We start from the raw sequence: 230,686 nt of genomic DNA, 5'->3' as shown, positions 1-230,686 counted from the left end.
TGTTTTGGTACGCTCTATGAATGAGTAGGATGAATAGTCATTGCTGAAATTTAACACTTTGTTGTTGCTGCCGACGGTCGGGATATCGGCCGCCAGCTGAAGTATCTCCTCTGTGCGCACTTCGCTTGCGCCTGTCCTGTCGATAGTCACCAGTACCGAAGACGGATATCTTGCGGTATAGCTGTTGTTGTTTTCCAGCGGAGTATATATGCCGAGCAGGCGGTCATACATCGATTTCATGTCAATGGAATTTCCCCATGCACTGCCCTGTCCGATCTCGCCGTAGGTGGAAAGATCACTGATCTCCACAGTGGGGTTGTATACTTTGACATCCTCGCGTTTCAGCAGGTCTCGGTAGGCTTCGGTGCAGTATCCTGCAAGTGCATAATCCGAGAGCGTGGTGCGGGTGTCATTCCCAAAAGACATAGCTGTTATCCCTGAAGTATTGTTGATAGTTGATGTGCCGGTCACCGTGACATTCTCCATCACTCCGTTTACATATCCTGCAGCCAGGCCTGCAAGAGCCTGATTGCCGGCAGGAGAGATATTATCGATAGTGATATCCTCCAGGATCACATCATAGACTGACTTTTCGGGAGGGGAGTACCCCGTAGTTGAGGTATACCCGCCGACTACGCCGAACATTCCCAGTATCGGCGCATTGGTCGTGGCTGTATCGGGGATGCTGTTCGTCGGCATATCCGTAAGTGCATCTTCATTGTTAGAAACAGTCAGATTGCTGATTGTCCTTCCGTTGCCGTTAAAGCTGCTGACAAAAGGATATGTAGTTGTGCCGATAGGCGGGAGCGTCATGCCGCTCATGTCGATCTCCATATTTTCATCGGTATCCTGACCGTTCATACAGCCAAGTTCAAAGTAAAAAGTATCCAGTGTTCCATCGTTGTCAAGATCCTGATTGAATACGCCCATATCCTGCAGCCACGCAAGATAGTATAGCTGAAGCGGGCGTGCGATGACATATGGATAGCTGGCAGTTCCGCTTCCTCTTTCAAAATAAGTTCTTCTGACACTTCCTGTGATGGTAAGATCACGGTCGTTTTTATTTAAAAACCAGGCATAGACTTTTGGAACGATAAATTGTGCTGTTATTGCCGCAGAAACTATCAGACAGAGGACACGCAATACAAAGCTGAAATTTTTTCTGTTTTCCTTCATATTGCACACCTCCCTGTTGTTAAGGTTTACGGTTTCTGTCAGGGCTGGCGGGAGATCACGATCTTTCTGATATCATTCAGCATCGTGACATCTGAGCCATATTCGACATCCACCTGTTCTTCATGGCCTGAGCCGCCGTTGTTCTGAAGCAGATTATGCAGCGACTTGTCAATATAATCATTGATGAGTGATTCATCATAATCCGTGTATAAGTATATATATAATTTTCCGTCTGACCAGTTTTCCGAGGTATAGGGAACAGTGAAAGAGATCGAATCGACCTTTTCTTCATTGATGACAAAGGTTTGTTTTACGGTGTTCTGAGCTGTGGCAGCACTGTGAACAGCAGTTAGTATATCATTTGGCCTTGTTGGAAAAGTCAAAGTCGTCAGGGTCACAAAGGCGTAATACGTTACGCTGGATATATAATCTGAGCCGATCATATCCGATGCCTGTGATGGATCACGTTCAATGTCAAAATACAGTGTACCGCTTTCGGGAAGGTCTGATGATGTCAGTTCAAGACGTTCAACGGCATAGGTATAGTTGTTATTGCCTGTGAACAGTGAATCATACTGCATCAGTTCAAACGAATCATCGATCGTTCCCTCCTCTCCCACATAAATTCCTCCGTCGGAACGGGTATAGTGATAGGAAGTTGTAACACAGTTGATTGACGGGTCCTTTGCAATTATGGTCATACCGCTGGAGTCAGTTTCTTTGTTGGAAGTGAACCATGAAAGGGCTACAAAGACGAACATGATCAGTGCAAAGCTGGCAGCAGCAGACGCTTTGAGCAGTCTGGACTTCCTCTTTTTCAAGGATTCATTCGCTGCATATTCCTGAGCTTTCATCTCTGTTTTGCACATATCATCTCACCCTTTCTGTAAAACATTAATAATCTCTATATTAATTATCATGATACCATGAAACGCGCTAAAAATCAAGTATTCTGTTTGTTAATTTGAAATTTTTGTCTACTTTTACCAATTAAATCGCTGCGGATAATTTATAAAGACATTACATCATATATTGGGTAAAAGAATAAAATATACTATTATAATAGTATAACAGTCTGTCTCAAAGCCCCATATCCATTCTAAGGATATGGGGTTTTATGTTGAAAAAACCTGAAATTAAATAATATTATATGCTGTATATACCATTCACTCCGATTTTTCCACTGATGACTCTCAAAAAGCAGACTTTCTTGACCATAAGTGCTATACTTCAAGTACAGTCAAACAACGAGATGCGATAAACAAAATAAAGGATTTTGTCAACGACATTTCGGTCTAAACTAAAGTTTTAAAATTGAAAGGAAGAAACAAAAATGAAAAACACAACAATCACAAGCGCAAAGAAAAAGGTAATCACCACCCTGACAGCAGCAAGCTGCATCCTCTCTGTATCCGCTCCTGCAATAGGCAGCACCACTATCGGTAATGCTATATTCGGTAATTCGATCGTAGCAAGTGCAGCAGTAGTAAGTGTGAACACAGTTGTTGATGCAAACAACGGAAATGCAGATCTGGTACCCGGAAGATTCTACAAATCTCCTTCTCAGAATTATGTACTTGTTTTCCAGGGCGACGGCAACCTTGTCATTTATCATTACAATAAGTCCACAGGCAAGGCATACTCACCTATATGGAGCTCTCAGACAGAGAACAGAGGCGGTACAAAGTGCGTTCTTCAGGGTGATGGTAACCTTGTTATCTACAGAAAAGACGGAAAAGCTATCTGGAATACCAGAACAAACGGCAAAAACCGTGCTTATATGACGATCAGCGATGCAGGCGAGATCAAGGTAGTATCCAGAAATTACAACTATGCTACCACATGGTCAAGCTACAATAACCACGGCTACTCTATCAGCCAGAGCCCTATTGTAACCCAGCCTACCCAGCCTGTAAATGGACAGCTTTCTGCACATTTCCACATAGATGAATTTAGGTGCAACTGCGGTAATGTTGGAACAATCAGCCAGGATCTCATTAATAAGCTGGAAACACTCTATTCCAGACTGAACTGCTCAAAGATCATCGTAACCTCCGGTTATCGTGATCCTGATTGCTCCGTTGCAGTAGGCGGCTACAGAAATGACGCACATACTAAAGGCATTGCAGCAGATGTAATTTGCTACGACAAGAACGGCTATCAGATCGCTTCTTCAAGGGTTGCGTGGGAAGCAGAGCAGATCGGCTTCACAGGCATCGGTATAATCGATAACACTGCAATTCACCTTGATGTACGCACTACCAGCAACTATTCAAACGGTCACTGGTTCGGTGATGAAAGAAACGGAGATAACAATATTCCTACTTTCAAGAATTATAAACCCAGATGGTAAACACTGTATTGAAGTGATTTAGTCAGTTGAAAAAAACTACCCTTAAAAAAAATACACGTTAAAAATGATGCCCCCGAAGCGTTTTAAAACACTTCGGGGGCATTGCTTTTTTATGGTTATTCCGCGGATATACCGGACTAAACAGCGCGTAAAGGGTTAGTCATATTTTTACAATATCATATCTGAAAAAAGCTTACCGCAGATCCTGTCTTGTAAGACAAAACCTGCGGTAAGCTCTTTTTATCATAAACTCTTTTTGGTTATGTAATTGACATAACAACTAATTTATGATATAATGAATTGGATTATAATTTTAAAGTTTACTCTGTTTTTTTAACACTTATTAATTATAAGAACCAACCCCAAAAATCAAACCAGTCCTGCATTTTTAAGCCTCCTTTTTTGTTCTTTTTTTTAGTTTTGTTGTTTCTCTTGTTTCGATGGTCTTATTATAATATACTTTTTGCAGTTGCGATATATTTTTGGAGTAAATGGTATAAAATACGGAGTAAAATGCATTGATCTGTACTTTGTGTAGAATCGTATAGTAAACGACATTGAAATTGCTTATTTGCGAACTGCGTAAAAGTATATACAGAGCTTTTGCCAGTTCTCAAAATGCAATTCCTGATGTCGTTTAAAATCGAAAAATATATTTGTAGTTAAGGAGAGGAGAACCACATGAAAATCGCGATTTGTGACGACCAGATGGTCATACACACCGAACTGAAAAAACATCTTGAAAGTTATGCACAGAAAAGAAATCTTATAATGATCTACAATGATTTTACCAACGGATTAGATCTTATCGGCAGTCAGAATGAGTATGACATTATTTTTATGGATTATCAGATGGCGGAGATCGACGGTCTTGAGACCGCAAGGCAGATCAGAAAGAAAAATACCGAAACAGCTATAATATTCCTGACCAGCTTTCCCGATATTGTTTTTGATACCTTTGAAGTCAATGCATACAGGTTCTTAGTAAAGCCGATAGATGACGATAAGCTGGCATCTGCGCTTGATTCATATCTTGCAGATAATGACGAATCAAATTTCCTTCTCATAAAGACCGATGAGGAGAATAAAAAGCTTAATATCAATGATATCATTTATATAGAAGCAGCTGATAAGTACTGCAATATCAGGACGAATGAGGGTACTGTCCTTTACAAGAAGACATTATCGGAAATTGAAAATATGCTTCCCGAGGATAAATTCTTCCGCTGTCACAGGACATATCTGGCAGGATTCAGACATATCGTTTCTCATACATCTACTGATATCCTTTTTGATAATAAAGAAAGAGCACTTATAAGCAGATTAAAGCTCACTCCGTTTAAAAAAGCTTTTACCGGCTATATCAAGAGATATAATTTCCGGAAGGAGTGCTGAAAATGACGATAATTTCTTATCTGGTGCTGCTTGTAAATATCCTGGAACAGCTTATTTTTGTAAAGCTTGCAAGAACGGTATGTGATTTCAAATCATCACGTATCAAAAATGTAGGTTATTTTCTGCTGATACTCACTCTGCTTCCTGCACCTATAATCATGAACAAACCTGATTTCTGTCCTAAGGAATTGAGCCAGCTGTTACAAGGCATTTATTTTTTCGGACGTTTAGGGGCATACAGTGTATTATTCGAGGAATTCAGCAAGAGAGTACTGTATATTTTCCTGCTGTCGCTATGGCCGCCGCAGATATGTTTGAATCTTAGTATGGCATTTATCAAAAATTATGAGCTTTGTAATCTTGCTGCATTTTCTGCAGAGGTAATTGTTCTGGCATCGATACTCATTTACATAAAAAGAAAAAAAATCGAGATCATGCTTCGGCAGATCGTCAGATCTTTGCCTAAAAAGCTTTATATAGATGTAATATTGCTTTTATTTATAGCGGCGATATTCGTCATGGGAGAAAACCAACCCGACCATGAGCTGTATTACAAAAGATATATACTGCCTTCCATGGCGGGACTGATAGTATTTGCAGTTTCAATAATAAAGATAAGTATATCCGAAGCCGAGAAAAGGACAACGATCGATATGCTTTCAAAACAGGTGGAAAACGAGATAAAGTACTATGAAAAGATAAATACCATTTACGGTGAATTCAGAAGCTTCCGTCATGATTTTAAAAATCATTTGATCTGTCTCAGAAGTCTGATTGATGCAGAAGAAAAAAATAAGGCGATGGAATATATAGACGATATAGAAGCGCTTTCATCTGTTGAGAAAAAGCAGTACAATACAGGCAATATAATCATTGATGCTCTTATGAATGATAAAAACGACAGAGCAGCAACGGTAAACACAAAGATAGTTTTTTCAGGCATGGTGCCCACCGCAGGAATAAGCAATGTTGACCTGTGTATAATAATGGCAAACGCCATAGACAATGCCATCGAAGCCTGCGGCAAGGATACCTCAGAGAAGCCGAAGGAGATAAAAGTTAATGCGGATTTCAAGCAAGGCTATTTCTTCTTTACTATTACCAATCCTATTTTTGAGGCGGTGGAAATAAAAAGCAACAAGACAATAGCAACTTCAAAAAGCGATAAGGATCACCACGGTTTCGGTGTATCGAATATCCTTCGCGTTGTCCAAAAATATGACGGTGAGGCTGATCTGTCGGCGGACGATAAGCAGTTTACACTGGATCTCAATCTGGTGCTGAGATCGGAAGAGATATAGATACCGTTCACTTAAATTTTTATACCGTTCACTCGATTATCGTAGACAGCATCATATATTTAATGATATAATATCTACAAGAAGAAATATTAGCAGCTTTATAATAGCTAAATTTCAATTAGATACAGATGGGGTGAAACAATTGCAATATATACCACATTTAAATATATATGCTGAAAATCTTATAACCTATTCCGCAAGCATAAAAAAGGCGGATATACTGAAAGTGATAGAGCATATCCATGATAATCTTTCGGCGCTGGGGCTTGCAGCAGCGGGTAAATTTATATTTACATTCAAGGAAAACAACATCTCCGATGAAACACAGTCCGCTGAGATATATATACCTGTAAAGGGCGAGATAAAGCCTTCGGAGAACTACGGTTCAAAGCTTATCTTCCGCTTGATAAATGCTGTGATGACAAGGCATGAGGGCAGTATATCGGATATTTCCAGAACAGAAGAAGCCCTGAAAGAATATATACAGAAAAATAATTTTGAGCCTATAACAAACGCTTATTATGTAGTGATCAGAAACGGTGATACATTTGGTTCTGACTGTGTTTTTGAAGTATATATAGGAACAAACTATAATTCTCTGTAAAACGCTTTTTGATCGATAATATCAGTGCAAGCTTGTATAATGACCCCATATCCATTCTAAGGATATGGGGTCAAATCTTTGTTACTCTGTGATTTACGGAAAGGGTGTCAGGTGAGTTGATATTTAAAATCTGCTGAAAAATTTTTATAACCAAACCCAACTTGCTTCGTCTAACTATCAGAAAACAGAAAAACGGACGGAGAAAAAAGTTTATAACCAAACCGAACTTGCTTCGTCTGATTTTCAGAAAACAGAAAAACAGACGGAGAAAAAAGTTTATAACCAAACCCAACTTACTACGTCTAATTTTCAGAAAGCAGATGACAAACGGATGAAAAAGTGGTATAATACAGGAGGAATGAAACTTTGATATGGAATATCAGTTAGATGAGGTGATCCGACAGGTGCTTGCAATGATGCAGGCTGAAGCCGCACTGTCGGAGGAAGAAAAAAATGCGGCTAAGAAAAAGATCGGAGATATTTTAACGAAAGAAGGAATCCTGAATGAAGAAAAATGACCTTATCAATATAGTTAACGATGCAAAAAACGGAGACAGAAAGGCTTTTGAAAAGCTGTACAACGAATATCATTCCAACCTTTATTTCTTTGTGCTGAAGAATGTTAAAAATAAAGAGATCGCCGAGGATATCACACATGAAGCTTTCCTGCGATCCATGGAGAAGATAGATACACTTGATCACCCTGAAAACTACGGCACATGGATCCACAGTATCGCCTATAACAAGTGTACAGATCATTTCAGAACAGAAAGCAGGAACGCACGCTTTGATACCGATGAAGAAAAGGACTACGCTATCGAGACAACCGCTATGGATATGTCTGTTATGCTTCCCGAGGACTACGCAGTAAACAAGGAGCGCAAGAAAGAGATCGCCGCTCTTATCGACGGACTCAAGCCCGAGATGCGTTCAGCACTGATACTGTACTATTATAATGATATGAGCGTTTCGGATGTTGCAAAGTCCCTTGGCATGAACGAGAATACCGCAAAGCAGAAACTCTATCAGGCAAGAAAGAAGCTGAAGACACAGATAGAAAAGCTTTACGGCAAGGGTGGCGTACTTGCAGCTGTACCTATGGGAGATATGTTCAAAACCACTATCAGCCCCAAGTATGCAGCAGCTAAGGTATCTTTTGCACCTGCTGCAAGTTCGGGATTTCTCGCAGGCAAGATCGCGGCAGTATCCGCGGCGGCAGTTCTGGCGATATGCATCCCGATAGGTCTGGGTATGTCCGACAAGGAAGTTAAGGGCTTTGCAGGTGATGTAAAGCAGACTGACAGCAGTGCGCCTATGGAGGTATCCTACGAGGAAAACAATTCCATCGACAAGTATCTTGCAGAAAAGACAGAAAGCAGTACAGATAATAAGGTCACTGCAGCTGATAAAGATTCCGACTCCAAGACTTCCGTGCCTATAACTACTTTAAGTAACGAACAGAAAAAGTCTTCGGTTTCAGCCGGAAGCAACGGCAATAACAAGACCAATAACAGCAATAAAGGCAACAATGCGACTCCCGCTGTAAATAGCGTTACCAATGAGAAGAATACAAATAACAATAAGGTGACTGCCGATGATCTTATCGGTACAGGCTATAACGAGATCAAGACCATGGCTGGAACTAATATCCCTGCTATGCTGACAAACTCGGCATACGGACCCCATACTGTTCAGTCTTCGGCTGAGATAAACGGTTCAAAGTGGTCCATGACTTTTGAGATATCTGACAGTGATTATGCCCAGATTGCTTCTAATATAGGCAGTTATTCTCAGCGCGGCTGGGAGAGAGTAAGTGAGTATGCAAATGCAGTATACGCCTATGTTGATCTTTCCGACTTTGATCCCGTATGCACCAATGCAGAAAAGCTTCCCGATGACACCAATATCGAGGCTTCAAAGGGCATACCTTACATGAGTGTTGATGAGATGCTTTCGATGAGCGTTGATCAGCTTAAAGCGCTTTCCGACAATGATTATGAGATAGTTCTGTCAGCAAGTTCTCAGGCTCCGTATTACGGTTACAAGTTCTCTGCATTCCCTGAGTATGTATTGGGTATGAATCAGGCAGGAGTTATGGACACTCAGCCAGGTGATGATGTTGACTATGGCGTAAATGATAAGAGCATATATGGCACTGAGTATAGGATACTCGGCAATAATAAGGAACAGCTCAACCTGTATGAGGGTGCATATGTGGGTGAGGGCTTGACTGTCGGCATGAATTACAGCGATATAGAGAAGACACTCGGAACTGACCTTTCGATACACAGAGTAGGCACTTCACTTGAACTTTGTGCAGACGTTGTTATCGACGGAAGAGCATGGGAGCTGCATTTTGATCTGACTGACGAGCAGGAAGAAAAAGTACAGGCGAATATATCCGACCAGATAGACGCACTTAATGCAGAATATGGCGAATGGTACGTGAATAATTCCAATGTAGGTGATATCAGCGTTGATCTCGATGATCTCGATTTTGATCCCATATGCGATATTGCAGTATTAAATCTGTGGAATTATTAAGCGCTATACCGGTGGAGAGATAAATGGAGAAATAAACAAATTCGGAGAACTCACAGATATGAGTTCTCCGCTTTTTTGTATCGTTTTATCGGTGGTCATTCCGCCTTTGTTTCTTTCTTGGCTTTGGAAATATTGCGTATGATAAACAATGTTCCGAGCATCATCAGTATACTGCTTCCGAGAACGACAAATACGTTCTGTACAAATCCTGCCAGCAGATATCCCGCTGCACAGACAACTGCAACAGTAAATGCGTAGGGAAGCTGGGTGGATACGTGGTTCACGTGGTCGCACTGGGCACCTGTTGAAGCCATTATCGTCGTATCGGATATGGGTGAACAATGGTCGCCGCATACCGCACCCGAAAGGCAAGCCGAGATGCAGATGATAACGATGGGCGGTATAGTTACGCTGTCACCGTTCTGTACCAGCTGTGATGAAAATACACCTGTCACGATGGGTATAAGAATACCAAAAGTTCCCCATGAAGTACCTGTTGCAAAAGCAAGTCCTACTGCCACAACAAACAGTATCATCGGCAGAAGTATCTGCATTGTATGTGCGTTTTCCACCAGACCTGAAACGTAGGTGCTTGCCTGAAGCAGCCCCGTCATTGTTTTAAGTGTCCATGCAAAGGTGAGTATCAGTATGGCAGGTACCATCTGCCTGAAACCGTCGGTGATGGAATCCATGCACTCGGTGAAAGTCAGCACACGGCGTGCCAGGAAGTACAGTATAATAACGATAAGTGCGCCGAGAGAACCAACTGCAAGACCGAATGAAGCATCGCAATTTGCAAAGGCATTCAGGAATGATTCGCCGCTGAACAGTCCGCCTGTGTAAACCATGCCCAGCACACAAAGTGCAATGAGTATCACAACAGGCAGTATCAGGTCAATGACTTTTCCTCTGCTGTGTTCGGGCTTTGCATCATCGGGATATACCTTGTTTCGTGTGGTGAACAGGTCGCCTTTGCGTGCATTGTCCTCATGACGCTTCATCGGACCGTAATCCACATCTGACAAAGCTATGAAAATGACCATTATCAGAGTAAGTAGTGCATACAGATTATAAGGGATAGTCCGCACGAAAAGCGAGATACCGTTGACACCTTTGACAGTTCCCGCAACGGCTGCCGCCCATGAGGATATGGGGGCAATTATACAGACAGGTGCGGCGGTAGCATCTATAAGGTATGCAAGCTTTGAACGTGATACCTTGTGTTTGTCCGTTATTGGCCGCATGACCGAACCGACTGTCAGGCAGTTGAAATAATCATCTACAAATATAATAACACCCAGCAGGAAGGTGGATAAGCAGGCGCCCGAACGTGTCTTGATATGTTTTGATGCCCATTCGCCGTAAGCACGGCTGCCTCCCGCCTTGTTCATAAGTACCACGATGGTACCAAGTACTACAAGGAACAGCAGTATGCCCACATTGTAGCTGTCCGCGATATTGGCGATTATGCCATCCTTTACCACTGCATTGAACATTCCCGAAAATCCGCTGTGTTCTGTGATGGAATACAGCAGACCGCCTGTCAGTATACCGACAAAAAGTGATGAATAGACCTCTTTGGTCATCAGTGCAAGTCCTATGGCTACTATGGGCGGGAGCAGTGACCACAGCGATCCCACCGCATCGCTTATTGGTGCCTGTATCATACATAATATGACAAACACCACAATAATCAGCGCAAAACTGATCTTACTGACGTATTTGTTTTTCATATAAATTTATCCTTCCTTTGAATTTTTATGGCAGAGGGTATCTGCCGATGGTTATGTTTTTTATTATATCATATTTTGAGGTGCTATGATATTTTATTTTCTGAATTTTTATTGTTTTTTATCAAACTTTGTGATTTTTCAATATTGAAAATATCCGTCTGCTTGCTTTGCATACTATTATATCGCATTTTTGTCTGATTTTCAATAGTTATGATAGAATCCTGAAGATCCGTAGTATCATTATACAGCTCTATAATTTTTTGAGATCGAAAACAGCCGCATTTCTGCGGCTGACAGTATATAGCAAGGGGCAGTATTATGTGATTTAAAATACATAAACTCGGTTCATAAATAGTTAATTATTTGGTTGCTATGTATAGAAGAATAAATGCGGATCAAACAATTCGGGGGAATAAAATAACCTGTTTAAAAAAATGGATAATAATTTAGCAAAAGTGAAAAAACTATTGATTTTTCTGACAAAATGATATATAATATATAACATATCGATCTGACATATGTAAAAATTAAGATATTATGTATAGTTTGTAGATTGGTACAGAGGGGTGTTACAATGAAAATTGCAGTTTGTGATGACGAAAAAGTGTTTCGTAATGATATTATTGAGCTGCTTAATAAATATTCATCGGAGAATAATATTATTCTGGATATAACTGAATTTGATGACGGCGGTAAGCTGGTTGCTTCTAAGACTGTTTTTGATATGATCTTTCTCGATCATCAGATGAAAGATCTGAACGGACTGGATACCATAAAAAGTATACGGGAAAAAAATATAGAAACTAAAGTAGTTTTTGTAAGCAGTTATTCGGAGATAGTTTTTGACAGCATGAAGTACAATGCATTCAGGTTCATAGTTAAGCCTGTCAGCAAGGATAAACTTTATGAGGCTATGGATTCTGCATTGGAGATAAGCAACAGCGAACGCAAGCTGATAGTCAAGGACGAGATGTATAACGAGAGCATAGTGGTATACGAAAAAGACGTTATATATGCGCAGGCAGACAATGTATATACTTACATAATAACAGAAAAAGGCTCGTACAGATATCCTTATAATCTTTCGGCACTGGAAGAAGAACTGGATTCCGGAGGATTTTTCAGGACAAACAGATCGTATATAGTGAATCTTGAACACATAAATTCATACGATAAAACGGGTATAATCTTATCAAACGGACATAAGGCGGTGATATCAAGAGGAAAATACAAAGATTTCAATAATTGTTATCTGAACTATTTAAAGAGAGCCACATCGAGATGATGTGAGCCATAGTTGATAATGATCTATTGAAAGTTTTGGGGGAGTGTAAAAATGGAAATCATATTGAAAAGTCTATATATAGTTTTTTTATAGCCGTGTATATATTGTATTATGTGAATATACATAACACAGTCAAACTGCTTTCGGACAACAATAAGTTCGGGAAGACAAGCTATGTTTTAGCGGCGGTAAATATTGCTTTGGAGGTATTTATAGTTATTATCCCTGTTCCGAAAAATCTCGGAACGACAGTATCAAGGGCCGGTGTATTATTAATTATTTTATCGGTATTCTTGTCGCACCGAACGCAGTTCTTGAAAACAGTATATGCAACATTGCTTTATTTTTCGATTGAAGCCTGTCCGGGTGCAACGATAAATCTTCTGGCAAATCTTGTTGTTCCCGCTAAATATCAGGTTTTAAGCGGACAAATCGTATATTTTATATATAATCTTTCCTTTTATCTGATATTCACAAGATTTGTGATACCTAGGAAAGATGATCTTAAGCTTAGTCTGGAGTTTATAAACAGAAAGACATATTTCTTCATTCTTGCGTATGCGACGGTTCTTTCGTTGATGATATCCTACATAAGCTTTGCTTCGTGGGATAATACTGATATGGATACGGTTTATTTTTATCTCAGGTTATTTGTTATACCGATCTGTATACTGTCATTCTTTATCATAACAATGCTTATAATGAACAGTATGTCCAAATTCTACTATAAACGGTCTGCCGAACTTCTGGATAAACAGTTGGATATGCAGGCAAGGTATTATGAAAAGATCGATGAGATGACTACTGATATCAGAAAGTTCAGACACGATTACAAAAATCATATGCATTGCCTGAAATCATTGCTTGGCAGTCAGAAGGTAGATGACGCACTGGAATATCTGGATTCAATATCAAGTAATCCGACGATGAACAAAACATCTTTCAAAAGCGGCAATACTATCGCTGATGCGATACTCAATGATAAGGCAGCCATAGCAGCGCAGGAGAATTTCAGGCTGAATTTCTCGGGAGTGATCTCAGAAAATGTATCGGCATTCGATATATGCACGATACTCTCTAATGCACTGGATAATTCTCTGGAAGCCTGCCGCAGACTGAAGGAGGGTGAGGAAAAATACATAGATGTGAACTGTGTACTTAAAAATGATATGCAGATGATATGTATATCAAATCCTTCGGATACCGATGACCCGGATCTGAAAACTTCAAAGGAAAACAAAAATGAGCATGGATTCGGTCTTTATAATATAAGGAAGACCGTTGATGCACTGGACGGAACGGTGAATATCTCACAGACATCGCCTGTATTCGTTCTTGATGTAATGTTCAGGATAAAAATGCCTGAAACGGCGTAAGATCAATATATTTTACAGAAAACAGCAGTATGAAAAAGTACTGCTGTTTTTTATTTTTTCGACTCAAATTACCATTCACAAAAAAAAACGGGGGCTTTACAAGAGATTTGTTGTTTTACCATGATTTATACGTTATACTATGACTGTACCAAGACGAAGGGAGGTAAACAGAATGTGGGAATTCGGCTGGGGCAAGGGTCACTAATTTAAAACAATAAATAAAAGAAATAATTTATGGAGCTTTTGAATATGAGGAAATTTACTAAGAACCTGCTGTTCCTGCAGAATAAGGAACAGGTAATAATCGGTAACAAATGCGAATGTACTTTCCTGAAAATGAGCAGTGAGTGCTACGATATACTCAACGGCTTTGTTAACAAAGGTATAGGAAAGCAGGAGTATGAAAACATTTTTGAAGATAAAGATGACAAGGAGTACTTCAGCGAGCTTCATGATAAGCTGGTGGAGAAAAAGATACTTGTTGATGAGAATGACAAGGAACTCCTTACAGATTTTGATATACAGTGGGAGGTAACAAATCAGTGCAATCTGCACTGCAAGCACTGCATAGCAGATGCAGTTACCACCAAGACGCTGATAGCTGACAGAGATGAGATCTATGCTATAGCTGATAAGATACTCAGCGTTAAGCCAAAACTGATAACTGTCACAGGCGGTGAGCCAATGGTATTGCCATTCTTCTTTGAACTCAGTGAATACCTGAAAAAGAATACCGACGGCGAAATGAACCTGATGACCAACGGCACTTACATCAACGAAGATAACGCAGTAAGGATAAAGGAACTTTATGATAAGGTGTTCATAAGCGTTGACGGTTCGGATGAAAAGTCCTGCAGCGAGATAAGAGGCGCCGGAGTTTTTGCAAAGGTAATGAATGCTATCAAATGTCTGAAGGCGGCTGGCGTTAAGGATATTTCGCTATCCTTCGTACTTACCGCACAGAACAGAGAGCATGAGAAACCTTTCCTGAAACTGTGCAGGGATCTGGAAGTCAGCCCCATGGTCAGGACCTTCTCTCCCGTAGGAAGAGGCAAGGATCATAAGGACTGGTATATTCAGGACGAATCGGTTGAGGACAACGATCCTGTTGATCCCGAGTTTGTCAAAAAGACCAGGGAGAACCAGCCTTACATCGAGTTTGGTGCCTGCGGCGGACGCTACGGTTCCTTTACGGTAAATGCAAAAGGAAATATGTTCCTGTGCGCACCCTATGAATGTTCCGAGAAACCTATCGGAAATATCCTTGATGTAGATGATATAAGAAAGTATTTCTACGAAGAGGAATTCAGAAAAACAGAAAGCTATCTGAACTTTGAGAAGAAAATGCCCGAAAACTTTAAAAGATGTAAGGAGTGCAGTGTAAAGTACTTCTGCTGGCATTGTCCTTTCCTGTTCGAGCAGTCGCTGAAAAACGAGAAGTCGTTTGATAACTACTGCAAGCTCAGGAAAAAAGAGATCGGCTTTTCACTTTGGGGTGAGATCTGATGCACGTTGTATTTTGGACTACGAATGACTGCAACCTGAACTGCAGCTACTGCTACAACAGGATAGGCAATAATATAAAGAAAGAATATATGACAAAAGAGGTCGCAGATGCAGCGATAGATATGCTGACAAAACTGGACTGCTGGGAAACAGCCGATGAGATAGCGGTACAGTTCCACGGCGGTGAACCGCTGATGAACTGCGATATAATAGAGTATATCATGGAGCGTTTTGAAGCTCTGGTGCCCGCATCAAAGCTGTACTACGGAATGACTACCAACGGTACGCTCTATGACGAAAGAAGAAAAAAGATAATCAATAAGATAAATGAGCTTTCGCTGAGCCTTGACGGCAAGGCGGAGATACATGACCTGAACAGAAAGTTTGTAAACGGCAAAGGTTCCTTTGAGCAGGTCATGGCAACAGCAAAGGATATCAGCAAGAAAAAAGATGTCCGGCTGAGAATGACTGTTACAAGAGATACTATCGGTGATCTTTGCGATACGGTCTGTTATTTCCTGGAGGAGGGCTTCAGACGGATAATACCCGTGCTGGATATGTATGACTCTCACTGGAAAGACGAGGACGAACCGATAATATTCGAGCAGTTCCGTAAGATCAAAGAATATATAGAAGAAAAAGAGTATGGAGATGCCGTTATATCGTATGTTACCGAGTCGGAATTTGTCCGCAAAGCTAAATGTACGGGCGGTGTGGAAAGTTTCCACTTCCTGCCTGACGGCAGTATCTATCCGTGTTCGCTGACTGTAGGTGACAGCTACTGGTATATGGGAAATGTGAGCACAGGGCTTGATAAAGCCAAGGTAGAGGAACTCCAGATGATAAATAACAAGGACACATCAAGCTGCAGCGGCTGTGAGATGTATCACTACTGTGCAAGCTCAAGATGTAAACTTATAAATAAAAAGATAACAGGCGATTATTATACTGCCAGCAGTATAGCCTGTCTATGCAGCAGACTTGAATACGAGTTTGCTTAAAAACTGATATTTATACGCCGAAGCAGTCGATTAGGAGGATTTAATTATGGAAATCAAGAAGATCGACAATAAGGTTAAGCTCAACGACCAGAATGTTAAGGCTGAAAGAGATGAGTATGCTTGTCACCACGACTGCATCGAGTACTACTATTCCGGAAGCATAGGCGCTAAGGGCTGTGTTAGAAGAAGCACTATAACTGCTAAGACGACCCGCGCTTGGTAATCTTAGATCTTTTGAATACAAAATCATAAGAAAATTATACACACTAATACATTTTACATTTAAATTAGGAGGATTTTACTATGGAAATCAAGAAGATCAATGACAAGGTTAAGCTGAACGAAGAGAACGTAAAGGCAGAGAGAGACGAGTACGCTTGCCACCACGACTGCATCGAGTACTACTATACCGGTAGCACAGGTGCAAGGGGCTGCCGCAGAGGAAGCACTGTAACCGCTAAGACAACACGTGCTTGGTAATAATAAGCAGTCTGATTTAATGATGCGATAATATCGTATTATAGCAGCAACAAAGTTACACTATAGTTTTACTACTCGAACACAGCAATAAAGAACTAACAACATAATCAAAATTCAAAAACCGAAAAACAACAATTTAAACAAGACTGCTTCGGTGTATTAAATATAAATATGGTAACAAACCAATATAAGATCCAATGAAAAGGAGATGTTTTTATGAAGGTACAGAAGATAACCGGGAAGGTCAAGCTCGGTGAGGAAAATGTTAAGGCTGAAGGCAACTATACTTGTTTACACGACTGTATAGATTATAAGTATACCGGCAGCACTGCAGCTAAAAACTGCGGAAGAAAGGCATCGGTCTCAGCTAAATACACCAGAGTATTGTAATACCTGAACGGTGAAACGGAGAAAAGTATCATGATGATCAAGAAGATCAAAGACAAGATAAAGCTCAGGGAAACGGTCAAGGCTGAAAGAATGGATCTTCAGGCTGACTTTATGCAGGACTGTGCTGAACAGACTTATGCGGGTTATACCGCCAGGACAGGTTGCAGAAGAAGAATGAATTACAGCGCAAAACTGTATTCAAGACTGTAGACCTGAAGAAAGTATCATATATCTTAACAGGAGGAAAATCGTATGAACATAAAGAAGCTTCTGAACAAAGTGTTCGTAAAAGAGAATGTCAAGGCAGAAGGCATCTTTTCGGATTTCAACTATGATTATGTCGGTTTTGATCCTTGCAATAAGACAAACAAGATCAATCATAGGAAAACGATCACAGGGAAAAATACCAAGAAAATTTGATTTGAGATTAAATAAGGATCCGGTGTATCAATATGAGAAAAGTTAAAGTTGCGATCATTGACAGCGGGATCAACTACAACATAGTTAATGACGATGTCAGAAACTGCATAAAAACCGGATATTTAGTTCATGATGACGAAGACAATACTGTTCAGGAAGTGTCACCTTCCAAACTGTCTGATTTCAACGGGCATGGTACGGTATGCGCTTCCATAGTAAACAGGATAGCACCGGAAGCGGAAATAATTCCTGTTTGTATACTGGGTAAGAACGGCAGATGCACTCCGGGCAAACTGGTAGCTGCACTGGAACTGGTCAAACGGCTCGATGTCCAGATCATCAATATGAGTCTCAGCTCAAATGATCTATTTATACGGCATAAACTGAAAAAACTGACAAAGGAGCTTGAAGCACAGGGAAAGATCTGTGTAGCTTCAAAATCCAATGACAGGCATATAAGTTTTCCGGCAGATTTTAAAAACGTTATAGGTGTTGTAGGCAGGATCGACGTTTTTAACGATGGTTTTGAATACGACAGTCAGAAGAAGATACAGGTAACAGCAAGCGGAGCTACGGAACTTATGGAATTCCATATGCCGGGTGCAAACTTCTTCAGAGGCAACAGCAGAGCAGCTGCGATATTCTCGGGTGTTCTTGCAGATGCTTACGCAAAAGGAAAGTTCAGCACTAAGGCAGAGGCGGAAGAATACATGAGATCTGAGTCCTGGGCGAACGAAAAGTTTTACAGGTCTCCCGAAGATGATGTGAGCGATGATAAGATCGTTGACAGGATACTCGGTTTAGTCAGAAAAATGATATCCGAAGAAAAAATACGTGTAAAGCTTGCAGCCGATCTTGAACTGGAGTATACCAATTCTACCATCTATGATTATTACAAGATAATCTATATGCTCGAAAATGAATTTTCGTGCAGAATATTCGGCAAAGTCCCTGTTTACAGGGTATATTTTCAGAAAGTAAATTATCTCGGCAAACTGGTAAAGGAAGCACTCAATGAATAATGAAATAAGGAAACTGCTCAGGATATGGAAACTTGACAGAATGAAGAAAGGTGTTTTCTTTACCCTGATGCTGATATCGGTGTTCTTATCGATAGCCGTACCAATGGTATTCGTTGACTTCGTAGATGTTGTCACGAAAGCGGCATCGATAAGCTCACTGATAAGATTGATAACAATATATTTTATACTTAACATTACACAGATGTTTGTTGAATTCGCGTTTGATTACTATTCATCTGTAAAGGAATTCGAGTTCGCACAGCATCTGAAACTGACAGCGCTGGACAGACTTTTCATGAAGGACGGAAAGTTCTTTGCAAATGAAAAGACAGGCGACCTGATGACGGTAGTAAATGATGATGCTGCAAAGCTGGCATCATTCATATACAAAGCGTACAAGGTTATCGTTTCACTGGTTCAGGCGATCGGCATAATGGGAGTCATGTTCTATTATGATGTGAAACTCACACTGCTGCTGATCGTGATGATACCCATAACTCTTGCAGCACAGCAGAAGTTCGGAAATAAACTCAGGTATCTGGCGCTTGAAAACAGAAGAGATTACGGAGAGCAGAATGCTCTTACAGAGGAGTTCATATCCAATGCACCTGCGATGATAACATACGGTTTCCGCAGGAGCTTTCTGAACAAGTATGAACTTGCAGCAGATGTGCTGAAAAGGAGCTTTAAAAAGCTCACACTTACAAATGGTTTTTCAAATCAGGCGATAGATATGATATCTACCATCAGCCTGATAGCGATAACTGCATTCGGTGGTTATCAGGTCTTTCAGAAGCAGATCTCGATGGGTGTTATGATAATATTCCTGCAGTATTGCACAAGGTTTATCGCACCGTTTGAGAACCTTGTATTCATGAAAGTAAGCTTCAATATGGTCGTTCCTTCGCTTAACAATGTTGATGATGTTCTGGGCGGAGAAACGGGCGAAGATGCTTCTGAAGGCAAGCAGATAGATGAGATCGATAACATTAAGATCGAAAATCTGACATTCGGGTACACTCGCGGAAAAAATATTCTTAACGGGCTGGATCTGGATTTTGAGAAGAACAAAAAATATTTGATTTGCGGAAAAAGCGGTGCAGGCAAGACTACGATATTCAATCTGATACTCGGATTGTGGCGGGCATCATCGGGTAATATCTATATAAACGATGATGAGATAGGCAGTATAGACCTGGAGTCTTTCAGGGACAGGATATCACTGGTATCGCAGAAAACATTCTTCCTGCATGATACGATATATAATAATCTGACCAACGGAAGGGATATCCCCGAAGAAAAGGTATGGGAAGCACTTAGGCGAGTTGAGCTTGACGATTTTGTCAGGGGCATGGAAAACGGATTATATACCATGCTTGGTGATGATGGTATGACTATGTCGGGCGGACAGCGTCAGAGACTGGCTATAGCCCGTTCAATGCTGAAAAAATCGGATGTGGTCATATTCGATGAACCAACTTCGGCACTGGACAAAAATACCGAGAAGATAATTGCACGTTCAATAATGGGTATAAAGGATAAAATAATAATAATCGTATCCCACAGCAATTGTTTTTCGGATCAGGTAGATCAGATATACAAGATCGGATAAAAATACGATTTATGTGCGTAAATACGCGGTTATTTGATTGACTTTATCAATAATATGTGCTATGATAAGAGATGTCTGTAATGACAAGATCAAAAATATATGATAAGGAACGGTGATTGTAATGGTAATTCAAACTCACGATCTTTGTAAGTATTACGGTGACGAAAGCAACCTGGTAAAGGCTCTGGATAAGGTGAACCTGAGTGTTGATAAGGGTGAACTGATAGGCATAATCGGCAAGTCGGGAAGCGGTAAGTCAACGCTGCTGAATATGCTTGGTGCTCTTGACCACCCAACAGGAGGAAGCATCGTTATCGGAGGAGAGGATATTTCCAAAATGAACGATGAGCAGCTGACAAAGATGCGCCGTTCAAAGATCGGTTTCATTTTTCAGAACTACAATCTGATACCCGTACTTAATGTATATGAGAACATAGTTCTTCCTATACAGCTTGACGGAAAGAAGCCAAACAATAAGTATATCGATACTATACTCGACGCGCTGGAGATCTCACACAAGAAAAATTCTCTGCCATCTTCCATGTCAGGCGGACAGCAGCAGAGAGTTGCCATAGCAAGAGCTCTGGCAAACAAGCCCGAGATAGTTCTGGCTGATGAGCCTACGGGAAATCTTGATGAAGCAATGGGTGCAGAGGTCGTTGATATGCTCAAATTCATGAATAAGGAGTTTGACCAGACCATAATAGTTGTAACTCACGATCAGGAAGTTGCATCTCAGATGAAAAGAGTAATTAGAGTTGTTGACGGGAGAGTGCAGTAAATGATTAGAAAACTAGCATTCAGATCACTTCTTGCGGAGAAATTCAGATGTGTCTGTACGATAATCGCAATGATACTGACCGCACTTCTGTTCTCCACATTGTTTACCACGGCAGCGGGTCTGAACAATGCCAATGAATACTACGAATTCAAAAAGCTGGGAACCACTGCCCATGTTATAGTAAAGGACTGGGACAAGGGCTATGGCAAAGAATTTGAAGCTATCAGGGATCACGGACTTGTAAAAAAAGCAGGTTACCGCAGATTTTTGGGATATGCAGTAAACAGCGGAATCAAATACAATGTTGAAGTCAGCTACATGGGCGCAGATGAGGCAGAGCTTGATTACTACACACCCACAAGCGGAAAACTCCCCGTTGAAGCAAACGAGATAGCTGTCGATACGACTACTCTTGCTGCACTTGGCGTGGAGAAGAAGGTAGGCACACCCGTCAGCATCGACCTTGATGTAAGCGGCAAGACCGTTACCGAGGAATTCGTGCTTTCGGGCTGGTTCGAGATAAACAAGGCTTATCCCGTAAAGATAGGTCAGATAATAACCTCCGAAAAATACAGCGATATCTGGGACAGCAAATTTGAGACCGACACCGTGAACGGAACGAGCGATGTATCAATTCTGCTGAGTGATGGCTATGATATCGAAGGTGAAACAGAGCAGATTTTCAATGATGTTGGTCTTGCATATTCTCAGGATATCATATCTGTGAATCCCGGTTATAATGTCAGCAGTGAGGGACTTTCCTCGGAAACTCTTATAATGCTGATAAGCGGCGTGCTTGTTATCGTACTGATAGGATATCTTATCATCAATAACATATTCTATATATCGGCAAGAAAAGATGCAAAGCAGTTCGGCAGGCTGAAGACTATCGGTATGTCAAACAAACACCTGGCAGCTTTTGTAAGATACCAGGCGTTCATAATGCTGAGCATTGCAGTGCCTCTCGGTATAGCAGGCGGTTACTTCATGGGAAGACTTATCCTGCCGGCTATCCTGAGACAGACTGCTTATGATTCTGTTGCAGATGATACAGTAATATCAGCAGGAGTCATCGTACTGATACTTGCAGGTGCAGCGCTGTTTGTCGTTATAACCACACTCATAAGCGTAAACGGTCCCATAAGAATGATCAAGAAGCTCTCGCCTATTGAATCCACCAGGATCGAGCTCAAGGGCTACAAGAAGACCAGAAAGTCCAATGACGGCAGCAGAGCAGATAAGTTTGCAAAGTACAATATAATGCGCAACAAGAAGAGTTTTGCTATGCTGCTGGTAAGCATATCTCTTCCCATGCTGCTGGTAATAGTATCCTACGATGCATTCAGCAGTTTTGATATGGATAAGTATCTGTCATCGATGCTGGTCACCGATTATACCTTTGCAACATCGGATTACTACAAGAATGATTATATCGACCGTGAGAATAACGTCAAGGCTCTTGACAGGGAGATCGTAGATCAGATCGAAAACAGTGGTTTTGTTGAGGATGGTTCTCTGATATACGGCGATATCGCCAACGATTATGCAAGCGTTAAGGAGATAAGTCTTCCCGAAGGTGAGGAATACGCACTTGATCTTTACGGTACAGAGGAATTCACCCTGAATGATTCGCTTATCATTGAAGATAATATTGATATGGAAGCCTTCAATAACGGCACAGGTATCGTTGAAGGATGCTGGCTGACATCAGACGGTGAGATATATCCCGGAACAAGTCGTTTTGAGACAGGCGATACCGTGAACATCACAGGCAGTGACGGCAAGGAACGCAGCTATACTGTACTTGGTCACATGAATGTGGCGCTCGGTGCGATGAAGACCGGCATAACCAAGGGTTCATTCGCTTGTGAGCTTTATATGAATACCAAACAGTATGAAGAAATAACAGGCAACCAGAAGATAATGTCTTACTCATTCAATGTAAAGAAAGGCATGGAAGAAGACGCTGAGAGCTTCATCAAGGGAATAGTAAAGGCTGACAACACACTGAATTATCAGTCGAAGTATTCTCTGGCAGAAGATTTTGCCTCAATGAAGCTTCTCGTTAAGCTGATAAGCTTGCTGCTGTGCGGCGTACTGACATTCATTGCGATCATGAATCTTATCAATGTGTTCGTATCCAGCATAATGGTAAGACAAAAGGAGATCGCTACCCTGAAGAGTATCGGTATGACAAGAGGTCAGCTGAGAACTATGCTGATGTGGGAGATATTCTATTACAACGGCATAGCATTTGCAATAGCCGTCGTACTTTCGCTGATATTCTCGCCTACAGTTTTCAAGAGCATTTTCAATGAATTCCCGTTCCTGACATTCCATGTGAACTGGTTCTCATATCCTTCGATAATACTCGTTATAATGTTCGTAGGTATCATGACGGTTCTCTTTGTTGAGAACAGGATATCAAAAATGAATATCCCCGAAGAGTTAAAGACTGTATAGCAGATCCGATACCTCATATACAATAAACCTCCGAAGCGGTGAAATAAAAGATACCGCTTCGGAGGTCTTATTTTTTTCTGACTATCCCTTTCACTTATCACCTGAAATGTGTTGGTTCAGGTGTGATTTTTGGCAGGCGCTTTCTTCCTGCGCCGCAGAAAGGCTGTTTAGTGTGGTGCGTCAGTAGGATAACTTAGGTTCGAGGGGCTCAAGTCCTTTTGTATCGACCAGCTTAAAAGATAAGCCCGGGTTGAGAACGAACACAGCGTAATCATCAATAATTTCCGGACGAATTATACCGTACCGTGCAGTAGATTCTGCCCACGCAAGCCCCACATCTTCGATGTCATGGTCTTTCAGCTTTTCAATAGGATAATAAATGCAAATGGTACCCCACCATTCGTTCAAATTAATGATATATGCGTCGCTGATGGGCGAACTGAGATACTCGCTTAGCTTATTATAACCATAATAGAGATCGAGATTATCAGACTCAATAATATCTACCACATCGCAGGCATAAGCATCAGACTCTGAATATCCGTCGGGAAATCCTCTGAACAACATATCGTCCTTAGTCTTTACTCCGAAATCACGATGAACATTCTTTCCATCGTGTACCGAGCGAAAGTCGGTGATGTAGGGAGCATACTTCATCATTCCCATATCACTGCCGTTAAGCGACACCTTTACTTCCTTTGCCGCTTCAAGATGTTCCATCGTATCAAACGAATAAAAGTCGGCATCTGCATCTATCTGCGCAAACATATCGAACAGTTCGCAGTCATCAAAAACAGTATCAACAACTAAAGCCTTCACAGATAAATTGCAGTCTTTCAGTACGCCTTTCAGGTCACTGCCGTCAAAGTGTTCGTCTTTAGTCAGATATACACCGCCGCGGTCAATATAGCCCCACATATCATTATTATTATCCAGTTCGCTGTACACAGATATGTTGGAATAAAAATGTTTGCTGTGACAGTTTTCAGATATTTGCTGTCTCAGAAGTTCCTCTACCTCGTCGGTATAATAGTTGTCATATCCATCGGAAGACCTTTCTTTCCATTTTACAATAACATTAAATTTGTGACCGTCACTTTCGAGAGTAACGGTGTTGTAAAGTTTAGTTATCCAGTATTCGGCGTTAAATTCATTTTTATATTCATCATTTGACAAAGATACAACTTTTGCATCTATTGCATACTTATCCCTGACATATTCAAGAGCATTCTCTTCTGCTATCTCATTCTGCGACTGCCACTGCTTGTTGAACTTATATTGCTTGTATGCTTTGTACCCGCCGTACACTGATACACCGATAGTAGCAAGTATGCCGACAACAAGCAGTTTCTTCCATGAATTGTCTGACAAATTTTGATTTTTGTTGTCATATTCTGTAATATCCTTCATATCCAAATATACCTTCTTGTTTCTAAAAATTGTAAATATATAACTTGATCATTATACAGTATGGTTACATAAATGTCAATATGGTTATCTTTTTTCAAAACAGCCGACACAAAAATGCCATGTGCGAATATATCGCACAGAGCATATGCATTATTCCGCGGTCAGATACCGTGGAACTGTATCTTCTTGTATTTTTCCAGCTTTTCAGCAACGGTTGCACGCTTCTGCGGATCCATGAAGAAACCGCCCTGGGTATCTGCAATCTCGTCGCAGTGAACGCCGCGTCCTTCCTCGGAGGTACGGTCACGTTCCAGACCGTTTGCTGCGATAACGAACTTCCACTTGCCGTCATCGGTCTTGACCAGATCACCGCCTGCACCGCATACTGCGCATTCGATAGGATACTGGAGACCTCTCCACTGGGGTTCACCCAGACACAGACAGTTGCTGTGGCAGTTGGGGCACCAGCCTGCATCAGGCTCGCCCAGCCACTCGCGTTCTGCAGCGGGGGTGTTCAGTGACTTCATGATGTTGGCACCGATCTCTCTTGCGCGGGCAAGCTTTTCCTCGTGCAGAAGAACCTGAGCGGGAGCGGGCACCATTGTTGCCATGTACATATCAACGATCTTGAAGCTGTTGGAGAATGTAGATGCCTGCATACACTCCAGAGCCATAGACTGCCATGAACGTGTTGAACCGCCGACTGCGATTAGTGCGCCGATGCGGTCACGGGGCTTGATAGCGCCTATCTTGGTCAGGAATGCAGTCTCATAAGCGAGATTGCGGTGCATGAATTTCAGGAACAGTGAAGACGGCATCAGTGCATATGTAGGTGCCGAGAAGATAACAGCATCCTGATCCAGCAGGACTTCCATGATCTTCTTCTTGTCGTCCTTGTTATCGAGGGAGCAGCCTGTATGCTTGCCCATCGACATACCCATCGTGCAGGAAGTGCAGCCTGTGCAGTCCAGCAGCTCGTAGTCCTTGAGATTGATCATGGAAACTTCTGCACCCTGCTCCTGACAGACAAGCAGTGCTTCCTTGAGCAGGATCTCGCAGTTACTGTCCTTGCGTCCTGCGGTTACGCCCATTACTTTAAAAGCCATAGTTTACTCCTTTATTAATAGTTTTCCGGTTATGCAGATCGTTCTGTCTGCAGTAGTTATAGTATACAGCAGGCCACGGCAAATGTCAAGAGGTCACAGCAGGGGAGCCGAACCTGCGTTTTCAATGATATAGCAAAACTCCGAGTCCTTGTGATATAGAGGACTCGGAGCTGATGTATCGCAATTGGTATTTGATTTTAGCTTGTGTATTACCTTACAGTAACTGTTACAGCATTCTTGATAGATGCTGTCGATGTCCATTCACCGTTTACCTTAGCTGCGATAGCAACTCTGTAAGTCATGTTTGGAGTCAGGTTCTTAGGTGTTACATAGCTTCTTGAAGAAGCGGGGATAGAGGATGTCTGAACTCTCCACTTGCCTGCCAGATAAACTGCTATGCCGTAGTTGGTAGCACCCTGTACAGGAGACCAGATGAACTGTATCTGGTGATACTTCTGGTTGTAATTTACAGCGGTGATAGCGGGATATACCTCAGGATCGTTATTACCGTAGTTATTGTTATTATTGTTGCTGCCGAAAGAATAGTTCTTCTTGAATTCAGAAGCACTGTTTACTATCCTTGAAGCGCCATCGCTGGTGCATCCGTTCAGATTAACAAGTGCTGCACAAGCCAGAGCGAAGCAGCCGTTGTAGTCAAGCGCACCCTCTGTCCAGCGGTAGCTGTCGGTTACTTCGTTGAATGTACCTGAAGAATCAGGTCCGCCGATCAGATAGCCGTAGTTTACATACTTGGCATCAGGATTGGAGGAAGCATCTCCGTTACCGGGGTTTGCAGCTCTGTGGTGTACCTTGGAAGACCAGGAGTTGCCGAAACCTGTCAGGAAGCTCTTGTTCTGGGGATTGCTGCCGAGGATATAGTTCATCTGATACTTTGCGCCCTTTGCAAGATCGGAGTTCTTATCACCGTTGATGGACGCAAGTGCTTCCATCTGAACAGCACAGTTGTAACGTGTGCAGCCCCACTCCTGCTTGCAGGAATTATAAGTACCCTCTCTCAGGCCGCCCATGTTATTTACTTCAAACTGAAGTTCCTTAGCGTATGCTTCATCGCCTGTCTTTTTGTACATCAGCGCAGCATAACCTGACCAGACCTTGTCCCAGCTGTACAGATAGTAATCGTAATACTGATTATTGTAGCAGCCGTTGCCTGTGGGCTTGAAAGAAGGCATTGAGCCCTCGCCCAGTACATACAGCCAGCCTTCGGTCATAGCCTGCTCGTCCTGATACTGTGAATTGGTGGCATACATGGAACCCATACCTTCCATATAGTTGCCTGAATGCTGTGTGCCGAACTTATAAAGCGCCTTGGCATACTTTGTACACTTAGCAGCGTAAGTAGCATCGGAATCCTTGAATGCAACAGCAGTACCTGCAAGGGCGCTTGCCATTTCAAGTACAACAGCAGAGTTGTTGCTGGAAGGTGTCAGCCAGTAAGTAGGACGGTCGCCGTTCTGCTTTTCGGGAGAACCCCAGTAGCTGTGGTCGCCTTCGTTGGATACCATGTAGCATACAGCGCCTACGTCGCCGCTGTTATCCAGGAATGTTGTCTTCATCATGTAGTCTGCACCATTCTTCAGAATGTACAGCAGATGGTCGCGGCAGCCTGCCTTCTGATAAGCACCCGGATTGAGATAATCGGAAAGTGCCAGGCTGTTCATGCCGAAACCGATGGTCAGATTGAACTTGATATGGTCGCCTGCATCGTGATAACCGCCTGAAACATCGACCTTGCCGTCTCCGTCAGGGTCAACAACGCTGCGTGCATTGCCGAGATTTACAGCGTTTGAAAGGTTTGCCTGTGCATCGCTTACGTGGCAGTTTCCTCTCCATGCCAGCGGGTTATCGTCTACCCCTGTACCACACTGGTTAGAATCATAGAAATACAGTGATAATGCCAGAGCTTCCGCATAATTTGCGTCCTCGCCATATGCAGATGCTGTCACCGTCGCAGACGGTATCGCTGACGTCATCATTGTGCCTGCTGATAGCAGTGCAGTTGTGAATGCTGTGATCTTTGAGATCTTCTTCCTTTGATTTTTCATCTCTAAACACTCCTCTTCCATAGTTTTAAACATATACGGATAATAGGACCGATCCTGCCACCCATGCAAGATCATTATCCAATATGAAAATATTGTAACATATTATTTCGTTTTTGTCTACATATTTCCGTGGATTTGTTTGTAAACTTTTTGCACATCCACCAATCGGAACGACATTTATCTCATTCACTATAATAAGAAGTTCTTTTAAAGCCGCTCGGGACGGAGCAAATTACTCCTTGCGCAAGATGTATAATTAGGTTAAAAATCAGAACTTTTCCTATGTGCATATATACAAAGTACAAAAATATCAAGTCTTTTTTTGAACTTTAAGCGTCTATTAACTCGAAAGCGAAAAGCAATGCGTCTGTGAATTTCGGCACACAGTTGAAGCCACTGACAGGGATACGGGAAAGTATCTGATACTCTGTGCCTGAGATCATAAAAATGCCGAAAATGATTTATATCAGGAAAATCCATCATCTGTTCTATCTTTTTTGAATGTTCACGGCAAACCTGTTATCATTTTAAACGGAGGTATATCTATGAATAAAAAACTTTTCATTATCGCAATAACAGCCACAGTATTATTGACTGCCTGCGGAAGTACTGATAAAAAAGACTCTAAGAAAACCGCAGAAAACAGCTCTCAGGCAGAAATCACGAGTACGGTTTCGGAAGATATTTCCGACAGCAGCGAAAAGTCTGAGGAAAGCTCAGCCGTGCAGACAGAGTCTTCCGAAAAAATGGAAAGTTCATCGGCAGAAAAGAAAAAAGAGAAAACCGTATCGGACAGTTCAAAGGCATCAAAAGAAAAGAACGATACAAACAACACAATAATTATTAACGATCAGAACTACACAAACAACACAACGGATCAGAACGGCACGAGCACGAACACCAATGACAATACATCTGATCACGATGGCGGTCAGCAGCAGGATCATACTGATACAAAAAAGATGTTTGAGGATTCCCTTAATAATGTTTCTGTTGAAGTCGGTGATGAAAGCATAGTTGAAACAGGTACTGTGAACGGCAGGTATTACAGATTTACCATCGATCTGTCAAAATGGGACGAATTCACCACCACCGATGATATGTTGCAGCTTTCCAGGCTGTTCTGGCAGAGTTATCCCAGAATGTACGAAAGATATGCTGATATTACTGACCCGCCCACAGATGTGATACTTGCAATTGAGGACGAGGGCTATGAAGTTGCTGAAGCAGGGGGTAACTTTGTTCATCTGCACGACCAATGGCTGTACAGCAACCCGGATGATTACGATTGTATCGTCCATGAACTGGCACACGTAATACAGGCAGGCTGGGAAAATCCTTTTCTTGAATACAGTTCTTATATTGAATTGTTCGCCGATGTTTGCCGAATGGAGTATGCAATGGATAACGGTTATTACAACGACAATAGCTGGTTGCTTCAGACCGTTGATGGGCAGGATACAAGAAAGACATCCGTCAGATTTCTGGTATGGCTGGACTATATGTATTCAAATGGAGATATAGATATCATGCGCAGATTCTGTGAGGTGTGCTATAATAAAAAATACAGCTCTGCAGAATGGGATGATGCATGGCAGGAGATATTCAAGGGTACCGAACTTGAGGGCAAGACCGCTGATGAAGCATGGGAGCTTTACACAGATTCCGACTTTGCATATCTGTCCTCATATTCCGAAAAAGGAGAGACTTCTGTACTTCTGCAGGATTATGATATCAGAGGAAAGTTCTGATATCTTGAAGCAGTTTGTTTAACAGAAAAATCTTCTCAAAAAAATCTCACCCACGGCAGATCTTACAGGGTAGAGATCGCTCTAACGGCAAAATATTTTAAAGACCAAAACGGATAGCCGTCTGCAATGGACGGTCTATCCGTTTTGGTTGAGTAATAAAAATATACATTAATAATGTTTTCTCTTATTGACAATTGACGAATGATTAAACTTATATGTCAAAAATATTGACAATGTCTTTAAGGCGTGTTATAATCATTCTGTATTTTATAGATATACTATAATATCCAATTTAATTGAACGGGAGGCATATTTATGAAGATGAAAAAAGTTTTGGCAGTACTGATGTCACTTTGTATGACAGCAGGCGTTGTCAGCTATGGTGCGCCTGTTATCACACAGACTATCACAGCACAGGCAGAAGCTGCTGCCGAGGCAGAGTGTTATTCATTTGATGAGGAAACAGGTGTTCTGACACTGAGTGGAACGGTAGATCGTGGTGCATTAATTGAAATTCTCAAAACAAGCAGGGATAAAGTCATATCCATTGTCGCTGAAAAGGGAACAGTTTTTCCTGAAAATAGCAGTGAGCTGTTTTGGGGCTTTAGTTGTTGTACTTCCATCGATCTTTCAAATGCAGATACGAGCAATGTAACAGATATGAGCAGTATGTTTGAACGCTGTTATAAAGTAAAAACCATCGATTTAAGCGGATTTGATACAAGCAATGTAACAGATATGAGCAGTATGTTCTATGAATGTCTTGAATTGACATCACTTGATCTGAGTGGGTTTGATACAAGCAAGGTCACAAGTTTCGATAGTATGTTTGATGCCTGCCATAAATTGTCAAAACTTGATATAAGCGGATTTGATACAAGCAATGTAACAGATATGAGCAGTATGTTCTCTGGATGTCTTGAATTGACATCATTTGATCTGAGTGGGTTTGATACAAGCAAGGTCACAAATTTCAAATGGATGTTTAACAATTGTCGAAAAATGTCAACATTTGATATTAGCGGATTTGATACAGGTAAAGTTACTGATATGAGTGGTATGTTCGAAAACTGCTTCGCTCTGACAGAACTTGATCTGAGCAACTTTGATACAAGTAATGTCATTAATATGTCTTCTATGTTCTCTGATTGTTCCGACCTGACAGAACTTGATCTGAGCAGTTTTGATACAAGCCGGGCATCTGATGAGAGTGATCCCAAGGCAAGTATAATCGATATGTTTGAAGATTGCAGTACGCTGCAATTCCTCACACTCGGTGAGAAGTTTACTGAAATAACAGAAGAAATGAGACTCATCAACAGCTACACAGGCTGGGCAAACGCCGATGACCCCGCAAATCTCGTCAGCGATGACGGCGAATATGCTGTTATTGAAAACAACGGCAAGAACATCTATGTCCGTCGTTTAACCTATTTGCATTATCTCAAATATCCCATCAACATTAAATTAGAATACAGCGAAGAATACAACCAGGTAAGATTCACCTGGGATAAAGTCAAGCGTGCTGACAAGTACGGCATCGCTGTATACCTTGCAGGCAAGTGGAAAGTTCAGACACAGAATATAACTGACACTACCTATACTACTCCCAAAAATCTCACACCCGGCATAACTTACAAAGTGGCTATCGCAGCAAGGGTAAACGGCAAGTGGGATACAGAAAACGCTATCAAAAATTATGTAATCTGTAAAATAGGCGGCAATAATTCCTATATCAAGCCTTCCAGAGAGGTTCCATTTGGTGCGGATCTATATGTTATTGCCGATGAAATCAATATGTATCGCGGACCCGGTAAAAGATACGGTAAAGTTACAACGATCCCCAAAAATTCTTACCTTCAGGAACTCGGCGTTATTGGAAATAACAATAACTGGGTATTTACATTGTATAGGGGACAGTACGGCTGGGTACAGGTCGAGAATGAATATGGCGATAAACAGATCGAAATTCCACGTTATTTATATCCTGTAGTTGCTAAGCCTGTTATCTACCTTTATCCCGAAAAGGAGACAGACGTTCATGTTGAGGTAGAACTGACGGAAGCTGATCTTGCCACTACCTATCCTAAGTACAACAACGGCTGGGATGTGGTCGCAAAGCCTGACGGATCACTTGTGAACAAGGTTGACGGAAGTCATCACAGATACCTGTTCTGGGACGCTGTAAACTGCCGTACAGAATTTGATTTTTCCAAGGGATTCTGCGTAGCAGGCAGTGATACCGAGAGTTTCCTCAAAGAAAAGCTCAGCTATATGGGACTGACCGAAGATGAGATGAATGAGTTTATCGTATACTGGCTGCCCTTAATGGAGCATAACAAGTATAATCTCATTTCTTTCCAGAGTGAAAAATATACAGATTCCGCTAAGCTGAACATCACACCCGCACCTGACAGTATGCTGCGCGTATTCATGACTTATGTACCTCTTGAAGAGGCAGTGGATATCGAACCGCAGGAGCTTTCCACATTTGAAAGAAACGGTTTCACAGTCGTTGAATGGGGCGGTTCCGAAATAAAATATAAGCGATAATATGATACATTTTTAAGGGGCTGTTCGCAGCCCCTGTTTTTTTATTCCGTTACTTCGTGAGCGATATATACGGATGTTGAGCCCTTGCAGGGTATTAATTTTAGGTGTGCGGGATATTCTGCGCTTACGAGATATCCGAAATAATCTTAATGAAGATATTGACAACAACATAAAAAATGATAAGATATAAACCGTTTTGATTATACTAATGTCACCGCTCTCAAAAATTGTCATCCAAAAGTGAACGTATCTTGTTATGGACAGACACTTTATTATGTCAAGTGCAGTCACCGGTTTTTGTCAAGGAGAAAGCATCGTAATGACACTTTCTAACGGCGCTATTTAATATATAAAGGACATTTCTCTTTCAAGCCTTCTTTTTATCACAAACAACTCATACTTTGTGAATGATGTACGATTTTAAACTTATCAATATTAGCGCAAATAATATTAAATTTATGACAGGAAAATTGCATTAATGTCAGACAGATTCTTGTTTGTGAACATACATTTTCTATGCTATCGATCCTGTGAAACTGCGCAGTTCTGGGGTTTTATGTGTTAAATGCTTATCTTAAAATGATTAAAAGATTTGTGGTGATTATAATTCAAAAAGTAAATAGTTGATGTCTAAAAGGTAAAAAATCGCAATTTGTGGTATCGTCAAAATGATAATAAGCAAAATTTGATTAGAACCAATTACTAAAAAATTATAAAATATAATCAAATAATACAGCAGTTAACATTGAGCCGAAAGGGTCAATGTGCTGTATCATTTAAGTATCTGTTTATAGTTGTAATCTTTTTAGAACGAGAGGAGAATAGCTTATGAAGAATGTTTTAAAACGTGTTTTAGGCGCTCTTGTTGCCGGTATGGTGATAGTATCGCCTCTGTCTGCAGTTGCACCTGCTATCACAGCTTATGCCGATAAGACACTTACGGCCAGCCCTTCACACACACAGGAAATTGGCTGGTATAACGACTACCACCACGAGATCTGGCAGACAGATACCCCTAATTCTTCTACAATGACACTGCACGATAATGACGGTGGTTTCGGCGCACAGTGGAAATGCGGACCTAACGGCTCAAGAGGTAGCTTCATTGCTCATCGTGGTATTTACTGGGGTCTGAATAATCCCAATACTTACAAAGACTATCGTGCTTTATACTGTGACTACGATTGCATCTGGTATTCAGGTTCATCCGGTAACGCCATGATCGGTATCTACGGCTGGGCGCAGAATCCTCTGGTAGAGTACTACATCATTGAAGACTGTAAGAACTGGTCTCCTGCACAGGATCCTTATGCAGAGTATAAGGGTTCCGTAAATATCGACGGCGGTGAATACAAGGTTTACACAAGTTCAAGAAATACCTATACCATCGAAGGCAATAAGAGTTTCACACAGTATATCAGCATCCGTCAGAACACAAGAACCAAGGGCACCGTCAACGTTTTAGATCACTTCAAGGCTTGGGAGAACCTGGGTATGAAGATGGGTAACCTGTACGAATGTGTTTTCAACATTGAAGGCTGGGAGTCCGATGGTCGGGCTGAACTTACTATGAACATGCGTGTAATCGGCGGCTACCATCACCCTGAAGATAATTCCGTTCAGAACGTAAATATGGAATACAACAGCCAGTACAAGCAGATGAGATTTACTTGGGACGCTGTAAATGGTGCTGACAGTTACGGCGTAGCTGTTTATCTGGCAGGCAAGTGGAGAGTTCAGGAGGAGAATATCACCGATACAGAATATACTACTCCCAAGAACCTCACCCTTGGCAAGACCTACAAAGTAGCTATCGCTGCAAGAGTTAACGGCAAATTGGACACCGCAAATGCTATCAAAAACGCTGTGACTTTTACTGTAAAGTGATAGTTCCATCAGCAAAATAATTTTATAAACCAGAACGGATAGCCGTCCTTATCGGATGCTATCCGTTTTTGTTGTGTAATGAATTGTGCGGCTTTATTTATGACGCGGGGGGTTATACGCTTACCATACTTGTCTAAGACACAAGGTTTGGGGAGTCCGAATCTCCCCACGGACATTTTGGCGGATCCGACTAAACTGAAAAACCGTGCAGATGTTTTGTCTGTACGGTTTTTATTATATGCTGTATATACCATTCACTCCGATTTTTACACTGATGACTCTCAAAAAGCAGACTTTCTTGACCGTAAGTGCTATACTTCAAGTACAGTCAAACAACGAGATGCGATAAACAAAATAAAGAATTCTGTCAACGGCATTTCGGAATAAATTAAGGTAATTTAAAACTGAAAGGAAGAAACTAAAATGAAAAACACAACAATCACAAGCGCAAAGAAAAAGGTAATCACCACCCTGACAGCAGCAAGCTGCATTCTCTCGTTATCCGCTCCTGCAATAGGCAGCACCACGATAGGAACTGCTATATTCGGTAATTCGATCGTAGCAAGTGCAGCAACATACAGCACAAACTATCAGAGTCATTCAGAGCCAAGCCGTACTCTCTCAAATGGCAGCAGGGGCGATGATGTAAAGTGGCTTCAGTGTGCGATCAATAACCTTATTGTTAATGGCGATAGAAACGGTTCTCGTCTTTCTACTTCTAAATTAGATGTTGATGGTGCTTTTGGTAATGCAACAAAGACAGCAGTTTTAGCATTCCAGAGAAAGTATGGTTTAGCAGTAGATGGTTATTTTGGCCCTGCTTCTCGTTCAAAGATGAAGTCAGTACTTCGTTCTGCAACAGTAAAGCCTGTAAACGGACAGCTTTCTGCGCATTTCCACTCAAGTGAGTTTGCCTGCAAGCGCTGCGGTGCGACCCACACTATCAGCCAGGATCTCATTAACAAGCTGGAATCCCTCTATTCCAGACTGAACTGCTCAAAGATCATCGTAACCTCCGGTTATCGTGATCCTGATTGTTCCGTTGCAGTAGGCGGCTACAGAAATGATGCACATACTCTCGGTATTGCAGCAGATGTTATTTGCTACGACAAGAACGGCTATCAGATCGCTTCTTCAAGGGTTGCGTGGGAAGCAGAGCAGATCGGCTTCACTGGCATCGGTATAATCGATAGCACTGCAATTCACCTTGATGTACGTACTACCAGCAACTATTCAAACGGTCACTGGTTCGGTGATGAAAGAAACGGAGATAACAATATTCCTACTTTCAAAAATTATAAACCCAGATGGTAAGCACTCCGTAGAAGTGTTTCAGTCAGTTGAAAAAACCTACCCTTAAAACAAATGCGAATATATTATGCCCCGAAGCGTTTTAAAACACTTCGGGGCATTGCTTGTATATCATGTTTAACTCGGCATATCAAACGTGTTATAATCATTCTGTATTTTATAGATATATTAGCATTATCCAACATTATTGATCGGGAGGTAAAAATTATGAAGATGAAAAAAAGTTTTAGCAGTAGTAATGTCGCTTTGTATGACAGCAGGTGTTGTCAGCTACGGTGCGCCTGTTATTTCGCAGGTCATAACAGCGCGGGCAGCTGAGGTTGAGGCAGATTGTTATTCTTTTGATGAAACTACGGGTTCATTTACACTCAAAGGTAAGCTAGACCTTAATGTTTTCAGAGGATTCAGCAACGACTTCAAGGCAAAATAAAATCGGTCTCTGCCGAAGCCGGAACAGTTTTCACCGAGGACAGCAGCTATCTGTTTACAGGTTTTACCCATTGTACTTCTTTTGACCTTTCAAATACTGATACAAGCAATGTTACAAATATGAGTAAAATGTTCAATAAGTGCTTCAATATCACTGAGCCTATATATAATTTAAAAACAATATACATGGTTGTATGATAGGGAGTAAGAAGTCGGTGAAAATTACAAGCGACGGATGATCAACTGATACTTTGTGTATGATGTACGATTTTAAACTTCTCAATATTAGCGTGAAAAATGTTGAATTTATGACAAAAAATTGCATTAATGTCAGACGAATCCCAGCTTGTGAATATACATTTTCTATGCTATCGATCCTGTAGAATTGCGCAATTCTCGGCTTTTGCACTTTGGATGCTTATCTTTAAAATGATTAATAGATTTGAGATAATTATAATTTTAAAAGTAAATAGTTGATGTCTGAAAAGTGAAAAATCGCAATTTATGGTATCACCAAAATGATAATAAGCAAAATTTGATTAGAACCAATTACTAAAAAATTATAAAATATAATCAAATGATACGGAAATTAACATTTGAACAAAAGGGTCAATGTGCTGTATCATTTAAGTATCTATTTATAGTTTTAATCTTTTTGAAAGCGAGGAGAAATAGCTTATGAAAAATGTTTCAAAACGTGTTTTAGGCGCTCTTGCTGCCGGTGTGCTGATGGTTTCACCTATTATATCATCAGTTACTGCATCTGCAGCCAAGACGCTCACTACGAGCCCTTCACACACACAGGAAGTTGGCTGGTACAACGACTACCACCATGAGATCTGGCAGGCAGATACCAATAATTCTTCTACAATGACACTGCACGAAAATGACGGTGGTTTCCGCGCACAGTGGAAGTGTGGTCCTAACAACACGAGCGGAAACTTCATTGCTAATCGTGGCCTTCGCTGGGGTCTGAATAATCCCAAGACTTACAAGGACTATGGTAATTTCTACTGTGACTATGAATGCGACTGGTGTGCAGGTTCATCCGGTAATTCCAGGATCGGTATATACGGCTGGGCGCAGAATCCTCTGGTAGAGTACTACATCATTGAAGACTGGAAGAACTGGTCTATTGCACAGGATCCTTCTGCAGAGTATAAGGGTTCCGTAAATATCGACGGCGGTGAATACAAGGTTTACACAATTTCAAGAAATGCCTATACCATCGAAGGCAATAAGGGTTTCACACAGTATATAAGCATACGTCAGAACACGAGAACCAAGGGCACCATAAGCGTTTCCGATCACTTCAAGGCTTGGGAGGACCTGGGCATGAAGGTTGGTAACCTGTACGATATTTCTTTCAGCGTTGAAGGTTGGGAGAGCGATGGTCAGGCTGAAGTTTCTATGAATATGTATCAAGGCATCTGTGACTGCGGACATCATAAAGATGATTACGTTAAGAACATACAGATGGAATATGACAGCCAGTACAAGCAGATGAGATTTACTTGGGACGCTGTAAATGGTGCTGACAGTTACGGCGTAGCTGTTTATCTGGCAGGCAAGTGGAGAGTTCAGGAGGAGAATATCACCGATACAGAATATACTACTCCCAAGAACCTCACCCTTGGCAAGACCTACAAAGTAGCTATCGCAGCCAGAGTTAACGACAAATGGGATACAGCAAATGCTATCAAAAACGCTGTGACTTTTACTGTAGAGTGATAGTTCCATCGGCAAAATAATTTTATAAACCAGAACGGATAGCCGTCTGCAACAAGCGGGCTATCCGTTTTTGTTGTGTAATGAATTGCGCGGCTTTATGTATCCGCCCGCGTCGGGCGGAGCAGATCTTACTGCTTGCTGCCTGTCTTGTAGGCATCGATCATCTTTTTGACCATCTGGCCGCCGACGGAACCTGCTTCTCTGGAAGTCAGATCGCCGTTGTAGCCCTGCTTGAGGTTTACGCCAACTTCGTTTGCTGCCTCCATCTTGAACTTGTTGAGAGTTTCTCTACCCTGCTGAGTTGTTACACCTTTCATTTTGTTTCTCCTTTTGTTTTATTCGGGCTTGCGATTATATTGTACGCTAATACTGCTGTGATATTACAGGGAATTTTTGGCGTATTTTATTTTTGAAAGGGAAGTCCTAAAAAATAAAGACCTGCCATACAGAAACGCATGACAGGTCGTATATACAAAAGAAAAACGTCTTACAGTTTCCTGCAAGACGTTTCTGGTGGGAGAAGATGGATTCGAACCATCGAAGCTAGAAGCAACAGATTTACAGTCTGCCCCCTTTGGCCGCTCGGGAATTCTCCCATAATTCACCCGGAATATTTCCCGAATGAATGTAACTGGAGCTGGTGGACGGACTTGAACCCCCGACCTGCTGATTACAAATCAGCTGCTCTACCAACTGAGCTACACCAGCTAATTATCATTAACGGTATTCCGTGGCGCCGTCTCTCTCCTGACGACTTAATTATTATATCACAACTTTCGCTCGATGTCAATAGGAATTTTTAATGTTTTCAAATTATTCACATTTGGCTTTTTGTTGTGAAGATCGAGACGACAGGATTCGAACCTGCGGCATCTTGCTCCCAAAGCAAGCACTCTACCAAACTGAGTTACGTCTCGTTCTGCGCCGTGTTTCGTGCAGCTTTAATATTATAGCACTCTACGGCAGAATTGTCAATAGGCAAATCGAAAATTTTCAGCCTTTTTATAATTCGGTAACTATTATAACGTTTCTTTGAGGATCGTCCTGACTTTTTCGATATCGCTTGATGTCAGCAGAGGGATAAGCACGTTGATCTCTTCGATGGATTTATCCCACCATCTGTAAGCAAGCAGCAAGCCGATGAGTTCATCATCGAAACGCTTGCGCAGTACCTTTGCGGGGTCGCCCGCTACGATGGTATAGGGCTCAACATCGCTGCCCACAACGCTGTTCGCGCCTATTATCGCTCCGTCGCCTATGTGTACGCCGGGGAGTATCACTGCGTTCTGCCCTATCCATACATCGTTGCCGATGACGGTATCGCCTTTAAGCGGAAGGTCTTCGGTGGCGGGAGGTGTCATATCCCAGCCTTCTAAGGTATAAAACGGGAAAGTAGATACCGAATTCATCTGGTGGTTAGCACCGTTCATGACGAATTCCACCCCTGCCGCTATCTGGCAGAATTTCCCGATTATCAGCTTGTCCCCAAGCCATTCATAATGGTGGGTGACATGGCTTTCAAAATCGCTGTCGGCGATGTAGGAAAAATCACCGACGATGATATTTTTTGAAGTGACCGCGGGTTTTATGTAGATCTCTTTATCGTAGCCCTTTATGGGGTGAAGAACGTTGGGATCGGGGATGATTCCGTTTTTCATGCGATCGCTCCTTTTGAAATCTATTCGCATTCCGCTTGCAGCGTTTTGGAAAGTGCAAGCATTTCGCCTGCTGTATCGCTGTCTCCCGAAGCCTGTTTTCCTTTTGCACAGGCTTCAAGACGAACTGCCTGCCTTTGCAGGTATTCTTTTCCGTCATTCTCTGATGCTTTTACTCTTCCGCAGAAAAGATATCTCAGGTCACAGGGATATTCGGGCGTTTTGCCTGTATAGACCGCCTGCATTACGGAGTATACGAAACGTCCGCTGATGCAGGGCTTTTCGGCTGTGATCTCGAATCCGTTTGAATAGAGCCATTCACGGAGGGTATCCCATTTTGTCATGGGCTGAAGAACCAGGTTTATGGCGGGTTTGGCAGATGTCAGCCACTGACAGTCTTCAAGTATGCGTACTATCAGTTCGCCCCCCATGCCCGCAATGACAATATCTGTAAGCCCGTCATTAGGGACTTTTTCAAGCCCGCAGGAAAGTATGGGTGTGACTTTGCTTTCAAGACCGTTCTCGGTGATATGTGCCGCGGCACTTTCAAGGGGCTTCTCAGCAACGTCGCAGGCATAGGCTTTATCGCACAGACCCTCAGCCGCCATATAGCAGGGGAGATATCCGTGGTCGGTTCCGATATCGGCTATAACGCGCCCTTTGCACAGCGATACACAGGTCAGCAGACGTTTATCCATCATCTTCCTCCCGAATCGGCATTGTGCCGTTAATGAATTTATTGTACATACGCTCTATTTTCACTGCTATGACAAGGGGAGGGTAGCCGCCTGATACTGTAAAGTGGGAATGTGCCTGATATTTCGGCTTTCTGTCGTCATAACGCGCTTTGAGCTGTTCGCGGGTGGAACTGGCGGCTATTGGGCGGTGAGGGTCGTCCTTTATTCGGTCGTAGCAGACATTAAAATCGGTATCGATAAAAACAGCCATACCCGATTTTTTTGCAGTCTCGCCGTTTTTATCGGATAAGAGCGCTCCGCCGCCTGTTGCGACGACTCCGCCGATATCACCGAAAGCCGCCAGGGCTTCGGTTTCTTTTTCCCTGAAATAGGGTTCGCCTTTCTGCTCGAATATCTCGGGGATAGTCATGCCCTCCTGCTCTTCGATATAGTCGTCAAGGTCGATACAGCGGCATTTCAGCCGTTTTGCAAGTATCTTTCCGACAGTGCTTTTACCGCAGCCCATAAAGCCGCACAAAAATATTGGTTTCATTATATGACCTCCGGGGGAATATATTTAATGAATGGGTATTGAAGATATCAGAGCCTTCTGTTTGATCTTACGGTGACTCTTTCTCCGCTTTCGGGCGATATGAAGCTTATCTCACTGCACATGAGTGCCTGTCCTTTTCTTTCCGAACAGTCGCCGCCGTACATCTCATCGCCTATCAGCGGCAGACCGATATGTGCCATGTGCACCCTTATCTGGTGGGTTCGTCCTGTTTCAAGCAGAAATTTGCACAGTGCTGAGTTTTCACGCCTTTCGATGACCTGCCAGCAGGTGGCTGAATATTTGCCGTCCTCCCTGACACAGCGCAGTATAACGGATTCGCGTTCTCTTGCGATAGGTGCGCATACTCGTCCGCCGCTGAGTTTTGTAGGCGGTATCAGTCCGCAGTATACCTTGCTTATGCTGCCTGATAGGGCATTTGCGGCATAGCGAGTTTTTGCCACGCAGACACAGCCTGCGGTATCTCGGTCAAGGCGGTTGACGGTGCGGAATGTCAGCCCTTTGCAGCGGTGTGCAAAAAAGTTGGCAAGGGTATCGCCTCGGTGATTAATGGATTCGTGGACGGGCATATCCGCGGGCTTGTCAAAAACTATAACGTCCCCGTCTTCATAAAGCACGGGGACTTCAAGCAGGGGATTAGGGTCTGGGACAGTCTGGGCAGGTTCGGTGACTGTTATTTTCTGCCCTGCGGATGCGCGGACTGTCACTCTCACTTTCTCGCCGTCAAGGCATATCCCCTGAGAGTTTTTCAGCCTTGTCAGCAGACGGCGTGAAAAGCCTCTGCCGCGGAGTATATCCTTTACCGTCGCGCCGTTTTCCTCCTGCGTGACGGTAAGTGTTCTTACATATATTTCTTCCATCTTTTTATCATACCCGGCAGCTTATCCTGATTTCTGTCCCCGAGAAGCTCGCGGACGAACAAGGAATAGCTGACCTTGAAATAAGGATATATCGCCAGATACGGATAGACCAGCAGCATGGCGGGGATAAACTTTATGAAATGAGCCATGAACGACATATAGCGACCGTGCTTGCCGTCCATCAGCCTTATAGAAAGGTCGCAGGCATCGTAGACGTTTGAACGGGGGTTCAGCGCCATGATATAGGGCGCAAGGGCCAGGGATATATAATAACGTATCGCAAGGAACAGCCAGACCGCCGTCATGCTGAGGGATGCCATCAGCGAAAGCAGTGCTCCCGAGGTCAGTTCGCTGAGCCTTATTACCTGTATCCAGTAGCGGGCGCTGTATGCCGTGATAAGTGCGGGTGATATAGCTATCAGCTTTAATACCAGCTGTATGAATGCCGCATAGAAAGAGCTGCTGTAATACTTAACGGAATGTGCCGCAACATATTTCCTGGTTTCTGAGAGATCGTTCCCCATGGCTATATCAAGGTAAAGTCTTCTTACCAGACTGAAAAAAGGCGATACCAGCGTGAATTCAAACATGGTCTTGCTTATCCAGAAAAGCCATGTCGTTCCCCTGAATGAGATAAGCTCCTTTATGCTGTAAAGCCAGGTATATCCCACACTGCGCAGCAGAAGATAAAGTGTTGCTTCGCAGAGAAGTATAAGCGCGATTATCGAGAACTGGTATATCATCAGTGATATGCTGTCGCCGCTTCGGCTGGCTATCCTTCGGGTGGCACGGTGCCTTATATCGGCGTTCGACAGTGGTTTATTATCGTCATCAGGTGAAATGGGAACTTCTTCGATATCGTTTTCGATATCCAATACATTTGCAGTATCCAAATTATTCGCCTTCCTCCTCATCGTAGAAGCTTCCGTTGTTTTCGTCGGGGTCGCGGTCGGGATATCTTCCCAGCACCTCGAATGCCTCCGACCTCTGCCACATGGAAGCGGTGACAAGCACTTCAAAGCCCTCGCCGAAATCACAGGCATAATCCATAGGACGGCGCTTGGGTACTCCGAAACAGCTAAGCATATTCATTATTATGCCGCCGTGTGTGACTACTGCCGCAGAAGTCAGCCCCTCATACATCATATCGGAAATGATGATCTTTATAGCTTCATAACAGCGGTTCACCATATCTCTTGCGGATTCTCCCCCGGGAGGAGGATTGTCAAGTCCGCCCTTGATATACTGCTTATATTCGGGAGTATCCATAAGCTCCTCGGCTTTTTTGTTTTCAAATTTGCCGAAATCCATCTCACGCAGTTCGGGAAGTTCTACTGTATAGCAGTTGGGATAAATTATGCTTGCGGTCTGCTTGCAGCGCTTTAAGGGTGATATATATACTTTCTGCGGATTAGGATAATCCAGCTTTTCCAGCTTGTCAAAAAGTTCCTGCGCACCCGCGCTGCTCAGCGGCAGGTCGGTAGTGCCGATATATCTGCCGTCTTCGTTGGCTTCGGTAATGCCATGGCGTATAAATGCTATCCTGTAACCCTTCATGGAAATTCTCCTTAAATAAATCTTTATTTTCACTTTACAAATAGTGAAAATTGTTGTATAATGGAAGTGCGGTCGGTTTGTGTATTTTACTATACTGACCGTTGTCGCACTATTTGTCTTGATATACCAAACGCTGAGGCTTCCCGATGGCGCTGGGTATTAAATTCTCGGGAGTAGGTATTGGTATGAAAACAGACAAAACTCAGCAGTATCTTCAGCAGGTCGGTGAAAGGCTCAGAGGAGCCCGACTGCTGATGGGGATAACGCAAAAGCAGGCTGCGGAAGCAACGGGTATGTCGCAGTCGTTTTTGTCCTTGGTCGAACGCGGACGCAAAAGCGTCTGCACGGCGCAGATAATATCACTTATAAGGTACTACAAGGTGCCTTACGAGATGATATTCGGCAGCGAGGAAAATGACTATAATCTGAGTGATTTTCCAAATGGCTGCAGCGCTGATATCTCTTTTGAACTGCTTAATATGCTGGTCGGAAACGGAAACAGCGACAGGCTGCTGACGGGGACCAACAATTGTCTGAAACTTGTGATATATATGATCTTCAGGACGATATACCGTGAAAATCCGAAAAACAGTGACAAGCTTTTCTCTATGGATTTTGATGATGCTCTTCAGCGGACTAACCGCGTGCTTTCAGCCGCGCCGGACAACATCTCATCTTTTATACAGAAGAGCCGCGATGTCAAGGTCAACGGTTTTGAGATACCGACTGAAAAGAATCCCGAGCTCAGGGCATTCATCGCAGAATGTGAATTCATGCTGAGGAATGCAAAGAATTCAAGTTCGGTAGAAGCTCCGGACTAGATACACAGACATTATATCATATTATTTGGCAAAAGTAAAGACAAAGTGAGACAGTTCGTACAAATTTCTTCCACGGGTTAAGGAGTGATAATTTGAAGATCAAAGGTATTTTTCTCGACAGAGAAAAGAACACCGACAGAAGCCTTACGATAGCGCTTCCGACTCCCGAAAGGGTAGCGGTTCCGCTGCCTGCGGGCTGTAAGGCATCGGTGAGGACGGGGCAGTGGGTGCTCCGCGGAAACAGTATATGCGACGGTGAAAAGGCTGTTCACGCATCTGTTTCGGGCAAGGTCGAGGAGATCAGGACTATCGTAGGCCCTGATGGCAGCTTTGAAGCTGTGGTCATAAAGGCTGACGAAGAACAGAAGGACGCGGCTGTAAAGATACCGCGTGCTGAAGACAAAGAGAGCTTCATCGCGGCTGTAAAGGCTTCGGGAAGCCCTGCGGGCGAAAAGCTCGAAAAGGCAAAGAGCGCCGATGTGATGATAGTCAACGGCATTGAGAGCGAGCAGTATCTTACAGCTGAAAACAGGTGTATGCTTGATGATGGTGAGCTTATAGCTGCGGGTATAGCGCTGACCGAAAAGCTTATGGGTATCGGAAAAACTTATATCGCGGTGGCATCGGATTGCAAGGAAGCTTTTGCGGCAATGGAAAAGGTGTCTGCAAAGGTGCCTGATACCACGACGGTCAAACTCAGGTGCGATCATCCCGGCGGGTCAGACCTGATGCTTGTAAACAATGTAACGGGACGTGGGATAAAGCCGACGGAGACGGCAGCGGAAAAAAATGTTCTGGTACTGCTGCCTTCCGAGGTGGCATTCATAGCTTCATACTTTGAAACAGGTATGCCATTCGTTGAGAGAAGAGTAACGGTGGACGGAGACCTGGTAAAGACTCCCTGCATAATGAGAGCCCCGATCGGCACTCCGCTTTCAGCTTTGCTTGCATTTGCTGATGCTAACATCAAGCCTGCTGAAAAGCTGATAATCGGCGGTATGATGACAGGAAGATCGGTGACGGATACAGAGCTGCCGCTTGGTGCTGAAGACAGCGCAGTACTGATATTTATGAAGCCTATCGAGGCGGGCAAGGGTTCGCTCAAAACTTCCGAAAAAGCTACAAACTGTATAAAATGCGGCAGATGCGCACAGGCCTGTCCTGCTAAGCTGATGCCCATGAAGATCGAGAAAGCTCTTAAAAAGAGGAACAAGGCGACACTTGAAAGACTGCGACCCGATCTGTGCATAGGCTGTGGTTCGTGTACGTATATATGTCCTGCTAAGCGTGAACTGAACGAAGTTATGCGACAGGCTGCGGAGATATTCAGCGGAAAGGGAGGTGAACAGTCATGACGGATTTCAGACCTGAGGTGGCGGAGTTCAAACAGTTTTCCGCACCTTATATCAAAGATGATGCTTCGGTATCAAAGACGATGACACATATGCTGGTAGGGCTGATGCCTTCTCTTGTCCTCTCGGGGATACTCTTCGGCGGAGAGGCATTGATGCTGACAGGTTTCTGCATACTTACATCGATGCTGTGGGAATGGCTGTTCTGCTTTGTGACCAAAAAGAGGAGCAGTACGGAAGATCTTTCTGCGGCGGTAACGGGCATGATATTCGCTTTCATGCTGCCATCGAACTTCCCGTTCTGGTGGGCCGCTGTTGGTACGTTTATGGCGATAGTTGTGTTCAAGCAGCTTTTCGGCGGACTGGGCAGGAACATTTTAAATCCTGCGGTGGCATCAAGACTTGTATGCTGGTTCCTGTTCCGTTCAGAATTCAGTAAGTATCTTGAGCCTGTTGTAAATTCGCCTGATGAGAAATGCGTCGGCGAGTTGTCGCTGATGTCCGGCGTGGATACTTACGGCGATATGTTCCTTGGCAGAGTATGCGGAGGTCTTGGTGAAGTATCGGTAATAGCACTGCTGACCGGTGCTTTCTATCTGCTTTCGATGAGAGTGATATCTCTTTATGAGCCTGTGGCTTTTCTGGGAACTGTATACATCTTCTCGGCGGTAGCGGGCAAGGACGGTGTCTATCAGATACTTGCGGGAGGAACAATGCTTGCGGCGTTCTTCCTTTGCAGTGACAGTGTGACTACTCCGATAACTGCGCTGGGAAAGGTGATCTTCGGCATACTTGCGGGCGGTCTGACCTGTGTGTTCAGATTCTTTGCCGGTATGCATCAAGAAAGTATGCTGATAGCTATACTAATATGCAATGTGCTGACTATAGTTATCGACAGAGTGACCGAGACCAGACCCGATAAATAGGTAATAGCATAAATTTTACCGACCTGCTTGATGCGGGTCGGTTTTTTGTGGCTGAAAAAAGCGGATATCCCGAAAATATCCGCTTTATATATGATTATTATAAACTTTCCAGAAATTCCTTTACATATGCCTTGTATGTTTCGGCATCGGTAAGTATGGAATTTGCATGACCTGCACCTTCTATATAGTGCACCTCGCTTCTGCCCCTGGTGCGGGCTGCCATATCCTCGGAATTTTTCGGCAGGATAAAATTATCATCTGCACCGTGGATAAACAGCATAGGCACTTCGTTATCGTCAAGAGAATCTATCGGACGCATACTTTTGAGAGAATAGCCGTACCGTATCCGTGCTCCGAGGTCTGCCAGGTCAACGAAGAATTCGGGCATATGATAGTACTTATAAGCTCCCCGCAGAACATTGTCGATATCCGAAAAACCGCAGTCGGCAACGGCGAAATCCACATCGGGATGATATTTCATCGAAGCTGCGGTGGAAGCGGCGCCCAGCGATTCACCGTGGAGACCAAGCTGTGATATATCGCTGTAACGTGAGCGGGTATCTTTTACAAGCTCATATATATCCTCACCCTCGCGTATGCCGTAGGTCGTGAAAGTTGGCTCGTTTTCACCGTGACCACGCAGGTCGTAGATGATGCAGTTGTAGCCCAGTTCCAGGTACATGGGTGCGTATTTGAGCGCTCCCATACGGTTATCGGTGTATCCGTGGGATATAATGATATACTTATCCGTTGGTGTGGGATTTTTAAGAAATTGTACGTGAAGTTCGTAACCGTCAAAGCTTTTGATCGTGTAATCGGTTTTTTCAAGTTTTTCGTAGAATGAGAAGTCATAGTGTTCGGTTTGCCACTGCATAGCCTCATCGATGGTCTGCCTTTTGCCTGTCATAACGAAAGATGCCAGCCAGAGCATCAGTGCGAATACCAGCAGCGGGACTGCGACGGCTATGATGATGAGCAGTTTGCGGATCTTCTTGTTCATATGTATCGACCTCCTCTTTTTTATTGTTTACGATATCATTCTAGCATAGGTGCATGACTGTGTCAATAAACAGCAAAAGTGAACTTTGTAAATAATTATGCATGATCGGATATCAAAGTCAATACCAAAAAATACGGTCGTATGTTTTCGTATGAGGTCGTATACCGTTGGGATAAAAATATCGGCACACAGAGAACTCATCTCCGCGTGCCGATATATTGTCTTTTGAACTTTTTCTGATGCGGCTCACAAGTGGAGAATCGTGACCGTTGTGAATATCAGCAGCACTGCGGCGATAATGAGTATGATGCCCGTTCTTTTCAGGCGCTTAGTGCGTTCTGCCCTATCCTGTCTGATCTTTTCAAGCTTAGTTTCTGCGTGTTTCTCTGCCTGCTTTATAAGGTCATTTTTATCGCTGCTCATTATCATCACCCCGTTCCTGCGGTTTTCTTCATACGATCATACGAGTAACTTCTTTCCTTTTACATGAGCGGCTATCATAATGATATCGGTAATATTTACCGAACCGCTGCTGTTGACATCTGCTCTGTTTTTCTGTTCGGTACTGAGCATCTTTTTGCCCTTGACCTGTGCGGCTGTAAGTGTGATGTCGGTTATATTTACAATATCGTCGCCGTTTACATCGCCCGATTTATATACGGTCTTTTTTATCTTGACAAAATCTGCTTTTTCGGAAGAGCTGTCATAGATAGTATCGGTGCCCACAAGAGAAGGAGTCGGCTCGGTGATAATGCTGTCAGTAAGGCTGAAACCGCCGTCTTTGAAAGCTATCGCCTGTTCTTTGCCTGTTGCTGTTATATCCGAGTTGATGACTTCTATCGTGCCTGATGGCGAACCTATACCCACGTTGCCATAAGCAGATACCCGAATATTGTCAAAGGTAAGTTTGCAGTGTTCGTTGCGTATGCAGGTCTCATTATTTGAGCGTATAGTCAGTGAGCCGTCGCCCATTATGGTGGTGTCGCCGTAAAGGGCGATATATCCGGACATCTCGATGTCCTTGACTAAATCTATGGTGAGATCGGGAACCATACTGTATATCAGTTCCTCGTCAGAGCTATGTTCGATATTTCCCGCTACGCCGAGCACCCTGTGGTCGGGATCATAGTAGAATTTGCCGTTCCCGAGGATATCATCGCAGTTATCGGCATTTGCCTGTTTTGAATCTATCCAGAGATCGTAGGAGGGGATTATCCTTACATCAAAGGCATAGGTGATCGCATCGCTGTTATATATCCCACCTCCGCCGTATAAGCCGTCATTAGGTTTAGTAAGGGTGCATTTGGTGAGTGAGACGTAATCGAAATCTTTTACTGCCGCTTCTTCTCCGTGCGCAGTGAGGAAAGAGTTTTCCACATAAATGCCTTTTTCGTATTCGTCATAGCCGATGATGGCGTAAATGCCGCCGATATCTAAATTGGCATCGGTAATGTTCAGCGATGTTTCGTGGTGTACCGCAATTGCATAGTATGAATCGTAGTTTTCAAGCGATAGCTTGCCCGCGCCTGTTATCGTTGTATCGGCACTGAAAGAGAATGAGCCCTTTAAATTTGAATCAGCGATAACGTTTACGGTAAGTCCGTCTATTTCGCTGTCTACGATCGTATTGTTCTTTTCGCCGTAATCACCGTTTATAATAAGTGTTTGCGTACTCGGTTCATATCTGAAAACGCCGTTTCCGAGTATGTCTTTGCAGTTTGCTGAATCGACCCGAACATTATCTATCACAAGGTCATAGACCGCTGCTGCGTCAGCTTTCAGCACACCTGCGGGGAGCCCCGAAAATACGGATATCGACAGCATCAGCGCTGTTGAAACAGAGGTTATCCGCTTCTTGAAAATATTCACATTATGCACTCCTTTTTGAATTGTTCAAAAACCGACTATATCGTTTACTTTGATCTTTTTGCAGTCTGTTCTGCGAAAAATTTTATTCATGGATATTTTAACATATTTTCGGATAAATGTCAATAATAATTGTATAATTTGTTTTTTCGATGCAAGAACATTGTCGGAAAATCTGTTTTAAAATCTTTTGGATAGGAAAAATATGGCAAAACTATTAGTGAATATGATATAAAATTAAATTATTTCTGCTTAACAAACTAATGTTTCCGTAAACGTTTAAGTTTCGTTGTAAAGTTGTTCAAAACAGGGGGGGTGAAATTATCTAAATGTGCAAAAATAATTAAAAGCACTTGAATAATCATATCAAGTGTGATATAATGATTGCTATATGAGGTTACAGGAGGGTAAATGCGCCCTCTTACGCAAAGTGAGGAGAGTAAGAAGTGAATAAGATCGACTTGAATTATACGTTCAAGGGTAAAGACTGCGTAAAGATGCAGTCAGGCAAATACACCGCAGTTATCGCCCCTTCCGTGGGTTCTTCGGTGCTGAGATTCAGAGATGACGAAAACGATTTGGAAATATTTAAATTCCGTAAATTCATATCGATGAAAACGATTGAGGAACAGCGCGAGATATGGGGCCTGCCTACGCTTTATCTGCCTAACCGCTTTGATAAAGGCGTTATCAAGACTTCCGATGCAGTGTATGAACTGCCGATAAATGAGCCCCTGTTTGATAATTTCATTCATGGATGGGTTCATAAGCGCGAACATGAGATAGAATGTTATACCGAAGAAAACGGCAAATGTGTTCTGATAACATCCTACGTCTTCGATGAGAATGATGAGATGTATCAGTACTTCCCGCTGGATTTCAAGATATCCTACACATTCACCCTCTCTCCTGAAGGGCTGAGACAGGATATATATCTGACTTCAAATGCTGATAAGGCTCTGCCTGTTTCGATATGCACTCACACCTGCATAAATGCACCGCTGAAAGACGGCGGTGATGAGGCTGATCTGAGACTCTGTGTTCCTGTCGGCGAAAAATGCGAGCTGAACAGGAGATGTCTGCCTACCGAGATGCTGCTGCCTCTGGCAGACTGGGACAAGGAGTACAAGGACGGCACCAAGGTGCCCACAGGTCAGCCACTTGACAACGATATGTATACAGCTGTAATGAACAGCTACAAGAACAAGCCTTTCAACGGCGTCATCGTAAAGGATACCAAGAGCGGTCACACGCTGCTCAACGAAGTATCCAAGGAATTCAGGTTCTGGAATATGTGGAACGACAACGGCGATAAGGGTTACTTCTGCCCCGAGCCTATGACTGCCATGATAAACTCCGCGAACCTTTCGCTCAGCGATGATATCACAGGTTACTGTGAGCTGAAAAAAGGCGAAACGTTCAAATGCTGGCAGAGGTTCTATACCGAGTAAAAAAGCTTTTTACGGCAGCAGCTGCGGCAGTTTTTGCGCTGTCGGCATCAGGATGTGAGTGGGACGATGCGGAGATACCCGATACGGTATCTTCGGCAGATACGGATAAACTGACCACGGATGATGAGATACTCACGGAAGAGGAATCGGAAACGCCCGAAAAGGACGACATGATAACCATCGCTAAAGCTGTTTTTGAAAAATGGCTGGATGTCCTTGCGGACGGCGACAGCGATGCCGCCGATGAGATGATATCCGAAAATCTGAGAATTGTTTCTCCACGGTCAAGACTGTTCAATGAGTACTATCCCGGAAAGGCGGAAACGGAATACTATGCGCCTGCGGCAGTATCCGCAGACGACGGTGTGACAAGCGTCACACTTCGGGTAAAAGTATCCCCGGAAAATCTGCCCTTCGGCAAGGTAAATGCTGAGGTCACAGTTAAAATTACGGAAGATGACATCGGGAAAGTTGACAGAGTTCGTGAGATAGGCGCAGATGCCTCTGACGAAAAAACGCTCTACCGAAATGCCTATATCGCTTATGAAGCGGCTGCAGAGGTCTTTGACGAGATCGATCCTGTGCCGTCAGAGGGTATGCACCATATGGGTGAAGGCTCTGACCTGACGGCTGCTGTCAGAAATAAGACCCGTCCTGTCGGCGCTGAAAATTTCAGCATCGCGGTGCGGGACAGAAAATTAATGTATGTATGCTGGAGCAGCGGGGCATATTCACAGATATACCCGAAACCACAGCGAGAATGATATCATAGGATCTGTCCCCATGGGACGGTGACTTAGTATAAAAATAATGGAAAGGTGGAAAAACCAATGAAATTCGGAAAATTCGACGACGTGAACAAGGAATACGTCATCACCGAACCAAGAACTCCTTACCCTTGGATAAACTATCTGGGCTCTCAGGCGTTCTTCTCCCTTATATCCAACACAGCAGGCGGATACAGCTTCTACAAGGACGCAAGACTGAGAAGGATCACACGTTACCGTTACAACAACGTGCCTATCGATATGGGCGGCAGATATTTCTATATCAACGATAACGGTACAGTATGGAACCCCGGCTGGTCTCCTGTTAAGACCGAACTTGATGCTTACACCTGCCGTCACGGTATGGGCTACACTATCATCAAGGGTGAAAAGAACGGTCTGGAGGCTGAGGTTACATTTTTTGTACCTAATAACTATAACGGTGAGGTTCAGAAGCTTGTTCTCACTAACAAGAGCGGTGCAGCTAAGACTTTCAAGCTGTTCTCTTTCGCAGAGTGGTGTCTGTGGGACGCTCAGGACGACTGCACAAACTTCCAGAGAAACTTCTCAACAGGCCGTGTAGAGGTAGACGGCTCTGTTATCTATCATAAGACCGAGTACAGAGACAGACGCGATCACTACGCTTTCTACTCTGTAAACGACAGCATCGACGGCTATGATACCGATCGTGATTCTTTCATCGGTCTGTACAACGGCTTCAACGATCCTCAGGCTGTAATGGCCGGCAAGGCTACCGATTCTTTCGCTGACGGCTGGTCACCTATCGCTTCACACTACAAGGAGATCACCCTTGCAGCAGGCGAGAGCAAGACTCTGATATTCGTTCTCGGTTATGTTGAGATGCCCGCAGATCAGAAGTTTGAAGCTGACGGCAAGACTATCAACAAGGTCAAGGCTAAGGCTATGATCGAGCAGTTCAATACTCCTGAAAAGGTAGACGCAGGTCTTGCTGAACTCAAGGCTTCATGGGACGCTCTTCTCGGCATACTCAACGTTGCTACTCCCGATGACAAGGTTGACCGTATGGTAAATATCTGGAACCAGTATCAGTGCATGGTTACATTCAACCTTTCACGTTCTGCTTCCTACTTTGAGTCAGGTATCGGCAGAGGCATGGGCTTCCGTGATTCCAACCAGGATATTCTCGGCTTCGTTCACCAGATACCTGACAGAGCAAGAGAGCGTATCATCGATATCGCTTCCACTCAGCTTCCCGACGGCGGCTGCTATCACCAGTATCAGCCACTCACCAAGAAGGGCAACTCCGATATCGGCGGCGACTTCTCCGATGACCCGCTGTGGATGATACTTTCTGTTTCCGCATACATCAAGGAGACAGGCGACTGGGGCATCCTCGATGAGATGGTTCCTTACGATAACGATGAATCCAAGGCTCAGCCTATGCTGGATCACCTGAAGGTATCATTCTATCACATCGTAAACAACCTCGGTCCTCACGGTCTGCCTCTCGCAATGCGTGCTGACTGGAACGACTGCATCAACCTGTCATGCTACTCCGATACTCCCGGTGAGAGCTTCCAGACATACACCAATCCCAAGTTCGCAGCTGAGGGCGGCTACTCCAAGGTAGCTGAGTCTGTAATGGTTGCAACTCTGTTCACATATGCAGGTCCTAACTACGTATCTATCCTCAAGCATCTGGGCAAGGACGACGAAGCTGCTGCTGCTCAGGCTGAGATCGACAAGATGAAGAAGAACGTTATGGAATCTGCATGGGACGGCAACTGGTTCCTCAGAGCTTATGACGCTAACGGCGAGAAGATGGGCTCCAAGGAGTGCGAAGAGGGTCAGATATTCATCGAGCCCCAGGGCTTCGCTATCATGTCAGAGATCGGTAAGGAGCAGGGCGCTGACAAGAAGACTCTTGCTGCTATCGATGAAAGACTCAATACCAAGTTCGGTCTGGTACTGAACAATCCCGCATTCTCCAAGTACTATATCCAGTACGGTGAGATCTCCACATATCCCGGCGGATATAAGGAGAACGCAGGTATCTTCACACACAACAACGCATGGATAATCTGCGCTGCTGCTTATGCAGGTGAGGGCGATCAGGCATTCAAGTACTATTCCGAGATCGCTCCTGCTTTCACAGAGGAGACTTCTGATATCCACAAGACCGAGCCTTACGTATACGGTCAGATGATCGGCGGTAAGGACGCAGGTTCCGATATCGGCAGACCCGGCAAGAACTTCGGTCAGGGCAAGAACTCATGGCTGACAGGTACAGCTGCATGGAACATGGTAGCTATCTCTCAGTACATTCTGGGTGTACAGCCTGACTTCGATGGTCTGAAGATCGATCCTTCCATTCCTTCTGCTTGGGACGGCTTCAACATCACCAGAAAGTTCCGTGGCAACACCTACAACATCACCGTTAAGAACCCCGACCACGTATGCAAGGGCATCAAGGCGGTAACTGTTGACGGTACCAAGATCAACGGCAACGTAATGCCTGTATTTGAAGCAGGTTCTACTCATGAAGTTGAGGTAGTAATGGGTTGATCCCAATAACATAAGAAAAAAGAGCGGTTTTGTGCCGCTCTTTTTTTGTGGGCAAAGGATTGAGATAAATGCAGGTAAGTGATAAGATATGCCAAGGAAACAAAGCGCGCGGTCAAGCCTCGCGCCAGCAGGCTTGCGGGAGCGCGAGGGCAGAGCCCTCGCATCAAGGCGCAAAAGTGACGTAAACACAATCAAAACAATAGCAGACTATCTTCCGACCACACGGCGCGGGCAATCCCGAAAATTCCGAGCGTGAACAAAAAAATCCTACACGCACAAACTTAGTGCGTAAAAATTGCCCGCGCCCGCCGTCAAACAGCGATAGCGCCTTTGACGGCTCGACCCGAACAAAGTGAGGGGCGACTAATCCGCAGTGCGTTCTAAAAAGCAAGTATGCATTTAATGAACGTACTGAGAATACCCCGTTCTTATCAGAGGGACTGCGGTTGACAATGTCGCCCCTTGCGGGTCGAGAAATCGATTCGCTTCGCTGTCCGATTTCATGCGCGGGTATATTTTACGCATACCAGAAGATACGGTCGTATACTTTGGTACACGCTCGTATGTTTTGGTATGCCCGCGCATTGTTCGGTATGAGTTCGTATCGCTCTTGTAGTATGTTGTGCATTTTGGTATGTGCCTTGGTGATTGAGGGCGCCGCCAACAGTCAACAAAGTTGACTGTGCAAACATCCTCGCAAGCCTGCTAGCGCGAGGCTTGACCGCGCGCTTTGGTTCGCGGCGATGTTTGTGGTTGTCACACTTTTTCTGCCGCGAAATCGAGCCGTCCGCCCGAGGACCTTTTCGCGAAAAGCTTGACCAAAAGCTCTCCTCCTTGGCATTCTGTCCGCCTTTCTGTTTTCTCCCGATTGTTTCCGCAGTATCCGACAAAAAAAGCTTGCAATTGGTTTTATAATGTGCTATAATAATATAGTGACATTCTTGACAGGAGGTCTTTTTTATGGAGAAAGAGAAGTTTTATATAACAACAGCTATTGCGTATGCGTCTAAAAAACCGCATATCGGCAATACTTATGAGGTAGTTTTCACCGATGCTATCGCTCGTTTCAAGAGAATGCAGGGCTATGATGTGTTCTTCCTTACAGGTACGGACGAGCATGGTATGAAGATAGAGGGTCTTGCTAAGGAAGAGGGAATCTCTCCCAAGGAGCATGTTGACAAGGTCGCAGGCGAGATAAAGGATATCTGCAAGTGCATGAATATCTCTTACGACGGCTTTATCAGAACTACCGATGAACAGCATGAAAAAGTAGTTCAGAAGATATTCAACAAGCTCTATGAGCAGGGCGATATTTACAAGGGTTCTTACGAGGGTCTGTACTGCGTGCCCTGTGAGAGCTTCTGGACACAGTCACAACTGGTTGACGGCAAATGTCCCGACTGCGGACGTGAAGTAAAGCCCGCACATGAGGAAGCATACTTCCTGAAGCTTTCCAAGTATCAGCAGTGGCTGGAAGATTACATCGAGACACACCCCGATTTCATCGTTCCCGAGAGCCGCAAGAAGGAGATGCTCAACAACTTCATCAAGCCCGGTCTCCAGGACCTTTGTGTTTCCAGAACTACTTTCACATGGTCGATACCTGTTACATTTGATCCCAAGCACGTTATCTACGTATGGATAGATGCGCTTTCAAACTATATTACAGCACTGGGCTACGATCCCGACGGCAGCAGTGAGCAGTTCAAGAAGTACTGGCCCTGCGACTGCCACGTTATCGGCAAGGATATAATGAGATTCCATTCTATCTACTGGCCTATCATGCTCCACGCACTGGGCGTTGAGATACCCAAGAAGCTCTTCGGTCACAACTGGATACTCTTCGGTGAGGACAAGATGAGCAAGTCCAAGGGCAATGTTATCTATGCTGATGAAGTTGTTGATACTTTCGGCGTTGACGGCGCAAGATACTATCTGCTTAGCGAGATGGGTCTTAACGGTGACGGTTCAATAACTTACGAATCACTTATCGAGAGATACAATTCCGACCTTGCAAATACTCTGGGCAATCTGGTGAACAGAACTGTTGCCATGACTAAGAAGTATTTCGGCGGTGAGATACGTCAGCCCGAGGTGAAAGAGCCTGTTGATGACGAGCTTATCGCACTGGCAGAAGAAACTCCCAAGAAGGTGGCTGACTTTATCGACCAGTACCGTATGGCTGACGCTATGGAAGCTATAATGACACTGGCAAGACGTGCAAACAAGTACATCGATGAGACCGAGCCGTGGGTACTGGGCAAGGACGAAGCTAAGTTCGGCAGACTTTCCACTGTTCTTTACAACCTGCTTGAAACTATCCGTTTCCTGGGTGTTATACTCGAAGCATTCATGCCCGAGACAAGCGAGAAGATACTCGCACAGATCGGCACAGATATAAAGGGCCTTGACAGCCTGAAGGAATTCGGCGGACTGAAAGTCGGCAGCAGTGTGGGCGATCCTGTTCCGCTGTTCGCAAGAATCGACGCAGCTAAGTTCATGGAAGAAGCTGAGGCTAAGATGGCTGCACAGGCAGCAGCTGCTGCGGCTGAAGAAGCTGCTGACGCATTTGAGCCTGTTCCTCTCTCCGAGCAGATAACCATTGATGACTTTGCAAAGGTCGAGCTTAGAGTGGCAGAGGTCAAGGAATGTGAGAAGGTAAAGAAGTCCAAGAAGCTCCTTTGCCTACAGCTTGATGACGGTTTCGGCGGCAGACAGGTAGTCAGCGGTATAGCTGCATGGTACAAGCCCGAAGACCTAATCGGCAAGAAGGTCATCATCGTGGCAAACCTGAAGCCAGTTACACTCTGCGGTGTTGAATCCAACGGTATGATCTGCGCAGCAGATGCTCCCGATGGTTCTGCAAGGGTAATATTCCCCGACCAGACACTGCCTAACGGTGCTAAGCTGAGATAATAAACATGACCATATAACAGAATAGAAAAGGTGTCCGCCCGTGCTCGAAAAAACGTCTTGGGCGGCACTGATACTATTCATTATTCATTAATTCCGCGTCCGTAGCTCAGCTGGATAGAGCGTCAGACTCCGACTCTGAAGGCCGCAGGTTCGACTCCTGTCGGGCGCATTTCCATATTGCAGATGATAATTAATACATAACAACAAAAGGTGTGCCCGCTCGGACACACCTTGTTTTTTATCCTAAATTCTCTTTCAGGGTACTGCGCACAGCGCCCTTGCCTGCCAGCATTTTATCGAGGTCGGTTATTATCTTGTCTGCCAGCCCTGCTTTGACAAGGTCAGTTCCGAAGAGGGTGCTGTTTGTCAGCACGGCACGTACTTTATCCGCATCGCATGAATTTCCGTACCACTCGGGGCGGACGGTTTTCTGCATCTCATCAAGCATGGGGTCGGCACTGAGTTCCATGGCATCGCCGTTGTCGTCTATACCCGTGAGGTATCTCAGCCATGCCGCTATGACAAGGGGTATCAGCGTCAGTTCGCCCGAAGTTCCTTTTTCGGCGTAGGCTTTTATCGTTTCGCCAAAGCGTATAGCCAGCTTCTGACTGGTATCGGTGGCTATCCTCTGGGGTGTATCTGGCAGATTGCCGTTGGGCAGTCTTTCTTCAAGAACCTCTTTGAGAAAAACCTCGGGGCGGATAATAACGGGGTCTACCACAACAGGCAAGCCCTCATTATAGCCCAGATCATACACCAGCTTTCTGAGGTCATCGTCTGCCATTTCCTCGGCGATCTTTTTGTGACCCAGCAGACAGCCGAAAACAGCCAGTGCCGTATGCAGAGGGTTCAGGCAGGTCATGACCTTCATCTTCTCGGCACGGTCAACGGTCTTGCGGTCGGTGAGGTATACCCCTGCTTTTTCAAGGGGCGGTCTGCCGTTGGGGAAATCGTCCTCTATCACCAGATACTGGGGCATCTCAGCATTTACGAAAGGCGCTATGAAAGTTCCGCGGGAAGTTTTTACAGGCTGCATTCCCTCAATGCCCATGGCGGTGAGTTCATCACATATGCCGCTGTCGGGGCGGGGAGTTATCTTGTCTATCATCGACCATGGGAAGCTTACCTTGCCGCTTTCCAGATAAGCGATAAAGTCATCGCTCGCCAGACCGTTTTCAGCCCATGCCTTGGCGGTGAACATAACACCATCACGAAGTTTGTCGCCGTTTCGGCTGCAATTATCCATGCTGACCAGTGCTATGGGCTTTTCACCAGCTTTGAACCTCGCATAAAGCAGTGATGCGATTATCGCCATAGCGGAGTTTAGTTCGCCCTCGGGACCTGATTTGATATCTTCTTTCACAAATGGAAAGACCTCGCCGTTCATGTCCTTTACAGCATAGCCCTTTTCGGTGATGGTGAATGATATCATCTGCAAAGAGTCGCTCTCTGCATACTTTTTCAGCAGTGCAAAACCCTCGCCCTTAGCGCACAGCGCACCGCCTATACTGCCTATCACCCGCAGATATCTTTCGCCCTGCGCCCGCAGACCAACCAGCAGTACAAGGTCATCAAAGGGGTCGTATATCTTCTCAATCGTCTCTGTGTCAAAGCTGTCCACTGCGATGATACCGCTGTCGGATTCACCTGTCTTTATCAGTTCGTCCTGTAAACAGGCTATGTAGCCGCGGAAGATATTTCCTGCCCCGAAATGTATCCAACGGGGTGCTTCCATGGTTTTTCTCTTTACAGCTTCCGTATCGTATTCGGGCATGATGAAGCCTTTGTCTTTCCATGCCTGACGGTTTTTAACAATGCTTTCCGTTGATAGCTTCATGATTATCTCCTTATCTTTGTACCTGTGCCGAACCGCCGCCGAATGCCAGCGACTTCACTTCGTCAACACTCATGATATTGCAGTCACCCTCCACCGAGAGTTTCAGACAGCTAGCCGCCGCCGCAAAATCCACTGCTGACTGTGTATCCATGCCCTCACCGAGGGCGTATATCAGCCCTGCGGAAAAGCTGTCGCCACCGCCTACTCTGTCAACTATCAGCGAGCGGTATTCACGGCTGAAACAGTGTTTTTCACCGTCATACAACAGCGCCGCCCACTTGTTCTCGTCCGATGAAAGGGTAGTCCTCAGGGTTATTGCTACTTTCTTTAAGCCGAAACGCTCTTTCAGCTTTTCAGCCACCGCCTTGTATGCTTCATAGTCGCTGTCATCGCGGGCATTGGTCGGTATTCCGAAAAGTTCCTCAGCCTGATCTCGTCCTCCGATGTAGATGTCGGTATATTCAAGTATCTCCGCCATTACCTTTCCTGCGGTATCCTTATCCCAAAGCTTGCGGCGGAAATTAATATCACAGCTGACAGTTATGCCCAGCCTTTTCGCCGTCTTAACAGCTTCCAGTGAAGCCTTTGCACATTCAGCTGAAAGTGCGGGAGTAATGCCTGTGATATGGAATAGGTCAGCCCCTGAAAGCAGTCTTTCCCAGTCAAATTCTTCTGCCTTAGCCCCCGCTACGGACGAACCTGCCCTGTCATATATCACCTTTGAGGGACGCTGTGCCGCGCCTTTTTCCAGATAATACAGACCTATCCTGTTCCCGCCTCGCAGTATGTCAGAAGTATCCACACCGTACTGACGCAGGGTGTTTATCGCTGCCTGACCTATCTCGTGGTCGGGCAGTTTTGTTATGAATTTAGCATCATACCCGAACTGTGCCAGCGATACCGCGGTATTCGCTTCACCGCCGCCGTACACCGCATCAAAGCCTTCTGCCTGCAAAAAGCGCTTGTGTCCTTCGGGTGAAAGTCTCAGCAGTATCTCGCCGAAAGTTACTACTTTCATTACGTCACCCCCGAATTATCTGTACGCCTGAAGCTTCTGCGCTGATGTGACCTCTGCGTGCCATGTGGTATAATGTCCTCTCGGGCTTTTTAGCGGCAAATACGCTTGCACCCTCTTCATCTACCCCGACATACCTTACTTTCAGCATGATGTCCACAGCCGCTTCGGTCGCTTTGCGAACCTTGCCGAAATCTCCCGCAGCTATCCATTCCTTGTTCACCATGAAACTACCGCCGCAGGCTATGACCTCGGGGGCATCGAGATATTCCCCGATGTTCTTGGTGTTAAGTCCGCCTGTGGGCATGAACTTCACACCGCCGAAGGGTGCCGCCATCGCCTTTATCATGGCAAGTCCTCCAGCCTGTTCAGCAGGAAAGAACTTTACCTCCGTAAGCCCCATAGCCACTGCCTTTCCGAGTTCTGATGGCGTAGCTATGCCGGGCAGTACCGCAACTTTTCTTTCAAGGCAGAACTTCACAACTGCTTCATCAAAATTCGGTGAAACGATGAACTTTGCTCCTGCCGCAAGTGCGTCCTCAGCCTGCTTTACCGTCAGCACTGTACCTGCACCGACTATCATCTCGGGGCAAGCTATGCACATCGCTTCGATTGCGTCCTTAGCCGCCGCTGTCCTGAAAGTCACCTCAGCCGCAGGCAGACCGCCCTCGCACAATGCCTTTGCCAGCGGCACGGCTTTTTCGGTGTCCTCGATGACTACCACGGGGATTATGCCTATCTTACTAAGTTCTTCAACTATCTTATCCATATATCATGTACCTCTTTTATTCCATTCCGAAAAATTTCATGGCGTTATTGAAGCTGACGTTTTTCACTATCTCACCCAGGTTTTCTTCATCCCAATACAGCTCGCCGTCGGCACAAAGTCTGCCTATAAATGCGCAGAGTATCCGCCTGAAATATTCGTGTCTTGTGTATGAAAGCATACACCGCGAATCCGTCAGCATACCGATAAAATTGCCCAGTACGCCCTGCTCGCAAAAACTGCGCAGATGATCTTTCATGCCGCCCAGATTATCATTGAACCACCAAGCCGCGCCGTGCTGTACCTTGCCGCACACGCCCTCATCATTGAAGCACTTCGCCAGCACATCAAGGGCTGTGTTCATCGAAGGGTCAAGGCTGTAAAGCACTGTTTTCGGCAGACTGTCGGTCTTGTCAAGTTCATCAAGAAAAGCCGCAAGGCTCTCTATGGGGGCATCGCTGTGTATGCGGTCGAATCCCGTATCTCTGCCGACAGCTTCAAACATACGGCTGTTGGAATTTCTCGCAACGCCGAAATGGAGCTGCATCACCCAGCCGTGACGGCGGTACTCTTTGCCGAGAAACAGCATGACCTCGGTTATGAAGCTCAGCCTTTCCTCCTCGGTGACGGTTTCATTCGCCATGCCCTTGCGGAAAATGCGCTCACACTCCGCTTCACTTATGCGGTCACAGGGGAACATAACCGTGCTCTGGTCACTGCTTTTGCAGCCCATGCCTGCAAAGAAGTCTATCCTCGTGGACAGCGCTTTTTTCAAGTTCTCAAAGCTGTTAACATCAACTCCCGCTGCTTTTCCGAGCGCACTGACATAATCCCCGAATCCGCCGTCCTCTATAAGCAGTACCTTGTCCGGTCGGAATGTGGGTATCACCCTGCACCCGAGACTTTTATCCTCTGCTATGGCTTTGTGCCACTTCAGATCGTCGCAGGGGTCATCGGTAGTGCCTACGACCCTTACTTTCGACATACCTATTATCTTCTTTGCTGAAAGTTCGCCGCTTTGCAGTTTTGCATTGCACAGGTCGAATATCTCGTCCGCGTTTTTTTCGCATATCGGAAGAGTGCAGTCAAAATATCTCTGCAATTCCAGATGACTCCAGTGATAAAGGGGACTCCCCACAGCCTGTGAAAGCGTTCTGCACCAGAGCCTGAAACGCTCGCGGCTGTCCTCTTTGCCTGTTATGTACTTCTCGGCTATACCGCACTGACGCATTGCACGCCACTTGTAGTGGTCACCCCCTAGCCAGAGTTCGGTTATGCTGTCGAAGTTCCTGTCCTCGGCGATATCCTTCGGGTCGATGTGGCAGTGATAGTCGATTATAGGCATATCCTCTGCGTACTTATGGAACAGTATACGTGCTTCTTCGGTATCCAGAAGAAAATCCTTATCCATAAACGCTCGTTTTGTGTTATCCATATTTTACCTTTCTGTAACTGTGATAGATCGTTATATCCATTATGTCAAGGGTGTCCCCCATTTCTGCGGAACACCCGTTGTTTTGCTTATTTTTCGTTCAGCTTGTCCAGCATATCCCATACACCGAGTATGTACATTATGCCCAGCGCCCTGTCATACAGCCCATAGCCGGGACGGCATTTCTCGTCCCATATGTGTCTGCCGTGATCGGGGCGGATATATCCGTCAAAACCGCCGTCGTGGTATGCTTTGATGATATCCAGTATGCCTACATCACCGTCGCAGTCGCGGTGAGAGGTTTCGCTGAAATCTCCGTTATCGAAATGCTTGACGTTGCGGATATGCGCAAAGGCTATCCTGTCACAGTGCTTTCTCACTATGTCAGCTACATTGTTATCGGGATTTGAACCCAGTGAGCCCGAGCAAAGTGTCAGACAGTTGTATGGGTCATCTACCATTTTAAGGAAACGTTCCACAGCTGATTCATCGGTCAGCAGGCGTGGAAGCCCGAATATATCCCAGGGCGGGTCATCGGGGTGTATAGCCATTTTGATATCACACTCGTGGCAAACGGGCATAAGCTCTTCAAGGAAGTATTTCAGGTTCTCCCAGAGTTTTTCCTTGTCAACGTCCTTGTAAAGGGCGAAAAGCTCTTTCAGATTTGCCAGTCTTTCGGGTTCCCAGCCGGGCATGGTGTAGCCTTTAGTCTCTTTCAGGATATAGGCTGCCATCTCCTCGGGATCCTGCTTTATCTTGCTTTTTTCGTAATAAAGCGCAGTTGAACCGTCGGGCAGAGGGTGGAAAAGGTCTGTCCTCGTCCAGTCGAAAACAGGCATGAAATTATAGCAGACTACTTTCACACCGAAATCTTTTAAATTTCTGAGCGTCTGCTTGTAGTTCTCTATGTAGAGATCGCGGTTTGCCCCCGCGGTCTTTATATCATCGTGTACGTTCACCGATTCCACAACGCTCATGCCGAAGCCGTACTTGTCCAGTTCGTTCTTGACAGCCTGTATCTCAGATTTTTCCCAGACTTCGCCGGGCTGCTTTTCATGCAGTGCCCAGACTATCTCACTGACGCCGGGTATCTGCCGTATCTGCGAGAGCGTAATGCTGTCGTTTCCCGTGCCGTACCAGCGGAATGACATTTTCATGTGCTTGCCTCCCAACACTATAATATTCAACTATATTATACTACTCTATAATTGTGAATACAAGTAAAGTTTAGCTATCCGCATCACTGTTACGACAACGTTTAAGTACGTGCTTTTGCGGGATTTTACGACAATGCAGTGTCAGGCAAAGACTTGCCGATTATTGCGGTTTTCGCGACTCTCTCCGTTTCGGTCGATAGGGCAACAACATCACCTATGTCTTGTGAATACGGCGCGTTTAGCTTTTGCGTTGCAGCTACAAAACAAATGTTCCACGTGGAACATTTTATTTCTGTCTGACGGACTGCGTGTGAAGTTGCAGTCCTCGCTTTCGGGGTCGATAGCAACATAACCTATGTCTTGTGAATACGGAGCGTTTAGCTTTTGTAATGTGTCTATAAAACAAATGTTCTACGTGGAACATTTTATTTCTGTCTGGCGGACTGCGGGAAGGTCGCCCCTCACTCCGTTCGGGTCGAGAAATCGGATTCGCTGTCGCTGTCCGATTTCGGGCGCGGGCAATATTTCACGGACATAGAAAGAACGTGGACGTTTGATTGTCCACGCTCTGGATTTAGTTGCCCGCGCCTTTTGGGTCGGAAGATAGTCTGCTATTGCTTTGAAAGTTGCCACGTCGCTTTTGCGCCTTGACCGAGAGGCTCTGCCCCTCGTGCTTCCCGCAAGCCTTTCGCGAAAGGCTTGACCCAAAGCTCTTCTCCTTGGCATTCTATCCTAAGCCCAGCTACCTTACCGCCCTGCCAACAATTAATGAACACACTAACGCTTCGCTTTTAGTGTTGTGAATTATGAATTAAGACAAGCTTCTCAGTTCCTCAAGGGTCATGTTTTTCTGAAAAGCAAGATTTATCCCCTCAGCGATATACCCCGCTGCTGATTTCACAAGTTTGTCTATGCTTCCCGGGGTGACGGTCATGCGCTCACTGCCATCGGGGGCGGGTCTGCCGAATATCATCTCGGCGGCTGACGCAAGGTCTACCACCATTGGAACGCCGATAGCTATGCAGGTCACGCCGAGGGTCGCACGGGAAAGTTCTTTGCGGGAATTCTCAACACCGCTGCCCGGAGATATGCCTGTGTCACATATCTGTATCGTCCGCCCGAGATGATCCAGATCCCAGCAGGCGAGAGCGTCAACAGCTATCACAAGGTCAGGCTGAACGGCTTCACACAGGGCTTTGATCTGCTCGGTAGACTCTATGCCAGTCTGTCCAAGCACACCTGTTTCAATAGCCGATACTTCCGTCAGTTCGTCGGTGTCCAGTTCATGGGCAAGACGCTTGATATGTCTGGTGGCGAATATCTTATCCACCGTCAGCGGACCAAGTGCATCGGCGGTAAGATGTCTGTTGCCAAGACCAGCCACAAGTATGTGCTCGGCTCCGACCGCAAGACTTCGCAAGGTGTTTGCTATGGTTTGTATACGGCTGTCGCGGCAGGGACAGAAATTCTCAAAAGTGCTGTCTATGGCTTTCAGGGTGACATACCGTCCCTTGGGTCGGCAGAGTTCGTTGGCTGCGGCAGAAGTCTCTATCGTGATATCTGCGATCTCAAGCTGTGCATCAGACAGGATATCTATTTTTCGGGATACGCCTTCAAGGTCGCGGCTTAGTGACAGCCTGCGGGCGGCTTCAACTGCAAGGTCGGTGCGTAGGTCTTTCATTTAAGTGCCTTCTTTCCTGTAGAAATATTGTAGATTTAAACAATATGTACAAATAAAGTTCCGAAAATTTGCGGAATTTTTTTTGAAAACCCCTTGCAATTGGGAGAAAAATGTGTTACACTATTTTAGTAAGCTTGCCAAATCTGTTATCCGCATTTCCTCTCAGTCTGCGGATAGCTTATCCTGATAAGCGAGATTTTATACATTGAGGGAGGTGTCCATAATGCCTAACATTAAGTCTGCAAAGAAGAGAGTTAAGGTCATCGAGAAGAAGACCCTGAGAAACAAGGCTATCAAGTCCGATCTTAAGACTGCTCTGAAGAAGGCTGATGCTGCTGTTGCTAACAATGCTGCTGATAAGGAGCAGGTAGTTAGAACCGCTATCAAGAAGGTCGATATGGCTTGCACAAAGGGTATTCTGCACAAGAATAACGCTGCAAGAAAGAAGTCTCAGCTTGCTAAGAAGCTCGGCTAAGATCGTTTTTAATAACGGATATGACCCGATGACGAAAGTCTTCGGGTCTTTTTATGTCATGCGCGATTTGCTGAATATGGAAGGGGCTATCGGTTTAGTTATGCGCGTTTTATATGAAAATAATTTGTTCATAAAATAGCTGAATAAAATATAAATTGGTGTAGTATAATTAGATAGGCAACTGATAGTTAGCAAGCTAATCATAAGGGGGCGAATAATTAGTGAGAAAAGAAATACAGAAAGAAGTTATAATAGCCTCTAAGTATGTTCATCAGAAAATAGGATGTATAATCAATTCCGAGCTCGCCCACAACGATATAACTGCGGCGCAGAGCCATGTGCTGATGTTCATCATGTGCCATGAACCGCCTGTTTATCCGTCGGATATACAGCGGGAGATGCATATATCAGGGGCAACGGTCTCGGGGCTTGTGAAAAAGCTGAGGTCGAAAGGATACCTTACGATGGAGGGCTGTGACACCGATGAACGCAGGCGAGGTCTGATAGCCACCGAAAAGGCTGCTATGCACAAAGCTGAGATAGAAAACTGCATGGGCAGTATCGAAGACAAGGCTTTCAAGGGATTTGAGGAAGATGAACTTGAAACTCTGAATAAACTGCTGTCGCGGATGGCAGAAAATTTAAAAGACGCTGAAAAGGAGGGTCAGGATAAATGAAGAAGATCCTAGCTCAGATAAAGCAGTATAAAAAGGATACTATCCTCACGCCTTTTTATGCGATGCTGGAAGTCGTTATGGAAGTGCTGCTGCCCTACATAATGGCGATGATAATCGACAAGGGAATTGAAAAAAACGATATGAAAGCAGTGGGGCTCTACGGCGGACTGATGGCGGGTGCGGCTGTGGTCAGCCTGTTTTCGGGCATCATGTCGGGAGTACATGGCGCAAGAGCCTCAACAGGTTTTGCCTGCAATCTGCGAGAGGAGATATACCGTAAGATACAGACATTCTCCTTCGGTAATATCGACAAGTTCTCAACTGCAGGCCTGGTAACGCGAATGACTACTGATGTAACCAATATACAGAACGCTTTCCAGATGTGCATACGCATAGCAGTTCGTGCACCTTTTATGCTGATAAGCAGTATGGTGATGAGTTTCCTGGTAAGCCCGCGAATGAGCAGTATGTTCCTTGTGGCATTGCTGGTGCTTGCTGTGGCGCTTAGTCTGGTGGTAAGGTTCGCCATGAAGACATTCAGCGCGGCTTTTCAGAAATACGATGAGCTCAATTCCAGCGTACAGGAAAATGTATCGGCTATACGAGTTGTAAAGGCATATGTACGTGAGGACTACGAAAAGCTGAAATTCCGCAAGGCATCGGGCAACCTTTACAATATGTTCGTCAAGGCGGAGAGCATTGTGGCACTGAACAACCCTGTAATGATGTTTGTCAGCTACTCGGCTATCATTGCTATAAGCTGGCTGGGCGCTCACATGATAGTGGGCGGCACACTCACAACAGGTGAGCTGACCAGCCTGTTCTCCTACATTTTCAGCGCTTTCATCTCGCTGATGATGCTCTCGTTCATATTCGTTATGATATCCATGTCAACTGCCAGCATAAAGCGTATCAGCGAGGTGCTGGATGAAGAACCCGACCTCTCCGACAAGGCTGACACCATCAAGGAGATGAAGGACGGTTCCATCGACTTTGAGCACGTTGATTTTGCATACTTCAAGGGCGAGAACAAGGAAGTACTCCACGATATCGACCTGCATATTAAATCGGGCGAAACTATCGGTATAATAGGACCTACAGGTTCGGGCAAGACCTCTCTTGTCAACCTTATAAGCAGACTTTACGATGTTACATCGGGGTCAGTTAAGGTCGGCGGAGTAGATGTAAGAGATTATGATATGGAATTCCTCAGAAACAATGTATCTGTGGTATTGCAGAAGAACGTGCTGTTCTCTGGCACTATCATCGATAATCTCCGCTGGGGCAATGAGGATGCTACCGAAGAGGAATGCATAGAAGCTTGCAAGTCGGCTTGTGCAGATGAATTCATCGAGCGTATGCCCGATAAGTATAACTCCCGTATCGAACGCGGCGGCGCTAACGTTTCGGGCGGACAGAAGCAGAGACTCTGTATAGCAAGAGCGCTGATGAAGAGCCCAAAGGTGCTTATCCTCGACGATTCCACCAGTGCGGTGGATACTGCTACTGATGCGAAGATAAAGCAGGCTTTCGCCGAGAAGATACCCGGCACTACAAAGATAATAATCGCACAGCGTATATCCAGCGTTGAAAAGGCTGACAGGATACTCGTTATCGAAGATGGCAGGATAACCGGCATCGGCACTCACGAAGAACTGCTGAAGACCAGCGAGACCTACGCTGATATTTACAGTTCACAGGCAGGCGGCGGAGGAGATTTCGACCGTCCCGAGAACGCCGATGGCAAAGCTGTAAGCATAAGAAAGGAGGGAGTATAAATGCCAAGACCTGATAGAACAGCACCCCGTCCGCAAATGAGCAAGGACACTTTCAAAGTGCTGGGGCGTGTGCTTAAATTTATGTTCAAGGACTATAAGATGCATTTCGGGATAGTTGTGGTCTGCATCATCATACAGGCTGTTACGACCCTTGTGGGCATGGTGTTCATACAATCCCTCGTTGATGACTATGTTATGCCTATGCTCAAAGAAAAGAAGGAGCTCGGCGATGCGTTTGTCGCTGACTATAAGCCGCTGGCTATGGCTCTGGTAAGGCTTGCGGTGATATATGTACTTGGACTCACCTCGGCTTATGCCTATAACCGTATCATGGTAAACGTAGGTCAGGGTACTCTGCGCAATTTCAGGAACGCGCTGTTCGATAACATGGAGAGTCTGCCGATAAAGTATTTTGACACCCACGCACACGGTGATATAATGTCGGTATACACCAACGATGTTGATACTCTCAGACAGTTCATCGCACAGAGCATACCTCAGCTCATAAACTCCACCGTGACACTGGTGGTAACGCTTATATCCATGTTCACCAGAAACATACCCCTTTCACTGCTTTCGATATTCATGGCGGGTGTTATGATGTTCGTGACAGCGAAGATATCGGGCAATTCTGGTAAATATTTTGCGGCACAGCAGAAGGATCTGGGTGAGGTAAACGGCTTCATCGAAGAGATGCTGGACGGTCAGAAGGTTGTCAAGGTGTTTTGCCATGAGGAAAATGCGCAGGCAGATTTCAGGGAGCTCAATGATAAATTGCGCGACAGTGCCAACAACGCAAACAAGTTTGCAAACATACTGATGCCAATAAACGGCAACATCGGCAATATCAGCTATGTGCTGTGTGCAGTCTTCGGTGCGATACTGCTTATAAACAATGTCGGCAGTATAACCCTTGGCAGACTTGTTGCTTTCCTTACGCTGAACCGTAACTTCACAATGCCCATCACCCAGATAAGCCAGCAGATGACCTTTGTTATAATGGCTTCCGCAGGTGCAGGCAGAGTTATGGATCTGCTGGATCAGACTCCCGAGACCGATGAGGGATATGTAGAATTTGTAAATGCTAAATTCGATAATGATGGCGAACTGAAAGAATGTGCAGAGCGTACAGGCACATGGGCTTGGAAACACCCCCACAAGGAGGACGGAACTGTCACCTATACCCAGATGAAGGGTGAGATAGTTTTTGACGGTGTAGATTTCGGATACAATGACGAAAAGATCGTTCTTCACGATGTACAGCTGTTCGCTAAGCCTGGTCAGAAGATAGCCTTTGTAGGTTCAACAGGTGCAGGCAAGACCACTATCACCAATCTGATAAACCGTTTCTATGATATTCAGGACGGTAAGATAAGGTATGACGGCATAAATATCACCAAGATCAAAAAGCCCGCACTGAGAAAAACTCTCGGCATAGTTTTGCAGGATACCCACCTGTTCACGGGTACGGTAATGGATAATATCCGCTACGGAAACCTCGATGCTACCGATGAGGAATGTATCGCGGCGGCTAAGCTTGCGAATGCTTCGGGCTTTATCGAGAAGCTTGAACACGGCTACGACACCGTATTAAAGGGCGACGGCGGAAACCTCAGCCAGGGACAGCGACAGCTTCTTGCCATAGCAAGAGCCGCAGTCGGCGACCCGCCTGTGCTTATCCTCGATGAGGCGACTTCCTCCATCGATACACGCACAGAAAAGCTGGTCCAGACAGGTATGGACGCTCTCATGAATGGAAGGACTACTTTCGTTATCGCCCACAGACTTTCAACCGTCAAGAATTCCGATTGCATAATGGTTCTTGAACAGGGCAGGATAATCGAGCGCGGCACACACGATGAACTGCTTGAAAAGAAAGGAAAGTACTTCCAGCTTTACACAGGAAGCTTTGCAGAGAACTGATATCATAAAACAAAAGCGCAGTATGCTGTTGATAACATACTGCGCTTTCTATATTGGAGATGTTTACTTTGAATTCGCTGTAACAGGTGTATCTTCTGTGGAATCAGGAGATCTTGAGTAGAGATATTTGAGGAATATCGGAGTAACTATACTGCTTACGATTATCAGCAGTATAACAGCAGTGGAGTAGTCAGCGGGGATAACGCCCATGCTTAGACCTTTGTTTGTGATGATGAGGGCGACCTCGCCTCGGGTCATCATGCCTGCACCTATCTTTATGCAGTCGATGGTCTTGAACTTGAAGCACTTTGCAGCAAGTCCGCAGCCGATGAGCTTTGCGAGCATAGCCACTGCCACGAATGCCAGTGAGAAGAGTATTATCTCGCTGTTCATACCGTCGAAGTTGGTTTTAAGACCTATGCAAACGAAGAATATCGGGGCAAAGAACATATATCCGTTGACGCTTACTTTGCGGTCGATATAATCAGCATCGCGGACGTTGCAGAGGATTATGCCTGCGATATAAGCACCTGTGATATCGGCGATACCGAAGAATTCTTCTGCCACATATGCCAGTACAAAGCAAAGGCTTAATGCAACGATGGGGATACGTCTTGTATGAGGATATTTTTCGTCCCACACCTTGAATATCTTGTATATCACAATGCCCAGTATGAGGGACGCTGCAAGGAATCCAACAACTTTCAGCGAAACTACGCTTATCTTGCTGGACGGGTCTTTCATGCTGAGGACGAAGGTGAGTACCACTATGCCGATGATATCATCTATTATGGCAGCTGAAAGTATCGTCTGTCCCACGCGGCCTTTCAGCACGCCCATTTCTTTAAGTGCTTCCACCGTTATTCCCACGGAAGTTGCGGTCATTATACAGCCGACGAACATCGCTTTGAAGAAACTCTCGCTGCCGAAACCGTCAAAACCGTAGAAGGCGGTATACAGTCCCGCACCGCATACCAGCGGTACGAATACGCCCACACAGGCTAGTATACAGGCGACGAATCCTGATTTTTTCAGCTCCTGCAAATTGGTTTCAAGACCTGCCGAGAACATTATCAGTATAACACCGATCTCTGATAATATGCTCAGGTTATCCGAAGGATGCAAAATATTCAGCACGCACGGTCCGATTATCACACCTGCGATGATCTCGCCGACTACCATGGGCGCCTTGATCCTTCTTGCCAGCAGCCCCATGAATTTCGCGCTCATCATTATGATGGCGAGATCCATAAGTATTTCGTATGGTTCCAAATTATTACCCCCTAAAAAGCGCAAATATTCTCCCCCGTCCGAAGACAGGGGAGAAACGGTTCTTACTATTAAAAGTATAACATACTTTACATGGAAATATGTCAATATTTATCGGAAAATTTGTTAAGTAAAATTAACTTAAAAGCTTCTTGCCCTTGATGTGTGCCGCAAGTTTTGTAAGGTCGGAAACATTTATTTTGTTGTCCTTGTTGAAATCTGCGATAGATGTGTCGGGGAGAAATCTCTTGCCCTTGATATGAGCTGCCAGCTTTGCGATGTCGGTGATGTTTACTGAACCGTCACCATTAAGGTCGCCTATCAGAGTTTCAGGTTTCGTATCATCGTTGCGATCGTGCACGACAGCATTGTGCGTATCGAGATTTACAGCAAGGTCAAAGCCTGTTATCTCATTGAACGTTACATGATGTGTCGAATGTTCTGTTTCTGTGGTGACATCATATGTGAACCATGATAGTTCGGAAGTATCAAAGTTCAGCACCTTATCGCCTTTTACAGTCAGTTCGCTGGCATCATAGGAATCGAATGTTACGTATGTACCATCTATTCCTTCTTTGTATACAGGGTTCGCGGAAAATTCAAAAGATAAGCCGTCGACCACGTAAGTATCTTTCAATCCCTGATTTTCAGGAAAGTCGGTGGAAACATAGAAAACGAATTTTGCGAAATCATCGAGGGTTTTGCTGTTTGCTTTCAGTATTGACTCTATCTCTTCTTTGGTCACAGTCTTGCTGAACTTTTTCTCGCTCTGCGCGTCCGATTCGTCTAATACGATATCTGTATCTATCTCCGAACCGTCGGTCAGCTTTATGGAGGCTGTTATAGTGTAATTCACCTTTTGAGCGGGGTTTTCTATATCGGGATTTGATGAGCTGTCATCGCTTTCCGAACTATCGTTACCGCCGATCCCGGCATTGCTTGAAGAATCATCATCGGGCATCGATGAACTTCCTGAGTCATCTGTTACGGGGATTATCGGCAGTTCAACACCGCTGTCGTTATCAGCCGATACTCCGACTCCCGGCACGGATGCCCATGCAAATGCCGTCACAAGTGCTACAGCTGCTGCGAATGTGGTAATTCTTTTCATAGTATCTACCTCCGTTTCCTGTAATTTAAGCAAGAGGATACCTTCATCGGGTATCCTCTCAGTAATTTATACTTCTGCTATTACCTCTACTTCAACAAGAACGTCCTTGGGGAGTTCCTTTACCGCTACGCAGGAACGAGCGGGCTTGGAAGTGAAGTACTCGCCGTAAACACCGTTGAATGCTGCGAAGTCGCTCATGTTTTTCAGGAAGCAAACTGTCTTTACAGCCTTGTCTATCGAAGTGCCCGCAGCTTTCAGTACTTCGCTGAGGTTCTTGCAAACCTGATGGGTCTGCTCCTCGATGGTTGCTGCTTCAACATTGCCTGTTGCGGGGTTGATAGCTATCTGTCCCGAGGTGAACACCAGTCCGCCTACTACTTTTGCCTGAGAATAAGGTCCGATCGCATCGGGTGCTGTTTTGGTATAAACTGTCTCTGCCATAATTGATTACTCCTTTTAGATAATGGTTATTTATGAACTCGGCTTCTGCCGCATTCGTATTTATATAGTATATAGCTTCTGTATCCTGTCCTTGTTACGTGATACGAAGTCTGTCTGAACAAAACCTGTTTCTTTCAAAGCGCTCTGTATCATGATCCTGGTCAGGTCGGGGACATCGTCTCTCTCGGTTGCTTCATAAGCGTCTATCCATACAGCTTCGCTGTTTTCGTCGTTATCGGAACGAGCCTCGCCGCTGACATAGCTTGCGGTGAACACGCTGTACCAGTCCTTGTCGCTGAATCTTACGCCTATGAGCTTTTCTGCCTTTACGGTAACTCCTGTTTCTTCAAGGACTTCTCTTTCGCAAGCCGCATCGGGAAGTTCACCTTTGCGTATATAACCGCCCGGGATTATCAGCAGACCTTTGCCTGCGCCGTAGGTGTGCCTTACCAGAAGCACCTTGCCGTCCTTTATGACGACTGCCGCCGCGGATTTGCCCCAGTCGTTATCCTTTTCGTTTTCTGCACTCATATTATTTGTTTACTATCTTGAAGCCCTTAGCTGTAAGAGCCGCACGGATATCACGGATATGGTTGTAATCTCTTGTTTCGAGAACGAGTCTGAGCAGGCATTCGGTGATGTCGCTGTCCTCACTTGCTCTCTCGTGGTGGATAGATACCACATTCGCACCGAGGTCGGCAATAGTTGCAGAAACATCTTTCAGCTGACCGGGCTTGTCTTCAAGCTGAATGGTCAGTGTGTCGGAACGTCCCGATTTCAGCAGACCTCTCTTGATAACACGGGAGAGTATTGTAACGTCGATATTGCCGCCTGAAACAAGGCATACAACGTTCTTGCCCTTGATGTCGGGTATCTTGTTGAACATAACAGCCGCAACAGATACAGCGCCCGCGCCTTCTGCGATGAGCTTCTGCTTCTCGATGAGGTGGAGTATAGCTGAGCTTACTTCGTCATCGGTGACGGTAACTATGCCGTCAACGTACTGCTTGCAGTATTCAAATGTGTTAACGCCGGGTTCTTTTACCTGAATGCCATCAGCAATGGTGTGAACGCTGTCAAGGCAGAGTATCTTGTCTTCGGCGATGGACTTCACCATAGAGGGTGCGCCCTCAGCCTGAACACCGTATACTTTTACGCGGGGATTAAGCTGTTTTACTGCGAAAGCAACGCCCGAGATAAGTCCGCCGCCGCCCACGGGAACAACGATAACATTGGCATTAGCCACCTGATTGAGTATCTCAAGTCCGATAGTGCCCTGACCTGCGATAACATTTTCATCGTCAAAGGGGTGTATAAAAGTATAGCCGCACTCGTCGCGCTGACGTATAGCCTCGGCATAAGCGTCATCGTATACACCTGGAACAAGGCATATCTCAGCACCATAGCTTCTTGTAGCCTCGACCTTGGAAATAGGCGCACCATCAGGCAGACAGATTATCGAGCGGATACCGTTCTTTGCAGCTGCAAGCGCAACGCCCTGAGCGTGGTTGCCTGCGGAACAAGCGATAACACCGTGAGATTTCTCTTCATCGGAGAGCTGGGATATCCTGTAATAAGCACCTCTTACCTTGAAAGAACCTGTTATCTGGAGATTTTCCGTTTTAAGGAAAACGTTGCAGTCAGGGTTTACCTGGGGTGCAGCGATACAGGCGGTAGGTCTGATGACTTCTTTCAATACATTTGATGCGTCGAACACTTTATCGAGTGTAAGCATGGTGATTGACCTCTTTTCAAATAATTCTTAGTTTCCGTAAAAACCTTTAAATTATATTATATCACTAAGATAGTGGATTGTCAATATTCTGTGAACGCGAAAAAGGGGATATTTCGGGATTGACAAATGTTGAAAAACATAATATAATGTTTCTGAAATTTAATAATATAAAAAGGAGGAAATTTTATGAACACTAAAAAGATAATAGCAGGGCTTATGGCGCTGATGTTTGTTTTCGGAGGAACGGCACTGCCAAAGCTTCCGACAGCCTTCGATACCGCTGTAACGGCGAGTGCTTTTTATGAAACCTACGGGAACTTTAATTATATAGTAGATCATGAAAAAAACACTATCATGATAGACGGATTTAAAGATGGGTATGATGACTCGGAAACAAATATAGTAATACCCTCCGAGATAGATGGCAAGCCAGTTACTGAGATACTGGATGAAGCATTTAAGTGCCACAGTGAGATCAAAAGTGTTGTTCTGCCTGATGGACTTATTGAAATAGGAGAATTTGTATTCGAGGGCTGTACGAATCTTGAAGAGATAAACCTGCCAGAAAGTATCACCATCATAGGTGAAGATGCATTTTACGCAACAAAATGGTTAAATGATAAACTAGCCGAAGATCCGCTTGTTATCGATAGTAACATTGTAATTGACGGCTGCCATTGCAAAGGCGATATAGTTATACCCGATGGTGTCAGGGTCATAAGTTCATGCGCATTCCGTGAAAGTGGTATCACAAGCGTTAAGATACCCGACAGCGTCATAGAGATGGGTACATTCGCATTTGAGAGAAGTGCTCAGCTTGAAAATGTGACTCTTTCCAATAGTATCACAGAACTTAAAACTGCTGTTTTTGAAGAATGTGAAAGCCTCACAAGCATCATCATTCCCGACGGTGTTACAAAAATAAAAGTTGATGCATTTAATACGTGCAGTAAGCTTGCTGATGTGACCATACCCAAAAGTGTGACAGATATTGATCATAGTGCATTTTCAGGAACACCGTGGCTTGAAAAAAAGACTGTTGAAGATCCCTTGGTCATTATCAATAATGTCCTGCTCCAAGCAGGAACTTGTAAGGGGGATGTTGTGATACCCGATGGTGTTACAGTGATAGAAGATTATGCATTTCACCGCAATAAGGACATCACAAGCGTAACGATACCCGCGAGTGTTACCGAAATCGAATCACGAGCATTTGAAGATTGCAGTGAACTTGCAAAAGTTAGTATGGCAGAAGGTATGTTAAGCATAGGTTTTATGGCATTTTACGATTGTACTGCCCTTACCGATGTCAATATTCCCGAAAGTGTTCAATACGTTGGTTATTTTGCGTTTGGAAACACAAAATGGCTGGCAGACAAGCGGGCTGAAGATCCGCTGGTCATAATTAATAATAAGGTGTTTGATGCCGTTGCCTGTGAGGGCGATGTTGTTATACCGGAAGGGGTAACAGGTAATTATGAAATGGCATTCCAAGACTGTTTATATATCACCTCCGTGACTATCCCGCGAAGCTTCACTTCCATAGATGACTACACATTTTCAGGCAATTACAAACTCAAAAGTGTGAATATCCCGGACACTTTGACAAGTATTGGATATAGTGCATTTGCTTTTTGTCAATCACTTGAAGAAGTTACCATACCCGAAAATGTTACAAGCATAGGTGCTGCCGCTTTTTATAATTGCACAAGCCTGACAATCGTAACAATTCCCGCAAGCGTGACTGAAATCGGGAACTCGGCATTCGGGTATAAAGACGGCGAAAAAATCGACGGCTTTACCATATCAGGCTATACAGGCACAGCAGCCGAAAAGTACGCAAAGGACAACGGCTTTGAATTCGTATCATTGGGGGTAATGCAGGATAAGCTTAAAGGAGACCTCAATGGTGACGGTGTTGTAAACATTAACGATCTTGCGAAGCTTGCCGCACATATCAAGGGAAAGAGACTTCTGCCTGAACCGGTTATAGCAGATTTCAACAATGACAACAAAATAAATGTTACCGATCTTACAAAGCTGGCAGCGCATATCAAGGGCAAGAGAATGCTGAAATAAAGGTTTTTCGGGGAAACCGGCATGATAAGGATATCTCCCTCAATGCGAGGGAGATATCTTACATCGGCAAAATATACAAAAATGGTATAAATTAACCCTAAACAAATCTCTGGGATTTTCAGGGAGTTAGTCTTGACAAATTGCACTTAATGTGAGATAATTTAATAAAGACTATTGTCTGACGTTAACAATTGAAACGAATATAAAAAAGGAGGAAAATCCTAATGAAAAAGTTTGTTTGCACTATTTGCGGTTATATCTATGAAGGCGAGGCTGCTCCTGAGAAATGTCCTCAGTGTAATGCTCCCGCTTCAAAGTTCGATGAACTGAAGGAAGCTGCTGAACTTGTATGGGCTGATGAGCACAGAGTAGGTGTGGCTCAGGGTCTTGATCCCGAGATCGTTGCTGGTCTTAAAGAGAATTTCAACGGTGAATGTTCCGAGGTAGGTATGTATCTTGCAATGGCAAGAGTTGCTTACAGAGAGGGCTATCCCGAGGTAGGTCTTTACTATGAGAAGGCTGCATGGGAAGAGGCTGAGCACGCTGCTAAGTTTGCAGAGCTTCTGGGCGAGGTAGTTACACCTTCTACCAAGAAGAATCTGGAAATGAGATATATGGCTGAAAATGGTGCTTGCGAGGGCAAGATGAAGCTGGCTAAGAAGGCTAAGGAACTTGGCTATGATGCTGTACACGACACAGTTCATGAAATGGCTAAGGACGAAGCAAGACACGGCTGTGGCTTCAAGGGTCTGTATGACAGATACTTCAAGTAAGCTTTATTTACAGGCATAACAGCCTGCTATCATGTATGCCGCCGGTGTTCGGCGGAGATTGTGAATATGTATTATATTGTGATACCCGAGCAGAAATGTTCGGGTATTTTTTGTCGTAATTTGCTGATTTTCATAATAAAATGTGTATTTTTGCAATAATTTACAAATTAATAATTGAATTTTTGCGGCGGTATTGCTATAATGTATCTATATACAGAAAATTTGATAGGTCATATATAAAATGCAATGGCTCAGATATGAATGCATTTTGCATAATGAACGTTATTGAAGATAGAGGTACGTGTATTGGAAAAAGATGGAAGAAAAAAGCTGAAGCACTCTGTACGCACGATGATGATAGTTATGCTCATTGTTATGGCGGCAGTATGCGCGGTCTGCATCAGCTATGCAAGCTTCGTGCATTATGATAAACAGCTTGAATACGAAGCCGAGCTGCTCAGAAATTCTGCTGAACAGTCAGCGGCTATGCTGGATATGCATTTTAAAAAGCTGGAAGATGCCAGTGTTATCGTGCTTGCCGATGAGGGACTGATGAGTTTTGATGCGGCCAATTTCTCAACGAGTACGGAATACGACAATTCACAAAGGCTGGCTGAACTCAGAAAGACCGTGACGGATCTCAGCATTATCGATAACTACTGCGATTTCGCACTGATATACCGCAATGATGCAGCGGCGGGTATACTTTCGGATGGTTCGAGAGAGCTGATGTGCGATAATGAGAAAAAGGTCTATCCTTTCCTGAAAAGGCTGCTGGGTGAAAACCGAAGGGTATGGGTCGCAGGAGTTAATGATGACCTGGGAAAGGTGTACTACATAAGCCAGGCGAATGACAATGTGCTTTTCCTGGGAAGCTTCTACACGGAGGAGCTCAGATACCTTATAACAAGTGCAGAGCGTATAAAGGATTCACAGCTGCTGCTAATGGACGGCGATAAGAATATTATCACCATAAGCAACACAAAAAAAGAATTCGATATAGACCAGACCAGCAGCGATAGCTGTGTGGTTATCTCAGATACAACTATACAGGCAGAAAAAATGCTGAAAAACGGCTGGAATATCGTGCTGCTGAAAGATATGTCAGGTGCATACGAGTTTTATAAAAAGCTTGAGCTTGAAACAGCTGTGGCGCTTATGCTGGTGCTGATACTGACGCTGACCCTGCTGGTTATAAACTTAAAGAATGAACCTGCCTTCGGAGCGGAATCTTCGATGACACCTGATGTGGATATGCTGACGGGTATAATCAATGCCGAAGAAGCCGAGAATATCATCGCAGATAAGCTGGAGACCTGTGTTTCGGGTGCGACGATGATGCTGGCGATAGCAAGGATAACAAATCTTGACAAGATACGAGCGGCTTACGGTGCATCGGGATACAATGGCGCGATAATCAAGTCTTACCGTGGTCTTGCGGAGTTTCTGAAGACGGATTCGCCCGAATCCAAGAATATCCTCGGACGTACAGGAGAGGGTGAGTTCCTGATAATGGCTGACTACACGCAGTACGATCTCTTCAAGGCGAATGATGCCCTTAAACAGGGCCTTATCGATATGAGTGAGGCTTTGAATTCTGTGTACCTGGCAAATGTGGACGATATCCATATCTGTGTGGGCGCATCGATCTATCCCCACAACAGTACGGATTATGACGAGCTTTATCTTATGGCTGAAAAGGCGCTTCAGGAAGCGATAGACGATGATGAGAAAAGCTACGCTATCTATAAAAAGGAAAAGAGCACGCACAAATGATGGAGCATATTTTTAAAAGATCTGCAGCGGTACTGACTGCGGCTGTCATGCTGGTGCTTTGCGGCTGTCACGAAAGGACGCTGAAAGAGGAAGACGAACCTGTCGAGATAAGCTTCTCCTGGTGGGGGACCGATGACAGGAACGAAAGAACGCTGAACGGTCTGCATATGTTTACCGAACAGAGCGGGATAAATGTACGCCCGAAATACTCGGAATTCACAGGATACAAATCGCAGATCGATGTTCAGATGTATTCCGGCACTCAGTCCGATGTCATGCAGCTGAACTACGACTGGCTTTATGAATATACCAGGAACGGCAATGAGTTCTATGAGCTGTCCGATCTTGCGGATATAGACCTTTCCACATACCCTGAGGGCTCACTCAGCTGCGGTATGGTGAACGGCAAGCTGGAAGCGGTGCCCTATGGCTTCAATGCTGTTACATTCATATACAACAAGACGCTCTACGACAGCTATGGTCTGGATATTCCACAAAACTGGGACGACCTGTTTGCGGCTGCTGCGGTTATGCGCAGGGACAATATCTACCCGATATCCCTGACAGAAAAGTTTTACTGGATGACAGCCTGCGCCTATATGGAGCAGACTACAGGTCATAAGACCTTTGACGAGGACGGAAAGCCTGCGCTTACTGAGGAAGATCTGGCTGTCATGCTGAAATTCAGCACAAGAATAGTGGACGAAAAGGTGTCAAAGCTTGGCAGTGAATATGACAGGCGCGATTTTGCCATGATGAAGAATGCGGGTACTGCATCATGGGCTTCCGATCCGGGATACTTTGAGGACGCTATAAACGATATGAATATGGAACTGGCGATAGGGCCTTTCCTGACAACGGACAGCTATCTCAGCTACGGCTGGTACGAAAAGCCAACGGGTCTTTACGTCATAAGGCAGGATACTGCTAATCCCGAAGAAGCGGCAAAGCTTGTGGATTATCTGATAAACAGTTCGGATATGGCTATATCTCTTGAAATGACAAAGGGCACTCCCATAAGCAGTGCAGCGGCTGAAGCGCTTGAAGCGAGAGGTCTGCTGAAAGGCGTTGAGTACGAGGCTAACCGTCAGATGATGAGCGACCCGATGATACAGCCCATGTGCCCAACTATGGAAAACAGCGATCTTATAAATATTTATATGACAGCTGTTTACAATATCCACTATAAGAATGCTAATCTTGAAAGAGAAGCCAAGCTTGCTCTGGATAAGATAAACAGGCTTAATTTATGACGATATGATAAAACGCCAGACAGCGGACAGTCACCGAGAGTGTGATCGTCCGCTGTTTTTACTATCGTAAGAAATACCACAATTTATGAAAAATAATCAACAATCATATGACTTGTAATCAACAATTTGATGTGGTATAATAAGTTGTAAGTACAATTTGGAGAAGGTGAGAATGGTATGGAAGATCTGCACGAAGACTGGGTTACTATGCCTGATGAGGAATTGGCAGACATATACCGCAAAAGGCTGAGAGAGCAAAAGCGGTTGGCACGTATGACGTTTATACCTCTTCTGCCTGCGCTGGTGATATATGGATTTATCGGCTGGACAAGCTTTCTGACATATGAAGCTTCGGGTTTTGTCAAGGGCGCTATGAGCTTTACTGTGGGCAGGGCATTTTACTATATCGGCTTTGCGGTCAGCGGCGCGATGATAAGCACTGTGAGCATCAGGCGGCGTTGGCTCATATTTTTACCGACGGCATTGATGGTCCCTTTCGTGATCTTTCTGTTTAATGAATTATCGGCGGAGATATTGCTGATGTTGGCATATCTGCTGTTTGTGTATTTCAGACTGGGTGTGGTGCTTTCGGACCTTGATCTGCTGAGAAGTCTTCCGAGGTTCCCCTTTGATAAGCACAGTGCTGACCGCGACCTGCGGATAATGAATTCAAAGGACGCGGAAAGATACATTGATCTGGCATCGGGAAAAGCCGTAGCTACGGGATATGAAAGCATATTCACCGATAAAGCCGAACTTCCGAAAAAACAGGACATTAATTGAAACGTAAAAATCATATCATAAAGGAGAATAGACATGACAACTAAAGACATCATTGAGCAGGGCAAGGCATATCTGGGCATTGAATTCGGCTCGACACGTATAAAAGCCTGCCTGGTGGACGAAAACCTTGTTCCCGTAGCAGGAGGTTCACACAGCTGGGAGAACAGACTGGAAAACGGCGTGTGGACATATTCAAGAGAGGACATTATCAACGGTTTACAGGATTGCTATGCAGACCTCAGAAAAGATGTTGCAGACAAATTCGGTGTTGAACTGACAACTTTCAAAGGTATGGGTATATCTGCCATGATGCACGGATATCTTGCCTTTGATAAGAATGATGAACTGCTTGTGCCTTTCAGAACATGGAGAAACACCATCACAGGCGAAGCTGCAGCAGAACTCACCGAGCTTTTCGGCTTCAATATTCCCGAAAGATGGAGTATTGCTCACCTGTATCAGGCTATACTGAACGGCGAGGAACACGTTAAGGATATCGCAAGCTTCAATACCCTTGCAGGATATGTACACTTCCTGCTGACAGGCGAAAGAGAACTGGGCATTGGTGATGCTTCGGGTATGTTCCCTGTAAGGGACGGCAATTATGATGCTGATATGCTGGCTAAATTCCGCGGACTTGAAAAGGTAAAGGCTTTCGGCTGGGATATTGCTGATATCCTGCCTGCTGTACATTCTGCGGCTGAGGGAAGCACAGCTAAACTTACCGAATCGGGCGCAAAGCTACTTGACCCCTCGGGAAATCTTAAAGCAGGTGTGCCTTTCTGTCCTCCCGAGGGTGATGCAGGTACAGGCATGGCGGCAACAAATGCAGTTCGTGAGGGCACAGGAAATGTTTCGGCAGGTACTTCGATATTCTCGATGATAGTGCTTGAAAAGCCCATGAAAGGTCATTATCCTCAGATAGATGTCGTTACCACTCCCGACGGCGCAGATGTTGCTATGGTTCACTGCAACAACTGCTGCGGCGAACTGGACAAGTGGGTGAATATGTTCATAGAGTTCTCTAAGCTGACAGGCAATCCCGTTGATGTATCGACGGCTTATGAACTGCTGTATAAGAACGCTCTGAATGGTGCACCCGACTGCGGAGGCGTGGTTTCATATAATACTATATCGGGCGAGCCTGTTGTAGGTCTTGCAAACGGCAAGCCTGCATACTTCCGTCAGCCCGACAGTGCTATGTCACTGGCAGATTTCTTCCGCGCTGAACTCTACGGTGCTATGGCGGCACTGAAAGCGGGCAATGATATCCTCTTTGAAAAAGAGGGCGTTCAGCCTAAGAGCATAACAGGTCACGGCGGACTTTTCAAGGTTAAGGGCGTGGCTCAGCAAATGCTTGCTGACGCACTTAACAGCGATGTGAGCGTAATGTCTACCGCAGGCGAGGGCGGCGCATGGGGCATGGCTCTGCTGGCGGCCTTCGGTATCGAAAAGCAGGGCGAAACTCTGGCAGACTGGCTTGAAAAGCGTGCTTTCGCAGGCATGCAGAAGTCCACACTTTCGCCCGATGCCGCAGGTAATGCAGGCTGGAAGAAATATATGGAAAACTACTCCGCAGGTCTGGCAGGCGCCGAGGCTTTCGGAGAGATATAAAAGCTAGCTTGGAACAAAATGATAAGCAGAAGAGAAACAGTTATCGCACATATAAAAAGTGAATACAGCGTATCTCCCGAATACCTCTTTGAGGGGGATTTCGACACCGCTGTTTTCCGTCATAACGATACGAAGAAATGGTTTGGCATAATAATGAAAGTCAAATGCAGTACACTTGGTATCGAAGGCGAGGGTACTGTCGATGTTATGAATGTCAAGTGTGACCCTCTGTTGGTCGATATACTGGTACAGCGGGAGAGCTTTCTGCGGGCGTACCACATGAACAAACGGCTGTGGGTGAGCATACTCATCGACAGCGAGATAGAGAAAGGCGAGATATTCGAGCTTATCGAGCAGAGCTTTCAGCTGACGGATAAAAAGCAGAAAAGGAAAAAACAATGAGCGAATACCCATACAGTGACCTGACGGAAGATTTTGTCATGGAAAGCAGCAAAATATTGGGCGATGAACTTGTGGGGATATATCTTCACGGTTCGGCGGTAATGGGGTGCTTCAACCCCGAAAAGAGCGATATCGACCTTATCGTTGTCGTCAGGGATTCAGTTGCCGACGACAGAAAAAGGCGATTAATGAAAATGATAGTCGCTTTGAACGAAAAAGCCCCGGCAAAGGGCATTGAGATGAGCATAGTCAAAGCAGGTGTGTGCAGACCTTTCGTCTATCCGACACCCTTTGAACTGCATTTTTCTTCGGGTACTCTGGGGTGGTATAATTCCGACGCCGAAGGCTATATCCGTAACATGAGAGGCGAAGACAAAGACCTTGCAGCTCATTTTACGATAATCACCCACCGCGGCAGGACTCTTTACGGCAAGCCTATTGAGGAAGTTTTCGGCGAAGTGGACGGGGCGCATTATCTTGACAGTATATGGTGCGATATCAAAAATGCCGCGGAGGACATATCCGATGACACCATGTACATCGTACTGAACCTGACAAGGGTGCTGGCTTATTGCTGTGATGGTCTGATTCTCTCAAAGAAAGAGGGCGGCGAATGGGGATTGAAAAATATCCCCGAAAAATACCACGGGCTGATAAGCACAGCGCTGAATGAATATTTATCTGACAAAGCGGGTGAGTATGACAGCTCTCTTGAAAAAGAATATGCGGAGTATATGCTCAGTGAAATAAGCACGTATATCCCGGCAGAAGAAAGGTGAACGACATGGAGATAACCTATAGAAAACTCGAAGAAAAAGACCTTGATACTTTTATAACCATGCGTATAACACAGCTCCGGGAGGAGGGCGCAAAGGAGGATATCGACCTGCGCCCGAACCTTGCGGACTATTACAAAAGGCATATGGCTGACGGAACCTTCGTTTCGTGGCTGGCGCTGGACGGTGACAGGATAATCGGTACCAGCGGAATGTCCATAGTTGAGAAACCGCCCTATTTCAGCTGCCCGTCGGGTAAACTGGGACTGCTTTCAAGTATGTTCACAGACCCATCGTACAGAAGAAACGGCATAGCGAAAAAGTTACTGTCGCTGGTAGTCGATGAAGCAAGAAAAGCAGGATGCGGAGCGGTGCACATTACTGCGTCGGATATGGGTGTGCTTTTGTATACCGATTTCGGGTTCAAAAAGAACGGTAATTTTATGTGCTATAATTTTTAGTAGTATAACAGGAGGTAAGATCATGTTAGAAGAACTCAAACAGAAAGTACTGGAAGCTAATCTGCTTCTGCCCAAGTACGGACTTGTAAAATTCACCTGGGGAAATGTTTCCGAGATAGACCATGAGAGCGGGCTTGTAGTTATAAAGCCCTCGGGTGTTGAATATGATGGAATGAAAGCAGAAGATATGGTTGTAGTTGACCTTGACGGCAATGTTGTTGAGGGACATTACAAGCCATCGAGTGACACACCTACACATCTGGGACTTTACAAGGCATTTGCTGAGGTAGGCGGAATAGTACATACCCACAGCAAATGGGCAGCAAGCTTTGCCCAGGCAGGCAAGGGCGTTATCCCCTACGGCACAACACAGGGGGATTATTTCTACGGTGAGATACCCTGCACCCGCAAGATGACTCCCGAGGAAATAGCAGGGGAGTACGAAAAAGAAACAGGAACGGTCATCATCGAGCGTTTCAAGGGCATCGACCCTATGAGCATTCCCGCAGTGCTTGTACACAGCCACGGACCTTTCACATGGGGCAAGGACGCATTTGATGCGGTACACAATTCTGTTGTACTTGAAGAAGCTGCATTCATGAATTTCCATACAGTTATGCTGAACCCGGGTATCGCGCCGATACAGCAGGAACTGCTTGATAAGCACTATCTGCGTAAACACGGCAAGAACGCATACTACGGACAGGGCTGATCTGATTCATAATTATTATCAGGGGCGTGAACATCGGTTGGTTCACGCTCATATTTTTGAAGGTCAGGTGTATCGGAAAGATAAAGACAATTCTCACAAATACAGATGGAAAATTTTTACGAATAGTATAATTTACTCAAAGATAATATTAATAGGGGCGGGGATTTGTGATAAGTCGAAAATTGTCGTGGTCAGTCTTGACAAAATCTTATTAATGATTTATACTTATCATGTACATTTATGTTCAAATATTTACATTTGTAACATGTATATCATGAAGAGCAGGAGGATAAAGTTATGAAATTTTGTGCTAAATGCGGCGCACAGATGGAAGACGGAATGAAGTTCTGCGGTTCTTGCGGAGCAGTAGTTTCTGATGATGCCGCAACACAGCAGCCACAGTATGGTCAGACACAGCCATACAACAATTATCAGCAGGCAGCAGCCGCTGCACCCAAACAGCCTAACCAGACTGTACAGAAGATAGTGGCAAAGGTTAAGAAAAACCCCTTGATCGCCATTATACCCTTAGCTGCACTGGTGGCAGTTATCGTGCTGATAATCGTCATTGCAAACGTGACAAAGTATCAGAAGATCGATGCAAAGGAACTGTTCAGATTTAAATATGAGGGTCTGAACGAACATGGTACCGTAGTAGGTGAACTCAATGCATATCCTAAAGAATTATATAAAATTAATGATGTAACTATTTCGACGAGCAAGGATATGAAGCATCTCAACAGTGATTTAACTCTGTTGGAAGATTATGATGAAGAAGATCTCAAGGAATTAACAGGCGGCGAGAAGGTATCGCCTTATCTTTCGATCGATCCTAATGAACTGAAAAAGGTATGGACAAAAGCTAAAAAACCTGCAGAACTGGTTTCCATGAGAAGCGCTCTGCTTCAGACTAATTCCAAGGGCAATTACACTATCAAAGCCAAGTTCGATAAAGAGAAGGATCTGAAAAACGGTGACAAGATAAAGGTAACTGTTGATTATGATGAGAAGGCTCTGAAAGATGCTAAGATCAAGCTCACAAACACTGAGTTTGAGATCGAGGTAAAGAACCTTGAAGACGGTACTGAGCTGGATCCTTTCGATGAGAAGTACATCAAGGTCGAGTTCACAGGTATCGACGGCGAGGGCAGAATGAATGTTACCGATACAGCCGAGGCTGATGATTTAGGTATATATTACAAGTACGATCGTTACAGCGGTCTGAAGAACGGCGAGAAGGTAAAGATCACCTGCGAGCTTTATCCCAGCTGGACTGAGAAATCAGGCGATGCTATTGTATATGAGGTTGACGGCAAGTACTATGTCATCAAGAATGAGGCGGCTCTTACCAAGGAATTCGAGGTAACAGGTCTTACCGAGCTTAAGGAGATCGATCCGTTCGAGAACATCAATTTTGAATTCGAGAGAGGCACACCTTTCCTGAGAGTTAAAGGCGTTGACAATGAAAAAATGGATAAGATCGTTGTTGACAATGTAAGATTCGATATCGAGGACGCTAACAGCCTGAAATCCGGTGATAAGTTCAAGGTAAAGGCATACAGCTACAGCTTGAAGGAAGAGGGCTACAAGCTCAAGGGTGAAGATGAAAACGGTTATGCTGTAAAAGAATTCACCGTTGACGATACTATGCCTGCATACGTTACAGCTGACAACGGTTCTGCTGCATACGGCAGTGCTGATTTCAAGGATCTTATCGCCGACAAGGAGAGCGAGATCAAGACCAAGCTCCAGGGAACGACATCCGGCTGGCTGTGGGATTCCGAAAACGTTGAATACGAGGGCGAGGTCGAGAAAATAGACAGCCTGACACTGAAGGACGTATATGTTGCTTTCACTGACAAGAACAATTACAGCAATGTAAGCGATTATGTAAACAGAGTATATGGTGTATACGATGTTAAGGTTAAGACTGACGATGAGGAAAAGAAATCTGCTTCGTTCATTGCACTGGTATACATGGACAATGTAATTTGCTGTGATGGCAAGTATTATCAGAGCAACAACTGGGATTCCTGTAAGATCTACTTCTATGGCGCTATGTCTGACTTCAACAAGGAAGTCGTAGGCAAGGAAGGTTACACCTGCACCAAGTGCGGCGGTTCTGCTGAAGTAAAGGATAAGCCTGACGATTCCAAGCCCGAGGAGACCACTACCACAACTACTGCAAAGCCTGAAAAGGACGACAGCAGTAAGAAGGACAAGGCTGACGACTCCAAGGCTGAGGAAAAGAAGGACGACAAGAAAGACGATAATAAGGACAAGGAAAAGGAAACTGAGAAGGCAGACGAAGAAAAGCCTGCTGACGAGGAAAAGGCTTCCTGATCTGAATAATTACAGCCCCTTGGTGCTTATGGCACTGAGGGGCTTTTTTGTTCTGTGCGGACTGCGGTGGCATATTTATGCACAAAGAAAGGGGCTGTTGCAGCCCCAACAAAGAAAAAGACGCCTGACACACCAAAAAGGTAGTGCCAGGCGTCTCATTTTGTGGTATAATGTAATTGCAAATATAACATCAAACCAACGAAAGGATTGTACCACAAAAATGAGAAATTGTCAAGTGCGTCTTAACATGAATTATGAGATCTACATCGAAGAAAGCTCACCTGTCAGAGTACTGAGCAATGTTATAGATGAGATCTATCAAAAAGAAGAATACACGATAGTAAGCAAGTGGAATGGCGCCATACCCGAGGATATCATGATGAAGATACTCATCTACGGCTACATGAACGACTCTTTTTCAAGCCGTAAGATTGAACAGCTCTGCAAAAGGGATATCCATTTCATGTGGCTTCTCGATGGCTTTGGAGCTCCGGATCACAGCACTATCTCAAGATTTCGACAGAAAATGGGAGAACAGATCGAGCGTGTGTTTTACGCTGTTGTAAAGTATCTTTTGAATATGAAAGAGATAAGCGGTGAGAACCTGTTCATTGATGGCACCAAGATCGAAGCTAATGCAAACAGATATACATTCGTCTGGAAAAAGGCGGTCTCAAAAAACGAGCAGAAACTTCGTACCAAACTGCCTGAGATACTTGATGAGATAAATTATGCTTATGGTGTGAGATTCCCCGAAAATACGCCAGTTTCGGATATGATCGGTACACTTTCTTCACTTATGATAAAATTTGGTATTGAACGAGTTTACGGAAAAGGACATCATAAATCATCATATCAGAAAGCACTTGAAAAGCTGGAAGGATATCGCGATAAAATGGCACAGTATGACTATTACAACAGCCTTTTTGACGGAAGGAACAGCTTTTCAAAGACAGATACCGATGCAACATTCATGCACATGAAGGAAGACCATATGAGAAATGGTCAGCTGAAACCCGGATACAACATACAGGCAGCGGTGGAAGGCGAGTATATTGTAGGTGTAGACATTTCAAGCGAACGGAGCGATGTAAATACGCTGATCCCGTTTCTTGAAAAGCTTAACAGCCTTGAGTTGTTTGTATTGAAAAACATCATCTGCGATGCAGGATATGAGAGCGAGGAGAACTATCTTTATCTCAGATCACATAACATGACCTCATACATAAAACCCGTAAATTATGAGCAGAGCAAAAAGCGGAACTATCGTACAAAATACGGCAGACCCGAGAATATGGAATACCACGAACTCGGCGATATATTCGTATGCAGGGCAGGAAGGATACTGTGGCGTATCGGTACAAAGCATGAGAAAACGAAGACCGGATTCGTTTCGGAGAAAGCAATGTACAGATGTGAAAGCTGCGAAGGTTGTCCCTACAAACAGAACTGTACAAAAGCAAAAGGAAACAAGACGCTGTCTATATCGCATAAGTTCAAAGAACTGAGAACAGAAAGCCTGGAAAATATAACGACCGAATTCGGAAAACAGCTCAGAATGAACCGAAGCATACAGGCTGAAGGCGTATTCGGAGTACTGAAACAGGATCATGGCTTCAGAAGATTCCTGTGCAGGGGCAAAAATAACATCAGAACTGAGTTCCTTTTGCTGGGACTTGCATACAACATAAAGAAGCTTTTTGCTAAGATCTCAGAAAACCGACTTGGAATTTCTCTTTTTGAACTGAAATCAGCATAAAACCAGCAGAACATTACACCACCGAGTCCTCTTTTTTGAAGAGGGCTTGGGGGTGTGCGCACTGAAACAGCTTATTTCACCAGTAAATATGTTTTTTTACTCTGATGTTCGGATATGGTTAGAGGGTGCTGCGATTGCAACACCCCCATAAATTTTGGTACTGCTTTGTTTATAGTGATGTTTGCTGCTATCAGGAATAATCAACAACATCTATCCAGCGCATGAGAAGATCCTTTTCTTCTTCTCTGCCCTTGATAAGCTGTGCAGCAGCTACTATCGGAAGCCATGCCTGTACATACTGCTTCGATGTACCGCTCTTCAGACAATATTTATCAAGGTATGCATCTGCCACATCAGGATTGTTCAGGCAGAACAGCAGATAAGTTCTAGCTACATCAGCGGAAGCATTGCCCTGTCTTGCTGCCGACCAGTTGATAACATAGGTGCCCTCATCGTTGATGATGACATTCTTGGGAGCAAAATTGCCGTGGCAAAGCTTTATGTGCTTGGGCATAGAATCCAGTCTTGTGAGAAGCTCGTACTTCTTGATCTCGTCGATAGCGGCCAGTGACTTGATCTGACGTGCCATCTTGTCTTTCAGTTTCGACAGCAGAGGCATATACTGAGCGTGTATCTCTGTCTGGATATCGATGAACTGGTTGAGGTAGGTATCCATCTTATCGGGATTTTCGTCCATAAGCTGCTGAAGGGTCTTGCCCTTGATGAAGTCGAAGGAAATAGCCCACTTGCCGTCTATCACAGATACCTCATGGAGTATGGGGGTCTTGATGAAGGAGTTTACCATTGTGGTCTCACATCTGGCGTGAGTAAGTGCCGCATAAAGGCATTTCTCCTTATATTCGGGCTTGTTGTAAATATTTATGGACTTTCCGTCACATTCGTAGATGTCATAGATGTCGCCGTGAGCGATGAAATTTTTCAGTTCCATAGAAACTCTCCTTTTCAAAAAATATCGCCGTACTGTTTATGGTATCGGTGGGTACGTAAACAATTAGCTGTCTTTGTACTGTTTATATTATACTACGATTTGATTAGAATTTCAAGAGGTTTTCGTTATTATCACAAACATTTAGAAATTGTTAATAAATATAGTGATGTATGTTCATAAAGCAACGCCTTATATGGCGAGTTTCTATAAAAGGGCTTATGCGGCGTTGTGTATATTATCCATATAGTTATAGATATACTCCATGTACAAAAATAAAAGGCTTGTTTGTGAACAGATGTGTCAGATAAAAAACAAGTCCGCAAGATAGGTTTTGATTATCGCAAAAAGTTGTAATTTACGGCGTTGACAAATCTACGTCGGCATGATACAATATAATGACGATACCTTTAAGGGGGCAGCTAAATGAAGAAGTCACTAATCCCGATGATCGCGGCGGCAATTATGCTCAGCGGGTGCGGGTTAAGCGATATAAAAGAAGTTATCAGTGCGAAAGTAGACGAAAAGATAGAAGAGCATTCCATCGAAAAAGGCTCGTATACTCAGGAACAGGTCAATGAAAAGATCTATAAAGAACTGGCTGAATGCAAGCGAAAGATCGTATTTGACGGAGTTGTAAGCACTGAGATGGTGCAGAATGCGGTTTACGGCGCGAGGTATGACCGCCCCGACATATTCTGGACAGGTGGTTTCACAGTGAGTACGGATTACTCCACAACTACTCTTGAATGTGACAGCGTTAACGACCTTGATGAAAAGACTCTGGCTGAAATGAAAGCGGATATGGACGAAGCTCTTGATAAGGTCGTAAAGGAAGCAAGCGGCGGTGCTACGGATTTCGACAAGCTGTTGTTGCTTCATGACAAGCTTATCGAAATGTGTAATTATGATTACAAGGCGGCAAAAGCAACAGATTCGGAAGACATAGGATTTGCGGGGTCTTCATACGGCTGTCTTGTTGAGCATAATGCTGTATGCGAGGGCTATGCCCAGGCATTTTCTCTGGCGGCGCAGAAGATGGGCTTTGAATGTGGCATGGTATGCGGCATGGCAAGAAACGAGAAACACGCGTGGAACTATGTCAAGATAGACGGTGAATACTACTGGTTAGATGTGACCTGGGACGAGAATGCGACGGAGAACAACGAATTGGGTTTTGTGCCTATGCACAAGTATTTCCTGCTTGATGACAGCCGTTTCATGAAAAACAGGACGGTCGAGAGCGATGTGCCTTTTGTGCCTGAGTGCAGTTCGATGGACGAAAATTACTATGTAAAGAACGGGCTGTACCTTGAAAGCTACAGTTTCGATGAGATAAATTCGCTGATGAACGAGCACTGCGATGAGGGCGGGCTTGATATAATGTTTGCGGACAGGGAAAGCTATGACGAAGCCGTTGAAGACCTTATGAAAAACGGCAGTATCTGGAATACAGATGTAATGAAGAGCAACGTTGACAAGAAACCGGGCTATTTCCCGGATGAAGACAAGTTAGGCATACTGACGATAAGCATTGAATAAGCGTAAAACAGCGGTGATCCCGCTATTGACAAATTCGTCCGCGATATGATATAATAAACACAATGAGCGATCCAATACCCCGACTTCGAGAAAGTCGGGGATTTTGTGCTTGCATGGTTTAAAATGGGCGATGCTGCAAAAGCAGATCATATAAAGGTAAAAATGACAGGAGTAAGAATATGGATATTTTTGAAAAGCTGAAACAGCTATCCGCACAGCGCGGTGAAACAGGTACTAAACCCGAGTATATCATCGTTGGATTGGGAAATCCCGGGATACAGTATGAGGGCACGAGACACAATGCGGGCTTCATAACGATAGAAGCTTTGGAGAAAAAACTGGGATTCTCATGTGACAGGCATAAGTTCAAGGCTAAGGTGGGCAATACCGTCATAGGCGGCAAAAGCTGTCTTGTGATGAAGCCCGAGACTTTTATGAACCTCAGCGGCGATGCTGTGTCTGAGGCTATGGACTTCTACAAGATACCACTCGAAAATGTCATAGTGATATTCGATGATATCTCCCTTGATGTGGGTCAGATGAGGATAAGAAGAAAAGGTTCGGCGGGGGGACATAACGGCATCAAGAGCATCATCGCACAATGCGACGGTGAAAACTTCCCGAGGATAAAGCTTGGGGTAGGCAAAAAGCCTAATCCCGCATATGACCTTGCTAAATGGGTGCTATCAAAATTCAGCGAAGAGGACAGAAAAAAACTGGACGGTGCCGCTGAAAATGCTTGCAATGCGCTGGAACTTATGGTGCAGGGTAAGATAGATGAAGCTATGAACAAATTCAATGCGTAGTTTTTAGGGTATGATGTGATGAATATATTTTTTGAAACGGCGAGCCGTCTTGAACATTACAAGGATATCAAGAACTGCCTGCTGAAAGGCTATACTCCTGCCGCGGTGACAGGCGTTTCGGGTGTACACAAAGCTATGCTTACGGCAGCGCTGTCCTCACTGGGCAAGTGCTTGCTGATATGCGCCGACGAAGCCGATGCCACCAAAATGACGGCTGATATCAACGAGATGGCAGGTGAGCAGATAGCCTGCGTTTATCCTGCAAAGGATATGAACTTTGCTTACATGGAGGGCATATCCCGCGAGTACGAACATAGGCGTATAGCGGCACTTTCGGATATAGTATCGGGCAATTGCAGGATAATGGCGGCGGGTATGGAAGCCTGTCTGCAAGGTACGATACCTCCTGCCGCGTTAAAGGAGAATACTTTCGTTATTGAGAACGGCAGTGAGCTTGATGCAGAAGAACTTTCGCGGAAACTTCTTGCTGCGGGCTACACTAAGACCGATCAGGTCGAGGGTGCAGCGCAGTTTGCTGTGAGAGGTTCGATAATAGATATCTTCCCTGTACAGGATAAACAGCCTGTGCGTATCGAGCTTTGGGGCGATGAAGTGGATATGATGGCGTATTTCGACGTTGAATCCCAAAGACGCTCCGAGCCGCTGGATAAGGTGACTGTCGCACCCGCTCTGGAGATAATCTTTCCTGACAGCGCCGAACAGGTAAGACGTATGGAAGAACTGGCAAAGTCTGCCAGAGGAAAGCTGACCGACAAGATAAGAGAGCATATCCAAAAGGATATCGACCTCATTGAGAGCGGTATAATGCTCACCGATCTTGATAAATACTACTCCCTTGCGTACAGCGAAACGGCTACTGTTTTCGACTACTTCGGCGGGGGCTTTTGTGCTGTCTCGGAATACAACAACTGTATTGAAAAGGGCAAGGCGGCGTTGGCACAACTGTCAGAAGATCTGAAGATACTCTACACCGAGGGCATACTCTTCAAGCGGCTGGAGGGCTTCTGCCTTGATATGGGTCAGGCGGAGAGCAGGATAGTCAACATGAAGACGATCTTTATGGATACATTCATGCGCTCGCTGAACAGTGTAAAGCTGAAAAAGCTGATAAACACCGACTGTCGTCAGACCTCTGCGTGGGGCGGAAGCATGGTGGCTTTGCAGGAAGAATTGCAGACCCTCTGCGATAACGGCTACTGCACGGTGGTGCTGGCAGGTTCGGAGAAGACCGTGCCTATCATCGTAAAAGATCTGAAAGATTCAGGTATAAATGCGGAACAGATGGGTGAAAGCTTCGATATAAAGCCGGGAAAAGTCTATGTTCGCACGGGAAGTCTTTCGGCGGGATATGATTACCCATCTATCGGATGTGCACTGATAACCCAGATGAAAGCCCTGTCTTCAAAGCGCAAAAAGCCCAAGCACAAGGCGGGCGAGGAGATAAAAGCGCTTTCGGATATACATTCGGGTGATCTTGTGGTACATTCGATGTACGGCATAGGCAAATTCATGGGCATAAAGAACATCGAAACAGGCGGAGTCAAAAAGGATTACATCACTATCAGCTATGCGGGCACAGACGTGCTTTATGTGCCTGTTACTCAGCTTGACCTTGTATCGAGGTATGTGGGTCCCGGCGATGACGGCAATATCAAGCTGAACAAACTGAATTCCACCGAATGGACACGTACAAGGAACAAAGTTCGTGCCGCTGTAAAGGATATGGCTGAGGAACTCACAAAGCTGTACGCACAGCGTCAGATGGCAAAGGGCTATTCATTTGAGCCTGATGACGACTGGCAGAGGGATTTTGAGGAAAGATTTGACTATCAGGAAACAGATGACCAGCTGAGGGCGATAAACGAGATAAAGGGCGATATGGAAAAGCATACCCCCATGGACAGACTTCTCTGCGGCGATGTTGGTTTCGGCAAGACCGAAGTTGCACTGAGGGCGGCGTTCAAGTGCGTTGTCAACGGAAAACAGTGTGCGATACTGGCACCTACCACGGTGCTTGCATGGCAGCATTATCAGACGGCGATAAAGCGTTTTGAGCATTTCGCGGTGAAAGTCGAACTGCTGTCAAGATTCCGCAAACCCAAGGAACAGGCGGCTATCGTTCGTGAACTTAAAAGAGGTACTGTTGACCTTATAATAGGTACTCACAGACTGGTATCAAAGGACGTTGAGTTCAAGGACTTAGGTCTTGCGATAATAGACGAGGAACAGCGTTTCGGTGTGGCGCACAAGGAGAAATTCAAGGAAAATCACCCCGGGGTGGATATACTGACCCTTTCGGCGACACCTATACCCCGTACCCTGAACATGGCGCTCAGCGGCATAAGGGATATGTCCGTCATAGAAGAACCGCCTATGGACAGACATCCTATACAGACCTACGTTATCGAACATAATGACGGTGTGATACTGCAGGCTATAAGTAAGGAATTAAGGCGCGGCGGACAGGTCTACTATATACACAACAGGATAGATACCATACTTCGCACTGTTGACCGTCTGCAAAATAGTATCCCCGATGCGAGAATAGGCTATGCCCACGGACAGATGGATGAAAAAGAACTCTCCGAGATATGGCGGCAGGTGGTCGAACACGAGATAGATATACTTGTATGCACAACGCTTATCGAAACGGGTATAGACGTACCCAATGTGAATACGCTGATAATCGAGGACGCTGACAGGCTGGGACTTTCACAGCTTCACCAGTTGAGAGGCCGCGTGGGACGTTCAAACAGGCGAGCGTTTGCTTACTTTACATTCAGACGCGGGAAAGTGCTCAATGAGACCGCAAGCAAGAGATTGCAGGCTATAAGGGAGTTCACCCAGTTCGGTTCAGGTTTCCACATAGCTATGAGAGATCTTGAGATACGCGGCGCCGGAAGTATACTTTCGGCAAAGCAGCACGGTCATATGGAGGCTGTTGGATACGATATGTACCTGCGACTTCTCAACGAAGCTATAGCCGAGCAGAAAGGCGAGGAGATACCGCATTCGCCCGAGGACTGCCTTGTGGATATCGCCATAAATGCGTATATCCCCGATGGCTATATCGAGAATGCGGCGCAGAGAGTTGACGCATACCGCAAGATAGCGTCGATCGCGACGGAAGAAGATTCCCGCGATGTACTTGATGAACTGATTGACCGTTACGGCGACCCGCCGAAGTCGGTGCTTGGTCTGGTGCAGATAGCGCTGTTGAGAAACAGGGCTTCAAGACTGGGCATAAAGGAAATAAAGCAGATGGGTCCGAAGATGCAGTTCTATATCACGACCTTAGAACCAAGGCAGATAGCGGCACTAGCAGGCAAATACAAGAGCCGTGTGCGTTTCGTGGACGAGTTAAAACCGTATTTCGCGGTGACAGCGGGCAAGCAGCAGAAATCCGCGGAACTTATGCAGGAAGTCATAGAGACTATAAACCTGCGCTGAATACAACATCATCGTAGTTTAGGCGGGGGAGACCCGTTAAGATAGGAGAATAGATTTGAAAAAAGATTTTGTAAGGGGTATGTCTCACGGTGTGCCGATAATGCTGGGATATCTGTCGGTATCCTTCGGATTCGGCATAGCGGCGGTCGGTAAGGGATTGAGCGCACTTTGCGCTTCGCTGATATCACTGACCAATGTTACAAGTGCGGGACAGGCAGCAGGTATCGATATCATCGCGGCAGGGGGAACTCTGCTGGAGATGGTTCTGGTGCAGATAACCATAAATATGAGATATTCGCTGATGGCACTTTCGCTTTCGCAGAAGCTCGATAAGAAATTCACAACGCCCCACAGGCTTGCGGCAAGCTACGGCATAACTGATGAGATATTTGCTGTTTGTGCTGCACAGAATACTCCGCTTACACCCGCGTATATGTACGGTATGATATTCGTGGCTGTATTGGGCTGGGTAAGCGGCACGGCTATGGGTGCAGCTGCGGGTCAGCTTCTTCCTGCCGCCGTATCCAGTGCCATGGGACTGGTACTTTATGGTATGTTCATAGCGATAGTGGTACCTCCTTGTAAAAAAGAAATGGGCGTGCTGGCAGTTTCGCTGACAGCTGTGGTGATAAGTCTGCTGTTCAAGTACGTGTTCACTGCGGTATCGGGCGGATTTGCGATGATAATATGTGCGATAGTTGCTTCGCTTTTGGGTGCGTGGCTTTTCCCTGTAAAGGATACACAGGAGGGAAAAGAATGAGTATTGTGATATATGTAGCGGTGATGGCGGCAGTTACCTACCTTATACGCATGGTTCCCTTTACATTTTTCAGGAGGAAGATAACTTCAAGATTCTGGCTGAGTTTTCTGCATTACATACCCTATGCGGTGCTGAGTGCAATGACATTTCCTGCGATAATCTACAGCACGGGAAGCACCGTCACTGCGGTGGCAGGAACAGTAGTGGCGCTTGCAATGGCATATTTTGAACTTCCGCTGATAGCGGTGGCACTGGGCGCTTCTGCGGCGGCTTTCATTGCGGGGCTTATCATTTAAAAAAAGAAACAACGAGTTGAGGACAAAAGGAGAAGACTTTGTATAGCAACGATAAAAGATCATTATTTGAGAAACAATATCTCAGGCTGTATAAAAAACTTTATTACTGCGCACTTGCAGTGCTTTGCAGAGAATCAGAAGCCGCAGATGCAGTCCGTGAGAGCGTGCTTGCTATGTATGCGGTATACAGCGGGGAATGTACTGCGAGGGAATTCGATGTAAGGATATTTTCGGCGTTGATTAAGACTACCGAAAAACTTCACAGAAACAAGAGCTTTTCGCGGGATGTTGAAGTCGTGAAAGATGATGTGCCGCAGGTGCTGGCTGAGATCAAAAAGATATCTCCAAAAGAAAGACTTTGCCTTGCTCTGAATGGCATAGCTGGGCTTTCGGCGGCAGATATCGCTGATATAACCGAGATGAAGTCCACTGAAGTAAGGGCGAATATCTCTGACGGAAGGGAAAGGCTGAAAAACATCGGTATGAAAGGGCTGGGACGCGGCGTGCTGATAAAGGGTCAGGAAGATATGTTCCCGATACCCGAAAAACTTCGCCCCGAGAATATCGGTGAGATGCTGGATAACGGCAGTATGGCGATAACAGCAGCTGCGATGGAGGCGGCAAACAAAAATCCTGAAATTGTCAGAAAGCAGAGCAAAATCCCTAAGATAGCTGCCGCAGCCGCTGCGGTCGTTGTTGTTGCGGGCGTTGGCTTTATGCTTCGCGACTGGAAAACTCCCGAAAAAACAAAGAAAGCAGAAAAGGTGATCGCACAGGAAGAGAAAAAAGACGATCTCGGTTTTGTGGGGCTGAGAAGAGGTTCGTATAAGTCGCTGCATACGTTCCTGATTGAAAGTGATGTGCAAAGCTGGAAATATCTGGGCGAAAATGTGCTTCTGCGATATATCAATGACAGAGACAATGAAGAGACAAATTTATCGTACATTATGGGTGCGTATTTCAGGGAAAACTGTATTTACGAGGGTGGCGGAGAAATAACTCTGCTGACGAGCAGAGATCATTCAAAAAAAGAGATAAGCCATCCGGAGAGATTTTTGCAGGAAAATGACAAAGTGTTCGATGCAGGTTCGACAAGCATAAAAAGCTGTAAGCTTGATAAGGGCAAGGCAGAATTTTCCGAGCATGATATGATGAGTGAAACGTTTATCAGGAAAGATCTTGCGGAAAATCAGGCGGATAAAGAAAAAGGCACGGGATATGGACCATATGTCTTCGGGATGATGCTGAACGGCGATGAACTGATAGCTTTATACGATTTCTATAAGCCTGAAATGATAGGTGATAAAAAGATAAATCAGGAATACTGTGGGTTCTGTGTTTTTGACAAGAACAGTGAGGAACTTCTTTACGAGTATGAACAGCCCGGGATAATGGAAGACCTTATCATTGGCGATAATGGCAGGATAACTGTTATAAGTCGGTATTCTTCCGGCCGAAGCGCTGCGGAAGCTGAAAAATATATTTCGGGCGAGCCTGCATTTCTTCCGGAAACATATGAAAACGGCGAAGCTTCGCTTATAGACGAGGACGATATCTATATCTCTGCAAAGGCTGAAATGCCTGTGCTTAAGATAATGAGCAGTATTGATACTGCAGGAGAGATGAAATGTACCGACAAATTGGCGTTGACTGTCTCGTCTTCAAAAATAATCGAAAAGGGAAGCGATATATGGATCGCTTCGCGGTGTGGCGTAAGTGATGAAAGCGCTATGCAGATGATGAAAATAGATACTTCGGCGGGGCTGGAAATAAAAGCTTTCGGGGACATTCCTTCCGATGCTGTGTTTGCTTTCGACGATTATATCTCTTCTTTTTCTGCTGTGAACGGTGTGCTGTATATCTCAAGCGGTGAACGCGCAATAGCTTTTGATGAGGAACTGAACTGTCTGGGACAATATAAGCGCACGGTATATCTCGATAAACCCGAGGTGGGCGATGAAGAATGGCCCGGCAATTTCAGTGGTTCTGTTCTTGATGGTTCGACTGTGTATTTTGCGGAATATATGTCAGGCGAGGACGACAGCAGGGAAGCTGTGGTGCTGGAATCTGCCGATCTGAGTGATATCAACTCTCCGAAAGTGACGAGCTACAAGGAGGATACGCTTTCCGCACCTGTAGTGACAGATGGCGCATACGGTGAAGAATGGTTCGCTGATGACGATGTATGTCTTATTATTTCGGATCACTATGATGACGATGTTGCCAGTTTGCTGTTAAAGCTTGTTAGCCTTCGTCCTGAAGACGTTGTTGAAGGTAAAGCCAGCCGACCTGTATTTAAAACGGCATGGACTGAGGACGGATTCGCAAGAGGTTACACCGAATATGATACCGACAATGCGATACCAATACGCAGACCCGGGGTGCTGTCGCAGATTGAAGATCTGAAATGTGAACCTAATGGTATATTGTACTGCCCGATAAATGGAAAATACTGCTGTTTGCCGCTTGAAACGGAGTTCGATCATGATGCCTATGAGATATCCATGAATGAATATTACCAGTATCTTATCGATGGTGAGGACGATAAAGTTGCCGAGGATTACGATGAGGACGGCAATACGGTCTATTATTATTACAACAGTAAAACCGCAAAACAGAACTATATCCTGATAGAAATCGATGGTGAAGAACTGAAAGTCGTAGGCAAGACGTCTTTCGAGCCCAAGGATATCGATGATATTTATCATTATCCTTACCTGGATGTGACAGGATTTGTGGTGTACGATGACTATCTGTATATTTTTAGTTCCCGGTCATTAGTTGAAAGTTTTCCTCTCAAGGATATCAAATAGTAAATATTATTTATATGAAAGCACGTTTGCAAAGGTCTGGGATCGTTGCAAACGTGCTTGTATTTTTATGGGAAGTGCCTTAAACGTTTGCGGATAATGATCCGTACAAAGGCTTTGTGCACAATGACGAAAAGAATGTTGAAAACCTTGGGGGTAATTGGGAATATGAGATTGTTTGCGGGCGGTTCGTCACACATTGGGTGCTTTTTTACGAAAATTTTAGACTAAGCTGATATTGTAATAATTAATTTGGTTAACAAAATATACTGTAACCGATTTTTAGTTTTTGGTAAAAAATGTATTTTTTGCTCGTGGGCTCATTCACACATTAAATCGATAAAGTGACAAAAGTTCTGTATTTTGTGTGAACTTTTAAGAAAACTTATTGACGAGTACCAGTTATTGTGGTACAATAGGGCTATAGGAACAGCTTTTACAGCAGTTCTTGCGGCGGACGATGTAATTATTTTGTAATTATATGTATGTTCGCTAACTAAATATCCGAAATATTTATGCGTCAAACACCCAGATATAGTAGTCGAACAGAGTTAACAAAAACTTTACAAATTACAAAAGAATTACAAACCCCTCTCCAAAGGTTACAAAATGCGACATTTGGTAACAAAGGCACTGTGCCGAGTACAATAAATTTCCCTGTTTCTTCAAGAATTCGGGAAAAATACCAATTGCAATTTTTTTCATTATGCTGTATAATGTTCATAGTGGTAAAAAGTGCGATTTGGTGTCAAAGTTTTACCGGATCGTGGCAGATATGTCCGTGAGGGGGTGAGCGCTTGGCTTTAAAGACCTTGATGGGTACTTATAATCAGAGCATGGATGTCAAGGGACGCATGAGCTTTCCTGCGAAGTTCCGTGAGATCATCGGCGAGTGCTTCATCGTTACGAGAGGTATCGACCACTGTCTGCTGGTATTCTCTCCCGAGGATTTTGACAGGCTGAATGAAAAATTCCGTGAGATGCCCCTGGCGTCGGGACGGGATATCATAAGGTTCTTCACGGGCAGCGCCATTGAAGCCGAAGCGGACAAGCAGGGCAGGATACTGGTGCCTCAGCCGCTGAGAGATTGGGCGGGACTTGAAAAGGAAGTCATCGTGATGGGACTTACCGACCGCTGTGAGATATGGGATAAATGCAGATGGGAGGAACGCAGTGCGAAGCTCGATGATGAAGCACTGCTGGCAGCTCTTGAAGGAGTTGGGATATAGATGGAATTCAAGCACGTCTCTGTTTTGCTCAATGAATGCATCGAGGGACTTGATATAAAGCCTGAGGGCATATATTGCGACGGTACTGCGGGCGGCGCGGGACATTCACGTGAGATAGCCAAAAGGCTGACCACGGGAAGGCTCATCGCAGTTGACAGAGATCCCGAGGCGGTGGCTGTTGCGACTGAAAGACTGTCGGGATTGCCAGCAACGGTAGTTCACGGGAATTATTCCGAACTGGACGAGATATTTGAAAGACTCGGTCTTGAAGGTGCTGACGGCATACTGATGGATCTTGGCGTATCTTCCTATCAGCTGGATAATGCAGAGAGAGGTTTTTCCTATCATGCAGATGCTCCGCTGGATATGAGGATGAGCAGTGAAGGACTTTCGGCACGCGATGTTGTAAACGGTTACGATGAACGGACACTTGCCAGGATAATATTCGAGTATGGTGAGGAGAAATTCTCGCGGAACATCGCAAAGAAGATAGTTCAGGCAAGGGAAGAAAAACCGATAGAGACCACGCTTGAGCTTGCCGAGATCATCAAATCGGCTGTGCCGCAGAAGGTAAGACGCGAGAAAAATCCCTGTAAAAAGACTTTTCAGGCGATACGAATAGAAGTCAATGCGGAGCTCGAACATCTAAGCACTGCGCTGGATAAAGCTTTCGACCTGCTGAACGTTGGCGGAAGACTTTGCATAATCACTTTCCATTCACTGGAAGACAGGCTAGTCAAACAGAGATTCAAGAGCTTTTGTCAGGGCTGTATATGTCCGCCTGATTTCCCCGTGTGCGTGTGCGGAAGAACTCCGAGAGGAAAGCTCATAACTAAGAAACCCATAGAACCGACAGATACAGAGAACGAAGAAAACAAGCGCGCTCACAGCGCGAAACTCAGAATAATAGAGAAGATTAAAAATGACCCGCAGTGACGGGAAAAGATAAAGAGAGACAGACAAAAAAGAGGAAGCTTGTGTAAAAATTTTCTGTGCGCTTTTGGGGCGCGTATAGAGGTGTATCATAAATGACAAAATATAACGATCACAGCAATCTGGCTCATGAACTTGAACTGCCTTACGTGGATGATCCCGAGCACGGCAGAACGGCTGTGCATGAAGAAAAGAAAAGGTCCAAGGCTATCCCTGCTGCTCCTGCTATGAGCATCGGAGCGAAGCTGGCGTGGGCTATACTTATAATCATAGCCGTTTCTCTGATGGGAAGCCTTATCTACGGTAAGGTGGAGATATCCAGACTTTACAATGAAAGGGCAGGTCTGGAAAAGCAGCTGGATCAGCTGCAGAACGAGAATGTAAGTATGCAGTCTGAGATAGCTGAGAGAATGAATATGACCAAGGTCGAGGAATATGCAAGAAACGAACTGGGTCTGCAAAAGCTTGATAAATCTCAGATAGAGTATATAGAGATCGAAACACCTTCAGTGGCTGAAGTTAAGGGCGGCGATAAGGAAGACGTTCTCGCACGTTTCAAACGCTGGATCGATCGCGCTTCGGAATATCTGGGGCACTAAATCATATATTATATAAGAAAGTTAAGCACAGATAGTTGTACTTAGCTTTCTTGTTCTATTTTCAAATAGGTTTTATCTGCCCTGTGAGAGGGCATAAAACGCATTTATCGGGACGGAGGTTAAGTGATGACCGATAAACCAAGTTTAAAAATGAAAACAAGGCTCACCATATGGCTGTGCCTGCCTGTGCTGCTTTTGCTGATATACATGATATGGGGCATATGGAAGGTATCCATAAAGGAAGGCGCGAAGTGGAAGGAACTGGCTAATTCACAGCAGCTGAAATCCACAGTGGTACCTGCTTCGAGAGGTTCAATGTACGATGCGAAAGGCAATGTTCTTGCCCAGAGCGCTACGGTTTACAGGATATATGTTGACCCCATAATGCTTAAACAGCAGTGCGATGCAAGGGATAAACGTATCGAGGAACTGAAAGCCGCGATAAAGGACGAGGACAATGCTGAGAAGGTCCTCAAGTACAAGGAAGAACTTGATAATGCAAAGACAAGCACCGAGACATTCGATGAGCTTGTGGAGTTTCTGGCACTTAAGCTGAAAATGGACACAGGCGATGTACGGAGCAAGCTTGGAGATATCACTAGCCAGTACATTATACTGGGTGAGGGCATCGAGAAGACTCTTCGTGATGAGATAGAAGCAAAGCTCACTGAGCTGAAAATAGACGGCGTAAGAGGAGAAGAACAGACAAAGCGTGTTTATCCGCAGGAATCACTGGCTGCCCATGTGCTGGGTTATACGGATTTCGAGGATAATGGTATATACGGTCTTGAAGCTTATTACGATGACTATCTCAAAGGCGTTGACGGCAGAGTAGTTACCGCAAAAGATAAGGACGGAAACGATATTCCTTATCGTTACAAGCAGAGCTACGATGTTCAGAACGGCAACGACCTCAATCTGAACATAGATATCAATATCCAGTATATGCTGGAAAAGGGTCTGCAGAAGGCTTATGAAGAGAATCAGCCTACCGACAGAGTCTGCGGTATAATCATGAATCCCAAGACAGGTCAGGTTTATGCCGAGGCTACGGCGTTCAGTTATGATCCTAACGAGCCCTCGCTGATATCTGATAAGCAGGTAGCCGCAAAGCTGGCGGGTATGAAGAATTCTCCCGAATATGAGACTGAAAGACAGAATGCCTGGAGTTTGCAGTGGAAGGACAAATGCGTTTCGGAACTGTATTTCCCCGGTTCTGTATTCAAGATAATCACAGGTGCATCGGCACTTGAAGAAAAAGCGATCTCGCTGGACGAGACATTCAACTGCAACAATCACATAACCGTTGAAGACAGAGATATCTCCTGCTGGACAACAGGCGACCACGGTTCGCAGAATCTTGCGGCGGCTATGGCAAACTCCTGTAACCCTGCATTTGTGCAGATAGGTCTTAAACTTGGCGCTGATAACTTTGTAAAGTATTTCGACGGATTCGGATATAACGAGCTTACCGGCATCGACCTGCCGGGCGAAGTTAATTCCTACAATATACATCAGCTCAGCTGGCTGGGTCCCGTTGAACTGGCTACATCTGCTTTCGGTCAGACCAACAAGGTCACTCCGATACAGATGATAACAGCAGTATCAGCGGCGGTAAACGGCGGATATGTTGTTACGCCGAGAGTTGTCAGCAGCATTACCGACCAGAACGGAAACGTTGTAAAGAGAAACGACAGGGAAGTCAAGAGACAGATAATCTCGGAAGAGACTTCTGCTTCCATGAGAGATATACTCAAGGGCGTTGTTGAGACAAACAAGAGTTCAAACTGCTACATACCCGGTTACAGCATAGGAGGTAAGTCGGGTACATCGCAGAAGCTGGACGAAAATGCAAAGGGCGATACCTACGTTGGCTCCTACTGCGCATTCGCTCCTGCGGAGGATCCCGAGATAATCATGCTGGTGCTGGTGGATCACCCAACAGGCGAGCAGTTCTACGGAAGTATGGTGGCTGCGCCTATCTGTCAGGAAGTGCTCAGCGAGGTGCTCCCTTACATGGGTATGTTCCCGAACTACACCGAAGAGGAACTGGAAAACGTATCCATAAATGTTCCGAACGTTCAGTACTATACCGTTGAAGAGGCTACAAAGACACTTGAAGAACTTGGATTTGTAGTTAAGATAAAGGGCGAAGGCGATACAGTCCTCAGACAGATGCCTGCAAGCGTAAAGATCGAGCATGGCGGTTCTGTTGTGCTGTATACCGATCAGAGAACAGAGATCGAGAAGGTCATTGTGCCCAGCATACAGGGTCTTACAAGAAGTCAGGCTAAGGCAACTCTGGAGACCTACGGTCTGAACCTGATAGCAGAGGGCTCTGCAGCGGCTGAAGAAGTAAGCTATGCGCTTGGCGACCAGACCTACGAACCCGGTACCAGCGTACCTCTCGGTACAGCTGTAACGGTAACATTCGCAACTATGGAAGTAGCTTCGCAGTAAGGGTGAATGTAAAAAATATTAAGGGAATGAACTTGAATGAGATTATATGAACTTATAAAAGAAGTGGCAGAGACTTCTCTGCCCGATATGGAAATAACAGGGCTGACTTCCGATACAAGAGCGGAAGTCACCGAAGGCAGCATATTCGTGTGCATAAAGGGCAAGACCTTTGACGGACACGATGCCGCAAAGCAGATGCTGGAAAAAGGCTGCGCAGCGGTTGTCTGCGAGAGAGACCTTGGTCTTGACAAGCAGATAATCGTCAGTGACACAAGGGCAGCTTTCCCGATGCTGTGTGCAGCATGGTTCGGTCACCCCGAAAGAGAACTTGAACTTATCGGTGTTACAGGCACTAATGGAAAGACTACCATCACTACCGTTATAAAGAAAGTTCTCAGCGGCTTCGGCTGCAAGGTCGGTCTGATAGGCACTTGCCAGAACGAGATAGGTGACGAGATAATCCCCACCGCGAGAACTACTCCCGAGCCCTATGACCTGTTTGAGCTGTTCAGAAAAATGGCTGACGCAGGCTGTAAGTACACTGTAATGGAAGTGTCCTCACAGGGACTTGAACAGAAGAGAGTTCAGGGCTGTCATTTCAGGGTGGGCGTGTTTACGAATCTTACTCAGGATCATCTTGATGTACACGGTACCATGGAGAACTACTATCAGGCAAAGAAGATGCTGTTTGATATAAGTGATACAGCGATAATCAATATCGATGACAAGTATGGCGAGAGGTATACAAAAGAGATACCCTGTCCTTACAAGACATACTCTGTCAGCAAGAGGGCTGATTACCGTGCTGAGGATATCATGCTTGGCACAGACGGTGTGAAGTATGTGTTCAGCGACGGCAAGGTCAAGAAGAATGTAAGCTTCAATATGCCCGGACTTTTTAATGTATCCAACTCGCTGGCTGTAATAGCCTGCATGGAAGAACTTGGATATACACCCTGCAAAACGATCGCTGGGTTCGAGAAGATACAGGGCGTTCGCGGCAGAGCTGAGATAATCCCCACAGGCAGGAATTTCACTGTTATATGCGATTACGCTCATACTCCCGATGCGCTGATAAATGTGCTTTCGGCTATAAAAGAGAGTGCTAAGGGCAAGGTAAAATGCCTTTTCGGCTGCGGCGGAAACCGCGACCGTACAAAGCGTGCGCCTATGGCGGCAGCTGCGGCTGAACACGCTGATTTTCTGATAGTTACATCGGATAATCCCAGAGATGAGGATCCCGATGATATCATAAATGACGTACTCAAGGGTCTTGAGGGCAAGGATACTCCTTATGTACGCATGACTGACAGGCGCGAGGCTATTCACTGGGCGATAAAGAATGCCGAAAAGGACGACATCATCGTGCTGGCGGGCAAGGGTCACGAGGATTACCAGATACTTGCAGGCGGAGTGAAGATACACTTCGATGAGCGTGAGGTAGTCGCTGAGGCGCTGAAGGAACTTTGATAATTAACCTGACCTGAGGGTTCGGGTCGAGATAAGGTGGTAAAGCAATGGAAAAATTAATGCTTTCAGAGATAATACAGGCTGTAAGAGGAAGCTACGGCTTTCCTGCCGATGTGGAGGTAAAGGATATCTCTACCGATACGAGAACTATAACAGAGGGCTCGTTGTTCATAGCGCTGAAAGGTGCTAACTTTGACGGGCACGACTTTGCCGCAAAGGCTATGGAACTTGGCGCCATAGCTGTGGTTACGGAAAGACCAGTGGATGGCGCAAGATGCCTTATCGTGGATTCCACCGCACAGGCACTGCTGGATGCGGCATCGTACTATCGCAGTAAATTTGATATACCTCTTGTGGGTATAACAGGCAGTGTTGGAAAGACCACTACCAAGGAAATGATATACAGCGTGCTTTCCCGCAGCTTCAAGACCCTTAAAACTGAGGCGAACCACAATAATGAAGTCGGTATGCCCAAAACACTGCTGGAGCTTGATGAGTCCCATCAGGCGGCAGTTATCGAAATGGGCATGAACCATAAGGGTGAGATATCGAGAATGTCCACAAGCTGCAAGCCGACGATATGCGTGATTACTAATATCGGTGTATCGCATATCGAGAATCTCGGTTCGCAGGAGGGCATACTCAAAGCCAAGATGGAGATACTCGATGGTGCTTCTGCAGATGCTCCGCTGATACTCTGCCGCGATGACAGACTTCTCGCAAAGGCTGAGATATATGGCGGAAGAAAAGTGTGGTACTATTCTGTATCCAAAAAGGACTGCGATGTTTATGCTTCGGATATCGCTGCTGACAGCAAGGGCATAAGCTTCACTATACATTATAACAGGGAAAAGCTCAATGCAAGGATAAATTGTCTGGGCGAACATAATGTAAAGAATGCGCTGGCCGCATTCTGTGCAGGTGCGGCGGCAGGTATGGAAAATGAGGATATCATTGCAGGACTTGCGGATTTCAGACCCGAGGGCATGAGACAGAACATAATAAGTGAGAATGGAATGACCTACGTGCTGGACTGCTACAACGCAGCTCCCGATTCCATGAAAGCAAGCCTTTCTGTGCTGAGCCAGATATCTGTACGCGGCAGACGTTTTGCAGTGCTGGGCGATATGCTTGAACTTGGCAAGGGCGCGGCTAGGTATCACCGCACTGTGGGCGAATATGTCAAGGCTTCAAAAACAGATGTACTGCTGTGTTTCGGCAAGAATTCGGCGTATTACATCGAGGGTGCCTGCGACAAGGGCTTCGATCGTGAGAATACAAAGCATTTTGAAACTCACGAGGAGCTTGTGGAATATCTTAAAGCAAACCTCAAAGAGGGTGATGCTGTACTGTTCAAGGGCAGCCGCGGCATGAAGCTTGAAGAAGTATATGAGGCGATAAAACAGGCGTGAAGCTGACGTTTATAATATTTGCTCTGCAGCTTGCTGTGGGCGGGCTGCTTGGGCGGCTTTTCATTCCCGTGTTCAGAAAACTGAAAACCGGTAAATTCGAGATATACATCGGCGACAGATTCAAGCAGGACGGCTCAGAACCGAGGGGCGGAGGAGCACTGATGCTGTTCTGCTTTGTGACGGCTTGCTTTGCGTCTGCAGCCGCTGATGGCTTTAATGCCGATGAGATAAGGGCGGCGGCTTTCACGGTGATATTCTCTGCGGTGCTGACTGCTGTGGGTCTCGCTGAAGACTACGACCGCGATGTGCGCGGTGGAATAGGCATGAAAAGCAGATACAGGGTGACGATCAAGCTGCTGCTATGCGGAGGTTATACCGCGCTGATGGGGCTTTTCGGTTACAGCTGCAAGATGGTCCTGCTGCCTTTCAGGTGGGGCTATGTCGATCTTGGCTGGGCTTATATACCGCTGAATGCGCTGATGATGACGCTCATCATCACGGCGGCGGAGATATGTGATTGCCAGAAAGGTATACACGAAACAGGCGTGGACGGACTTTGTCCGATGACGATGTTTGTAAGCTTTCTGGGACTTTTTGCGGCTTTCGGCGACGGCAGTCGCGAGGTTGTCAGAGTTATATGCCTTTGCGCGGCGGGAAGCTGTGCGGGGTTCCTGATATGGGGGGCTAAGCCCTCAAAACTGTTCCTCGGGCAGTCGGGCGGATTGTTCCTTGGAAGTATGATGTGCGGCATACTGATGCTTTCAGGGCTGCACGGAGCGGTACTGCTTGCGATGGCAGTGCCTTTCATCGAGCTTGCTGCGCATATATTGCAGAGGGCGGTATTCAAAAGAAATAAAAAGCTGCTGTTCAAGGGTGCAACGCTTCACGAGCATTTACGCAATATCGGGTGGAGCGAGTACCGCATCACTGCTGTGTATGCGGCGGCGCAGGCAGTATTCTGCGCAGGTGCGGCGGCTTACAGTATATATGAATCAAGGCTGGTTATAAATTAGCCTTATCAAGAAAGTGAGCGGAGGTACAGCATTAATGGCTGATAAGGGTATATACCGCGACCGTGACGGCGGTCTTACACTGAACAATCACCTGATAGCCAGACAACCTGTGGCGCAGGCGAGAAAAAAGCTTAACTTCAATTTCAAATCTATAAACAAGGGCGTGGATATCCCATTCCTGCTGCTGATACTGGTGCTGCTGGGATTTGGCGTACTTATGATGTTCTCGGCGTCATATGCCTGGGGCATAAACGATATGGGTGACGGATATTTCTACGCTAAAAAACAGCTTACATTCGCGGGACTTGGTCTTGTGGGTATGCTGGTGGTATCTGTGCTGGATTACCATTTCTTTCAGAATACGGTGGTTTGTTACATATTCTTTGGTGTTATGTATGCCATGTGTCTGTATGCGGCGTTCTTCGGTTCGTCAACTGCGGACGCAAGCCGATGGATCAATCTGGGATTTGTACAGTTCCAGCCGTCGGAGCTTCTGAAAGTAGCATTTATAATAATATTCGCCTACATAATGGCGGTCAATTTCCCGAAATTCAATAACTGGAAGTACTGCGTTATACCTTTCACAGTGATAATGGGTATAACAGTCATTGTGCTGGGGCTTCAGCGACATCTGTCTGCGGTGCTGATAATAGGAGTTATCGGCGTCAGCATGATGTTTGTCAGTGGTATGCCCGCAAAGACTTTCTGGAAGTTTATAGGTGTTCTTGCGGCAGTGGCTGTACTGGCTCTGGCTGTAGTGCTGATGGCAGGTAAGTTTTCCTATATACAGGAAAGAATAGACGGCTGGCGCAACCCTGAGGCTGATATTCAGAACAACACATGGCAGACCTATAACTCGCTGGTGGCTATCGGTTCTGGCGGATGGTTCGGACTGGGATTCGGTGAATCAAGACAGAAATTTCTGTACCTGCCCGAAGCGCAGAACGACTTTGTATTCGCTATAATCTGCGAGGAACTGGGATTTGTGGGCGCACTTGTAGTAGTGGTACTGTTCGTTATCTTCGTGCTTAGAGGATTCTACATTGCCGCAAATGCCAAGGACAGATTCGGTATGCTGGTGGCTGCGGGCATCACGATACAGATAGGATTGCAGGCTTTCCTGAATATCATGGTTGCTTCTAACTCATTCCCGAATACAGGTATATCTTTGCCGTTTTTCAGTTACGGCGGTACGGCGCTGATAATACAATTGGCGGAGATGGGCATACTGCTCAGCATCTCCCGTCAGGGAAACATCAAAAAATGATAATAAAACAGCGCCTTCGGCATAATGGCCGCGGCGCGGTTTTGTGTTTTGGTTAGCTGTTAACTGAAAAGTGTTGCTTTGTTCATAATAATTTAGTACAATAGAAATGATAAGAAGTCTGCTTTGATTTTCAAAGGAGTGACAGCCGTGCTTGCATTGAAGCTGATATTTCTGATACTCGGGACAGCGTTCACGGCTTTTGGCGGACTCATCTTATTCTTTAAGAAATACTCCTTGATAAACGGCTTTTCAGCCGCACAGAAGTCGGGGAGAAAAGACAAGGACTACGCTGAAAAAGTTGGGCGTGCCGAGTTTGTTATCGGTATCACTCTGCTTGGCATGGGTATCGTCCTGGTGATATTTATATGAATATATTATTAATTTAATTATAAAAGAGGTATGTGCGTAATGCTCAGAGTTCTGCTTGCAGGCGGCGGCACAGCGGGTCATGTGAACCCCGCGCTGGCTATTGCCGAGATAATAAAAGAAAACTACCCCGATGCGGAGATATGCTTCGCGGGAAACCCCGATAAGCTTGAAGCAAAGCTTGTGCCAAAGGCGGGATACAAATTTGAACCGCTGAAAATAGAGGGATTCCAGAGAAAGATAAATGCCGAGAATATCAAAAGAAACTTCCGGGCAGCCTTGTATCTGGCTAAATCGGGAAGCAGATGCAAAGAGATCATAAAGGGATTCAATCCAGATCTCGTTATAGGCACAGGCGGTTACGTCAGCGGACCTGTGGTAAGGGCGGCAGCCAATATGGGCATCAGGACTGCCATACATGAACAGAACGCTTTCGCAGGTGTGACAAACAAGATACTTTCAAAAAAAGTTGATGTTGTTATGATGACGGTGGAGGAATCAAGAAAGAACTTCCCCGACGCCAAAAAATGCGTGGTAACGGGTCTGCCCGTAAGGGGAGGCTTCGGCAGGCTGACAAAGGCTGAGGCACGCAAGAAACTTGGTATCCCCGAGGACGCACAGGTAGTGCTTTCCGCTGGCGGAAGTCTGGGTTCAAAAGTTCTGAACGAGAACATAATTAAACTCTTTAAATGGTATCAGCGTGATGGCAGGGAGGTATACCATATACATTCCTACGGTACCTACAAGGATTATGAGAATTATATCGCCGATTGTGAAAAGCAGGGCATCAAGATCAAGGGCAACGATCACCTTATAGTTGACAGCTATGTTGATATGCCCAAGGCAATGGCTGCCTGTGATCTTATTATCACACGATGCGGTGCAGCGTCACTGGCTGAGATCGAAGCTATGGGCAGATGTTCCATACTCATACCCTCACCGTGGGTTGCAGAGAATCACCAGTATCACAACGGTATGGTGCTGCAGAATGCAGGTGCGGGTATAGTTATTGAAGAAAAAGATCTTACGGAAGAGAAATTCGTGGGTGCAGTGAGAGATTATCTCGATGCCCCCGCAAAGCTGAAGGAATGTTCCGAAAAGGCAGCGGCACTCCATATCAAGGATACAAAGGAGCGCATAATGGATTGCCTCAGACCCCTTATCGGCAAGAAATAATAGTCGGTTAGATAAAAGATATGGCTGATAGGTAAAGAACCGGATATATAGAATCGGATATGATGTGAGGATTGATATAATTTGGCTATTGACAGAACTATACAGACAAAGCGTTCGGGCGCTACGATGGATAGCTTGAAAGTCCCCGATAATATTAATGAAAAGCTAAGTCACAATGCCTACAAGGGTTCAAAAACGAATGCTGCTGCCGAAGAGATATTCTCTTCAAACAGGTATTCAAAGCAGACCCGTTTTGGTGCTGCCGATAACAAATATGAGGGTTCGGAGCACAGGGCGAGAGTCAGGCGCGATGATCCGATAGATGACAGCTTCATACCAAAGCCCGATCCGAATAAAAAAGCTCCCGATCTGCTTCATCAGGGCGTAAAAGTCGGTTCGGCATATGTTGAGAGGAAGAAAGTAATAATCTGGATAACCGTGGCGCTGGTACTGCTTATCTGCGCACTGCTTTTCCTGCCGCCGCTGATGAACAGCACGACCCAGGATACAACGGTGGATTTCAACAGGAATATCTTCCAGAAGATGGGCATGACCGAGTTCAAGACCTATGCGCTGTCGAATTATTCGGTATATAATCAGGAGGCTTTTTCCTCCGAGAAAAACGAGAACTACCGAGTTATTGAAATGACAGTCCATGTGCAGAATTCTTCACCTTTTCAGGTGGTGATACCTCAGTATAAGGCGCTCTATGTTCCAACAATGTACGAGGACAAGGTGTGCTATGTGACTTCTGCCAAACGTGCTGCCACCAAGGACGGTGAAGGTAAGGTCGTCGGCGATGTTATTGAAGGTTTTCAAGGTAAGGACGTTACAATCGAGCTTATGATCAACGTTGCGGATATGACCGAAGAAGAGCTGGACGAATGTGTTACGGAAATGGTACTTTCTACCGTTAACGCAAAGAAAAAGATCGCAAAGAACGTATACGTTCCTTGCTTGCCTGCTGTGCTGTTTATATCAAATGCTGTTACGGTGCAGCTTGACCCGTAAACATCAGGTAACAAATAACAAGTTTCGTGCATAAAATAAGCTATACTTCAAAAAAGGGGCGTAGCTTATGCAGAGACTTATCATAAATGGCGGAAAACGGCTGTGCGGTGAGATAAGGGTACAGGGTGCCAAAAACAGTGCGCTGCCGCTGCTTGCAGGGTGTCTGCTGGCGGAGGGTAGGACGGTGCTGAGGCGATGTCCCGAGCTGACGGACGTTTTTGCCGCTTGCAGGATACTTAACGAACTTGGCTGCAAATGCAGTTTCAGGAAAGATACCGCGGTGACCGACCCTGTCGGTGCCGATGGATACAGGATAACGGAGGAACTTATGCGCGAAATGCGCAGTTCCATAGTATTTCTGGGCGCGGTGCTGGGCAAGACGGGAAGATGCGAACTGAGCTATCCCGGCGGCTGCGAACTTGGTCCGAGACCGATAGATATGCATCTGACTGCGCTTAAACAGCTGGGTGTAAGGATATGCGAGGAGCATGGCAGGATAAGCTGTACCTGTCCTAAGGGGATACGGGGCGCGGTGATCGACCTGCCTTTCCCTTCCGTAGGAGCTACCGAAAATATCATGCTTGCGGCGGCGTGTGCTGAAGGAGATACTGTTATCCGAAACGCGGCGCGTGAACCCGAGATAGCAGACCTTGCGGATTTTCTGAACCGCTGCGGCGCTGACATCAGGGGCGCGGGGTGCAGTACGCTCAGAATATGCGGCGTGAAGAAGCTGCATGGCTGTGAATACGAAGTAATGCCCGACAGGATAGCGGCGGCTACTTATATGGCTGCAGCGGCATCGACAGGCGGTGAGCTCGGACTTATCGGTATAAAGTGCGATGACGTTCAGGCGGTGACGGCGGTGTTTGAAGAAATGGGAGCCGCGGTTTACTGTACAAACGACAGGATATTCATAAGCTGTGTAAAACCGCTGAAAGCAGTGCGGATGATACGGACGATGCCTTATCCCGGTTTTCCGACAGACGCACAGGCTTTGGTGATGGCGGCGCTGACTACGGCGCGGGGCAGCAGTATGATAGTAGAAAATATATTTGAGAGCAGATTTCGCCATGTGGACGAATTGGTGCGCATGGGGGCTGATATAAAAGTATCGGGCAGAACAGCTGTGATACAGGGCGTGAAAAAGCTCTGCGGCGCGAATGTGAGGGCACATGACCTTAGGGGCGGCGCGGCGCTGACAGTTGCCGCTCTCGGTGCCGAGGGGATTTCTTCGGTGGAGGGAGTGTGCTATATCGACAGGGGGTACGAACTTATCGAGAACGTACTCAGGTCGGTGGGCGCTGATATACGCAGAGAGTTCTGATGAAAAAAGTGTAAAAATTTGGAAACGGCATTATTGTATTTCAGGCAAAATATTATATGCCAATGACTGACAGACAGAGGAAAGAAATAAAATGAGTGTTGATTTTGAAAATGAACCTGTGCCTGCGATGACGCCCAGAAGGGTCGGGCGGAAGCTTGACCTGCGTATGCTTTATGCGCTGGCGGCAGTCGCAGCGGCAGTGGTCGTACTTATTCTCTGCATGACGATATTTTTTAACGTCAGCAGTGTTGAAGTAAGGGGCGTGAGCCTTTATACCGATGACCAGATAATAAATGTCGGCGGTATATACGAAGATATGAATCTTGTGAGGACGGATACTGCAAGGGCAGAAAAACGCCTGACGGATAATCTCGTTTACATAGACGAGGTGAAGGTGTCGAAGTCATATCCCTCAACAGTAGTTATAGACTGCAAAGAAGCTGTAAAAGCGGCAGATATCGAGTATGAGGGCGGATACTATGTGCTTAGTACCTCGGGCAGGATACTTGAAGCGAACAATCCTATGCCAACAGGTGGTATCCCTATAATCACGGGTTTCAAGTTCTATACGGCACAGGAACGTATAGATAAGGGCGAAGAACTCACAGATGAGGAGATATTTGCTTTTCGTGCGGCAGGTGCAAAGCTGAGGTCGGAGGACAATTACAGCGATAAAATAATCAACGACCTTATGAAAGAACTTATCGAGCAGGATTATGAGAATGTAAAGACTATTGATATCACCTCCCGTGCGAATATTATGCTGAATATCGACAACAGGCTGGATATCAAGCTGGGAAGTTCGGCGGATATCGGATATAAGCTGAGCTATTTCAAAGCAGTGATGGGCAAGCTTGCTGATAACTATGAGGGTACGCTCATATATAACGGCTCTGAAAACGGCGTTTCAGCTATACCTAAGGATAAGTATATCGGCAAGCCTACATTCGCTAAAGACCCTGAAAAAACCAATACCGACGACAGTGCTGCGGAAGATGCCAACACAGAAGACGGCACTGATTCCGATAATTCTGCTGATAACGGTCAGGCTGAAAATGATGTTACGAATAACGGTGACGGTCAGGCAGATAACAACGGCGGATATGATGAAAACGGTGTCTGGACGGATAATACAGGGGACAATGGTCAGTATTATGACAACGGCGGCTGGACTGACAATAACTGGGATAACGGTCAGTACTACGATAATGGCGGCGGATATGACTATACTTACGATAATGGTGGGTATGGCTGGTAACATAATCAATTAATAAAAAATTAACCAATATAATGGCATTAAATTGTCAAAATCCTTTACAATTCGGGAAATTTGTGATATAGTATTAGTGTATCTAATTATGTTCTTCGGGTCGGATTATATAAAGACAGAAGAAATATAAGGTTAATAATGACCCGTAAGGATATGTGAAAATATTTTGGGAGGATGTTTACTATGAGTTACGAATTTGTAGAAGAGCCAATGGTTGGTGCAAGCATTAAGGTCATCGGCGTCGGCGGCGGCGGCGGAAATGCACTTAATGGCATCGCAGCGGCAGGTATACAGGGCAATGTTGAATACATAGCTGTAAATACCGATATACAGGCACTTAAAAAATCACAGGCAGACAGACAGATACAGATCGGCGCTAAGCTGACTCACGGTCTGGGCGCAGGTGCAAAGCCTGAGATCGGTGAGGCTTCCGCACAGGAGAGCCAGGACGAGATAGCTGAGGCTATCAAGGACGCTGATATGGTATTTATCACAGCAGGTATGGGCGGCGGCACAGGTACTGGTGCAGCTCCCGTTGTTGCTGAGATAGCTCAGAGCCTTGAAAAGCTCACCATAGGTGTTGTTACCAAGCCTTTCAAGTTTGAGGGCGTTAAGAAGATGCAGAGAGCTGAAAGCGGTATCGAGCAGCTGGTAAAGCACGTTGATGCACTGATCGTTATACCTAACCAGAACCTCATTACCAGCGATATGAGACTGACCATGAAGCAGTCATACCAGATCGCCGATGAAGTGCTGAAGACTGATGTTATTGCTATTGCAGAGATAATCACAAGACATGATGAGATAAACGTTGACTTCGCCGATGTTACAACCATCCTTAAGGGTGCGGGCAGAGCTCACATCGCTATCGGCCACGGCGAAGGCAAGGATAAGGTTCAGGATATCGTTGATCAGGTTATCGCTTCCAAGATACTTGAGACTTCTATCAGAGGCGCTAGAAGACTGATAGTTAATGTTAATATGTCCGAAGACCTCCTTATCAGTGATATGGACGAGCTGACCGCAGCTATCGCAGATGCAGCTGATGACGGCGCAGAGATCATCTTCGGTAACGGCACAAATCCCGATACCAAGGACTGCATGGACGTTACTGTTATCGCAGCTGACTTTGTTGACGGTATCCCTTCTGCTGCTAACTATCAGGAAGCTGCTGCTCTTCAGCAGGCTCAGGTACAGGCAGTTCAGGCTGTACAGGCAGTATCTCCCGCTCCTACCGCTCAGACATTCTCTTTCCAGAGAACTGAGGAGGACAAGAAGGCTGACGCTGAAGCTATGTACAGAGCAGGTGTAAAGGCTGCTGATAAGACAGATATCTACGACGATATCTTCAACGTTTTCAAGAATAAGTGATCCACGCTCAAAGACGAGTCCGGCGGCTCGTCTTTGCTTGATAGAATTTGTTCAGATATTCTGAATTAAGTTCAGCTACAGTGAGGATAAACTGAACCGATTTTCATGCACTCGGCGGTGGGTGAAAAAATGCTTGATTTCCATAAATATCGGCATAAATCGGACGGAAATATGCACAAAAACAAGTATGAATATTGTGTAGATTACTGAATTTTTATGTTTATGCTCAAATCGTCAAAATTAGTGGTTGAAATAATTTTTTGTTTATAGTATAATAGAGTGTACTAAGGATTATTGTAAATAATATCTTCGCTAACATATATTCAGGAGGGAATTAAAATGGCTAGTAATGGTTATTTGAGAACAGTAAGAGTCGGCGGCTTCGATAAGCAGGACGTTCTGCAGTATGTTGATGAGCTGACTTCTAAGATCTATCAGCTGGAGACTAAGGTCAAGGATCAGGAAGAGCAGATAGACCAGCTTGCTCAGGGCGGCAGCGACTCTAAGGGTGACGACGAGGCCAAGAAGGAACTCGAAGCTAAGGTAGAGGAAGCCAAGCAGAAGATAGCTGAGCTGATGGCATCTACTGATACCATGAAAGTCAGAATTGCCGACTATGAGCAGCAGATCGCTGATAAGGACGCAGAGCTCGAGGAGAAGAACGCCGAGATCGAGACACTGAAGGACAAGGTAGCAGAGGCAGAGCAGAAGGCTAGCCAGGCTGCTAACAGCGGTTCTCAGCAGGCATTCGATATGGGACAGATCTTCGTACAGGCTCAGCAGACTGCTAATATGGCTATCGAGAAGGCTAGAGCAGACGCAAAGCAGATCACTGACGATGCTGAGGCTCAGGCTAACCAGGTCATTGATGATGCTAATGCACAGGCTGAGGCTACTGTTACAAAGGCTAATACCGAGGCAGAGCAGACTATCAGCGCAGCTAATGCAAACGCAGAAGCTACTAAGGCAGAAGCTAAGAAAGAGGCAGATCAGGTTACAGGTGCTGCTTATTCCGAGGCTTCCAGAGTTAAGAAAGAAGCAGAGGCAGAGGCTGAAAGACTCGTTAACGAGGCTAAGGAGAAGGCTGCTGCTATCAAGAACGATACAGTTGAGATCAGAACAGCTGTTAAGGAGCAGTTCACAAGTCTCAGCGATACCGTTCAGAAGCTGGTTACTTCCCTCAACGATCTGTACGGCAGCAGCATAGGTGCTGTTAACACCGCTAGAGATCTTATCGATGACGGTCTGGATATTGTTTCCGAAGACGAAGAAGAATAATGGCTGAACTAAGAAAATTTCGCACCGAGGAGCTTAAAGCTAGAAGCGGTGAGTTCCATTGCGGTGATAAGATACTGGTCACAGGCACTGTTTATACTGCCAGAGATGCGGCACATAAAAGGTTCGCAGCACTGCTCGATGAGGGCAAAGAACTGCCGATACCTCTCGAAGGGGCTGTGATATACTACGCAGGTCCTACACCCGCACCGGAGGGCAGACCGATCGGTTCATGCGGACCGACTACTTCGGGCAGAATGGACAGATTTGCACCGAGACTCCTTGATCTGGGCCTGGGCGGAATGATCGGCAAGGGCGAAAGGTCGCAGGAGGTAAGAGATGCCGTTGTCAGGAACAAGGCAGTATATCTGTGTGCAGTTGGCGGCGCTGGTGCGCTGGCTTGCAACTGCATAAAGTCTTGTGAAGTTATCGCTTTTGAAGATCTTGGCTGTGAATCGGTTAAGAAGCTCTATGTTGAGGATTTCCCCCTGATTGTTGCAGACGACTGCTACGGCGGAGATATCTTCTCAAGCGGCAGAGCTGAGTACTGCACAGCAGAATAATGATATATCGCGCGGCATCGGGAACGATCGCCGCGCTTTTGTAATTTATGTACCAAAACTGTGATGCAAAATTTGTGCATTATAACACCATAAATTGTCGGCAGGCTGTACGTATATAAAATGTAAGACAAAAGAAAGGCGATAACAAAACGCCGACATAATATAGGAGGAAACAAAAATGAAAAACATATATTTAAAGAGAACTATTTGCATGGCACTTGCAGGTCTGATGATTGCACTGACTTCCTGCGGAAACGTCAGTGAACAGAAAGAATCTCCCGCTTCCACAGGTAAGAATACAAGTTCTTCGGCAGGGAATGCAGACCCGACAACCACACCCGATGATACAATTGCTGAACCCGATGAGACAAATATGTCGGTAAAGCCTCTTTCTGAGGTTTCTCATGAAAACAGCGACGAAACGCCCGATGATAGTTTTAATGCTGCCTATCGCAATTACTCTGCTGAGTTATTCAAGACGACCTGCGCTGAGGATATCAAGGCGGGCAATAATGTTATGATATCACCTGAAAGCGTTATGTTGGCTATTGGAATGACAGCAAACGGCGCTAATGGTGAGACCCTTTCGCAGATGGAAACTGTTCTCGGCGGTCAAGGCATCGACGCTGTGAACAAGGCTATGCAATACCGCATGACAAAGTTTATGAACAGTGATACTGTAAACTTTAATGTGGCGAACTCCGTATGGGTGCGTGACGATTCAGAACGTATAAAGATGAAACAGGAATTCTGCGATAAGGTAAAGTCGGTGTACAACGCTGACAGTTTTCTTGCGCCTTTTGATAACACCACCCTCAATGATATCAACAGCTGGGTCGACAAAAACACGAATAATATGATACCTTCTGTGCTTGATAGTATAAAAGAAAGCGATGTTGCATACCTTATAGATGCAATGGCATTTGAGGGCGAATGGGCTGAGAAATATGAGGATGCTCAGGTGCGCGAGGACGATAAATTCACCAACAGCAAAGGCGAGGAAGAAAAGGTGAAGATGCTGTACTCTGAGGAGGGCGGCTATTTTGAGGACGAGAACACCACAGGTTTCCTGAAATTTTACAGCGGACATGACTACGCTTTTATGGCTATGCTGCCCTCGGAAGGTACTGACATAGCTGATTACGTGGCGAATATGGATGGTGAAAAACTGAGCAATCTCTGGCAGAGCGCCGGAGGAAGTGTAGATGCGTGCATACCGGAATTTTCCTATGATTACGGCAGAGAACTGAGCGATGACCTTAAAGCTATGGGAATGACTGCACCATTTGATGAGAACGCTGATTTTTCAGATATGGCAGAAACAGGTTCGGGATCGCTCTTCATTGACAAAGTTATCCACAAGACCCACATAGAGCTTGACCGCTTCGGAACAAAGGCGGCAGCATCAACAGTAGTTGTTATGACAGATGAAGCTTGCATGGAGGCAAAAGATAAAAAGCAAGTATATCTGAACAGACCTTTCGTTTATGCGATAATAGATACCGAAAGCGGAACACCTGTTTTCATGGGTGCTGTGAATACCGTTAACGGCTGATAATTGATATTGATAAGTATTGCTCCCCGATTCGTATCGGGGAGTTTTTTATAATGGAGCTTTTGAACAATGTTACAAAAATGACATAAAATATCTCAAAAATTCGACATTTTACTTGACATAAATTGTCAATCATGCTATAATAAATTAAAACATCAATGTTAATATTCTATGAAACTTCATAAAGTCAGAATTTCATTATCTGTAGATTAAAATAATTGTAAAAGAGGTGTACTATGGATAGAAAGCAAACCAATGTAAAAACAAGTATTCGTAATTTTATTCTCGCACTTATCCTCTTGCTTACTACAAATGTCCTGATGGGCGTGATACTAGTGAAAATATCAAAAGACGCACTGCGCACCCAGATAGAAGCAAGAATGCTTGATGTATCAAATACGGCAGCGGCACAGATAGATGGCGAAGTTCTCAAGAATATAAAGGCTGAACACAAGAATTCCGCGGATTATAACAGGACGCTGGATATACTTCGTTCATTTCAGGATAATATCGAACTGGACTACATTTACGGAGTAAATCCCGAACCTGACGGTACCTTCACATTTACCATAGACCCTGACAGGGAAGATCCTGCTGAATTCGGTGAAAGTATTCAAACCACCGAAGCACTTTTAAATGCTGCTAAAGGTAAATCAGACGTTGATAAAGAGGCTCATGCTGATGAATGGGGAAGATTCTATTCGGCATACAGTCCTATTTTTGATGCTGATGGCAAGGTTGTGGGTATCATAGGTGTTGATTTCAGTGCGGAATGGTATGAAAACGCAATGAATGCCAACAGATCGGTAGCCGTTATAGTAACATTGGTCGCTATGACGATAGGTATCGTTTTGTCGTTTGTTATCATGTCACAAAACAGAAAGCGTTTTACAGAAATGCTGAACAGACTTGAAGATCTTGATGATCTGACACAGAAGCTGGATAAGCAGATCATGGAGGGCTCTATAAAAAGGCTTGAAATGCTGCCTGAATCTGAAAGCCATATGCTGAAAACTCTTGCACAGGGAGAAGCGATCGAGGAACATTCGGTAAATGAATATGAAGCAGTCAATTCAAGTATTGAAAAGGTCTATGACAAGCTTCGGCATTATGCAAAGTATGTTGAATCAAGAGTGGAGTATGATGATACTACGGGTGTCAGAAACAAGGTATCGTACAGAAGCAGGGTAAAGGAGATAGACGAGCAGATATCTTCAGGCAAAGCTGTATTTTCGGCTGCGTTTTTAGATATCAACGGATTGAAAAAGATATATACTCATCACGGCTTTGAAGCGGGTGAAAGGTTGTTGTATGAATGTGCAAGAATGCTGAAACACGTATTCGGAAAAGAAAGCGTGTACCATGTAACGGGTGATGAATTTATCATACTGGCAGATAAAAAGCAAAGCTGGGAAATGAAAGACCTTTTTGCTGAATTTGAAAAAGAGCTGGAAAAGTATAACGAAGAACACGTACATGAAAATCTTCTCTCGGTTGCAAAGGGATTTGTAACATTTGATCCCGAAAAGCACAGGAATTATCGTCAGCTGTTTGTAGAAGTCAAAGCTGCCTGCGATAAGGACAAAGAAGAATACTACGCCAGAAAAACCGCCGAAATATAGTAAAAAGCGATGTACCTGCAAAAAAGGTACATCGCTTTTGGCTTATACAAATTTAGTATTACTTAGCCTTTGTATCGATCTCTTCCTTCAGCTTGGCGATGGCATCAGCTGCGGGCATAGCGGGAAGCTCGCCCTCTTTTCTTGAACGGACTGTTACAGTGCCGTCCTTAACTTCGTTATCACCGATGATGAACATATAAGGAACTCTGTCGAATCTTGCCTGCTTGATCTTAGGTCCGATGTTATCGTCCTCAGCATCTACCTCAACTCTCATGCCGAGAGCGCGCATCTTATCGCAGAGGTCGTATGCATAGTCATTGTGCTCGGGCTTGATGGGCAGTATACGTACCTGCTCGGGTGCCATCCACAGGGGGAGCACGCCTGCGTACTTCTCTATCAGCAGTGCGAGAGTTCTCTCGTAGCAGCCCATGGAAGTTCTGTGGATGATATAAGGATTGCGCATCTTGCCGTCCTTGTCAACATACTCCATGCCGAACTTCTTGGAGAGCAGCATATCTATCTGTATTGTGATAAGTGTATCTTCCTTGCCAAATACGTTCTTGATCTGGATATCCAGCTTAGGACCGTAGAATGCAGCCTCGTCGATACCTATCTCGTAATCAAGACCGATGTTGTCCAGTATCTTCTTCATTGTGCCCTGAGCTTCGTCCCACTGTTCGGGAGTACCCTCGTACTTGTCCGTTCTGTTGGGATCCCACTGAGAGAAACGGTAGCTTACGTCCTCTGCAAGACCCAGTGTTTCAAGGCAGTAATTTGCAAGGTCGAGACAGCCGCGGAACTCTTCTTCCAGCTGTTCGGGGCGAAGTATCAGATGACCCTCGGAGATAGTGAACTGACGTACTCTGATAAGACCGTGCATCTCGCCGCTGTCCTCGTTACGGAACAGTGTGGAAGTCTCGCCAAGTCTCATAGGCAGATCTCTGTAAGAACGCTTTCTGTTCAGGAATACCTGATACTGGAAAGGACAAGTCATGGGACGCAGAGCGAAACATTCCTTTGTCTCGTCATCGGGGTCACCCAGTATGAACATACCGTCTCTGTAGTGATCCCAGTGACCGGAGATCTTGTAGAGGTCGCGCTTTGCCATGAAAGGAGTTTTTGTCAGCTGATAGCCGCGCTTGTACTCCTCGTCCTCTATCCATCTCTGGAGAGTCTGTATAACCTTAGCGCCCTTGGGCAGCAGGATAGGCAGACCCTGACCAATGTAATCAACTGTTGTGAAGTATTCCAGCTCACGTCCCAGCTTGTTGTGGTCGCGGAGTTTAGCTTCTTCCATCTGCTTCAGGTGCTCTTCAAGCATGGAAGCCTTGGGATAAGCAGTACCATAGATACGGGACATCTGTATGCCGTCCTCTGCCTTGCCCCAGTATGCGCCTGTGCACTGTGTCAGCTTTACAGCCTTGATGGGAGCAACGCTCATGATATGAGGACCTGCACAGAGGTCAACGAAATCGCCCTGCTTATAGAAGGAAAGCTTTTCGCCCTTGCTGTCGTGCTTGTCGATAAGCTCTATCTTGTACTTCTCGTTTCTTTCCTCCATCAGCTTGATAGCCTCATCGCGGGAAAGCACGAATCTTTCAAGCTCAAAACCTTCCTTTGCGAGCTTCTTCATCTCAGCCTGTATCTTTTCAAGGTCAGCGGGAGTAAAGGGCTTTTCAACTTCAAAATCATAGTAGAAGCCGTTCTCCGTAGCAGGACCTCTGCCCAGCTTAGCATCGGGATAGAGATTCTTGACAGCCTGTGCCAGCAGATGTGAAGCAGTATGCCAGAAAGTCTCCTTGCCGTGCTTTGAATCAAAAGTCAGGACTTCAAATTCACAGTCGCTGTCGATGACGGTTCTCAGATCCTTGATCTCACCGTTGATCTTTACAACGCAGGCAGCCTTGTAAAGACCCATTCCTATGCCCTTGATTATTTCGCTTGCAGGCATTGCCTGCTCGATCTCCTTAACGGAGCCGTCTTTTAACGTTAGCTTGATCATTATTATTCCACCTTTCATTTTTACCATCCGCGGTAGCGGTCTTTGTCTTGCATATAAACGCGTACCGCAGGATCAAATTGCTTGAATTATACTATTGATTTTCTGTAATAATCGGTAACATCGCTGCCGAGCTTTTGGTATATCTCAGCCACGCTGTCATGTGAACCGAGAGTTTTCAGTTCAGCATCGGTCATGCCGATCATTTCGATGAATTCCACTCTGCCGTTAGGTGTTTCAAGTGTGTTCACCGACGGGTCGTTGATGCAGATGAAACCTGTCAGAGGAGACTTCTGCTCAAAGTCAATACCTGCGGTCTGACCCGTGTAGAGGTATTCGTTGTTCTGGAATATCTCGCCGTTCTTGAAGGTTATCCTTGCTATCTGCTGAAGAAGTCCTGCGACACATTTCAGCTCGTTTGCTTCGTTTTCGGGGGTGTAGCAGCCCTTTTTCAGTTTGAATGTCAGCTCATAGCCGAATCCGCTCCACTCTTTGTCCTGGCTTTCTTTTTCATAAAGTTCCGAAAGTCCGTAGGTGACAAAGTGCCAGAAATCGCCGCCGTCATAGATGCTTATACCGTTCAGCGGGTCATTGCCGCCCAGTTCATACGGCACTATGGTGCCATAGTGTATAGGTGCTTTCTGGTCAGGATATATCCTTTCAAATTCTGCGGTTATAGCGTCCCAGCCGCTGGTCTCAGGTTTTCCGACTGTCATGATATCCCTCCGTTCAAATCTTTTGAGTTCAGTTTATCTTATCGCATATCCACGCTCCATGATACGACCTGCCGGGTCCCGACTTTGGCCTTGCTGTCAGCCTTATTAGCGGGAAGTACCATGAATATATAAGCGTATACCCAGAAGCACAAAAGCAGTACGCTTAATATATTAGCCACTGCGCTTAAGCCTCTGGTAAGCGATTTTTTAACTACGAATCTTGTCTTTTTGCCGCTTTTCTCACGTGCCAGTGCATTGAAAAATCCAAGGAACCAGTATGCACCTATCCATATTGGCACGAATATCAAAAATCCCAGTGTGTAGGTTATCGAATGCCTGTATGCCATGAATGATACCACTCCCGCGCCTATACAGGCAGCGATGCTTATAAAATAGCATATCATCGCGAATGTTTTTCTGTTGTTCATTTTGTGTTTCCTCCTAGTGTTCTGTATGTGCAAAATAAAAAATCCCACGAGAGTATATTACTCTCATGGGACGTCATATAACGCGGTTCCACCCAGATTCGCACAATACCATTATTATGGCACTGTACCTCATTTAGTCTTTAACGCAGACCTGCGGCGTGTATTGGACGCACTCTGGGGCGGTATCCGTGAAGCTTTGCGATGTACCGCTTTCAGCATATGCGGTACTCTCTGTGATGCGCTTTATGTGCCAAACGGCTTCCCCGTCATCGATTTACAATATTATAAAATTATCATATCACTCTTTAATGCGTTTGTCAAGGGGGATTTTCAGGGCATATCCCCAAAAATAAAATTTTTAGCAGAATATCTAAAAAATACCTTGACATTTTCGGCGATTTGTTATACAATAATATTATGCATTAAAATTTTTATCGGTCCCGCTGAGGCGGTTTACCATAAAACTATTCATGCTATTTGTATCTTTACAATTTAATATCGGGCAGAGGCTTTTTTCGTGGATACAAGGGGTATCCGTAAGGAAAAGGACTCTGTACTTTCAAGAAGGAGGAATGCTATACAATGAGTGTCGGATTGGTAATAGCACTTTGTGTAGCGGCTCTTGTTCTTGGCGCAGCTATCAGTGGCTACATTTGTTTTAAGAAGGGAATCGACTATCGTAAGGAAACTGCCGAAGCAGCTATAGGCTCGGCTGAAGCAGAAGCGGAAAAGATAGTAGAGGAAGCGAAGAAAAACGCAGAGACTCTTAAAAAGTCAGCATTGGTGGAAGCAAAGGACGAAATACATAAGTCCCGCCAGGAAACTGAAAAAGAGCTGAAAGAAAGAAGAAGTGAAGTATCCAGACAGGAAAGACGTATCCAGCAGAAGGAAGAGAGCATCGACAAGAAGCTGGACAATCTGGAAAAGAAGGAAGAAACGCTTCAGAAAAAGCTGAAGTCCGCCGACGAGAAGGTGGCTGAGGCTGAACGCATCAAGCATTCACAGCTGGATATGCTGGAGAAGATATCTGGTCTGACAGTAGATCAGGCTAAGGAATATCTGCTGGCACAGCTTGAGGGTGATCTGGTACATGAGAAGGCTGTCAAGATAGCTAACTATGACGCGCAGATCAAGGACGAGTGCGATGCCAAGGCAAGACAGTATATTTCGCTTGCTATTGCGAGATGTGCGGCAGATCAGGTGTCTGAGACTGCTGTATCTGTTGTGGCGCTGCCCAACGATGAGATGAAGGGTAGGATAATCGGACGCGAGGGAAGGAATATCCGTACCATTGAAACTCTTACCGGCGTTGACCTTATAATCGACGATACCCCCGAGGCTATCACCATTTCCTGCTTCGATCAGGTAAGGCGTGAGGTCGCAAGGATAGCCCTTGAAAAGCTTATCCAGGACGGCCGTATCCACCCCACCCGTATCGAAGAAATGGTCGAGAAAGCCAAGCGAGAAGTGGAACTCAAGATCAAGCAGGAGGGTGAAAGAGCTGTACTGGAGACCAATGTACACGGTCTTAATCACGAGCTCATCAAGTTGCTGGGTCGTCTGAGATTCCGTACCAGCTACCGTCAGAACGTGCTCAATCACTCTATCGAGGTTGCACATCTGGCAGGCATGATGGCATCAGAACTGGGTGTTGATGCAAATCTCGCAAGAAGAGCAGGACTGCTCCATGATATAGGTAAGGCACTGAGCTATGAGATCGAAGGCTCTCATGTTCAGATAGGCGTAGATGTATGTAAGAAGTACAAGGAAAATGCCGATGTTATCCATGCTATCGAAGCACACCACGGCGACGTTGAAACAAGAACTGTCGTTGCGGCTCTGGTTCAGGCGGCAGATGCTATCTCCGCGGCAAGACCCGGCGCGAGAAGCGAGAACTATGAAAACTATATCAAGAGATTACAGAAGCTTGAAGAGATCTGTACTTCCTATGACGGCGTAGAGAAATCTTTCGCTATACAGGCAGGCAGAGAGGTAAGGATCATGATTCAGCCCGAAAAGATCAACGATGAAAAGATGGTCTTGGTGGCAAGGGAGATCGCAAAGAGGATAGAAACAGAGATGGACTATCCGGGACAGATCAAGGTGAACCTTATCAGAGAGAGCAGAGTAGTGGAGTATGCCAAGTAAGGCTTGAAAACGGCGGACAGGGCAATGACCTGTCCGCTTTTTTTATAATAAAATACAGTGATCCCGCTGACACACCGGACTTTACGGCGCTAAAAGATATATAATGATAGTATGGTGTGGTAAAGGGATAGTCAGACAAAAATAATATAATACAGAGGCGCATTATGGCAAAGGATAAAAAAACAGATACGCTGAATAAGGGGCATAAGCACCTGTTCGGCTCTACGGAAAAATCAGATTTTATTCTGAATATGGACTTTGACGGTGCTCAGAAGATGTGCAGCCGTTTCTGTATGCTGGCAGTGCTTATAATATCGCTGGTGCTGATACCTGCGTATTATACCCAGCATATCGAGATGTATGTTGAGGAGAATATGCCTCACTATCTCGGTGATAATTTTATATTCTATTCGGCATCGATGGTCATGCTTATGGGCGGACTGGGCTATCTGGTGTTTGATGTGGCCAGACAGAAGGGTCTGGTCGATCTTAAAAACAACAAGACACTGATACTGCCGATACTGTTGCTTGTTTCGACGCTGGTATCGGCACTGGCGGCAGGCAGCAAGCACGATTCTCTGCTGGGCTACATCGGCAGACATGATGGTTTTCTCATGACTCTCGGCTGGCTGGGACTTTTTGCCGCGGCGGCAGCACTCAGCGACGGCAAGCGTAAAAAAGCGCTCTCGGATCTTATCGTAGGTATGGGAACATTTCAGGCGATAGTCGGTATTATCGAAGCTATCCCCGCGGTATCATCTGTTACAAGCAATTACTTTGAAAATCTTTTCCTCTATCCCAGTACGACCGATGTTGCAGATGCTTCAAAGGGAGAGATATTCATATCTCAGGAAGAGAACTATACATCTTTCGGCGTATACTTAAAGGGCAGGATCGCAAGCGGATTTTTAACCTCGCCCCATGCGCTGGCAGCTTTTCTTTCGGTGGCATTTGCACTGGCTATAGGCGGCGCGGCTTTTGATGATAACAAAAAGCGCAGGATACTTTACTGTATTGCCGCTCCGATAATGGCAGCTGCCGCTTGTCTGACAGATGTTTATGCAGGTGTTCTCGGCATAGGAGCAGCTTCGTTTATCGTGCTTATCCTGGCAGTTGTCAAGGCGGCAAAGGGCGGCAAGGGCGCACTTGCAGTGTTCATTCCTCTGGCTGTATCGGGTATTGCGGCAGGCGCACTTTTCGGAACAGGCACAGCTGAGTTCAATGATGAAAAAGTCATCTTTACCGACAGTTATGTTGTTAGGTCGATAGGTCACTATGAAAGATATGACTACGTATACGGCATGGCTGATAAGGAGACTGATACCCGTGGTATCTATGATTACCTCTTTGGTGATGCGGTAAATGTTATCTCTGACAGACCTGCGCTGGGCGTTGGTCCAGATAACGGGATTTATCATCTCTCAAAATATAATCTCACCATGGACCGCAGCTATAACGAGTACATGGATACCGCTATGCAGAAGGGTGTTCTCACACTGATACTGTATGCTGTTTTCCTTATCGCTACATTGATAAAGGGTATAAAGCTTGCAGCAGGCTTCATCAATGGCAAGACTGACTGGGTATCTGCGGCAGCATTTGCGGCGGTACTGGCGTATATGGCTCAGGCCTGGTTCAACACCACCTGGTTCAGTGCGACATACATAATGTTCATAGCAGCAGGTCTTTGCTGGGATATTTCTGTTAAGGGAAAGAACTGTAAGGTATAACAAATGATATGAAAAAGCGGAGAGCGATCGCTCTCCGCTTTGTTTTATGCCTTGTCCTGGCGTATCAACTTTCTTATGGCTTCTACTGCGCATTTGATTCCACGTGAACTGTCGTCTGTCAGGGTGTCGGGCAAGCCTTGTTTGGAGCGCTCCATGTTCCACAGGGCTGTGAGTACACATCCGCAGCGTACACCGAGAACCATGCCTACCGAGTATATCGCCGCACACTCCATTTCCGAAGAAAGACAGCCGCATTTTACAAAGCTCTTCCAGCGGGGCAGAAGATAGTCAGCCACACCCGAACGCTCGGGCTCGACCTGACCGTAAAAGCTGTCCTTTGAGTGTACAACACCTACGTGATAGCGGTTGCCGTTCTCATCCGAAGAAAGTTCTTCGGCGCTGTCAGCCAGTGCCCTAAGTACTGAATAATCTGCCGACGCAGGATAGCCTATGGGCAGATACTCGTATGAAGTACCCTCGGCACGTATTGCGCTGTTTGCGATTATGAGGTCGCCGCCCCATATTTTAAGGTCTATACCGCCGCAGGTGCCTATGCGGACGAAGGTATCCGCACCGCATTTTGCAAGCTCTTCCACAGCTATCGCCGCAGAAGGCCCGCCGATACCTGTTGAACATACCGTGACCTTTTCACCGTCAAGTGTTCCTGTGTATACGTTGAATTCGCGGTTATTGGCCACCTGTACAGCATTATCCAGAAGCGCTGCTATTTTCGGCACACGCCCCGGGTCGCCGGGAAGGATAACGTATCTGCCTACTTCCTCGGGAAGTGTCTGTATGTGGAACTGTCGCTGTCCGTCAAGAATAGATGCCATGCTTATACCTCCTTGAACATCTGTTGTTTTGCGCTTATAACGACATTCAGCACGGTACAGTTTTTCCGTACCGTGCAAAATGTTTTACAATAATATGGTGAAGGATTGGAAATGTCAATTTATCAGTTCAGCTGATTGAAGTCATTATAATTGTTGCTGCTGCCGCTGTATACGTTGTTATTGCTGTAGCTGTTGTTATAATCGTTATTGTAGTTGTTATTGTAATTGTTGTTATAGTTATTATTGTAACCGTTGTTGAAATTGTTGTCGTAGGTATTATAGCTGTTATTATAGTCGTTATTGTAATTGGTGTTGTAGCTGTTTGGATCGTTGTATCCGTTGTTGTAGTTGCTGTTAAAATTATTATTGTAGCCGTTATTATATCCGTTGTTATTGTATCCGTTGCTGTTATAGGTGTTGTAATTGTAGTTGTTATTGCCGTTAAAGCCATTCAGTACAACACCTGTGCCTGATGCTGCCGCTCTGCTAAAACCGGAGCCGCCCTGTCTTGCTTTCTGGGCAAAGCCGCTGATAACGACGATAATGCCTATCACACCTAAAAAGCCCGATACGACCATACCGCCTGTGCCGCTGTTGTCATAGTTTGAATAATGATCTTTGGCAGGGTTTGAAGGGTTATAGGTTACTTTAAGGGTAGCGCCCGTGTCAAGTCTCTCAGATGCGCTGAGAGTTGAGCTGCCTGAATATTCCTTGCCGTTAGCCTCGAATTCATATCCGGTAACATAAACATAATATGTTGTTCTGTGGTGCTTGCCGGATTTTCTTGTCCTGCGCTCCGATCGTACAGACTGAACCACACCTGTTGTGGACTGAGTGCAGCGCTTGCGCATATTATTCGTTTTGTTGCTGACGGAGAATATAACTATCGCAACGATCACCCATATCAAACCAAAGAATATAGTAAATCCGGGACTTGATTTTGTATTTCTTCTTACAGCCATTTTCTTTTACCTCCGTTTTGTTGTACGTTTTTTCTATACACATATATCAACACTTGTCAGTGTTGTTCATACCATTCAAATCGGCGTTTATGCCATTCGATCTGTTAAATCGTGCTTTATCCTTAATGCCTGCGGCCAGGATAATAACGCCTATCACACCGAAAAATACCGAAACTGCAAATTTTCCTGTACAATCGTCATCTAATGTGGTATAGTGCTCTTTACCGGGCTTTGATGGATTGTAATTCACATGCAACGGACTGCCCTCATAAAGTCTCCGTTTTTCATCGAGAGTAGAACGTCCCGAATACACCTTGCCGTCAACTTTAAATTCGTATGTGGTCTTATACCAATAATGTGTTTCTGTTCTGTGCGTGCCGGTTTTTTTTGTTACTCTCAATTTTTTTACAGATTTTACCACACCTGTTGTGGATTCGGTACAGCGCTCACGCATATTATTCGTGTAGATGCCGAAAAAAAATATCACTGTCGCTGTCAACATTAATATCAGACCCCAAAAGAAGAAAGTTTTATAGGAGGGGACCATGTTTGTTCTTGCTGCCAAGTTCTTCAACCTCTGTTTTGCGGTGTTTTTACTATAAACATATATTAGCACTTTTCCGTGCTTTTTTCTACCAACTCAGATTTGCAATTGCGCAACGAAAAGTTGCATTTTACTGCCACTGTTCATAATTGCTGAAATCGTCATTCTTTGCTTGTTTCTTGCCAAGGTGAGTGAGGAAAAGTCCCACGAGAATTACTATCACACCGATGCCTGCAAAGCTGAATCCTATGATCTTGAAAAGCATTGATATAAAAGCAGTGGTCTTATCGGTTGGTACAAAAGCTTTCTGAGGAGAATCGGGGTCTATCATGATGTCAGCCTTTTCACCTACGCTGTAAGGCGGGTGATTTGAATATGAGTTTGCGGAGTACTGGTAGTTCACGCCCTCATAAACATAGCTGTATATCGGTGTAGACAGACCATCGTTGTTATATTTGTAGTTGATGACATCGGCTTCGATGGAAACAGTGCATTGTGCCTTTGTTTTTTCGATGCTTTTGCCCAGCATGATACCTATTGTGCCGAATATCCCGCCCACCAGTATAAATATCGCCATTACCAAGCCTATCACTAAGGCAGATGAAGTGCTATATCCACGATATGATCTGTATACTCTCATTTTATGTCCTCCGTCTTTATCAAAGCTTCTTTTTGCCGGCACATAATGCCGCATATTATTCTTTTTTTTTCTGTCCTTAGTGGTGACATATATCCCGAAATACAGCAAACGACATAAATCAAATATTTATGCCGTTTGTGTAGTTCTGATCATATTGTAATAATATCACGTTTGGCGGCAAAAATCTACCAACCGTTCTTTGCAATCACGCAACAAAAGGTTGCACTTTGCGGTATCATTTTACCATCTTCATGGAAATATCGAATGCTTTGACAGAGTGTGTCAGCGCACCGAGAGAGATTATATCAACGCCTGTTTCAGCTATGCCGCGGATAGTTTTTTCGGTAACATTTCCCGAAGCTTCAAGCAGAGCCCTGCCGTTTGTCAGTTTAACGGCTTCTGCCATTTCCTCGTTGGACATATTATCCAGCATGATTATCTCAACACCGAGGTCAAGAGCTTCTTTAAGCATATCCATATCGGCTACTTCAACTTCTATCTTGACGGTGTGACCGACTTTTTCACGCAGGGCATTAACTGCGCCTGTCATGCTGCCATAAGCATCAAGATGAGTATCTTTCAGCATAGCGCAGTCGGAAAGATTATAGCGGTGATTTTTTCCGCCGCCGACAGTAACGGCATACTTCTGTATAGCCCTGAGTCCGGGGAGAGTTTTTCTGGTATCTGCCACGCTTGCCTTAGTGCCTGCGATAAGCTGTACGCACTTGTTTGTAGCGGTAGCTATGCCCGACATATGCTGTACAAGATTAAGCGCTGTACGCTCGCCTTTCAGCAGTGCCCTTGTAGGACCTGTTATCTCAGCGATGATGTCGCCTTTTTGTACAACTTCGCCGTCATGTATAAAAATACGGAAGGACACTCTGTCGTCCAGCAGTTTGAAAACTCTCAGAGCTACCTCGATGCCGCAGAGCACACCTTCGTCCTTTGAAACGTACTTTGCAGTGCTTACAGCGTCATCGCTCACCAGCAGGTCGGTGGTCACGTCGATGTAATTGATATCTTCCAGCAGTGCTGTTTTGATGATATCATCTATCTGGAATTGCATAAGTCTCATAAATTTACCTCCGTGGTATCATCAGAATCCGTGTTCGTAGTCAACGTAGTCCAGGGGAACACTTTCAAAAGCTATCTCAACTGCCTCTGTCAGGACTATATAAGCCACTGTTGCAAGGCTTTTGGCTTCGATATAATCGCGGTCTATCTTGAAGTTGCCTTTCACAAGCATCTCGCGGATGTGTGCTACCCTTGTAAGGCTGTCCTGAAGACTGCCTATATCAGGCAGTACAAAGTATGCCTTCTGCATGATGGATCTTATCTCGCGTCGCAGTCCCGATGGGATATGCTCGGCATTCTCGTCTATCTTGTAATCGAAGCTTTTCAGCTCCTTATTCCTGTCTATCTTTTCAGCGATATCTTGTGCCGCACGGCGAGAGAATACAAGGGCTTCAAGCAGAGAGTTGCTTGCAAGTCTGTTATTGCCGTGAACACCTGTGTGTGAGCATTCGCCGCAGGCGTACAGACCGTCGATATTCGTTCTTGCAAAAGTATCCACATTTATGCCGCCCATAAGGTAGTGGTGGCAGGGGAATATCGGCACAGGCTCCTTGGTCATATCATAGCCTGCTTCAAGCAGGTTCTTGTATATCATCGGGAAACGGTTCTTTACGAACTCGGGATCCTTGTGGGATATGTCTATGTAGAATTCGTCTGAACCTGTTTTCTTGGCTTCAAATATGATAGAATGGGAAACCACGTCACGGGGAGCAAGCTCAAGTCTGCGGTCGTAGTTCTGCATGAATCTTTCCTTTTTGCAGTTGAGCAGATAAGCGCCCTCGCCGCGAACAGCCTCGGATATCAGGAAGCATTCCCTTGTCTTGCGGTTGTTGAAAGCGGTGGGGTGGAACTGTATATAGCTCAGGTGCTTTATCTTGGCACCCATCTCATAAGCCTTTGTTATACCGTCACCCGTAGCTATGGCTGAATTTGTTGTGAACTCGTAAACTCTGCCTATGCCGCCGGTTGCGAAGATCGCTTTGTGGGAATTGCAGGTTATATATTCATCGTCTTTAAGCACAAGGAAAGAGAAACCGTCACCGACTTTCTGGCAGTCGCACATCAGTGCGTTCTCCCATATCTCAACGTTGGGGAGAGTCTGCACATAAGCCAGAAGCTTTGTTTCTATCTCATAGCCCGTAGCGTCCTTGTGGTGGAAGATACGGTGCTTGCCGTGACCGCCCTCAAGAGTGCGGTGATAGTCACCGTCGGGCTTCTTATCGAATTCAACGCCAAGCTGTATTATCCTGTCGATATCCTGAGCAGCCTCGGTAACAAGTACCTCGGTAGAGTCGGGATCGTTCTCAAAACCGCCTGCTATAAAGGTATCCTCCTTGTGATACTCGGGAGAATCCTCCGGGCTTTTGTAAACGCCTGCGATACCGCCCTGAGCCAGTGCGGAATTGCACAGCGTGAGATCGCGCTTAGCCAGCACGAGAACTTTCAGATCGGCAGGGAGATTTACTGCCCCGTACAGACCTGCGGCGCCGCAGCCTGCGATGATAACATCATAATTTTTGCTCATAAAATTTTACCCTCTTTGCTATGCAGAGATTTACATCAATGCAACAGTATATGGTCAACTGTATACTTATTTCATTATAACACAACTGAGTCTGAATTTCAATAGTTAATGCAAAAAAATGAGCATTCCGCCCCAATATGTTTTTATTGGGTTAATGAAAAAGGAATATTATGATTTGTATTGTTTGATACTCGTGGAGATGTTTGGTCAAAACCGACAAATAAGCCTTTTATGAATCTGTTAACTATACAAAATTGGGGAAAAGACACTAAAGTTGTATTTACAAGTGTTCTTATATGTGCTATAATTTGTTCAAATTAGTAAAGTCATATATTGATATTTTGAAAATACATGTTATACAACCAATTATAAGATCGAGGGGGAAGTTATGGACAATTATAAATATCTGATGATCGTGGATTGGGTAAAAGAACATATAGCGTCCAAGGGGCTGAAACCCAATGAACGTTTTCTTACCGAAAAGCAGCTTTGTGAGATCCACGGTGTCAGCAGGCAGACAGTCAGGCAGGCGCTGATGCTGCTTGAAAGTGAGAATGTCATAGTCCGTGTCCGCGGCAGCGGTACTTTTGTGGGAAACAGGTCAGCTGTATCTCCGTCTGTATCCATAAGGGGCAGCATAGGGGTGATATCCACTTATTTCAGCGATTACATATTCCCGCATATAGTTACGGGAGTTGAGAGTGTGCTGGGCAGTGCGGGCTGCACCATGCAGCTGGCGATAACTCACAATCAGGTGTATGAGGAGACTCAGGCGCTTGAAAGTATGCTGGCAAACGGTGTGCAGGGTCTGATAGTAGAGCCTTCAAAGAGCGCTTTGCCGAATCCGAATATGGACCTTTATGCGAAACTCAGACGCGAGAAGATACCGCTGGTATTCTTCAATGCGAAGTATCCCTGGGCAGATCAGCCCTGCGTTGCTATGGATGACGAAGCCGCAGGCAGGACGGTCACGGATTATCTGTTCGACTGCGGACATACAAAGATAGCAGGTGTTTTTGCACTGGACGATGTTCAGGGACACAAGCGTTACAGCGGATTCATGCAGAGCTGTCTTACGCATGGGATACGCGAATCGGAGCGGAATGTAATATGGTTCGCGACCTCCGAAAAAAATGATATTTTCAGCTATACGCAGGATAAGCTTCTGGGTCTGCTGAAGGACAAGAGCGCAGTTGTATGCTACAACGACAAGATAGCCGTGAAGATGCTGAAACTTTGCAGGGATAACGGCATAAGAGTGCCCGAGGATATATCTGTGGTGGGCATAGATGATTCAAGGTATGCTTCCATCTGCGAGGTGCCGCTGACTACGGTGCATCATCCGCAGAAAAAGCTGGGCGAGGCTGCTGCAAAGCTGCTTCTTGATATGATTGAAGGGCGGGAAACATCGCCTAAGGATATGCTGTTCACTCCCGAACTTGTGGTGAGAGAGTCGGTGGCAGACCTGAAAATGGGAAGTACGATACAATCGGTTCAGAGGAAAAAGGGTATGAAATAAGAGGATTTTATCCGTTTGCGCACATATCGGCGAGCAAGGTTATGTGCGAATTGTGATATGTACACAGCAGCGCACCCTATGGCCTTGACCGTGGGTGCGCTTTTGATTAATTAAAAGGGAAGAACATAGTTGTACATACAAAATAATGTGGTGGTGACTATTTATGAGAGAGAAAATGTGTTTGGAAGAATGTTGCAATGTAAGAAAACTTGATACCAAAAGGATAGGCGAACTGCTAAGAAGCGGCAGTACTGCAAACTGTGGCAAGGTACTGGACGAGGTGCTGGATGAGGTCGGATTTGACGGCCTGCATTCATTGGTGCTGAGACTTTATGTCTGTACCGATATGTATCTTGAAGCAAGAAGTTTTACACGGCAGCTGGGCGTGACCGATGAGGAATTTACAGAGTGCTTCGGCGGAGTTGACGAGATAGAAGAGAAGCTTTCCACGGTGGAAAAAGCCCGGGAAAATATGCATGATATGCTGGAGCAGTGCATACGCTGGAGAGTTGAAAAATGTCATGAAAACGGCAATTCTGTAGTTAGAGACGCCCGCGAGTACATCGATGAACACTACATGAGCAGCGGTCTTTCCCTGACTGCGGTGGCTGAGGCAGTGGGGATAAGCCCTGCCTATCTCAGCGCTTTGTTCAAGCGGGAAATGGGCAAGAACCTTTCCGAGTACATCACAGGTATAAGGATAGAACGTTCAAAGGAACTCCTTTGCTGCACTTCAAAGCTGATATATGAGATAGCATTCGAGGTCGGTTTTCAGGATTACAGATATTTCAGCCAGATATTCAAAAAATGTACAGGGCAAACTCCAAGACAGTTTCAGAACAGTGCAAACATATGTATGTAGAATTTTTTACGTCACAGTAAAAATTTAAACAAATTGAGTAAATATTTTGGTATAAATGTATGCACAATTTGATTATAATGTAAGTACAAGTTAAGAACACGAAAGGTGTAAGGCGAAAATACACCTTTGGAGGATAACACAATGATATGAATATCTAAGGAGGAAATAAGAATGAAAGTCAAGAAGATTCTGGCAATGGCTATAAGTATGGTGATGTGCGCTGCGATGTTCGCGGGCTGCGGAGATGCGGGAAGCGGTTCTGATGACGGCGGAAAGTCAACCAAGTCCGGCAGCAAAGACAACGGCGACGTTAAAGAGGACGGCGGCGAAGATGAGGGAGGAGATACAGGAGATGTTGATGACGGCGATTATATCACGGTCGGCATAATCAACAATGACCCCAACGAGTCGGGCTACCGTACTGCCAATGACAAGGATCTCAAGGCTACATTCTGTGAGGAAAACGGATTTAAGGCTGATTTCTATTACAGTCTCAAGAACGATGAGCAGATAACAGCTGCACAGAAGTTCATACAGGACGAAGTTGATTATCTGCTTCTGTCCGCAGCTGATACAGCAGGCTGGGATACGGTTCTGCAGGACGCTCAGGATGCAGGCGTAAGGGTAATACTTTTCGACAGAACTATCGATGCTGATGAGAGCCTGTACGAGGCTTCCATCGTTTCCGATATGGCCAAGGAAGGTCAGACCGCAGTTGACTGGCTGAAGGGTCAGGGACTTTCCGATTATAAGATAATACACCTTCAGGGCGTTATGGGTTCTGCTGCACAGAAGGGCAGATCTCAGGCACTGACAGATACAGCGGCTTCCGACGGCTGGGAGATAGTTGAAGAGCAGACAGCTGAATGGAATGCTGAAAAGGCACAGCAGATAGTTCAGTCCGTTATCGATTCGGGCAAGGATTTCAACGTTATCTATGCTGAGAATGATGATATGGCTAAGGGTGCTGTTGCGGCACTGGATAAGGCAAATATATCCCACGGCGTAGGCAAGGATGTTATCGTTATGGGCTTCGACTGCAATAAGTGGGCACTTGATGAACTGCTGGCAGGCAACTGGAACTATGACGGACAGTGCAATCCTTTCCAGTCCTCTTATATAAAGGATATAATAGACAAACTTGAAAATGACGAAACTCTCTCAGAAAAGACTATAATCATGGATGAGAAGGGCTTCGATGCAACTACCATCACGCAGGAAGATGTAGATAACTACGGTATCTGATAACAGGTCACACTGTTTTCCCGATGTCTGCCGGCACGGTTCGGCAGTATTTCGGGATCATGATAAAAGGCTATGATAAATTTCAGATAAAGAAGTAAGTGCGGTGCGGCATAGGCGAGGTCAATTATGTCCCCGCACTTATTTTGAGATCACGAGCGGGAGGACTGCATATGCAAAAGGATTCACTGCTTGAAATGCGGGGTATCTACAAGACTTTCCCCGGAGTAAAGGCTCTGCAGAATGTTGATTTTACTCTTAAAGAGGGTGAGATACACGCACTTATGGGTGAGAACGGCGCGGGAAAATCCACGCTGATAAAAGTGCTGACAGGCGTACACGTAAAGGACGGCGGAGATATATTCGTCAGAGGACGTGAGAATGCAGTGCATATCAATTCGCCGAAACAGGCACAGGCGCTGGGCATAAGTACTGTTTATCAGGAGATATCCCTTTGTCCGAATCTGTCTGTTGCCGAGAACATCTTCCTTGCAAGAGGCAAGGGTATCGGTGTGAACTGGCGAAATATGAATAAAAGAGCCGATGAGCTTCTCAAAGAGCTGGGCATAAATGTAAGAGGTTCTCAGCAGCTGGCCAGCTGTTCTATCGCGGTTCAGCAGATGGTGGCTATCGCCAGGGCTGTGGACATGGAATGTCAGGTGCTGATACTCGATGAGCCTACATCGTCACTGGACGAATCAGAGGTAGCCAAGCTGTTTGTACTTATGCGCAAGCTCAAAGAGCGGGGCGTAGGTATAATCTTCGTAACACACTTCCTGGATCAGGTATATGAAGTATGCGACAAGATAACCGTACTGCGTGACGGCAAGCTTGTAGGCGAGTACGAGATAGAAAAACTGCCGAGACTTCAGCTGGTATCAAAGATGCTTGGCAAAGAGCTGGACGATATGGCTGATATCAAAAATGACAGCCCCACATTCAAGAAAACAGAGGATAAACCCGTATACGAGGGTGAGGGTCTGTGTTCTTCAGAGGGTATAAGCCCCTTCGATTTCAAGATATACAAGGGCGAGATCAACGGATTCACGGGTCTGCTGGGCTCGGGCAGAAGCGAATGTGTACGTACTATATTCGGCGCTGACAAGGTAACGGGCGGTTCGGTAAAGATCGACGGCGAGCCTGTAAAGATAACAAAGCCGAGACAGGCGATGAAATACGGCATAGCATATCTTCCCGAAGACAGAAAGCGTGACGGTATCGTGGGCGATCTTTCCGTAAAGGATAATATCATACTCGCCCTCCAGATAAAGACAGGTTTTTTCAGACCGATATCAAAGGCAAAGGCGCTGGAGTATGCCAACAAGTATATCGACCTGCTGGATATAAAGACAGCTTCGGTAAATACACCGATAAAGTCCCTTTCGGGCGGCAATCAGCAGAAGGTGATACTTGCAAGATGGCTTTTGACAGAGCCGAAGTATCTTATCCTTGATGAACCTACCAGAGGTATAGATGTCGGAACAAAAGTTGATATACAGAAGCTGATGCTGAAACTGGCTTCCGAGGGCATGAGCGTAACATTCATATCTTCCGAAACGGACGAGATGCTGCGCACCTGTTCGAGACTGCTGGTAATGAGAGACAGAAAGCTTGTGGGAGAACTTACAGGCGATCAGCTTAACCAGAATACCATCATGGCGACTATTGCGGGAGGTGACACAAATGGCGAACAATAATGCACAGCCCAAAAAGGCAGGTATAGCAGGCTTGTTCAGGCATCAGATAATGATACCGATAGCTGCGCTGATGCTGCTGGTGCTGTTTAATCTCATCGCAGATCCGTCATTTTTCAAGATCACACTGGGCAGCAACAGCGACGGGAACCCCGTCCTGAACGGCTACCTTATAACTATAATCGACAGCGGCTCCGAGCTTGCCATACTTGCACTGGGCATGACCCTTGTAACGGCGGCATCGGGCGGACAGGATATCAGCGTGGGCGCGGGCATCGCGATAGCGGGCTCGGTACTGCTGAGAGTGCTTTGCGGTACAGAGACAAGCCCTGAGACACTCCACGCCCCTGTGATCGTGGCATTTCTGATAAGCTGCCTTGTGGCGATGCTGTTCGGTGCTTTTAACGGTTCGCTGGTGGCATTCTTCAAGATACAGCCAATGATAGCAACTCTTATACTGTTTACCGCAGGACGTTCCATAGCGGCGTGGATAAACAACAATCAGCTGCCAAACGTAAACGAGCCTTCATTCAGCTACTACGGTACATATATCCCGGGTATACCGATACCCACACCTTTCTTTATAGCGCTGGCGTGCTTTCTGGTGACATGGCTGCTGCTGAGATTCACCACACTGGGACTTTACGTACAGTCGGTAGGTATAAACGAGAAGACTTCCAGACTGAACGGTCTTAACCCCGAACTTATAAAGCTGCTGACTTATGTTCTGCTGGGACTTTGCGTTGCTATTGCGGCACTTATCAAGGTCAGCCGTCTTCAGACGATAAACTACTCGGTAATTGCAAAGGATATCGAAATGGACGCTATTCTCGCGGTGGCACTGGGCGGAAACGCACTGGGCGGCGGTAAATTCAGCATGAGCAGTTCCATTCTCGGCGCATATGTTATACAGTTCCTTACGACTACACTTTATAAATTCCAGGTCAAGGCAGATGCTCTGCCTGCGTACAAGGCAGTCGTTGTAATAATCCTCGTAGTCATGAGTGCTCCCGCAGTACGCGAGAAGCTCTCGGCACTTATAAAAAAGCTGCGCACGGAAAAGGCTGCAGCCCAGAATTCCTGACGGACAGGAGGTAGAGTTATATGTCAAGATTTAACAGACGTGGCGGCGGCGAACTCAAAGCTCCCACAAAAATGACAGATACCAACCTGCTGACCATGATAACCATATGCGTATTTGTAGCCATGTACATATTCGCGGTGCTTTTCCTGAAAAAGGGATTTCTGAAACCGCAGACATTCTTCAATATACTCAACGCTAATGCGGCGCTGATAATACTCGCCTGCGGAATGAGCCTTGTTATGATAACGGGCGGTATAGATATCTCTGTGGGCGGCGTGACGGCTCTGGTATCAATGAGCTGTGCGGTCTATCTGGACCATAAGGGCGGAAGCCTGCTGATGGCTGTACTGATGGCTGTCGGAATAGGTCTGGCATTCGGTATAGTGCAGGGCTATCTTGTGGCGTATCTGGAGATACAGCCGTTTATAGTCACGCTGGCGGGAATGTTCTTCGCACGAGGTGCGACCACTATTGTTTACAACAAGCCTTTCAATGTGGCTAATGAAGATTTTGTAAAGCTTAAAGCCACAAGGATACTTATACCATACCTGGGCACGTACAACAAAAGGGGCAAGTATATCCTCGCTTACATCGAGATAGGTGTTATAGTGGCGATAGCTCTGGCGATACTGCTGTTTGTACTGCTGAAATGGGCAAAGCCCGGAAGAAACTTTTACGCCGTTGGCGGCAACAGGCAAAGCGCACTGATGCTGGGCGTAAACGTAAAGCGGACAATATTCTTCTCTCATTTGATTTGCGGACTGATGGCGGGCATAGGCGGCTTCGTGTATTTTATGCACGTTGGTTCCGGCTCGCCACAGCACGCGAGCGGTGCCGAGATGAATGCGATAGCATCATCGATAATAGGCGGCACAATGCTGACAGGAGGTGTCGGCAATATCATCGGCACGGTGTTCGGAGTGCTTTCACTGGCACTTATACAGAACATAGTATCATCGGCAGGTCTTGATGACGCGTGGTGGACAGGTATAACCGTAGCGGGTATGCTCTGCATCTTCCTTGTAGTACAGAGTATAATCATTGCACGCCGCAAGAAAGCTAACGCAGCTGCGGCAAAACAATAAAGCACTTCCATTCTCTTAATAAACAGGTGTGTCCTTAAATACTGAGGCACACCTGTTGTTTTTTATGATACTACCGTTTACTGCCGTATTAAACGGAGATGGGAATGAAAAAGAGGCTGTTGCAGACCCAAAGAAACTATTTACATAAATCCAAACATATATAATTGATTTTACTGAATTTACTGGAATTTACTGAAATCTCTTTTCAGTAAAATAAAAGCCCTATTTTACGGTGTTTGAGAGCAAAAAAACATTTTACTGAATTTACTGACGGGGTAATACATTTTTTTGAATTTACTGATAGGGTAATACGGACACTTTAAAAAATAAATTTACCATATATTGGTAATTATACCCATATTTCACATTTTCCCCTCTACCTGTTCAGTAAATTCAGCAAAATAAAAAACGGTGCTGAAACGCAGCTTTTTCGGGGGTTTATTTTACTGGAAATCGGATTCAGTAAAATTCAGAAAAATCAGTAAAATGTTTAGCGTGCTAAAGTGAAAGGGGTCTATCCATGAAAAAAATACCTGATGACCGTATATACCTATTTCGTTTCGGGCGAAAAATATACTCCCCGACCGTTTTTGAACTGAAAACGGCATAAAAACCAGCAGAACATAAGACCCCCGAGTCCTCTTTTTTTGAAAAGGGCTTGGGGGGTGCGCACTGAAACAGCTTATTTCACCAGTTAATATGGTTTTTACTCTGATGTTCGGATATGGTTAGAGGATGCTGCGGCTGCAACAGCTCCTTTTGGATATTACAAAACTATCTGTTTGTACAAAGCGAAAATGGTGTCTTTGTCGAGTATGACGGGGTGATTTTTTAGCCGCTCGGCATTTACCGAGGATACCAGCAGTTCGATATCACCGTCGGCAGCTTTTGGTGCTGAAAGTCCCAGACTATCCACCAGAGTGCCGAAGCTTTCGGCAGCTGATGATGCTGTGTCACAGCCCATGATGTGTGCCAGTTCATTCAGCATTTTTTTGAAATACTCCTCGCCGCGGGCATCTTTGCAAAGCGAAGTATTTTCTGCCATGAAAGGGAACAGCGCCTTTACACACAGCGCAGCGGCGTGTCCGTGGGCAAGACCGTATTTCGTAGTAAGTTTGTAGCACATTGCATGACCTGCTGTTGTAGCGGTGATATTTATGGCTTTGCCCGCTATGTTTGAAGCTTTCAGCATATCTGCATTGCCTGCATCTGTGTTGGCGAGATATCCGCCCATTGACGAGAATATCATTCTTATGGCTTCCTCTGCATATGCCTGACTTTCCTGAGTTGAATGTACCGACCAGTAGCTTTCAACTGCGTGACACAGTGCGTCAAGCATGGTGGCTTTTTTCTGATAGTCGGGGAGCGTTTTCAGAACAGCAGGGTCGAACATCACTGCTGTTGGTATACAGCTTTCGTCCGTTACCGATACCTTGTTCCCGTTGTGATAGATTATCGCATAGCGTGTAGCTTCACTGCCAGTGCCCGCTGTTGTTGGCACGGCGAAAAATTCAATATCGTTTGGGACTATCTTCTGGGTGATATAATCTGTGCTGTCGTCCATGGTCACATACATCTTTATACATTTAGCGGTGTCCATTGCCGAACCTCCGCCAATGGCTGCTACCATATCACAGCCTGTTTCTATATAAAGTTTCACACCTGCCAGAACCGATGTATAATCGGGATTAGGTTTGAAATCGGAAAAACGCACGACCTCGATACCTGTGCGTTCGTGAAGTTCACTGAAGTATCTTCCGATCGCAAGCTTATCCATGGACCTGCCGCCGACCAGAAATATCCGGTTTGCACCTGTATCTCTGAAATAAGCATCGAGGGCTTCAGTACTGTTGCCAACTATCCTCTGCATTATGTTACCTCCCTGTACCAAAATATACGATCATATATTTTGGTGTTAAATTATATCAAAAGAAAAGCTGACAGATCATAAACCTGTCAGCTCTGTTTTTAAGATAAATTGCCGCCTTGCCGTCGCATAGAATGTAAACCCGCATCAATGTGCAGGGTGGGTAAAACGACCTTTCAGCCTCATGATCCCTTCGTCCGTAGACCGAACGGCAAATGCGGTTCGGGCGGGAGGTCTTCAATCATCGGAAAGAGTGCGAATCCCTTTTAATAAGTGTTGGATTTAAAAAGCTATGCTTGATCGAACAAGGTAGCAATCAAAAACCTTGTTTTCAGGAGTTTTCCGCTCCTTTGATCTGTTTACATTATACCATAACCTATCGTAAATTTCAAACGGTAATTTAGACAAAATAGCGTCTGAAAAATTGTACATTATAAATTATTGGAAAATGCGGGAGGCTTATTCTCCCTCTTCTTCGTCGTCCTCGAAATCGAACATCTCGTCCAGACGCTCTTCAAAAGCTGCGCCTACACGGTCGAACAGATCCTCGTCCTCGATGGAAGCCAGTATCTCTTCACCGGTCTCGTTATCGTACTCCGCCTTCAGTATCACCAGCAGCGAAGCTTCGTCAAGTATCTTGTCGGCATTATCTTCCTCATAAAAAGGAGTAAGCGCATAATATCTTTCGCCCTCAAAGTCCATGCAGTCCAGCAGTTCAAAAGTCTGCTTGTTGCCGTCCTCATCCATCAGCTCATAAAGATCGGGGGTGTATTCATTCTTCTGCTCGTCCATACCTAATGACCTCCTTTAAGACCAGATGCGGCATTTTTTGACCGCCGCAACATTTATATTATACTACAAATGGCAAAATAAGTCAAGCGGTTTTTTCTGAAGGCTCTGTAACTCTTTTCTTTGTAAGTTAAATATAAAAATTATAAAAATGTTGAAAAAAACTATTGACAACTAACAAGAAATGTGGTATAGTATATTCAAGGAAAAGGAAAGCAGATAAAAATCAATAAGGCGGTGGCGGAGATGAGCCTGAGGGCACGTTGTTATCGCCGGGTCTTGATAATAAAGCTGATAGTTCCTTAGAAACGAGATCAACATGGGACAAAGTAAAGGTACCGCAGTTAGTGCAGGACGAGGGTCCATCTTACAAAGCAGTACAGACTCCGTGAGATCTTAATTCATTTGAAAGGAGCGAGTCCGATGGATGTAAGCGAAAGCCTTGTGAGTATTCAGGGCTCGTGCATCTCTTGATTACCGGGAACAGGACTCAGGCGTATGAACTGACAGTTCCGGACAGTGAAGTTAATTAAGCGAGAGATAAGCGGGTCGGCAGAAGGCATTACCAATTCGTTTATACAAGGCGGATACTCAAAATCTTAAAATTGAATATCTCCGTCGTGAACGGGGAAGTTTAATATCGATCAGGAGTGGTGCATAGTGCACGACATAGATTTCTGAATTTTTGAACGGAGGGAGTGAGTCCGCAGTTCTATTCAGCTTAGCTTCCGAGCGAGAGGAAGCACTCCGATGATGGCGCGTGAAGCGCAAATTTAACCGAAAGGCGTAATTCCAATGGCATAAAAGTTGATTTGATACTGTTACGGCGAGATGCCGAATACAATATTAGGTTTGGGAGTGATGCATTTTGAAGATGCAGAGCAAACTGCTGAGAATTTGAGAGTGAGGAGTGAGTCCCAAGTACAACGCAGCTTCGTTCCTGAGCTAGAGGAACATCCCGAATTTAGCGTGTAAGCGCAAATCTACTGAAAGGAAACAGTACCAATGGCATAGTTGGTTTTTGATTTCGATTTTAATGTACGGCAGAAAATGCCGCATATCTTATAATAGGGAGTGGTGCATTATGAAAATGCGCTCAAGACTGCTGAATATCTGAAAGCGAGGAGTGAGTCCAAAGGGTGTAGCAGCTTAGCTTCCGAGCTATGGGAAGCGTCCCGACTTTGGCGCGATAAGCGCAAATCAACCGAAAGGAAAGATACCAATGGCATAGTTGCTTAAACTACAACTATAATGTACGGCAGAAAATGCCGCATATCTTATAATAGGGAGTGGTGCATTATGAAAATGCGCACAAGACTGCTGAATATCTGAATGTTAGGAGTGAGTCCAAAGGGTGTAGCAGCTTAGCTTCCGAGCTAAAGGAAGTGTCCCGACTTTGGCGCGATAAGCGCAAATCTACCGAAAGGAACGGTACCAATGGCATAGTTTGAAAATGATCCGGCCTTGGCGGACAGTGAGTCCGCAGCACGTTAATCATATAATAGGGAGTGGTGCATTGTGAAAATGCGCACAAGACTGCTGAATATCTGAAAGTTAGGAGTGATTCCGAAGGTGTATGCAGCTTAGTTCCGAAGCTTTAGCGGAACGTCCCGATGTTATAACGCGTGTGCGTTAAATTTATACGAAAGGTTTTGAACCAATGGCTTGATTTTAATTTTCCGCTGATGCGGAGTGAAATACATAAAATATATTGAAAGGTAGTAAATCCGATGAGAAGTTAAGTTTTTTCCCGACAAAAATTTATTCTTACCGAAAGGAAATTAGTTCCGATGGAAATTTGATAAATGACCTGCGCGTTTGTTTTGAGTTTACTTGCAGTGCGGGTAAAGGATTTTCAGATTTACTGATATATTTTATAAACGAAAGGATCAAAGTCCAATGGCTTGATATGGATCAATATGAGAGCTGCCGAGAGTTTTCGGCGGCTCTCTTTTAATGTGTCCCGATGCAGTGCGGGCGCATAGTATATAAAAACGGCTCACAGCTGTGTCGGTGCAGGGTGGAATAGTTATCCCGTGAAAAGCCCGTTCTATCCGATACGGCAGCTTGTTTTTTGCATGGCTGATATCACAGTCTATAAATACAGCGGACGGAGTGCAGTGGATCTGCATTCCGTCCGTTTTGTGTTATGTATTATCGGCTGTTTCCGCTGCGAGAGCAAATGCAAAAGTTATCAGCAAACTTATGCTCACCGACCCGCGCATAGCCATAATAATTATCAGCATCGCGGTGAGGATAATGAAAGTGAACCTTACCGCCCTAAGTCCTTTGCCCTCTGTCAGGAGTTCAAGGGCTCTGCCACCGTCGAAATATCTGAAAGGCAGAAGATTGAACGCCCCCAGCAGAAGATTTATCTGCACGAATGAAGTCATACCGTGTGTCAGCAGCCACGCCCATGCAAGCAGAAAATTAACTCCGCACCCCGCAAGCAGTATGGCAAGATCTTTGCCGAAACTGTCTATCCTGCCCTTTTGGGGTGTTATGCGTATCCCGCCGCCGTAAAGGGTTACAGCCTCGGGGCGCCGCCCGAATATCAGCATGAAAAAAAGATGTCCGCATTCGTGAAGACAGCAGCACAGCAGTGCTGTCAGCAGACTGCCCTCATCGCAGCCTGTCAGCAGCACCAGTGCAATCACAGCAGGAAAGCTGAAGCTTATCCCTAGCTGTACGCCGCCAACGCTGATACGGAACATTTTCATCACCCTTAGTTATACTATTCAGGTGATGTTCTGATTATTTCCTTTTTCTGATACTTATCTCGCCGCTTGATATGGTATCCTCGGTGCCGTCCTCATATTTCACTATAAGTCGGCATTTTTCGTCGGCATCGATAAGCTTTGCGGGAGTTATCTCACTGCCGCGTATAAGGTTGATATCCTCGCCGCGCCACATCAGCCTGCTCTGGTATCCCTGCAAAAAGCTGTTTTCTGAAAGCTTATTGTAATAGTTCATGAAGTTTTCCAGTACCAGCGCCGCCAGTCGGTTGCGGACGTCGTCTGCGGGAGTATCAAGCACGGCGCCTGCAATATCCTTTATATCCTCGGGAAAACCGCCCTCGGGCTCGTAAACGTTTATTCCTATACCACAGACAGCGTAGTCAAGTCCGCCGTTTTCAAGGCTGAAAGCGGCTTCAGTGAGTATGCCGCATATCTTTCTGCCGTCGATATACACATCGTTGACCCACTTGATATCGGCTTTTCTGCCGCTTATTTTTTCAACTGCATCAGCTACTGCCACAGCTGCCGCGGTGGTTATGCGGACGGCATCGGCGGCTGTCATTTCGGGTCGTAAAAGAATACTCATGTACAGACCTGTATCTGACGGCGAAAAGAATTTTCTTCCCAGCCTGCCCTTTCCGCCTGTCTGCATACCTGCGATAACGGCAGTTCCTTCGGGTGCGCCTTCTGTGGCAAGTTCACGAAGACGGGTGTTGGTGGAATCCGTTTCTTTGTAGACCGTCAGGCTTATTCCGCTGTTGTCGGAGAGATATTTTTCTATCCCTGCCGCGGACAGCATATCAGCGCTGTCAAGACGATATCCCCTGTTTGTTACAGCGGATATATCATAACCCTCACTTTGCAGTTTTTTAACAGCTTTCCAGACTGCACCGCGGGTACAGCCCAGACTGTCGGCTATCTCTTCGCCCGAAAGGTATCTGCCCCTGTTCTGTTCAAACAGTTTAATAAGTTCGTTTTTTACAGCCAATCCCATCACTCTCCCTGAAGCACGTTGAGGTCTACTGCGCCGTTTATGCCGTCGATACGGCCTGTGCCGCAGCGCTGCCAGATGTACCAGTCGCCCTCATAGGTAGTCTCTTCCACGTAATGTGCTACCCATATGGGTCTGTTGTTTTTGTTTTCCCAGAAAAGTTCAAGGAAGTTCTTACTGCTGTAAAGCATGGAAGCATAGCCGTTCTTTTCAAGTTCGCTTGCAAAGGCTTCGTATACCTCGGAAAGGTCATGTATACTCATGCCATAGTGCTGGAAGTTCTGGAATTCTTCCCAGTCGAAAGCAACAGGGAAGTCCAGCTTGTGGCCGTCAAGAGTTTTGATTATTTTCTTTGCGGTGGCACGTGCGCCCTCGATGGTTGTATCGGTGGAATAGAAATATACCCCGACTTTCAGCCCTGCTTTTGTTGCGCCCTCGATGTTATTATAATAGTACTCGTCAAGGTCGGTGCCGCCCGATTCGCCGTAGCCCATTCTGATTATCACGAACTTACAGCCTGATTCGGCAACGGCATCAAAGTCGATATCGCCCTGCCAGCGGGAAACGTCTATGCCGAACTCTCTGCCGTCGGCACTGTAATTTTCAACAAAGTCGCCGAAGTATATGGGGCTGTCATCGTAGGAGGTATCATCTGATGAAGATGATGGCACGCCCACATTCACATTTATGTATCTGGTGAGTCTGTTGCCGTTTGAATCATCGATGTACAGCGTCAGAGGATAACTGCCCTCTGCCGAGGTATCAACATCGCCTTCGACCGTAAGCGATGGTGCGCGGTCGTAGTTATCGGCATAGCTTACGTACCCATCGATATCGAAAGAGTCTCCGACATTCAGGGATATATCGTCGCCCAGAAGCATTACGGGCGGTGTGGTATCCACCACGTTATACTTGACTTTCTTCTCGGCTTCACCGCCGTCGAGTTCCATTCTCAGGGTGACTTCATGTTCGCCGAGTTCATTGGCGTTAAGAAGTTCATCGCCGTTTTTGAGTTTGGCGTTGCTGTCAAAAACAAAGTCTTTCAGCCTTATCTGCTGATATACTTCTACCGTATCCATGCACCCCACATTTATCATGTCGGGGTCGGCTTTTTTCTTCTTTGCGGAGGTTGTAGTTTCGGGCTTGCTCTCGTCCTTTTTTGCGACAGTGGTCTCGGCAGGCTTTTCCTTTTCTTCAACGATTATCTTGCCCGACCTGTCTTCACCGGCTGTGGTCTGTTCATCGGTGGTCACGGCGGAGATATCATTGTTCTTGGTTTCGATATCCGCTCCGCAGGCTGACAGCATAAGTGCCGCCGCTGTTATGGCTAAAGCTTTTTTCATTCGCCCTTATCCTCCAGTGCTTCCAAAAGGTTCTCGTACAGTTCGGGATACTTCTTCTGCATACGTATCGGGCGCAGATCTGTACCCGTGAAGCAGTGTTCGGTAACTGCGGTAAGTGCCAGCTGACCTGTTGTGAGGTTATTGACCTCGTATTCCAGCTTGAATCTGCAGCCGTTGAAGCTGAGAAGTCTGCATACTACTTCAAATTCGTCCCCGAACCTGACAGGATATTTATACTCACATGAAACGCTCAGCACAGGAGATACAATGCCCTGCTTTTCGGTGAACTCAAATGGACAGCCTGCCTGTTCCATCAGGTCTATCCTTGCTTCCTCCAGCCAGCGTACATAGTTAGAATGATGGACGATATCCATTCGGTCTGTTTCATAATAATATGCCTTGCGGCGGTAGGGTTTATATTCTTTCATTTTTATGTTCCTTCTTTCTGTTGAGTGCCGTTTGTTCGGACGTTCTTTTTGACGTACTGCGGGGGTGACGCCCCTCTCTACGTTCGGGTCGAGTCGTCAAAGGCACTGTCGCTGTTTGACGACGAGCGCGGGCAATATTTACGCACTTAGTTTGTGCGGGTGTCAAAGATTTGCTTACGCTCGGGATTTTGGTATTGCCCGCGCCGTATGGTCGGGAGATAGTCTGCTATTGCTTGATTGTTGCCGCGTCGCTTTTGTGCCTTGACCGAGAGGCTCTGCCTCTAACCATCAGCTTTGCTGATGGTGTGCTCTCCGCAAGCCTTTCGCGAAAGGCTTGACCCAAAGCTCTTCTCCTTGGCATTCTATCCTAAGTACAGCAACGTTATCTCCCTGCCAACAATTATGAATTATGCATTATGAATTATGAATTGAATCGTGCTGCTTTTTCAAAACTCATATTTCCCCCGAAGATATCGAGGGCGCTTCCTATGGTGAAATCCACCCTGCCTTTGCCCAGCACTTTAAGCTTTTCAAGGTCATCAAAGGAGGATATGCCTCCTGCATAGGTGGCGGGCATATCTTCGATATCTCCCAGCATACGTGCAACATCATCCTCGATGCCATTTGCCTTGCCTTCAACATCTACTGCGTGTATAAGGAATTCATCACAGCTGTTTCTGAGACGTTCGATCGTCTCGGGGCAGAGTCTGGTATCGGTGAACTTCTGCCATCTGTCGGTGACAATGTAGTAATCCTCTCCGCGCTTGCGGCATGAAAGGTCAAGCACAAGCCTTTCCTTGCCAACTGCGTTTTTCATAAGTGTGAGGTTATGTTCATCTATCTCGCCGTTCCTGAAAACGAAACTTGTAACGATAACATGGCTTGCACCTTTGTCAAGGAAACCTGCGGCGTTTTTGTCGTTTATACCTCCGCCTATCTGCAAGCCGCCCTCAAAGGAACTCAGTGCGGAGTACGCCTGCTGTAGATCTTTTTCATAAAACTCGCTGCCGACGGGGTTCAGGATTATGATGTGTCCTCCGGTCAGCCCGCGGCTTTTGTAGAGTTCGCCGTAGTAGCTTCCGTCCTGTTCGGATACGAAATTATCCTGTGCTTTATTGCCTTTATCCGCAAGGCTTCCGCCGACTATCTGCTTTACACAGCCGTTGTGGATATCTATACATGGTCTGAATCGCATACGCTCATACCTCCGTTACATTGACCTGAAATTAAAATAAACGAACCTGTGTGTGACATCGTTGAAAAGCAGTCCGTTTGCTGTTGAACCTGTATTTTTAGGCGAATACGCTATCACGGTATAATCGCCGATATAATCATCGATGATCTCATCAAAGGGCAGATCCATCGGGAAATCGTCAAGCTCATATTCGGGATCGTAACAGTCCTCGGCGTGTCTGCCTGCCCATTTTGACTGGCTGTGTTTTGCTATCTCCTTGGCGAGGTACTCCTCAAACATTTCCTCGGGGACATAATAGCTCCTCAGTGCGATGCGCACACCCAATGTTTTTCGGAGGTAGAGGTTATCCTGCAAGGTCTGCGGCGGTTCGTCCTCGCTATTGAATGTACCGCCGTCGGCAAGAAAACTTTCAAGATCGTCATAATGCTTACCCGAGAGCTTTGTATTCGGCACAAGGATCCCCGCCAGTATGACAACGGCTACAATGCAAAGTATCACTATAAGTATTCTTGCCCTTATCTTCATCATCTTCTTGATAATCGACAGTGTCATCACCCCATTTTTCCACAAGATATTATACCACACCATGTAATATATGTCAAACCTGTTACGCGGCATAAGAAAAATATAAAAAATTTTCACACACCTGCCCCCGCCGTGTGAGAAATACCCAAAAATACTGAGGAGTGCTTCGGGAACGTGTTTTTATCTTGACATAAAACCCATTCTGGTATATAATAAATAATGTATTGTTATATATAGAGGGCATACGACCTCGATCATAAAAATGGAAGGAAGTTTTTTATGGGACTTACACTTACTGAAAAGATTCTTAAAGCGCACCTCGTTGACGGTGAATTCGTCAAGGGTCAGGAGATAGGTATCCGCATTGACCAGACTCTTACTCAGGACGCTACCGGCACTATGGCTTATCTTGAATATGAGGCTATGGGCGTGCCCCGCGTAAAGACCGAGAAGAGCGTGGCTTATATCGACCACAACACTCTCCAGTCGGGCTTTGAGAACGCTGATGACCACAGATTCATCGGTTCTGTCTGCAAAAAGCACGGCATCTATTTCTCCAGACCCGGCAACGGTATCTGCCACCAGGTACATCTTGAAAGATTCGGTATCCCCGGCAAGACCCTTATCGGTTCTGACAGCCATACTCCTACAGGCGGCGGTATCGGCATGATCGCTATCGGTGCGGGCGGACTTGATGTTGCTGTTGCTATGGGCGGCGGCGCTTACTACATCACATACCCCAACATCGTAAAGGTGAACCTGACAGGCAAGCTGTCTGCGTGGGTATCCGCTAAGGACGTTATACTGGAAGTTCTCAGAAGACTTTCCGTTAAGGGTGGCGTAGGCAAGGTAATAGAGTATTGCGGCGAGGGCGTTAAGACACTGTCCGTTCCCGAGAGAGCTACCATCACAAACATGGGCGCTGAGCTGGGTGCTACTACATCTATATTCCCCTCTGATGAGATCACACTTTCCTTCCTGAAAGCACAGGAGAGAGCGGAGGTATGGACAGAGCTGAAGGCTGACGATGACGCTGTATACGATGAAGTTATCGACATCGACCTCAGCAAGCTGACACCTATGGCAGCATGTCCTCACAGCCCTGACAATATCAAGACGGCAGAGGAACTCAGCGGCATGAAGATCGATCAGGTATGTATCGGTTCATGTACAAACTCCTCTTATGTTGATATGATGAAGGTCGCTCATATCCTCAAGGGCAAGACTGTTCACCCCGATGTATCTCTGGCTATAGCTCCCGGCTCCAAGCAGGTGCTGAACATGATCGCAGAGAACGGCGCACTGGCTGATATGATCGCAGCAGGTGCAAGAATACTGGAATCCGCCTGCGGCCCCTGCATCGGTATGGGTCAGGCTCCTAACTCAAAGGGTATCTCTCTGAGAACCTTCAACAGAAACTTCCTCGGACGTTCGGGAACTAAGGACGGTCAGATCTATCTGGTATCACCTGAGCTGGCTGCTGCTTCCGCAGTTGCAGGTGTTCTCGTAGACCCCAGAACTCTCGGCGATATGCCCGAGATCAAGGTGCCCGAGCACTTCAAGATAAACGACAATATGGTAGTGCCTCCCGTAGCTGAGGCTGATATGGACAGCGTTGAGGTACTGAGAGGACCCAACATCAAGCCTTATCCCGAGACTGCTCCTCTGGTTGAGAGCATAGGCTGTCAGGTATCACTGAAGGTTGGCGACAACATTACCACCGACCACATCATGCCCGCAGGTGCAAAGATACTCCCTCTGAGATCGAATATCCCTGCTATATCCCAGCACTGCTTCACAGTATGCGACGAGGATTTCCCCAGAAGAGCAAAGAACATGGAGAAGTCTATCATCGTTGGCGGTTCAAACTACGGTCAGGGCTCATCAAGAGAGCACGCAGCGCTTGCACCTCTGTATCTGGGCATCAAGGCTGTACTTGTCAAGAGCTTTGCACGTATCCACAGAGCTAACCTCATCAATGCAGGTATACTTCCTCTGACATTTGTAAACGAGGCTGACTACGACAAGATCGAGCAGGGTGACGAGATCGAGATCGCTAATGTACGCGCTGATATCGAAGCAGGCAAGACTCAGCTGACTGTTGTAAACAAGTCCAAGAATGTTGAGATACCCGTTCTCTGCGAACTGACAGGCAGAACCAAGGATATCATACTTGCAGGCGGTCTGCTTGACTACACAAGAGAGCAGCTCTCCAAGTAATATAGAAGATAATAGATCGGTCTGCGGGGCGTATCGTCCCGCAGATGTGATGTTTTTTGTGACGGGCTATCGCAGGTGCGATGGTCTGCCAGAGAAAACGATAATGCTGGTCGTGGAGGAACAGAAATGGGTGTAAACAGAATGCCGGCTATTATAATAGCATTGGTGCTTTGCGGTGTTATATTCATCGTACTAAAACTGATTTTCCCGAACAAGAGCAGCACATGGTACATGAACAGGATAAAGATAATCGCAAGTATCATACTTCTTGCTACAGGTCTGATACTGGCACTAACACGTTAAAGAATTATGAAACGGAGGGATATCATGCCCGATAGTAAGATGAGCAGGCGCCGGGTGGATATGGCTGACCTTATGGGTACAGACGATATGCCGCTTGACGATGAATACTTTGAAGAGAAAATAAAGGAAATGGGAGATATCCCTGCGAAAAGCATCAGCCGTGCAAGGATGAAAAAGCCCGAAGAGAATATAGCTTCGCTGGCTGACGGCAAGGTCGAGCTGGGAACGACCCGCGACGATAAGATGAGCAAGCTTTTCGGCACTGATGATATCAGATTGGACGAAGAATTCTTTGAGGAAAAGATAAAGGAGATGGAGGAGAACAAACCTCCCGTACAGGAAAAACAGCTTACCGAGTATGAACAGTGGATCGAAGACGGTCTGAAAAAAGATAAGGGCTACGGCACTAAGGATTCATATGAGGGTGAGATACCCGAGGAGAAGGACAGCTACGCGGGTTCGGTATATGAGCAGTATGACAAGTGGCAGGAAGAGACCACTGCGCTGATACGCGGTCTGAAAGCCCGTGACAGCATCAATGAAGCCCGTGATGAGAATATCCATAAAGCACTGTTCTTTACAACGTTTTTGAAAAATAACGGTAATTACTCGGGTGATCCGAGTGAGATAATCGGTATGATAAAGACTGCGGTGTGGTATATACTCACATCTGCGGCTATGCTGGGCGCATTTTACTGCTTTGGTGCAAAAGGCGCAGACCTCATGATACCCTGGGGGATAGGCGGCGTTATCGGCGCGATAATCCGCTATAACGGGAAAGAGAACTACTCCATCAGCGAATCCATGGTGATGGGTGCGGTGGAGATAGGCATACTCGGCGGACTGGTTGTAACATGGCTGCTGAGTCTTCTGCCTTTTGTTAATGATGATATCCCTATGCTGCCGGTGGGCATAGTGCTTGGCGGTGTAGGTGCTTTAATAGCTGAATTTATTAAACTGAGAAAGACGCTTGCACGTCCTGCAAAGGAATGTTTCCATAAAATGGTGCCATTCGCTGTCGCAACCGTGTTCTTCGTAGTGGCGGCGATATTTGTTACCATGGTTTTTGCAGCGATGCGCAGGGCTGCACGAGGATTGTAGAACATTATGAGAGTAATTGTGATTTTGCTGATCTGTCTTGTGATAGTCGGTATAATAAGGCTGGTTGTCGAAAAGATCATGCCAAACAGGGATAAGAAATTTTATCATGCGATCGTAAGAGTAGTATGGGGCATTATGGTGGTTGTGGTAATGCTTTCGACTTATGGCTGCAACGGAAAGCTGAGCTGACGGCTGATCTGTTTTAAGATAATATGGGAAATACGGTGGGGTGCGCCCCTGCTGTTTGCAAATTAGTAAGGAGGGCTATTTTTATGGCTAAGATTCAGATGAAAACACCGCTGGTCGAGATGGACGGCGACGAGATGACAAGAATAATCTGGCAGGAGATAAAGGACATACTGATAACACCGTATGTTGATCTCAAGTCGGATTACTATGATCTGGGACTCGTTCACAGAAACGAGACAAACGATCAGGTAACTGTTGATTCCGCAAACGCTACCAAGAAATATGGCGTTGCAGTTAAGTGTGCTACCATAACACCTAACGCTGCAAGAATGACTGAGTATAACCTGAAAGAGATGTGGAAGTCACCTAACGGCACTATCCGTGCTATGCTTGACGGTACTGTTTTCAGAACACCTATACTCGTTAAGGGCATCACTCCCTATATCCCCACATGGACAAAGCCTATCACCATCGCACGTCACGCTTACGGCGATGTTTACAAGAACGTTGAGATGAAGTGCCCTGCAGGTGCCAAGGCTGAACTGGTATGCACTGACAAGGACGGCAACGAGACCCGTGAGACTATCTACAACTTCGAGTGCGACGGCGTTATACAGGGTATGCACAACAAGTCTACATCTATCGCTTCTTTTGCAAAGAGTGTTTTCAACTTTGCGCTGGATACCAAGCAGGACGTATGGTTCGCTACAAAGGATACCATCTCCAAGAAATATGACCACACTTTCAAGGATATCTTCAATGAGATATTCGAGAATGAGTACAAGGCTAAGTTTGAAGCTGCAGGCATTGAGTACTTCTACACCCTTATCGATGACGCTGTTGCAAGAGTAGTACGTTCCAACGGCGGCTACATCTGGGCTTGCAAGAACTACGACGGCGACGTTATGAGCGATATGGTAGCTACTGCTTACGGCTCACTGGCTATGATGACTTCCGTACTGGTATCGCCCGATGGTGTATACGAGTTCGAGGCTGCACACGGCACAGTTCAGAGACATTACTACAAGCACCTGAAGGGTGAAGAGACTTCCACAAACTCTGTTGCAACACTGTTTGCATGGACAGGCGCACTCCGCAAGAGAGGCGAACTGGACGAACTGCCCGAGCTGGTTAATTTTGCTGATTGTCTGGAAAAGGCAACCATCAAGACCATCGAAGACGGCATAATGACAGGTGATCTGTATCTGCTCTCGAAGCTGGAGAACAAGCAGAAAGTCAACACAGAGGACTTCCTGAAAGCAGTTGACGAGAGACTGAAAGCAAAGCTCGGCAAGTAATATATTATATAAAGCGGGGAGTGTCTGCTCTCCGCTTTTCTCAATTCATAATTCATAATGCATAATTCATAATTGTTGGCAGGGCAACAACTTAGCTGTACTTGGGATAGAATGCCAAAGAGATAAAGCGCGCGGTCAAGCCTCGCGCTAGCAGGCTTGCGGAGAGCACACCATCAGCAAAGCTGATGGTTAGAGGCAGAGCCTCTCGGTCAAGGAGCAAAAGCGATGTGAACACAACCAAAGCAATAGCACACAAAAGCAGTGTCCATGTCAAAAAGCGGGCGGTCACAAAAAATTATAGGTACACAAAATGATTGACCATCACACCCACGCTGGGCGAATGACCGCCCGCGCCCGTCATCAAACAGTGAAGCGTTTTTGATGACTCGACCCGCAAGGGGCGACACGGTCAGTCGTAGTTCGTCGTGATAGAATAGATGCGAATATACTATATTTATTCCTGCATAATATATTGACAGGAAAGAACATGATGTGATAAAATACTTGTATTGGTAAATCGGGAGATTTAAAGCGTATAACAAAAAATTTACAAATGCCCCTTGACAAATGTCGGCAAGGGTGATATAATTAATCAGTAAACAAAGCAGAACTATTCCGTTCTCACCTCGAGCGCCTGCGGGCAGCGAAAAGGTCGCAGTGATAAATACAAGGCAGTCAGCTGCCTGATATTGATATCATTACGGGTACGGAGCGTTCTGTGCCCGTTTAATTTTTATTTTGGAGGTGCTTGACTATTAGCAGCAAAGAACATCAGCTCAACGAAGAGATCAGAGACAAGGAGCTCAGAGTCATCGACGTTGACGGAGCACAGCTCGGTATACTCAGTGCGGAGGAAGCATTGAAGATCGCATTTGAAAAAGACCTGGATCTGGTTAAGATCGCGCCGCAGGCTACACCGCCTGTCTGCAAGATAATGGATTACGGTAAGTTCCTGTTTGAGCAGCAGAAGCGTGAGAAGGAGCAGAGAAAGAATCAGAAGGTCATCGAGATAAAGGAAATAAGAATGTCCTCTACTATCGACACCCACGATTTTGAGACTAAGGTGAATCAGGCGATAAAGTTCCTCAAGGGCGGAGATAAGCTGAAGGTGTCCGTAAGATTCCGTAAGCGTACCGTTGCACACCCCCAGTTCGGTGAAGAACTGCTGGTGAAGTTCAAGGAAGCTGTATCCGAGGTGGGAGTTGTTGATAAGCCTTCCAAGATGGAGGGGCGCAGCCTGGTAATGTTCGTTGCGCCGAAAGCAGGCAAGTAATAAGTTTTAAGGAGGATAAATCAAATGCCTAAGATCAAGACACATTCGGGCGCTAAGAAGCGTTTCAAAGTAACAGGTACCGGCAAGGTAAAGTTCCAGCACGTTAACAAGAGACACAGACTCAATCAGAAGGATCACAAGAGAAAGAGAATTCTGAGAAACGCAGCTTACGCTGACGATACCAATATAGCAAACGTAAAGGCTCTTATCCCTTACAAGAAGTAAGACGAGTTGTAGGGAAGTAAAATCAGTAATAATTCTAGGAGGTAATAACTATGGCTCGTGTTAAGGGAGCAATGATGACTCGTAAGAGAAGAAATAAGACACTGAAGCTTGCAAAGGGCTACTTCGGCGCTAAGAGCAAGCATTTCAAGATGGCTAAGCAGGCTGTGATGAAGTCCGGTCAGTATGCTTACATCGGCAGAAAGCAGAAGAAGAGAGATTTCAGAAGACTCTGGATCACAAGAATCTCTGCTGCTTGCAAGATGAACGGCATCAACTACTCGTCCTTCATGAACGGCGTTAACAAGGCAGGCATCAACCTGAACAGAAAGATGCTTTCCGAGATCGCTATCAGCGACCCCGCAGGCTTCACTGCAATAGTTGAGAAGGCTAAGGCAGCTCTTTAATAGTAAAGAAACACGCAGGTCGTAATCGGCTATGCGTGTTTTGTTCTATAATGAGGGCAGAATGTCATTGTAACTAATTTGTAATATTTGTATAAATCGTTACGATGGCGTTGAAAAACTTTGTCTAAAATAACGAGAGGAGGTGCGTTCGTATGGTGATAACTTCAAAGGATAACTCTAAGATAAAGCAGCTGGCGAAACTGTATTCAAACCGCAAATACCGCCGTGAAACAGGGCTTTTCGTGATAGAGGGCATAAGGGGCTGTGTTGATGCGCTGGCAGACAGTACTCTGAACGGCGGCAATATGGAGATAGATGGCATATATTATCTTGAAGAACTGTTTGAGGGCGTTTGCAGCGGATACAAGCCCGAACTTGAACTTCTTCCGGAGGATAAGAGATTCATTATAACCCGTGAGATAGCCGATAAGATAAGCGATACCGATGCCTGTCAGGGGATATTCGTGACGGCTAAGATGCTTGATAAGCCTTTTTCGGAGGATACGCTCAAAAGGGGCGGAAAGTATCTGATACTGGACGAACTTCAGGACCCCGGCAATCTGGGGACTATGATACGCACCTCGGACGCTGTGGGGCTTGACGGCATAGTGCTGACGGGCAACTGCGTTGACCTCTACAACCCCAAGACAGTGCGCTCGGCGGTGGGCAGTATGCCAAGAGTGGATATCTTTGTGGAGAGGGACTTTGAGAGGGTCGTTGAGGCTTTTAAGCTGAAAGGCATACCCACGGCGGCGGCTGTTATCGACGGCGGTACTGAGATAAGGCAGTATGACTTCTCAAAGGGCTGTGCTGTGGTGATAGGCAACGAGGGCAGAGGGCTGACCTATGACCATGCAGAGATGTGCAGCAATAAAGTAACGATAGCTATGCACGGACATATCGACTCACTGAATGCGGCTACGGCGGCAACCATCTTCCTGTGGGAGATGACAAGAGCGGAGGGCTGATATGGACAGATACAGCAGTCTGATGTGGCTTGAACTGGTTTTCGGTGTTGGCGGAAAAAGGCTGTGGCAGGTGATTTCAAGGGAGGATGACCCTTGGGATGTCTGTCAGCGGGTGAAGTCAGGCGAAGCAGAGGGTCTCAGTGACAGCGAGAAAGACAGGGCGGCGCAGATAAGCTTTGATGAAGCCGAAAGGCTGATAAGCCGCGTGCATGAACTGGGACAGCATACTGTGTGCATAGGGGATGAAAACTATCCGAAAAGGTGGTATGAACTGAATGATGCACCTTCACTGGCGTTCTACTGCGGAGATATAGGCATAGCAAATGACAGCACGGTGATACACACTGTGGGTACGAGAGAACCATCGAAGTACACCCTTTCGCTGATAAACGTGCTTTGTGCAGACCTTGCCCTGAGAGGGTTCACAGTATCCTGCGGGCTGGCTGAGGGTTCTGATACCTGCACGGCTGAAACTGTTCTCGGGAGAGAGGGCAGATTGCTGGCGGTGTATCCCACTTCACTTGACAGGGAGTACCCGAAGAATGCGGGTGAGCTAAAAGAAAAACTGGCTGAGAGAGGTCTGCTGATAAGTGAGTATCCGCCTGAATACAAGGGTCAGATGAACTTCCGCAGGCGCAACAAGCTGGCTGTGGCGCTGGCTTCTGCGGTGGTGATAACAGAAGCCTCCGAGGACAGCAAGGGGCTGGATAACGCTGTGCGTGCTATGAATACGGGGAGACCTGTACTGGTGGTGCCGCCTCATCTCTTATACAGCAAGAGGTATTTCGGACAGAGAGATTTGCTGAGGAAAGGCTGTATACCCATATTCGACGGAGAAGATGCTGTAAGGGTGCTGGCTGAAAGGCAGGAGATATCTGCTGAGAGGTATGGACTGAAAGCGGGTGTCAGTGATGTTCATACCGTGCAGAAGCAGGAGAGCGCCAAAAAGCCCCTGCGTGAGCTGAACAGCACCGAAAGTAGGATATACGAACTTTTAAAGGAGAAAAGCCCTATGTCACTTGATGAGATGACGGCAAGGAGCGGACTTTCGATGATGGAAGTGCTTACCTGTGTGACAGGGCTTGAACTGGAAGGGATAGTGGTGTCACTTCCGGGTAAAAGATACGAATTGGATCTATGATTCACAGCGCATGACAGGAACTATGAATATCTGTGTGATGTTCCTCAAAAACCCATTATTCGGTCACGTACTGTGAAGCATAAATTAGATCAGGAAACGGAGTAGAAAAAATTGTCAGATCTTGTAATTGTAGAGTCGCCCCACAAGGCGAAAACTGTAAAGAGATATCTCAGCGGTGATTACGAGGTAGTGGCGTCCATGGGACACCTGAGAGACCTGCCTAAATCAAAGCTGGGTGTCGATATAGATAATGATTTTGAACCCCAGTATATAAATATCAAGGATAAGGAGAGCCTTATCAAGGAGATAAAGAAGAAAGCCAAAGCAAGCGACCACGTTTATCTGGCGGGAGACCCTGACCGTGAGGGAGAGGCTATAAGCTGGCATCTTGCACAGCTGCTTGGGCTGGATATGAACGACAAGAACCGCGTAACATTCAACGAGATAACCAAGAGCGGTATAGATGCGGGTATGAGCAATCCCCGCACCATCGACCTCAATCTTGTTAATGCACAGCAGGCAAGACGTATACTTGACAGGATAGTGGGCTACAAGCTTTCACCCTTCCTGTGGAGGAAGATAAGGAGAGGTCTTTCTGCGGGCAGAGTACAGTCTGTTGCGGTGAAGATGATATGCGACAGAGAGAACGAGATACGTGCCTTTGTATCACAGGAATACTGGTCGATAGACGGTATGTTCTTTGCAAACGGGAGCAAGAAAGCATTCGCCGCAAAGGTGGATACGGTAGACGGTGTAAAGCCCGACCTGAAAAGCAAGGCTGATGCTGATGCGGTGCTGAAAAGGCTTGACGGTGCAGAGTTCGTGGTGGACAAGGTTAAGAAGAGCGTGCGCAAGAAGAACCCTGCCGCACCTTTCACGACTTCCACGTTACAGCAGGAAGCTTCAAGAAGACTGGGCTTTCAGGGCAGACGTACCATGAAAGCGGCTCAGGAGCTGTATGAAGGTCTTGATATCAAGGATATGGGGCCTACGGGTCTTATAACCTACATGAGAACAGACAGCCTGCGTATCTCCGACGAAGCAAGGGCAGCAGCCTATGACTTCATCAAGGAGAAGTACGGTGATGCATATATCCCCGAAAAGCCAAGGGTATACAAGACAAAGGGCAGCGCGCAGGACGCTCACGAGGCTATACGTCCCACAAACCCTGCCATAACCCCCGAGCTTGTAAAGGCAAGCGGTGTCACAAACGATCAGTACAAGCTTTACAAGCTTATCTGGGAGAGATTCATAGCTTCGCAGATGGCTAACTGTACTATGGATACCATGTCGGTGGATATAGCGGCTAACGGCGTTATGTTCAAAGCTACGGGCTATTCGGTGAAGTTTGACGGCTTTACCGTGCTTTATGAAGAGAGCAAGGATGAAGAGGAAGAGAAGAAGAACGTACTTCCTCCGCTGGCAAAGGGCGATAAGCTTACTCCCAAGGAGATACTTGGCAACCAGCACTTCACACAGCCGCCCCCGAGGTATACCGAAGCTACCCTTGTAAAGGCATTTGAAGAAACAGGTATAGGCAGACCTTCTACCTACGTTACCACGGTGACTACCATCATCAACCGCAACTACGTTGAGCGTGACGGCAAACAGCTGAAGCCCACAAGTCTGGGTGAAGTTACCAACGAGCTGATGAGCGAGCATTTCGACAAGATAGTTGATGTGAAGTTCACGGCGAACATGGAAAAGAGCCTTGACGATATCGAAAGCGGCAAGATAGGCTGGGTAAAGACCTTGCAGAAGTTCTACAAGGAGTTCGACAGCGAGCTTGGCACGGCTGAAAAGGAGATGGAGGGCAAGCGCGTTAAAGTCCCCGATGAAGCCACCGATGAGGTCTGTGAGGTATGCGGAAAGCCTATGGTGATAAAGATAGGCAGATTCGGCAAGTTCATGGCGTGCTCGGGATTCCCCGACTGCAAGAACACCAAGAGGATAGTTCAGGAAACAGGCGGAGACTGCCCATTCTGCGGAAAGAGGGTACTGCTGAAGAAATCCAAGAAGGGCAAGAAGTACTACGGCTGTGAGAACAATCCCGAATGTTCATTCATGACATGGGATATACCCACCGAGGAGAAATGTCCCAGATGCGGAAGCACACTGTTCCAGAAGGGCGGAAAGAACGGCATACTCATCTGTCACAAGCAGGACTGCGGCTACCAGAGAAGTCTTTCGGGCGAGAGTGCGGAGAGCGGAGAATAAGCTGTGGTGAATATCCGCAGGGCGGTACGCAGTGACAGTGAAAGTCTTGAAAGGCTGTACACTCAGCTTGAAAAGGACGCTGTGTACTGCCTGAGCATTTTGTCATGAGCGGCAAGGGCGCAAGGATAAGCGATGGGCTGTTTGAAAGCGATACCCAGGCGGTATATGTGGCAGAGGTCGGCGGCGAAGTCGTGGGGTTCGTGCATATACTGCTGATGGAATCGAAAAACATAGCCTGCCTGAAACGCGAAAAGAACGTGTACATACAGGACATGGTCGTTGATGAAAAGTACCGCAGTAAGGGTACAGGCACTTTGCTTATGGGTGCTGTAAAACAGTACGGCAGAGATCACGGTGCATCTTTTGTGAGAACGCAGGTGTTCCCGAAGAACGAGGACGGTCTGAGGTTTTACCGCAGGAACGGCTTTGAAGTGACCATGCTTACTGTGGAAGTGCCCCTTGGGTGATGAAAAGGAATTTACTGCAATATCCGGCAAACGCTATGCAGTAAAATAATTCTTTGAATAAATTGACAAAAGTTGACACAAAAATGTCAGGAAATTAAAGCCCGATTTTACGCGGTTTGAGGGTTGAAAATGACTTTACTGAATAAACTGACAGGGTAAATGTATTTTTTGAAAAAGTACATAGTAGCTATTTTTAAAGAATTACCATATATTGGTAATTTTAATATAATTTTTTAGTTTCATCGTACCCCTGTCAGAAAAGTCAATTTATTCCAAAACAGGGCTGAAACGCCGTAATTTCGGGAAATCTTTTTCTGACACATGGGTGTCGATCAATGTCAGGAAATTCAATAAATTGTTTAGCACACTAAAGCAAGACTTTTGATAATAAGGAAATCAATAAATGAGTGAAAAAGTAAAAGTTATAGGCGCGGGGCTGGCAGGCTGTGAGGCTGCGTGGCAGCTGGCGAGAGCGGGCATTGACTGCGAGCTTTATGAGATGAAGCCCAAGAAGTTCACCCCTGCGCATAAATACAAGGGCTTTGCGGAGCTGGTATGCTCCAATTCGCTGAAAGCCGACAGAGTTGAATCGGCGGCGGGTATGCTGAAAGAGGAGATGCGCAGACTTGGTTCGGTGACGATGGAATGTGCCGAGCTTGCAAGAGTTTCCGCAGGCGGCGCACTGGCGGTGGACAGAGAGAAGTTCTCTGACGCTGTTACTGAGCGCATACGGAACAATGAGCATATCACTGTAATCGAGGAGGAAGTTACGGAGATACCCGAGGGCAATGTCATCATCGCAACGGGTCCCCTGACCTCTGACGGTCTGGCGGATAGCATAGGAAAGCTCTGTGGAGAGTATCTGTATTTCCACGATGCCGCCGCACCTATCGTGACATTTGAGAGCATAGATATGGAAAAGGCATTCTTTGCTTCACGCTATGGCAGGGGCGATGCGGATTACATCAACTGTCCCATGGACAGGGATGAGTACGAGCGTTTCTACAACGAACTCATCAACGCCGAGAGCGCACCGCTGAAAGAGCATGACAAGGAGCATTTCGCAAAAGACGGCTTTAAGGTATACGAGGGCTGTATGCCCGTTGAAGTGCTGGCAAAGCGCGGCGAGGATACACTTCGCTTCGGACCGCTGAAACCTGTGGGACTGAGAGACCCGAGAACAGATAAGCGTCCCTGGGCGGTGGTACAGCTGAGGGCTGAGAACACTGCGGGGAGTATGTACAATCTGGTAGGCTTCCAGACAAATCTTAAATTCGGTGAGCAGAAGAGAGTATTCTCGCTTATACCGGGTCTTGAAAATGCAGAGTTCATGCGCTACGGTGTCATGCATAGGAACACTTTCATAAATTCCCCTAAACTGCTGAATGAGCAGTTCAATATGAGGGAGAGACCTTCCCTTTACTTTGCAGGGCAGATGACAGGTGTAGAAGGCTATATCGAGAGTGCGGCAAGCGGAATATTCGCAGGGCTGAACATGGCAAGGCAGATACAGGGACTTTCCCCCGTGAGCCTGCCCGAGACAACCATGCTTGGGGCACTCAGCAAGTATATAAGCTCCCCCGATACAGAAAATTTCCAGCCTATGGGCTGTAATATGGGCATACTACCCGAATGGGGCGAGCGCATAAAGGATAAGAAGCTGAAATACAAGCTGTTGGCTGAGAGAGGTCTGGCAGACCTTGATAAATGCATAGCGGAGCTGTGATTATATGGGTGGATTCATTCTTTTTTTTGCTGTGGCTGCAGCCTTCCTGCTTATAAATCTGTCAAGGATATATCTTATAGGGAAATTTATAAAAGGTCCCAAAAAATTTATAAATGATGTTGCACAGGGTGAAGAGAGCAAAACGGTAAAAACTTCCGTTTTTGGCAGCAGGAATGTATATGATGATACTGGCGCTGTTCAAAGTGGGTCACGGTGAAAAGCTTTACACCGAAATCCCCGAAGGCGGCGGAACGATAACATTACTGTTCATGGGGTGTGTATTTGTATTTTTCACGATATTAAAATTCACCTATAACGAAGAGCGGGAAGCGAAGTTTTTTGTGAAACGGGGGCTGTTCTGCTGGCTGACAGGTGTTATAATAACCGCTGCGATGGTGCTGTTCAATTACGGCATGATGATTGAACCGGATAAATTCACAGGCTTTGATGAATACACTTGGCATGAGATGCTTACAAAGTGCATACCGTGTTCGCTGATAGGTTCCCTTATCATACTGACGGTGCTGATGGCACTGCACATCTTTATACAGTATAAGAGATTTTACAGCAAGTACTGACAGTATGCGCTGTGGATCATATCATTGATGAAAAACAAAGACTTACACGGATAGGTGATATATATGGATAAAAAGATATTTGTTGTGATAGCGGCTGTATGCATTATGCTTGCAGGCTGCGGTGATAAAAAGGATACACCGAAAACAGGTAATGATAAAAAAGTCGCAGGGGGCGCAGTTACCAAGGTGACTACCCAGGAAGAGGACGAAGCCGCTGAAACGACAGAAGCTCCCAAGGAAACGGAAGCACCTGCCGAAGAGGGCGAAGAACAGGGTCCCACAGGGGCTGACAGCTATGAGCACAGCCTGACAAAAACCTTTGCGGATAAGCTTGATGCCAGAAATTTCTCGGTGACTTATGTACAGAACGATATTGACGGCGGTGAGGGAATGCAGCTTCAGTATGAGGAGACTTTAGAGGTCAACGGCACAGGAGGACACCAGAATATCATCAACGCAGATGGTTCGATAAACGAGATATTTATCGTTGACGGTGCCTGCTATCAGGCTGATGCGGAAAGCGGTGAGTTCCAGATGACTGCCAGAGGTCATGTCATGAGCGATCTGTGCTCCATGGTGCTCGGCTTTTCACCTGCCGAATCTGAATTTAAAGGTGCCGAGACATACAGCGACGGCACTGTGCAGGAAACTTTCGTTGATGAAACTAATGATACATTCGTATGCACATACGCTGACGGCGACCTGATATCCTGCGAAAGTTCAGGATACCTGCGCGATTACAAGGCATTCACCGAGGGCGGCGTAGCTGAGATAAAACTGCCTGAGGGCAATTGATGGACACAATGAGAAAAGTTCTGATATATCTGACCGCGGCGATGATGAGCTTTGCATTATCGGGCTGCGGAGCCGTAAAGGTCGCAGATAAATATGAGGACAGCCTGACGAAAGCTTATATCGAAAAACTGGATGGCGAAAAGCTCACGGTCAATTTAACTGTTACCATTGATTATGACAAAGAGAAAATAGGCGACGACAGTTATTCGCAGTTACTTGAAGTTAACGGTGAAAACAGGCATCTTTTTGCAAGCTTGGAAAGCGGCGATATTGAATTCTATCAGATTGACGGTAAGACATGGAGAGTCGATGCCAAAAAGAAGGAGATACATCCTCTTGACGGAAACGGCAATTTCGGAGCGGACAATGCAGACACTGTTTTGAAAGAAGCGCCCGAAAGCGATGATTTTGTTTCGGCAGAAAAAGATACAGATGGGAACATTCGGGAAACATTTGATATTGACGGGACCGTGAAAGTTTTTACTTATGATGGAAAAACGGGCGAACTTATAGATATGGAATATAAAACAGATTCTATACCCGGTGACAATTCAGCCGTGATAAAGTTAACAGTGAACAGCTTTAAAGAGGGCTGCGGCGAGATAAAACTACCCGAGGGGTATACGATGATAGATTGATATGGCTCGGCTGTATCACAGACAGGGAGGTATAACAATGAACATAGTAATGGACGCATTCGGCGGTGACAACGCACCGCTGGAAGTCATCAAGGGCGCTGTTGACGCTCAGAGAGACTTCGGCGTTGATATAACACTGGTGGGCGATGAGAAGAAGATAAAGGACTGCGCTGCCAAAAACAGTATAGATATATCGGCACTGAAAATACGTCATGCCGATACCGTTATAGAGATATGTGAAGAGCCTACCGAGGTCATCAAGGGCAAAAAGGACTGCTCGATGGCTGTGGGTATGCAGATGCTGGCTGATGGAGAGGGCGATGCTTTCGTTTCAGCAGGTTCGACAGGTGCGCTGGTGGTCGGTGCAACATTCATCGTCAAGAGGATAAAGGGTATCAAGCGCCCCGCACTGGCAACTATACTGCCTACCGCAGGCAAGCCTACAATGCTTCTGGACAGCGGCGCAAATGCAGACTGCCGTCCCGAGATGCTGGTGCAGTTCGGCATAATGGGCACAGCTTATATGAACAAGATACTGGGCGTGGATAAGCCCAGAGTAGCACTGGCAAATATAGGCGCTGAGGAATCAAAGGGCAGAGAGCTGGAGCTGGAGACTTATAAACAGCTGAAAACAGCCCCTGTTAATTTCGTGGGCAATATCGAAGCAAGACAGCTCCCTCTGGGCGACTGTGATGTATGTGTTGCTGACGGCTTCTGCGGAAACCTCATGCTGAAACTCTACGAGGGCATGGGCAAGTTTTTCTCGGGCGAGCTGAAAAATATATTCAAGAGCAGCGCGAAGAGCAAGCTGGCTGCTGTTATGGTGATGAAAGATATCAACAATTTCAAGAAGAAAGTTGATTATTCCGAGTATGGCGGAGCACCCCTGCTGGGTACTGCAAAGCCCGTTATAAAAGCCCACGGCAGTTCGGACGCAAAGGCATTCTACAACGCAGTAAGGCAGGCGAAACAGTTTACCGAGACAGGCGTTATCGATATGATAACAGACGCTCTCGCGCAGATGAAGAAGGTGCAGGAATAATGGACGAGCAGAAGTGTCTGGAAGCTTTTCAGAAGAAGATAGGCTACCATTTTAAAAACGAGAAACTGCTGTATGAAGCACTGTCACATTCAAGCTTTGCCAACGAGAACAAGAAACAGCGCCACAGCAACGAGCGTCTTGAATTTCTGGGAGATTCGGTGCTTTCGATAGTAGTATCCGACCACATCTTCGAGCATTTCAAGCATCTGCCCGAGGGTGAGCTTACAAAGCTTAGAGCATCACTGGTATGCGAGAAAGCACTGTTTGAGTTTTCGCACAAGATAGAGCTTGGCAAGTACATATTCCTCGGCAAGGGAGAGGAGCTGACAGGCGGCAGAGAGCGTGCCTCAATAGTATCCGATGCGATGGAAGCTGTGATAGCAGCGATATATCTGGATGGCGGCATTGAAGCGGCAAGAAAGCACATAATGAACTTTCTGCCCAAGGATCTGAATCCTGCTCACACAGATACGTTCCACGACTACAAGACAGTATTGCAGGAGATAATCCAGCGCAATCCCGAGGAAAAAGTGGAGTATTATTTAAAGGGCGAGGAAGGTCCCGACCATGACAAGAGATTCACGGTACAGGTGAAGCTGAACAACAACGTGATAGGCGAGGGCGTAGGCAGGTCGAAGAAGAATGCCGAGCAGAATGCGGCTAAAGAAGCGTTGGCACTCATGGGAATAAAGGTATAATTCATAATTATTGGCAGGGCAACAACGTAGCTGTACTTTGGATAGAATGCCAAGGAGGAGAGCTTTGGGTCAAGCCTTTCGCGAAAGGCTTGCGGGATGTTTGCACAGTCAACTTTGTTGACTGTTGGCAGAGCCTCAATCACCAATGAACAAAACCAAAATGCATAGCGAACTATAAGAGCATAGCAAACTACTGACCAATAAAGGCGCGGGCGGTCACGAAAAATACCGCGTCTGCAAAAGCATGATATCCGCACAAACTACCTGCGTGAATGACCGCACGCGCCTGAAATCAACGGCGGCAGCGTCTTTGACGACTCGACCCGAGGACGCGGCCGACGCAGTCGCAGCTGAGGGGCGACCCTGTCCACCGCAGTCACTAAAATAATAATCCAACAGAAAAGAGGCGCACAAATGCACAGTAACATATCAATATTCGTCCCCCATGTGGGCTGTCCGCATAAGTGCGCATTCTGTGACCAGCGAACTATCACAGGCGAGCAGAAACTCCCCCACAAAGAGGACGTTGAACGCGCCTGTATGCAGGCGCTGGGTCAGGTGAAAGATATCAGCGATACCGAGATAGCATTCTTCGGGGGAAGCTTTACCGCTATACCCAGAGACTATATGCTGGAACTGCTGAGCGCGGCATATAAGTTCGTTGGCGATGGAAAGTTCAAAGGCATAAGACTTTCGACACGCCCCGACTATATCAATAGAGAAGTGCTGGATATCCTGAAAAAATACGGCGTTACTTCTATCGAACTGGGCGCACAGTCAATGTCCGATGAAGTGCTTGAAGCCAACGAGAGAGGTCATACCGCCGAGGACGTAAGACAGGCAAGCAAGCTTATCCGCGAGTACGGATTTGAACTTGGTCTGCAAATGATGGTGGGGCTTTACAAAAGCGGTCACCGGCAGGAGGACGAGACCTTTAACGAGATAATGGCTATCCACCCTGATACCGTCCGCATATACCCCGTGGTTATACTTAAACATACCCGTCTTGCGGAACTACTTGCAAGCGGTGAGTATAAGCCCTTGTCTTTCGATGAAGTTCTGTCGCTCTCAACAAGGGCGCTTGGGGCTTTCACGGAAGCGGGAATAAAAGTCATAAAGTGCGGTCTTCACGCAAGCGAGTTCGTTGAAAAGGACATGGTGGGAGGTTTCTACCACCCCGCTTTCAGGGAACTTTGCGAAAACAGGATATATCTAATAAAAATGGAGAGCGCTCTGCATGATGCAAACAGTCAAGGCGCTTCTTCAAAGGATATGCGTGTGACTTTCGCCGTGGGCAAGGGCTGCATAAGTAAGGCGGTCGGTCAGAAAAAGGCTAATATACAGGGCTTTGAAAAGCACGGTATAAAAGTGAAGATAACCGAGGATAAGGAGCTTGGGCTTTATGAGGTAAGGCTCATTGATGATGTGACTGCGGCGCATAAGTTCAGTATATACAACAGGAAACAGCTGGGCAAAAGCAAAAAATGCGGGTGCTTTTACTGCTGTGAGATATTCACACCCGATGAGATAACCAACTATCTGAACGAGAGCGAAGGGACGGCGCTATGTCCGCACTGCGGCATCGACAGCGTCATAGGCGATGCGAGCGGATATCCTATAACAAAGGAGTTTATGCAAAGTATGCATGAACGATGGTTCTGAATGCCGGAAGGGTGATACCATGATCATGAATGACAGAGAATTAGCAGAATTCAGGAAAGCACTGAAAAAGACAGAAGAACATCTTTCAAAGCTCGAAGGTGTCGAGGTGCTTGGCTTTGATGAACTCAACAGATACGATGCACGTGTGCTGAAAACAGCAGGGTTCTATGACGATGAAAAAGAACCCGATATAACAATAACTTACGATAACGAGGAAACTCTGGCGTTGAAGCTTATCGATGTTTTAAAGCTGGAAACAGGACAGGTGTGGTATCTGTGGCTTGAAAACCATATCGCAGGCATAAAGATACTTGATGCAAAATACGCCATGGAGAGTATGCTGAAAACAGATATAAACCTGAGTGTGATCCTCTCGACGGAAGATAAAAAGACACTCTACGGTATGAGTATAGATCCGTGGAGCGATGATAAATATCTTGTATTTGTATACGATATAAGATAGATCAACTAGGTAAAGAAAATTAGGAAAGGCGGTGAAAAATAATGTATCTGCGTGGTCTGGAATTGCAGGGATTCAAATCCTTCCCCGATAAGACAGTGCTGACCTTCGGCAAGGGCATAACTGCCGTGGTAGGTCCCAACGGTTCGGGAAAGAGCAATATCTCCGATGCCATGCGCTGGGTAATGGGCGAGCAGTCCTCAAAGGCGCTCCGCGGCGAGAAGATGGCAGGCGTTATTTTCCACGGCTGTGCCACAAGGAAAGAGTCGCCATTTGCACAGGTGACACTTACCATAGATAATGAGGACGGAGCCCTCGGCGTTGACAGCGAAATGGTGTCGGTGACGAGAAAGCTCTATAAAAACGGCGACAGCGAATATCTTATAAACGGCAGTCCTGTTCGTCTTAAAGACGTAAACGAACTGTTCATGGATACGGGTCTCGGAAAGGACGGCTATTCCATAGTCGGTCAGGGACGTATCGCGGATATCGTAAACGGCAAGGGCAGTGACAGGAGAGAGATCTTCGAGGAAGCTGCGGGCGTTGCGAAATTCCGCTATAAAAAGCAGGAGGCTGAGCGCAAGCTTATCGATGCGGAGGACAATATAGCCCGCCTTAACGATATCATAGCCGAACTTGAAGCGCGTATCGGACCTCTTGAAAAGCAGTGCGAAAAGGCTAAGAAGTTCAAGGTGCTGGACGATGAAAAAACAGCACTTGAAGTATCTGTCTGGGTGACAAAGCTGGAGCAGTACCGCGCAAAACTGGCAGAGAACGATGAGCGCATCGCTCTGCTGAAAGAGCAGTACGAAAGTCTCAGCGCCGAACTGGCAGAAGCCGAAGCACAGATAGAAAAAGACCTGCGAAGCAGTGCGGAAAGTGCGGCAAATGCCGACGATATATCCGAGCAGATACACGAAGCAGAGCTTTCCGCAAGGGGCGGCGAAGCTGATATAGCTGTATGCGAGAACGACATAGCTCATATTGAGGAAAATATTTCAAAGCTGAAGGAGCAGATAGAAAACTCCCGGGCGGATAAATACTTTCTTGAATCGGAGCTTAAACAGCGCAGGGAAGAACTGGAAACCCTTGGCAAAAAGCAGACGGAAGCCGCAGAAGCTGTCACTGAAAAGGAAAAGGAATTTGACAGACTGTTGAACGAGGCTGACGAATCTGATAAGGCAGTAAGCGAAGTAAATTCCGCAATAAGCGCGGCTTATCTGGAAAAATCAAGGCTGAGCTTCACGGCGGAGAGCCTTAAAAATACCATACAGGAAACCGCCGAAAGACTGGCAGAACTTGCAGAGGACAACGCAGAGAACGTCAAAAATAAGGAACTAGCCGACAAGGAACTGGCAAAGCTGAAAAAACAGCAGAGCGAAAAGCAGGACGCGAAGTCTGAAAAGGAAAACGTTTTGGGCGGCATGACAAAACTGCTTGAAAAGCGCCGTGAAAAACTGGATAGCGCAGTAAGCACTTTCGCACAGGCGGACAGCAAACTCACGGAGATAAACTCACGTCTGAACATACTCAAAGATCTTGAACGCTCTATGGAGGGTTTCGGCTATGCGGTAAAGCATATAATGAACGCTGTAAAGCAGGGTCGCATAAGCGGTGTCTGCGGAACGGTGGCACAGCTTGTGGGCGTTAAGAGCGAGTATTCCGTTGCAGTTGAAACCGCACTGGGCGGTGCATTACAGAATATAGTTGTTGAAAACGAGGATTCTGCAAAACGCGGCATACGCCTTTTGAAAGAAAGCAAGGCAGGCAGAGCGACATTCCTGCCCATAACCTCGGTGAGAGGGAACAGGCTTGAAAATGACAGGCTTTCAAATGAAGACGGTTTTGTGGCACTGGGCTGTGATATCGTCACATACGATAAAAATTACGAGGGCATAGTCCGCAGTCTGCTGGGCAGGATATGCATAGCAGAGGATATAGATTCGGCTTCACGTATAGCAAAGGCTTACGGCTACAAGTTCAAGATAGTCACTCTTGACGGTCAGGTGGTAAATGCCGGCGGTTCGTATACGGGCGGAAGCACCTCGAAAAGCACGGGCATACTCACTCGAAAGAACGAGATAAACGACCTTGAAGCCAAGCGCGGCAAACTTGAAGCAGAGCGTTCTTCCGCGGCTGAGGAAAAGGAAAAGCTCACAAACGAAGTCGGCAAAATGGCGGCAGATATCGAGGGCGTAAAGGAAAAGCTCACCGAACTTAACGGTGATTGCATACGCCTTGAAGCTGAGATAAAGCGGGTAAGCGGTCTGGCTGAAAGCTATGAAAAGATACTTTCCGACAGCGGCGAGGAGGAGAAGAAACTCCGCGAAAAGGGTGAACAGGCTGATAAGGAGCTTGACAAGACCCTGAAAGACACTGCCGAGGTGGATAAGAAGATACTCGAAAAGGAAGCAGAGCTGGCAGGTTCGCAGGAGGAGCAGGAAAAGCTTAAATCCCGCAGGAATGAGATAAGCGGAGAACTTTCCGAACTGCGTGTAAAGGGCGCGGAGCTTGCAAAGGATATTGAAGCTTGCAAGGAGTCGATAGCAAGCCTTGAAAAGACCATCACCGACCGCGACAGCGACGGCGGCAAGCTGGCTATTGAGATAGAGAGCGAAAAGGAAAAGATAAAGGGCAAGAATGCCGATATCGAAGTTATAAAGCAGAAGATAAAGGATAGCGAAGCCCTTGCGGTAAAGCTGAAAGACGATATGGAGGAAGCCCGCAGAAAACAGCGGGAGTATTCCGACAGTGCCGAAAAGCTGAGAGCATCACAGAAGAACAAGCTTGAGGAAAAGGAAACTCTTGCGGCACAGTTAAGCCGCGGTGAGGAACGTAAAACCGCCCTTACAGCGGATTTCGACAAGCTGGTGAACAAGCTGTGGGACGAGTATGAACTGACCAGAAGCACAGCCGCAGAAAAGGCACAGCCCGTTGAGGATATGACCGAAGCGGAGAAACATCTGGCAGAGCTTAAAAACAAGATACGCGCACTGGGAAGTGTCAATCTCGGGGCGATAGAGGAGTATGCAGAAGTCCGTGAGAGATACGATTTCCTCTCGGCACAGCTGAATGATGTGAACGTTTCAAAGGAAGAACTCTGCAAGATGATAGAAGAACTCACCGAGAAGATGAAGTCGGTATTCATGCAGAGCTTTGAAACGATAAACAATAATTTCAGCGGTATATTCAAGGAGCTTTTCGGCGGCGGAAACGGCGAGCTGATACTCACAGACCCCGAAAATGTGCTTGAATGCGGAATCGAGATAAGCGTACAGCCTCCCGGAAAAGTTATCACGAGCCTTATGTCTCTGTCGGGCGGAGAACAGTCGCTGGCGGCGGTGGCAATATACTTTGCCATACTTAAATATTCTCCCGCACCGTTCTGTCTGCTGGATGAGATAGAGGCGGCACTTGATGATGTCAACGTTACGAGGTACGCCCAGTATCTCCACAGGCTGACGGATAAGACGCAGTTCATAACAATTACCCACAGACGCGGCACCATGGAAGAAGCCGATGTTCTATACGGCGTTACCATGCAGGAGAAAGGTATATCAAAACTGCTGAAAATGAACGCGGGTCAGACTTCTATCCTGGGCAGCGGAGATGTTGAATAGGCGGTACATATGAGAAGAACCGAGAACGCGGAGTTCACTGTGCTGTGCCTTATCGAGGACGGCAGCAGGGTACTTTTGCAGGACAGGGTAAAAGCTGACTGGAAAGGCTACACTCTCCCCGGGGGACACGTTGAAAATGGCGAGTCCTTTGTGGATGCGGTGATACGCGAAATGAAAGAAGAAACAGGGCTCGATATATATGAGCCGAAACTTGTGGGAGTAAAGCAGTTCCCGATAGAGGGCGGACGCTATATCGTCATGCTGTACAAGGCGACAAAGTTCTCGGGTGAGGTGGTATCCTCCGATGAGGGCAGAATGGAATGGGTCGAGTACAGCAGACTTTCCGAGATAAACACCGTCGATGATTTTGAAGAACTTCTGGAAGTTATGAATTCGGATAATCTTTCAGAGTTCAGATATATCATTGAGGACGGCGAATGGAAGGCGATCATAGGCTGACCAAGTCAAATAAATAATTACCGAAAGGGGTTTGTAATAATGGGATTTTTTGAAAAACTGAAAAACGGTCTGAGAAAGACAAAGGAATCGATGATGGGCAGGATAGAAAGACTGCTCCATGCATTTACAAAGATAGACGAAGATCTGTTTGAAGAACTGGAAGAAACACTTATCCTCTCCGATATAGGTGTCAATACCTCGATGAAGATATGCGACAGAGTGCGCGATTACGTTAAGCAGAAGGGTATCACCGACCCTACACAGATAAAGGATATACTGAAAGACGTTATCGCTGAGATGCTGGGCGAGGAACAGCCTCTGGATATGTCAACCGTACCATCTGTTATACTGGTCATCGGCGTTAATGGCGTAGGCAAGACCACAACCATAGGCAAGCTGGCAAATCAGCTGAAAAACGAGGGTAAGCACGTTATCGTGGCAGCAGCCGATACTTTCCGTGCCGCAGCTATAGATCAGCTGGAAGTATGGACAGATCGTGCAGGCGTTGAGCTTATCAAGCACAAGGAGGGCTCTGACCCTGCGGCAGTAGTATTCGATGCACTGACAGCTGCCAAGGCAAGAAATGCCGATGTAGTTATCTGCGATACCGCAGGACGTCTCCACAACAAGAAGAACCTTATGAAGGAGCTGGAAAAGATATCCAGGATAGTGCATCAGCAGGCTGAGGGCTGTGCTCTGGAAGTTCTTCTGGCACTGGATGCTACCACAGGACAGAACGCAGTAAATCAGGCACAGCAGTTCAATGAGGCTGCCGATATCACAGGTATAATCCTTACAAAGCTTGATGGCACTGCAAAGGGCGGTATCGTAATTACCATATGCGATGACCTGAAGATACCTGTAAAACTTGTTACCGTAGGCGAAAAGATAGACGATATCCAGCCGTTTATAGCAAAGGATTTTGTCGATGCGCTGTTTGAATAACAGGAGCATTTGAATGATACTGATAGACTTCGGAGTGATCTGCCGTGAACAGAAAAGGCGCGAGATACCGAAGAACTTACCGAAAGTAAGATTTGAGAGCCATATCAGGAAAGAAACTTCTGATGCCATGTATGATGAGTACTATCACTTTGAAGCTGCCGATAAGCTGACAGGTGTATGGTATCTTGCATGGCTGACAGATGATATATTCCTTGAACAGAGTTTCTTTGATATTGCGGATAAAGGCAGTCCGTGGATATATGTCGTTCCCGAATGGGAGAAAACTGTAAAAGAGATACTTGCGTTTTATCTCAAGGCATCACCAATACACAAAATAGCGGTACTGCCGAGGATCCAGGACAGATCTGAAAATGTGACCCATGAAGAATGTACCCTTGATGAGTTCATGGATAAACTCAGATCGGGAGATATCAGGTGGAACGAGCTTTATAATATCGTCGGATAACAGAAATAAGAGCGGAAGTGAAATAATGAAACTTGTAATAGCAAGCAACAATAAGGGCAAAATAAGAGAATATAAGCAGATACTGGAAAAGCACGGATATGAAGTCATGAGTCAGTCCGAAGCGGGGCTTGACCTTGAAGTCGAGGAAACAGGCACTACTTTTGCGGAGAACTCCGCACTGAAAGCGAGAGCGGCATACAAGGCACTTGGCTGTGCTGTACTGGCAGACGACAGCGGTCTTTCCGTTGATGCCCTGAACGGCGAGCCGGGAGTATACTCGGCGAGGTACGGCGGCATCGATAACGACATGGAGAGAAGCCTTTATCTTCTTAAAAAGATGGAAGATGTACCCGATGACAAAAGGGGAGCCCACTTTGTATGCACCATACATTTTATTGATACCGACGGCAGTGAGATATGCGTAGAGGGCAGGGTATACGGCACCATAAACCGTGCGCCCGTAGGTGAGAACGGCTTCGGCTATGACCCTATATTCATGTACGAGGGCAGAAGCTTCGCCCAGATACCCGCTGAGGAAAAGAATGCCGTATCTCACAGGGCAAACGCACTTAAACAGCTTGAAGAAAAGCTGGCGGCAAGATAATACCGTCAGAATTTTATAAAACCGAAAGGACAGAATATGATAACAACTAAGCAGAGAGCAGAACTTAAAAGTATAGCTATGAAAATGAAGCCGTCTTTCCAGATAGGCAAGGGCGGACTTAACGATGCGCAGACCGCGCAGATAGACGACTATCTCAGGGTACACGAGATAATAAAGGTAAAGGTGCTGGATAACTCGCTGTACACCGCAAGGGAAGCAGCTGAGGAACTGGCAGAAAAGATAAATGCCGAGGTAGTACAGGTGATAGGTTCAAATCTGGTGCTGTATAAGCGCAACGAGGAAGAACCTGTTATCAAATTCAAGAGCAAATGATGAACATAGGCGTATACGGCGGCACTTTCGACCCCATACACAAGGGTCATGCAAGGCTGCTGGAGCTTGCAAAAACTCTTGGGGGACTTGACAAGGTGATAGTCATGCCTGACAGGATACCGCCACATAAAGTCAGGGAGAATATGGCTTCTCCTGAGGACAGGATTGAAATGTGCAGGCTTACTTTCGCAGGGCATGATGATATCGAAGTCAGCGACTGGGAGATAAGGCAGGAGGGCAAAAGCTACTCCGTGCTGACACTGCGCCATTTCAAAAAATTGTATCCCGAGGACAGACTGTGGTTCATAATGGGCAGCGATATGCTGACTACCTTTACACAGTGGTACTGCTACGAAGAGATACTCACACTGGCAGGGCTCATATGTCTGACCAGATACAGCGGCGACGATGCCGAACTTGAAAAGGCAGCGGAAGAACTCCGTGCTAAAGGCGGAGATATAAAGATACTTCCCGCCGATGCTTTTGAGGTATCAAGTTCACAGTTGAGAAAGCTTATCGCGCAGGGCGAAGACTGTGAGGGGTATCTTGACAGCAGGGTGAGAAAGTATATAAACAGCAAAGGTCTTTACAGAAAGCGTGAGGGGTAAAATTGAAAGAATCCAAACAGATAGGGATATACAAAAAATATCTCAGGGAGCATTTATCAAAGAAGAGATATACACATTCGCTGAATGTGGCATTTTCCGCAGTTGAACTTGCCAAAAAGTACGGCGGAGACAGCGATAAGGCGTATACAGCAGGACTTCTCCATGATATAGCCAAGGAGCTTCCCGCTGAAGAACAGCTTGAACTTGTGATGGCTTCCAAACTCGATGTAAGCGAGATAGAAACGAAAGCGCCCCCGCTTTTTCACGCAATAGCAGGAGCAGAACTGATACAGACACTTTTCGATATCCGCGATGATGAGATAATAACGGCTATACGCAGGCATACCGTTGCGGCGGGCGGCATGAGCAAGCTTGATGTTATAATATATCTTGCAGACCTCATATCCGCTGACAGGGATTACAAGGACGTGAACCGTATGCGCAAGCTGGCAGACAAAAGCCTCGAACGTGCCATGTGCGAAGCCCTCAGATTTTCCATATCGGATTCCGTCAGCAAAGGCAACACTATCCCCGCAGCAACGCTGGACGCTTACAACGAGTACATAAAGTATATGAAAAAGTAGGTATATACCATAAGTCGATTGACAAAGATAAACAGGCATGATATAATAAATCGAAGTTTTATCAACTGATACAGGAGGAATAACATGGCAGAGTTAACTACCGAGCAGAAGCTGGAAATAATAGTAAAGGCGCTGGATTCAAAGCGCGGAGAAGATATACAGGCAATAGGCATAGGCGATCTTACGATACTGGCTGACTACTTCATCATAGCAAACGGCGGTTCCACCGTGCAGACAAAGGCTATGGCTGAAGAAGTTGAGTTCAAACTCTCTCAGGAGGGTATTGAACCTCATCATACCGAGGGCTACGGTCCCAACAACTGGATAGTGCTGGATTACCGCGATATCGTGGTACACGTATTCAACAAGGAAACAAGAGACCAGTACAAGCTGGAAAGGCTCTGGACTGACGGCAAAGAGGTCGATATCTCAAAGTTCGTGACCAAAGAGGCATGACTCCGGAGCGGGGTATACGTGATGTATATCCGCGGCGGCTTTACATTTGAAAAAAAATATGCTATAATAGAACGTGATATTTTTGCTTTGGAAAAGCATAAACTATATACAAGGAAGATGAAACAATATGAGCAATTACGATTTCAGTGCCATTGAGAAAAAATGGCAGAAGTACTGGGAAGAGCATGAAACTTTCAAGACTGATGTATGGGATTTCAGCAAGCCAAAGTTCTATGCGCTGGATATGTTCCCTTATCCGTCGGGCGTGGGTCTGCACGCAGGTCACCCCGAAGGTTATACCGCTACTGATATAGTATCCCGTATGAAGCGTATGCAGGGCTATAATGTACTGCACCCCATGGGCTATGACTCCTTTGGTCTGCCCGCAGAGCAGTATGCAGTAAATACAGGCAACCACCCCAACGGCTTCACTCAGGAGAATATCAAGACTTTCTCCAAGCAGCTGAAAGAACTGGGCTTTGACTATGACTGGTCAAAGATGATTGCAACCTCCGACCCCGCTTTCTACAAGTGGACACAGTGGATATTCAAGCAGCTGTATCTGGACGGCTATGCTAAGTATATAGATATGCCTGTAAACTGGTGCGAGGAGCTTGGTACAGTTCTTTCCAACGATGAAGTCATCGACGGCAAGTCCGAGCGCGGCGGTTTCCCTGTTGTAAGAAAGAATATGAAGCAGTGGGTCATCGACCAGCCTGCTTTCGCTGAAAAACTGCTGGAGGGTCTGGACGAGATAGACTGGCCCGAATCAACAAAGAGTATGCAGCGCAACTGGATAGGCAAGTCCACAGGTGTTGAGGTAGAGTTCGATATCGTTGGTGGAGGAAAGTTCTCCATATTCACCACTTGTATCGAGACCATCTACGGTATCACATTCATGGTTCTTGCTCCCGATGGTGAGATAACCGAGAGACTTCTTGACAGAGTTCAGAACCGCGATGAAGTCCAGGCTTATATCGACGAGACAAAGAAGAAAAATGATATGGACCGTACCGAGCTCAACAAGACAAAGTCAGGCTGCGAGCTGAAGGGCGTTACTTGTATAAACCCTGTAAACGGCAAGGAAGTTCGTATGTTCATCGGCGATTTCGTACTTGCAAGCTACGGCACGGGTGCAGTAATGGCAGTACCCAGCCACGATCAGCGTGACTTTGAATATGCTGTTGCTCACAATATAGATATGATACAGGTAATAGACGGCAAGGACGGTCATATCGACGTTACAGGTGCCGCTATGGAAAAGGGCGAGTACCTTGGCAAGGGTTACAAGCTGATAAATTCGGAGGAGTTCACAGGTCTGACCGTTGAAGAAGCTAAGGAAGCCATTACCGTTAAGCTGGAAAAGATGGGCAGAGCAAAGCGCACTGTAAACTATCATTTCCGTGAGTGGATATTTGCACGTCAGAGATACTGGGGCGAGCCCGTACCTGTGGTACATACAGAGAACGGCATACATGTACTGGATGATGAAGAACTGCCTCTGGTACTGCCCGAGCTGGACGACTACAAGGGCAAGAACGGCAAAGCTCCTCTTGAAAATGCAACCGAGTGGAAGCAGTACGACCACAACGGCATAAAGGGCGTAAGAGAAACATCTACCATGCCAGGAAGCGCAGGTTCAAGCTGGTACTTCCTGAGATATATCGACCCCAACAACGATAAGCAGTTTGCAGACCCCGAGCTTCTGAAGCACTGGATGCCTGTTGACCTCTACATCGGCGGACCCGAGCATACCGTAGGTCACCTGATATACTCCCGTATCTGGAACAGATACCTCTACGACAAGGGTCTTGCACCTACCAAGGAGCCCTTCAAGAAGCTGGTACATCAGGGTATGATACTGGGTTCAAACGGCATCAAGATGGGTAAGCGTTTCCCTGAGTTCGTTGTAAATCCCTCGGATATCATCAGAGATTTCGGTGCTGATACCCTCAGACTTTACGAGATGTTCATGGGACCTCTGGAAGTTTCCAAGCCCTGGAGCCAGAGCGGTGTTGAGGGTGCAAAGAAGTTCCTCAACCGTGTATGGAATTTCTTCACCGAGGATAAGAACCTCACCGACGATAACGACGGCGCACTCACAAAGGTATACCACCAGACTGTTAAGAAAGTCACCGACGATTTCGAGACACTGGCATTCAACACAGCCATCGCACAGATGATGATATTCGTCAATGCGGTATACAAGAACGGCACCTGCCCCAGAGAGTATGCTGAGGGTCTTATCAAGATGCTGTCCTGCATCTCGCCTCATATCGGTGAAGAGATATGGAGCATAATGGGTCATGATGATACCATCGCTTTTGAGAAGTGGCCTACCTACGACGAAGCACAGCTGGTAGAGGATACCGTTGAGATAGTCGTACAGGTAAACGGCAAGATCAAGACAAAGCTGAACATTGCCAAGGACGAGGAAAAGGATAGCGTTCTCGCAAAGGCTAAGGCTGATGAAAATGTAGCCAAGGTCATCGAGGGCAAGAACGTTGTCAAGGAGATCGTTGTACCCAACAAACTGGTAAATATCGTAGTTAAATAAGTTCATTACAGGCAGATGCTTCGGTTGAGGTATCTGCCTGATGTTGTATTTGCAAATGATAAATAATTAACAAATTTTGAATATTAAATCTATATTAATATATTATATAACAAGGGTTCATAATATACCTGTATAATGAGAACTGTTTATAAAAATTTTCGCAGGAGGTAGTGAAATGAAAGCAAAGATAGCAAAGATAGCAGCGCTCCTGATGGCGGCATCTGTGTGCATATCGCTGGCAGGCTGCGGTGACAGCAAAACCGAGGACAAAACTGAAAAAGATCAGGTAAATGAAGCATTGAGCGAACTCGATGAACAGGAAAAGGAAGAGCTTAACGAGATCAAGGATGAGATAAATGCTGAGATAACCGATGCTGAGAATACTTCGTCCGAAGCTGAAGCACCTGCTGAGGATCTTGGTCTGAAAGATCCAAAGTATTATACCTACTATGAAGATCTTGCTAAGGCATATGCCGAGTCGGATATAAATAACTATGCAGGGGATTACTTCTATACAGCAAGTGTTTCATCGCCTGTTTATGCAAACGATAAGGTATATATCGACTCCACAAAAAATGGCACTAAGCTTTTCTGCTATGATATAGCAAGCGGATCTCTTGAAACATTATTGGATTTTGAGAAAGCTGAGGGCAAATACGATTATGACAGCTGGTTCGTAAAGGGCGATGATCTGTATCTGATGTACAGCGAGACCGTGTACGGCGATGAACACATAGAAAAGGTCGGCAAGGACGGCAAGGTCACTGACTATGATATAACCGAAGGTTTTGATGTAGGTAAGATCGAATATGTATTTGATAACGGCAAAATACTTGTAGATGTAAACAGCGAGAGAAACTTTGAGGTATACGATCCCGCTGACGGTACTATCACTCAGCTTGATCCTATCGCTATTCCCTCCGATCATTCAGGTGTTACAGAGGACGCTGAAGACCCCCTGTTCCTGTTCGCAAAGGGTAACAGCTTCTACTTCGGCAACAAGAAATCCTCTCTCATGGGCGGACCCTATATAGACAAAGAGACCATATATGAATACAACACCGATACAGACGAAGTTACTGTGTTCTACAATGATGCGGTACTCAGCAAAGAAGATCCTCAGGTCAAGATGTTCGGCGATTACATGATGATCGACTACAAGGAAAGTCTTGCAAGAAAACTCACCGTTGTAAAGATCAGCGACGGCACCAAGATAGTTGATGATGTACGTGTCTTCTCGCCTTACCTTGGCGGTGACGGCAGCTACTACAGACCTTTCGATAATACTAAATGGTTTAAGCTGAAGTATCCCGACAGCACTTATACCGGAACGATAGAAGAGGATGATACTCTTATCGAAGCAGCTGAAGAGTTCGCAGAAGAACCCGCAGAGGTCACAGAAGCAACTATTGTTCAGATTACAGATAAGTACTACGTTATCTATGATGACGCAGGATATTTCCTCCGCACCTACGAAAAAGGCAGCGCTGATGAACAGCTTATAATAACCACAAAGCAGGTAAACGGCGAAGAATAAAAATAATGTCACAATGATGTGTACCAATACCCGCAGGAAAATATGTTCTGCGGGTATTGTATTTTATTGTCAAAATAACCAAATTATGAACGAAAATATTTTCAGATAAATTTTAAATTTTTCTTCAATGCTATTGACTTTTCAGGCAAAATATAGTATAATTTATCTTGTAATTATTTCGGCTGCAAGGTTCTCGCATATCTTAGACAGAGAAAGCGTAAAGCGTTTAAGTTTGCACTAGCAGACCTTCACTATCACCCTTGCGGTGTGCGGGAGCGGTCGGAGGATTACCTCTGTCATAGGTGGCAAAGGGAGGGAAACATTTTGGCAGAAATTCGTGTTGGCAAGAACGAAACTCTGGATACCGCTCTTAAGCGTTTTAAGAGATCATGCGCAAGAGACGGCGTTATCGCTGAGGTCCGTAAGAGAGAACACTACGAAAAGCCTTCGGTAAAGCGTAAGAAGAAGTCCGAAGCTGCTCGTAAGCGCAAGTATTGATATGACATCGGGAAGCGGATACATTATGTGTCCGCTTTTTTGCTGTTCAAAAACAGACTGGGCTTTAGCTGTTATATACACGAAGGTCTGCCCCCGAGCCTGATACAGGGTCGGGGGGCTTGAAATATGTAAATTTGTATGATATAATATATTTAACCAATTACGTCGGAGGAAAAAATATGCGCATAAAAAATGTCAGGATATATACGATGGACGATAATGACCGCGTGATAGATAAGGGCTTTGTTACTGTTGAAAACGGCATCATCACAGCGGTTGAGGAGGGAAGTCCCTCGGAGTGCAGTGAGAATGATATCGACGGCAGAGGTATGACCCTTTACCCGGGGTTCATCGACGCACATACCCATATGGGTCTGACTTCGGCGGGTGTTGGCATCGAGGGTGAAGACCTTAATGAGGAATTCGACCCCTGCACACCTCAGCTGCGCATAATCGACGGCATAAACCCAATAGACCACAGCTTTGAGATGGCAAGACAGGCGGGCATCACCTGTGTGATAGTATCTCCAGGTTCGACAAATCCCATAGCGGGCAGTATAGCTGCTGTAAAAACAGCAGGCAAGCGCATAGATAAAATGGTCGTGAAGACCGTTGGCATGAAGTTCGCACTGGGCGAAAACCCCAAGCTTACTTATATGGATCACGAACAATCACCTGCAACGAGAATGGCTGTGGCAAGCATTATCAGGGATAATCTCTGCAAAGCACAGAGATATATGCGGGATATCGAGCAGGCTGAAACAGAAAGCGACCTGCCCGATTACGACAGCTCTATGGAAGCGCTCCTTCCTCTGCTGAGGCGTGAGATAAAGGCGCATTTCCATTGTCACCGTGCAGATGATATATTCACCGCAGTGAGGATAGCCAATGAGTTCGACCTGGACTATACCCTTATACACTGCACCTCGGGTCATCTGATAGCCGATGAATTGGCAGACGAAAACGTAAGCTGTGTTGTAGGGCCTGTGATATGCGACAGATGCAAACCCGAAATGGCAGAACTATCTCCCGCAAATGCCGCTGTGCTGAAAGCTAACGGTCTGGAAGTCGCAGTATGCACTGATCATTCGGAAGTGCCGATAGAGTATCTGCCAATATCCGTGGGGATATGTATAAAGCACGGATTGAGTTTCTATGATGGAGTAAAGGCAGTCACCTGCACTCCTGCCAAGATAGCTGATATCTTTGATAGGGTCGGTTCAATTGAAGTAGGCAAGGATGCAGATATGGTGCTTTTTGAAGGTAATCCCTTCGAGGTAATGAGCAGTCCCGCCCTTGTGATGATAGGCGGAAAAACAGTGGGGAGGGATAATGTCTGATGGGTAAATTGTATGTTGTGGGAACGCCCATAGGCAATCTTGGAGATATGACTTTCCGTGCAGTTGAGACCCTTAAAAACGTGGATTTCATCTGCGCTGAGGATACCCGTGTAACACTTAAACTGTTAAATCATTTTGAGATAAAAAAACAGCTGATATGCTATCAGGAGCATAATGCAGCCAAAGCAGGCGAGCAGATACTCGCGAGACTGACAGGCGGTGAAGATGCCGCTATCGTTACCGATGCAGGTATGCCATGTATTTCCGACCCAGGGGAGAAGCTTGTAAAACTCTGCGCCGAGAACGGTATAAAGGTAGAGGTAGTCCCCGGACCGTCAGCGGTGATCTCCGCACTGGCAATAAGCGGTCTGAATACATCAAGGTTCAGGTTCGAGGGATTTCTCTCGGTAAACAAGCGCCAGAGGTATGACCACCTTGCACAGGTGCGGGATGTCGAAGAGACCCTGATATTCTATGAAGCACCTCACAAGCTTCACAAGACCCTGAGAGATATGCTGGATTATTTCGGAGACAGACGTATATCCCTGTGCCGAGAGCTTACAAAGCTCCATGAGGAAGTGATACGCACAACACTTTCGCAGGCGCTGGAGCTGTATCCCGACAATAAGACAGCAAAGGGCGAGTTCGTGCTTGTTATCGAGGGTGCGGCTCCCGATGAAGCAGATGACGCTGATACGATAGAAAAGGCATATGAGCAGGTCAAGGCTCTTGTGGAAAAAGGCGTGCGCGGCACAGATGCCTGCCGCGAGATAGCAAAGTCAACAGGATTCTCGAAGGGCGAACTTTACGCTATGCTGGTCGAGGACAATTCCCGCGGCTAAGAACCGTATCTGTACAAGCGAGGGATATGCAAGGACAGCGCAGATATTGCTGAATTATTTTGATATCGACAACTATTTTGTTTCAGGTTGGTACAAAAATGAGCGTCACTGCTGGAACCTTATCCGAATGGATGACGGAATGACCTATTATGCTGATATACAGCTCGACGATAAGGAAAAAGAGCCTGCGGATTACAATTTCGCCTGCAGTAAGTATTTCGTAATGGACTCAGGTGTATTTTCAGCCACCCATACCGTCAACAGCAGAGGATCCGAAGATATCAGGTACTATCTGCCGCCTCTGCCGGATATAAGCGAAGTTCCTTATGCTAAGGATTCTTACCGTGCAAGATGGCTGAGGGGCGATGTAAGCTGGGACGAGAAGGTGAATGTAGCCGATATCACGCTGATAGCTGCCCATGTAAAGGGAAGAAAGATGCTGCCGGAAGACAAGCAGCTGGTCGCTGATATCAATAAAGACGGTAAAGTGAGTGTTGCCGATATATCTCTCACAGCCGCTCACGTAAAGGGCAGAAAGATCATTGCAGATAATGCAGAGGGTCTGATAGTAGTTAAAGTTGACTGATCACATTCTTACCGCACCTGCGTTTTTTTCAGTAAATGACATTCCCGACTCAGTAAGGAGAGAGTAGAAATGAAAATGAAGATAATTGCACTTGCCGCAGCAGCGGTAATGACACTGGATCCTGTCGCATGGGGCATAAGTGCCGCCGCAGCGGGTATACCTGCCGCTGAGGACAGCAGCAATTTTCTGATGGACTGCAGCAGCAGGGCAGGCTATGAATATCTGGGTACTATGGAAAACGGCGCGGCACTGCAGGCGGCCTACGACAGTATGTGCAAAGCAGCTGCAGAGCTCTGGTTAGATACCGACAGAAACCTTGGCAAGATATCGGTATATCACACCTATGCCTCTATTCCCTATGGTGATCTCGATTATGATACTGTCGGTATTGTCTACCTGACTTTCAGAAACGATTTTCCCCTTTATTATTTTACTGATTGTATGATGGCAGGGGATAAGACAAATTTTTATCTGATATCCGACAGCAGCTATGCACAGGGCAGAACAAGGGCAAAAGCTCAGCAGGATATAATGGATTATATCATAAGTGTAGCCGATAAAGCCGAAGACGCAGACTCGGTTTATGAAAAAGCAAAGATAGTACATGATACTATAAATGAAGATCTGGAATTTGCACGTGACACATACGGTGCTCCTTCGCGTGATGCCTGGGCACACAATGTTCTTGGTGCCTGCCAGAACGGCAAGGGCGTTTGTGAATGCTATGCAAGGGTATATCAGGCTGTGCTGAACTATCTTGATATCGATAATTATATCGTTTCGGGAATAGCAGAAGGCGGCGACCATGCATGGAACGCTGTAAGAATGGACGATGGCAAATGCTATTATGTTGACTGCACCTGGGACGATGTGCTGGAGACCGATTTCTACTTTGCAAAGGGCGAAAACACCATGAGCAAAGACCATACAGTAGATGTACCGACCGAAGATCCCATGAGGTTCTTTATTGAACTTCAGGATATCTCTGAAACTGATTACGACATCTCGAAGTTAACAAAGTCCAGAGCAAAGGGTGATGTCAACGGCGACGGGTTTATCAATATTACCGATATCACAATTACCGCTGCAAGTATAAAAGGTTTGAAGAAACTCAATGAAGAAAACTTTAAATATGCCGATATGAATAGTGATGGCAAAGTGAATATCACTGACCTAACAAAGATAGCAGCCATTGTTAAAGGCAAGGCAAAATAGAAAGACAGGAGAATAAAAGATGAGAAGAAGCAAAACGATAGCAATACTGGCGGCAGCGCTCATGCTGGGCAGTTGTTCGGAAACACCTGAAAAAGCAGAAAACAGTTTGGCAGAGGAAAGCACTGCTGAAACAACAGCAGCCACCGCCAAGGCAGATGACACTCCGACCTCCGATGAGGATACCACCGGTGATGAGGAAGACACTCTCTATGACTGGACACCGATATCACAGGCGTATCTTGCAGGCGACCCCTCCGGTCTGGATGATATACAGACAGAGATATACAAGAGGGCATCGTATGTTATCGATGAAGTTATCACCGACGGCATGGACGATTACGCCAAGGAACTTGCGATACACGATTTTATCGTGCAGAACGTTACCTATGATATAAATATGCTCGGTATATTTGAAGACCATGGTGAGCACGCAGCCGACCCCTACGGCGCACTTGTTGACGGCAAATGCATATGCAGCGGGTATACCACTACTTTCAATATGTTCATGGATATGCTGGAGATACCCTGTACTTCGACACTTGCCGCTGCTGATGATAATGAGGCACACGCATGGAACATGGTTCAGATAAACGGTCATTGGTATTATATGGATGTCACCTGGGACGACCCTATACCCGATAAAGATGGCAGACCCGAGCAGCACAAGTATTTCAATACCTCCAAGGAGATAATGGCTGACCGACATCTCTGGGACAGCAGCAGCGACCCTGTATGCGATACCGATGAGGACAGTTATGCCGCACATGAACTTTTGACAGTAAAATCCACAGAGGATATAGTAAATGCCATGGAATCTGCATTTAATAAGCGTTCCATGAATGTGTATATCATTCCCGAAGATACTGAGGGCTGGTCGCTTGAAAAAGCCGACAGCTCAGAGAAGTATCTCACTGCATCACAGATAGGCGGAGATATGCTAAAAAATGCACAGAAAGAGTTCTCAAAAAAACACGGCAGCTGCATATGCCAATGGCAGCGCATACAGATAGGCGATAAGGTAGCCGCCGCAGGATATATGTTTGTATTCTGATAAAATAAGAAAGCCCGTGCGCAGTGCACGGGCTTTTGCTGTCCGAGGTCATAAGATCATGCTTCATCCTTGTTGGTTGCAACTTTGATGGAAATAACGTGAGACAGATTGAGATATACCGATTCTGTGCCTTTTTCAACAACTATCCATTCGTTTGAGATATCTCTCAGCACATAATTGCGGTACTCACCGTCATTGGTAGCAAAGTTGCACTTAACACCTATAAGTTCTCTGAAAAAATCACTCATGTTACATACCTCCGTTTATTTATTCGGTCATTCCGACCGTAAGTTACTTACTCAGCTTCGGCAAAAACGGTTTCTCGCAGGCTCTCTTGAACCTGAAAGGCAGGCTTTCTTCGGGCTTGATGGGAAATACAAAGAAAGAGCGAATCCCCTTGAGGTTTGAACCCATTATATCCGTGAATATCTGGTCACCCACGGCGGCTACCTCGCTTTTTTTCAGCCCCAGGCGTTTTATTGCTCTGCTGTAACCGAAAGTCAGGGGCTTAGCGCCCTCGCACTCAAAGTCGATACCCAGCTGCTGAGCAAAGGGCGTTACTCTCGGTGCATGGTTGTTGGATACTATCATAAGCTTTACACCGTTCTGCTTCATAAGCTCTATCCAATCAAGGCTTGACTGCGGCACCACAGGATTGTTGTGTGTGGTCAACGTGTTGTCAAGATCGAGCAGAAGCCCTTTTATACCATGCTTTTTAAGAAAATCCGGAGTAATATCCTTTACCTTGTCGAAAACAAATGTCGGTTTGAAAAAAAATATCATAAATCCACCTTAGTTTTTTATCTTATAAAGATATTATACCATAACAACAAACAAAAGTAAAGACATCTGAAACAAATTATTTCATATGTCATATTTGCAGAAGGTACTTTTATCCCTCAACGCTGTATTCAAAATTCTCCCAGCGGAGTACCATGCCCTCATCTGTTTCATCGGGCAGAAGCGCCATTGCAACGAGGATATCCTCGCCTGTTTCTGTGTTTGTAAGATGAGCGTAATCGCCGTCTATCCTTGCTACTTTGTATATTATAGGTCCCATAGTTTTCTCTCCTTATCCGAATGCTGTGTTGCCCTCGCCGACTATCTCGGTGAGTTCGTTCATTATCCTGTCGTTTATGCGTATCCTGCGGGCGCCCTTTATGGCGGTTCGGCGGTTCAGGTCTGAAAAATAGACCGTCAGACCGGTGCCGCTCTCGCTGGCATATTTATGTGCCGCCGCACTTAACGCTTCAAGCCGAGGCTTGTCCCTTGAATCCAGCCGCAGACATATCCCTCTGCCAAGTGCCTGTGTTACAAATCTTTCTCCCGTTTCCACAAGGTCAGCCATTATCTTCGGTGGCTCGTCGTCTTTGACCGAGACTTTGCCCCTTACGTGGAGAACGGCGTTCTCGCTTATCAGCTTGCCTGTCGCAAGGTATACTTTCGGGAATACAACCATTTCTATCTCGCCTGTTTTGTCCTCGCAGGCGGCAAAGCACATCATATCTCCCTTTTTAGTGGTAAAAGCGCGTTTCTTCGTCACCATGACGAGTATATCCGCGGTCTTGCCCTCGCCGCTCGGTCCCGCATCAAGTATAGTCCTCACTGCTGTAAATCCCGCCGCTTTTGCAAAGGGTTCGCAGGGGTCTATGGGGTGGGCTGAAAGATACATTCCCAGCGCTTCATGCTCAAAAGCGAGTAGTTCTTCAGATGAAAACTCCTCTGCATCTATGATGGGCTTCTCAAGACTGCTTCCTGCGGTACCGCCGCCGAAAAAGTCCAGCTGCCCCTCCAGTCTGTCATTTGCCGACCTGCTGAGGTCACCAAGTATCACTTCGCAGTTTATCAGCTTTTCATGCCTGTTCAGCGGCAGAGAATCCATCGCCCCCGCTTTTATCAGTGCTTCAGCTGTCTTGGTGTGGATATCTCTGCCCTGCATACGTCGGCAGAAGTCCTGCAGGCTGACAAAGTCTCCACCCAGCGACCTCTCCCTTATAATCGAAGCGATGGAATTGCTTCCCAGACCCTTTATCCCCAGAAGTCCGAAACGTATGGAATCGCCTTCTCCTGCGAAACCGCTCATACTTCTGTTGATATCGGGCGGAAGTACTGCCACACCCCGCTTTTTAACGGCTGAAATATAACCGTAGAGCTTCTCAGTGCTTTCATTTATGGCATCTGTCATCAGCGATGAAAAATACTCCTTAAAGAAGTGACATTTCAGATAAGCCGTCCTGTAAGCAACAGTAGCGTAAGCCGCCGCGTGGGATTTGTTGAAAGCGTAGCTTGCAAAGCTTGTCATTTCATCGAATATCTCGTTGGCGGTCTTTTCGGGAACACCGTTTGCCACCGCGCCGCAGACATCATCATCGCCCCATATGAAAGCTTTGCGCTCGTTTTCAAGCACATCTGCCTTTTTCTTTGACATAGCTCGCCTTACAAGGTCAGCTCTTGCGAAAGAGTATCCCGCCAGCGAGCGGAATATCTGCATGACCTGTTCCTGATAAACTATACAGCCGTAGGTGACTTCCAGTATCGGTTTCAGCATGGGGTGCTTGTAGCTCACGAGTTTTGGGTCATGACGACAGCGGATATAGTTTGGTATCGAATCCATAGGTCCCGGACGGTACAGCGAAAGCACCGCGATGAGGTCTTCTATACCGGATGGACGAAGCTTCATGATAGTAGCCGTCATACCTCCTGATTCAAACTGGAAAACGCCCTCAGTCTCACCGCGGGAGAGCATATCATATACCGCTTTGTCGTCCAGCGGGATATGCTCGATATCAAAATCGGGGTGAGTCTTTTTTATCTCGTCACAGCAGTGCTTTATTATCGTGAGGTTGCTAAGCCCAAGAAAATCTATTTTCAGAAGTCCCAGCCGTTCAAGTACCGTCATGGTGTACTGGGTCGATACAGCGCCGTCGCGGGCGTACAGCGGCACATAGAAATCAACGGATTCTTTCGTTATAACTACACCTGCCGCATGGGTGGATACATTTCTTGGCATACCCTCGATGAGTATGGCGGTGTCGATTATTTTCCTGAGCTTCATATCGCTGTTGTACATATCTCTCAGCTCGGGTATCTTTTCCACCGAAACACTAAGCGCCATTGAACGCGGCGCGGCTTTTGCAAGCCTGTCACCTGTGGCATAGGGCTCGCCCATAGTCCTTGCAACATCGCGGAGCGCCTGTTTTGCGCCCAACGTACCGAAGGTCGCTATCTGTGCAACATGGTCGGCACCGTATTTTTCAACAACGTAATCTATGACCCTCTGTCTGCCCTCAACGCAGAAGTCGATATCAAAGTCGGGCATGGTGACTCTTTCGGGGTTGAGGAAACGCTCGAACAGCAGGTCGTATTTCAGCGGGTCGATATCGGTTATGCCGATACAGTAAGCGCAAAGGCTTCCCGCGCCCGAACCTCTTCCGGGACCAACAGGGATATCGTGGCTTTTGGCATAGTTTATGAAATCCCAGACTATCAGGTAGTAGTCGGTATAGCCCATGCCGTTTATGACGGAAAGCTCGTATTCCATCCGTTCAATGGCTTCTTGTGAGGGCTCGCCGTAGCGCCTGTAAAGCCCCTCACGGCACATATTGCGTAGGTATTCTGCGTTGTCATTTACTCCCTCAATTCCAAAGTAAGGCAGTACCGTGCTTCCGAATTTTATTTCAACGTTGCACCTATCCGCAATGCGGACGGTGTTCAGCATAGCTTCCGGCAGGGCGGGGAAAAGTTCAGCCATCTCATCGGCTGACTTAACATAGAACTCGTCGCTTGCAAAAGATATTGCGGGGTCATCAGTGGTGGTGGCGGTTGATATGCACATCAGCACCTGCTGTGCCTGAGAATCCTCACGCCTCAGATAGTGGCAGTCATTGGTAAGGCAGAGGGGTATGCCTGTTTCGTCAGCGAGACGTATCAGCGAGGGCATTACCCTTTGCTCGACAGGGTCGCGGTGTTTCTGTATCTCAATGAAATAGTTATTTTCACCGAAGATATCGCTGTAGAGTTTGGCAGTTTCCACAGCGCCTTTGTAGTTGCCGTTGGTTATCTTCCGTGCAAGCTCTCCTGCTATGCACCCCGAAAGGCATATCAGACCATCGTGGTACTTTCTCAAAAGTTCAAGGTCTATTCGTGGTCGGCTGTAAAAGCCCTCGGTGTAGCCCAGTGATACCAGCTTTATCAGATTGCGGTAGCCTGTTTCGTTCTCGCAGAGGAGTATCAGATGATAGGGCTTGCCTCCACGGTGATCCTTATCCTCATGGCTGCCCTGAGCCACGTATACCTCACAGCCCAGTATGGGTTTTATCCCCGCGGCTTTCATTGTATTATAGAATTCTATCTCCGCGAACATATTGCCGTGGTCTGTGACTGCACAGGCAGTCTGCCCCACTTCTTTAAGACGTGCGGCAAGCCTGTCGATTCGGCAGGCGCCGTCAAGCAGTGAATATTCGCTGTGCAGATGAAGATGAACGAAATCGGGCAAGGGGAGTCCTCCTTTGGTATGGCTGTTTGATATTATCAGTATATCTTTTATATTATAGCACATTTGTCCGCATTTGCCAATAGGTCTATGAGTTATTTCAGATCATGAATTCTCAAAAAGCACGGAAATCAATTTTCAAAAAATCAGGTTTCAAAAGTTACATTTATATTTCAGATTGTACAAATTACTGGACAGAGCACCTGGAAAATGATATAATATAGGCATGAATAATGGAATAACCGAGTATTTTGAAGATATTGAATTATATGAGGAATATGACGGCTATTTTTGCAGTATCCCCGATATCATTACAATAGCAATTCTTGGAAGTATCTGTGGACTTAGAAACATTCATCAGATTCATCAATGGGCGACAAATGACAGAGTAAGCGAATTCTTAAAGGAGAAATTCGGAATCGATCATGTCCCTTGCTATTATTGGATATTGAGCCTGCTGAAATATGTCAAGCCCGAATCGCTCAACCGCTGTTTTGCGGATTGGGTCTATTCATTTATGCCCGAAAAGTCCAAAAGTATGACGATCTCTCTTGACGGGAAAACTGTTTGTTCGACACTTAAAATGAGTAAGATCGAAAGTCCTCTGCACATCATCAGCGCACAGGTATGCGAACTTGGATTGACCCTGGCACAACGCAGCACGGACGATAAAAGCAACGAGATACCTGCGGTGCAGGAGCTTCTGAAAGAACTGAAAATAAAGGGTAATATAGTTGTTGCGGATGCACTGAACTGTCAGAAAGAAACTGCTGAGATTATCGTAAAACAAAAGGCAGATTATCTGCTTTGCGTTAAGGATAATCACCCAAATTTGAAGAAAGATATCGAGGATTATGTGCAGGACAGTTCTCTCAGAGACACTATGCAAACAGTTTCAAGAACGGAGAAAAACCGTGGCAGAGTTGAAACAAGGACAGCGTATGTAACAACAGATATCAACTGGCTGGAACAGAAAAAAGAGTGGAAAAATCTGAAGTGCATAGGAGCCATTCATACTGAATTTGCAACGAAAAAAGGCACTTCGAGCGAATGGCACTATTACCTTTCAAGCCGCGAAATGACAGCGGAACAGCTCCTTCATCATGCAAGAATGGAATGGTCAGTTGAGTCAATGCACTGGCTGCTTGATGTTCATTTTGAAGAAGATTGGTGCAGAGTCGAAAACAAAGACGTTCAGCAATGCCTGAATATGTTCAGAAAAGCTGCGATAAATTTAATCAAGAACTTTAAAAATCGGAACAATTCTAAAGCCGCCATATCCAAACTTATGTTTGAATGTCTTATGGAGCCGCTGATGATTTCGAGGGTGATTTTTGAAAATTGATTTCCGTGCTCAAAAAGCTTCGGGGCTTTACAATTGCAGTGTTTTATGTTATAATATTTATATATGACAAAACTTAGCTTTTGCTGTCGGTAAAAAGACGGCATATTATGGGAGAAAAAAGTTTATGATGATAATGAATTCATTGTGTGCGCTTGCGCTTGGGTTTTCACTGGACATGATACTGGGAGACCCCAATAACAGTTTTTATCCTGCCGAGCTTGTCAGGCGCATGGTGAAAAAGCTGGAGGTAATACTTAAAAATGCGTATCTGGATTCACCCGATGCACAGAATATGGCGGGGATAATGCTGGTAGTCATGACACTGCTGATATGCATGGGCACAAGTCTGGCATTCCTTCTGCTTTGCTATAAGCTGAATGTGATAGTAGGTATCATAGCAGAGGGTCTGCTTTGCTGGATGTCTATCTCGGGCAAAGCAATGAGACGTGGGCTGATGGGCGTTTTCCGTGCACTGAGGACCAACAATGCCGATGGTGCCCGCAGACATCTCAGAAATATCACCGACCGTGATATCGCAGGTATGGACGCTTCGGAATGTGCTAAATGTGCAGTTGAAACGGCTTCGGAAAATGCGGTGGATATGCTGGTAGGTCCCATGTTCTGGGCGTGCCTTTTCGGCGGACCGGGCGCGGTGTTCTGTCGTGTAGTAAACATAATGGACAACACTGTGGGATTCAGGGACAAGGAACATCTGCACTTCGGACGTGTGGCAGCAAAGCTTGATGATATAGTAATGTTCATACCCGCAAGGCTTGCAGCAGCTTTTATGCGCTGGGACGCAGCTTTCCTCAGATTGGACAAGAAAAATGCTCAAGAGATATATCTCAGAGATAAAAAGCGTTCTGCCAGCCCCAATTCGGGCTGTACTATGGCGGTTGCCGCAGGTGCGCTGGATATACAGCTTGGCGGCGATGAAGTCAGGAACGGTGTGCTTACAAGACGTCAGCGCATAGGCGATGCACTTCATCCTGTTTCGGCAGGCGACGTTTTCTGGGTAAATCAGCTAGTCACAGGTGCAGGCGCAGCAGCTATGCTTTTTGCAGCGGTGATGCGCGTTGCGGCTTACATACTGACGACACAGCTGATAAAGTAGTTTTTATGTATAGATCCTGAATGACTTATCAGTGAATAATACAACACCCCTGAGTGTTTTACGACACTCAGGGGTGATTTTTATGTGTTATTATTTTCGCTTTATCTTGTCGATGTTTTCGCGGATATTGCCTTTTATATTCTCGCGGATATTTCCAACACTGAGTTTCTCGCGGAATTCCCTGTACCTTTCAAGGCTGTTATGAAGTGTATCGGAAAATCTCAGGGGAACGAAGAAATGAGCTCTTCCCAAGGTTTTTTCACGGAAGGATACTATCTGTGCACGAAGTTCGTCTATCTTGACGATGATATTATGTTCACGCGCAAATTCTGCGATGTTCACCATGTTATTCAGCGATATAGCCAGATCGATGAGGAACACGCCGTAATAAAGACCGACGAAGAAAGTGAATTGCAGGTTATTTATCAGCATATCCACCGTGCGGGTTATGGGCGGGTCGAGGAATAAGCAGTAGCCCAGACTCAGCAGCAGCCAGAAAAAGCTGTACATCGGGCAGATTATGCCTTTTATATTGCCCCAGAACTGCGTATAATCCCAAAGCATTATCTTCAGCTTGACAATGAATATCAGTCCCGTGAAGTATTCCAGGGCGGTTATACAGGCTGCCATGATGACGAACAGCACAGCCTTCCTTGTGTAGTTATCGTCTATAGGTATAAACTGTTCTATTTGCCGCAGCCAGAACAAAAGCAGCAGTGCAAATCCATAAAGCGGGAGATAAGGTCCCGTCAGAAATCCCGGATTGAGCCATTTTCGCTCAACGTTAACGGGGTCGAAAAATTTTCGGTAGAAAAATTCCAGCACCCAGCCTATCATGCTGCCAAGGGCAAACAGGTAAGCGGTCTGTATGAAAGGCAGCATAAGCTTCCTCCTTAGTAAATGTCAAGTTTGTATATAGTTCTTGTGAAATATCAGGGTCATTTACAGGGTCTTGTTTTTCCATTCTTCGCGCCTTTTGTATTCCTCAAAACGCTGTGCTTCCTCATATTCCTCGCGTATCTCCTGACGGTCGCTGTGACTGAAGGACGGTATGGAGGCAAAGAATAGAACGATAAAGGATACGATCACAAGTATGATCGTCAAAGGTTTGCCTATTTTATCCGAAAATACCGCAGTGGGTATTATTATCGCCAGAAAGATCAGAGTGCAGATCACCCATTTTTTGACGATAGCTTTTGTTTTAGTCATGTTGTAATTCCTTTCAGCTTTTCCCATTCACTGCGTGTTATAGCGCAGGCGTAGGATATCTTGTTTTTTTCATCGGGGTATTCCTTGATCTTTTTCATGCCGTTTGCTATGGCAGTCTTATATGACGGAACATTTGTATATTTCATATAAGAATAAAGGGTATTATATGTGGTGTTTGTAAAAGCCCAGTCGCGGACAGCCTGCGCAGCTTCTTTGCCAAGACCTCTGCGCCAGTACTTTTTATGCACATGGTAGCCTATCTCTGGAAGTTCTTCGCCGTCGATATTCTGTAGAGTAATACCGCAGTCACCGATGAACTCGCCTGTTTCTTTAAGTATCAGCGCCCACAGACCGAAACCGTACTTTGCATAGTTCTTGATATTCCACTCTATCCAGCCCCTGACCCTGTCTTCGTCAAAAGGCTTGGGATAGTGCGTCATAGTTTCCTCATCTGAGAGTATCTCATAAAGCGCATCGAAGTCATCGGGGGTATATTCTCTGAGTATAAGTCTTTTAGTTTCAATCATCATATCAGTCAAGTATATGTATTATAAGTTTAATAAGTGGTTTTAATACCGTACTTTTTGCATACTGCGGATAAAACACGATAAGCAAGATTATCAGTCCTGTTATGATAAATGCTATGATTATAGGCGCAATACTTGTTTTTTTCAATCTTGTCCACCTCTTATTGCTTTCAGCCCGACTGTAAGTATATGCCTTGTCGGGAAAAACTCATACATATGAAGCGAAATGACCTTGCCGCCGAACGCTTTAAACTCCTGCATAACAGCGGGGAGCGCCTTGTATATTACCTCGGGTGAATCTATCAGAAAAGTTGTGTGTGCTGTCCAGTTTTTGCTGTCACCGAATTTTTCTTTAAGGGCAAGCACATCATGGTTTACATCGGGCGCGGCAAACAGCACATTTGCTCCGTCGAATATACCGACATGGTTGAAAGTCACATCAAAAGGTGCAGTGCTTTCAGCTGTGGATGTAACAAGCTTCTTTAGTTTTTCCTCCATATCTGTCGGGAAAGACCCTAGCGTCATATGCATAGGTATACCCTTTGTATGCACTCCCGAAAATCCCTGTGCATAGAGTTTTTCCTGTATACCTGAAAGATACTCTTCCGTTTGGCTGTCATATCCCGCAAGTACATAAAGCGCTTTGTTTTCCACAGAAGACACCTCTTCTCAAACAACTAACAAGTTGTTAACGTATGTATAATATTTTACTCTATTTTTCGATATATGTCAAGGAAAAATAAACGCTCCGTTCTTGGTGATATTGCCTATTGTAACAAAAATAAGGCAGGGACGATCGCCCTGCCTTGTGTATTTGTTTGAATTACATACCTGAGGTTGCAGAGTAGTTGGGAGCTTCCTTGGTGATGTAGATATCGTGAGGATGGCTCTCCTTCAGACCTGCACCTGTTATACGGATGAACTTAGCCTTTTCGCCGAGTTCTGGAACAGTGTGACAGCCACAGTAGCCCATACCTGCTCTGATACCGCCTACCAGCTGGAAGATGGTATCGGAAACGGGACCCTTGTAAGCAACACGACCCTCAACGCCCTCGGGAACCAGCTTCTTGGAGTTGGTCTGGAAATATCTGTCCTTGGAACCCTTAGCCATAGCAGCCATGGAGCCCATGCCTCTGTATACCTTGAACTGTCTGCCCTGATAGATCTCGGTCTCACCGGGAGCTTCATCGCAGCCTGCCAGCAGTGAGCCAAGCATTACAACGCTTGCACCTGCAGCCAGTGCCTTTACGATATCGCCTGAATACTTGATACCGCCGTCAGCGATAACGGGGATACCATACTCGGCAGCTGCACAAGCAGCATCATATACAGCAGTTATCTGGGGAACGCCGATACCTGCTACAACTCTTGTTGTACAGATAGATCCGGGACCTATGCCGACCTTGATAGCGTCAGCGCCTGCTTCACACAGAGCCTTTGCAGCTTCTGCGGTAGCAACGTTGCCTGCGATAACGGGAATGTTCGGGAAGTTAGCTTTCAGCTTCTTCAGGCATTCGATAACGTTCTTGGAATGACCGTGAGCGGAATCCAGTGCAAGTATATCTACCTGTGCATCGATAAGAGCACCTGCTCTTTCGAGAATATCCTGTGTCATGCCGACAGTAGCGCCGCAGAGCAGTCTGCCCTTTGCATCTCTTGCAGAATTAGGATACTGTACAGCTTTTTCGATATCCTTTATAGTGATAAGACCCTTGAGGTGACCCTCGTTGTCAACGAGAGGCAGCTTTTCGATCTTATGCTGCATGAGTATCTTCTTTGCACCGTCGAGGTCTGTATCAACAGGAGCGGTAACAAGGTTCTCTCTTGTCATGACCTTGCCGATCTTTATGGAAAAATCAGTGATGAATCGCAGATCACGGTTTGTGAGTATACCCTCCAGCTTGCCGTTCTCATCAACTATCGGAACACCAGATATCTTGTACTTGCCCATGAGCACATCTGCTTCTTCAACGGTCCTGTCAGCTGTCAGGGAGAAAGGATTAACGATAACGCCGTTCTCGGAACGCTTTACCTTGTCAACTTCTTCTGCCTGCTGAGCGATGGTCATATTCTTGTGGATTATGCCTATGCCGCCTTCACGGGCGATAGCTATAGCCATCTTGGACTCTGTTACAGTGTCCATAGCAGAGGTCATGATAGGTGTGTTAAGGACGATGTCCTTGGTAAGATGGGTGTGTAAGTCCACCATGTCAGGTGTACAATCGCTCTCTCCGGGGATAAGGAGAACATCGTCGAAGGTGAGACCTTCTTTTCCGAACTTGCTGTTTGCGTTAGTATCGAGCATAACATTACCTCCCACATTGTAATTCGATCTAAAATATTTACTTATAATATCATATAATGATACACGATTTTCATTGATTTGTCAACAGAAAATTTGCAAAATAAATATTAATTTCACACCGTCGGGTAAACATCATTTTTCTTATATCCAAAGCGGATATCCGTCTTTTGTGAATATGCTTTAAAAGGCGGTTTTTCGGGAAATTTGTGCGACACTTCCAAAATCGATGCGTTAATTTCTACATATAAGATATCCTTTTGGGTATAGTCAAATTTTCGGATATCGGTTATAATTATTGTATATTAAATTATTCACAAAAAGATAGGAGATGTATTGTATGAAATTAACATATTTATTTGCGGTCACAGCGGCACTTATCCTAGCAGGGTGCGGTTCGATGACAGAGCGCCCTGCGGACAGTAATTCTGCTTCCGGAGACGTAAAGAATCAGTCTGCAACTGATACCGAGGACAGCGCGGAAGAGGAAGCTTCCGAAGTCACAGCCGACAGCAGTGAAGTTATATCGGAAAGCAGTCTTGCGGAAGAAAGCAGCGAAGTTACCGAAAGTAAATCGGATACTTCCGAGGAGAGCAAAGCTGACGGCAAGGTTGGTCTGTTTAGCGGAGGACTTGACGATGACGGCAGAGGTCCCGATGAGAACCACTTCGGTTTGGAGGTTGGATTTGCTCCGGGAATATGGTGGTCTTTCTGTGACAGCGGCGACAGATACTATGAATTCTCCACAGACGGTACAGGAATGAGAGCGTATCAGGCAGACGGCTTCAAAGAAGGATTCACATATTCTATGGAGGATGGCTGTGCAGTGTTCAGCTTTGCAGGCTACGCAGAAGGAGTTTCCGAAAATACCCGCGCAAAAGCCGAGGAACGCGGTGACGGTGCTGTGCTCACCTTTGATAATGATGGACATACCGAGGAACTTGTGTACATGGGCAATATCACTTTTGACGAGTTCACATTCTATAATAATGAAGAGCTTGAAGATATGGCGCGGGAATACTACAGGCAGCACAACGATACAGGGTATATTCCCGAATTCTGCGATATACTCAAGCCTGAAACGGGTAATGATATAGTCATACACCTTTTTGATATCGAGGGCAATCACACAGCTACGGTTAACTGGTATTATATCGACCGTTTTACAGGAAAAGGCAAGGATATGATGGATAATGAGATAGACCTGACAACAGCAGGAAAGGGCTGATATCAGGTTGACAATATCGACATATAGGTGTATAATGGATTAAATCGTTTCTATTACTGGAGGTCTTATCCATGAACAAATTTATCAGAAGCGCAGTTTCGCTGATATGCGCAGGTGCTGCGGCAGCGTGTACAATAACATCTGTTATGGCGGATAAAGTTTCAAACGTCAGGGGAGATGTAAACGGGGACGGTGTGGTAAATGTTACGGATGTGGCCAAAATCGCCGCTCATGTGAAAGGTAAAAAAATCCTCACGGGTGACAGCCTGAAAAATGCGGACGTTAATTTCGATGGCAGTGTGAATATTACCGATATTACTCGCATCGCGGCATTTGTAAAGGGCAAGAAAAAGCTGCCCTCCGATCCTGATTCCGCTGATGAGAGATTCAATGGGTATGATGCATACCTGATCTTTGCTGACGGGAGTATGAACTGGGGCAACTGGAACGGTCAGGGGCACCCCGGAGCAGCTTCGTACGGCGTAGATGCCGATGTTACCGGCAATGGTGTTTACACTGTGAGCATAACGAGGGATAGTATAACTTCCGTAGACGACATGGGCAAGAATCCTTCGCTTATATATTCTACTGATGGTTCAAAAGGCAGTTATCTGCCCTGGGCTAATGGCTGTTCTATAATGTGTGTTGATATCACAGGTCTGCTGGACGGTACTCTTGCGGCTGACGGAAGCAATCTGGAAGGTTTCCTTGAAGAAGGTCAGAACCCCAATATCAATAAACGTGTAAAGGGTAAGTACAGGGGCGATGAGATAAAGGTGGAGGTAAAAAGCATCAAGGTCGATGATGAAGAGCTGTGGTTCGATCCGAACAAGGTACGTTACGGAAATCTGGATGAAGAGGATAATTGCTATCGGATCGAGATAGCTAACCTTTTGTACGGTGATGCAGGTGACGTGGCGATAAATGTAAACAATTTCTATTTTTCTGATAAGCTCAGTGTTACATTCAGCATATATGGTATAGATTGACACCCTGAGAAGATCGGCAACGTTTATTAAAGCAATTTGATAGTTGACATAGATCAACATATCGTAAAAGTAATGTAAAAAGTCGGAATTGTAGGGTATTTTACTAAACGACGGTATGTTATAATTAAGGTGCAAAACTTAAAATGTATGCAAAGGTGCAGAAAGTCCTTGTATAAGGGGCTTTCTGCTTTTTTTTTGCCAAATTATGGGCAGAGGATATGCTGTGTAAATTTGCGGCATAGGTCTGCTATCCACGAATATTCCGATAAAGCACTTGAAGTTTCAGACAACTTGGTACGGAAGTCATTGACAAATATCGTTTTATTGTGGTATATTATAGGACAAGCAAAGGCGCTGTGATGTAGGATTACAGCGTCTTTATTTTTTAGCGGGAGGTGGAAAAATATGGGTAGACTTTACAAGGTACTGATAGTAGACAACAATCTGGGAACATTCGACAGGCTAAAAAAAATGCCTGTATGGCAGGAAAACGGCTTTGAGATATTCAGCAAGACCTCTGACAGCGAGAATGCGCCCGAGATGTGTCTTAAAAACAATATCGATCTGCTCGTTTGCTTCAACCGTTTGCCCGCTATTTCAGCAGAATCTGTAATAAGCACTGTGAAGACGGTGTCTCCCGGCACATTCTGTCTGGCGGTCAGCCCTTTCGATGACTCGGAGAATATGCGTAAATGCTTTCTTCTGGGTGTTATCGACTATATCACCGAACCTGTGAGCGAGATAAGGCTGGGTGAAGCCCTGGCGAGAGTATCCGAGCGCATAGGCGACAGTTTTGTAACAGGAGAGTATGACCTTACCGTGGAAGAGTTTATGGCGGAGTATTCATCAAAGGACGCGAAATTCTCAGAGAGGATAAGAGAGTTCCTTCTGCTTTCGGAGAAGACAACTGTTACTACCGAGAATGCCGCAGATCATTTCGGATTCAATAAGGACTATTTCGGCAGGCTTTTCAAGCAGAAAATGGGCATGACTTTCGGGGATTTCTATAAGAAATTCCGTATAAAGTACGCTGAAAAGCTTCTGCTTTCGGGCAGGTATAAGGTGTATGAGGTAAGCTCGATGCTGGGCTTTTCATCGGTGGATTACTTTACCACCGTGTTCAAGAAGCTTACGGGAAAAACGCCCTCTGAACTGAAAAGATGATATCTCAGGTCGGCTTTATGTTGTGATATGTATGATTTTTATGGTATCAGATATCGGAAATATATGGTATAGTTAAAATTGCGGATATCTGCTCAGTCGGTATCAAAGCCGATATTTAACATGGCTCAATTCCCATCTTATCTTAAATAAACGGAAACAAGGGCGGATCCTGTGATCTACCCTTTGTTTTCGTATATAGCGGATATGGGCGCTGTGATAACTATCGGGATATTGATGGCAAAAGTCTGATTTTTATAGGATATGATAAATTGACTTTTTACCTCAAATACTGTACACTAAAAGACAGTTAAGGCAATGGCGCCGATCGACTGCTCTTTTAGGGCGGTTTATTCGTCATTGCTTTTTATTTTTATGTAAAAATATCATCAGGAGGTATTAGCGCAATGTCATCGTATGTAGAAGAAATAATTGAGCAGGTCATCAAGCAGAACCCTGCAGAGCCCGAGTTCCATCAGGCTGTAAGAGAGGTGCTGGAGTCCATTAAGGTAGTTGTGGATGCTAACGAGGAGAAGTTCAGAAGAGATGGTCTTCTGGAGAGACTTGTTAACCCTGAGAGACAGATCAAGTTCAGAGTTCCGTGGGTTGACGACAAGGGCAACGTACAGGTAAACACAGGCTACCGTGTACAGTTCAACTCTGCTATCGGTCCTTACAAGGGCGGCCTGAGACTTCACCCTTCTGTAAACCTGGGTATCATCAAGTTCCTGGGCTTTGAGCAGATCTTCAAGAACAGCCTTACAGGTCTTCCTATCGGCGGCGGCAAGGGCGGTTCCGACTTCGACCCCAAGGGTAAGTCCGACAGAGAAGTTATGGCATTCTGCCAGGCTTTCATGACTGAGCTCTGCAAGTACATCGGCGCTGATACAGACGTTCCCGCAGGTGATATCGGTACAGGTGCCCGTGAGATCGGCTATATGTTCGGTCAGTACAAGAAGATCAGAGGTCTGTTCGATGGCGTTCTGACAGGTAAAGGTCTGAGCTACGGCGGTTCTCTGGCAAGAACAGAGGCTACAGGTTACGGTCTGCTTTATCTGACTGAGGAGCTCCTCAAGACTCATGGTCAGGATATTGCAGGCAAGACAGTAGTAGTTTCCGGTGCTGGTAACGTTGCTATCTACGCTATCCAGAAGGCTCAGCAGCTGGGCGCTAAGGTAGTTACCTGCTCTGATTCCACAGGCTGGGTATATGATCCCGATGGTATCGATGTAGCAGCTCTGAAGGAGATCAAGGAAGTTAAGCGTGAGAGACTCACCGAATACAAGAAGTATCGTCCTAATTCCGAGTATCACGAGGGCAAGGGCGTTTGGAGAATCAAGTGTGACGTTGCACTGCCTTGCGCAACTCAGAACGAGCTGGATATCGAAGATGCTCTCACACTGGTCGAGAATGGCGTTACAGCTGTATGCGAGGGCGCAAATATGCCTACTACCGAGGAAGCTACCAAGTACTTCCAGAAGAACGGCGTACTCTTTGTTCCCGGTAAGGCAGCTAACGCTGGCGGCGTTGCTACTTCCGCACTTGAGATGTCTCAGAACAGCGAGCGTCTGAGCTGGACATTCGATGAGGTTGACGCTAAGCTGAAGAACATCATGGTAAACCTCTTCCACAACATCGACGATGCTGCTAAGAAGTACGGCTTCGAGGGCAACTATGTTGTTGGCGCTAACATTGCAGGTTTCGAGAAGGTTCTCGATGCAATGAACGCACAGGGTATTGTATAATCAGGAGTTGAAAGCATGAATATTTCCGAAAGGATAGGTTTTCTGCCGATAGTACCTTTCGAGGACAAGCACCCCGATATGCTTATCGCGCAGTATGAACCCAATGCAGCTGAGAATTTCAGCTGCGGCGAATATTCTATGAATACTGAATGTTGGGATTGACCTTCATCATGGCACGGCAGCACCGTTTTTCGATGCTGCCTAGTGCTGTTTACGGAAATATCATTCTTTGAAAGGAGAAGTTAGATGAAGAAAATACTAGTCTGCCGAGAGACAGACCCGAGAGAGACGCGTGTAGCGCTGATCCCCGATGACATCAAGCGGCTCATATCGATGGGCTACGAAGTAAAAGTGACCCGCGGAGCGGGAGAAAAAAGCGGCTTCAATGATGAGGCATATGAGAAAGCAGGCGCTGTTCTTGTATCCTCAAACGAAGCAGGATACGAGGGCAGCGAAATTATTCTGAGGATAATGAAGCCCGAAAGCATACAGGGCGTACCCTCCGGTGCTCTCCACCTCAGTTATCTCGATCCCTTCAATGAGAAGGAACTCCTGAACGAATTCGCAAAATCAGGCGTACAGGCAGTTTCTCTGGAAATGATACCCAGAACTACCCTCGCCCAGAAAATGGACGTACAGTCCTCACAGACCTCCCTTGCAGGTTATACAGCAGTCGTTAACGCAGCTGCTAAACTGCCTAAAATACTGCCTATGATGGTAACACCTTCAGGTACTATCCAGCCCGCAAGAGTGTTCATCATCGGTGTCGGCGTTGCAGGTCTTCAGGCAATCGCAACAGCTAAGCGTCTCGGTGCTAGAGTTGACGCTTTCGATACTCGTCCCGTTGTTGAAGAACAGGTAAAATCCCTGGGTGCATCTTTCGTAAAGATAGACCTGGGTGAAATGGGACAGACCGATCAGGGCTACGCTAAGGAACTTACCCCCGAGCAGATAGCTAAACAGCAGGAAGCTCAGGCTAAGGTATGCGAAAGAAGCGATATCGTTATAACTACCGCTAAGGTATTCGGAAGAAAGGCTCCCCGCCTTATCGGCAAGGACGTCCTTGACCGCATGAAGAAGGGCGCTGTGGTTGTGGATATGGCTGTTTCAACAGGCGGTAACGTTGAAGGCTCAAAGCTCTTCGAAGATGTTGTTACCGAAAACGGCGTTACCATCATGTGCGGCGATATGCTGGAAAGACAGGTACCCTATGATGCATCAAAGATGCTCTCGGGTAACTTCTATGCGTTCTTGACTCACTTCTATGATAAGGAGAGCAAGGAGCTCGTAGTTAACCTCGAGGACGAGATAATGCGCGGCTGCCTGCTCACACAGGGCGGAAAGATAATCCATGAGCGCTTCAAGAATAACTAAGTCTTAAAGCAAATGAATCGGAAAATGTTTTCTTTAAATTGATCAGGAGGTAAAGTAAAATGGCGACAGGCGAAATTCTTTTGCTGGTATTCGTGTTCGTTATCGCAGGATTTCTGGGCGTAGAGCTTATCTCGAAAGTCCCCTCGCAGCTGCATACACCACTTATGTCGGGTACAAACGCTATCTCGGGCATCACTATCGTCGGTGCGATTTCTGCTACAGCAGTTGCACTTCAGACAGATGGTATGCTCAGCAATATCTGCGGATTCGCAGCGATAGTTCTGGCAACTATAAACGTTATCGGCGGCTATCTGGTAACAGACAGAATGCTTGGTATGTTCAAGAAAAAAGGGGAGGATAAGAAGTGAATTTTGAAAATATCCGCACCGTCTGCACGACAGTGCTTTATATGGTATCCTCTGTACTGTTTATAAGAGGCATCAAGCTTCTGGGTAAAGCAGACACAGCACGTAAGGGCAACCTTATGTCTTCTGTAGGTATGCTTATAGCAGTAGTTACCGTGCTTTTCGAGAAACAGGTAACAGATACGCTCACAAACGGACCTGCAAGCAACGCTTATATCTGGGGCGTTGCGGCAATAGCACTGGGAAGCATCATCGGTGCTGTATGGGCTAAGAAAGTTGAAATGACAGGTATGCCTCAGCTGGTAGCTCTGTTCAACGGCTTCGGCGGTCTTTCAAGCTTACTGGTGGCACTTACACAGTACATGACCGACGAGAATATAAACACATTCTCTTCCATCGCACTGGGACTTACAGTAGCTATAGGTGCGATAGCATTCACAGGCTCCATAGTTGCATGGGGCAAGCTGAGCGGCAAGATGTTCAAGAAGAACGTAACTATCCCTGCCAAGAACGCTATAAACGGTCTGCTGGCAGCAGTCGGACTTGTGGGCGTTGTTATCTACGCTCTGAGCATCGCAGAAGTTCTTGATGCAAGTGTTGGTACAATCGGTATCATCATCGTAACAGCAGCTTACCTGATCCTGGGCTTCACAATGGTCGTAGCAATCGGCGGCGGCGATATGCCTGTTATCATCTCACTGCTGAACGCTTTCTCGGGACTTGCAGCTGCATTCGCAGGTCTGTCCATCTCGAACAGTGTGCTGGTAGTTTCCGGTTGTCTGGTAGGTACATCCGGACTTATCCTGACCCTCATCATGTGCAAGGCTATGAACAGAACTCTGTACGCACTGCTTTTCAGCAGCTTCGGCGCTGCCAAGAAGGGAGCGGCAGGCGAGCAGAAAGAGCCCAAGTCAATGTCTGTTGAGGACGCTTATCTTATCCTTGAAGCTGCAAGCAGTGTAGTATTCATTCCCGGTTACGGTATGGCAGTTGCACAGGCACAGCACGCAGTTAAGGAACTCTGCGACAAGCTTGAAGCAAACGGTGCAGAAGTAAACTTTGCTATCCACCCCGTTGCAGGACGTATGCCGGGTCATATGAACGTACTTCTTGCTGAGGCAAACGTACCTTACGAGCAGCTGAAGACCGCTGACGAGATGAATCCCCAGATGTCCAACACTGACGTTGCCATCGTTATCGGTGCTAACGACGTTGTTAACCCCTCCGCTATAAATGACGAGAGCTCTCCTCTTTACGGCATGCCCATCATCAACGCATTCGAGGCAAGAACTGTTTTCGTTCTCAAGCGTGGTAAGGGCACAGGCTTCTCGGGTGTTGAGAACCCTCTGTTCACCAACGACAACACTGTTATGATCTACGGTGATGCTAAGAATACTGTAGCTCAGCTGGTCAGTGAGTTTGAGGAATAATCCGAATGGGGACTGCAAAGTCCCCATTTTTTGAGGTGATAAAATGAAGTATCGCGTTAATGATACGCTGACACTTTGCAAGGGCAGGACTGTTTTCATAGAAAAAGACCTGACGGAATCGGGAAAAAAATTTGATACGTCCGATGTTGATCTCGTAATACGAAACGCTATCGTTATAGGAGCGGATAGTGTTTATATAGCTGATATCGCCATAACTGACGGCAGAATATCTGCCATAGGTGGGGCTGATGATAAGGCTTGCAGGCAGATAGATGCCGCGGGGCTTGTCCTTACTGCAGGCAGAGTTCGCACCGTAAGTGGCGGGCTGGATCCATATATGCTGGAAGAACTGCTGTTTTCAGGTGTTTCTACGCTGACATTTGATTCACGTCCCAGTGATAATGATATAAAGATGATGCTGGAACACCCCTTGAACTACTGCGTATTTTTTGACGGAAAACAGCATGATACCGATGCACTTTTGCATCATGTAGGAGATGTGGCTGCTGGCAGGATAGCGGATTTGTTTCTCTGGAAGTGTGAGAGATTCAACATCGCGCCGGAAAAGATAATCAAGTATGGAAGATGTATCTATGACAGAAGTCTTACTGATCGCAAAGATGTTATCTACGCACTTTCATATGATACTTCACACAGACCCGTAAGATCGGCTTCAGTTTTCTTCACCTCACATAACGACGTAAATGGCTACTTTGGCGGACTTTATAAGACCGAACATACCATGATCGAACTTGATACAAACAAATGACAAACAAAATCGGGAATGCAGCTGCACTCCCGATTTTGTTTTTTATTTCTTTCCAGCCACCGATATACGGTTGACTGCTCTTTTCAGCTGTCTTTCCGCAAGGTCGAATTCGGTTCGGCTAGTCTCGGCTTTGAGCTGTTTTTCAGCCCTTTCTTTTGAACGCTCGGCACGGGCTACATCTATCTCGTCCGACCATTCTATCGCCGATGTCAGCACAGTGACAAAGCTGTCCTCGGATACCTTTACTATGCCGTCTGATATCGCAGCACTGCGGAAATTTCCGTCTGCTTTTATTTTCAGCTCGGAAGGCACTATGCTTGCCACATAAGGCGCATGACCTCTCATTATGCCTACGTAGCCCGAAGTGGTCTTAGCCACCAGCTGTTCGGCATCGCCCTCAAAGAATATCTTCTCGGGGGTCAGTACTCTCAATTTGAAAACTGCCATAGTTTCCGCCTTTCGTTAGTTTTCTTCTGCTGACTTCTTAGCTTTTTCCACAGCTTCATCGATAGAGCCTACGAACAGGAATGCGCTCTCGGGCAGGTCATCATGCTTGCCCTCGATTATCTCCTTGAATCCGCGTATAGTCTCTTTCAGAGGAACGTACTTGCCCTGATAGCCTGTGAACTGTTCAGCAACGAAGAAAGGCTGTGACAGGAAACGCTGTATCTTTCTTGCACGGGATACGGTCAGCTTATCCTCATCGGAAAGTTCGTCCATACCCATGATAGCGATGATATCCTGGAGTTCAACATATCTCTGGAGTATCGACTGTACCTGTCTTGCCACCTGATAGTGCTCATTGCCAACTATCTCAGGGGTGAGTATACGCGATGTTGACTCCAGCGGGTCAACTGCGGGGAAGATACCCAGTGATGCTATGTTTCTCGAGAGAACTGTAGTAGCGTCCAGATGTGCGAAAGTAGTAGCAGGTGCGGGGTCTGTAAGGTCGTCCGCAGGTACATATACAGCCTGTACAGAAGTGATAGAACCCTTATTTGTCGAAGTTATACGCTCCTGCAGAGCGCCCATCTCGGTTGCCAGGGTAGGCTGATAACCAACGGCTGAAGGCATACGTCCGAGCAGTGCCGAAACCTCAGAACCTGCCTGTGTAAATCTGAATATATTATCGATGAACAGCAGTACGTCCTGACCTTCAACGTCACGGAAATACTCTGCCATAGTCAGTCCCGAAAGACCAACTCTCATTCTTGCTCCGGGTGGTTCGTTCATCTGACCGTAAACGAGAACGGTCTTGTCGATAACGCCCGACTCTTTCATTTCCCAGTAAAGGTCGTTACCCTCACGGGTACGCTCGCCAACGCCTGTAAATACGGAGATACCGCCGTGCTGATTGGCTACGTTGTTTATAAGTTCCTGAATAAGAACCGTCTTGCCGACACCTGCACCGCCGAACAGACCTATCTTACCGCCTTTGAGGTAAGGTGCGATAAGGTCGATTACCTTGATGCCTGTTTCCAGTATCTCGTTTGCGGCAGTCTGCTCCTCATAGGAGGGCGGCTCGCGGTGTATCTCCCAGCGCTCAGCTGTTTCGGGGGCGGGCTGATTGTCAACAGGGTCGCCCAGCAGATTGAACATTCTCGAAAGTGTCTCTCTGCCTACGGGTACGGATATAGCTCTGCCTGTATCCACAGCATCAACGCCTCTTACAAGACCGTCTGTTGAGGACATAGCGATACATCTTACAACGTCGTCGCCGATATGCTGTGCGACCTCGACCACCAGCTTGGTGCCGTTATTGTCTATCTCAAGCGCATTTAGAAGGTTCGGCATATGTTCTTTGTCAAAGCGAACGTCAACGACCGCTCCGACTATCTGCACGACCTTGCCTATGTTAGTGCTTTCCATTACTGACTTCCTTTCCTATCCATTATCTGTATGATACAGGCAATGGATCATGAATTGTGAATCACGAATTATCGTTCAGGCTAGCCGAGCTTATCTCGGTTATCTCCTGTGTTATCTGTGCCTGTCTTGCGCGGTTGTACAGCAGTGACAGCTTGTCGATCATCTCGCTTGCGTTGTCGCTTGCGGATTCCATAGCCGTCCTTCTCGCAGCCTGCTCGGAAGCGAAGCTGTCAACTATCGCAGAATAAAGCATTCCGCCCATATATTCGGGTATCAGGCTGTCGAAAACCTCTTCGGGAGAGGGGTCGTATATTGTCATGGGATGCTTCTTGCCAAGGTATTCCAGGTTTTCCACAGGCAGTATCCTCAGATGCTGAGGTTCCTGTGTCATTACCGATACAAAGGTGGTGTATACCAGTTCTACCGCATCGAAATCGCCAAGCTTGAACTTCTCGATGACCTTGTTTGCTATCATCATAGCGTCTAAAAGCTCGATACCCTCTGCTATCTGGGGAAAGCCGTCTATCAGCTTGTATTCACGCTTTTCAAAGTATTCAACAGCCTTTTTTCCGATAGCCATTATCATGGCTTCACCGCCGCTTTCGGTTATCGCATCAGCCTTGGCTTTTGCCAGCTTCAGCACATTTGAGTTGAAACCGCCCGCAAGACCTCTGTCACCCGCGATGACTATAAGCAGCACCGAATTCTTGAACTTTTTCTTGGTGAACACCGAGGTGAACTCGTGGTCGCGGGAGATATCCGCCATCACCTGAAAAACGCCCTCAAAGAACGGGTGTACCGCTTCGGCTCTCTCCTTGGCTTTCCTCATCTTCGAGGACGCCACCAGCTGCATAGCCTTGGTTATCTGCATGGTGCTTTCCACGCTTTTTATACGGCGCTTAACGTCCTTCATGTTAGCCATAAGCCGTTCTCCTTACTTCTGCTGCATAAACTTCTCCGCAAATGCTTTAAGCACTTCTTTGAGTGCCTTTTCGTTCTCTGCGGTGAGTTCCTTTGTATCGCGTATAGATGCGAGTATATCAGGGTGAGATTCATCGAGAAACAGGAACAGATCCTTCTCGTACTCACGTATATCCTCAACGGGTATAGTTTTGAGGTAATTATTTACAACAGCGTAGATTATAACTACCTGCTTTTCAACATCAACAGGGGAGTTCTTGGACTGTTTGAGCACCTCAACTATACGCTCGCCCTGTGCAAGTCTGTCCTTGGTATCCTGGTCAAGGTCGGAACCGAACTGTGAGAAGCTCTGCAATTCTCTGTACTGAGAGTACAGCAGCTTCAAGGGACCCGATACCTTCTTCATCGCCTTTATCTGAGCCGAACCGCCGACACGTGATACGGATATACCCGGGTTTACGGCAGGTCTTACGCCCGAGAAGAACAGCTCTGTCTCCAGGAATATCTGACCGTCTGTGATTGATATTACGTTTGTGGGTATGTATGCCGAAACGTCGCCTGCCTGTGTTTCGATAATAGGCAGTGCGGTTATGGAACCGCCGCCGTTATCTTCATTAAGGCAGCAGGCTCTCTCCAGCAGACGAGAATGCAGATAGAATACATCGCCGGGATATGCTTCACGTCCCGTAGGTCTTTTCAGCAGCAGCGACATGGTTCTGTACGCAACAGCGTGCTTTGAAAGATCGTCGTAAACGCAAAGAACATCCTTGCCCTGTAACATGAAGTATTCAGCCATTGCAACGCCCGCATAGGGAGCTATGTACTGCAAAGGTGCCATCTCCGAAGCGGTAGCTGATACGACTATGGAATAATCCATAGCATCGTTCTTAGTCAGTGTATCAACGATATTCGCAACAGTTGATATCTTCTGACCGATAGCGACATAGATACAGATAACGTTCTTGCCCTTCTGGTTGATGATAGTATCAAGTGCGATGGTGGTCTTACCTGTCTGTCTGTCGCCTATTATAAGTTCACGCTGACCTCTGCCCACGGGTATCATGGAGTCTATAGCCTTGATACCTGTCTGGAGGGGTCTGCTTACTGATTTTCTTGTGATTATGCCGAATGCAGGGCTTTCAACGGGTCTTGTCTCGTTTGTGAGTATAGCACCCTTGCCGTCGATAGGCGCACCCAGCGCATTCACGACTCTGCCCAGCATAGCGTCGCCAACGGGTACGGATACTATCCTGCCCGTTCTTTTAACATTCGAGCCTTCTCTGATGCCTTCCTCGGTACCCAGCAGTACGCAGCCGACAAAATCCTGCTCCAGGTTCATTGCCATGCCGTATGTGCCGTTCTCGAATTCCAGCAGCTCGCCCGACATACACTTCTCCAGTCCGTTGACTCTTGAAATGCCGTCGCCCACCGTACATACAGTGCCCACATCATCGAGCACCAGCTTGGTACGGTAGTTCTTTATCTGTGATTTTATCAGACCTGTTATCTCATCAGGACGTAAATTCATAATTTTCCGTTCCCTTCTGTATGTTTAAATGAAACTTCGCCTTTAAGCGATAGTGTTCGTTATCTGAGCTTTCAGTTTATCCAGCCTTGTCTTTACGCTGGAATCCAGCTCAGTATTGCCGTAGCGCACGACTATACCGCCTATTATCGATTTATCTACCTGCTCAGTCAGCACGATGCGTCTGCCCGTGGTCTTGCTGAGCTTATCTGTAAGGCGCTTCCTGAGTTCCTCTGTCATCGGCTGTGCGGTTACGGCAGTAACTTCCAGCAGACCCAGCTTATCATTGTACATCTGCCTGAATTCGCCGTATATCTCACCGAGCCTGTCAGCTCTGTTTTTTTCAGCAGTCAGGCACAGAAAATCCAGCAGCAGAGGATCTATCTTGTCTCCGAATATAGCCTTCAGGCTGTCTGCCTTATCCCTGCCCGATATCAGCGGTGATGCCAGAAATCTCAGATAATCGGCGCATTCCTTGTCTTTCATGAGCTCCTGAAACTCGCTGTAATCGCTGAAAACTTTTTCCAGCTTATCCTGCTCGGTACAAAGCTCAAACAGCGCCGTGCTGTAAACCTTGCCTACTGTCTCAGCCATCAGTTTTCACCCACGTTATCAATGAATTCGCCGATCAGTCTTTCGTTATCGGCGCTGCTCAGGTCTTTTTCAATAACAGCCTGTGCCGCCTGGAAAGCGATATCGGTGATATCGTCCTTTATCTTGTTTACCGCGATCTTTTTCTCGCGTTCGATCTCGCTTCTTGCCTGCTCGGTGATGCCCTTAGCCTCCACCTTGGCGTCAGCGATTATCTCATCGCTCCTCTGCTGAGCCTTGCGGGTAGCCGCCTGGATTATCTTAGCGGATTCCTCCTTGGCGCCGCTTATGCGCTCTTCGTAATCCTGCTCCAGCTTCTCGGCTCTTTCCTTGGCTTCGTCCGCCTGTTTGTAAGTCTCTGCGACTTCGTTTTTCCTGTCCTCCATCACCTTGTTCACTTTGTTGAACAGGAAATGTTTCATGACCAGGAAAAGTATCAGCAGGTTGAGCCATGTAGCGATGATTGTAGTGAGATTTACCGACAGAAAATCGGTAACGTCACCTCTCGCCAGTATCATTATGCAAAACCTCCCTTATATCAGAACACTGTACATATAGCTATATTACAGCTTGCCGATAAAGGGGTTGCCGAACATCAGTATCAGCGCTACAACGAAAGCGTAGATACCGGTTGACTCTGCCATTGCGACACCGATGAACATTGTTCTTGTGCAGTCGCCCTGTGCTTCGGGCTGTCTTGCGATGGATTCGATAGTTTTACCAACAGCGTAGCCCTCACCGATACCGGGTCCGATACCTGCGATCATTGCCAGACCTGCACCCAGTGCGGAACAACCTAATACAAATGCCTTATCACCTAACATAATAAAAACCTCCAAAGTTTTGTTTACATATATTTGTTCGCAGTTTTACTGCGTATCTAACATTTTTGCCCCTGACGGGGACCGGGCTTTATTCTTCAGCAGCTGCTGCAACGTTAACCATAGTCAGCGTTGAGAATATGTAAGCCTGTATGCATCCAGAGAATAAGTCGAAATAGATACTCAGCACGGCGGGTATACCTACCTGTAATACGCTGAGTGCCCATGCACCGAATTCAAAGTGCAGATGCAGTGCTGATGAAGCCGCACCCAAAGCGGAATAGAGAAGTCCCGTTATTACCATGCCGCCCGCAACGTTACCGAAAAGACGGAATGCCATAGATGCGGGAGTTGCGATCTCGCTTATAAGGTTCAGCGGGAGTATGAAAGATACGGGCTGAGCGAATCCTTTAAGGTAGCCCAGAAAACCGTTTGTCTTTATCTTGGTGTAGGTTATCAGCACGAATGTGACTATCGCCCATGCGGCTGTAACGTTTATATCCGCTGTCATCGACCTCAGACCAACCATACTTATCAGTGCGCCCAGCACCGCAGATACCAGCAGTGCGCCTATGTAGGGGGCGTAGTACATCATCTTTTCGCCCATTGACTGCTTTACCATGCCGTTTACGAAGTTCACAAACATCTCCGCGACTATCTGACGCTTGCCTTCAGGCTTCTTTTTAAGGTCTTTTGTAAGCCACAGACAAAGCAGTGTCACCACTACTATTATCAGCCAGCCCATAACTACCGTTTCGGTAAATATCAGAGGTCCGATCTCAAATACTATCTTAGGACCATCGCCCAATCCGTTCATAATAAGCTATCCTTTCCTGCCGAAAAACTGATCGGCTGTAAGTATCATTTTCGGGAAAAGCTGAGGTATCAGTATCCCCGTGAAGTTTGCAATACCTGTATATGCGGCGGTACAGCTGAGTATCACCAGTGATGACATCCTTACGGCGTAGCACACACGCATTTTGTGCACAGCTGATTTTTTGTCCAGCTTTACTGCACTTTCACAGCTTCGTCCAAAGTATTCAAACTGAGCGCACATGAATCCGTAGCCCAGCAAGAATCCCAAAAGCTGTGAAACTTTGAATCCCCGGAACAGTGTGACGGCAAATCCGATAACTGTCAGCACCGCGCCCCATTTGTATATCATCAGGAGAAGCGGCCTTGTTACCGAAGCATTATCACCCGAAAGCTTTGGTTTTTCACGGTTTTCCATGTATTAGCCCTGCCTTTCGGTTTGAAATACACTCGCACATACAAATCAATTATATCATCTTTTCTTTTCTTTTTAAAGGGGTTTGAAGTATCTCTGGCAAGTTTTACAATTTGTTAACAAAATTCTCTTAGAGAAAGGGTATAATTTCTTAAAATTCCGGTAAGTGAAGTTGATAAACATGACCAATGGTCATTTGTTGATATTATGATATCACAATTTGCAAAATATGTCAATCAGCAAAATGACCAATAGTCATTATTTTCTCGGCAACAATGTTGATATGTACACCCAAAAAACTCAGTTTATCATTCACAATATATATCCAATAAAACAAAATGCAACAAAAAATTCATTACATCTTGACAATTTTTGCTGTATATGATAAAATTATACTATATATAATAGCGAAAAATCAGTTTTTTATGCTCGGTGCATCAAAGAAAAGGGAAAGGGGGCTTTGTCATGGAAGAGCGTGATGCCGTGGTCGTAGCGGGTTACAGACTGCCGAAATACAGTGTGCTCATGTCGGTCTATGAGAAAGAGCTTCCCGAAAACCTGAACCAGAGTCTTGAATCCATGTTAAAGCAGACCTATCCTCCATCGGATTTTGTTCTGGTATGCGACGGCAAGCTGACCAATGCGCTGGACGTAATAGTAAAATCCTTCCAGAACGAATATAAAGACATATTCCGCATAGTGCGTATCGATGAGAACGTGGGTGCAGGCAAGGCAGTCAACAAAGGTATAAAAGCCTGCCGTTATGAGTACATAGTCCGCATGGACAGCGATGATGTATCCCTGCGCGGAAGATGCTTGAAAGAGATGCTTATGTTCGCGATGGATAAAAAACTCGATATAGTGGGCAGCTATGTTGAAGAATTCGATGATCTCACTGACAAGACCCTCACGCTGAAAAAAGTTCCGCTGATGCATGATGAAATAATGAACTATTCAAGGCGCCGCAATCCTTTCAACAGGCAGACGGTGGCTTTCCGCAAAAGCAAGGCGCTTGAGATCGGAGGTTACAGTGATCTCAAGCTTTGCGAGGACTACGATTTCGCAGTAAGAATGCTGGCAGGCGGTGCTAAGGGGCAGAATATCCCCGAAGTGCTTGTGAGATACAGGGTCAGCGAAAGCACCCCTGAGATAAGGCGAAGCTGGCGGCTTACAAAGGGGTTTGTCGCTGTCAGGTGGAAGCTGTTCACCGAGGGTTACATAGGTCTGAGGGATTTCTTCCCGCCCTGTTTTTTACAGCTGATACTTTTTATACTGCCTATGCGTTTTACACGCTGGTTTTACAGAAAATTCCTGCGTGATACCAAAATAACTCCGCCTACCGCAGAAGTTCTCGGGCGGGATCAGAAGTGAATAGTGGATAATGAAGGTGTCCGATCAGCGGACGATTTTTAAAAATATCAACGCGTAATGCGTTATACCTTTATTATCCATTTTTTCATATCTTATCGTATATGCGAAAGGGGTGATACCGAACATATAACAGCATAAAGGGTATGGATAAACGGAGGGTATACAAATGAAAAAAATCAAAAGGATATTTGCGCTCACACTTGCACTTACAATGAGTGCGGGTATGATCGGGTGCGGAAACAGCACCAAGGAAGAAAATGGAAAGAATGATACGAAAAGCAAATCAGCCGATGACAGCACTGCTGAGGAAAAGCCCGCTGTAACAGAAACAACGGGTGACTTTGATCTTTCGGAATTTACCGCGGCTTCTGATGTTTCCGAAGATCTCTCCCTTGAATTTGAAGCGGAGAAGGGCACTCTGCTGAATGAAGCAATGATTATGGATAAGGCTTTTGCAGGGGAGTTTTCAGGCGACGGCTATGTTGCTTTGTATGAAAAGGACGATGAGGTGACATTTGATATAGAACTGCCTGCAAAAGGAAGCTACAACGTGATACTGCGTCTGGCTTCCGATAATGTGAATTCTGAAAATCTTATCACTTCAGATGGAAATGCGATCAAGAAGTTTACATCCGGCGATCCGAAATTTGCAGAAGTCACAGCTGAAAATGTACTTCTTGAGGGCGGCTCGCACACGCTGGGCGTTCGTGCGGAAACGGGGCATATCTATGTTGATACGCTGAAGATCGTTCCTGCTGACCCTGTTGACTTAACGCAGTATGAAGTTACTGATACGCTTTGCAATCCCAATGCCAGTGACAACGCAAAAAGGCTTTACAGTTTTCTGCGTGCGGTATACGGCAAGTATACCATATCGGGACAGTATTCGGGAGATAACATGGGCTATGAATCCCGCGAGTTTATCGAGATAAACAAGCGCACGGGCAAAACTCCCGCGATACTCGGACTTGATGTGATGAACCTTGGCATATCCACCAAGGTAGACCATAAGGCGGGCGGCGGTGATATGGTGCCAATTCAGGCAATGGACTGGTATAACAATCACAATGGCATAGTGACCCTTTGCTGGCACTGGCACGCTCCTTCGCAGTATCTTGAAGTGAACGGTCAGCCGTGGTGGAGAGGATTCTACACCGACAGCACGAATTTTGACCTGGGTAAAGCTATGAGCGGTGAGGACAAAGAGGGCTACGATGCCATAGTTGCAGAGCTTGACAACATGGCTGAACAGCTGAAACCTTTGGCAGAAGCCGATATCCCTATACTGTGGAGACCCCTCCACGAAGCTGCAGGCGACCCGAGATATCCCAACAATGCATGGTTCTGGTGGGGCGCTTCAGGCAGAGAACCTTATCTGGAACTCTACAAACTGATGTACGACAAGTTCGTGAATGAGTATCACCTGGATAATCTCATATGGGTGTGGAACGCCCAGAACCAGAGCTGGTATCCCGGAGACGAGTATGTGGATATAGTAGGCTACGACTGCTATCCTGCGGAACGGGACAGCTCTTCACAGAAGTATTACTACGATTTACTGAAAGAGTGTTCACCTACAGGCAGCAAGATCATCGCTGAGACCGAAAACGGCGCGATGTTCGATCCTGATGCCGCTTTCAACGAGGGGACGAGATGGGCATATTTCAGCACATGGAACGGCGAGTTCGCCATAAAGGACAGTCAGCTTTCCGATAGGTACACCACTTTTGAGATGTGGGATAAGATCTATGCAGGCGAGCGGGTACTTACTCTTGAAGAATTACCCGATCTGAAAAGCTGGCCTATCGACCTTGAAGCATATCTTGCCGCAAAATAAAGACTGTAAAAAAGACCGCGGAAAGTTCCGCGGTCTTTAATGTTTGGTGATATGGGATAGTTTCTTTTGGTGCAGATGTCCGCTTACAGACCCTTGCCTGTTGCGGAAACGTGTTTTATTTCTTTAGGTGTCATGAACATTCCTAATATGTAAGTGCTCATGATATCGGCATCTTCGGTGGTTATTTTCTTTCCGTCGATCCTGAGTTCCTTAACGGCAGTCTGTCCATCCGGGGCTCTGCCAAAGACCATTTTGTATTCAACGCCGTCTTTGTCGATACCTGTGAACGTCACCTTGTTGACACTGAAATCGAACCACCAGTGACATTGTTCAAAATAGCTGTCAAAAGCTTCGCCGTAGCTGCTGCTTTCTAGCTGGATGTTATCGTTCAGGTTGAAGTCATAATTAGTATGGGATACTATGAATACTTTCCCGACAGCATACAGGAACATACCGACGGTTATTATTATAATGAACTTTATAACATTTGCTAAGCCGTTGCTGAAAACGCTCCTGTAAGCCTGCTTACCGCTGCCTGTCCCCGTTGAATAGGGACTGGTTTTGGTATCCTTGCGGGGATCATAGTTATCGGGGTGATGCTCTTTGCGGGCTTTGGGCGTGCCGTAATTCTCATCAAGCTTTTCCATCTGTCTGCCCGACCTTGTGGCTGCATACGGCGTCTGAGTTGTCAGCCTTGATACAGCGAGCCCGTCACGTTCCCTATCAGTCGAGAATTGATTTTTATTACCCAGCTCAGCACCTTTATAAGCCGGGATAACTTTTCCGCAGCCCGGGCATATTTTGGCAGAACTGTCAACGTTCGCACCGCAGAATCTGCAAGTTATCTTCATTGAAACTTCCCTTTCCTTTCAAACTTTGCTTGGGTATCAGATATATCTTATTACCCCTACAACCCGCCCGAGTATCTCGACATTATCAAGTATTATCGGATCCATAGTGTCGTTCTCGGGCTGAAGTCTGAAATGGCCTTCTTCTTTGTAGAAAGTCTTGACTGTTGCGTCGCTGCCTTCTACAAGCGCCACAACTATCTGTCCGTTATCGGCAACGGAAGTCTGTTCAACTACGACCGTGTCACCGTCAAGGATAGCGGCATTTATCATGGACTCTCCGCGTACCTTCAGCGCAAACAGCGGATTTCCGTAGTGTCTTGCGGGCTGAAAGCTTATATATTCGCTGACGTATTCTATCGCAGTTATCGGAGTTCCCGCAGTTACTGTACCCACAAGAGGTATCAGCATACCGCCGCCGCCAACAAGCTTTATGGCGCGGTTCTGGTTATCGCTTTTTTCAAGGAAACCTTTAGCGGTCAGCGTTTTGATATACCTGTGTGCTGTAGAAGTTGATTTGAAGCCGAAATGGGCGCATATCTCCCTTACCGTAGGGGGATAACCCTCCTCGACTCTCTCTTTAATAAATTCAAATACCTTGCGCTCGTTATCGGTGACTTTCATACGCTCCTCCTTTACGGTCGCTGTGTCAGTCGATCTCTCTGAGTTTCTTCGCCAGTTTTTTCGCCAGTTTGTAAACATCTCCGCAGCCGAAGGTTATCAGGATATCTCCGTCTTCGGCATTCTTGATTATATAGTCGATACATTCATCGAAGTTCTTTTCCTTCTGCTCGGCGGTCTGCTTGTCAACTACCTCGTGAGGAGTATCGAACCAGACAGCATTCTTGGTTTTAGCACCAAGCATTTCGGTGTAGATGCCGTGCTCGTTCTTTTCACGGCTGCCCATGATATCTGTTATAACGGATATATCAGCTATCTCCAGCGCCCTTGCGAAATCGTCCATAAGTATCTCTGTACGGGAATAGGTGAAGGGCTGGAATACTGCCCAGACTCTCTTGAAATCAAGGCCTTTAGCCGCGCGGAGAGTAACTTCGATCTCCTTGGGATGATGTGCATAGTCATCAACTATTGTAAGACCCTTTACCTTGTCTATCAGCTGGAAGCGTCTTATGGCGCCGTGGAAACTTGCAAGTCCCTTGGCAGCAGCTTCAAAGGAAAGTCCCGAATACCTTGCGGCAGCCATAGCAGCAAGTGCATTCAGTACATTGTGGTCACCGGGGACATTTATTTCAACTTCTCCCAGAGCCTCACCCTTGAAGAATGCTGTGAACTTTGTCACCAGACCCTTTTTGCTTATTATCTCGGCAGAATAATCGTTAGCCCTGTTCCAGCCGAAGCTTATAAGCTCCTTGCCGGAGATACCCTCCAACGACTTTCTGGTGTTTGCGTCATCGCCATTGTAGATAACAGCCTTGCTTGCCATATCAGCAAATGTATGGAAGCTTTTTATGATATTCTCAATATTCTTGAAATACTCCAGATGATCTGCGTCAACGTTGAGTATTATCGCGCAGTCGGGGTGGAGCTTGAGAAAGTGATCCTGATACTCGCAGGCTTCGCAGACCATATCCTTTGACTTGCCCGCTCTGCCCGAACCGCCTATGCTGGGCAGCTTGCCGCCGATAACACAGCTGATATCTTCGCCTGCATCAACGAAGATCTGGGTCAGCATTGAAGATGTGGTAGTCTTGCCGTGAGTGCCGCATACGCAGAGTGCGTTCTCATACCAGCCGGTTATAACGCCGAGTATATCCGCCCTTTCGCATACGATGGCATCGCTTGCTTTTGCCGCGATGAGCTCCGGATTATCAGCCATTATAGCTGCGGTGTATATTATAAGCTCTGCGCCCTCGATATTCTCGGCTCTCTGTCCGAGAAATACTTTTATACCGAGCTTGCGTACAGCTTCAAGTGTTTCCGTCTCGTTATTGTCCGAGCCTGTGATCTCGTATCCTTTTGTATGGAATATCTGCGCCAGCGGATACATACCAGAACCGCCGATGCCGATAAAATGAACTCGCTTTATCTTGCTTAGTGCTTCTTCTGTCAGTACCGAACTCATATGAAGTTCCTCCCTGTATGAAAACATTTATTCTATTATATTATACTACACTTTTCAAAAAAAATATTGACATTTTAAGAATATTTATTTGCTATGTGGTAAACATATTCTCAAATAACAAATACGGACATAAAATCGGAGCATTTTTCGTATGATTTCCGCAATTAAAGTGAGGTCATAAGGCAGTATGGAGATAACAGGTATAAAAATAAGAAAGATAACTGAAAGGGGTCGGCTGAGGGGGATAGTGAGTGTGACATTTGATGATGTTCTGGCAGTGCATGATATAAAAATAGTACAGGGAGAGCACAGGATTTTCGCGGCGATGCCCAGCAGGCGTGATGAAAATGGTGAGTTCCGCGATATAGTTCACCCGATAACTGCAAGTGCCCGTGAAGATATTGAGAACAGGATCCTTCTTGCATATGAGGAGGAATGTATCCGCAGGGGAGTAAAGTATTAGTCGTTGCTAGAAAGCGTAAACTGAATGTATGGTGTGCTTTCAGAGAAACGGCAGTTTAAAGGATAGAAGTAATAATAAAGAAAACGTTTTCAAAAAATGAATAATAGGATATGTTAAGAAAAGTATAGTATATACTATTCAAATCCGCGGGCTGTGTGTTATAATGAATAATATTTCAAAATGAGAGTAAGTAAGAAGACAGACATATCAAGGGAGGAAGAATATGTTTCAGCTCAGGTGGCTTTGGGCAAACCTTAAAGGCAGCCGCGCGGTGTATATCTGTGCGCTGGTGCTTTCGGTAGTCTGTAACGCAATGTTTGTTGCTGCACAGTTTTTTCAGTCAAAGATAATCGATACATTTATATCGAACAAACAAGCCGCGGAAAATCTGCGGGATCACAGGGATCTTCTGCTGTGGCTGATAGCGGGTATGATAGGTGTTACTCTGCTGAGGACAAGTCTGACCTATACCTGCAATATGTATTACGAAAAAGCTTCACAAGCGATGATATACAGGATACGCACCCATCTTTTCCGTAAGATTGAGAATCAGGATATGGATTTCTATGACCGCTACCGCACAGGCGACCTTATGACAAGACTGACAGGCGACCTGGATATGGTAAGGCATATGGTATCCTGGGTAATAAGCAACACCGTAGCGAATCTTGCACTGTTTGCGGCTTCGATGATATATTTCTTTACTATCGACTATCGCACGGCACTCTGCATTATGACTATGACACCTGTTATATTCTTTGTGACAAGGCTGTTTTCACGCCATGCAGGACCTGCATATCGCAAGGTGAGAGAGACTTCCTCTGCGCTGAACACTGCGGCACAGGAAAATATCTCGGGTAACCGCGTGGTAAAGGCTTTTGCAAAAGAGGACTACGAGATAGAAAAATTCCGCAAAAAGGATGAGGAATACCGCGGAGCGAACATCAAGGCGGCAATGGTATGGCTGAAATATCATCCGATAATAGACATCGCGGCGGGTGCGCTTTCTGTTATACTGCTGATATGCGGCGGATATTTCATGATAAAACAGCACCTTACTATGGGTCAGTATGTGGCTATTTCGGGACTTCTCTGGGCTGTGGGCAACCCCATGAGGAATATGGGCACCTATGTCAACGATTTTCACCGCTTTATGGCATCTGCGGGCAAAGTAATTGAGATATACTATGAAGCACCCCGCATAGTGGACAGGGAAGATGCCGCTGAAAACAAGGAAAAGCTTCGCGGCGATATCGAGTTCAAAAACGTTACTTTCTCCATCGGCGAAAAGAAGATACTGGATAATGTCAGCTTCAAAATAAACGCAGGTGAGACCGTTGTTATAATGGGCGAAACGGGCAGCGGCAAGACCACCCTTGTTAACCTTATACCCAGATTTTTTGACTGTGACAGGGGAGAAGTGCTCGTGGACGGCAGAAATGTACGTATGCACAAGCTGCATACCCTGAGAAGCAGTATTGGTATCGCAACGCAGGATGTACTGCTTTACTCCGATACCATAGATTCAAACATTGCCTACGGCGACAGCGATATGGAAGAAGAATACGTAAAGCGCTGTGCCGAACTTTCTGCGGCGAGCGACTTCATCGAGAAGCTGCCCGATAAGTATGAGACTATCGTGGGCGAGCGCGGTGTTGGTCTTTCGGGCGGACAGAAACAGCGTATTTCTCTTGCAAGGGCGATAGCTGTAAGACCCGCAGTGCTTATACTCGATGATACTACCTCTGCGGTGGATATGGAAACAGAACATTATATCCAGCAAAGCCTCAGCGGTGGACTGGATTTTGAATGTACCAAGATAATCATAGCCCAGAGGATATCCTCCTCAAAGAACGCGGATAAGATAATAATTCTTGAAAATGGAAAGATATCCGATATGGGAACTCATGATGAACTCATAAAGCACGAGGGCTATTACAGGCAGATATACGAACTCCAGAGCGGCATAAACTGCGCAGTAGAAAGCGGGGTGACGGTATAATGGCAAGAAACAAATACGATGTGGACGAACAGCTTGAAAAGCCATTTGACTTCGCCCATTTAAAAAGGTCATACGTTTACATAAAAAAGTATAAGGGCAAAATGATACTTTCACTGCTGATAAGCATGGCGGCAGCAGTATTCGGACTTGTGGGACCGCTGATAACCAGACGTGCGCTTGATGTCACTATACCCGAAAAAAATGTGAAAGAACTCATTCTTCTTGGACTTGCCCTGCTGGGATTCAGCGTACTGGGCACAGTGCTTGGCAATATCCGCGGACGTATAATGACTGTTGTGGGTCAGAATATAATCTTTGATATACGTGAGGACTTGTTCGCCCATTTGCAGAAACTGCCTTTCACCTACTACGATGACCGTCCCCACGGTAAGATACTGATACGTGTTATAAACTACGTGAACTCCGTATCGGATATGCTGTCGAACGGTATAATCAACTTCGTCATGGAGATACTGAATATGCTGTTCATACTGGTGTTCATGCTGATAGTCAGCCCTAAGCTGACTCTGGTTGCAATGTCGGGTCTGCCTTTGTTCATACTTGTCATGTTTGCCATCAAAAAACAGCAGCGCATCGCATGGCAGGACGTTTCAAACAAGTCTTCAAATATGAACGCATACTTGCAGGAAAATATCGTCGGCGCAAGGATAACTCAGGTATTCACCCGTGAAGAAGAAAATGCAGGGATATACGATAACCTGAACGAAAAGTACCGCAAGTCATGGATGAGGGCGGTAAAATACTCGAACCTTGTTTGGCCTGCTACTGATAATATATCTACGCTGATCAGGGCATCGCTTTTCATTGTCGGACTTCTGGTTCTTCCCCGCGAAACAGTATCTCTAGGCGTGCTTGCTGCTATGACAGGCTACGCAGGAAGATTCTGGCAGCCGATAATGAACATCTCAAATATCATGAACAACTTCATAAACAACGTTGCTTATCTGGAACGTATATTTGAAACACTTGACGAACCTGTTACCATAACCGATAAAGAGGATGCTTCCGAACTTGGCGAGATAACAGGTCAGGTCAGCTTTGAGGACGTTACTTTCGGCTACGAGAAGGATATCAACGTACTTGAGCATCTTTCTTTTGATGTAAAGGCAGGGGAGAGCGTAGCACTGGTCGGACCTACGGGTGCTGGCAAATCTACGATAGTATCCCTGATATCCCGTTTCTACGATATCGAACATGGCAGGATAACCGTTGATGGTGTACCGATATCCGATGTTACTTTGAAGTCACTGCGCTCACAGATGGGCATAATGCTCCAGGATAGTTTCATATTCAGCGGCACGATAATGGATAACATACGTTACAGCAAGCAGGATGCCACCGATGAAGAAGTCCGTGCGGCGGCAAGAACTGTTTGTGCAGACGAATTTATCAGCCGAATGGATATGGGCTACGAAACAGAAGTCAACGAGCGGGGCAGCAAGCTTTCAGGCGGCGAGAAACAGCTGATAAGCTTTGCAAGAACTCTACTGAGTGACCCAAAGATACTGGTGCTCGATGAAGCGACATCTTCCATAGATGCCAAGACCGAAGCACTTCTGCAAAAGGGTATCGAGCAGCTGCTTAAAGGCAGGACATCCTTTATAATCGCACACCGACTTTCGACTATACGTAACTGTGACCGTATAATGTACATCGACGAAAAGGGTATCCTGGAAAGCGGTACCCACGATGAACTTATGGAAAAGCGCGGTGCTTACTACGATCTCTATACTTCACAGTCCGCATAATATAAAACACCTCCGTGCCGTCATTGGTACGGAGGTGTTTTTGCTTATGCAGATCAGGTAAGCAATGGCTTGCCGATCTTGCCATCGTCGTTAACGTTGTAGATTTCGGTTTCCGTGCTTACATAACTTCAGCGATCTTACATTCTGCTGAACGAAAATAATAAAAAAAGTACTTCTGCCGGAGTACCGACAGAAGTACCTTGAATACTATTTTACTGCATTAACTGCTTTTTATCAGCGAATGAGCTTTTTGCCCTTAACGTGTGCAGCTATCTTTGTGATGTCATTAACGTTGATCTTGCCGTCTCCATTGACATCAGCACGTTTTTTAGCAGATTCATCGAGTATCTTCTTGCCCTTTACGTGAGCAGCGACCTTTGTGATGTCATTAACGTTGATCTTGCCGTCGCCGTTAACGTCGCCGAGCATGAAGTCGTCAACATCACCTTCTTCTGCTATTGTCAGTGTGATGCTGTCAATGGCAGTACCGTTAGCATTCTTGACAGTGATAGTGGTACTGCCCATGCTCTTGAATGTTACCTTGCCTGTGTCGTCGATGGTAGCGACTTCAACGTCACTTGAAGACCAGGTAAGGGTATCGGAAGCTTCTGCGCCGCTTGCAGTAGTCTGCTTGCAGCCGAAGGTGTAGTTTTTGCTCTTAGCAGCAAGAGTGATCTTATCGCTGATGACCTTTCCGCCCGATGTAAGGATCTCCAGCTTAGTAGCAACGCGGTCATTATCTATGAATATTACATTGTTCTTGTTTTTCTCTGCATATTCCTGTGCTGTAGAATTGCTTGTACCGTACAGTGTGATCTTGCCCTTGTTTTTTGTAAATGCTGTTTTACCGATTTTAACTGTACCGTTCTGACCGAAATCAACGCTGTTAAGGCTGTGGCATTTTTTGCACACATTATCTTCGATCGTCTCCAGACCTTCGTTGAGTACAACATTCTCCAGAAAGCTGTTTACTAAGGCATACTCTCCTATGGTCTTAACAGTATCGGGAACGATGTATGTAGGATCTTTTATATAAATAGGACGTACATACAGGGTAGTCATATCCTTGTTGTAAAGAATGCCGTCAACACTTCTGTAGTCGGGATTGTTCTCATCAACATTGATATACTCCAGAGGGGTATATCCTTTTTCCTCGACCTGATCAACTGTAAATTTACTGAGGTCTATATTGAACATAGACAGATGCAGATAGGTTGTGTTTTCAGGCAGATTGATCCTCTGCATACAGAAGTTGTCTTCAAAAGCCTTGTTTCCGATGGCAGTGAGACTAGCTGGTATAGTATACTCGCCCTCGTTGTCATTTTTTGTTCCGAGGGTATGCAGGTAGTTGCAGTAATAGAATGCGTTGTCATCGATCTTAACAAGAGTGTTGCCATCGGGCAGAATAACAGTCTTGAGGTAGGTGTCCTTGCTGAAGCAGCTTTCCGGTATCTCGATCACGTTTGAATTGGAGAAGTCAACAGTATCAAGTGCTACGTTATCGGAGAAAGCAGCTTTACTCAGAAGCAGTGTATCTCCGTTAGCGGGAGTGCCGAAAATGATCTTGGTGAGAGCTGTCTTTGTGAATGCGTTTGCTTCTATCTTGGTAAGGCTGTCGGGGAATGTTGTATCAGTTTGGTTGCTGCTGTTCGCAGAAGTGAATACAGCCAGCTTTTCAGCGCCGTTGAATGCACTGCTGCCGATAGTAGCAAGAGAAGAGCCGTTTTCCCACAGTACCTTTTTCATTTCTTTGCATCCGGAGAAAGCATCACTCTTGATAGAGCTTACGTTCTTGGGGATAAAAGCATCTTCAAGGCTGGTGCAGTTCTTGAAGGTAGAAGCATTGATGGTATCTATGTGGGAGAATGCGATCTTACCTTCCTTGGTGTGAGGCATATGCTTAAGAGCTTTGCAGTCAGCAAATGCCGAATCACGTACCTGCTCGATGGTATCGTTCATAGTTATATCTTCCAGAGAGGAACACTTCTGGAAAGCGGATATACCGATGGTGGATATATTGCCGAGGAATTCGATTCTCTTAAGAGAAGTACACTCGGAAAATGCGTTCTTGAATATATCGTGTACGCCTGCAGGCATGAGGATGGTATTGTTTGCATTTCCGACCTCGTTTGAACCCAGCAGACCTGTACATTTGTTAAATGCGTATTCACCTACAACTGCGAACTGAGAATTCTCAGCAAAGTTTATGTACTTGAAAGAGGGGCAGTTCTCGAAGCCGTGAGCCTGAACACCGCCGAGAGATGCAGGGAACTGTATCGTGTAAGGAAGCTTTGTTGCATTGCTTGGTGTGAATGTTTCAAGTGATGTGCAGTTCTGGAAAACATATCCTTTTTCAATACCGAGTATACCGAGATTCTTTGATACTACTACATCCTTGAGCGCTGAACAGTTACGGAATGTGTACTCTTTGATGGTGGTTACTGCATCGGGGATAATTATATCCGTCAGAGAACGGCAGCCATCAAATGCAGATGCGCCCAGAGAGGTAGCGGGTGTTATGTCTGCCTGAGTCAGACCGGAGCAATTTCTGAAAGTGCTATCAGAGATAACCTTCCATGTTGAGGGAAGAACTACCTTGTTCTTGGTCTGGTTGGCATCGGATCTTGGATACAGAGACAGTACCCAGCAGCCTCCGAAAGCGTGTTCTCCAACGTTTGTCAGCTTATCTGATACGACCACCTTCTCAAGTTTTGTGCAGTTTATGAAAGCACCATCTCCGATATCGGTGTTAGCATCGGGCAGTTCGATACTTACGAGCGAACTGCATCCATTGAATGCGGCATCTCCTATATTAACGCAGGAAGAACCTTCGGCGCCGCCTTCAAAGTTGAATCTTGTGAGTGCGGTACAGCCGCTGAATGTTTCATCGGGTATCAGAGTGAAGTTGCTTGACCATGTGAAGTTCTGCAAAGAGGTGCAGCCACTGAACAGCTTGTTTCCGCAGATGATAACATCAGAGCCGTTTGGCAGTCTGTTGAAATTGAAGTCTCTGACGTTTACTGCAGTCAGGCTGGTGCATTTTGCAAAAGCAGATACACCGATATAGGAAAGTGTGTCATTGCCTTCAAACATTACAGACTGAAGATTCTTACAGCCGTTGAATGCGCTGTCGTTTATGCTCAGCAAATATTCAGGGAAATCCAGTGTTTTAAGAGCGATGTTGTTTGAAAATGCACTCTTGCCGATCGAATTGAGATCCTCGCTGAAAGTGATGCTCTGGATCTCGGAAGCGCTTGCAAAAGCACTGTCTCCTATCGTTACGATATTCGAGAGATTGAGATTAGTGCCTGAGGTACCCTGGAGATGTCCGCAGTTGTTGAACGCACTTTTGCCGATGCTATTGATATGGTCACCAAAAGAAACTGTCTGGAGAGGTGTGCATCCGCTTGCGAAGCTTGCACCTACGCAAGTAATAAAATCATCTGTGAAATTGATGTGTGAAAGGTTAGGATAATTCTTAGGAATGAGTTTCGTAACTGAAGGTGCATTCAGGGTGATCTGCTTTCCTGAGATAGAACCACCTGCGAAGTCTATGACTTCGTTTCTCAGAGCGCTCATATCAATATTCAGAGTAGAAACGCTGGAATCTACGCCAAGATATTCAAAAAGGTTTTTAGGTGTGATCTCGATGTCACCTGTCTTGGCTATTGATAAAACAATATTTCCGAGATCGCGCTTACTTTCAGCTGCAGAAGCGGTGATAGGGGTTATCGCAGAAAAACCGAAATTTGTGTTAGCAGGTATGCATGAAGCTACCATAAGCATTGCTGCAACGCCTGCTATGATCTTCTTTCTCATTTGTTTCTTCCTCCTTCAGGAATGTTCTTATTTTACTTTTTTTGCCCGATAAATCGGGTATAAATGTACAAAATAATTATAACACATTTTTTATATTTATGCAATAGGCTGTATCAAAATTTTTCACTTTCGGTATTTTACACTGTTCGTGTGATATACAGATACCTCTATGCATATAATATACCAAAAAGGAGGCGTGAGTATGACAGAAATACAGGGCAGGCACAATGCCATACTTGAAGACCGCAGCAAACTTATGCTGACGGGGGTCAACGATGTCGAGCGATTTGACGAGAATACGGTGGTATTGTACACTCAGCTTGGGGAGCTTACTGTAAAGGGCGAAAAGCTCCATATCAGTGAACTGAGTGTTGAAAACGGAGAACTCAATATCGACGGTGAGATATCCGCATTGGTTTACGGTCAGCGTGATGCCGTCAGCAGGCTGGGATTTTTCGGCAAACTGCTGCGATGACGTTTTTTGAAGCAGCTGCACAGCTGGGCGGGCTGCCGTCGGGGGTTATACTCGGGTTGATATGGGGCGTGCTGTCGCTGCCGAAGATACGCTGCCCGCGGTGGTTCAGCTTTGTTGGGGATATGTTCGCGGTACTGATGTTCTCGTTCTGCCTTTTCATGCTGGGGGTTGGAATTGAGGGACATCTGCGCTATCCGACGGTTTTGGGTACGGCAGTGGGATTTTGTTCGGTCAGGGGTATGTATGCGGTTCTTCGCAGGAACAAGACATGATATCCTGGTTCAAAAGGTTTCCGGCAAAGCTTATTTCATCATATTCAGATCAGATGTATCGAGCCTGCCAGTTGTAGATGTTTGTATTCGGAACGGTCATTAGCCATTTATCAAAACTTTTTATTGAGTTCTCGGATAAAAATAGTAAAAAACTCTCACAGCCAAAACTGTGAGAGCATCATTATCATATCTTGTCGCCCTGGTATGCGTCCCTGCGAGCCATTTCCATATCTATACCATTTAAAACGCGGCGTTTGTCACGGCTCCACATGGGGGCTATCAGCTCATTTCGGTCACCGTCACCTGTGAGCCTTTCAATTACTATCCGCGGCGGGAGAAGTTCAAGCTGGTCGCAGATGATGCCGATATACTCGTCTCTTTCAAGGGTACGGAACTCTCCGCGGGCGTACATATCAGCCAGCGCTGTGTCTTTCAGCACATGGAGCAGATG

The 230,686-nt window shown here is 45.9% G+C and carries 205 protein-coding genes and 4 tRNA genes (2 of these 209 only partly in view); 138 read left to right on the top strand and 71 right to left on the bottom strand.

Annotation, left to right across the window (positions count from 1 at the left end):
* Positions 1–1,176 carry the 5' portion of a hypothetical protein gene (locus N773_RS0112025; protein ID WP_024858021.1) on the bottom strand. The gene continues 4,617 nt to the left of window position 1, outside the view, so only the first 1,176 of its 5,793 coding nucleotides appear in the window; the start codon lies at positions 1,174–1,176; its stop codon lies off the left edge, out of view.
* A gap of 38 nt (positions 1,177–1,214) precedes the next feature.
* Positions 1,215–2,045 carry a hypothetical protein gene (locus tag N773_RS0112020; RefSeq protein WP_024858020.1) on the bottom strand — a complete coding sequence of 277 codons (831 nt, stop codon included), beginning with the start codon at positions 2,043–2,045 and terminating at the stop codon, positions 1,215–1,217.
* Positions 2,046–2,509: 464 nt separating this feature from the next.
* Between N773_RS0112020 and N773_RS0112015 the strand changes: the two genes are divergently transcribed.
* The 6 genes from N773_RS0112015 to N773_RS21300 all read left to right on the top strand — a co-directional run bounded on the left by N773_RS0112015 (position 2,510) and on the right by N773_RS21300 (position 9,373).
* On the top strand, positions 2,510–3,529 hold the full coding sequence (locus tag N773_RS0112015; RefSeq protein ID WP_024858019.1) for a D-Ala-D-Ala carboxypeptidase family metallohydrolase: 1,020 nt from the start codon (positions 2,510–2,512) through the stop codon (positions 3,527–3,529).
* A gap of 681 nt (positions 3,530–4,210) precedes the next feature.
* The gene (locus tag N773_RS0112010; protein ID WP_024858018.1) at positions 4,211–4,924 is read left to right on the top strand and encodes a LytR/AlgR family response regulator transcription factor; all 714 of its coding nucleotides are present in this window, start codon (positions 4,211–4,213) and stop codon (positions 4,922–4,924) included.
* Between the two features lie 2 nt (positions 4,925–4,926).
* Positions 4,927–6,225 (top strand): sensor histidine kinase, encoded by a 1,299-nt coding sequence (locus tag N773_RS0112005; protein ID WP_024858017.1) that lies wholly within the window; start codon positions 4,927–4,929, stop codon positions 6,223–6,225.
* Positions 6,226–6,367: 142 nt separating this feature from the next.
* Positions 6,368–6,829, top strand: coding sequence for a DUF5085 family protein (locus tag N773_RS0112000; RefSeq protein ID WP_024858016.1), 462 nt, complete (start codon positions 6,368–6,370; stop codon positions 6,827–6,829).
* A gap of 371 nt (positions 6,830–7,200) precedes the next feature.
* Positions 7,201–7,347 carry a hypothetical protein gene (locus N773_RS22280; RefSeq protein ID WP_155250891.1) on the top strand — a complete coding sequence of 49 codons (147 nt, stop codon included), beginning with the start codon at positions 7,201–7,203 and terminating at the stop codon, positions 7,345–7,347.
* Positions 7,334–9,373: an RNA polymerase sigma factor gene (locus N773_RS21300; protein WP_024858015.1), complete on the top strand. Its 2,040-nt coding sequence runs from the start codon at positions 7,334–7,336 to the stop codon at positions 9,371–9,373. Before N773_RS22280 ends, N773_RS21300 begins: the two co-directional genes overlap by 14 nt.
* Positions 9,374–9,468: 95 nt before the next feature.
* On the opposite strand, the gene N773_RS0111985 is transcribed toward N773_RS21300, so the two are convergent.
* Positions 9,469–11,106, bottom strand: coding sequence for a Na+/H+ antiporter NhaC family protein (locus N773_RS0111985; protein WP_024858014.1), 1,638 nt, complete (start codon positions 11,104–11,106; stop codon positions 9,469–9,471).
* 574 nt (positions 11,107–11,680) lie between these two features.
* Here N773_RS0111985 and N773_RS0111980 point away from each other — a divergent pair.
* From N773_RS0111980 to N773_RS0111920, 13 genes are all read left to right on the top strand, one after another.
* Complete coding sequence (locus N773_RS0111980) at positions 11,681–12,391, top strand: LytR/AlgR family response regulator transcription factor (RefSeq protein WP_024858013.1); 711 nt, start codon at positions 11,681–11,683, stop codon at positions 12,389–12,391.
* A gap of 482 nt (positions 12,392–12,873) precedes the next feature.
* Positions 12,874–13,767, top strand: a complete 894-nt coding sequence (locus tag N773_RS0111975) for a sensor histidine kinase (RefSeq protein ID WP_196231642.1) — start codon at positions 12,874–12,876, stop codon at positions 13,765–13,767.
* Positions 13,768–14,016: 249 nt separating this feature from the next.
* A complete protein-coding gene (locus tag N773_RS0111970; RefSeq protein WP_024858011.1) occupies positions 14,017–15,273 on the top strand; it encodes a radical SAM protein in 1,257 nt (418 codons plus the stop codon).
* The gene (locus tag N773_RS0111965) at positions 15,273–16,274 is read left to right on the top strand and encodes a radical SAM/SPASM domain-containing protein (RefSeq protein WP_024858010.1); all 1,002 of its coding nucleotides are present in this window, start codon (positions 15,273–15,275) and stop codon (positions 16,272–16,274) included. The genes N773_RS0111970 and N773_RS0111965 overlap by 1 nt, the downstream gene beginning before the upstream one ends.
* Before the next feature lie 46 nt (positions 16,275–16,320).
* Positions 16,321–16,497 carry a hypothetical protein gene (locus tag N773_RS22650; protein WP_196231641.1) on the top strand — a complete coding sequence of 59 codons (177 nt, stop codon included), beginning with the start codon at positions 16,321–16,323 and terminating at the stop codon, positions 16,495–16,497.
* An 80-nt stretch (positions 16,498–16,577) separates the two neighbouring features.
* A complete protein-coding gene (locus N773_RS22645; RefSeq protein WP_196231640.1) occupies positions 16,578–16,754 on the top strand; it encodes a hypothetical protein in 177 nt (58 codons plus the stop codon).
* Between the two features lie 216 nt (positions 16,755–16,970).
* Positions 16,971–17,144: a hypothetical protein gene (locus N773_RS22640; protein ID WP_196231639.1), complete on the top strand. Its 174-nt coding sequence runs from the start codon at positions 16,971–16,973 to the stop codon at positions 17,142–17,144.
* Positions 17,145–17,174: 30 nt separating this feature from the next.
* Positions 17,175–17,354, top strand: a complete 180-nt coding sequence (locus N773_RS0111945; protein WP_024858009.1) for a hypothetical protein — start codon at positions 17,175–17,177, stop codon at positions 17,352–17,354.
* Positions 17,355–17,396: 42 nt separating this feature from the next.
* Complete coding sequence (locus N773_RS22275) at positions 17,397–17,564, top strand: hypothetical protein (RefSeq protein WP_155250889.1); 168 nt, start codon at positions 17,397–17,399, stop codon at positions 17,562–17,564.
* A gap of 32 nt (positions 17,565–17,596) precedes the next feature.
* Positions 17,597–18,586 carry a S8 family serine peptidase gene (locus N773_RS0111935; protein WP_024858008.1) on the top strand — a complete coding sequence of 330 codons (990 nt, stop codon included), beginning with the start codon at positions 17,597–17,599 and terminating at the stop codon, positions 18,584–18,586.
* Positions 18,579–20,198, top strand: coding sequence for an ABC transporter ATP-binding protein (locus tag N773_RS0111930; RefSeq protein WP_024858007.1), 1,620 nt, complete (start codon positions 18,579–18,581; stop codon positions 20,196–20,198). Before N773_RS0111935 ends, N773_RS0111930 begins: the two co-directional genes overlap by 8 nt.
* A gap of 121 nt (positions 20,199–20,319) precedes the next feature.
* The gene (locus tag N773_RS0111925; RefSeq protein WP_024858006.1) at positions 20,320–20,979 is read left to right on the top strand and encodes an ABC transporter ATP-binding protein; all 660 of its coding nucleotides are present in this window, start codon (positions 20,320–20,322) and stop codon (positions 20,977–20,979) included.
* Positions 20,980–23,442, top strand: a complete 2,463-nt coding sequence (locus tag N773_RS0111920; protein WP_024858005.1) for an ABC transporter permease — start codon at positions 20,980–20,982, stop codon at positions 23,440–23,442.
* Between the two features lie 180 nt (positions 23,443–23,622).
* On the opposite strand, the gene N773_RS0111915 is transcribed toward N773_RS0111920, so the two are convergent.
* The 3 genes from N773_RS0111915 to N773_RS0111905 all read right to left on the bottom strand — a co-directional run bounded on the left by N773_RS0111915 (position 23,623) and on the right by N773_RS0111905 (position 28,021).
* Positions 23,623–24,813, bottom strand: coding sequence for a hypothetical protein (locus tag N773_RS0111915; RefSeq protein WP_196231638.1), 1,191 nt, complete (start codon positions 24,811–24,813; stop codon positions 23,623–23,625).
* A gap of 200 nt (positions 24,814–25,013) precedes the next feature.
* A complete protein-coding gene (locus tag N773_RS0111910) occupies positions 25,014–25,958 on the bottom strand; it encodes a flavodoxin family protein (RefSeq protein ID WP_024858003.1) in 945 nt (314 codons plus the stop codon).
* Between the two features lie 209 nt (positions 25,959–26,167).
* Positions 26,168–28,021, bottom strand: a complete 1,854-nt coding sequence (locus N773_RS0111905) for a glycoside hydrolase family 9 protein (protein ID WP_024858002.1) — start codon at positions 28,019–28,021, stop codon at positions 26,168–26,170.
* 545 nt (positions 28,022–28,566) lie between these two features.
* Here N773_RS0111905 and N773_RS0111900 point away from each other — a divergent pair.
* The 7 genes from N773_RS0111900 to N773_RS20185 all read left to right on the top strand — a co-directional run bounded on the left by N773_RS0111900 (position 28,567) and on the right by N773_RS20185 (position 37,683).
* The gene (locus N773_RS0111900; RefSeq protein ID WP_024858001.1) at positions 28,567–29,772 is read left to right on the top strand and encodes a hypothetical protein; all 1,206 of its coding nucleotides are present in this window, start codon (positions 28,567–28,569) and stop codon (positions 29,770–29,772) included.
* A gap of 315 nt (positions 29,773–30,087) precedes the next feature.
* Positions 30,088–32,325, top strand: coding sequence for a BspA family leucine-rich repeat surface protein (locus tag N773_RS21295; protein WP_024858000.1), 2,238 nt, complete (start codon positions 30,088–30,090; stop codon positions 32,323–32,325).
* A gap of 828 nt (positions 32,326–33,153) precedes the next feature.
* Positions 33,154–34,212: a glycoside hydrolase family 11 protein gene (locus N773_RS21290; protein ID WP_024857999.1), complete on the top strand. Its 1,059-nt coding sequence runs from the start codon at positions 33,154–33,156 to the stop codon at positions 34,210–34,212.
* A 423-nt stretch (positions 34,213–34,635) separates the two neighbouring features.
* Positions 34,636–35,526 (top strand): peptidoglycan-binding protein, encoded by an 891-nt coding sequence (locus N773_RS22635; RefSeq protein WP_024857998.1) that lies wholly within the window; start codon positions 34,636–34,638, stop codon positions 35,524–35,526.
* A gap of 247 nt (positions 35,527–35,773) precedes the next feature.
* A complete protein-coding gene (locus N773_RS22945) occupies positions 35,774–35,953 on the top strand; it encodes a hypothetical protein (RefSeq protein ID WP_242836104.1) in 180 nt (59 codons plus the stop codon).
* Positions 35,926–36,150, top strand: coding sequence for a BspA family leucine-rich repeat surface protein (locus N773_RS22940; RefSeq protein WP_080678397.1), 225 nt, complete (start codon positions 35,926–35,928; stop codon positions 36,148–36,150). Before N773_RS22945 ends, N773_RS22940 begins: the two co-directional genes overlap by 28 nt.
* Before the next feature lie 480 nt (positions 36,151–36,630).
* On the top strand, positions 36,631–37,683 hold the full coding sequence (locus N773_RS20185; protein ID WP_024857996.1) for a glycoside hydrolase family 11 protein: 1,053 nt from the start codon (positions 36,631–36,633) through the stop codon (positions 37,681–37,683).
* Between the two features lie 128 nt (positions 37,684–37,811).
* Here N773_RS20185 and N773_RS0111870 read toward each other — a convergent pair whose 3' ends face one another.
* The 10 genes from N773_RS0111870 to N773_RS0111825 form a co-directional block, all read right to left on the bottom strand.
* Positions 37,812–38,000 carry an alpha/beta-type small acid-soluble spore protein gene (locus N773_RS0111870; RefSeq protein ID WP_024857995.1) on the bottom strand — a complete coding sequence of 63 codons (189 nt, stop codon included), beginning with the start codon at positions 37,998–38,000 and terminating at the stop codon, positions 37,812–37,814.
* Between the two features lie 194 nt (positions 38,001–38,194).
* Positions 38,195–38,279: transfer RNA gene (locus N773_RS0111865), tRNA-Tyr, on the bottom strand.
* 36 nt (positions 38,280–38,315) lie between these two features.
* Positions 38,316–38,391: transfer RNA gene (locus tag N773_RS0111860), tRNA-Thr, on the bottom strand.
* A 135-nt stretch (positions 38,392–38,526) separates the two neighbouring features.
* A tRNA-Pro gene (locus N773_RS0111855) sits at positions 38,527–38,600 on the bottom strand.
* Between the two features lie 102 nt (positions 38,601–38,702).
* Entirely contained in the window at positions 38,703–39,341 is a 639-nt protein-coding gene (locus N773_RS0111850; protein WP_024857994.1) for a CatB-related O-acetyltransferase, read from the bottom strand.
* A 20-nt stretch (positions 39,342–39,361) separates the two neighbouring features.
* Positions 39,362–40,036: a tRNA (adenine(22)-N(1))-methyltransferase gene (locus N773_RS0111845; protein WP_024857993.1), complete on the bottom strand. Its 675-nt coding sequence runs from the start codon at positions 40,034–40,036 to the stop codon at positions 39,362–39,364.
* Positions 40,029–40,568, bottom strand: coding sequence for a shikimate kinase (locus N773_RS0111840; protein WP_024857992.1), 540 nt, complete (start codon positions 40,566–40,568; stop codon positions 40,029–40,031). The genes N773_RS0111845 and N773_RS0111840 overlap by 8 nt, the downstream gene beginning before the upstream one ends.
* A gap of 47 nt (positions 40,569–40,615) precedes the next feature.
* Positions 40,616–41,446, bottom strand: a complete 831-nt coding sequence (locus tag N773_RS0111835) for an RluA family pseudouridine synthase (RefSeq protein WP_024857991.1) — start codon at positions 41,444–41,446, stop codon at positions 40,616–40,618.
* Positions 41,428–42,339: a hypothetical protein gene (locus N773_RS0111830; protein WP_024857990.1), complete on the bottom strand. Its 912-nt coding sequence runs from the start codon at positions 42,337–42,339 to the stop codon at positions 41,428–41,430. The genes N773_RS0111835 and N773_RS0111830 overlap by 19 nt, the downstream gene beginning before the upstream one ends.
* A 1-nt stretch (position 42,340) precedes the next feature.
* Complete coding sequence (locus tag N773_RS0111825) at positions 42,341–43,003, bottom strand: histidine phosphatase family protein (protein WP_024857989.1); 663 nt, start codon at positions 43,001–43,003, stop codon at positions 42,341–42,343.
* A 185-nt stretch (positions 43,004–43,188) separates the two neighbouring features.
* Between N773_RS0111825 and N773_RS0111820 the strand changes: the two genes are divergently transcribed.
* From N773_RS0111820 to N773_RS0111810, 3 genes are all read left to right on the top strand, one after another.
* Complete coding sequence (locus tag N773_RS0111820; RefSeq protein WP_024857988.1) at positions 43,189–43,824, top strand: helix-turn-helix domain-containing protein; 636 nt, start codon at positions 43,189–43,191, stop codon at positions 43,822–43,824.
* A 92-nt stretch (positions 43,825–43,916) separates the two neighbouring features.
* Positions 43,917–45,179, top strand: a complete 1,263-nt coding sequence (locus tag N773_RS0111815) for a 4Fe-4S dicluster domain-containing protein (RefSeq protein ID WP_024857987.1) — start codon at positions 43,917–43,919, stop codon at positions 45,177–45,179.
* Positions 45,176–46,102 (top strand): RnfABCDGE type electron transport complex subunit D, encoded by a 927-nt coding sequence (locus N773_RS0111810; protein ID WP_024857986.1) that lies wholly within the window; start codon positions 45,176–45,178, stop codon positions 46,100–46,102. Before N773_RS0111815 ends, N773_RS0111810 begins: the two co-directional genes overlap by 4 nt.
* Positions 46,103–46,199: 97 nt before the next feature.
* On the opposite strand, the gene N773_RS0111805 is transcribed toward N773_RS0111810, so the two are convergent.
* From N773_RS0111805 to N773_RS0111795, 3 genes are all read right to left on the bottom strand, one after another.
* Complete coding sequence (locus tag N773_RS0111805) at positions 46,200–47,102, bottom strand: alpha/beta hydrolase (protein ID WP_051454283.1); 903 nt, start codon at positions 47,100–47,102, stop codon at positions 46,200–46,202.
* A gap of 246 nt (positions 47,103–47,348) precedes the next feature.
* Positions 47,349–47,525, bottom strand: coding sequence for a hypothetical protein (locus N773_RS0111800; protein ID WP_155250888.1), 177 nt, complete (start codon positions 47,523–47,525; stop codon positions 47,349–47,351).
* Positions 47,526–47,561: 36 nt separating this feature from the next.
* Positions 47,562–48,971 (bottom strand): dockerin type I repeat-containing protein, encoded by a 1,410-nt coding sequence (locus N773_RS0111795; protein ID WP_024857983.1) that lies wholly within the window; start codon positions 48,969–48,971, stop codon positions 47,562–47,564.
* 443 nt (positions 48,972–49,414) lie between these two features.
* On the opposite strand from N773_RS0111795, the gene N773_RS0111790 reads away from it, so the two are divergent.
* The 5 genes from N773_RS0111790 (at position 49,415) to N773_RS0111770 (ending at position 56,818) form a co-directional block, all read left to right on the top strand.
* Positions 49,415–50,419 (top strand): aldose 1-epimerase, encoded by a 1,005-nt coding sequence (locus N773_RS0111790; RefSeq protein WP_024857982.1) that lies wholly within the window; start codon positions 49,415–49,417, stop codon positions 50,417–50,419.
* Positions 50,392–51,183 (top strand): hypothetical protein, encoded by a 792-nt coding sequence (locus N773_RS0111785; protein ID WP_024857981.1) that lies wholly within the window; start codon positions 50,392–50,394, stop codon positions 51,181–51,183. Before N773_RS0111790 ends, N773_RS0111785 begins: the two co-directional genes overlap by 28 nt.
* A 66-nt stretch (positions 51,184–51,249) precedes the next feature.
* Complete coding sequence (locus N773_RS0111780) at positions 51,250–53,733, top strand: GH36-type glycosyl hydrolase domain-containing protein (protein WP_024857980.1); 2,484 nt, start codon at positions 51,250–51,252, stop codon at positions 53,731–53,733.
* A gap of 960 nt (positions 53,734–54,693) precedes the next feature.
* A complete protein-coding gene (metG, locus tag N773_RS0111775; RefSeq protein ID WP_024857979.1) occupies positions 54,694–56,649 on the top strand; it encodes a methionine--tRNA ligase in 1,956 nt (651 codons plus the stop codon).
* Positions 56,650–56,744: 95 nt separating this feature from the next.
* Positions 56,745–56,818, top strand: a tRNA-Arg gene (locus tag N773_RS0111770).
* 69 nt (positions 56,819–56,887) lie between these two features.
* Here N773_RS0111770 and N773_RS0111765 read toward each other — a convergent pair.
* The 6 genes from N773_RS0111765 to gpr form a co-directional block, all read right to left on the bottom strand.
* Positions 56,888–58,486 (bottom strand): mannitol dehydrogenase family protein, encoded by a 1,599-nt coding sequence (locus tag N773_RS0111765; RefSeq protein ID WP_024857978.1) that lies wholly within the window; start codon positions 58,484–58,486, stop codon positions 56,888–56,890.
* A gap of 10 nt (positions 58,487–58,496) precedes the next feature.
* Positions 58,497–59,504 carry a sugar kinase gene (locus N773_RS0111760; RefSeq protein ID WP_024857977.1) on the bottom strand — a complete coding sequence of 336 codons (1,008 nt, stop codon included), beginning with the start codon at positions 59,502–59,504 and terminating at the stop codon, positions 58,497–58,499.
* 4 nt (positions 59,505–59,508) lie between these two features.
* Positions 59,509–60,270 (bottom strand): bifunctional 4-hydroxy-2-oxoglutarate aldolase/2-dehydro-3-deoxy-phosphogluconate aldolase, encoded by a 762-nt coding sequence (gene eda, locus N773_RS0111755; protein WP_024857976.1) that lies wholly within the window; start codon positions 60,268–60,270, stop codon positions 59,509–59,511.
* 16 nt (positions 60,271–60,286) lie between these two features.
* Positions 60,287–61,702 carry a glucuronate isomerase gene (uxaC, locus tag N773_RS0111750; RefSeq protein WP_024857975.1) on the bottom strand — a complete coding sequence of 472 codons (1,416 nt, stop codon included), beginning with the start codon at positions 61,700–61,702 and terminating at the stop codon, positions 60,287–60,289.
* Positions 61,703–61,788: 86 nt separating this feature from the next.
* Positions 61,789–62,856 (bottom strand): mannonate dehydratase, encoded by a 1,068-nt coding sequence (uxuA, locus tag N773_RS0111745; RefSeq protein WP_024857974.1) that lies wholly within the window; start codon positions 62,854–62,856, stop codon positions 61,789–61,791.
* Positions 62,857–63,667: 811 nt separating this feature from the next.
* Positions 63,668–64,537 (bottom strand): GPR endopeptidase, encoded by an 870-nt coding sequence (gpr, locus tag N773_RS0111735; RefSeq protein ID WP_024857972.1) that lies wholly within the window; start codon positions 64,535–64,537, stop codon positions 63,668–63,670.
* 223 nt (positions 64,538–64,760) lie between these two features.
* On the opposite strand from gpr, the gene rpsT reads away from it, so the two are divergent.
* The 4 genes from rpsT to N773_RS0111715 all read left to right on the top strand — a co-directional run bounded on the left by rpsT (position 64,761) and on the right by N773_RS0111715 (position 69,390).
* Positions 64,761–65,012, top strand: coding sequence for a 30S ribosomal protein S20 (gene rpsT / locus N773_RS0111730; RefSeq protein ID WP_013496991.1), 252 nt, complete (start codon positions 64,761–64,763; stop codon positions 65,010–65,012).
* Between the two features lie 221 nt (positions 65,013–65,233).
* Positions 65,234–65,689, top strand: a complete 456-nt coding sequence (locus N773_RS0111725; RefSeq protein ID WP_024857971.1) for a MarR family winged helix-turn-helix transcriptional regulator — start codon at positions 65,234–65,236, stop codon at positions 65,687–65,689.
* The gene (locus N773_RS0111720) at positions 65,686–67,467 is read left to right on the top strand and encodes an ABC transporter ATP-binding protein (protein WP_024857970.1); all 1,782 of its coding nucleotides are present in this window, start codon (positions 65,686–65,688) and stop codon (positions 67,465–67,467) included. The genes N773_RS0111725 and N773_RS0111720 overlap by 4 nt, the downstream gene beginning before the upstream one ends.
* Positions 67,468–69,390: an ABC transporter ATP-binding protein gene (locus N773_RS0111715; RefSeq protein WP_024857969.1), complete on the top strand. Its 1,923-nt coding sequence runs from the start codon at positions 67,468–67,470 to the stop codon at positions 69,388–69,390.
* 63 nt (positions 69,391–69,453) lie between these two features.
* On the opposite strand, the gene N773_RS0111710 is transcribed toward N773_RS0111715, so the two are convergent.
* The 5 genes from N773_RS0111710 to ilvA form a co-directional block, all read right to left on the bottom strand.
* The gene (locus N773_RS0111710; RefSeq protein WP_024857968.1) at positions 69,454–70,662 is read right to left on the bottom strand and encodes a cation:proton antiporter; all 1,209 of its coding nucleotides are present in this window, start codon (positions 70,660–70,662) and stop codon (positions 69,454–69,456) included.
* 133 nt (positions 70,663–70,795) lie between these two features.
* Positions 70,796–71,770 carry a dockerin type I repeat-containing protein gene (locus tag N773_RS0111705; protein ID WP_024857967.1) on the bottom strand — a complete coding sequence of 325 codons (975 nt, stop codon included), beginning with the start codon at positions 71,768–71,770 and terminating at the stop codon, positions 70,796–70,798.
* A 66-nt stretch (positions 71,771–71,836) separates the two neighbouring features.
* Positions 71,837–72,211: a Rid family detoxifying hydrolase gene (locus N773_RS0111700; protein WP_013499610.1), complete on the bottom strand. Its 375-nt coding sequence runs from the start codon at positions 72,209–72,211 to the stop codon at positions 71,837–71,839.
* A 60-nt stretch (positions 72,212–72,271) separates the two neighbouring features.
* Positions 72,272–72,742, bottom strand: coding sequence for an NUDIX domain-containing protein (locus tag N773_RS0111695; RefSeq protein WP_024857966.1), 471 nt, complete (start codon positions 72,740–72,742; stop codon positions 72,272–72,274).
* A gap of 1 nt (position 72,743) precedes the next feature.
* Positions 72,744–73,946 (bottom strand): threonine ammonia-lyase, encoded by a 1,203-nt coding sequence (gene ilvA, locus N773_RS0111690; RefSeq protein WP_024857965.1) that lies wholly within the window; start codon positions 73,944–73,946, stop codon positions 72,744–72,746.
* A 186-nt stretch (positions 73,947–74,132) separates the two neighbouring features.
* Between ilvA and N773_RS0111685 the strand changes: the two genes are divergently transcribed.
* The 12 genes from N773_RS0111685 (at position 74,133) to N773_RS0111630 (ending at position 88,677) form a co-directional block, all read left to right on the top strand.
* Entirely contained in the window at positions 74,133–76,025 is a 1,893-nt protein-coding gene (locus tag N773_RS0111685) for a leucine-rich repeat protein (protein ID WP_024857964.1), read from the top strand.
* A gap of 224 nt (positions 76,026–76,249) precedes the next feature.
* Positions 76,250–76,798, top strand: a complete 549-nt coding sequence (locus N773_RS0111680) for an NADH peroxidase (RefSeq protein ID WP_024857963.1) — start codon at positions 76,250–76,252, stop codon at positions 76,796–76,798.
* 306 nt (positions 76,799–77,104) lie between these two features.
* On the top strand, positions 77,105–78,574 hold the full coding sequence (locus N773_RS0111675) for a diguanylate cyclase domain-containing protein (RefSeq protein ID WP_024857962.1): 1,470 nt from the start codon (positions 77,105–77,107) through the stop codon (positions 78,572–78,574).
* Positions 78,571–79,827 (top strand): ABC transporter substrate-binding protein, encoded by a 1,257-nt coding sequence (locus tag N773_RS0111670; RefSeq protein WP_024857961.1) that lies wholly within the window; start codon positions 78,571–78,573, stop codon positions 79,825–79,827. The genes N773_RS0111675 and N773_RS0111670 overlap by 4 nt, the downstream gene beginning before the upstream one ends.
* 177 nt (positions 79,828–80,004) lie before the next feature.
* On the top strand, positions 80,005–80,610 hold the full coding sequence (locus N773_RS0111665; protein WP_024857960.1) for a hypothetical protein: 606 nt from the start codon (positions 80,005–80,007) through the stop codon (positions 80,608–80,610).
* 33 nt (positions 80,611–80,643) lie between these two features.
* A complete protein-coding gene (locus tag N773_RS0111660; RefSeq protein ID WP_024857959.1) occupies positions 80,644–82,224 on the top strand; it encodes a xylulokinase in 1,581 nt (526 codons plus the stop codon).
* An 18-nt stretch (positions 82,225–82,242) separates the two neighbouring features.
* Positions 82,243–82,626, top strand: a complete 384-nt coding sequence (locus N773_RS0111655) for an MmcQ/YjbR family DNA-binding protein (RefSeq protein ID WP_024857958.1) — start codon at positions 82,243–82,245, stop codon at positions 82,624–82,626.
* Positions 82,623–83,405, top strand: a complete 783-nt coding sequence (locus tag N773_RS0111650; protein ID WP_024857957.1) for an aminoglycoside adenylyltransferase domain-containing protein — start codon at positions 82,623–82,625, stop codon at positions 83,403–83,405. The genes N773_RS0111655 and N773_RS0111650 overlap by 4 nt, the downstream gene beginning before the upstream one ends.
* Positions 83,406–83,410: 5 nt before the next feature.
* On the top strand, positions 83,411–83,863 hold the full coding sequence (locus tag N773_RS0111645) for a GNAT family N-acetyltransferase (protein ID WP_024857956.1): 453 nt from the start codon (positions 83,411–83,413) through the stop codon (positions 83,861–83,863).
* 22 nt (positions 83,864–83,885) lie between these two features.
* Complete coding sequence (gene araD / locus N773_RS0111640; RefSeq protein ID WP_024857955.1) at positions 83,886–84,575, top strand: L-ribulose-5-phosphate 4-epimerase; 690 nt, start codon at positions 83,886–83,888, stop codon at positions 84,573–84,575.
* A gap of 297 nt (positions 84,576–84,872) precedes the next feature.
* The gene (locus tag N773_RS0111635; protein WP_024857954.1) at positions 84,873–86,918 is read left to right on the top strand and encodes a zinc ribbon domain-containing protein; all 2,046 of its coding nucleotides are present in this window, start codon (positions 84,873–84,875) and stop codon (positions 86,916–86,918) included.
* 220 nt (positions 86,919–87,138) lie between these two features.
* Positions 87,139–88,677 (top strand): IS1182 family transposase, encoded by a 1,539-nt coding sequence (locus N773_RS0111630; protein WP_043537863.1) that lies wholly within the window; start codon positions 87,139–87,141, stop codon positions 88,675–88,677.
* Positions 88,678–88,867: 190 nt separating this feature from the next.
* Here the strand turns inward: N773_RS0111630 and N773_RS0111625 are convergent, their stop codons facing one another.
* Positions 88,868–89,626, bottom strand: coding sequence for a phosphotransferase family protein (locus N773_RS0111625; protein ID WP_024857952.1), 759 nt, complete (start codon positions 89,624–89,626; stop codon positions 88,868–88,870).
* A gap of 423 nt (positions 89,627–90,049) precedes the next feature.
* On the opposite strand from N773_RS0111625, the gene N773_RS0111620 reads away from it, so the two are divergent.
* The 24 genes from N773_RS0111620 to N773_RS0111505 all read left to right on the top strand — a co-directional run bounded on the left by N773_RS0111620 (position 90,050) and on the right by N773_RS0111505 (position 121,224).
* On the top strand, positions 90,050–91,165 hold the full coding sequence (locus N773_RS0111620) for a transglutaminase domain-containing protein (protein ID WP_024857951.1): 1,116 nt from the start codon (positions 90,050–90,052) through the stop codon (positions 91,163–91,165).
* Between the two features lie 179 nt (positions 91,166–91,344).
* On the top strand, positions 91,345–91,971 hold the full coding sequence (pth, locus tag N773_RS0111615; RefSeq protein WP_024857950.1) for an aminoacyl-tRNA hydrolase: 627 nt from the start codon (positions 91,345–91,347) through the stop codon (positions 91,969–91,971).
* An 18-nt stretch (positions 91,972–91,989) separates the two neighbouring features.
* Positions 91,990–95,442, top strand: a complete 3,453-nt coding sequence (gene mfd, locus N773_RS0111610) for a transcription-repair coupling factor (protein WP_024857949.1) — start codon at positions 91,990–91,992, stop codon at positions 95,440–95,442.
* A 55-nt stretch (positions 95,443–95,497) separates the two neighbouring features.
* Entirely contained in the window at positions 95,498–96,202 is a 705-nt protein-coding gene (locus N773_RS0111605; RefSeq protein ID WP_024857948.1) for an AzlC family ABC transporter permease, read from the top strand.
* Positions 96,199–96,498, top strand: coding sequence for an AzlD domain-containing protein (locus N773_RS0111600; protein ID WP_024857947.1), 300 nt, complete (start codon positions 96,199–96,201; stop codon positions 96,496–96,498). The genes N773_RS0111605 and N773_RS0111600 overlap by 4 nt, the downstream gene beginning before the upstream one ends.
* Positions 96,499–96,536: 38 nt before the next feature.
* Positions 96,537–99,311 (top strand): hypothetical protein, encoded by a 2,775-nt coding sequence (locus N773_RS0111595; RefSeq protein ID WP_024857946.1) that lies wholly within the window; start codon positions 96,537–96,539, stop codon positions 99,309–99,311.
* A gap of 794 nt (positions 99,312–100,105) precedes the next feature.
* The gene (gene mraZ, locus N773_RS0111590) at positions 100,106–100,537 is read left to right on the top strand and encodes a division/cell wall cluster transcriptional repressor MraZ (protein ID WP_051454281.1); all 432 of its coding nucleotides are present in this window, start codon (positions 100,106–100,108) and stop codon (positions 100,535–100,537) included.
* Entirely contained in the window at positions 100,538–101,473 is a 936-nt protein-coding gene (gene rsmH / locus N773_RS0111585; RefSeq protein ID WP_024857944.1) for a 16S rRNA (cytosine(1402)-N(4))-methyltransferase RsmH, read from the top strand.
* 92 nt (positions 101,474–101,565) lie between these two features.
* Positions 101,566–102,069 carry a septum formation initiator family protein gene (locus N773_RS0111580; RefSeq protein ID WP_024857943.1) on the top strand — a complete coding sequence of 168 codons (504 nt, stop codon included), beginning with the start codon at positions 101,566–101,568 and terminating at the stop codon, positions 102,067–102,069.
* A gap of 126 nt (positions 102,070–102,195) precedes the next feature.
* Positions 102,196–104,529 (top strand): penicillin-binding transpeptidase domain-containing protein, encoded by a 2,334-nt coding sequence (locus N773_RS0111575; protein WP_024857942.1) that lies wholly within the window; start codon positions 102,196–102,198, stop codon positions 104,527–104,529.
* Positions 104,530–104,565: 36 nt separating this feature from the next.
* Positions 104,566–105,999: a UDP-N-acetylmuramoyl-L-alanyl-D-glutamate--2,6-diaminopimelate ligase gene (locus tag N773_RS0111570; protein ID WP_024857941.1), complete on the top strand. Its 1,434-nt coding sequence runs from the start codon at positions 104,566–104,568 to the stop codon at positions 105,997–105,999.
* A 47-nt stretch (positions 106,000–106,046) separates the two neighbouring features.
* A complete protein-coding gene (locus tag N773_RS0111565; protein WP_024857940.1) occupies positions 106,047–107,411 on the top strand; it encodes a UDP-N-acetylmuramoyl-tripeptide--D-alanyl-D-alanine ligase in 1,365 nt (454 codons plus the stop codon).
* Positions 107,408–108,424 (top strand): glycosyltransferase family 4 protein, encoded by a 1,017-nt coding sequence (locus tag N773_RS0111560; protein WP_024857939.1) that lies wholly within the window; start codon positions 107,408–107,410, stop codon positions 108,422–108,424. The genes N773_RS0111565 and N773_RS0111560 overlap by 4 nt, the downstream gene beginning before the upstream one ends.
* A gap of 34 nt (positions 108,425–108,458) precedes the next feature.
* Positions 108,459–109,691 (top strand): FtsW/RodA/SpoVE family cell cycle protein, encoded by a 1,233-nt coding sequence (locus N773_RS0111555; protein WP_024857938.1) that lies wholly within the window; start codon positions 108,459–108,461, stop codon positions 109,689–109,691.
* A gap of 147 nt (positions 109,692–109,838) precedes the next feature.
* Entirely contained in the window at positions 109,839–110,060 is a 222-nt protein-coding gene (locus N773_RS0111550) for a DUF3784 domain-containing protein (protein WP_024857937.1), read from the top strand.
* A 39-nt stretch (positions 110,061–110,099) separates the two neighbouring features.
* Positions 110,100–111,233, top strand: a complete 1,134-nt coding sequence (gene murG / locus N773_RS0111545; RefSeq protein WP_024857936.1) for an undecaprenyldiphospho-muramoylpentapeptide beta-N-acetylglucosaminyltransferase — start codon at positions 110,100–110,102, stop codon at positions 111,231–111,233.
* 81 nt (positions 111,234–111,314) lie between these two features.
* Complete coding sequence (locus N773_RS0111540; RefSeq protein ID WP_024857935.1) at positions 111,315–112,244, top strand: hypothetical protein; 930 nt, start codon at positions 111,315–111,317, stop codon at positions 112,242–112,244.
* Positions 112,245–112,311: 67 nt separating this feature from the next.
* The gene (gene murA, locus N773_RS0111535) at positions 112,312–113,568 is read left to right on the top strand and encodes a UDP-N-acetylglucosamine 1-carboxyvinyltransferase (RefSeq protein WP_024857934.1); all 1,257 of its coding nucleotides are present in this window, start codon (positions 112,312–112,314) and stop codon (positions 113,566–113,568) included.
* Between the two features lie 91 nt (positions 113,569–113,659).
* Complete coding sequence (locus N773_RS0111530; protein ID WP_024857933.1) at positions 113,660–114,826, top strand: cell division protein FtsQ/DivIB; 1,167 nt, start codon at positions 113,660–113,662, stop codon at positions 114,824–114,826.
* Between the two features lie 195 nt (positions 114,827–115,021).
* The gene (gene ftsZ / locus N773_RS20180) at positions 115,022–116,209 is read left to right on the top strand and encodes a cell division protein FtsZ (RefSeq protein WP_024857932.1); all 1,188 of its coding nucleotides are present in this window, start codon (positions 115,022–115,024) and stop codon (positions 116,207–116,209) included.
* Between the two features lie 339 nt (positions 116,210–116,548).
* Positions 116,549–117,487, top strand: a complete 939-nt coding sequence (locus N773_RS0111520) for a hypothetical protein (RefSeq protein WP_024857931.1) — start codon at positions 116,549–116,551, stop codon at positions 117,485–117,487.
* Positions 117,487–118,047 carry a FumA C-terminus/TtdB family hydratase beta subunit gene (locus N773_RS0111515; protein ID WP_024857930.1) on the top strand — a complete coding sequence of 187 codons (561 nt, stop codon included), beginning with the start codon at positions 117,487–117,489 and terminating at the stop codon, positions 118,045–118,047. Before N773_RS0111520 ends, N773_RS0111515 begins: the two co-directional genes overlap by 1 nt.
* Positions 118,048–118,225: 178 nt before the next feature.
* Positions 118,226–119,602: a serpin family protein gene (locus N773_RS0111510; RefSeq protein WP_024857929.1), complete on the top strand. Its 1,377-nt coding sequence runs from the start codon at positions 118,226–118,228 to the stop codon at positions 119,600–119,602.
* 236 nt (positions 119,603–119,838) lie between these two features.
* Positions 119,839–121,224, top strand: a complete 1,386-nt coding sequence (locus N773_RS0111505; RefSeq protein ID WP_024857928.1) for a sensor domain-containing diguanylate cyclase — start codon at positions 119,839–119,841, stop codon at positions 121,222–121,224.
* Between the two features lie 58 nt (positions 121,225–121,282).
* Here the strand turns inward: N773_RS0111505 and thrS are convergent, their stop codons facing one another.
* The 3 genes from thrS to N773_RS0111490 all read right to left on the bottom strand — a co-directional run bounded on the left by thrS (position 121,283) and on the right by N773_RS0111490 (position 124,367).
* Positions 121,283–123,226, bottom strand: a complete 1,944-nt coding sequence (thrS, locus tag N773_RS0111500; RefSeq protein ID WP_024857927.1) for a threonine--tRNA ligase — start codon at positions 123,224–123,226, stop codon at positions 121,283–121,285.
* Positions 123,227–123,312: 86 nt separating this feature from the next.
* On the bottom strand, positions 123,313–123,939 hold the full coding sequence (locus N773_RS0111495; RefSeq protein WP_024857926.1) for a suppressor of fused domain protein: 627 nt from the start codon (positions 123,937–123,939) through the stop codon (positions 123,313–123,315).
* A 38-nt stretch (positions 123,940–123,977) separates the two neighbouring features.
* Entirely contained in the window at positions 123,978–124,367 is a 390-nt protein-coding gene (locus N773_RS0111490) for a hypothetical protein (protein WP_024857925.1), read from the bottom strand.
* A 582-nt stretch (positions 124,368–124,949) separates the two neighbouring features.
* On the opposite strand from N773_RS0111490, the gene rny reads away from it, so the two are divergent.
* Positions 124,950–126,515 carry a ribonuclease Y gene (rny, locus tag N773_RS0111485; protein WP_024857924.1) on the top strand — a complete coding sequence of 522 codons (1,566 nt, stop codon included), beginning with the start codon at positions 124,950–124,952 and terminating at the stop codon, positions 126,513–126,515.
* Between the two features lie 164 nt (positions 126,516–126,679).
* Positions 126,680–128,245: an O-antigen ligase family protein gene (locus N773_RS0111480; protein WP_024857923.1), complete on the top strand. Its 1,566-nt coding sequence runs from the start codon at positions 126,680–126,682 to the stop codon at positions 128,243–128,245.
* Between the two features lie 44 nt (positions 128,246–128,289).
* Here N773_RS0111480 and N773_RS0111475 read toward each other — a convergent pair whose 3' ends face one another.
* The 6 genes from N773_RS0111475 to N773_RS0111450 all read right to left on the bottom strand — a co-directional run bounded on the left by N773_RS0111475 (position 128,290) and on the right by N773_RS0111450 (position 133,823).
* On the bottom strand, positions 128,290–129,078 hold the full coding sequence (locus tag N773_RS0111475) for a nucleoside phosphorylase (protein ID WP_024857922.1): 789 nt from the start codon (positions 129,076–129,078) through the stop codon (positions 128,290–128,292).
* Positions 129,079–129,200: 122 nt separating this feature from the next.
* Positions 129,201–130,040, bottom strand: a complete 840-nt coding sequence (locus N773_RS21285) for a DUF3592 domain-containing protein (RefSeq protein WP_024857921.1) — start codon at positions 130,038–130,040, stop codon at positions 129,201–129,203.
* Positions 130,041–130,086: 46 nt separating this feature from the next.
* Positions 130,087–130,527 (bottom strand): DUF3592 domain-containing protein, encoded by a 441-nt coding sequence (locus tag N773_RS0111465; RefSeq protein WP_196231637.1) that lies wholly within the window; start codon positions 130,525–130,527, stop codon positions 130,087–130,089.
* A 187-nt stretch (positions 130,528–130,714) separates the two neighbouring features.
* On the bottom strand, positions 130,715–131,224 hold the full coding sequence (locus N773_RS0111460; protein ID WP_024857919.1) for a DUF3592 domain-containing protein: 510 nt from the start codon (positions 131,222–131,224) through the stop codon (positions 130,715–130,717).
* A 235-nt stretch (positions 131,225–131,459) separates the two neighbouring features.
* Entirely contained in the window at positions 131,460–132,299 is an 840-nt protein-coding gene (gene nadC, locus N773_RS0111455; protein WP_024857918.1) for a carboxylating nicotinate-nucleotide diphosphorylase, read from the bottom strand.
* A gap of 21 nt (positions 132,300–132,320) precedes the next feature.
* Positions 132,321–133,823 carry an L-aspartate oxidase gene (locus N773_RS0111450; RefSeq protein ID WP_024857917.1) on the bottom strand — a complete coding sequence of 501 codons (1,503 nt, stop codon included), beginning with the start codon at positions 133,821–133,823 and terminating at the stop codon, positions 132,321–132,323.
* 388 nt (positions 133,824–134,211) lie between these two features.
* On the opposite strand from N773_RS0111450, the gene N773_RS0111445 reads away from it, so the two are divergent.
* The 6 genes from N773_RS0111445 to N773_RS0111420 all read left to right on the top strand — a co-directional run bounded on the left by N773_RS0111445 (position 134,212) and on the right by N773_RS0111420 (position 141,309).
* On the top strand, positions 134,212–135,342 hold the full coding sequence (locus tag N773_RS0111445) for a GntR family transcriptional regulator (RefSeq protein ID WP_024857916.1): 1,131 nt from the start codon (positions 134,212–134,214) through the stop codon (positions 135,340–135,342).
* A gap of 163 nt (positions 135,343–135,505) precedes the next feature.
* Positions 135,506–136,204 carry a helix-turn-helix domain-containing protein gene (locus N773_RS0111440; RefSeq protein WP_024857915.1) on the top strand — a complete coding sequence of 233 codons (699 nt, stop codon included), beginning with the start codon at positions 135,506–135,508 and terminating at the stop codon, positions 136,202–136,204.
* Positions 136,205–136,375: 171 nt separating this feature from the next.
* Complete coding sequence (locus N773_RS0111435) at positions 136,376–137,449, top strand: ABC transporter substrate-binding protein (protein ID WP_024857914.1); 1,074 nt, start codon at positions 136,376–136,378, stop codon at positions 137,447–137,449.
* A gap of 170 nt (positions 137,450–137,619) precedes the next feature.
* Positions 137,620–139,143 carry a sugar ABC transporter ATP-binding protein gene (locus N773_RS0111430; protein ID WP_024857913.1) on the top strand — a complete coding sequence of 508 codons (1,524 nt, stop codon included), beginning with the start codon at positions 137,620–137,622 and terminating at the stop codon, positions 139,141–139,143.
* Positions 139,130–140,224 carry an ABC transporter permease gene (locus N773_RS0111425; protein WP_024857912.1) on the top strand — a complete coding sequence of 365 codons (1,095 nt, stop codon included), beginning with the start codon at positions 139,130–139,132 and terminating at the stop codon, positions 140,222–140,224. Before N773_RS0111430 ends, N773_RS0111425 begins: the two co-directional genes overlap by 14 nt.
* A gap of 20 nt (positions 140,225–140,244) precedes the next feature.
* The gene (locus N773_RS0111420; RefSeq protein WP_024857911.1) at positions 140,245–141,309 is read left to right on the top strand and encodes an ABC transporter permease; all 1,065 of its coding nucleotides are present in this window, start codon (positions 140,245–140,247) and stop codon (positions 141,307–141,309) included.
* A gap of 766 nt (positions 141,310–142,075) precedes the next feature.
* On the opposite strand, the gene N773_RS0111415 is transcribed toward N773_RS0111420, so the two are convergent.
* From N773_RS0111415 to N773_RS0111380, 8 genes are all read right to left on the bottom strand, one after another.
* Positions 142,076–143,179 (bottom strand): phosphonoacetaldehyde reductase, encoded by a 1,104-nt coding sequence (locus tag N773_RS0111415; RefSeq protein ID WP_024857910.1) that lies wholly within the window; start codon positions 143,177–143,179, stop codon positions 142,076–142,078.
* Between the two features lie 456 nt (positions 143,180–143,635).
* On the bottom strand, positions 143,636–143,968 hold the full coding sequence (locus N773_RS0111410) for a DUF1292 domain-containing protein (RefSeq protein WP_024857909.1): 333 nt from the start codon (positions 143,966–143,968) through the stop codon (positions 143,636–143,638).
* 2,144 nt (positions 143,969–146,112) lie between these two features.
* Complete coding sequence (locus N773_RS0111405; protein WP_024857908.1) at positions 146,113–146,679, bottom strand: site-2 protease family protein; 567 nt, start codon at positions 146,677–146,679, stop codon at positions 146,113–146,115.
* Between the two features lie 40 nt (positions 146,680–146,719).
* Positions 146,720–147,697, bottom strand: coding sequence for a biotin--[acetyl-CoA-carboxylase] ligase (locus N773_RS0111400; RefSeq protein WP_242840381.1), 978 nt, complete (start codon positions 147,695–147,697; stop codon positions 146,720–146,722).
* The gene (locus N773_RS0111395) at positions 147,697–149,037 is read right to left on the bottom strand and encodes a GH25 family lysozyme (protein WP_024857906.1); all 1,341 of its coding nucleotides are present in this window, start codon (positions 149,035–149,037) and stop codon (positions 147,697–147,699) included. The genes N773_RS0111400 and N773_RS0111395 overlap by 1 nt, the downstream gene beginning before the upstream one ends.
* Complete coding sequence (locus tag N773_RS0111390) at positions 149,034–149,465, bottom strand: acyl-CoA thioesterase (protein WP_013499681.1); 432 nt, start codon at positions 149,463–149,465, stop codon at positions 149,034–149,036. The genes N773_RS0111395 and N773_RS0111390 overlap by 4 nt, the downstream gene beginning before the upstream one ends.
* A 421-nt stretch (positions 149,466–149,886) precedes the next feature.
* Complete coding sequence (hisA, locus tag N773_RS0111385) at positions 149,887–150,660, bottom strand: phosphoribosylformimino-5-aminoimidazole carboxamide ribotide isomerase (protein WP_024857905.1); 774 nt, start codon at positions 150,658–150,660, stop codon at positions 149,887–149,889.
* Between the two features lie 15 nt (positions 150,661–150,675).
* The gene (locus N773_RS0111380) at positions 150,676–151,212 is read right to left on the bottom strand and encodes a hypothetical protein (RefSeq protein WP_024857904.1); all 537 of its coding nucleotides are present in this window, start codon (positions 151,210–151,212) and stop codon (positions 150,676–150,678) included.
* Between the two features lie 252 nt (positions 151,213–151,464).
* Between N773_RS0111380 and N773_RS0111375 the strand changes: the two genes are divergently transcribed.
* The 38 genes from N773_RS0111375 (at position 151,465) to N773_RS0111185 (ending at position 188,291) form a co-directional block, all read left to right on the top strand.
* Positions 151,465–153,405 (top strand): aconitate hydratase, encoded by a 1,941-nt coding sequence (locus N773_RS0111375; RefSeq protein ID WP_013499683.1) that lies wholly within the window; start codon positions 151,465–151,467, stop codon positions 153,403–153,405.
* Positions 153,406–153,531: 126 nt separating this feature from the next.
* On the top strand, positions 153,532–153,708 hold the full coding sequence (locus N773_RS22260) for a hypothetical protein (RefSeq protein WP_155250887.1): 177 nt from the start codon (positions 153,532–153,534) through the stop codon (positions 153,706–153,708).
* Between the two features lie 24 nt (positions 153,709–153,732).
* The gene (locus N773_RS0111365; protein WP_024857903.1) at positions 153,733–154,809 is read left to right on the top strand and encodes a DUF456 domain-containing protein; all 1,077 of its coding nucleotides are present in this window, start codon (positions 153,733–153,735) and stop codon (positions 154,807–154,809) included.
* Positions 154,810–154,815: 6 nt separating this feature from the next.
* A complete protein-coding gene (locus N773_RS20170; protein WP_043537861.1) occupies positions 154,816–154,998 on the top strand; it encodes a hypothetical protein in 183 nt (60 codons plus the stop codon).
* An 83-nt stretch (positions 154,999–155,081) separates the two neighbouring features.
* Positions 155,082–156,296, top strand: coding sequence for an NADP-dependent isocitrate dehydrogenase (locus N773_RS0111355; RefSeq protein ID WP_024857902.1), 1,215 nt, complete (start codon positions 155,082–155,084; stop codon positions 156,294–156,296).
* A 748-nt stretch (positions 156,297–157,044) separates the two neighbouring features.
* Entirely contained in the window at positions 157,045–157,569 is a 525-nt protein-coding gene (gene infC / locus N773_RS0111350) for a translation initiation factor IF-3 (protein WP_024857901.1), read from the top strand.
* A 24-nt stretch (positions 157,570–157,593) separates the two neighbouring features.
* The gene (rpmI, locus tag N773_RS0111345; RefSeq protein ID WP_024857900.1) at positions 157,594–157,794 is read left to right on the top strand and encodes a 50S ribosomal protein L35; all 201 of its coding nucleotides are present in this window, start codon (positions 157,594–157,596) and stop codon (positions 157,792–157,794) included.
* A 50-nt stretch (positions 157,795–157,844) separates the two neighbouring features.
* Positions 157,845–158,198 carry a 50S ribosomal protein L20 gene (rplT, locus tag N773_RS0111340; protein ID WP_002847137.1) on the top strand — a complete coding sequence of 118 codons (354 nt, stop codon included), beginning with the start codon at positions 157,845–157,847 and terminating at the stop codon, positions 158,196–158,198.
* A gap of 152 nt (positions 158,199–158,350) precedes the next feature.
* Positions 158,351–159,166, top strand: coding sequence for a TrmH family RNA methyltransferase (locus N773_RS0111335; protein WP_024857899.1), 816 nt, complete (start codon positions 158,351–158,353; stop codon positions 159,164–159,166).
* A 1-nt stretch (position 159,167) separates the two neighbouring features.
* Entirely contained in the window at positions 159,168–160,307 is a 1,140-nt protein-coding gene (locus N773_RS0111330; RefSeq protein WP_024857898.1) for a DNA-processing protein DprA, read from the top strand.
* A gap of 111 nt (positions 160,308–160,418) precedes the next feature.
* Positions 160,419–162,524, top strand: a complete 2,106-nt coding sequence (gene topA, locus N773_RS0111325) for a type I DNA topoisomerase (protein WP_024857897.1) — start codon at positions 160,419–160,421, stop codon at positions 162,522–162,524.
* 104 nt (positions 162,525–162,628) lie between these two features.
* Positions 162,629–162,991, top strand: a complete 363-nt coding sequence (locus N773_RS20165) for a GNAT family N-acetyltransferase (protein ID WP_024857896.1) — start codon at positions 162,629–162,631, stop codon at positions 162,989–162,991.
* Between the two features lie 403 nt (positions 162,992–163,394).
* A complete protein-coding gene (trmFO, locus tag N773_RS0111310; RefSeq protein ID WP_024857895.1) occupies positions 163,395–164,717 on the top strand; it encodes a methylenetetrahydrofolate--tRNA-(uracil(54)-C(5))-methyltransferase (FADH(2)-oxidizing) TrmFO in 1,323 nt (440 codons plus the stop codon).
* Between the two features lie 4 nt (positions 164,718–164,721).
* A complete protein-coding gene (locus N773_RS0111305; protein WP_024857894.1) occupies positions 164,722–164,934 on the top strand; it encodes a hypothetical protein in 213 nt (70 codons plus the stop codon).
* Positions 164,897–165,295 (top strand): hypothetical protein, encoded by a 399-nt coding sequence (locus N773_RS0111300; protein ID WP_024857893.1) that lies wholly within the window; start codon positions 164,897–164,899, stop codon positions 165,293–165,295. The genes N773_RS0111305 and N773_RS0111300 overlap by 38 nt, the downstream gene beginning before the upstream one ends.
* Before the next feature lie 63 nt (positions 165,296–165,358).
* Entirely contained in the window at positions 165,359–166,090 is a 732-nt protein-coding gene (locus N773_RS0111295; RefSeq protein WP_024857892.1) for a hypothetical protein, read from the top strand.
* Complete coding sequence (locus N773_RS0111290) at positions 166,090–166,728, top strand: hypothetical protein (RefSeq protein WP_024857891.1); 639 nt, start codon at positions 166,090–166,092, stop codon at positions 166,726–166,728. The genes N773_RS0111295 and N773_RS0111290 overlap by 1 nt, the downstream gene beginning before the upstream one ends.
* A 37-nt stretch (positions 166,729–166,765) precedes the next feature.
* Positions 166,766–167,770 (top strand): phosphate acyltransferase PlsX, encoded by a 1,005-nt coding sequence (gene plsX / locus N773_RS0111285; protein ID WP_024857890.1) that lies wholly within the window; start codon positions 166,766–166,768, stop codon positions 167,768–167,770.
* Positions 167,770–168,468: a ribonuclease III gene (rnc, locus tag N773_RS0111280; protein WP_043537859.1), complete on the top strand. Its 699-nt coding sequence runs from the start codon at positions 167,770–167,772 to the stop codon at positions 168,466–168,468. Before plsX ends, rnc begins: the two co-directional genes overlap by 1 nt.
* Before the next feature lie 414 nt (positions 168,469–168,882).
* Positions 168,883–170,130: an elongator complex protein 3 gene (locus tag N773_RS0111275; protein ID WP_024857888.1), complete on the top strand. Its 1,248-nt coding sequence runs from the start codon at positions 168,883–168,885 to the stop codon at positions 170,128–170,130.
* Positions 170,114–170,593: a hypothetical protein gene (locus N773_RS0111270; protein ID WP_024857887.1), complete on the top strand. Its 480-nt coding sequence runs from the start codon at positions 170,114–170,116 to the stop codon at positions 170,591–170,593. Before N773_RS0111275 ends, N773_RS0111270 begins: the two co-directional genes overlap by 17 nt.
* Positions 170,594–170,634: 41 nt before the next feature.
* Positions 170,635–174,210 carry a chromosome segregation protein SMC gene (gene smc / locus N773_RS0111265; RefSeq protein ID WP_024857886.1) on the top strand — a complete coding sequence of 1,192 codons (3,576 nt, stop codon included), beginning with the start codon at positions 170,635–170,637 and terminating at the stop codon, positions 174,208–174,210.
* A gap of 9 nt (positions 174,211–174,219) precedes the next feature.
* Positions 174,220–174,669 carry an 8-oxo-dGTP diphosphatase gene (locus N773_RS0111260; RefSeq protein ID WP_024857885.1) on the top strand — a complete coding sequence of 150 codons (450 nt, stop codon included), beginning with the start codon at positions 174,220–174,222 and terminating at the stop codon, positions 174,667–174,669.
* A 39-nt stretch (positions 174,670–174,708) separates the two neighbouring features.
* Positions 174,709–175,614 carry a signal recognition particle-docking protein FtsY gene (gene ftsY, locus N773_RS0111255; protein ID WP_024857884.1) on the top strand — a complete coding sequence of 302 codons (906 nt, stop codon included), beginning with the start codon at positions 174,709–174,711 and terminating at the stop codon, positions 175,612–175,614.
* Between the two features lie 13 nt (positions 175,615–175,627).
* Positions 175,628–176,080, top strand: coding sequence for a hypothetical protein (locus N773_RS0111250; protein ID WP_024857883.1), 453 nt, complete (start codon positions 175,628–175,630; stop codon positions 176,078–176,080).
* Between the two features lie 25 nt (positions 176,081–176,105).
* Positions 176,106–176,684, top strand: a complete 579-nt coding sequence (gene rdgB / locus N773_RS0111245; RefSeq protein WP_024857882.1) for an RdgB/HAM1 family non-canonical purine NTP pyrophosphatase — start codon at positions 176,106–176,108, stop codon at positions 176,682–176,684.
* A 36-nt stretch (positions 176,685–176,720) separates the two neighbouring features.
* Positions 176,721–177,017, top strand: a complete 297-nt coding sequence (locus N773_RS0111240) for a YhbY family RNA-binding protein (RefSeq protein WP_024857881.1) — start codon at positions 176,721–176,723, stop codon at positions 177,015–177,017.
* Complete coding sequence (gene nadD / locus N773_RS0111235) at positions 177,014–177,625, top strand: nicotinate (nicotinamide) nucleotide adenylyltransferase (RefSeq protein WP_242840380.1); 612 nt, start codon at positions 177,014–177,016, stop codon at positions 177,623–177,625. Before N773_RS0111240 ends, nadD begins: the two co-directional genes overlap by 4 nt.
* A 2-nt stretch (positions 177,626–177,627) precedes the next feature.
* The gene (gene yqeK, locus N773_RS0111230; RefSeq protein ID WP_024857879.1) at positions 177,628–178,209 is read left to right on the top strand and encodes a bis(5'-nucleosyl)-tetraphosphatase (symmetrical) YqeK; all 582 of its coding nucleotides are present in this window, start codon (positions 177,628–177,630) and stop codon (positions 178,207–178,209) included.
* Positions 178,210–178,293: 84 nt separating this feature from the next.
* Positions 178,294–178,665 (top strand): ribosome silencing factor, encoded by a 372-nt coding sequence (rsfS, locus tag N773_RS0111225; RefSeq protein ID WP_024857878.1) that lies wholly within the window; start codon positions 178,294–178,296, stop codon positions 178,663–178,665.
* Between the two features lie 127 nt (positions 178,666–178,792).
* The gene (gene leuS, locus N773_RS0111220; RefSeq protein ID WP_024857877.1) at positions 178,793–181,222 is read left to right on the top strand and encodes a leucine--tRNA ligase; all 2,430 of its coding nucleotides are present in this window, start codon (positions 178,793–178,795) and stop codon (positions 181,220–181,222) included.
* Between the two features lie 175 nt (positions 181,223–181,397).
* Positions 181,398–182,759: a hypothetical protein gene (locus N773_RS0111215; RefSeq protein ID WP_024857876.1), complete on the top strand. Its 1,362-nt coding sequence runs from the start codon at positions 181,398–181,400 to the stop codon at positions 182,757–182,759.
* 324 nt (positions 182,760–183,083) lie between these two features.
* Positions 183,084–183,257 (top strand): 30S ribosomal protein S21, encoded by a 174-nt coding sequence (rpsU, locus tag N773_RS0111210; RefSeq protein WP_002847085.1) that lies wholly within the window; start codon positions 183,084–183,086, stop codon positions 183,255–183,257.
* Between the two features lie 179 nt (positions 183,258–183,436).
* Positions 183,437–184,597, top strand: coding sequence for an amidohydrolase (locus N773_RS0111205; protein WP_024857875.1), 1,161 nt, complete (start codon positions 183,437–183,439; stop codon positions 184,595–184,597).
* A complete protein-coding gene (gene rsmI, locus N773_RS0111200; protein WP_196231636.1) occupies positions 184,597–185,439 on the top strand; it encodes a 16S rRNA (cytidine(1402)-2'-O)-methyltransferase in 843 nt (280 codons plus the stop codon). The genes N773_RS0111205 and rsmI overlap by 1 nt, the downstream gene beginning before the upstream one ends.
* 46 nt (positions 185,440–185,485) lie before the next feature.
* Entirely contained in the window at positions 185,486–186,025 is a 540-nt protein-coding gene (locus tag N773_RS0111195) for a dockerin type I repeat-containing protein (protein ID WP_024857873.1), read from the top strand.
* 69 nt (positions 186,026–186,094) lie between these two features.
* Positions 186,095–187,240, top strand: a complete 1,146-nt coding sequence (locus tag N773_RS0111190; protein WP_024857872.1) for a dockerin type I repeat-containing protein — start codon at positions 186,095–186,097, stop codon at positions 187,238–187,240.
* 19 nt (positions 187,241–187,259) lie between these two features.
* The gene (locus tag N773_RS0111185) at positions 187,260–188,291 is read left to right on the top strand and encodes a transglutaminase domain-containing protein (protein WP_024857871.1); all 1,032 of its coding nucleotides are present in this window, start codon (positions 187,260–187,262) and stop codon (positions 188,289–188,291) included.
* 56 nt (positions 188,292–188,347) lie between these two features.
* Here the strand turns inward: N773_RS0111185 and N773_RS0111180 are convergent, their stop codons facing one another.
* The 4 genes from N773_RS0111180 to N773_RS0111165 all read right to left on the bottom strand — a co-directional run bounded on the left by N773_RS0111180 (position 188,348) and on the right by N773_RS0111165 (position 192,786).
* A complete protein-coding gene (locus N773_RS0111180) occupies positions 188,348–188,539 on the bottom strand; it encodes a hypothetical protein (RefSeq protein ID WP_024857870.1) in 192 nt (63 codons plus the stop codon).
* 43 nt (positions 188,540–188,582) lie between these two features.
* Positions 188,583–189,074, bottom strand: a complete 492-nt coding sequence (locus tag N773_RS0111175) for a YqeG family HAD IIIA-type phosphatase (protein ID WP_024857869.1) — start codon at positions 189,072–189,074, stop codon at positions 188,583–188,585.
* Between the two features lie 109 nt (positions 189,075–189,183).
* Positions 189,184–189,351, bottom strand: coding sequence for a hypothetical protein (locus N773_RS22630; RefSeq protein WP_196231635.1), 168 nt, complete (start codon positions 189,349–189,351; stop codon positions 189,184–189,186).
* Positions 189,352–189,363: 12 nt separating this feature from the next.
* Entirely contained in the window at positions 189,364–192,786 is a 3,423-nt protein-coding gene (locus N773_RS0111165) for a DNA polymerase III subunit alpha (protein ID WP_024857868.1), read from the bottom strand.
* 223 nt (positions 192,787–193,009) lie between these two features.
* Between N773_RS0111165 and N773_RS21865 the strand changes: the two genes are divergently transcribed.
* On the top strand, positions 193,010–194,128 hold the full coding sequence (locus N773_RS21865) for an ISAs1 family transposase (RefSeq protein ID WP_024856640.1): 1,119 nt from the start codon (positions 193,010–193,012) through the stop codon (positions 194,126–194,128).
* A gap of 124 nt (positions 194,129–194,252) precedes the next feature.
* On the top strand, positions 194,253–195,242 hold the full coding sequence (gene cbiB / locus N773_RS0111155; RefSeq protein WP_024857867.1) for an adenosylcobinamide-phosphate synthase CbiB: 990 nt from the start codon (positions 194,253–194,255) through the stop codon (positions 195,240–195,242).
* 90 nt (positions 195,243–195,332) lie between these two features.
* Here the strand turns inward: cbiB and N773_RS0111150 are convergent, their stop codons facing one another.
* The 5 genes from N773_RS0111150 to guaB form a co-directional block, all read right to left on the bottom strand.
* Positions 195,333–196,124: a putative ABC transporter permease gene (locus tag N773_RS0111150; RefSeq protein ID WP_024857866.1), complete on the bottom strand. Its 792-nt coding sequence runs from the start codon at positions 196,122–196,124 to the stop codon at positions 195,333–195,335.
* A 60-nt stretch (positions 196,125–196,184) separates the two neighbouring features.
* Positions 196,185–196,451 carry a hypothetical protein gene (locus N773_RS0111145; protein WP_024857865.1) on the bottom strand — a complete coding sequence of 89 codons (267 nt, stop codon included), beginning with the start codon at positions 196,449–196,451 and terminating at the stop codon, positions 196,185–196,187.
* Entirely contained in the window at positions 196,448–196,981 is a 534-nt protein-coding gene (locus tag N773_RS0111140; RefSeq protein WP_024857864.1) for a GNAT family N-acetyltransferase, read from the bottom strand. Before N773_RS0111140 ends, N773_RS0111145 begins: the two co-directional genes overlap by 4 nt.
* A gap of 141 nt (positions 196,982–197,122) precedes the next feature.
* Positions 197,123–197,632 (bottom strand): 2'-5' RNA ligase family protein, encoded by a 510-nt coding sequence (locus N773_RS0111130; RefSeq protein WP_024857863.1) that lies wholly within the window; start codon positions 197,630–197,632, stop codon positions 197,123–197,125.
* 169 nt (positions 197,633–197,801) lie between these two features.
* On the bottom strand, positions 197,802–199,283 hold the full coding sequence (gene guaB / locus N773_RS0111125; RefSeq protein WP_024857862.1) for an IMP dehydrogenase: 1,482 nt from the start codon (positions 199,281–199,283) through the stop codon (positions 197,802–197,804).
* A gap of 337 nt (positions 199,284–199,620) precedes the next feature.
* Between guaB and N773_RS0111120 the strand changes: the two genes are divergently transcribed.
* From N773_RS0111120 to N773_RS0111080, 9 genes are all read left to right on the top strand, one after another.
* On the top strand, positions 199,621–200,508 hold the full coding sequence (locus N773_RS0111120; protein WP_024857861.1) for a hypothetical protein: 888 nt from the start codon (positions 199,621–199,623) through the stop codon (positions 200,506–200,508).
* A gap of 71 nt (positions 200,509–200,579) precedes the next feature.
* Positions 200,580–201,497 carry a dockerin type I domain-containing protein gene (locus N773_RS0111115; protein WP_024857860.1) on the top strand — a complete coding sequence of 306 codons (918 nt, stop codon included), beginning with the start codon at positions 200,580–200,582 and terminating at the stop codon, positions 201,495–201,497.
* Between the two features lie 405 nt (positions 201,498–201,902).
* The gene (locus N773_RS0111110; protein ID WP_024857859.1) at positions 201,903–202,661 is read left to right on the top strand and encodes a helix-turn-helix domain-containing protein; all 759 of its coding nucleotides are present in this window, start codon (positions 201,903–201,905) and stop codon (positions 202,659–202,661) included.
* Positions 202,662–203,065: 404 nt separating this feature from the next.
* A complete protein-coding gene (gene gdhA, locus N773_RS0111105; protein WP_024857858.1) occupies positions 203,066–204,403 on the top strand; it encodes an NADP-specific glutamate dehydrogenase in 1,338 nt (445 codons plus the stop codon).
* A 15-nt stretch (positions 204,404–204,418) separates the two neighbouring features.
* Positions 204,419–204,565, top strand: a complete 147-nt coding sequence (locus tag N773_RS22625; RefSeq protein WP_196231634.1) for a hypothetical protein — start codon at positions 204,419–204,421, stop codon at positions 204,563–204,565.
* Between the two features lie 84 nt (positions 204,566–204,649).
* Positions 204,650–205,777, top strand: a complete 1,128-nt coding sequence (locus N773_RS0111095) for an NAD(P) transhydrogenase subunit alpha (protein ID WP_024857857.1) — start codon at positions 204,650–204,652, stop codon at positions 205,775–205,777.
* Positions 205,778–205,836: 59 nt separating this feature from the next.
* Positions 205,837–206,145, top strand: a complete 309-nt coding sequence (locus N773_RS0111090; protein WP_024855976.1) for an NAD(P) transhydrogenase subunit alpha — start codon at positions 205,837–205,839, stop codon at positions 206,143–206,145.
* On the top strand, positions 206,142–207,572 hold the full coding sequence (locus tag N773_RS0111085) for an NAD(P)(+) transhydrogenase (Re/Si-specific) subunit beta (protein ID WP_024855975.1): 1,431 nt from the start codon (positions 206,142–206,144) through the stop codon (positions 207,570–207,572). Before N773_RS0111090 ends, N773_RS0111085 begins: the two co-directional genes overlap by 4 nt.
* A gap of 43 nt (positions 207,573–207,615) precedes the next feature.
* Positions 207,616–208,341, top strand: a complete 726-nt coding sequence (locus tag N773_RS0111080; protein ID WP_024857856.1) for a hypothetical protein — start codon at positions 207,616–207,618, stop codon at positions 208,339–208,341.
* A gap of 42 nt (positions 208,342–208,383) precedes the next feature.
* On the opposite strand, the gene atpC is transcribed toward N773_RS0111080, so the two are convergent.
* The 9 genes from atpC to N773_RS0111035 all read right to left on the bottom strand — a co-directional run bounded on the left by atpC (position 208,384) and on the right by N773_RS0111035 (position 215,299).
* Positions 208,384–208,788 carry an ATP synthase F1 subunit epsilon gene (atpC, locus tag N773_RS0111075; protein WP_024857855.1) on the bottom strand — a complete coding sequence of 135 codons (405 nt, stop codon included), beginning with the start codon at positions 208,786–208,788 and terminating at the stop codon, positions 208,384–208,386.
* A gap of 15 nt (positions 208,789–208,803) precedes the next feature.
* Entirely contained in the window at positions 208,804–210,210 is a 1,407-nt protein-coding gene (gene atpD, locus N773_RS0111070) for a F0F1 ATP synthase subunit beta (RefSeq protein ID WP_024857854.1), read from the bottom strand.
* Positions 210,211–210,271: 61 nt separating this feature from the next.
* Positions 210,272–211,132 (bottom strand): ATP synthase F1 subunit gamma, encoded by an 861-nt coding sequence (gene atpG / locus N773_RS0111065; protein WP_024857853.1) that lies wholly within the window; start codon positions 211,130–211,132, stop codon positions 210,272–210,274.
* A gap of 12 nt (positions 211,133–211,144) precedes the next feature.
* Complete coding sequence (gene atpA / locus N773_RS0111060; RefSeq protein ID WP_024857852.1) at positions 211,145–212,659, bottom strand: F0F1 ATP synthase subunit alpha; 1,515 nt, start codon at positions 212,657–212,659, stop codon at positions 211,145–211,147.
* Between the two features lie 42 nt (positions 212,660–212,701).
* The gene (gene atpH, locus N773_RS0111055; RefSeq protein WP_024857851.1) at positions 212,702–213,250 is read right to left on the bottom strand and encodes an ATP synthase F1 subunit delta; all 549 of its coding nucleotides are present in this window, start codon (positions 213,248–213,250) and stop codon (positions 212,702–212,704) included.
* Positions 213,250–213,765, bottom strand: a complete 516-nt coding sequence (gene atpF, locus N773_RS0111050; RefSeq protein ID WP_024857850.1) for a F0F1 ATP synthase subunit B — start codon at positions 213,763–213,765, stop codon at positions 213,250–213,252. Before atpF ends, atpH begins: the two co-directional genes overlap by 1 nt.
* A gap of 45 nt (positions 213,766–213,810) precedes the next feature.
* A complete protein-coding gene (gene atpE / locus N773_RS0111045) occupies positions 213,811–214,071 on the bottom strand; it encodes an ATP synthase F0 subunit C (RefSeq protein ID WP_024857849.1) in 261 nt (86 codons plus the stop codon).
* 88 nt (positions 214,072–214,159) lie between these two features.
* Positions 214,160–214,885 (bottom strand): F0F1 ATP synthase subunit A, encoded by a 726-nt coding sequence (locus tag N773_RS0111040; RefSeq protein WP_024857848.1) that lies wholly within the window; start codon positions 214,883–214,885, stop codon positions 214,160–214,162.
* A gap of 6 nt (positions 214,886–214,891) precedes the next feature.
* A complete protein-coding gene (locus N773_RS0111035) occupies positions 214,892–215,299 on the bottom strand; it encodes a hypothetical protein (protein WP_024857847.1) in 408 nt (135 codons plus the stop codon).
* A 462-nt stretch (positions 215,300–215,761) separates the two neighbouring features.
* Here N773_RS0111035 and N773_RS0111030 point away from each other — a divergent pair, with 462 nt between their 5' ends.
* Entirely contained in the window at positions 215,762–216,667 is a 906-nt protein-coding gene (locus N773_RS0111030) for a glycosyltransferase (RefSeq protein ID WP_024857846.1), read from the top strand.
* Between the two features lie 166 nt (positions 216,668–216,833).
* Positions 216,834–218,504: a glycosyl hydrolase gene (locus N773_RS0111025; protein WP_024857845.1), complete on the top strand. Its 1,671-nt coding sequence runs from the start codon at positions 216,834–216,836 to the stop codon at positions 218,502–218,504.
* Between the two features lie 83 nt (positions 218,505–218,587).
* Here the strand turns inward: N773_RS0111025 and N773_RS0111020 are convergent, their stop codons facing one another.
* The 3 genes from N773_RS0111020 to murC are packed head-to-tail and all read right to left on the bottom strand — an operon-like array spanning position 218,588 to position 221,435.
* Complete coding sequence (locus tag N773_RS0111020; RefSeq protein WP_024857844.1) at positions 218,588–219,355, bottom strand: zinc ribbon domain-containing protein; 768 nt, start codon at positions 219,353–219,355, stop codon at positions 218,588–218,590.
* 36 nt (positions 219,356–219,391) lie between these two features.
* Positions 219,392–219,976, bottom strand: coding sequence for a transcriptional repressor LexA (lexA, locus tag N773_RS0111015; RefSeq protein ID WP_024857843.1), 585 nt, complete (start codon positions 219,974–219,976; stop codon positions 219,392–219,394).
* Between the two features lie 25 nt (positions 219,977–220,001).
* Positions 220,002–221,435, bottom strand: coding sequence for a UDP-N-acetylmuramate--L-alanine ligase (gene murC / locus N773_RS0111010; protein ID WP_051454280.1), 1,434 nt, complete (start codon positions 221,433–221,435; stop codon positions 220,002–220,004).
* Between the two features lie 187 nt (positions 221,436–221,622).
* Here murC and N773_RS0111005 point away from each other — a divergent pair, with 187 nt between their 5' ends.
* The 3 genes from N773_RS0111005 (at position 221,623) to N773_RS0110995 (ending at position 225,669) form a co-directional block, all read left to right on the top strand.
* The gene (locus N773_RS0111005) at positions 221,623–221,898 is read left to right on the top strand and encodes a SpoVG family protein (RefSeq protein WP_024857841.1); all 276 of its coding nucleotides are present in this window, start codon (positions 221,623–221,625) and stop codon (positions 221,896–221,898) included.
* Between the two features lie 223 nt (positions 221,899–222,121).
* The gene (locus N773_RS0111000) at positions 222,122–223,900 is read left to right on the top strand and encodes an ABC transporter ATP-binding protein (protein ID WP_024857840.1); all 1,779 of its coding nucleotides are present in this window, start codon (positions 222,122–222,124) and stop codon (positions 223,898–223,900) included.
* Positions 223,900–225,669, top strand: coding sequence for an ABC transporter ATP-binding protein (locus tag N773_RS0110995; protein ID WP_024857839.1), 1,770 nt, complete (start codon positions 223,900–223,902; stop codon positions 225,667–225,669). Before N773_RS0111000 ends, N773_RS0110995 begins: the two co-directional genes overlap by 1 nt.
* A 234-nt stretch (positions 225,670–225,903) precedes the next feature.
* On the opposite strand, the gene N773_RS0110990 is transcribed toward N773_RS0110995, so the two are convergent.
* Positions 225,904–229,488, bottom strand: coding sequence for a leucine-rich repeat protein (locus tag N773_RS0110990; protein WP_024857838.1), 3,585 nt, complete (start codon positions 229,486–229,488; stop codon positions 225,904–225,906).
* A gap of 202 nt (positions 229,489–229,690) precedes the next feature.
* Between N773_RS0110990 and yabP the strand changes: the two genes are divergently transcribed.
* Positions 229,691–229,963, top strand: coding sequence for a sporulation protein YabP (gene yabP / locus N773_RS0110985; protein WP_024857837.1), 273 nt, complete (start codon positions 229,691–229,693; stop codon positions 229,961–229,963).
* A complete protein-coding gene (locus N773_RS0110980) occupies positions 229,960–230,235 on the top strand; it encodes a hypothetical protein (RefSeq protein WP_024857836.1) in 276 nt (91 codons plus the stop codon). Before yabP ends, N773_RS0110980 begins: the two co-directional genes overlap by 4 nt.
* 184 nt (positions 230,236–230,419) lie before the next feature.
* Here the strand turns inward: N773_RS0110980 and N773_RS0110975 are convergent, their stop codons facing one another.
* Positions 230,420–230,686 carry the 3' portion of a TIGR01212 family radical SAM protein gene (locus tag N773_RS0110975; protein WP_024857835.1) on the bottom strand. It continues 666 nt past the right edge of the window, so only the last 267 of its 933 coding nucleotides appear in the window; the start codon falls outside the window, past its right edge; it ends in the stop codon at positions 230,420–230,422.

This window comes from Ruminococcus albus AD2013 (assembly GCF_000526775.1).
In the GTDB taxonomy this organism is placed as follows: domain Bacteria; phylum Bacillota; class Clostridia; order Oscillospirales; family Ruminococcaceae; genus Hominimerdicola; species Hominimerdicola alba_A.
The sequence above is the reverse complement of the archived record's forward strand: the minus strand, read 5'-3'. Positions and strand labels throughout refer to the sequence as shown.

Excerpts from the sequence above, each read along its gene's own strand:
- N773_RS0112020 (WP_024858020.1), bottom strand. The coding sequence starts at position 2,045 with ATGTGCAAAACAGAGATGAAAGCTCAGGAATATGCAGCGAATGAATCC.
- N773_RS0112015 (WP_024858019.1), top strand. The coding sequence starts at position 2,510 with ATGAAAAACACAACAATCACAAGCGCAAAGAAAAAGGTAATCACCACC.
- N773_RS0112010 (WP_024858018.1), top strand. The coding sequence starts at position 4,211 with ATGAAAATCGCGATTTGTGACGACCAGATGGTCATACACACCGAACTG.
- N773_RS0112005 (WP_024858017.1), top strand. The coding sequence starts at position 4,927 with ATGACGATAATTTCTTATCTGGTGCTGCTTGTAAATATCCTGGAACAG.
- N773_RS22280 (WP_155250891.1), top strand. The coding sequence starts at position 7,201 with ATGGAATATCAGTTAGATGAGGTGATCCGACAGGTGCTTGCAATGATG.
- N773_RS21300 (WP_024858015.1), top strand. The coding sequence starts at position 7,334 with ATGAAGAAAAATGACCTTATCAATATAGTTAACGATGCAAAAAACGGA.
- N773_RS0111985 (WP_024858014.1), bottom strand. The coding sequence starts at position 11,106 with ATGAAAAACAAATACGTCAGTAAGATCAGTTTTGCGCTGATTATTGTG.
- N773_RS0111980 (WP_024858013.1), top strand. The coding sequence starts at position 11,681 with ATGAAAATTGCAGTTTGTGATGACGAAAAAGTGTTTCGTAATGATATT.
- N773_RS0111970 (WP_024858011.1), top strand. The coding sequence starts at position 14,017 with ATGAGGAAATTTACTAAGAACCTGCTGTTCCTGCAGAATAAGGAACAG.
- N773_RS0111965 (WP_024858010.1), top strand. The coding sequence starts at position 15,273 with ATGCACGTTGTATTTTGGACTACGAATGACTGCAACCTGAACTGCAGC.
- N773_RS22650 (WP_196231641.1), top strand. The coding sequence starts at position 16,321 with ATGGAAATCAAGAAGATCGACAATAAGGTTAAGCTCAACGACCAGAAT.
- N773_RS22645 (WP_196231640.1), top strand. The coding sequence starts at position 16,578 with ATGGAAATCAAGAAGATCAATGACAAGGTTAAGCTGAACGAAGAGAAC.
- N773_RS22640 (WP_196231639.1), top strand. The coding sequence starts at position 16,971 with ATGAAGGTACAGAAGATAACCGGGAAGGTCAAGCTCGGTGAGGAAAAT.
- N773_RS0111945 (WP_024858009.1), top strand. The coding sequence starts at position 17,175 with ATGATGATCAAGAAGATCAAAGACAAGATAAAGCTCAGGGAAACGGTC.
- N773_RS22275 (WP_155250889.1), top strand. The coding sequence starts at position 17,397 with ATGAACATAAAGAAGCTTCTGAACAAAGTGTTCGTAAAAGAGAATGTC.
- N773_RS0111935 (WP_024858008.1), top strand. The coding sequence starts at position 17,597 with ATGAGAAAAGTTAAAGTTGCGATCATTGACAGCGGGATCAACTACAAC.
- N773_RS0111930 (WP_024858007.1), top strand. The coding sequence starts at position 18,579 with ATGAATAATGAAATAAGGAAACTGCTCAGGATATGGAAACTTGACAGA.
- N773_RS0111925 (WP_024858006.1), top strand. The coding sequence starts at position 20,320 with ATGGTAATTCAAACTCACGATCTTTGTAAGTATTACGGTGACGAAAGC.
- N773_RS0111920 (WP_024858005.1), top strand. The coding sequence starts at position 20,980 with ATGATTAGAAAACTAGCATTCAGATCACTTCTTGCGGAGAAATTCAGA.
- N773_RS0111910 (WP_024858003.1), bottom strand. The coding sequence starts at position 25,958 with ATGGCTTTTAAAGTAATGGGCGTAACCGCAGGACGCAAGGACAGTAAC.
- N773_RS0111905 (WP_024858002.1), bottom strand. The coding sequence starts at position 28,021 with ATGAAAAATCAAAGGAAGAAGATCTCAAAGATCACAGCATTCACAACT.
- N773_RS0111900 (WP_024858001.1), top strand. The coding sequence starts at position 28,567 with ATGAATAAAAAACTTTTCATTATCGCAATAACAGCCACAGTATTATTG.
- N773_RS21295 (WP_024858000.1), top strand. The coding sequence starts at position 30,088 with ATGAAGATGAAAAAAGTTTTGGCAGTACTGATGTCACTTTGTATGACA.
- N773_RS21290 (WP_024857999.1), top strand. The coding sequence starts at position 33,154 with ATGAAGAATGTTTTAAAACGTGTTTTAGGCGCTCTTGTTGCCGGTATG.
- N773_RS22635 (WP_024857998.1), top strand. The coding sequence starts at position 34,636 with ATGAAAAACACAACAATCACAAGCGCAAAGAAAAAGGTAATCACCACC.
- N773_RS22945 (WP_242836104.1), top strand. The coding sequence starts at position 35,774 with ATGACAGCAGGTGTTGTCAGCTACGGTGCGCCTGTTATTTCGCAGGTC.
- N773_RS20185 (WP_024857996.1), top strand. The coding sequence starts at position 36,631 with ATGAAAAATGTTTCAAAACGTGTTTTAGGCGCTCTTGCTGCCGGTGTG.
- N773_RS0111870 (WP_024857995.1), bottom strand. The coding sequence starts at position 38,000 with ATGAAAGGTGTAACAACTCAGCAGGGTAGAGAAACTCTCAACAAGTTC.
- N773_RS0111850 (WP_024857994.1), bottom strand. The coding sequence starts at position 39,341 with ATGAAAAACGGAATCATCCCCGATCCCAACGTTCTTCACCCCATAAAG.
- N773_RS0111845 (WP_024857993.1), bottom strand. The coding sequence starts at position 40,036 with ATGGATAAACGTCTGCTGACCTGTGTATCGCTGTGCAAAGGGCGCGTT.
- N773_RS0111840 (WP_024857992.1), bottom strand. The coding sequence starts at position 40,568 with ATGAAACCAATATTTTTGTGCGGCTTTATGGGCTGCGGTAAAAGCACT.
- N773_RS0111835 (WP_024857991.1), bottom strand. The coding sequence starts at position 41,446 with ATGGAAGAAATATATGTAAGAACACTTACCGTCACGCAGGAGGAAAAC.
- N773_RS0111825 (WP_024857989.1), bottom strand. The coding sequence starts at position 43,003 with ATGAAGGGTTACAGGATAGCATTTATACGCCATGGCATTACCGAAGCC.
- N773_RS0111820 (WP_024857988.1), top strand. The coding sequence starts at position 43,189 with ATGAAAACAGACAAAACTCAGCAGTATCTTCAGCAGGTCGGTGAAAGG.
- N773_RS0111810 (WP_024857986.1), top strand. The coding sequence starts at position 45,176 with ATGACGGATTTCAGACCTGAGGTGGCGGAGTTCAAACAGTTTTCCGCA.
- N773_RS0111805 (WP_051454283.1), bottom strand. The coding sequence starts at position 47,102 with ATGAACAAGAAGATCCGCAAACTGCTCATCATCATAGCCGTCGCAGTC.
- N773_RS0111800 (WP_155250888.1), bottom strand. The coding sequence starts at position 47,525 with ATGAGCAGCGATAAAAATGACCTTATAAAGCAGGCAGAGAAACACGCA.
- N773_RS0111785 (WP_024857981.1), top strand. The coding sequence starts at position 50,392 with ATGCTGGCAGAGGTTCTATACCGAGTAAAAAAGCTTTTTACGGCAGCA.
- N773_RS0111780 (WP_024857980.1), top strand. The coding sequence starts at position 51,250 with ATGAAATTCGGAAAATTCGACGACGTGAACAAGGAATACGTCATCACC.
- metG (WP_024857979.1), top strand. The coding sequence starts at position 54,694 with ATGGAGAAAGAGAAGTTTTATATAACAACAGCTATTGCGTATGCGTCT.
- N773_RS0111765 (WP_024857978.1), bottom strand. The coding sequence starts at position 58,486 with ATGAAGCTATCAACGGAAAGCATTGTTAAAAACCGTCAGGCATGGAAA.
- N773_RS0111760 (WP_024857977.1), bottom strand. The coding sequence starts at position 59,504 with ATGAAAGTAGTAACTTTCGGCGAGATACTGCTGAGACTTTCACCCGAA.
- eda (WP_024857976.1), bottom strand. The coding sequence starts at position 60,270 with ATGGATAAGATAGTTGAAGAACTTAGTAAGATAGGCATAATCCCCGTG.
- uxaC (WP_024857975.1), bottom strand. The coding sequence starts at position 61,702 with ATGGATAACACAAAACGAGCGTTTATGGATAAGGATTTTCTTCTGGAT.
- uxuA (WP_024857974.1), bottom strand. The coding sequence starts at position 62,856 with ATGAAAATGTCATTCCGCTGGTACGGCACGGGAAACGACAGCATTACG.
- gpr (WP_024857972.1), bottom strand. The coding sequence starts at position 64,537 with ATGAAAGACCTACGCACCGACCTTGCAGTTGAAGCCGCCCGCAGGCTG.
- rpsT (WP_013496991.1), top strand. The coding sequence starts at position 64,761 with ATGCCTAACATTAAGTCTGCAAAGAAGAGAGTTAAGGTCATCGAGAAG.
- N773_RS0111720 (WP_024857970.1), top strand. The coding sequence starts at position 65,686 with ATGAAGAAGATCCTAGCTCAGATAAAGCAGTATAAAAAGGATACTATC.
- N773_RS0111715 (WP_024857969.1), top strand. The coding sequence starts at position 67,468 with ATGCCAAGACCTGATAGAACAGCACCCCGTCCGCAAATGAGCAAGGAC.
- N773_RS0111705 (WP_024857967.1), bottom strand. The coding sequence starts at position 71,770 with ATGAAAAGAATTACCACATTCGCAGCAGCTGTAGCACTTGTGACGGCA.
- N773_RS0111700 (WP_013499610.1), bottom strand. The coding sequence starts at position 72,211 with ATGGCAGAGACAGTTTATACCAAAACAGCACCCGATGCGATCGGACCT.
- N773_RS0111695 (WP_024857966.1), bottom strand. The coding sequence starts at position 72,742 with ATGAGTGCAGAAAACGAAAAGGATAACGACTGGGGCAAATCCGCGGCG.
- ilvA (WP_024857965.1), bottom strand. The coding sequence starts at position 73,946 with ATGCTTACACTCGATAAAGTGTTCGACGCATCAAATGTATTGAAAGAA.
- N773_RS0111685 (WP_024857964.1), top strand. The coding sequence starts at position 74,133 with ATGAACACTAAAAAGATAATAGCAGGGCTTATGGCGCTGATGTTTGTT.
- N773_RS0111680 (WP_024857963.1), top strand. The coding sequence starts at position 76,250 with ATGAAAAAGTTTGTTTGCACTATTTGCGGTTATATCTATGAAGGCGAG.
- N773_RS0111670 (WP_024857961.1), top strand. The coding sequence starts at position 78,571 with ATGATGGAGCATATTTTTAAAAGATCTGCAGCGGTACTGACTGCGGCT.
- N773_RS0111665 (WP_024857960.1), top strand. The coding sequence starts at position 80,005 with ATGGAAGATCTGCACGAAGACTGGGTTACTATGCCTGATGAGGAATTG.
- N773_RS0111660 (WP_024857959.1), top strand. The coding sequence starts at position 80,644 with ATGACAACTAAAGACATCATTGAGCAGGGCAAGGCATATCTGGGCATT.
- N773_RS0111655 (WP_024857958.1), top strand. The coding sequence starts at position 82,243 with ATGATAAGCAGAAGAGAAACAGTTATCGCACATATAAAAAGTGAATAC.
- N773_RS0111650 (WP_024857957.1), top strand. The coding sequence starts at position 82,623 with ATGAGCGAATACCCATACAGTGACCTGACGGAAGATTTTGTCATGGAA.
- N773_RS0111645 (WP_024857956.1), top strand. The coding sequence starts at position 83,411 with ATGGAGATAACCTATAGAAAACTCGAAGAAAAAGACCTTGATACTTTT.
- araD (WP_024857955.1), top strand. The coding sequence starts at position 83,886 with ATGTTAGAAGAACTCAAACAGAAAGTACTGGAAGCTAATCTGCTTCTG.
- N773_RS0111635 (WP_024857954.1), top strand. The coding sequence starts at position 84,873 with ATGAAATTTTGTGCTAAATGCGGCGCACAGATGGAAGACGGAATGAAG.
- N773_RS0111630 (WP_043537863.1), top strand. The coding sequence starts at position 87,139 with ATGAGAAATTGTCAAGTGCGTCTTAACATGAATTATGAGATCTACATC.
- N773_RS0111625 (WP_024857952.1), bottom strand. The coding sequence starts at position 89,626 with ATGGAACTGAAAAATTTCATCGCTCACGGCGACATCTATGACATCTAC.
- N773_RS0111620 (WP_024857951.1), top strand. The coding sequence starts at position 90,050 with ATGAAGAAGTCACTAATCCCGATGATCGCGGCGGCAATTATGCTCAGC.
- pth (WP_024857950.1), top strand. The coding sequence starts at position 91,345 with ATGGATATTTTTGAAAAGCTGAAACAGCTATCCGCACAGCGCGGTGAA.
- mfd (WP_024857949.1), top strand. The coding sequence starts at position 91,990 with ATGAATATATTTTTTGAAACGGCGAGCCGTCTTGAACATTACAAGGAT.
- N773_RS0111600 (WP_024857947.1), top strand. The coding sequence starts at position 96,199 with ATGAGTATTGTGATATATGTAGCGGTGATGGCGGCAGTTACCTACCTT.
- rsmH (WP_024857944.1), top strand. The coding sequence starts at position 100,538 with ATGGAATTCAAGCACGTCTCTGTTTTGCTCAATGAATGCATCGAGGGA.
- N773_RS0111580 (WP_024857943.1), top strand. The coding sequence starts at position 101,566 with ATGACAAAATATAACGATCACAGCAATCTGGCTCATGAACTTGAACTG.
- N773_RS0111575 (WP_024857942.1), top strand. The coding sequence starts at position 102,196 with ATGACCGATAAACCAAGTTTAAAAATGAAAACAAGGCTCACCATATGG.
- N773_RS0111570 (WP_024857941.1), top strand. The coding sequence starts at position 104,566 with ATGAGATTATATGAACTTATAAAAGAAGTGGCAGAGACTTCTCTGCCC.
- N773_RS0111565 (WP_024857940.1), top strand. The coding sequence starts at position 106,047 with ATGGAAAAATTAATGCTTTCAGAGATAATACAGGCTGTAAGAGGAAGC.
- N773_RS0111555 (WP_024857938.1), top strand. The coding sequence starts at position 108,459 with ATGGCTGATAAGGGTATATACCGCGACCGTGACGGCGGTCTTACACTG.
- murG (WP_024857936.1), top strand. The coding sequence starts at position 110,100 with ATGCTCAGAGTTCTGCTTGCAGGCGGCGGCACAGCGGGTCATGTGAAC.
- murA (WP_024857934.1), top strand. The coding sequence starts at position 112,312 with ATGCAGAGACTTATCATAAATGGCGGAAAACGGCTGTGCGGTGAGATA.
- N773_RS0111530 (WP_024857933.1), top strand. The coding sequence starts at position 113,660 with ATGAGTGTTGATTTTGAAAATGAACCTGTGCCTGCGATGACGCCCAGA.
- ftsZ (WP_024857932.1), top strand. The coding sequence starts at position 115,022 with ATGAGTTACGAATTTGTAGAAGAGCCAATGGTTGGTGCAAGCATTAAG.
- N773_RS0111520 (WP_024857931.1), top strand. The coding sequence starts at position 116,549 with ATGGCTAGTAATGGTTATTTGAGAACAGTAAGAGTCGGCGGCTTCGAT.
- N773_RS0111515 (WP_024857930.1), top strand. The coding sequence starts at position 117,487 with ATGGCTGAACTAAGAAAATTTCGCACCGAGGAGCTTAAAGCTAGAAGC.
- N773_RS0111510 (WP_024857929.1), top strand. The coding sequence starts at position 118,226 with ATGAAAAACATATATTTAAAGAGAACTATTTGCATGGCACTTGCAGGT.
- N773_RS0111505 (WP_024857928.1), top strand. The coding sequence starts at position 119,839 with ATGGATAGAAAGCAAACCAATGTAAAAACAAGTATTCGTAATTTTATT.
- thrS (WP_024857927.1), bottom strand. The coding sequence starts at position 123,226 with ATGATCAAGCTAACGTTAAAAGACGGCTCCGTTAAGGAGATCGAGCAG.
- N773_RS0111495 (WP_024857926.1), bottom strand. The coding sequence starts at position 123,939 with ATGACAGTCGGAAAACCTGAGACCAGCGGCTGGGACGCTATAACCGCA.
- N773_RS0111490 (WP_024857925.1), bottom strand. The coding sequence starts at position 124,367 with ATGAACAACAGAAAAACATTCGCGATGATATGCTATTTTATAAGCATC.
- rny (WP_024857924.1), top strand. The coding sequence starts at position 124,950 with ATGAGTGTCGGATTGGTAATAGCACTTTGTGTAGCGGCTCTTGTTCTT.
- N773_RS0111480 (WP_024857923.1), top strand. The coding sequence starts at position 126,680 with ATGGCAAAGGATAAAAAAACAGATACGCTGAATAAGGGGCATAAGCAC.
- N773_RS0111475 (WP_024857922.1), bottom strand. The coding sequence starts at position 129,078 with ATGGCATCTATTCTTGACGGACAGCGACAGTTCCACATACAGACACTT.
- N773_RS21285 (WP_024857921.1), bottom strand. The coding sequence starts at position 130,040 with ATGGCTGTAAGAAGAAATACAAAATCAAGTCCCGGATTTACTATATTC.
- N773_RS0111460 (WP_024857919.1), bottom strand. The coding sequence starts at position 131,224 with ATGAGAGTATACAGATCATATCGTGGATATAGCACTTCATCTGCCTTA.
- nadC (WP_024857918.1), bottom strand. The coding sequence starts at position 132,299 with ATGAGACTTATGCAATTCCAGATAGATGATATCATCAAAACAGCACTG.
- N773_RS0111450 (WP_024857917.1), bottom strand. The coding sequence starts at position 133,823 with ATGAGCAAAAATTATGATGTTATCATCGCAGGCTGCGGCGCCGCAGGT.
- N773_RS0111445 (WP_024857916.1), top strand. The coding sequence starts at position 134,212 with ATGGACAATTATAAATATCTGATGATCGTGGATTGGGTAAAAGAACAT.
- N773_RS0111440 (WP_024857915.1), top strand. The coding sequence starts at position 135,506 with ATGAGAGAGAAAATGTGTTTGGAAGAATGTTGCAATGTAAGAAAACTT.
- N773_RS0111435 (WP_024857914.1), top strand. The coding sequence starts at position 136,376 with ATGAAAGTCAAGAAGATTCTGGCAATGGCTATAAGTATGGTGATGTGC.
- N773_RS0111430 (WP_024857913.1), top strand. The coding sequence starts at position 137,620 with ATGCAAAAGGATTCACTGCTTGAAATGCGGGGTATCTACAAGACTTTC.
- N773_RS0111425 (WP_024857912.1), top strand. The coding sequence starts at position 139,130 with ATGGCGAACAATAATGCACAGCCCAAAAAGGCAGGTATAGCAGGCTTG.
- N773_RS0111420 (WP_024857911.1), top strand. The coding sequence starts at position 140,245 with ATGTCAAGATTTAACAGACGTGGCGGCGGCGAACTCAAAGCTCCCACA.
- N773_RS0111415 (WP_024857910.1), bottom strand. The coding sequence starts at position 143,179 with ATGCAGAGGATAGTTGGCAACAGTACTGAAGCCCTCGATGCTTATTTC.
- N773_RS0111410 (WP_024857909.1), bottom strand. The coding sequence starts at position 143,968 with ATGGACGAGCAGAAGAATGAATACACCCCCGATCTTTATGAGCTGATG.
- N773_RS0111405 (WP_024857908.1), bottom strand. The coding sequence starts at position 146,679 with ATGTTCCGTATCAGCGTTGGCGGCGTACAGCTAGGGATAAGCTTCAGC.
- N773_RS0111400 (WP_242840381.1), bottom strand. The coding sequence starts at position 147,697 with ATGGGATTGGCTGTAAAAAACGAACTTATTAAACTGTTTGAACAGAAC.
- N773_RS0111395 (WP_024857906.1), bottom strand. The coding sequence starts at position 149,037 with ATGAAAAAAGCTTTAGCCATAACAGCGGCGGCACTTATGCTGTCAGCC.
- N773_RS0111390 (WP_013499681.1), bottom strand. The coding sequence starts at position 149,465 with ATGAAAGAATATAAACCCTACCGCCGCAAGGCATATTATTATGAAACA.
- hisA (WP_024857905.1), bottom strand. The coding sequence starts at position 150,660 with ATGCGATTCAGACCATGTATAGATATCCACAACGGCTGTGTAAAGCAG.
- N773_RS0111380 (WP_024857904.1), bottom strand. The coding sequence starts at position 151,212 with ATGACACTGTCGATTATCAAGAAGATGATGAAGATAAGGGCAAGAATA.
- N773_RS0111375 (WP_013499683.1), top strand. The coding sequence starts at position 151,465 with ATGGGACTTACACTTACTGAAAAGATTCTTAAAGCGCACCTCGTTGAC.
- N773_RS22260 (WP_155250887.1), top strand. The coding sequence starts at position 153,532 with ATGGGTGTAAACAGAATGCCGGCTATTATAATAGCATTGGTGCTTTGC.
- N773_RS0111365 (WP_024857903.1), top strand. The coding sequence starts at position 153,733 with ATGCCCGATAGTAAGATGAGCAGGCGCCGGGTGGATATGGCTGACCTT.
- N773_RS20170 (WP_043537861.1), top strand. The coding sequence starts at position 154,816 with ATGAGAGTAATTGTGATTTTGCTGATCTGTCTTGTGATAGTCGGTATA.
- N773_RS0111355 (WP_024857902.1), top strand. The coding sequence starts at position 155,082 with ATGGCTAAGATTCAGATGAAAACACCGCTGGTCGAGATGGACGGCGAC.
- rpmI (WP_024857900.1), top strand. The coding sequence starts at position 157,594 with ATGCCTAAGATCAAGACACATTCGGGCGCTAAGAAGCGTTTCAAAGTA.
- rplT (WP_002847137.1), top strand. The coding sequence starts at position 157,845 with ATGGCTCGTGTTAAGGGAGCAATGATGACTCGTAAGAGAAGAAATAAG.
- N773_RS0111335 (WP_024857899.1), top strand. The coding sequence starts at position 158,351 with ATGGTGATAACTTCAAAGGATAACTCTAAGATAAAGCAGCTGGCGAAA.
- N773_RS0111330 (WP_024857898.1), top strand. The coding sequence starts at position 159,168 with ATGGACAGATACAGCAGTCTGATGTGGCTTGAACTGGTTTTCGGTGTT.
- N773_RS20165 (WP_024857896.1), top strand. The coding sequence starts at position 162,629 with ATGAGCGGCAAGGGCGCAAGGATAAGCGATGGGCTGTTTGAAAGCGAT.
- trmFO (WP_024857895.1), top strand. The coding sequence starts at position 163,395 with ATGAGTGAAAAAGTAAAAGTTATAGGCGCGGGGCTGGCAGGCTGTGAG.
- N773_RS0111305 (WP_024857894.1), top strand. The coding sequence starts at position 164,722 with ATGGGTGGATTCATTCTTTTTTTTGCTGTGGCTGCAGCCTTCCTGCTT.
- N773_RS0111300 (WP_024857893.1), top strand. The coding sequence starts at position 164,897 with ATGATGATACTGGCGCTGTTCAAAGTGGGTCACGGTGAAAAGCTTTAC.
- N773_RS0111295 (WP_024857892.1), top strand. The coding sequence starts at position 165,359 with ATGGATAAAAAGATATTTGTTGTGATAGCGGCTGTATGCATTATGCTT.
- N773_RS0111290 (WP_024857891.1), top strand. The coding sequence starts at position 166,090 with ATGGACACAATGAGAAAAGTTCTGATATATCTGACCGCGGCGATGATG.
- plsX (WP_024857890.1), top strand. The coding sequence starts at position 166,766 with ATGAACATAGTAATGGACGCATTCGGCGGTGACAACGCACCGCTGGAA.
- rnc (WP_043537859.1), top strand. The coding sequence starts at position 167,770 with ATGGACGAGCAGAAGTGTCTGGAAGCTTTTCAGAAGAAGATAGGCTAC.
- N773_RS0111275 (WP_024857888.1), top strand. The coding sequence starts at position 168,883 with ATGCACAGTAACATATCAATATTCGTCCCCCATGTGGGCTGTCCGCAT.
- N773_RS0111270 (WP_024857887.1), top strand. The coding sequence starts at position 170,114 with ATGAACGATGGTTCTGAATGCCGGAAGGGTGATACCATGATCATGAAT.
- smc (WP_024857886.1), top strand. The coding sequence starts at position 170,635 with ATGTATCTGCGTGGTCTGGAATTGCAGGGATTCAAATCCTTCCCCGAT.
- N773_RS0111260 (WP_024857885.1), top strand. The coding sequence starts at position 174,220 with ATGAGAAGAACCGAGAACGCGGAGTTCACTGTGCTGTGCCTTATCGAG.
- ftsY (WP_024857884.1), top strand. The coding sequence starts at position 174,709 with ATGGGATTTTTTGAAAAACTGAAAAACGGTCTGAGAAAGACAAAGGAA.
- N773_RS0111250 (WP_024857883.1), top strand. The coding sequence starts at position 175,628 with ATGATACTGATAGACTTCGGAGTGATCTGCCGTGAACAGAAAAGGCGC.
- rdgB (WP_024857882.1), top strand. The coding sequence starts at position 176,106 with ATGAAACTTGTAATAGCAAGCAACAATAAGGGCAAAATAAGAGAATAT.
- N773_RS0111240 (WP_024857881.1), top strand. The coding sequence starts at position 176,721 with ATGATAACAACTAAGCAGAGAGCAGAACTTAAAAGTATAGCTATGAAA.
- nadD (WP_242840380.1), top strand. The coding sequence starts at position 177,014 with ATGATGAACATAGGCGTATACGGCGGCACTTTCGACCCCATACACAAG.
- rsfS (WP_024857878.1), top strand. The coding sequence starts at position 178,294 with ATGGCAGAGTTAACTACCGAGCAGAAGCTGGAAATAATAGTAAAGGCG.
- leuS (WP_024857877.1), top strand. The coding sequence starts at position 178,793 with ATGAGCAATTACGATTTCAGTGCCATTGAGAAAAAATGGCAGAAGTAC.
- N773_RS0111215 (WP_024857876.1), top strand. The coding sequence starts at position 181,398 with ATGAAAGCAAAGATAGCAAAGATAGCAGCGCTCCTGATGGCGGCATCT.
- N773_RS0111205 (WP_024857875.1), top strand. The coding sequence starts at position 183,437 with ATGCGCATAAAAAATGTCAGGATATATACGATGGACGATAATGACCGC.
- rsmI (WP_196231636.1), top strand. The coding sequence starts at position 184,597 with ATGGGTAAATTGTATGTTGTGGGAACGCCCATAGGCAATCTTGGAGAT.
- N773_RS0111190 (WP_024857872.1), top strand. The coding sequence starts at position 186,095 with ATGAAAATGAAGATAATTGCACTTGCCGCAGCAGCGGTAATGACACTG.
- N773_RS0111185 (WP_024857871.1), top strand. The coding sequence starts at position 187,260 with ATGAGAAGAAGCAAAACGATAGCAATACTGGCGGCAGCGCTCATGCTG.
- N773_RS0111180 (WP_024857870.1), bottom strand. The coding sequence starts at position 188,539 with ATGAGTGATTTTTTCAGAGAACTTATAGGTGTTAAGTGCAACTTTGCT.
- N773_RS0111175 (WP_024857869.1), bottom strand. The coding sequence starts at position 189,074 with ATGATATTTTTTTTCAAACCGACATTTGTTTTCGACAAGGTAAAGGAT.
- N773_RS22630 (WP_196231635.1), bottom strand. The coding sequence starts at position 189,351 with ATGGGACCTATAATATACAAAGTAGCAAGGATAGACGGCGATTACGCT.
- N773_RS21865 (WP_024856640.1), top strand. The coding sequence starts at position 193,010 with ATGAATAATGGAATAACCGAGTATTTTGAAGATATTGAATTATATGAG.
- cbiB (WP_024857867.1), top strand. The coding sequence starts at position 194,253 with ATGATGATAATGAATTCATTGTGTGCGCTTGCGCTTGGGTTTTCACTG.
- N773_RS0111150 (WP_024857866.1), bottom strand. The coding sequence starts at position 196,124 with ATGCTGCCTTTCATACAGACCGCTTACCTGTTTGCCCTTGGCAGCATG.
- N773_RS0111145 (WP_024857865.1), bottom strand. The coding sequence starts at position 196,451 with ATGACTAAAACAAAAGCTATCGTCAAAAAATGGGTGATCTGCACTCTG.
- N773_RS0111140 (WP_024857864.1), bottom strand. The coding sequence starts at position 196,981 with ATGATGATTGAAACTAAAAGACTTATACTCAGAGAATATACCCCCGAT.
- guaB (WP_024857862.1), bottom strand. The coding sequence starts at position 199,283 with ATGCTCGATACTAACGCAAACAGCAAGTTCGGAAAAGAAGGTCTCACC.
- N773_RS0111120 (WP_024857861.1), top strand. The coding sequence starts at position 199,621 with ATGAAATTAACATATTTATTTGCGGTCACAGCGGCACTTATCCTAGCA.
- N773_RS0111115 (WP_024857860.1), top strand. The coding sequence starts at position 200,580 with ATGAACAAATTTATCAGAAGCGCAGTTTCGCTGATATGCGCAGGTGCT.
- N773_RS0111110 (WP_024857859.1), top strand. The coding sequence starts at position 201,903 with ATGGGTAGACTTTACAAGGTACTGATAGTAGACAACAATCTGGGAACA.
- gdhA (WP_024857858.1), top strand. The coding sequence starts at position 203,066 with ATGTCATCGTATGTAGAAGAAATAATTGAGCAGGTCATCAAGCAGAAC.
- N773_RS22625 (WP_196231634.1), top strand. The coding sequence starts at position 204,419 with ATGAATATTTCCGAAAGGATAGGTTTTCTGCCGATAGTACCTTTCGAG.
- N773_RS0111095 (WP_024857857.1), top strand. The coding sequence starts at position 204,650 with ATGAAGAAAATACTAGTCTGCCGAGAGACAGACCCGAGAGAGACGCGT.
- N773_RS0111090 (WP_024855976.1), top strand. The coding sequence starts at position 205,837 with ATGGCGACAGGCGAAATTCTTTTGCTGGTATTCGTGTTCGTTATCGCA.
- N773_RS0111080 (WP_024857856.1), top strand. The coding sequence starts at position 207,616 with ATGAAGTATCGCGTTAATGATACGCTGACACTTTGCAAGGGCAGGACT.
- atpC (WP_024857855.1), bottom strand. The coding sequence starts at position 208,788 with ATGGCAGTTTTCAAATTGAGAGTACTGACCCCCGAGAAGATATTCTTT.
- atpD (WP_024857854.1), bottom strand. The coding sequence starts at position 210,210 with ATGGAAAGCACTAACATAGGCAAGGTCGTGCAGATAGTCGGAGCGGTC.
- atpG (WP_024857853.1), bottom strand. The coding sequence starts at position 211,132 with ATGGCTAACATGAAGGACGTTAAGCGCCGTATAAAAAGCGTGGAAAGC.
- atpA (WP_024857852.1), bottom strand. The coding sequence starts at position 212,659 with ATGAATTTACGTCCTGATGAGATAACAGGTCTGATAAAATCACAGATA.
- atpH (WP_024857851.1), bottom strand. The coding sequence starts at position 213,250 with ATGGCTGAGACAGTAGGCAAGGTTTACAGCACGGCGCTGTTTGAGCTT.
- atpF (WP_024857850.1), bottom strand. The coding sequence starts at position 213,765 with ATGATACTGGCGAGAGGTGACGTTACCGATTTTCTGTCGGTAAATCTC.
- atpE (WP_024857849.1), bottom strand. The coding sequence starts at position 214,071 with ATGTTAGGTGATAAGGCATTTGTATTAGGTTGTTCCGCACTGGGTGCA.
- N773_RS0111040 (WP_024857848.1), bottom strand. The coding sequence starts at position 214,885 with ATGAACGGATTGGGCGATGGTCCTAAGATAGTATTTGAGATCGGACCT.
- N773_RS0111035 (WP_024857847.1), bottom strand. The coding sequence starts at position 215,299 with ATGGAAAACCGTGAAAAACCAAAGCTTTCGGGTGATAATGCTTCGGTA.
- N773_RS0111030 (WP_024857846.1), top strand. The coding sequence starts at position 215,762 with ATGGAAGAGCGTGATGCCGTGGTCGTAGCGGGTTACAGACTGCCGAAA.
- N773_RS0111025 (WP_024857845.1), top strand. The coding sequence starts at position 216,834 with ATGAAAAAAATCAAAAGGATATTTGCGCTCACACTTGCACTTACAATG.
- N773_RS0111020 (WP_024857844.1), bottom strand. The coding sequence starts at position 219,355 with ATGAAGATAACTTGCAGATTCTGCGGTGCGAACGTTGACAGTTCTGCC.
- lexA (WP_024857843.1), bottom strand. The coding sequence starts at position 219,976 with ATGAAAGTCACCGATAACGAGCGCAAGGTATTTGAATTTATTAAAGAG.
- murC (WP_051454280.1), bottom strand. The coding sequence starts at position 221,435 with ATGAGTTCGGTACTGACAGAAGAAGCACTAAGCAAGATAAAGCGAGTT.
- N773_RS0111005 (WP_024857841.1), top strand. The coding sequence starts at position 221,623 with ATGGAGATAACAGGTATAAAAATAAGAAAGATAACTGAAAGGGGTCGG.
- N773_RS0111000 (WP_024857840.1), top strand. The coding sequence starts at position 222,122 with ATGTTTCAGCTCAGGTGGCTTTGGGCAAACCTTAAAGGCAGCCGCGCG.
- N773_RS0110995 (WP_024857839.1), top strand. The coding sequence starts at position 223,900 with ATGGCAAGAAACAAATACGATGTGGACGAACAGCTTGAAAAGCCATTT.
- N773_RS0110990 (WP_024857838.1), bottom strand. The coding sequence starts at position 229,488 with ATGAGAAAGAAGATCATAGCAGGCGTTGCAGCAATGCTTATGGTAGCT.
- yabP (WP_024857837.1), top strand. The coding sequence starts at position 229,691 with ATGACAGAAATACAGGGCAGGCACAATGCCATACTTGAAGACCGCAGC.
- N773_RS0110980 (WP_024857836.1), top strand. The coding sequence starts at position 229,960 with ATGACGTTTTTTGAAGCAGCTGCACAGCTGGGCGGGCTGCCGTCGGGG.